Origin of the sequence: Hahella sp. CCB-MM4, from assembly GCF_002260525.1 — a bacterium.
GTDB lineage: Bacteria > Pseudomonadota > Gammaproteobacteria > Pseudomonadales > Oleiphilaceae > Hahella.
Genome location: NZ_MRYI01000001.1, coordinates 57,672 through 288,357, shown reverse-complemented (window position 1 = coordinate 288,357; position 230,686 = coordinate 57,672). Strand labels below are relative to the sequence as shown.

At 49.5% G+C, this 230,686-nt stretch carries 215 protein-coding genes, 1 other RNA gene and 2 riboswitches (2 of these 218 only partly in view); of the genes, 124 read left to right on the top strand and 92 right to left on the bottom strand.

What is annotated here, in order from left to right; translation table 11 throughout:
- Positions 1–136 carry the end of a phosphate ABC transporter ATP-binding protein PstB gene (gene pstB / locus BTA51_RS01365; RefSeq protein ID WP_210404740.1) on the top strand. It extends 731 nt beyond the left edge of the window, so 136 of the gene's 867 nt are visible here — the last part of the coding sequence; its start codon lies beyond the left edge, outside the window; it ends in the stop codon at positions 134–136.
- A 106-nt stretch (positions 137–242) separates the two neighbouring features.
- On the top strand, positions 243–968 hold the full coding sequence (phoU, locus tag BTA51_RS01360) for a phosphate signaling complex protein PhoU (RefSeq protein ID WP_094705523.1): 726 nt from the start codon (positions 243–245) through the stop codon (positions 966–968).
- A gap of 69 nt (positions 969–1,037) precedes the next feature.
- Here the strand turns inward: phoU and pepA are convergent, their stop codons facing one another.
- Entirely contained in the window at positions 1,038–1,817 is a 780-nt protein-coding gene (gene pepA, locus BTA51_RS01355; RefSeq protein ID WP_094705521.1) for a flocculation-associated PEP-CTERM protein PepA, read from the bottom strand.
- 339 nt (positions 1,818–2,156) lie between these two features.
- Between pepA and BTA51_RS01345 the strand changes: the two genes are divergently transcribed.
- From BTA51_RS01345 to BTA51_RS01335, 3 genes are all read left to right on the top strand, one after another.
- Positions 2,157–2,993, top strand: coding sequence for a DUF2059 domain-containing protein (locus tag BTA51_RS01345; RefSeq protein WP_094705517.1), 837 nt, complete (start codon positions 2,157–2,159; stop codon positions 2,991–2,993).
- A 386-nt stretch (positions 2,994–3,379) separates the two neighbouring features.
- The gene (gene nhaD, locus BTA51_RS01340) at positions 3,380–4,753 is read left to right on the top strand and encodes a sodium:proton antiporter NhaD (RefSeq protein WP_094705515.1); all 1,374 of its coding nucleotides are present in this window, start codon (positions 3,380–3,382) and stop codon (positions 4,751–4,753) included.
- Positions 4,754–4,856: 103 nt separating this feature from the next.
- Positions 4,857–5,753 (top strand): alpha/beta fold hydrolase, encoded by an 897-nt coding sequence (locus BTA51_RS01335; protein WP_094705513.1) that lies wholly within the window; start codon positions 4,857–4,859, stop codon positions 5,751–5,753.
- On the opposite strand, the gene BTA51_RS01330 is transcribed toward BTA51_RS01335, so the two are convergent.
- The 5 genes from BTA51_RS01330 to BTA51_RS01310 all read right to left on the bottom strand — a co-directional run bounded on the left by BTA51_RS01330 (position 5,750) and on the right by BTA51_RS01310 (position 10,706).
- Positions 5,750–6,112, bottom strand: coding sequence for a histidine triad nucleotide-binding protein (locus tag BTA51_RS01330; RefSeq protein WP_094705511.1), 363 nt, complete (start codon positions 6,110–6,112; stop codon positions 5,750–5,752). The genes BTA51_RS01335 and BTA51_RS01330 overlap by 4 nt on opposite strands.
- 124 nt (positions 6,113–6,236) lie before the next feature.
- Positions 6,237–7,511 carry an FAD-dependent monooxygenase gene (locus tag BTA51_RS01325; RefSeq protein WP_094705509.1) on the bottom strand — a complete coding sequence of 425 codons (1,275 nt, stop codon included), beginning with the start codon at positions 7,509–7,511 and terminating at the stop codon, positions 6,237–6,239.
- A gap of 234 nt (positions 7,512–7,745) precedes the next feature.
- Positions 7,746–8,276 carry an aminoacyl-tRNA deacylase gene (locus BTA51_RS01320; protein WP_094705507.1) on the bottom strand — a complete coding sequence of 177 codons (531 nt, stop codon included), beginning with the start codon at positions 8,274–8,276 and terminating at the stop codon, positions 7,746–7,748.
- A gap of 247 nt (positions 8,277–8,523) precedes the next feature.
- Positions 8,524–9,813, bottom strand: coding sequence for an OmpA family protein (locus BTA51_RS01315; RefSeq protein ID WP_094705505.1), 1,290 nt, complete (start codon positions 9,811–9,813; stop codon positions 8,524–8,526).
- A gap of 74 nt (positions 9,814–9,887) precedes the next feature.
- On the bottom strand, positions 9,888–10,706 hold the full coding sequence (locus tag BTA51_RS01310; RefSeq protein WP_094705503.1) for a mechanosensitive ion channel family protein: 819 nt from the start codon (positions 10,704–10,706) through the stop codon (positions 9,888–9,890).
- Positions 10,707–11,082: 376 nt separating this feature from the next.
- On the opposite strand from BTA51_RS01310, the gene BTA51_RS01305 reads away from it, so the two are divergent.
- Complete coding sequence (locus tag BTA51_RS01305) at positions 11,083–11,739, top strand: methyltransferase (protein ID WP_094705501.1); 657 nt, start codon at positions 11,083–11,085, stop codon at positions 11,737–11,739.
- Positions 11,740–12,332: 593 nt separating this feature from the next.
- Here BTA51_RS01305 and BTA51_RS01300 read toward each other — a convergent pair.
- The 3 genes from BTA51_RS01300 to BTA51_RS01290 all read right to left on the bottom strand — a co-directional run bounded on the left by BTA51_RS01300 (position 12,333) and on the right by BTA51_RS01290 (position 15,364).
- Complete coding sequence (locus BTA51_RS01300; RefSeq protein WP_094705499.1) at positions 12,333–13,184, bottom strand: universal stress protein; 852 nt, start codon at positions 13,182–13,184, stop codon at positions 12,333–12,335.
- A gap of 21 nt (positions 13,185–13,205) precedes the next feature.
- Positions 13,206–14,693, bottom strand: a complete 1,488-nt coding sequence (locus BTA51_RS01295) for a SulP family inorganic anion transporter (protein ID WP_094705497.1) — start codon at positions 14,691–14,693, stop codon at positions 13,206–13,208.
- 260 nt (positions 14,694–14,953) lie between these two features.
- The gene (locus BTA51_RS01290) at positions 14,954–15,364 is read right to left on the bottom strand and encodes a VanZ family protein (RefSeq protein ID WP_094705495.1); all 411 of its coding nucleotides are present in this window, start codon (positions 15,362–15,364) and stop codon (positions 14,954–14,956) included.
- Positions 15,365–15,451: 87 nt separating this feature from the next.
- On the opposite strand from BTA51_RS01290, the gene BTA51_RS01285 reads away from it, so the two are divergent.
- From BTA51_RS01285 to BTA51_RS01275, 3 genes are all read left to right on the top strand, one after another.
- Complete coding sequence (locus BTA51_RS01285) at positions 15,452–16,300, top strand: DUF2971 domain-containing protein (protein WP_094705493.1); 849 nt, start codon at positions 15,452–15,454, stop codon at positions 16,298–16,300.
- 53 nt (positions 16,301–16,353) lie between these two features.
- Positions 16,354–17,103, top strand: coding sequence for a sulfate transporter CysZ (gene cysZ / locus BTA51_RS01280; protein WP_094705491.1), 750 nt, complete (start codon positions 16,354–16,356; stop codon positions 17,101–17,103).
- A gap of 116 nt (positions 17,104–17,219) precedes the next feature.
- Positions 17,220–18,098, top strand: a complete 879-nt coding sequence (locus BTA51_RS01275) for a response regulator (RefSeq protein ID WP_094705489.1) — start codon at positions 17,220–17,222, stop codon at positions 18,096–18,098.
- A 217-nt stretch (positions 18,099–18,315) separates the two neighbouring features.
- On the opposite strand, the gene phoR is transcribed toward BTA51_RS01275, so the two are convergent.
- The 6 genes from phoR to BTA51_RS01245 form a co-directional block, all read right to left on the bottom strand.
- On the bottom strand, positions 18,316–19,641 hold the full coding sequence (phoR, locus tag BTA51_RS01270; protein ID WP_094705487.1) for a phosphate regulon sensor histidine kinase PhoR: 1,326 nt from the start codon (positions 19,639–19,641) through the stop codon (positions 18,316–18,318).
- Between the two features lie 65 nt (positions 19,642–19,706).
- The gene (phoB, locus tag BTA51_RS01265) at positions 19,707–20,399 is read right to left on the bottom strand and encodes a phosphate regulon transcriptional regulator PhoB (protein WP_094705485.1); all 693 of its coding nucleotides are present in this window, start codon (positions 20,397–20,399) and stop codon (positions 19,707–19,709) included.
- A 127-nt stretch (positions 20,400–20,526) separates the two neighbouring features.
- Complete coding sequence (gene ubiA / locus BTA51_RS01260) at positions 20,527–21,426, bottom strand: 4-hydroxybenzoate octaprenyltransferase (RefSeq protein ID WP_094705483.1); 900 nt, start codon at positions 21,424–21,426, stop codon at positions 20,527–20,529.
- A 101-nt stretch (positions 21,427–21,527) separates the two neighbouring features.
- Positions 21,528–22,097, bottom strand: a complete 570-nt coding sequence (locus BTA51_RS01255; RefSeq protein WP_210404739.1) for a chorismate lyase — start codon at positions 22,095–22,097, stop codon at positions 21,528–21,530.
- A gap of 56 nt (positions 22,098–22,153) precedes the next feature.
- Entirely contained in the window at positions 22,154–24,121 is a 1,968-nt protein-coding gene (locus tag BTA51_RS01250) for a monovalent cation:proton antiporter family protein (RefSeq protein ID WP_094705479.1), read from the bottom strand.
- 32 nt (positions 24,122–24,153) lie between these two features.
- Positions 24,154–24,711 carry a hypoxanthine-guanine phosphoribosyltransferase gene (locus BTA51_RS01245; RefSeq protein WP_094705477.1) on the bottom strand — a complete coding sequence of 186 codons (558 nt, stop codon included), beginning with the start codon at positions 24,709–24,711 and terminating at the stop codon, positions 24,154–24,156.
- Positions 24,712–24,972: 261 nt separating this feature from the next.
- On the opposite strand from BTA51_RS01245, the gene BTA51_RS01240 reads away from it, so the two are divergent.
- Both BTA51_RS01240 and BTA51_RS01235 read left to right on the top strand, forming a co-directional pair.
- On the top strand, positions 24,973–25,140 hold the full coding sequence (locus BTA51_RS01240) for a rubredoxin (RefSeq protein ID WP_094705475.1): 168 nt from the start codon (positions 24,973–24,975) through the stop codon (positions 25,138–25,140).
- Between the two features lie 86 nt (positions 25,141–25,226).
- A complete protein-coding gene (locus BTA51_RS01235) occupies positions 25,227–26,387 on the top strand; it encodes an NAD(P)/FAD-dependent oxidoreductase (RefSeq protein WP_210404738.1) in 1,161 nt (386 codons plus the stop codon).
- A gap of 7 nt (positions 26,388–26,394) precedes the next feature.
- On the opposite strand, the gene BTA51_RS01230 is transcribed toward BTA51_RS01235, so the two are convergent.
- Entirely contained in the window at positions 26,395–27,879 is a 1,485-nt protein-coding gene (locus tag BTA51_RS01230; protein ID WP_094705473.1) for an OmpA family protein, read from the bottom strand.
- A gap of 242 nt (positions 27,880–28,121) precedes the next feature.
- Here BTA51_RS01230 and BTA51_RS01225 point away from each other — a divergent pair, with 242 nt between their 5' ends.
- Positions 28,122–28,352 (top strand): hypothetical protein, encoded by a 231-nt coding sequence (locus BTA51_RS01225; protein ID WP_141215509.1) that lies wholly within the window; start codon positions 28,122–28,124, stop codon positions 28,350–28,352.
- A 126-nt stretch (positions 28,353–28,478) separates the two neighbouring features.
- On the opposite strand, the gene BTA51_RS30870 is transcribed toward BTA51_RS01225, so the two are convergent.
- The gene (locus tag BTA51_RS30870; protein ID WP_094705469.1) at positions 28,479–28,700 is read right to left on the bottom strand and encodes a cysteine-rich CWC family protein; all 222 of its coding nucleotides are present in this window, start codon (positions 28,698–28,700) and stop codon (positions 28,479–28,481) included.
- Between the two features lie 225 nt (positions 28,701–28,925).
- On the opposite strand from BTA51_RS30870, the gene tesB reads away from it, so the two are divergent.
- Both tesB and BTA51_RS01210 read left to right on the top strand, forming a co-directional pair.
- Positions 28,926–29,795 carry an acyl-CoA thioesterase II gene (gene tesB / locus BTA51_RS01215; RefSeq protein ID WP_094705467.1) on the top strand — a complete coding sequence of 290 codons (870 nt, stop codon included), beginning with the start codon at positions 28,926–28,928 and terminating at the stop codon, positions 29,793–29,795.
- Positions 29,796–29,850: 55 nt separating this feature from the next.
- Positions 29,851–30,891, top strand: coding sequence for an MBL fold metallo-hydrolase (locus BTA51_RS01210; RefSeq protein ID WP_246840876.1), 1,041 nt, complete (start codon positions 29,851–29,853; stop codon positions 30,889–30,891).
- Positions 30,892–30,897: 6 nt separating this feature from the next.
- On the opposite strand, the gene BTA51_RS01205 is transcribed toward BTA51_RS01210, so the two are convergent.
- Both BTA51_RS01205 and BTA51_RS01200 read right to left on the bottom strand, forming a co-directional pair.
- Positions 30,898–33,609, bottom strand: a complete 2,712-nt coding sequence (locus tag BTA51_RS01205) for an EAL domain-containing protein (RefSeq protein ID WP_094705465.1) — start codon at positions 33,607–33,609, stop codon at positions 30,898–30,900.
- Between the two features lie 65 nt (positions 33,610–33,674).
- Positions 33,675–34,130, bottom strand: a complete 456-nt coding sequence (locus BTA51_RS01200; RefSeq protein WP_094705463.1) for a flavodoxin domain-containing protein — start codon at positions 34,128–34,130, stop codon at positions 33,675–33,677.
- A 224-nt stretch (positions 34,131–34,354) separates the two neighbouring features.
- On the opposite strand from BTA51_RS01200, the gene BTA51_RS01195 reads away from it, so the two are divergent.
- A complete protein-coding gene (locus tag BTA51_RS01195) occupies positions 34,355–34,810 on the top strand; it encodes an EVE domain-containing protein (protein WP_094705461.1) in 456 nt (151 codons plus the stop codon).
- 29 nt (positions 34,811–34,839) lie between these two features.
- Here the strand turns inward: BTA51_RS01195 and BTA51_RS01190 are convergent, their stop codons facing one another.
- Both BTA51_RS01190 and BTA51_RS01185 read right to left on the bottom strand, forming a co-directional pair.
- Complete coding sequence (locus BTA51_RS01190; protein ID WP_094705459.1) at positions 34,840–35,955, bottom strand: GGDEF domain-containing protein; 1,116 nt, start codon at positions 35,953–35,955, stop codon at positions 34,840–34,842.
- 475 nt (positions 35,956–36,430) lie between these two features.
- Complete coding sequence (locus BTA51_RS01185; RefSeq protein ID WP_094705457.1) at positions 36,431–36,760, bottom strand: hypothetical protein; 330 nt, start codon at positions 36,758–36,760, stop codon at positions 36,431–36,433.
- 223 nt (positions 36,761–36,983) lie between these two features.
- Positions 36,984–37,092: riboswitch (SAM-I-IV-variant riboswitch) on the bottom strand.
- A 112-nt stretch (positions 37,093–37,204) separates the two neighbouring features.
- Here BTA51_RS01185 and BTA51_RS01180 point away from each other — a divergent pair.
- The 5 genes from BTA51_RS01180 to BTA51_RS01160 all read left to right on the top strand — a co-directional run bounded on the left by BTA51_RS01180 (position 37,205) and on the right by BTA51_RS01160 (position 42,372).
- Positions 37,205–37,528: an antibiotic biosynthesis monooxygenase gene (locus BTA51_RS01180; protein WP_246840875.1), complete on the top strand. Its 324-nt coding sequence runs from the start codon at positions 37,205–37,207 to the stop codon at positions 37,526–37,528.
- A gap of 137 nt (positions 37,529–37,665) precedes the next feature.
- Entirely contained in the window at positions 37,666–39,231 is a 1,566-nt protein-coding gene (locus BTA51_RS01175; RefSeq protein WP_094705453.1) for an inorganic phosphate transporter, read from the top strand.
- Between the two features lie 162 nt (positions 39,232–39,393).
- Positions 39,394–40,254, top strand: coding sequence for a phosphoesterase (locus BTA51_RS01170; protein WP_246840874.1), 861 nt, complete (start codon positions 39,394–39,396; stop codon positions 40,252–40,254).
- A gap of 40 nt (positions 40,255–40,294) precedes the next feature.
- Complete coding sequence (locus BTA51_RS01165) at positions 40,295–40,909, top strand: DUF488 family protein (protein WP_094705449.1); 615 nt, start codon at positions 40,295–40,297, stop codon at positions 40,907–40,909.
- 194 nt (positions 40,910–41,103) lie between these two features.
- On the top strand, positions 41,104–42,372 hold the full coding sequence (locus BTA51_RS01160; RefSeq protein WP_094705447.1) for a DUF1835 domain-containing protein: 1,269 nt from the start codon (positions 41,104–41,106) through the stop codon (positions 42,370–42,372).
- Positions 42,373–42,443: 71 nt separating this feature from the next.
- Here BTA51_RS01160 and BTA51_RS01155 read toward each other — a convergent pair whose 3' ends face one another.
- Entirely contained in the window at positions 42,444–44,687 is a 2,244-nt protein-coding gene (locus tag BTA51_RS01155) for a YgiQ family radical SAM protein (protein WP_094705445.1), read from the bottom strand.
- Positions 44,688–45,126: 439 nt separating this feature from the next.
- Between BTA51_RS01155 and BTA51_RS01150 the strand changes: the two genes are divergently transcribed.
- The 17 genes from BTA51_RS01150 (at position 45,127) to BTA51_RS01065 (ending at position 55,001) form a co-directional block, all read left to right on the top strand.
- Positions 45,127–45,525 (top strand): DUF3592 domain-containing protein, encoded by a 399-nt coding sequence (locus BTA51_RS01150; protein ID WP_094705443.1) that lies wholly within the window; start codon positions 45,127–45,129, stop codon positions 45,523–45,525.
- 171 nt (positions 45,526–45,696) lie between these two features.
- Positions 45,697–46,164: a hypothetical protein gene (locus tag BTA51_RS01145; protein WP_094705441.1), complete on the top strand. Its 468-nt coding sequence runs from the start codon at positions 45,697–45,699 to the stop codon at positions 46,162–46,164.
- A gap of 54 nt (positions 46,165–46,218) precedes the next feature.
- The gene (locus BTA51_RS01140) at positions 46,219–46,659 is read left to right on the top strand and encodes a hypothetical protein (RefSeq protein ID WP_094705439.1); all 441 of its coding nucleotides are present in this window, start codon (positions 46,219–46,221) and stop codon (positions 46,657–46,659) included.
- Positions 46,660–46,708: 49 nt separating this feature from the next.
- Positions 46,709–47,188, top strand: a complete 480-nt coding sequence (locus BTA51_RS01135; protein WP_094705437.1) for a dual specificity protein phosphatase family protein — start codon at positions 46,709–46,711, stop codon at positions 47,186–47,188.
- Positions 47,189–47,299: 111 nt separating this feature from the next.
- Positions 47,300–47,677: a hypothetical protein gene (locus BTA51_RS01130; RefSeq protein WP_094705435.1), complete on the top strand. Its 378-nt coding sequence runs from the start codon at positions 47,300–47,302 to the stop codon at positions 47,675–47,677.
- A gap of 179 nt (positions 47,678–47,856) precedes the next feature.
- On the top strand, positions 47,857–48,450 hold the full coding sequence (locus BTA51_RS01125) for a hypothetical protein (RefSeq protein ID WP_094705433.1): 594 nt from the start codon (positions 47,857–47,859) through the stop codon (positions 48,448–48,450).
- 351 nt (positions 48,451–48,801) lie between these two features.
- Complete coding sequence (locus tag BTA51_RS30085; protein WP_168188013.1) at positions 48,802–48,951, top strand: hypothetical protein; 150 nt, start codon at positions 48,802–48,804, stop codon at positions 48,949–48,951.
- A gap of 53 nt (positions 48,952–49,004) precedes the next feature.
- A complete protein-coding gene (locus BTA51_RS01115; protein ID WP_094705429.1) occupies positions 49,005–49,313 on the top strand; it encodes a hypothetical protein in 309 nt (102 codons plus the stop codon).
- Between the two features lie 38 nt (positions 49,314–49,351).
- Positions 49,352–49,876: a hypothetical protein gene (locus BTA51_RS01110; protein ID WP_094705427.1), complete on the top strand. Its 525-nt coding sequence runs from the start codon at positions 49,352–49,354 to the stop codon at positions 49,874–49,876.
- 227 nt (positions 49,877–50,103) lie between these two features.
- On the top strand, positions 50,104–50,514 hold the full coding sequence (locus tag BTA51_RS01105) for a hypothetical protein (RefSeq protein ID WP_141215508.1): 411 nt from the start codon (positions 50,104–50,106) through the stop codon (positions 50,512–50,514).
- A 144-nt stretch (positions 50,515–50,658) separates the two neighbouring features.
- Entirely contained in the window at positions 50,659–51,219 is a 561-nt protein-coding gene (locus BTA51_RS01100; RefSeq protein WP_094705423.1) for a tyrosine-protein phosphatase, read from the top strand.
- Positions 51,220–51,473: 254 nt separating this feature from the next.
- On the top strand, positions 51,474–51,749 hold the full coding sequence (locus BTA51_RS01090) for a DUF3601 domain-containing protein (protein WP_094705419.1): 276 nt from the start codon (positions 51,474–51,476) through the stop codon (positions 51,747–51,749).
- A 124-nt stretch (positions 51,750–51,873) separates the two neighbouring features.
- The gene (locus tag BTA51_RS01085) at positions 51,874–52,530 is read left to right on the top strand and encodes a VOC family protein (protein WP_094705417.1); all 657 of its coding nucleotides are present in this window, start codon (positions 51,874–51,876) and stop codon (positions 52,528–52,530) included.
- Between the two features lie 83 nt (positions 52,531–52,613).
- Positions 52,614–53,039 (top strand): bifunctional diaminohydroxyphosphoribosylaminopyrimidine deaminase/5-amino-6-(5-phosphoribosylamino)uracil reductase RibD, encoded by a 426-nt coding sequence (locus tag BTA51_RS01080; RefSeq protein ID WP_094705415.1) that lies wholly within the window; start codon positions 52,614–52,616, stop codon positions 53,037–53,039.
- A gap of 19 nt (positions 53,040–53,058) precedes the next feature.
- Complete coding sequence (locus BTA51_RS01075; protein WP_094705413.1) at positions 53,059–53,490, top strand: hypothetical protein; 432 nt, start codon at positions 53,059–53,061, stop codon at positions 53,488–53,490.
- Positions 53,491–53,541: 51 nt separating this feature from the next.
- On the top strand, positions 53,542–53,964 hold the full coding sequence (locus BTA51_RS01070; RefSeq protein WP_094705411.1) for a DUF6010 family protein: 423 nt from the start codon (positions 53,542–53,544) through the stop codon (positions 53,962–53,964).
- A 236-nt stretch (positions 53,965–54,200) separates the two neighbouring features.
- A complete protein-coding gene (locus BTA51_RS01065) occupies positions 54,201–55,001 on the top strand; it encodes an ABC transporter substrate-binding protein (RefSeq protein WP_094705409.1) in 801 nt (266 codons plus the stop codon).
- Here BTA51_RS01065 and BTA51_RS01060 read toward each other — a convergent pair.
- A complete protein-coding gene (locus BTA51_RS01060; RefSeq protein ID WP_094705407.1) occupies positions 54,998–55,891 on the bottom strand; it encodes a LysR family transcriptional regulator in 894 nt (297 codons plus the stop codon). The genes BTA51_RS01065 and BTA51_RS01060 overlap by 4 nt on opposite strands.
- Positions 55,892–56,019: 128 nt before the next feature.
- On the opposite strand from BTA51_RS01060, the gene BTA51_RS01055 reads away from it, so the two are divergent.
- On the top strand, positions 56,020–56,649 hold the full coding sequence (locus BTA51_RS01055) for a class I SAM-dependent methyltransferase (RefSeq protein ID WP_246840873.1): 630 nt from the start codon (positions 56,020–56,022) through the stop codon (positions 56,647–56,649).
- A gap of 96 nt (positions 56,650–56,745) precedes the next feature.
- On the opposite strand, the gene BTA51_RS01050 is transcribed toward BTA51_RS01055, so the two are convergent.
- The 3 genes from BTA51_RS01050 to BTA51_RS01040 all read right to left on the bottom strand — a co-directional run bounded on the left by BTA51_RS01050 (position 56,746) and on the right by BTA51_RS01040 (position 59,962).
- Complete coding sequence (locus tag BTA51_RS01050; RefSeq protein ID WP_094705403.1) at positions 56,746–58,092, bottom strand: magnesium transporter; 1,347 nt, start codon at positions 58,090–58,092, stop codon at positions 56,746–56,748.
- 12 nt (positions 58,093–58,104) lie between these two features.
- Positions 58,105–58,995, bottom strand: a complete 891-nt coding sequence (locus BTA51_RS01045; RefSeq protein ID WP_094705401.1) for a magnesium transporter MgtE N-terminal domain-containing protein — start codon at positions 58,993–58,995, stop codon at positions 58,105–58,107.
- 97 nt (positions 58,996–59,092) lie between these two features.
- Entirely contained in the window at positions 59,093–59,962 is an 870-nt protein-coding gene (locus BTA51_RS01040; RefSeq protein WP_094705399.1) for a mechanosensitive ion channel, read from the bottom strand.
- Positions 59,963–60,222: 260 nt separating this feature from the next.
- Here BTA51_RS01040 and BTA51_RS01035 point away from each other — a divergent pair, with 260 nt between their 5' ends.
- From BTA51_RS01035 to BTA51_RS30080, 4 genes are all read left to right on the top strand, one after another.
- Positions 60,223–60,990 carry a hypothetical protein gene (locus tag BTA51_RS01035; protein WP_141215507.1) on the top strand — a complete coding sequence of 256 codons (768 nt, stop codon included), beginning with the start codon at positions 60,223–60,225 and terminating at the stop codon, positions 60,988–60,990.
- 244 nt (positions 60,991–61,234) lie between these two features.
- Positions 61,235–61,579, top strand: a complete 345-nt coding sequence (locus tag BTA51_RS01030) for a 5-carboxymethyl-2-hydroxymuconate Delta-isomerase (protein WP_094705395.1) — start codon at positions 61,235–61,237, stop codon at positions 61,577–61,579.
- Positions 61,580–61,625: 46 nt separating this feature from the next.
- The gene (locus BTA51_RS01025) at positions 61,626–62,033 is read left to right on the top strand and encodes a DUF3052 family protein (RefSeq protein ID WP_094705393.1); all 408 of its coding nucleotides are present in this window, start codon (positions 61,626–61,628) and stop codon (positions 62,031–62,033) included.
- 169 nt (positions 62,034–62,202) lie between these two features.
- Positions 62,203–62,364 carry a hypothetical protein gene (locus BTA51_RS30080; RefSeq protein ID WP_168188012.1) on the top strand — a complete coding sequence of 54 codons (162 nt, stop codon included), beginning with the start codon at positions 62,203–62,205 and terminating at the stop codon, positions 62,362–62,364.
- Positions 62,365–62,437: 73 nt separating this feature from the next.
- Here BTA51_RS30080 and BTA51_RS01015 read toward each other — a convergent pair whose 3' ends face one another.
- Positions 62,438–63,070 carry a LysE family translocator gene (locus tag BTA51_RS01015; RefSeq protein ID WP_094705389.1) on the bottom strand — a complete coding sequence of 211 codons (633 nt, stop codon included), beginning with the start codon at positions 63,068–63,070 and terminating at the stop codon, positions 62,438–62,440.
- 320 nt (positions 63,071–63,390) lie between these two features.
- On the opposite strand from BTA51_RS01015, the gene panB reads away from it, so the two are divergent.
- The 10 genes from panB (at position 63,391) to BTA51_RS00965 (ending at position 70,114) form a co-directional block, all read left to right on the top strand.
- Positions 63,391–64,176 carry a 3-methyl-2-oxobutanoate hydroxymethyltransferase gene (gene panB / locus BTA51_RS01010; RefSeq protein WP_094705387.1) on the top strand — a complete coding sequence of 262 codons (786 nt, stop codon included), beginning with the start codon at positions 63,391–63,393 and terminating at the stop codon, positions 64,174–64,176.
- Between the two features lie 106 nt (positions 64,177–64,282).
- Positions 64,283–64,621 (top strand): ArsR family transcriptional regulator, encoded by a 339-nt coding sequence (locus BTA51_RS01005; RefSeq protein WP_094705385.1) that lies wholly within the window; start codon positions 64,283–64,285, stop codon positions 64,619–64,621.
- Between the two features lie 53 nt (positions 64,622–64,674).
- Complete coding sequence (locus BTA51_RS01000) at positions 64,675–65,142, top strand: GNAT family N-acetyltransferase (protein WP_094705383.1); 468 nt, start codon at positions 64,675–64,677, stop codon at positions 65,140–65,142.
- 22 nt (positions 65,143–65,164) lie between these two features.
- Positions 65,165–65,452, top strand: coding sequence for a YciI family protein (locus BTA51_RS00995; RefSeq protein WP_094705381.1), 288 nt, complete (start codon positions 65,165–65,167; stop codon positions 65,450–65,452).
- 119 nt (positions 65,453–65,571) lie between these two features.
- Positions 65,572–66,195 carry a class I SAM-dependent methyltransferase gene (locus tag BTA51_RS00990; protein WP_094705379.1) on the top strand — a complete coding sequence of 208 codons (624 nt, stop codon included), beginning with the start codon at positions 65,572–65,574 and terminating at the stop codon, positions 66,193–66,195.
- Between the two features lie 97 nt (positions 66,196–66,292).
- The gene (locus BTA51_RS00985; RefSeq protein ID WP_094705377.1) at positions 66,293–67,030 is read left to right on the top strand and encodes a carbon-nitrogen hydrolase family protein; all 738 of its coding nucleotides are present in this window, start codon (positions 66,293–66,295) and stop codon (positions 67,028–67,030) included.
- 66 nt (positions 67,031–67,096) lie between these two features.
- Positions 67,097–67,579: a cupin domain-containing protein gene (locus BTA51_RS00980; RefSeq protein ID WP_094705375.1), complete on the top strand. Its 483-nt coding sequence runs from the start codon at positions 67,097–67,099 to the stop codon at positions 67,577–67,579.
- Between the two features lie 374 nt (positions 67,580–67,953).
- Positions 67,954–68,637: a DUF4336 domain-containing protein gene (locus BTA51_RS00975; RefSeq protein WP_094705373.1), complete on the top strand. Its 684-nt coding sequence runs from the start codon at positions 67,954–67,956 to the stop codon at positions 68,635–68,637.
- Positions 68,638–68,718: 81 nt separating this feature from the next.
- The gene (locus BTA51_RS00970) at positions 68,719–69,075 is read left to right on the top strand and encodes a DUF4870 domain-containing protein (protein WP_094705371.1); all 357 of its coding nucleotides are present in this window, start codon (positions 68,719–68,721) and stop codon (positions 69,073–69,075) included.
- Between the two features lie 142 nt (positions 69,076–69,217).
- Complete coding sequence (locus BTA51_RS00965; protein ID WP_094705369.1) at positions 69,218–70,114, top strand: transporter substrate-binding domain-containing protein; 897 nt, start codon at positions 69,218–69,220, stop codon at positions 70,112–70,114.
- A 24-nt stretch (positions 70,115–70,138) separates the two neighbouring features.
- Here the strand turns inward: BTA51_RS00965 and BTA51_RS00960 are convergent, their stop codons facing one another.
- The 10 genes from BTA51_RS00960 to BTA51_RS00910 all read right to left on the bottom strand — a co-directional run bounded on the left by BTA51_RS00960 (position 70,139) and on the right by BTA51_RS00910 (position 83,195).
- A complete protein-coding gene (locus BTA51_RS00960) occupies positions 70,139–71,494 on the bottom strand; it encodes a sigma-54 dependent transcriptional regulator (RefSeq protein ID WP_094705367.1) in 1,356 nt (451 codons plus the stop codon).
- A gap of 7 nt (positions 71,495–71,501) precedes the next feature.
- The gene (locus BTA51_RS00955; protein WP_094705365.1) at positions 71,502–73,619 is read right to left on the bottom strand and encodes an ATP-binding protein; all 2,118 of its coding nucleotides are present in this window, start codon (positions 73,617–73,619) and stop codon (positions 71,502–71,504) included.
- Between the two features lie 316 nt (positions 73,620–73,935).
- Positions 73,936–74,847 (bottom strand): ABC transporter substrate-binding protein, encoded by a 912-nt coding sequence (locus BTA51_RS00945; protein ID WP_094705361.1) that lies wholly within the window; start codon positions 74,845–74,847, stop codon positions 73,936–73,938.
- 186 nt (positions 74,848–75,033) lie between these two features.
- Positions 75,034–75,246 carry a hypothetical protein gene (locus tag BTA51_RS00940; RefSeq protein ID WP_094705359.1) on the bottom strand — a complete coding sequence of 71 codons (213 nt, stop codon included), beginning with the start codon at positions 75,244–75,246 and terminating at the stop codon, positions 75,034–75,036.
- A gap of 31 nt (positions 75,247–75,277) precedes the next feature.
- Positions 75,278–76,387: a porin gene (locus BTA51_RS00935; RefSeq protein WP_094705357.1), complete on the bottom strand. Its 1,110-nt coding sequence runs from the start codon at positions 76,385–76,387 to the stop codon at positions 75,278–75,280.
- 310 nt (positions 76,388–76,697) lie between these two features.
- The gene (locus tag BTA51_RS00930; protein WP_246840872.1) at positions 76,698–77,507 is read right to left on the bottom strand and encodes an ABC transporter substrate-binding protein; all 810 of its coding nucleotides are present in this window, start codon (positions 77,505–77,507) and stop codon (positions 76,698–76,700) included.
- A gap of 623 nt (positions 77,508–78,130) precedes the next feature.
- Positions 78,131–79,108: a hypothetical protein gene (locus BTA51_RS00925; RefSeq protein WP_094705353.1), complete on the bottom strand. Its 978-nt coding sequence runs from the start codon at positions 79,106–79,108 to the stop codon at positions 78,131–78,133.
- Between the two features lie 132 nt (positions 79,109–79,240).
- A complete protein-coding gene (locus BTA51_RS00920; RefSeq protein WP_094705352.1) occupies positions 79,241–79,969 on the bottom strand; it encodes a hypothetical protein in 729 nt (242 codons plus the stop codon).
- A gap of 72 nt (positions 79,970–80,041) precedes the next feature.
- A complete protein-coding gene (locus BTA51_RS00915; protein ID WP_094705351.1) occupies positions 80,042–81,703 on the bottom strand; it encodes an alkaline phosphatase in 1,662 nt (553 codons plus the stop codon).
- 196 nt (positions 81,704–81,899) lie between these two features.
- Positions 81,900–83,195, bottom strand: a complete 1,296-nt coding sequence (locus tag BTA51_RS00910) for a glycerophosphodiester phosphodiesterase family protein (RefSeq protein ID WP_094705350.1) — start codon at positions 83,193–83,195, stop codon at positions 81,900–81,902.
- A 350-nt stretch (positions 83,196–83,545) separates the two neighbouring features.
- Between BTA51_RS00910 and BTA51_RS00905 the strand changes: the two genes are divergently transcribed.
- Positions 83,546–84,325, top strand: coding sequence for an ABC transporter substrate-binding protein (locus BTA51_RS00905; protein WP_246840902.1), 780 nt, complete (start codon positions 83,546–83,548; stop codon positions 84,323–84,325).
- Between the two features lie 88 nt (positions 84,326–84,413).
- Complete coding sequence (locus BTA51_RS00900; protein WP_094705349.1) at positions 84,414–85,127, top strand: DUF1223 domain-containing protein; 714 nt, start codon at positions 84,414–84,416, stop codon at positions 85,125–85,127.
- A gap of 62 nt (positions 85,128–85,189) precedes the next feature.
- Here BTA51_RS00900 and BTA51_RS00895 read toward each other — a convergent pair whose 3' ends face one another.
- From BTA51_RS00895 to BTA51_RS00885, 3 genes are read right to left on the bottom strand one after another with little or no spacing between them, the layout of a single operon-like run.
- Positions 85,190–87,565 carry an ATP-dependent DNA helicase gene (locus BTA51_RS00895; RefSeq protein ID WP_094705347.1) on the bottom strand — a complete coding sequence of 792 codons (2,376 nt, stop codon included), beginning with the start codon at positions 87,563–87,565 and terminating at the stop codon, positions 85,190–85,192.
- Positions 87,565–89,217: a VRR-NUC domain-containing protein gene (locus BTA51_RS00890; RefSeq protein WP_094705345.1), complete on the bottom strand. Its 1,653-nt coding sequence runs from the start codon at positions 89,215–89,217 to the stop codon at positions 87,565–87,567. Before BTA51_RS00890 ends, BTA51_RS00895 begins: the two co-directional genes overlap by 1 nt.
- A complete protein-coding gene (locus BTA51_RS00885) occupies positions 89,214–90,200 on the bottom strand; it encodes a GlxA family transcriptional regulator (protein WP_094705343.1) in 987 nt (328 codons plus the stop codon). Before BTA51_RS00885 ends, BTA51_RS00890 begins: the two co-directional genes overlap by 4 nt.
- A gap of 404 nt (positions 90,201–90,604) precedes the next feature.
- Here BTA51_RS00885 and BTA51_RS00880 point away from each other — a divergent pair, with 404 nt between their 5' ends.
- On the top strand, positions 90,605–90,871 hold the full coding sequence (locus tag BTA51_RS00880) for a hypothetical protein (RefSeq protein WP_094705341.1): 267 nt from the start codon (positions 90,605–90,607) through the stop codon (positions 90,869–90,871).
- 82 nt (positions 90,872–90,953) lie between these two features.
- Here the strand turns inward: BTA51_RS00880 and BTA51_RS00875 are convergent, their stop codons facing one another.
- Positions 90,954–91,190 carry a DUF6482 family protein gene (locus tag BTA51_RS00875; RefSeq protein WP_094705339.1) on the bottom strand — a complete coding sequence of 79 codons (237 nt, stop codon included), beginning with the start codon at positions 91,188–91,190 and terminating at the stop codon, positions 90,954–90,956.
- A gap of 409 nt (positions 91,191–91,599) precedes the next feature.
- Here BTA51_RS00875 and BTA51_RS00870 point away from each other — a divergent pair, with 409 nt between their 5' ends.
- Both BTA51_RS00870 and BTA51_RS00865 read left to right on the top strand, forming a co-directional pair.
- Positions 91,600–92,631, top strand: a complete 1,032-nt coding sequence (locus BTA51_RS00870; RefSeq protein WP_094705337.1) for a TAXI family TRAP transporter solute-binding subunit — start codon at positions 91,600–91,602, stop codon at positions 92,629–92,631.
- Between the two features lie 85 nt (positions 92,632–92,716).
- Entirely contained in the window at positions 92,717–94,810 is a 2,094-nt protein-coding gene (locus BTA51_RS00865; RefSeq protein ID WP_094705335.1) for a TRAP transporter fused permease subunit, read from the top strand.
- Between the two features lie 140 nt (positions 94,811–94,950).
- On the opposite strand, the gene phhA is transcribed toward BTA51_RS00865, so the two are convergent.
- Complete coding sequence (phhA, locus tag BTA51_RS00860) at positions 94,951–95,784, bottom strand: phenylalanine 4-monooxygenase (protein ID WP_094705333.1); 834 nt, start codon at positions 95,782–95,784, stop codon at positions 94,951–94,953.
- A gap of 302 nt (positions 95,785–96,086) precedes the next feature.
- On the opposite strand from phhA, the gene BTA51_RS00855 reads away from it, so the two are divergent.
- From BTA51_RS00855 to cobC, 9 genes are all read left to right on the top strand, one after another.
- Positions 96,087–97,310 carry an EAL and HDOD domain-containing protein gene (locus BTA51_RS00855; RefSeq protein WP_210404737.1) on the top strand — a complete coding sequence of 408 codons (1,224 nt, stop codon included), beginning with the start codon at positions 96,087–96,089 and terminating at the stop codon, positions 97,308–97,310.
- A 34-nt stretch (positions 97,311–97,344) separates the two neighbouring features.
- On the top strand, positions 97,345–97,860 hold the full coding sequence (locus tag BTA51_RS00850) for a GNAT family N-acetyltransferase (RefSeq protein ID WP_094705329.1): 516 nt from the start codon (positions 97,345–97,347) through the stop codon (positions 97,858–97,860).
- A gap of 123 nt (positions 97,861–97,983) precedes the next feature.
- The gene (locus tag BTA51_RS00845; RefSeq protein ID WP_094705327.1) at positions 97,984–98,406 is read left to right on the top strand and encodes a VOC family protein; all 423 of its coding nucleotides are present in this window, start codon (positions 97,984–97,986) and stop codon (positions 98,404–98,406) included.
- A gap of 132 nt (positions 98,407–98,538) precedes the next feature.
- A riboswitch (cobalamin riboswitch) is annotated at positions 98,539–98,739 on the top strand.
- A gap of 109 nt (positions 98,740–98,848) precedes the next feature.
- On the top strand, positions 98,849–100,747 hold the full coding sequence (locus BTA51_RS00840) for a TonB-dependent receptor domain-containing protein (RefSeq protein ID WP_246840871.1): 1,899 nt from the start codon (positions 98,849–98,851) through the stop codon (positions 100,745–100,747).
- Between the two features lie 25 nt (positions 100,748–100,772).
- A complete protein-coding gene (locus tag BTA51_RS00835; RefSeq protein WP_094705323.1) occupies positions 100,773–102,269 on the top strand; it encodes a cobyric acid synthase in 1,497 nt (498 codons plus the stop codon).
- Positions 102,269–102,775, top strand: coding sequence for a bifunctional adenosylcobinamide kinase/adenosylcobinamide-phosphate guanylyltransferase (cobU, locus tag BTA51_RS00830; protein WP_094705321.1), 507 nt, complete (start codon positions 102,269–102,271; stop codon positions 102,773–102,775). Before BTA51_RS00835 ends, cobU begins: the two co-directional genes overlap by 1 nt.
- A 33-nt stretch (positions 102,776–102,808) precedes the next feature.
- Positions 102,809–103,858 (top strand): nicotinate-nucleotide--dimethylbenzimidazole phosphoribosyltransferase, encoded by a 1,050-nt coding sequence (cobT, locus tag BTA51_RS00825; protein ID WP_094705319.1) that lies wholly within the window; start codon positions 102,809–102,811, stop codon positions 103,856–103,858.
- Positions 103,859–103,878: 20 nt separating this feature from the next.
- Positions 103,879–104,694, top strand: coding sequence for an adenosylcobinamide-GDP ribazoletransferase (locus BTA51_RS00820; protein ID WP_094705317.1), 816 nt, complete (start codon positions 103,879–103,881; stop codon positions 104,692–104,694).
- Between the two features lie 6 nt (positions 104,695–104,700).
- Positions 104,701–105,264 carry an alpha-ribazole phosphatase gene (gene cobC, locus BTA51_RS00815; RefSeq protein WP_094705315.1) on the top strand — a complete coding sequence of 188 codons (564 nt, stop codon included), beginning with the start codon at positions 104,701–104,703 and terminating at the stop codon, positions 105,262–105,264.
- A 77-nt stretch (positions 105,265–105,341) separates the two neighbouring features.
- Here the strand turns inward: cobC and BTA51_RS00810 are convergent, their stop codons facing one another.
- Positions 105,342–105,830 (bottom strand): Lrp/AsnC ligand binding domain-containing protein, encoded by a 489-nt coding sequence (locus BTA51_RS00810; RefSeq protein ID WP_094705313.1) that lies wholly within the window; start codon positions 105,828–105,830, stop codon positions 105,342–105,344.
- A 170-nt stretch (positions 105,831–106,000) separates the two neighbouring features.
- On the opposite strand from BTA51_RS00810, the gene ald reads away from it, so the two are divergent.
- Positions 106,001–107,122: an alanine dehydrogenase gene (ald, locus tag BTA51_RS00805; protein WP_094705311.1), complete on the top strand. Its 1,122-nt coding sequence runs from the start codon at positions 106,001–106,003 to the stop codon at positions 107,120–107,122.
- A gap of 868 nt (positions 107,123–107,990) precedes the next feature.
- Here ald and BTA51_RS00800 read toward each other — a convergent pair.
- On the bottom strand, positions 107,991–108,662 hold the full coding sequence (locus BTA51_RS00800; protein WP_094705309.1) for a hypothetical protein: 672 nt from the start codon (positions 108,660–108,662) through the stop codon (positions 107,991–107,993).
- A 249-nt stretch (positions 108,663–108,911) separates the two neighbouring features.
- On the opposite strand from BTA51_RS00800, the gene BTA51_RS00795 reads away from it, so the two are divergent.
- The 6 genes from BTA51_RS00795 to BTA51_RS00770 all read left to right on the top strand — a co-directional run bounded on the left by BTA51_RS00795 (position 108,912) and on the right by BTA51_RS00770 (position 118,976).
- Positions 108,912–109,646: a proteasome-type protease gene (locus BTA51_RS00795; RefSeq protein ID WP_094705307.1), complete on the top strand. Its 735-nt coding sequence runs from the start codon at positions 108,912–108,914 to the stop codon at positions 109,644–109,646.
- Positions 109,647–109,869: 223 nt separating this feature from the next.
- Positions 109,870–113,148 carry a DUF2126 domain-containing protein gene (locus BTA51_RS00790; protein WP_094705305.1) on the top strand — a complete coding sequence of 1,093 codons (3,279 nt, stop codon included), beginning with the start codon at positions 109,870–109,872 and terminating at the stop codon, positions 113,146–113,148.
- 29 nt (positions 113,149–113,177) lie between these two features.
- Positions 113,178–115,685 carry a circularly permuted type 2 ATP-grasp protein gene (locus BTA51_RS00785; RefSeq protein ID WP_094705303.1) on the top strand — a complete coding sequence of 836 codons (2,508 nt, stop codon included), beginning with the start codon at positions 113,178–113,180 and terminating at the stop codon, positions 115,683–115,685.
- A 16-nt stretch (positions 115,686–115,701) separates the two neighbouring features.
- Positions 115,702–116,580, top strand: coding sequence for a transglutaminase family protein (locus BTA51_RS00780; RefSeq protein WP_094705301.1), 879 nt, complete (start codon positions 115,702–115,704; stop codon positions 116,578–116,580).
- A complete protein-coding gene (locus BTA51_RS00775) occupies positions 116,570–118,021 on the top strand; it encodes a circularly permuted type 2 ATP-grasp protein (RefSeq protein WP_094705299.1) in 1,452 nt (483 codons plus the stop codon). The genes BTA51_RS00780 and BTA51_RS00775 overlap by 11 nt, the downstream gene beginning before the upstream one ends.
- A gap of 1 nt (position 118,022) precedes the next feature.
- Entirely contained in the window at positions 118,023–118,976 is a 954-nt protein-coding gene (locus tag BTA51_RS00770) for an alpha-E domain-containing protein (RefSeq protein ID WP_094705297.1), read from the top strand.
- A 92-nt stretch (positions 118,977–119,068) separates the two neighbouring features.
- On the opposite strand, the gene BTA51_RS00765 is transcribed toward BTA51_RS00770, so the two are convergent.
- The 6 genes from BTA51_RS00765 to BTA51_RS00740 all read right to left on the bottom strand — a co-directional run bounded on the left by BTA51_RS00765 (position 119,069) and on the right by BTA51_RS00740 (position 123,964).
- Positions 119,069–119,515, bottom strand: coding sequence for a YtoQ family protein (locus tag BTA51_RS00765; protein ID WP_094705295.1), 447 nt, complete (start codon positions 119,513–119,515; stop codon positions 119,069–119,071).
- A gap of 91 nt (positions 119,516–119,606) precedes the next feature.
- Positions 119,607–119,975 carry a hypothetical protein gene (locus BTA51_RS00760; RefSeq protein ID WP_094705293.1) on the bottom strand — a complete coding sequence of 123 codons (369 nt, stop codon included), beginning with the start codon at positions 119,973–119,975 and terminating at the stop codon, positions 119,607–119,609.
- A gap of 119 nt (positions 119,976–120,094) precedes the next feature.
- Positions 120,095–121,744, bottom strand: a complete 1,650-nt coding sequence (gene panP, locus BTA51_RS00755; RefSeq protein ID WP_094705291.1) for a pyridoxal-dependent aspartate 1-decarboxylase PanP — start codon at positions 121,742–121,744, stop codon at positions 120,095–120,097.
- 103 nt (positions 121,745–121,847) lie between these two features.
- Complete coding sequence (locus BTA51_RS00750; protein WP_094705289.1) at positions 121,848–122,129, bottom strand: DUF503 family protein; 282 nt, start codon at positions 122,127–122,129, stop codon at positions 121,848–121,850.
- Between the two features lie 43 nt (positions 122,130–122,172).
- Positions 122,173–123,225 (bottom strand): thioredoxin domain-containing protein, encoded by a 1,053-nt coding sequence (locus BTA51_RS00745; RefSeq protein ID WP_094705287.1) that lies wholly within the window; start codon positions 123,223–123,225, stop codon positions 122,173–122,175.
- A 52-nt stretch (positions 123,226–123,277) separates the two neighbouring features.
- Positions 123,278–123,964, bottom strand: coding sequence for a TetR/AcrR family transcriptional regulator (locus tag BTA51_RS00740; RefSeq protein ID WP_094705285.1), 687 nt, complete (start codon positions 123,962–123,964; stop codon positions 123,278–123,280).
- A gap of 245 nt (positions 123,965–124,209) precedes the next feature.
- Here BTA51_RS00740 and BTA51_RS00735 point away from each other — a divergent pair, with 245 nt between their 5' ends.
- From BTA51_RS00735 to BTA51_RS00725, 3 genes are all read left to right on the top strand, one after another.
- Positions 124,210–127,944, top strand: a complete 3,735-nt coding sequence (locus BTA51_RS00735) for a DUF1631 family protein (RefSeq protein ID WP_094705283.1) — start codon at positions 124,210–124,212, stop codon at positions 127,942–127,944.
- 302 nt (positions 127,945–128,246) lie between these two features.
- Positions 128,247–128,504 (top strand): hypothetical protein, encoded by a 258-nt coding sequence (locus tag BTA51_RS00730; RefSeq protein ID WP_094705281.1) that lies wholly within the window; start codon positions 128,247–128,249, stop codon positions 128,502–128,504.
- A 248-nt stretch (positions 128,505–128,752) separates the two neighbouring features.
- Positions 128,753–129,541, top strand: coding sequence for a DUF3592 domain-containing protein (locus tag BTA51_RS00725; protein WP_094705279.1), 789 nt, complete (start codon positions 128,753–128,755; stop codon positions 129,539–129,541).
- 118 nt (positions 129,542–129,659) lie between these two features.
- Here BTA51_RS00725 and lpdA read toward each other — a convergent pair whose 3' ends face one another.
- Positions 129,660–131,822 carry a dihydrolipoyl dehydrogenase gene (lpdA, locus tag BTA51_RS00720; RefSeq protein WP_094705277.1) on the bottom strand — a complete coding sequence of 721 codons (2,163 nt, stop codon included), beginning with the start codon at positions 131,820–131,822 and terminating at the stop codon, positions 129,660–129,662.
- Positions 131,823–132,095: 273 nt separating this feature from the next.
- Between lpdA and hemB the strand changes: the two genes are divergently transcribed.
- Together hemB and ppk1 are read left to right on the top strand one after the other, a co-directional pair.
- Complete coding sequence (hemB, locus tag BTA51_RS00715) at positions 132,096–133,109, top strand: porphobilinogen synthase (protein ID WP_256385691.1); 1,014 nt, start codon at positions 132,096–132,098, stop codon at positions 133,107–133,109.
- Positions 133,110–133,172: 63 nt separating this feature from the next.
- The gene (ppk1, locus tag BTA51_RS00710; protein WP_094705275.1) at positions 133,173–135,302 is read left to right on the top strand and encodes a polyphosphate kinase 1; all 2,130 of its coding nucleotides are present in this window, start codon (positions 133,173–133,175) and stop codon (positions 135,300–135,302) included.
- Between the two features lie 94 nt (positions 135,303–135,396).
- Here ppk1 and BTA51_RS00705 read toward each other — a convergent pair whose 3' ends face one another.
- From BTA51_RS00705 to BTA51_RS00680, 6 genes are all read right to left on the bottom strand, one after another.
- Positions 135,397–135,864 (bottom strand): hypothetical protein, encoded by a 468-nt coding sequence (locus tag BTA51_RS00705; protein WP_246840870.1) that lies wholly within the window; start codon positions 135,862–135,864, stop codon positions 135,397–135,399.
- Positions 135,865–136,338: 474 nt separating this feature from the next.
- Positions 136,339–136,596 carry a YfhL family 4Fe-4S dicluster ferredoxin gene (locus BTA51_RS00700; protein WP_094705271.1) on the bottom strand — a complete coding sequence of 86 codons (258 nt, stop codon included), beginning with the start codon at positions 136,594–136,596 and terminating at the stop codon, positions 136,339–136,341.
- A gap of 154 nt (positions 136,597–136,750) precedes the next feature.
- Positions 136,751–137,242: a pantetheine-phosphate adenylyltransferase gene (gene coaD / locus BTA51_RS00695; protein ID WP_094705269.1), complete on the bottom strand. Its 492-nt coding sequence runs from the start codon at positions 137,240–137,242 to the stop codon at positions 136,751–136,753.
- Between the two features lie 65 nt (positions 137,243–137,307).
- Complete coding sequence (locus BTA51_RS00690) at positions 137,308–138,900, bottom strand: GMC family oxidoreductase (RefSeq protein WP_094705267.1); 1,593 nt, start codon at positions 138,898–138,900, stop codon at positions 137,308–137,310.
- Positions 138,897–139,487 (bottom strand): hypothetical protein, encoded by a 591-nt coding sequence (locus BTA51_RS00685; protein WP_094705265.1) that lies wholly within the window; start codon positions 139,485–139,487, stop codon positions 138,897–138,899. Before BTA51_RS00685 ends, BTA51_RS00690 begins: the two co-directional genes overlap by 4 nt.
- Positions 139,488–139,598: 111 nt before the next feature.
- A complete protein-coding gene (locus tag BTA51_RS00680; protein ID WP_094705263.1) occupies positions 139,599–141,044 on the bottom strand; it encodes a coniferyl aldehyde dehydrogenase in 1,446 nt (481 codons plus the stop codon).
- A gap of 359 nt (positions 141,045–141,403) precedes the next feature.
- On the opposite strand from BTA51_RS00680, the gene BTA51_RS00675 reads away from it, so the two are divergent.
- The gene (locus BTA51_RS00675; RefSeq protein WP_246840869.1) at positions 141,404–142,111 is read left to right on the top strand and encodes a TetR/AcrR family transcriptional regulator; all 708 of its coding nucleotides are present in this window, start codon (positions 141,404–141,406) and stop codon (positions 142,109–142,111) included.
- A 91-nt stretch (positions 142,112–142,202) separates the two neighbouring features.
- Here BTA51_RS00675 and yihA read toward each other — a convergent pair whose 3' ends face one another.
- Positions 142,203–142,865 (bottom strand): ribosome biogenesis GTP-binding protein YihA/YsxC, encoded by a 663-nt coding sequence (gene yihA / locus BTA51_RS00670; RefSeq protein WP_094705261.1) that lies wholly within the window; start codon positions 142,863–142,865, stop codon positions 142,203–142,205.
- 200 nt (positions 142,866–143,065) lie between these two features.
- On the opposite strand from yihA, the gene BTA51_RS00665 reads away from it, so the two are divergent.
- The 3 genes from BTA51_RS00665 to BTA51_RS00655 all read left to right on the top strand — a co-directional run bounded on the left by BTA51_RS00665 (position 143,066) and on the right by BTA51_RS00655 (position 145,497).
- Positions 143,066–143,671: a cytochrome c gene (locus BTA51_RS00665; RefSeq protein ID WP_094705259.1), complete on the top strand. Its 606-nt coding sequence runs from the start codon at positions 143,066–143,068 to the stop codon at positions 143,669–143,671.
- 276 nt (positions 143,672–143,947) lie between these two features.
- Positions 143,948–144,592, top strand: a complete 645-nt coding sequence (locus BTA51_RS00660; RefSeq protein WP_094705257.1) for a thiol:disulfide interchange protein DsbA/DsbL — start codon at positions 143,948–143,950, stop codon at positions 144,590–144,592.
- Positions 144,593–144,690: 98 nt separating this feature from the next.
- Positions 144,691–145,497, top strand: a complete 807-nt coding sequence (locus BTA51_RS00655; RefSeq protein ID WP_094706016.1) for an endonuclease/exonuclease/phosphatase family protein — start codon at positions 144,691–144,693, stop codon at positions 145,495–145,497.
- Between the two features lie 78 nt (positions 145,498–145,575).
- Here BTA51_RS00655 and rpmG read toward each other — a convergent pair whose 3' ends face one another.
- The 3 genes from rpmG to radC form a co-directional block, all read right to left on the bottom strand.
- Positions 145,576–145,731, bottom strand: a complete 156-nt coding sequence (gene rpmG, locus BTA51_RS00650; RefSeq protein ID WP_020410649.1) for a 50S ribosomal protein L33 — start codon at positions 145,729–145,731, stop codon at positions 145,576–145,578.
- Positions 145,732–145,742: 11 nt separating this feature from the next.
- Positions 145,743–145,979: a 50S ribosomal protein L28 gene (gene rpmB, locus BTA51_RS00645; protein ID WP_094705255.1), complete on the bottom strand. Its 237-nt coding sequence runs from the start codon at positions 145,977–145,979 to the stop codon at positions 145,743–145,745.
- 212 nt (positions 145,980–146,191) lie between these two features.
- Positions 146,192–146,866 carry a DNA repair protein RadC gene (gene radC, locus BTA51_RS00640; protein WP_094705253.1) on the bottom strand — a complete coding sequence of 225 codons (675 nt, stop codon included), beginning with the start codon at positions 146,864–146,866 and terminating at the stop codon, positions 146,192–146,194.
- A gap of 146 nt (positions 146,867–147,012) precedes the next feature.
- Between radC and coaBC the strand changes: the two genes are divergently transcribed.
- From coaBC to argA, 7 genes are all read left to right on the top strand, one after another.
- Positions 147,013–148,236, top strand: a complete 1,224-nt coding sequence (gene coaBC, locus BTA51_RS00635) for a bifunctional phosphopantothenoylcysteine decarboxylase/phosphopantothenate--cysteine ligase CoaBC (protein ID WP_210404736.1) — start codon at positions 147,013–147,015, stop codon at positions 148,234–148,236.
- Between the two features lie 87 nt (positions 148,237–148,323).
- Positions 148,324–148,782 carry a dUTP diphosphatase gene (gene dut / locus BTA51_RS00630; RefSeq protein WP_094705251.1) on the top strand — a complete coding sequence of 153 codons (459 nt, stop codon included), beginning with the start codon at positions 148,324–148,326 and terminating at the stop codon, positions 148,780–148,782.
- A 285-nt stretch (positions 148,783–149,067) separates the two neighbouring features.
- Positions 149,068–151,695, top strand: coding sequence for a phosphomannomutase/phosphoglucomutase (locus BTA51_RS30865; protein ID WP_094705249.1), 2,628 nt, complete (start codon positions 149,068–149,070; stop codon positions 151,693–151,695).
- Between the two features lie 114 nt (positions 151,696–151,809).
- Positions 151,810–152,718 carry an acetylglutamate kinase gene (argB, locus tag BTA51_RS00620; RefSeq protein ID WP_094705247.1) on the top strand — a complete coding sequence of 303 codons (909 nt, stop codon included), beginning with the start codon at positions 151,810–151,812 and terminating at the stop codon, positions 152,716–152,718.
- Between the two features lie 96 nt (positions 152,719–152,814).
- Positions 152,815–154,101, top strand: coding sequence for a hypothetical protein (locus BTA51_RS00615; protein ID WP_094705245.1), 1,287 nt, complete (start codon positions 152,815–152,817; stop codon positions 154,099–154,101).
- Positions 154,102–154,175: 74 nt separating this feature from the next.
- Entirely contained in the window at positions 154,176–155,342 is a 1,167-nt protein-coding gene (gene argE, locus BTA51_RS00610; protein ID WP_094705243.1) for an acetylornithine deacetylase, read from the top strand.
- A gap of 118 nt (positions 155,343–155,460) precedes the next feature.
- Positions 155,461–156,813, top strand: coding sequence for an amino-acid N-acetyltransferase (gene argA, locus BTA51_RS00605; RefSeq protein WP_246840867.1), 1,353 nt, complete (start codon positions 155,461–155,463; stop codon positions 156,811–156,813).
- Here the strand turns inward: argA and BTA51_RS00600 are convergent.
- A complete protein-coding gene (locus BTA51_RS00600) occupies positions 156,800–157,975 on the bottom strand; it encodes an aminopeptidase (RefSeq protein WP_094705241.1) in 1,176 nt (391 codons plus the stop codon). The genes argA and BTA51_RS00600 overlap by 14 nt on opposite strands.
- A gap of 107 nt (positions 157,976–158,082) precedes the next feature.
- On the opposite strand from BTA51_RS00600, the gene BTA51_RS00595 reads away from it, so the two are divergent.
- On the top strand, positions 158,083–162,021 hold the full coding sequence (locus BTA51_RS00595) for a DUF1631 family protein (protein ID WP_094705239.1): 3,939 nt from the start codon (positions 158,083–158,085) through the stop codon (positions 162,019–162,021).
- A gap of 18 nt (positions 162,022–162,039) precedes the next feature.
- Here BTA51_RS00595 and ntrC read toward each other — a convergent pair whose 3' ends face one another.
- From ntrC to glnA, 4 genes are all read right to left on the bottom strand, one after another.
- Positions 162,040–163,476: a nitrogen regulation protein NR(I) gene (gene ntrC / locus BTA51_RS00590; protein WP_094705237.1), complete on the bottom strand. Its 1,437-nt coding sequence runs from the start codon at positions 163,474–163,476 to the stop codon at positions 162,040–162,042.
- Positions 163,473–164,549 carry a nitrogen regulation protein NR(II) gene (glnL, locus tag BTA51_RS00585; RefSeq protein ID WP_094705235.1) on the bottom strand — a complete coding sequence of 359 codons (1,077 nt, stop codon included), beginning with the start codon at positions 164,547–164,549 and terminating at the stop codon, positions 163,473–163,475. The genes ntrC and glnL overlap by 4 nt, the downstream gene beginning before the upstream one ends.
- Before the next feature lie 253 nt (positions 164,550–164,802).
- Positions 164,803–165,297: a DUF4124 domain-containing protein gene (locus BTA51_RS00580; RefSeq protein ID WP_246840866.1), complete on the bottom strand. Its 495-nt coding sequence runs from the start codon at positions 165,295–165,297 to the stop codon at positions 164,803–164,805.
- Positions 165,298–165,493: 196 nt separating this feature from the next.
- Complete coding sequence (gene glnA / locus BTA51_RS00575) at positions 165,494–166,900, bottom strand: glutamate--ammonia ligase (RefSeq protein WP_094706013.1); 1,407 nt, start codon at positions 166,898–166,900, stop codon at positions 165,494–165,496.
- A 519-nt stretch (positions 166,901–167,419) separates the two neighbouring features.
- On the opposite strand from glnA, the gene typA reads away from it, so the two are divergent.
- The 11 genes from typA to BTA51_RS00520 all read left to right on the top strand — a co-directional run bounded on the left by typA (position 167,420) and on the right by BTA51_RS00520 (position 182,121).
- Complete coding sequence (gene typA / locus BTA51_RS00570; RefSeq protein ID WP_094705231.1) at positions 167,420–169,240, top strand: translational GTPase TypA; 1,821 nt, start codon at positions 167,420–167,422, stop codon at positions 169,238–169,240.
- A gap of 93 nt (positions 169,241–169,333) precedes the next feature.
- A complete protein-coding gene (locus tag BTA51_RS00565) occupies positions 169,334–170,293 on the top strand; it encodes an alpha/beta fold hydrolase (protein WP_094705229.1) in 960 nt (319 codons plus the stop codon).
- A 94-nt stretch (positions 170,294–170,387) separates the two neighbouring features.
- Positions 170,388–170,825: a D-aminoacyl-tRNA deacylase gene (dtd, locus tag BTA51_RS00560; protein WP_094705227.1), complete on the top strand. Its 438-nt coding sequence runs from the start codon at positions 170,388–170,390 to the stop codon at positions 170,823–170,825.
- A gap of 817 nt (positions 170,826–171,642) precedes the next feature.
- Positions 171,643–172,671 carry a porin gene (locus BTA51_RS00555; protein ID WP_094705225.1) on the top strand — a complete coding sequence of 343 codons (1,029 nt, stop codon included), beginning with the start codon at positions 171,643–171,645 and terminating at the stop codon, positions 172,669–172,671.
- A gap of 71 nt (positions 172,672–172,742) precedes the next feature.
- Entirely contained in the window at positions 172,743–173,699 is a 957-nt protein-coding gene (locus BTA51_RS00550; RefSeq protein ID WP_094705223.1) for a CYTH domain-containing protein, read from the top strand.
- Between the two features lie 179 nt (positions 173,700–173,878).
- Positions 173,879–176,806: a bifunctional [glutamate--ammonia ligase]-adenylyl-L-tyrosine phosphorylase/[glutamate--ammonia-ligase] adenylyltransferase gene (gene glnE, locus BTA51_RS00545; RefSeq protein WP_094705221.1), complete on the top strand. Its 2,928-nt coding sequence runs from the start codon at positions 173,879–173,881 to the stop codon at positions 176,804–176,806.
- An 85-nt stretch (positions 176,807–176,891) separates the two neighbouring features.
- Positions 176,892–177,815, top strand: coding sequence for a branched-chain amino acid transaminase (locus tag BTA51_RS00540; RefSeq protein WP_094705219.1), 924 nt, complete (start codon positions 176,892–176,894; stop codon positions 177,813–177,815).
- Positions 177,816–177,857: 42 nt separating this feature from the next.
- Entirely contained in the window at positions 177,858–178,925 is a 1,068-nt protein-coding gene (gene waaF, locus BTA51_RS00535; protein WP_210404735.1) for a lipopolysaccharide heptosyltransferase II, read from the top strand.
- 2 nt (positions 178,926–178,927) lie between these two features.
- On the top strand, positions 178,928–179,956 hold the full coding sequence (waaC, locus tag BTA51_RS00530) for a lipopolysaccharide heptosyltransferase I (RefSeq protein WP_094705217.1): 1,029 nt from the start codon (positions 178,928–178,930) through the stop codon (positions 179,954–179,956).
- Positions 179,957–180,044: 88 nt separating this feature from the next.
- Positions 180,045–180,920 carry a hypothetical protein gene (locus BTA51_RS00525; RefSeq protein WP_094705215.1) on the top strand — a complete coding sequence of 292 codons (876 nt, stop codon included), beginning with the start codon at positions 180,045–180,047 and terminating at the stop codon, positions 180,918–180,920.
- 91 nt (positions 180,921–181,011) lie between these two features.
- Positions 181,012–182,121, top strand: coding sequence for an O-antigen ligase (locus BTA51_RS00520; protein ID WP_141215506.1), 1,110 nt, complete (start codon positions 181,012–181,014; stop codon positions 182,119–182,121).
- Between the two features lie 18 nt (positions 182,122–182,139).
- Here the strand turns inward: BTA51_RS00520 and BTA51_RS00515 are convergent, their stop codons facing one another.
- Complete coding sequence (locus BTA51_RS00515; protein ID WP_094705211.1) at positions 182,140–183,264, bottom strand: glycosyltransferase family 4 protein; 1,125 nt, start codon at positions 183,262–183,264, stop codon at positions 182,140–182,142.
- A gap of 110 nt (positions 183,265–183,374) precedes the next feature.
- Between BTA51_RS00515 and BTA51_RS00510 the strand changes: the two genes are divergently transcribed.
- Genes BTA51_RS00510 through BTA51_RS00495 form a run of 4 tightly spaced genes read left to right on the top strand, consistent with a single transcriptional unit; the run spans position 183,375 to position 187,039 of the window.
- Entirely contained in the window at positions 183,375–184,145 is a 771-nt protein-coding gene (locus tag BTA51_RS00510; RefSeq protein WP_094705209.1) for a glycosyltransferase family 2 protein, read from the top strand.
- A 21-nt stretch (positions 184,146–184,166) separates the two neighbouring features.
- Positions 184,167–185,204 (top strand): N-acetylneuraminate synthase family protein, encoded by a 1,038-nt coding sequence (locus tag BTA51_RS00505; RefSeq protein WP_094705207.1) that lies wholly within the window; start codon positions 184,167–184,169, stop codon positions 185,202–185,204.
- 2 nt (positions 185,205–185,206) lie between these two features.
- Positions 185,207–186,343 (top strand): UDP-N-acetylglucosamine 2-epimerase, encoded by a 1,137-nt coding sequence (gene neuC, locus BTA51_RS00500; RefSeq protein WP_094705205.1) that lies wholly within the window; start codon positions 185,207–185,209, stop codon positions 186,341–186,343.
- Positions 186,344–187,039, top strand: a complete 696-nt coding sequence (locus tag BTA51_RS00495; RefSeq protein WP_094705203.1) for a cytidylyltransferase domain-containing protein — start codon at positions 186,344–186,346, stop codon at positions 187,037–187,039.
- On the opposite strand, the gene BTA51_RS00490 is transcribed toward BTA51_RS00495, so the two are convergent.
- The gene (locus BTA51_RS00490) at positions 187,040–187,936 is read right to left on the bottom strand and encodes a hypothetical protein (protein WP_141215505.1); all 897 of its coding nucleotides are present in this window, start codon (positions 187,934–187,936) and stop codon (positions 187,040–187,042) included. It abuts the gene before it with no gap.
- A gap of 344 nt (positions 187,937–188,280) precedes the next feature.
- Here BTA51_RS00490 and BTA51_RS00485 point away from each other — a divergent pair, with 344 nt between their 5' ends.
- Positions 188,281–189,510, top strand: a complete 1,230-nt coding sequence (locus tag BTA51_RS00485; RefSeq protein ID WP_094705199.1) for a glycosyltransferase family 4 protein — start codon at positions 188,281–188,283, stop codon at positions 189,508–189,510.
- On the opposite strand, the gene BTA51_RS00480 is transcribed toward BTA51_RS00485, so the two are convergent.
- The 4 genes from BTA51_RS00480 to lpxL all read right to left on the bottom strand — a co-directional run bounded on the left by BTA51_RS00480 (position 189,416) and on the right by lpxL (position 193,813).
- Positions 189,416–190,456 (bottom strand): polysaccharide deacetylase family protein, encoded by a 1,041-nt coding sequence (locus tag BTA51_RS00480; protein ID WP_094705197.1) that lies wholly within the window; start codon positions 190,454–190,456, stop codon positions 189,416–189,418. The two genes, BTA51_RS00485 and BTA51_RS00480, sit on opposite strands and share 95 nt — an antisense overlap.
- A gap of 39 nt (positions 190,457–190,495) precedes the next feature.
- Positions 190,496–191,626, bottom strand: coding sequence for a glycosyltransferase family 4 protein (locus tag BTA51_RS00475; protein WP_094705195.1), 1,131 nt, complete (start codon positions 191,624–191,626; stop codon positions 190,496–190,498).
- Positions 191,623–192,717 (bottom strand): putative lipopolysaccharide heptosyltransferase III, encoded by a 1,095-nt coding sequence (gene rfaQ / locus BTA51_RS00470; RefSeq protein ID WP_094705193.1) that lies wholly within the window; start codon positions 192,715–192,717, stop codon positions 191,623–191,625. The genes BTA51_RS00475 and rfaQ overlap by 4 nt, the downstream gene beginning before the upstream one ends.
- A 115-nt stretch (positions 192,718–192,832) precedes the next feature.
- Positions 192,833–193,813 carry an LpxL/LpxP family Kdo(2)-lipid IV(A) lauroyl/palmitoleoyl acyltransferase gene (gene lpxL / locus BTA51_RS00465; RefSeq protein WP_246840863.1) on the bottom strand — a complete coding sequence of 327 codons (981 nt, stop codon included), beginning with the start codon at positions 193,811–193,813 and terminating at the stop codon, positions 192,833–192,835.
- Between the two features lie 201 nt (positions 193,814–194,014).
- Between lpxL and hldE the strand changes: the two genes are divergently transcribed.
- Positions 194,015–195,442, top strand: coding sequence for a bifunctional D-glycero-beta-D-manno-heptose-7-phosphate kinase/D-glycero-beta-D-manno-heptose 1-phosphate adenylyltransferase HldE (gene hldE / locus BTA51_RS00460; RefSeq protein WP_094705191.1), 1,428 nt, complete (start codon positions 194,015–194,017; stop codon positions 195,440–195,442).
- Between the two features lie 38 nt (positions 195,443–195,480).
- Here hldE and BTA51_RS30435 read toward each other — a convergent pair whose 3' ends face one another.
- The 4 genes from BTA51_RS30435 to rpiA form a co-directional block, all read right to left on the bottom strand.
- On the bottom strand, positions 195,481–196,926 hold the full coding sequence (locus tag BTA51_RS30435) for a glycosyltransferase (RefSeq protein WP_210404734.1): 1,446 nt from the start codon (positions 196,924–196,926) through the stop codon (positions 195,481–195,483).
- A 157-nt stretch (positions 196,927–197,083) separates the two neighbouring features.
- Positions 197,084–197,614: an inorganic diphosphatase gene (ppa, locus tag BTA51_RS00450; RefSeq protein ID WP_094705189.1), complete on the bottom strand. Its 531-nt coding sequence runs from the start codon at positions 197,612–197,614 to the stop codon at positions 197,084–197,086.
- 131 nt (positions 197,615–197,745) lie between these two features.
- Positions 197,746–198,882 carry an acyl-CoA dehydrogenase family protein gene (locus BTA51_RS00445; RefSeq protein WP_094705187.1) on the bottom strand — a complete coding sequence of 379 codons (1,137 nt, stop codon included), beginning with the start codon at positions 198,880–198,882 and terminating at the stop codon, positions 197,746–197,748.
- Between the two features lie 247 nt (positions 198,883–199,129).
- Positions 199,130–199,807 carry a ribose-5-phosphate isomerase RpiA gene (rpiA, locus tag BTA51_RS00440; protein WP_094705185.1) on the bottom strand — a complete coding sequence of 226 codons (678 nt, stop codon included), beginning with the start codon at positions 199,805–199,807 and terminating at the stop codon, positions 199,130–199,132.
- A 185-nt stretch (positions 199,808–199,992) separates the two neighbouring features.
- Here rpiA and ilvA point away from each other — a divergent pair, with 185 nt between their 5' ends.
- Positions 199,993–201,510, top strand: coding sequence for a threonine ammonia-lyase, biosynthetic (ilvA, locus tag BTA51_RS00435; protein ID WP_094705183.1), 1,518 nt, complete (start codon positions 199,993–199,995; stop codon positions 201,508–201,510).
- Between the two features lie 207 nt (positions 201,511–201,717).
- Entirely contained in the window at positions 201,718–201,870 is a 153-nt protein-coding gene (locus tag BTA51_RS30075) for a hypothetical protein (protein ID WP_168188004.1), read from the top strand.
- A gap of 114 nt (positions 201,871–201,984) precedes the next feature.
- Here the strand turns inward: BTA51_RS30075 and BTA51_RS00430 are convergent, their stop codons facing one another.
- From BTA51_RS00430 to BTA51_RS00415, 4 genes are all read right to left on the bottom strand, one after another.
- The gene (locus BTA51_RS00430) at positions 201,985–202,566 is read right to left on the bottom strand and encodes a 5-formyltetrahydrofolate cyclo-ligase (RefSeq protein WP_094705181.1); all 582 of its coding nucleotides are present in this window, start codon (positions 202,564–202,566) and stop codon (positions 201,985–201,987) included.
- 31 nt (positions 202,567–202,597) lie between these two features.
- A non-coding RNA gene (gene ssrS / locus BTA51_RS00425) (6S RNA) lies at positions 202,598–202,781 on the bottom strand.
- A 90-nt stretch (positions 202,782–202,871) separates the two neighbouring features.
- Complete coding sequence (locus tag BTA51_RS00420) at positions 202,872–203,162, bottom strand: cell division protein ZapA (protein WP_094705179.1); 291 nt, start codon at positions 203,160–203,162, stop codon at positions 202,872–202,874.
- Positions 203,162–203,368: a TIGR02449 family protein gene (locus BTA51_RS00415; protein ID WP_094705177.1), complete on the bottom strand. Its 207-nt coding sequence runs from the start codon at positions 203,366–203,368 to the stop codon at positions 203,162–203,164. The genes BTA51_RS00420 and BTA51_RS00415 overlap by 1 nt, the downstream gene beginning before the upstream one ends.
- A gap of 175 nt (positions 203,369–203,543) precedes the next feature.
- Between BTA51_RS00415 and BTA51_RS00410 the strand changes: the two genes are divergently transcribed.
- The 4 genes from BTA51_RS00410 (at position 203,544) to BTA51_RS00395 (ending at position 208,162) form a co-directional block, all read left to right on the top strand.
- Positions 203,544–204,113 (top strand): UPF0149 family protein, encoded by a 570-nt coding sequence (locus BTA51_RS00410; RefSeq protein ID WP_094705175.1) that lies wholly within the window; start codon positions 203,544–203,546, stop codon positions 204,111–204,113.
- Between the two features lie 208 nt (positions 204,114–204,321).
- The gene (gene pepP / locus BTA51_RS00405; protein WP_094705173.1) at positions 204,322–205,638 is read left to right on the top strand and encodes a Xaa-Pro aminopeptidase; all 1,317 of its coding nucleotides are present in this window, start codon (positions 204,322–204,324) and stop codon (positions 205,636–205,638) included.
- Positions 205,635–206,942, top strand: a complete 1,308-nt coding sequence (gene ubiH / locus BTA51_RS00400) for a 2-octaprenyl-6-methoxyphenyl hydroxylase (protein WP_094705171.1) — start codon at positions 205,635–205,637, stop codon at positions 206,940–206,942. The genes pepP and ubiH overlap by 4 nt, the downstream gene beginning before the upstream one ends.
- Entirely contained in the window at positions 206,939–208,162 is a 1,224-nt protein-coding gene (locus BTA51_RS00395) for a UbiH/UbiF/VisC/COQ6 family ubiquinone biosynthesis hydroxylase (protein ID WP_094706009.1), read from the top strand. Before ubiH ends, BTA51_RS00395 begins: the two co-directional genes overlap by 4 nt.
- A 26-nt stretch (positions 208,163–208,188) precedes the next feature.
- On the opposite strand, the gene BTA51_RS00390 is transcribed toward BTA51_RS00395, so the two are convergent.
- The 9 genes from BTA51_RS00390 to ubiE all read right to left on the bottom strand — a co-directional run bounded on the left by BTA51_RS00390 (position 208,189) and on the right by ubiE (position 214,346).
- On the bottom strand, positions 208,189–208,902 hold the full coding sequence (locus BTA51_RS00390; RefSeq protein ID WP_094705169.1) for a 16S rRNA (uracil(1498)-N(3))-methyltransferase: 714 nt from the start codon (positions 208,900–208,902) through the stop codon (positions 208,189–208,191).
- Positions 208,899–209,657, bottom strand: coding sequence for a twin-arginine translocase subunit TatC (gene tatC, locus BTA51_RS00385; protein WP_168188011.1), 759 nt, complete (start codon positions 209,655–209,657; stop codon positions 208,899–208,901). The genes BTA51_RS00390 and tatC overlap by 4 nt, the downstream gene beginning before the upstream one ends.
- Positions 209,658–209,674: 17 nt before the next feature.
- Positions 209,675–210,016: a Sec-independent protein translocase protein TatB gene (tatB, locus tag BTA51_RS00380; protein ID WP_094705165.1), complete on the bottom strand. Its 342-nt coding sequence runs from the start codon at positions 210,014–210,016 to the stop codon at positions 209,675–209,677.
- A gap of 56 nt (positions 210,017–210,072) precedes the next feature.
- Positions 210,073–210,324 carry a Sec-independent protein translocase subunit TatA gene (tatA, locus tag BTA51_RS00375; protein WP_094705163.1) on the bottom strand — a complete coding sequence of 84 codons (252 nt, stop codon included), beginning with the start codon at positions 210,322–210,324 and terminating at the stop codon, positions 210,073–210,075.
- A gap of 63 nt (positions 210,325–210,387) precedes the next feature.
- Complete coding sequence (locus BTA51_RS00370) at positions 210,388–210,720, bottom strand: phosphoribosyl-ATP diphosphatase (RefSeq protein ID WP_094705161.1); 333 nt, start codon at positions 210,718–210,720, stop codon at positions 210,388–210,390.
- A 140-nt stretch (positions 210,721–210,860) separates the two neighbouring features.
- On the bottom strand, positions 210,861–211,253 hold the full coding sequence (hisI, locus tag BTA51_RS00365) for a phosphoribosyl-AMP cyclohydrolase (RefSeq protein WP_094705159.1): 393 nt from the start codon (positions 211,251–211,253) through the stop codon (positions 210,861–210,863).
- A 69-nt stretch (positions 211,254–211,322) separates the two neighbouring features.
- Positions 211,323–212,963: a ubiquinone biosynthesis regulatory protein kinase UbiB gene (gene ubiB / locus BTA51_RS00360; protein WP_094705157.1), complete on the bottom strand. Its 1,641-nt coding sequence runs from the start codon at positions 212,961–212,963 to the stop codon at positions 211,323–211,325.
- Positions 212,960–213,589, bottom strand: coding sequence for an SCP2 domain-containing protein (locus tag BTA51_RS00355; protein WP_094705155.1), 630 nt, complete (start codon positions 213,587–213,589; stop codon positions 212,960–212,962). The genes ubiB and BTA51_RS00355 overlap by 4 nt, the downstream gene beginning before the upstream one ends.
- 7 nt (positions 213,590–213,596) lie before the next feature.
- Positions 213,597–214,346 carry a bifunctional demethylmenaquinone methyltransferase/2-methoxy-6-polyprenyl-1,4-benzoquinol methylase UbiE gene (gene ubiE, locus BTA51_RS00350; RefSeq protein ID WP_094705153.1) on the bottom strand — a complete coding sequence of 250 codons (750 nt, stop codon included), beginning with the start codon at positions 214,344–214,346 and terminating at the stop codon, positions 213,597–213,599.
- A 243-nt stretch (positions 214,347–214,589) separates the two neighbouring features.
- Here ubiE and BTA51_RS00345 point away from each other — a divergent pair, with 243 nt between their 5' ends.
- Positions 214,590–214,871: a polyhydroxyalkanoic acid system family protein gene (locus BTA51_RS00345; RefSeq protein WP_094705151.1), complete on the top strand. Its 282-nt coding sequence runs from the start codon at positions 214,590–214,592 to the stop codon at positions 214,869–214,871.
- Between the two features lie 96 nt (positions 214,872–214,967).
- On the opposite strand, the gene BTA51_RS00340 is transcribed toward BTA51_RS00345, so the two are convergent.
- Together BTA51_RS00340 and BTA51_RS00335 are read right to left on the bottom strand one after the other, a co-directional pair.
- Positions 214,968–215,702, bottom strand: coding sequence for a hypothetical protein (locus BTA51_RS00340; RefSeq protein ID WP_094705149.1), 735 nt, complete (start codon positions 215,700–215,702; stop codon positions 214,968–214,970).
- Between the two features lie 146 nt (positions 215,703–215,848).
- Positions 215,849–216,784, bottom strand: a complete 936-nt coding sequence (locus BTA51_RS00335; RefSeq protein WP_094705147.1) for an alpha/beta hydrolase — start codon at positions 216,782–216,784, stop codon at positions 215,849–215,851.
- A gap of 386 nt (positions 216,785–217,170) precedes the next feature.
- Between BTA51_RS00335 and BTA51_RS00330 the strand changes: the two genes are divergently transcribed.
- Together BTA51_RS00330 and BTA51_RS00325 are read left to right on the top strand one after the other, a co-directional pair.
- A complete protein-coding gene (locus tag BTA51_RS00330) occupies positions 217,171–218,619 on the top strand; it encodes a wax ester/triacylglycerol synthase family O-acyltransferase (protein WP_094706008.1) in 1,449 nt (482 codons plus the stop codon).
- Positions 218,620–218,770: 151 nt separating this feature from the next.
- Positions 218,771–220,132: a hypothetical protein gene (locus BTA51_RS00325; RefSeq protein ID WP_094705145.1), complete on the top strand. Its 1,362-nt coding sequence runs from the start codon at positions 218,771–218,773 to the stop codon at positions 220,130–220,132.
- Between the two features lie 100 nt (positions 220,133–220,232).
- Here the strand turns inward: BTA51_RS00325 and BTA51_RS00320 are convergent, their stop codons facing one another.
- The gene (locus BTA51_RS00320; protein ID WP_094705143.1) at positions 220,233–221,102 is read right to left on the bottom strand and encodes a hypothetical protein; all 870 of its coding nucleotides are present in this window, start codon (positions 221,100–221,102) and stop codon (positions 220,233–220,235) included.
- Between the two features lie 292 nt (positions 221,103–221,394).
- On the opposite strand from BTA51_RS00320, the gene BTA51_RS00315 reads away from it, so the two are divergent.
- The 8 genes from BTA51_RS00315 to BTA51_RS00280 form a co-directional block, all read left to right on the top strand.
- Positions 221,395–222,936 (top strand): methyl-accepting chemotaxis protein, encoded by a 1,542-nt coding sequence (locus BTA51_RS00315; protein ID WP_094705141.1) that lies wholly within the window; start codon positions 221,395–221,397, stop codon positions 222,934–222,936.
- Between the two features lie 60 nt (positions 222,937–222,996).
- On the top strand, positions 222,997–223,722 hold the full coding sequence (locus BTA51_RS00310; RefSeq protein WP_094705139.1) for a transporter substrate-binding domain-containing protein: 726 nt from the start codon (positions 222,997–222,999) through the stop codon (positions 223,720–223,722).
- Positions 223,723–224,087: 365 nt separating this feature from the next.
- Entirely contained in the window at positions 224,088–225,740 is a 1,653-nt protein-coding gene (locus BTA51_RS00305) for an ATP-binding protein (RefSeq protein ID WP_094705137.1), read from the top strand.
- A complete protein-coding gene (locus BTA51_RS00300; protein ID WP_168188010.1) occupies positions 225,730–226,200 on the top strand; it encodes a response regulator in 471 nt (156 codons plus the stop codon). The genes BTA51_RS00305 and BTA51_RS00300 overlap by 11 nt, the downstream gene beginning before the upstream one ends.
- Positions 226,172–227,920: a GGDEF domain-containing response regulator gene (locus BTA51_RS00295; RefSeq protein WP_094705133.1), complete on the top strand. Its 1,749-nt coding sequence runs from the start codon at positions 226,172–226,174 to the stop codon at positions 227,918–227,920. Before BTA51_RS00300 ends, BTA51_RS00295 begins: the two co-directional genes overlap by 29 nt.
- Before the next feature lie 6 nt (positions 227,921–227,926).
- On the top strand, positions 227,927–228,373 hold the full coding sequence (locus tag BTA51_RS00290; protein ID WP_094705131.1) for a hypothetical protein: 447 nt from the start codon (positions 227,927–227,929) through the stop codon (positions 228,371–228,373).
- Between the two features lie 191 nt (positions 228,374–228,564).
- Positions 228,565–230,079 carry an NAD(P)/FAD-dependent oxidoreductase gene (locus BTA51_RS00285; protein WP_094705129.1) on the top strand — a complete coding sequence of 505 codons (1,515 nt, stop codon included), beginning with the start codon at positions 228,565–228,567 and terminating at the stop codon, positions 230,077–230,079.
- Between the two features lie 137 nt (positions 230,080–230,216).
- On the top strand, positions 230,217–230,686 hold the 5' portion of the coding sequence (locus BTA51_RS00280; protein WP_094705127.1) for an amidase family protein. The gene runs 1,006 nt beyond the window's last position; the window shows 470 of its 1,476 coding nt (coding positions 1–470); the start codon lies at positions 230,217–230,219; the stop codon falls past the right edge of the window.

Below are 230,686 nucleotides of genomic sequence, written 5' to 3'. Positions count from 1 at the left end.
GCAGGCCGCGAGGGTTTCAGACTATACTGCTTTCATGTACATGGGAGACCTGATTGAGTTCGGTAGTACTAACCAGCTGTTTACCAATCCGGTTTCGAAACAGACAGAAGACTACATTACTGGTCGCTACGGGTAATCGAAAAGTGCCTGAGTCTAATGACAGCAAGGCACAGGCGCTTGATACAGATAGCCAAGGTTTAGAAGAATTTGACGCCGGCGCTTATGTCGAAAGGATAATAAATATGGCTCAAAATAGTGATGTCCATTTGCAACATATTTCCCAGCAGTTCAATACTGAATTGCGGGACTTACGAAATCATGTCCTGGTGATGGGCGGATTGGTTGAAAAACAGGTTTCCGATGCCACCCTGTCTCTGGTCAACGCCGACACTGAGTTGGCTCAGTTCGTCCGCCAGACTGAGGATGATATCGACAAACTCGAGGTAACAATCGACGAAGAATGTACCCGGGTCATTGCACGACGTCAGCCGACCGCCAGTGATTTACGCTTGGTGATGGGGGTGGCCAAAATGGTCAGTGATCTCGAGCGTATCGGTGACGAAGCGGAAAAAATTGCCAAAATCGGTATCCGTCTTACGGAAGAAGGTCAGGCACCCAGAGGCTATGTGGAAGTTCGCCATATCAGCAATCATGTGGGGCAAATGGTGCATGATGCGCTCGATTCCTTTACCCGTTTTGATCTGGATCTGGCTCTTCGGGTCATGAAAGAAGATAAAGCCGTGGATACAGAGTATAAGTCGGCGATGCGTTCGCTGGTCACGTTCATGATGGAAGACCCGAGAAATATCACCGGCATCCTGAATATCATTTGGGTGCTGCGTTCTTTGGAAAGGATTGGTGACCACTCACGTAATATATGCGAACACGTGATTTATATGGTGAAGGGCAAGGATGTTCGCCATGCTTCTCTGGAGAAAACCGAGCAGATTATCGAAGAAAGACGATAGTCTCAGGGATAAGAAAAGGCGCCATCAGGCGCCTTTTTTTGTGCACGGGTTTGTGTACGAAAGAAAGAATTATGCTTCTGAAGTCTTGCGACGGGATCTTAAACCTAATCCAAGCGCAGCTACTCCAAGAACCGCCAATGAACCGGGTTCAGGGACAAATACAGCGCTGACATCACCAGTAACAGTTTGGGTGCCGGTAGGATCAAAATTATCGAAGTCACCGTCAACGTTGACCCTGATATAGAATGGGTCCGGCTTGAGGAAATAGTCCGCTCCCTTACCACCGTTGTTTTCGTCACTCAGAACAACGTTTTCAAATACCAGGTCGAAGAATCCCCCAGCAGAGGTCAACAAGCCGGTACCGGTGCCCAACTGGAAGGTCGAGGCCAACAGGAAGTCGTCACTGTCGTTTGACAGAGAAACGTTATCCAACGCTGTGGCTCCCAGCGATCCCAAAGTGTCGTTGTTTCTGTCCAGGTACAATTCGACAGAACCGCCGGTGGCGTTAAATTGGGTGATATCTGATGTAACCGGGCTGATAGTTCCCTCAGACTTGAAGATCGCATAAATCATATACGAGTCCCCAAGAACAGAGTCGTCTGATCTGTCATCGGTGCCGTCATTTGAGAACAACTGTCCCAGTGTTGCAAAACCTGTGGTCTGGAATCCGCCGTTACCATCGAAAGTAAGTTTCTCTGAGTAGCCACCGTTGAATTTGTCGACAGTCAATTGAGTTCCGCCATAGGGGGTCTCATCAACTGTGAAATCCAGAAATCCTGCATGTGCTTGCAATGAAGGGAGTGCGAGAAGTGAGGTTATTCCAATCGTTAATGCACTTCTTTTTAACATTGAATCGCTCCTTAATTACCAATGTATGTTTATGTGTGCGCGAAACCTAGCGCAAGTCTCGTACCGACTTAAATGGAATATAAACTAATTCAATAAGATATAAATAGTTATAAAAAATCATCTTTAAGATTGTGTAAAGAATACTGACGAATAAGTGTTGAATTCTTATTTCTCTGTAAAAAATCCTGAAAAATGAAATGGATGAGCTTAACCGCTCCGATTACGATGCATTCTAATTTGTTGGATTTTGTAAGCTGAGCGCCCCCAAACCTTCTGAGCATTGATGCCGTGACTATACTGAACAATATGTGATCAAACGCATTGGACAGGAGGTTTGTCATGATTCGCCGTTGGTTGTCCCTTGTTGGATTGATCAGCTTATTGCTGACAATCAGTATTTCTGCATGGGCATCGACCGGAGACTCTGTCCGTTTGTCCTCAAAAATTCTGGCCCAGAGTGGGCTTGCTGACCTGCTCACCCATTATCCTGTTATCGTCAAAAATGGATTGCGCCATAATGTTCGCCGGGTAGGGATGCCGGAAAAAGTGGCGCGGATGTTCGAAAATGCAGTGGACGTTACTTATGACATTGGTGCGGTTAATGCTGAGGTTTTGCAAAGAATAGAAGCGGGTATGTCGGATCAGCAGATGAGAGAGGTGTTGCAATGGTTCCGTTCACCTATCGGGCAGAAAATCTCTCAGGCAGAGCTGAGCGTGATTAATGACAGCGAGTATGCCAGCCTTCAGCAGGAGTTGGATGAGTTAGCAAAACAGTATGCCGGATCTGACAGAGAGCAATTATTTCCAGCTTTTGATCGTGCCACGCGTGCCACAGAATCCATGCTGGATAATGCCATTGCCGTGGAGTTGGCCATGGCTGCCAGCCTCACAGCTCTGGTAAGAAACGCAGATCTCCCTGACTTCAGTGAGCTTAAGGCATTAGTATCAGAGCGCCGGATGCTGTTACGTGGCCAGGTGGGCCAGCAGGTATATATGAACTATCTGTATACCTACCGTGACTTGTCTTTGCAGGAACTGCAGAAATATATCGACTTTGCCCGTTCCGAAAACGGTAACCGTTTTTTGGAAGTGGTTAACAATGCGGTATTTGATGTATTGGAAGAGCATTCAGCCAGGTTGGGCCACAAGTTGAATCCGGCGTTTGGCGAGAGCTGAACAAAAAAACTCATTCACCGGCTGGGAGGAGGTGAGAATGCCGGTGAATGAGGCTTGGCGTAGCTGCAAGCACACAAGCCAATGCGGCCTGATGTGTTTTGCTGTTATGCAGGATCACTATAATCCTCACGTTCCAGGGATTGGTTGACTCAGGTCAAGTTGATTCACTTAAATGACACTTTGTACCTCCAAGTAATATCTAATCCCTCCCCATTTCGATAGGGTCAATCTCTCTATAGGGATACTTGCACTAGTGGCTGTGCTCTATCTACAATTTTACGCTTTGCCGTAATTGGGCAGTACTTTCCGGCACACCAAAGGCAAGGACTGTTGAGATTTCACAGGGCCTCTAGTCAAACCCACTCTACTTACTCAGGAATGATCGCATGAAGTGGCTATGGTTACCGTTAGGTTGTTTGTTTGCAGGTATTTTGACAGCGTTTCCGGCGGCTGCCTCCAGTGGGGGGATTGAGGTGCTGGATGCGACCGGGCATGCCCTGGGATGGGTGGCGGTGGGCGTGTTTGCGTTGGCTTATATTGCAGTCATGGCGGAAGAAGTTCTGCATTTGCGTAAGTCTAAGCCGGTGATATTCGCCGCTGGTGTCATATGGGTTCTGGTTGCCGTCATGGCGCAAAAGATGGGGATGTCGGCGGACGATCTTCACGAGGCTGTCGCCCACAACCTGCTGGAATATGGCGCTCTGTTTCTCTTCCTGTTAGTGGCGATGACCTACATTAACGCTATGGAAGAGAGGCATGTCTTTGAAGCGCTGCGATCTTTTCTTGTTCTCAAAAACCTGAGTTTTAGAAAGTTGTTTTGGGTGACTGGTGCGTTAGCGTTCTGTATCTCTCCGGTGGCTGATAACCTGACGACCGCGCTGTTAATGGGAGCCGTGATCATGGCGGTGGGCGGGACCAATAAAGGCTTTGTCTCCATTGCTATGATCAACGTGGTGATTGCCGCCAATGCCGGTGGTGCATTCAGCCCATTTGGTGATATTACGACGTTGATGGTTTGGCAGTCCGGTCTGGTTAAATTTGAGGAGTTCTTTGAACTCCTGGTTCCTTCCCTGGTGAACTTCCTGGTTCCCGCACTGATCATGAACTTCTTCATTCCCCGGGGGGCTCCCAAAGGGGAGGGTGGTTATGTGCCCATCAAACGGGGAGGGTTGCGTATTTGTTTGATGTTTATCTCCACGATTGCGCTGGCGGTCTGTTTTGAGCGCTTTTTCCATCTCCCTCCTTTCCTTGGCATGATGACCGGTATGTCGGTGTTGATGTTCTTTGCCTTTTATCTGCGTAAAACCGGCACTGAGGCTGACGATATCCAATTCGATATATTCCGTCCGGTAGCCCGGGCGGAGTGGGATACATTGCTCTTCTTTTTTGGGGTGATTTTCTGTGTTGGTGGTCTGGCTTATCTTGGTTACCTGCAAATGTTGTCCCACCATATGTACGACGCCTGGGGGCCCACGATGGCTAATATCGCTGCGGGAACCATTTCCGCTGTGATTGATAATATTCCCGTGATGTTCGCCATACTCTCTATGGGGCCGGACATGGATGTGACGCAATGGCTGTTGATTACCCTGACGGCAGGAGTGGGTGGCAGTCTGTTGTCCATTGGTTCTGCCGCCGGTGTGGCGCTCATGGGGCAGTCCAAGGGGCAGTATACATTCATGACTCACTTAAAGTGGTCATGGGCGGTAGCGTTGGGCTACTGCGCATCTATCGGTGTGCACTTGATGATCAACGGTTGAATAAACAAGGCATTGGCGACAGAGTTCTCATTCCTGTTCAGGACCAATTATGTCAGGCAAGCCAGGGTGCTAGGATGGCTCGGTAATCGTTAAGGGATAGAAAATGACAACCGATGACCTGGCTCCGGAGGCAATCGAGGTCGTGGCAGACGATGCCGTGTCCTCGATCATGCAGCTCTATAGAGCTAAAACGCCAGATGACAGTCCTGAAAATAATCAGAGGATTTCCCCTGTTATTCTTGGTATGCCGGCGATGGGAGTTCGTTCCGGCTATTACGAATCTCTTGCCAGGAATTTTCAGGCGCTGGGAATGCATTATGCCTGCGGAGAGCTGCGTGGTATCGGCAGTAGTTCCATTCGAGCCTCTCGCAGAACCAACTTCGGTTACCTGGATATGATTAACCGGGACTGGCCGGCGTGTGTTGAAGCGCTCAGGCTTCACTGTCCTGGTTCGCCCATATGGTTGTTGGGACATAGTCTTGGAGGGCAGTTAAATGCTCTTTACACCGCCACACACCCGGACCAGATCAGTGGCATGATTCTGATTTCTTCATGTACGGTTTATTACCGCAACTATCCTCACCCTATTCGGCTTTGGCTGTCTTCCCAGGCATTAAGAGTAGTAGCGGAGTTAAACGGATATTTACCGGGCAAGCGAATTGGCTTTGCCGGAACGGAAGCACGTCGGGTTATTCGAGATTGGGCCAGAAATGCACGTAATGGGGATTACCGGATAGAGAACAGTCCCCTCGATTACGATAAGCTGTTAGGCCGAATTCGGCATCCCGTGTTGGGGGTCTCACTCGCCACGGATGACATGGCCCCCAGAAGAGCGGTCGACCACCTCTGCCAGAAAATGGAAATGGCAAAGGTGGAACGTTGGCACTTTGAAAATGGCGAGCTGACAAGCCAATTGCTGGACCATTTCAACTGGGTTAAGCATTCACAGGAGCTGGTTACCCGGATAACGGCCTGGATGACGTCGCAGAGTGTTGTCTAGACCTTGAGTTTGTCAGTGTAGGGAGGCCATCCCATTGGTTTGCCCGCAAGCACATGCAAGTGAAGGTGGAAAACCGTTTGTCCGCCATGTTCATTGCAGTTCATGACAGTGCGGTAGCCGTCATCAGCGAACCCCATGGACTTGGCCAGCTTGGCCGCCACCAGGTATAAATGCCCCACGATTTCCCGTTCGGATTCCGCAATATCATTAATAGTGGCAATGGCTTGCTTGGGGATCACCAGAAAATGAACCGGTGCCTGCGGGTTAATATCTCTAAATGCCAGACTCAGGTCGTCTTCATAAATAATGTCAGCGGGAATCTCCCGATTGATGATCTTGGTGAATAGTGTCTCTGACATGCTGTAATCCTTTTCTTTGAGTTGTGCTATCGCTAGTGTTCTTTGGGTGGTGCTATCGACAAGTGTTCTCTGGATTGTGCAATAGGCCGCCCACTTTGGGCTGCACTATCAACAGTGCGCCAAGTTACGACAGGCCCATAGCATATTTGAGTACCTGCCGCTTTGCGGGTTTCAAATGACCGGCGGCCGTCAGCCCCAGGTTTCTGATCAGTTTGACCGGTGCCAGATCGTTGCTGAAGGTATAGTAGAAACCGTCCATCAACGTCATCATTCTGAAGTTCGCAGGTCTTCGGTTGTTCTCATAGGCTGCCAGGCACTCCGGGTTTCCTGGATCACCGGAATCCTGCACTGCCTTTAGAATCCCGTCTGTGAGCACTTTTGCGTCCTGAAAACCGAGGTTAACACCTTGGCCCGCCAATGGATTGATCGTGTGCGCCGAGTCTCCGGCCAACACGACTCTCCCTCTGTAGTAATGTTGCGCGTGACGTTTGACCAAGGGAAAACTGCCACGTCCGAGAATTTGCCTTACTTGGGGCAATGACTCCGGAAATTCTTTATGGATTGCCCGAATCAGTGCTTCCTCGTCCATGGCGAGCAATGTTGCCAACCGGTCAGGATGGTCGTACCAGACCAGAGAGGCATGGGTTGATCCATTGATAGAGGGCAGTGGAAGATAGGCCCGGGGACCATGAGAAGTGAATTCCTGCCAGGTGATGTCCTGGTCCGGTCCATCTGTAACAACAGAGATGACCATAGCATGCTGGTTGTAGGCATCGCTGGTCAGCCCAAGCTGAGCTTTTTGCCTGACAGTTGAGTTAGCCCCGTCGGCGCCGATAACCAACTTGGTTCTTAGTGTCTGTCCATTGCTGAGTTTGACGTCAACACTGTGTTCTGAAGTCAGCAAGTCGTTGACCTGAACATCTTCAAAAACGGTAACATTCTCTGCCGGCTGCCACTGTTGTTGTAAAGCCAGCTGGATCACCCTGTTTTCCACGATATAACCAAGGTGAGAAGCGCCTACTTCCTCGGCGTTGAACTCGGTACGGTTAGGTTGCCCGGGGACCAGAACATTCACCAGATCAGGGAGTTTCTCCCACACGGCAAGTCTTCGGTAAGGCTGGCTGCGCATAGCCTGCAGAGCGCTCCAGGCATTGATGCCTCGCAGGAAGTTTTCGCTGCCGTGATTCAGGGCTGACACTCGTAAATCCGGCATAGCCTCTGGATCAAACGGTTGTGGAAGTTTCTTTTCGATGACCCCGATTGAAAGATTTGTCTGTAACAAGGCGGTTGCAACGGCGCCACCAACCATACCTCCGCCAACAATGACAACATCAAGTTCCTGCGGGGGAGTCGAATCTGAAGTGGGCGAAATTGAAGTAGGTGAGTGTGTATCTGACATAACCGGACTCAAGAGTAAATCTGGCCTAATGATAGGGGTTATCAATCGATTTGCCCAGAGGGGCTATCGAGGAGATAGGGTAGGCAGCTCGATGAGCTAGAGCAAACAGAAGGAAGACCAGAAGAAGATGGGACAGAAAAGGTGAATCTCGACGAAGTGGACGACGAAACTCAGGGCAGCCTGTGGCCTGCCAATTTAAAAGCGGCAGGACAGGCTGGAATGGCCGATGTCTTGTCAGGCGTGTCTATGAACCTGCAGGCGTCCCAAACGATGGCGTTGAAGCGGTGGGGTTGCAGATGGTTTGACAAAACCTTCGGTGATAGAAATTGGTTTAACCAGATCTGTGTAATCCGACATGGACATGGTCAGAGTCTCTGAATGGGAGCCGGCGCTGAAAGAAATATTCTCTAATTCGCGCAGCTCTTCATCCATATAGACCGACATACCATAAAGATTACCAAATGGTGGCATAGCACCGAGTTCGCACTCAGGAAAGGCATCCTGGAATTCCTCTTCATCGGCCAACTCGATAAAGTCTGTACCCATTGCCCTGGATAAACGGTCCCAGCGAATACGGGAGGTCGCCGGCATTACTGTCATGGCCATTTTGCCATCCATCAGGATAATGACGGTTTTTGCCAGCATTTTTCCGCAGATGTGCGCAGACTGCGCAATTTCCTGGGCGGTATAGGCAGGTGAATGCTGTGTCAGGACATAACGTACCTGATGAGCATCGAGAAAGTTCTTTAATGATTCTACCGGCATAAGGCACCTCCCGCCTGGTAAACAAACATTCTCTTGTACATACCTGCCTCAAAGACAGGTAACTTGCCGGCCCGGACGTCATGCTGATACCGCACCGGATCAATTTTCAGGTCCCTAAAATTTAAGATAGACCAGTTTTAATGGGCTGACCTGTCTATTCCGGTTATTTTTTGTGAACCAAGCTACAGTCAGAAAACAAAAAAGGGGTCCCTCAGGACCCCTTTGTCATGTCTCGAAATATTTGCTGCTACTGTTCGACGCGTTTAGTCGTGCTCACGTTGGCCACAACCCGGCGGTTGTCAGCTCTACCGGCAGCGGTGCCGTTATCAGCGACGGGTCTTTCCTCTCCATAACCAATGGCGTCAATACGTGAGGCCGCAATACCATAGGTATCTGTCAGGCTCTGTTTCACCGCATCTGCCCGGCGTTGGGAGAGTTGCTTGTTGTAGTCTGCATTGCCCCGGTCATCGGTATGACCTTCAATGACGACCTTGGTATCGGGGTATTCCGTCATGAATTTGGCCAGTTTGCTGATCTCTGAAGCATGCTCACCGGTAATTTCGGCTGAATTGCTGGCAAAATTGATCCCCAAATTCATGGATACGGCTTGTTGCAGAACAATTCGGCAGCCGCGATTATCGACTTTGGCCCCTTGAGGTGTGGATGGACAGGCATCCAGGCCGTTGGCTATGCCGTCTTTGTCTGAATCCAACGGACAGCCACGACTATCGACTTCTGCCTTAGCTGGTGTTCCCGGACATTGATCTTCATTGTCAGCCACTCCGTCATTGTCCTGATCGCCGACCACCGGGCAACCCACAGCGTCCACTGTTGTTCCGGCCTGAGTGTTTGGACACTCATCATCGGCATCCATGACACCATCGTTATCGGAGTCTCTTTCGATCTCACATCCTTCAGCATCGACCTCGACGCCATAGGTGGTATCCGGGCAGGCATCTTCATCATCATAGACACCGTCCCCGTCAGAGTCTTCCGGTTCAATGGAGTTGCCGCCCAGCATGGCGACCAGGCCGAGATTTAGCGTTGTATCCTTGGATTCGTCCTCTTCACCATAGACTCCGCGGACGTCCAGTCTTAAGTCCAATGCTTCACTGATTTCGTGTTTGATACCTGCACCAAGGTTGTACTGTGTTTCGTTCTGCTTGTTGCTGTTGGGGTAGTCGAAATCGTTGTGGGACACACCGCCGATGATGAAAGGCCTCCAAACATCATCGGTATTGAAATGGATGAGACCATCCAGGCGGTAAAATCTTTGATCTATTTCGTAGGAATTGTCATTATTGCGTTCCAGGTCTGCAATGCCTCCCACGACTTCGGCTGAAAAACGACGGTTGAAATCGTATCCCAGGCCCAGGCCATAGTTGGGATCGTCTTCCAACTGGCGCTCATGATCAAAAAACGTGTAACCCAGCAGGCCGGTTAAATAAGCTCCGGAATCCCGCTCCCGGGACCAGGTTGGAGATGATGCGAGCACGGCACCTGCCGTCAATAGAACAGTAAGGGTTTTCAGTTTCATAGTGACCTCTTTCCTGTGTTTCGCTACGGACAATTCTGCCTGATGCCAGTTCTGTCCGTGCCTTCCTGATTTTATTATTTGGTTTCCTGATAAAGGTGGACATCCCGTTGTGGGAATGGAATGGAGACACCTTCCTGATCGAACTTCTTCTTGACGTTTTCCTGCATGTCAAAGAACACGCCCCAGTAATCAGAGGTGGCCGACCAGGCTCTAACGGTCAGATTCACTGAACTATCGGCAAGCTCGGAGACAACGATAACTGGAGCTGGATCTTTGAGAATACGGGTATCTGCATCAATCAGTGATTGAATGACGCCTTTGGCCTTGTCGATATCATCACCGTAGCCAATGCCAAACACCATATCTACGCGGCGTGTAGATTCGGCACTGATATTGATCAACGGATTATTGGCCAGGTTAGAGTTTGGGATAATGACTTTGCGGTTGTCGGGAGTCATGAGTACTGTCGTGAAAATCTGAATCTCACGGACCGTTCCAATATAGCCTGCACCATCGATGACATCTCCAACCTTGAAAGGCTTGAATACCAGGATTAATACGCCGCTGGCGAAGTTCGACAGGTTCCCCTGCAGGGCAAGACCAACTGCCAGGCCGGCTGCACCCAGGACAGCGATAAATGACGTGGTTTCAATGCCTATCATCGAGGCCACACTGATCAACAGCAAGGCTTTCAGCATGACCGAGGCGAGACTATGGACGAACTTCGTCAGGGTCGGATCAAATTTCTTTTGCAGACTGTTATCGGCCAGCTTCAGCACCCTGTTGATGATCCACATACCGATAATCAAAGTCAGTATGGCAAGGATTAATTGGGGGGCATATTCGATGGTCAATTCGATGGCTTTTTGGACGTACTGATCGACATTGTCCATAGTTGCTCCTTGTATGGCAGTTGTCGGTATTATTGGTCTTTGAGGTTGTTATTGGTTGAGGACTTTCTTCCCAAGTTTATCAGAACCCTAGGACAAGCCAACTTTTTTGTTCACTGGCAAAACGTATAGTGGACAGGCAATAAACCAGGGTAATCAATGCTCATTTTGTGGTTGCAGAATACTTCCGCGGGGATCTGCATGTGGAATACGTAACGGACAGGTGAATCGACCACTCTTTCCTTGAGTGGTGAGAGCAAACCCATCGTCATATAATGCCGGTCTGAATATTGGTTAACCTTTAATATAAATCGATACCTGGCTAATAAAAATGATGCCCGGTGCCGTGCTCGGATGAATTCATAACGCAGTATTTGATATGTCAAAGACCCAATCCGAACTTTCCCTGGAACAGCGATTGCGGGAAACATTGCCTCATGGCCGTCTGCTTGCTACAAAATTGTCCCTGGCGCCGGAAGTTCAGCTTTACCTGTATGACCCGGAAGCAATGGACGGACCTCTGACTCATGATGAGGCGCAGGCAGTGGTGGCTGAGCCAGCCTACTGGTGTTTCTGCTGGGCCAGCGGTCAGGTTCTGGCCCGTTATATTCTGGACCATCCAGAGTTGGTGAAAGATAAGACGGTCATAGATATGGGGGCAGGCTCAGGAGTCGTCGCCATTGCCGCTGCCATGGCAGGAGCTAAGCGGGTGATTGCTGTAGATATTGATCCGGCATCGAGACACGCTGTAAAGGTCAATGCTGACCTGAACCGAGTAGCTGTGGAGGTGTCTGAAGGGCTCCCGGCAGAGGTTCACCCTGATGTCATTACAGCGGCGGATATTCTATATGATCGGGAAAATCTGGTGCTGTTGCCCCAATTCCGGCAAGGGGCCGCAAAGGTGATACTGGCTGACTCTCGGGTGAAGAACTTGCAGGTGGAAGGATATCAACAGGTCGCTACCATGGAGGCGACCACATGGCCGGATTTGAATGAATTCGAGGAATTTAATCAGGTGCGCATATATCTCACCTGAGCTGCTACCCTACTTAAGCAGTTATCTCAATGAGTGCTGGGCGTGCTTAGTGAAATATTGCAGGCGAAAAAAAAGGCAACAATTGTTGCCTTCTAACAAATAGGTCGATGACATCCTAGTCAACCAATCCTTGGTGTAAGCGCTGTCCTGGCGCTCGCATGATTCCCTAAAATAAGAGTCCCTTAAGCTTATTCCCTTATCCCTGCTTCCCTTCACATCATGTGAAGAAGCCATCCTGGAAAATCCGTCCTTGCCGTCCCTGACAGGAGTAACTATACCTGTCTTCATGTGACGTTTTTGTGACGGAATTTACTTATGCCGAATGATGGAGATAAAAGAGGCGTGATAAATATGTATAAAAATCAAATGGATAGTTAATTCTGCTGTTTTTGCGACGCGACTCGCACAGCAAGTTCTCACCTTTTCCTACATTGATGTGAGATATGTCTCACAAGGCGGCTGGAATATTTCTCAATCTCCAAACCCCCAATATTTTCCCTGGAATAAGGCAATAAAAAGCCGGCAGTATTTGCCGGCTGTACAGAGTGCTGAGCTGCCTCAGTAACGGCTTAGCTACCTCAGGAACCGTTTAGCTACCTCAGTAACAGTAACGATGTATCACTGCCACTGACCATTTTGGTGGTGTTGCTTCCCACAAAGAACTGGCGGATTCTTGAGTGGCCATAAGCACCCATCACCATCAGGTCAATATCGTGTTGTTTCTGGTAGCTTTGCAAAGTCTGCTGCACGTCACCTTCCAGCAACATTTGAGTGACATCAAAGCCTGCCACCGTAAGTTTCTGATTGGCATTGGCCAACTGCTGACGATGCTCCGGAGTATCCTGTCCCACCATGACCAGGTGGCAGGGCAATCCCTTTAACAGCGGGCTGGTGGAAACTTTTGACAGGGCCTTCTCCGCTGTTTCACTGGCATCATACGCAAACATGAAACGATTGGGACGAACGAAGCTTTGTACGGTGACCAGAATAGGCCGATGAACCGTTCTGACCACATTTTCCAGGTGTGATCCCAGGGTATGGGCGGTGATGTCGTGACCCTCGCCCAAGCGTCCCATGACAAACAGGCGGGTATCCTCTTCCTGTTCCAGAAGCGTTTCTACCAGACTGCCATGTCGCTGCTGCTTGCTGATATTGACGGCTCCGTCTTCCCGGGCTCTCTGCTCAGCCTGGTCCAGCATATGTTTGCCGTGTTCAAGAGCCAAACGACCACGTTGTTCGTCCAGAGCAGTTAGTTCCTCCAATAAATGCTCCCGGCTTCCCAAGCCAATATTGCCGGAAAGGTTGCCGGAGGAGGGAAATTCGCTTTTATCCAGAACATGCAGTAGTTTCAGGGGCGCATCCAGGCGTTCACTGGCCCAGGCTCCTGCGTCGCATACTGCTGTGGCGATGGCTGAGCCATCAATACAGGCAACGATAGTATTCAATATTCTTCTCCCTGCTATTTCTTAATGCCCGGCCATCATTTTTTCAACTTCTTCGGGTTTGTCGTGAACACCGAAGCGATCCACGATGGTGGAGCTGGCTTCATTCAGCCCGATGACCTTCACGTCAGTGCCTTCCCGGCGGAACTTGATGACCACTTTGTCCAGGGCGGACACAGCGGTGATATCCCAGAAGTGGGCGTCAGTGAGATCAATAGTGACATGTTCCAATACTTCCCTGAAATCAAATGCGTCAACAAATTGATCTGAGGAAGCGAAGAAGACCTGGCCAATGACGCGATAGCTTCTCTGGCCTTCACCGGTGGATTCATTTTTTACCAGCATAAAACGTCCAATCTTGTTGGCGAAGAACAGTGACGCCAGGAGCACGCCGACCAGTACGCCCAACGCCAGATTGTGGGTACCTACGACCACAGCGACCGTTGCAACCATCACGATATTGGTGGAAAGAGGGTGTTTTTTCAGGTTGCGGATGGAGTCCCACGAGAAGGTACCGATGGATACCATGATCATCACGGCGACCAGGGCGGCCATAGGGATTTGTTTGATCCATTGATCCAGGAACACGACCATGATCAGCAGGAACAAACCGGCGACAAATGTGGAGAGTCTGCCCCGGCCGCCGGATTTTACGTTGATCACGGACTGGCCGATCATGGCGCAGCCTGCCATGCCGCCCAGGAGACCGGCTCCAATGTTGGCAATACCCTGTGCTTTACATTCCCGGTTTTTGTCGCTGGGAGTATCTGTGAGGTCATCGACGATGGTGGCGGTCATCATGGATTCCAGCAAGCCGACCACCGCGAGGCCGATAGAGTAGGGGAAAATGATGGATAAAGTTTCAAATGTGAGAGGAACATCCGGCCACAGGAAAACCGGCAGCGTATCCGGGAGTTCGCCCATGTCGCCGACCGTTCGGATATCCAGGCCAAGTAAAATGGAAACAATGGTCATGGAAATGATGCATACCAGGGGGGAAGGAACCACTTTGCCAATTTTTGGCAGCAGTGGAAACAGATAGATAATCCCCAGGCCGGCGGCTGTCATGGCATATACGTGCCAGGTGACATCGGTCAGTTCTGGTAGCTGTGCCATGAAAATCAGGATCGCCAGGGCATTGACGAAGCCTGTCACAACCGAGCGTGAGACAAACCTCATCAGACTGCCCAGCTTGAGGAATCCGGCGCCGATCTGGAAAACCCCGGTCAGCAGTGTGGCTGCCAATAAGTACTCCAGGCCATGTTCCTTCACCAAGGTCACCATCAATAGGGCCATGGCACCTGTAGCGGCGGAGATCATGCCTGGGCGGCCACCGGTGAATGCTACGATCACCGCGATACAGAAAGAGGCATAGAGTCCGACCTTGGGATCAACGCCGGCAATAATTGAGAACGCAATGGCCTCTGGGATCAGGGCCAGGGCGACGACTGTCCCGGCCAACAGGTCTCCGCGGATATTGGAGAACCATTCTTTCTTCATTGTTTCAAGCATAAAGGATTAATACCCTGGCATTGTATCTGTGTGTTGTCTGTCATTTCCGCGCCAGAAAGAATTCAATTGGCTCGACAGTTGGCCAATTTAGGATTTTGGGATGCTTTTCCGGAGACGGCTTTGTGGGACTTCCGTGTGGAGGTTTGTCTGACTTCAAGACAATCAGGCTGGATGTGCATCAGGTGCAGCATTGTTATTGGTGTTTCCAGGCGATGTAACCAATTTGGCGCGTATTATACGTGACTGACCTTTAATGGCAATTAAGCAGAGGTATCAGTACGGGAGGATATCGGGGACGTTTTCAGCAGCCATTGGGTCAGATAGAAACCGATGACGATGCCAAGGGCGTCTGCCAGCAGGTCGGCAATACTGAAGCTTCTGTAAGGCAGAAACCATTGATGGATTTCCACCGCCAGGCCGTAGGCCAGCATGTAACCCGCCAGTACCAGGACAGAGCGTCGTGGGTGGGTAATTCGTAATAGGGAATATAACCCGATAAAGGCAGTGATATGAACCAGCTTGTCATTGATGGTGGCGACTGGCGTATACTCAACCGGGACAATGGCTGAGACATATCCCGCAGCCAAAAGAGCATATACCAACCATGCAGCCCAACGGGTGTCTCCCAACAGGTGAAGGCGTTGACGGAAGTTGTCTACAAGGTTCTGCATGAGGCGATCGTTGTCTATGAACAGGTGATGGTTGTCTATAGTTGAATTCAGGGGTTAGGAATCCAACAAAGGTTACATGGTTTCCCGGTGAAGTTATATCTATTTACCAATGAACTAAGTTTAAGAGTTCTGCGCGAGGGCAAGCTGCCGTTGGTTGCCATGCATGATTTACAGGATCCCTTCCTCGATCCGGCGATTAATACCCATATGCCTGAACAGGCGCCAATTTCAGAAACCGAGTTTCAAAATGAACTCAAGCGTCAGTATCAGAGTCTGTCTGAAGACATTCGCAGCATCGTAAGCTTTGATTATTTTGTCCAGGAAGCGGTTGGGCGGCGCCAGGAAATTGAAGCGGCCATGCAGGGGCGGCGTCGGGCGGTGCCCCAGTATGTGGATGTCGTTATGCAACAGAAGCTGGCAGTAGGCAGTCTTTATGAGCATATCCAAAGCCCTGAGTTATGGTGGGCTCAAGGTGGTCAGCATCGAGGAATGGCATTCGAACTTGATGTGGATGCTGCGCAACTGAGGGCAACCACCTATGAATCTCATCCCCAATACTTTGCTGCTGTCGGTTATTCGGCAGAGCGTCCAATGGATACCCATGAAGTAGCCACATCTTCAGCATTTACCCAGCGTTTTCGACCGCTGTTCCGAAAGTCTTCAGTGTTCAGTCAGGAGGGTGAGTGGCGCCTGGTGAGACTCATGACTGCCGCCAGTAAGACCAGTCAGGATGCTTTGGGAAGATCGCTTGGTTTGTTTCACTTTCCCCATAGCGCACTCACCGGCATTGTGTTCGGTTGTTTTACCCCTCCCGAAGAGATAGAGCATATCGTCTCGGCCATTCACTTGGATATGCGGTATCGCCATGTCAAACTATGGTGTTTGGAAAAGGACCCGGTACGTTTCCTGTTTCACCGGGTAGCCTGGGACTCGTAGGTCCTTGTGGCTAAACCTCTAGAGAATTCAAATTAAGTTCCGAAGGATGATGTATGAAGCCTTTTATGACGGGCATTGAGGATGTAGTTGACGGTTTTAAACTGATACGTGAACCCAAACTGCGATTATTTGTGATCATACCGTTAATCATCAATACGTTGGTTTTTTTCGGTTTTATTGCTTTGTTGGGCCATTATTTTTCCGGTTGGGTTGATGGCTTGCTGAGCTGGCTCCCAGATTGGGAATGGCTGGCATTTTTACGCTGGTTCTTATGGGTGGTGTTTGCGTTTCTGGTTATTCTGCTGGTGGCTTATGCCTTCGTGTTCGTCGCGACATTAATAGGGGCTCCCTTTTACGGATTACTGGCGGAGCAGGTTGAACGTCGTCTAACCGGCCAGCAGGTGAGTGAAGATACTCCTTGGTCCCAGGTGATCAAATCTATTCCGCGGAGCGTTGGCCGTGAAATTGCCAAGCTGCTCTATTATTTACCTCGGGCACTGGGGTTGTTTATCCTAGGATTTATTCCGCCGGTTAATGCGGCCACGCCCTTCCTCTGGGCAATATTCTCAAGTTGGACGATGGCACTTGAATTCCTCGACTACCCTGCGGATACCCATGGAAAATCGATTGATGAACTTAAAACCTTCATGCGCCAGAATCGCGCCAGAACTCTGGGGTTTGGTTTAATTTCCTGGGGTTGTACTCTGGTTCCGATCTTGAATCTGGTCTCTATGCAGGCGAGCGTGGCCGGTGGAGTGAAATTCTGGCTCCAAGCGGAAGGTAAACTTAAAGACAAGGCGTAACCGTTTGATTTCGTGCAATTCTGCTCGAATCGGTCTAGCCTTAAACTATCCGGAAGTGTTAAAGAACGATCGTTTTTAATAACAACAGTGATCAACCGAGCGGACGTAGTTAAGGCATGTCAGTAAAAGTATTAATTGTGGATGACGCCAGTTTTGTGAGGGATATGGTTAAGCGTTCCATGCGCACCTATTTTCCTGATGCCAAAGTGGAGGAGGCCATTAACGGGCGTAAGGCACAGTTTATGATGAGCAAGACTCATTATGATCTGATTCTTTGCGACTGGGAAATGCCGGAAATGTCCGGTCTGGAGCTGTTGCAGTGGGCGCGTAAGCATGAGACCTATCAGAAGGTGCCCTTTGTGATGGTGACCAGCCGGGGAGACCGCGGCCATGTGGTTGAGGCTGTGCAGGAAGGCGTTTCCGACTATCTCTCCAAGCCTTTCAGCCCTGAAATGCTAGCCCAGAAAGTGGTTAAGCAGATCGGCAAGAAACTAAAACAAGCTCGTTCTCCACAATCCTCTTCTTCCACACTTGGCGGAGACTCCGCCAGTGTGCTGACAGGAGCATCAGATAAAGCCAAGCAGAGTCCGGCACCTAAAGTCACTGAAGCCTCTCTGACCGGTAGTGCCGCTTTGTTGACCGGGGACTCTGCCAAACCCGCCGCAGAAAAAACAGTCTCAGCAGCTAGCAAAAAGGCGCTGGCGCAAATCCGCTTTGCTGACTTCAACCTACCCTGCGTCATTAAGTCCATAACGTTGAATGAAGTGAAAGTGGTCGCCAGACGTGGTGAACGTTTCCCGATGATACTTGATCCAGCAGTAGTGGATATTGAAGTATCTGAAGGTGGAACGATCGAGCGAATCAACGGCTATGTACATATGTTGCAGGCGGTTGAAAAACGGGTGGATACGGACTTTATCAGTCTGGTGATTCGTTTTGTAGACGAAGATCCGGACAAAATGGCGTCATTGTCGAAGTTCATCGCCAGCTTCTAATCAACACAGAGCTATTAATTAACACAGTACTATTAATCAACACAGTGCTATTCAAGTCGAGCAAGTCTTGGCTTGTCTGGGTTTATCAATAGCCCTCTTCCACAAGTTCCTGGGGTGGTAAGGAAGGGCCTTAATCTTCTCGTCGAAATCCATTCTGACCAGAGTTCGAATCTATTGTTGCTAAAGATCGAAAGCTATTGGGCTTAAAGATCAAAAGCTATTCCGCTGCTGTGGAAGTTTCTGAGTGGTCTGACTGAATGACCCGTTTTATTGGGAAGTGACAGATAAATACACTTCCTTGTCCAATACGGCTTTGGATCTCCAGCTCTCCTTCATGATTGATCAGAACATGTTTGACGATGGCCAGTCCCAGTCCGGTACCGCCAGTTTCAGAGGCTCTTGAAGGGTCCGCGCGATAGAAGCGTTCTGTCAGCCGTGGGATATGCTCGGGATCGATGCCGATTCCGGTATCTTGTACTGAAAAATGTACACCTTTGTCGTCCTCATACCAACGGACGTTAATTTCTCCATTGGCCGGCGTGTATTTCACGGCATTCAGCAGGATGTTGGAAAATGCACTCTGTAATTGAGTGGTATTGCCCTTCAGGTGGGCTTCGGAGGCGATTTCCAAATTGATGCGGTGCTGCTTCTCCGTATTCAGGGAGCGGGCATCATGGCAAATGGTGTGCAGAATGCGCTGGATATCCACGTCCTTTTGTACGAAATTCTGGCCGTCATTTTCGATTTTGGACAATAGCAACAGGTCATTGACCAGAGCTTCCATCCGCTGGGATTGTTGTTCCATTTGTCTAAGCGGCCGGCGCCAGCGTTCCGGTAACGAATCTGCATTATCGATCAGTGTTTCCAGATATCCGGTGATCACGGTCAGAGGTGTGCGAAGTTCGTGGGACACATTGGAAACGAAGTCTCTTCGCATTTGTTCCAGGCGATACAGGCGAGTGACATCCTGCACCATGATCAGACGATCATCTTCCCCGAACAGCGTGATCTGCACCTGCAGTTTGATATTGGGGTTGTTGGGGGCATTGATCAGCAATGGTTCCTGGTATTTTTTGGAACTGAAATAGCGCTTGAATATAGGGGTGCGGATCAGGTTATAAATCAACTGGCCACGGTCCGTGGGATGCTTGAATCCCAACATGCGGTCGGCGGCCTGATTCCACCAGTCCATGGCGCCCATGCTGTCGGTCATGACCACGGCATCACGCAGAGCATTGGTGGATTCCTGGATCCGGTTAATCATTGCCTGAAGGCGGTCCCGGGAGCGATAGTGGTCTTTTTGCAGACGATGGATGCCGTCGAAAATTTCACCCCAAAGTCCGGAGCCCTCAGGCGGGATAGTGATTTCGCTCTGGTATAGCCAGGAATGCAGGCGGAAAGCCTGATAGAGCGTCCAACAGATGTAGCCCCCGAGTACGACTACCAGTGTCCAGGCAACTTCACCAATGACCAGACCCAGTACAAAGGCAAAGGCAAGACACATCAACACCAGGCGGATGTAGTGACTTGCTTTTCTATTCATATAGATATTGTTCGGTCGTCTTAACGCTCGTGTTTCGCGGTCAGCCTGTTATAACAACGGCTGGACTACGGCGCTTTGGTGGAAAAGCGATAGCCGGTTCCCCGCACGGTCTGAACCAGATGATCGTGATGGGGCTCCAGAGCTTTGCGCAGTCTTCGAATGTGCACATCCACCGTGCGCTCTTCGACATACACGTTACCACCCCATACCTGGTCCAGCAATTGACCGCGAGTATATACACGTTCCTGGTGTGTCATAAAGAACTGTAGCAATTTATATTCGGTGGGGCCCATGTTCAGAGCATCGCCACTAGCGGTAACGCGATGGCAGACAGGGTCCAGTTTCAGGCCGTCAACCTCAATGGGGGTTTCCATTCCCTGGACGGCTGTACGGCGAAGTACGGCTTTCAGGCGGGCGACGAGTTCACGAGGGGAGAAGGGTTTGGTGATGTAGTCGTCTGCGCCGACTTCCAATCCCTGAATTTTATTATCCTCTTCTGTTTTAGCTGTCAGCATGATCAGAGGAATTTCGGATGTGCTTTGATCCCGTTTCAGACGTCGCGCAAATTCAATGCCGCTGACACCGGGTAGCATCCAGTCCAGAAGAATCAGGTCAGGTTTCTGATCTACGATCAGAGAGTGGGCCTCCCGGGCATCTCCCGCCTCCAGATAGTCGTAATCTGCCATCTCGAGTGCGACGGCGATCATTTCCCGGATCGCAGGCTCATCATCCACTATGAGTACTTGTTTGCTGGCCATGCAAAAACACCTATTAAATACCGTCAGAAAACTGTTGCCGGATTATTACAACGGTGATTTGTTACAAGTATATGACAGGTGCCGACAAATGTGTCTTTTTTGTCATGGAGAATGCTCCGGGAGTTGGTTATTGGAGCACCAGATAGTCCACCACCAGGCCAATAAAAATTGCCATGCCGACCCAGTTATTATTGAGAAAAGCTTTAAAGCACTGGTCGCGGTCACGATACCGGATCAAGTGTTGCTGATAGACAAAGAGAACTGCAGCAACAATCAGTCCCAAGGTATAAAAGACGCCCAGTTCAAGGCGCTGGCCCACGATCGCAAGGATTGCCAGTGTCATTACCTGGAGAATCGCAACGATGATTTTGTCAGCGTCCCCAAAAAGAATGGCGGTGGATTTGATCCCGATTTTTATATCGTCATTACGATCCACCATGGCATACATGGTGTCATAGGCTACTGTCCACACCACTGTGGCGGTGTAAAGCAGCCACACTTCTTCAGGAAGCGTATTGATTTCCGCTGCGAATGCCATCGGTATGGCCCAGGCAAATGCCGCTCCAAGCACAACCTGTGGCAGGTGGGTGTGGCGCTTCATGAAAGGATAAACCGATGCCAGCGCTGCCCCACCGAAAGCCAGAAGGATGGTAAAAATATTGGTAAACAGAACCAGAATAAATGCCATTCCCAGCAGCGCCACAAACAGTATCAAGGCTTCTTTGGAGGATACCTTGCCGGTAGCCAACGGCCGGTTTTTGGTTCTTTCCACATATCCGTCAAGACGACGGTCGGCAAAATCATTGATAACGCAGCCTGCCGAGCGCATGAGGAAGGTTCCGACGGTGAAGATCACCAGATTCTTAATGGAGGGAATGCCCTTGGCCGCAGCCCAAAGTGCCCAGAGCGTGGGCCAAAGAACAAGATAAATGCCGATAGGTCGATCTACCCGCATAAGTTGTAGGTAAGTTTGCCAATGTGCTGCTTTGGCAGGTTTTGCGATCTGAGTCTCGGGTGCTGAAGCCATAATTATTGGTAGAAAACCGAAATCAATGGAAAGATGAGTCGTGACTGTAGTTTAAGCAACTCTGCTTCAATTTTTAAATATTAATGGATTTTGCCTGTCTGTCAGGTTTCGGCTTCCTGGCATTGTTCGTGGCTGATGATACGCGGGGTAAAGAATTCGCAGACCAGCAAAGGTTTGTCACCAAGGTAAAAGACTGAGCGCCGACCCCAGCCGGAAAGAGGTTCACCTGGAATCAACTCGCCTTTGAACAGGTTGTGGTACTGAGTGAGTTCCAGGGGGCCTCGCTCCATGTCGGGGGCGTTAAACAGAAACGCTCCAAGAGGTTTGTTTCCAAGATGCGCCAGACGCCGTGCCGATCCTGATAGCGTTGCATTGGGAACGATGCTCCGTGCGTAAACCCAGGGCTGATCGAAGCAAATCAAGGCCACTTCCCTGATAATGCAGGATTGACGCTGAGTCAGGCCCAAAGCCTCCAACTCTGTGGGTAATGGAAACCCGTTCCGCTGACTGATCACCTCCACCCGGAAATCGCCGTCGCTGGTCTCTATCAGGCGCTTGGTCAGCGAACCTCTGTCCAGCACCCAATCACGCCAGGGAGAAGGCAAGACATGTTGGGGGACTCTTTGGAAGTGATGCCAGTGTAACTGGCGTAACTGTTCTTCAACAAACATAGGATCCACAAAATCGGGCGGAGAGGCGGCTATGTTACGGAAACTGATGGCAAAATTCATCCACCCAGCAATTTATTCTCTGCCTGTTCCACCTGTTGGGCTGATCCATGCAGAATTAACGTATCTCCTGGCTGAAGTTCCAGAATCTGCTGCGGAGTCAGTTCCTCTTTGTCCCTGTGGACGCAGTCTATGACGCACTCTCCGAGTTTCAGGTTAGCCAGGGACTTGTGGCAGGCATAAGCGCCTTCAGGCAGGGTGACCGCATGGAGTTTTTCCAAAGGCACCCCTTCTGCATTAAGCAATTGTGAGTTCACTCCAGGATAATAGCCATGCAGGAGCTTGTAGCGATTGCGTCGGGCTTCTTCGATCTGCCGGTGAATCGTTCTGGGGGAAGTTCCCATTAATGCCATCACCTGACTTACCAGCATTAATCCTGCTTCGAGAATTTCGGGCACGACTTCGGTTGCTCCGGCCTCTTTGAGTCGCTCAACCTGACTGTCGTCGGTAGTGCGCACGAGGATAGGGACGTCGATATTTTCCTCACGCACCTGTTGAATCACCTTCAGGCTCTTATCCACATCGTTGTAGGTGATGATCAGGAGTCGCGCCCGACTCAAACCCAGAGCCTTGAGAATATCCGCCCGGCGGGAATCTCCGTAGTGTATCGGCTCTCCTGCGGCGCTAGCCTCCTTGACCCGGACTGCATCATTGTCGATAGCCACCAGTGGTGAATGGCTTTGTCTCAGGAAGCGGGCCACCATTTGCCCTACGCGACCAAATCCGCAAACGATTGCATGATTTTCCAGCTCAGCACAGGCATCTGTAATGGAATCGATTCTTGCTTCCCGGCTGCTGGATTCGACTTTCGGTGTTTTTGAGCTGAGCTTGCGTGCCAGTGCTACCAGGGCGGGAGTCAGAGTGATACTCAGAATAACCGTTGAGATGACGATGGCTCCAAACTGTTTGGAAACGATCCCATGACGCTCGCCCAAAGCGAACAGAGCAAAACCGAACTCACCGCCTTGAGCCAGATACAGTCCGGTTTTAATGGCGGTCGGGAGATCTCGCCGAAACCGAAAGGCCAATAATCCGATAATCAGGGATTTCAGGGCTATCAGCAGGAAAGTGAACAATAGTATCCAATGCCAGTTACGCAGAACCTCGGAAAAATCTACGATCATGCCGACGCTGATAAAGAACAGACCCAGAAGAAGATCCCGAAATGGGCGTATGTCTGCCTCAATCTGATGTTTATAGTGAGTTTCCGAAAGCATCATGCCGGCGATAAACGCCCCCAGCGCCATGGATAGCCCAAAGCTGTGGGTGAGGGCTGCCGCCAGCAGCGACACCATCAGCACCGTCAGCACAAAGAGCTCGTCCGAGCGGGCCTTGGCCACCTCGTTGAACAGGACGGGAAGGAGGTATTTGCCCAAAGCCAGCATCAACGCAAACAGCAGCAGTCCTTTGCCAAGAGTTATGGCTAGTGCGAGCAGAAAAGACGAATCGCTTTCCCCGGCCAGAAAGGGGACCAGAATAAGAAAGATCACTGCTGCGAGGTCCTGAAACAGGAGCACGCCCATGGAAAGAATCCCGTGAGATTGTCCCAGCTCATTACGGTTGACCAGTTCCTTGCTGACCACCGCGGTTGAGGAGAGGGCCAGGGCTCCTGCCACAATAATGGCTTCTTCCTGACTGGCGTTGAACAGCAATGCAATGCCATAGACCAGTAAGCTACTGATGGCTACCTGCCATCCTCCGAGACCGAAGACCACTTTGCGCAGGGCGAGCATTTTGGCGAGAGAAAACTCAAGCCCCAAAGAAAACAGCAGGAAAACCACACCAAACTCGGCCAGTATCTGGATCTGGTCCAGATCACTGACCCAGCCCAGGGCTGATGGTCCGACAGCAAGACCTACGGTCAAGTAGGCCAGCACAGGAGGGATTTTGATGCGCCGGAATGCGGAAGATACGATGACTGCCGCAGTGATCAGTAGCAGAAATTGTCCAAGACCGGCGTCGTGCATACCTGTGTGGTAATCCTGTCAACGGGAGAAAGTTATAGCCCTTTTACTGCATAAATACCGGGGGCATTGCGCCAATACCCTTTGTAATCCATGCCGTAACCGAAAAGATAACGGTCGATAACTTCGATACCGGTAAAATCACATTTCTGGCCGGGATAGGATTTGCGGTCATGCATTTTGTCTACCAGAACCCCGGAATACACTTCCTTGGCGCCACGCTGCTGGCAATATTCGGTGATCGCTTTGAGTGTCGTGCCTTCATCCAGAATATCATCCAAAATCAGCACCGTCCGGCCTTCCAGGCTTTCGGTGGGCTCAACTTTCCAGTCAAGGATACCGCCAGTGGTCTGCATCCTATAGCGGGTGGCGTGAATGTAGCTCAGTTCCAGAGGGAAGTTCAGCAAGGGCAACAGCTTACCTGAAAATATCAGACCACCGGTCATGACACAGTAAACGATCGGATTTTTGTCCGACAGCTTATCTGTGATAGCCGCTGCCATGTTGGTAATAGCCTTTTCAACCTCCTCTTGGGAATGCAGGCAATCTGCTTCGTCGAGGACCTGTTGCATGTTTTCAGTGGTTTGTGCCATTGCTCGGTTTCGTACTCTTATGTATTGAAGTATTTAGCAGCCTTGGTGCTGAAAGTCGTGACAGCGTGGTGCGCCAGCCCGCGTTTCGCTTTCTGATGCTTCTCTGTTCGAGGAGACTGTTCGGGCAGCTTCCTGCACTCTTTTCAGAGCCAACACTGATTTTAAAGACGCATAGTATAGCCAGATTGACTTGAACTCCGTAACCTCAGCCCGTATAAATGCCTTTTTTATTGGATCCTAGGTATTAACAGGGTAAGAAGCATGCGTAAATGGCAATGTGTGGTTTGTGGATTGATTTATGATGAAGCTCAAGGATGGCCGGAGGATGGTATTGCTCCAGGCACCCGTTGGGAGGATGTGCCCGAGGATTGGGTTTGCCCTGATTGCGGAGTTGGCAAAGAAGATTTCGAAATGATTGAAATCGGGTGAGCCGTTTGTCGGTTATCCGGTGATGAAGGCCCACGCCTGAAGACACTCATACAGATAAGTAAATTTAATCCGCCACAGGAAAGGTTATGGCTTTGACAGATACACCTATCGTCATTATTGGTACCGGTTTGGGGGGCTATTCCCTGGCTCGGGAGTTTCGCAAACTCGACAAGGAATCCCGGGTACTGATGATCACGGCCGATGACGGTCATTCCTATTCCAAACCCATGTTGTCAAACGGGTTTGCCAAGGGTAAATCGGCGGATGATCTATCTATGGCCGACCCTGGAAAAATGGCGGAGCAGCTCAACATTGAGGTGCGAACTCATACAACCATTACCGGCATAGATTCGAACGATAAGGTTCTTTGGATCGGCGACGAAGCCCTTCCCTACAAGAAACTTGTTCTGGCCTGGGGAGCTGACGTCATACATCTGGATTTAAAAGGGAATGCCGTCAGCCGGGTGAGATCAGTGAATGATCTGATGGATTACCGGGCCATTCGTCAGGAACTGGAGAATAAAAAGCGCATCGTCATTCTTGGAGCGGGTCTGATCGGATGTGAGTTTGCGAATGATCTGGTCCAGGGAGGCTATCAGGTGGAGGTCATTGCACCTTCTATGACAGTATTGCCGACGCTGCTGCCTGATGCGGCGGCGGAGGCCGTCAAACTGGGTCTGGAGCAGCAAGGGATTTCCTTCAGGCTTGGTCGTTTTGCCTCAGAAGTCAACGCCAGTGGCGAGGGTATTGAGTTGGTCTTGGATAATGGCGACCGGGTTGAGGCTGATATGGTGCTGTCTGCGGTTGGTCTGCGTCCACGGACTGCACTGGCCAGGCAAGCAGGTCTTATTTGTGATAAGGGAATTGTGACAAATCGCGCTCTTGAAACCAGTGCGCCTGATATCTATGCCATGGGTGATTGTGCCGAAGTGGATGGTTATGTCCTGTTGTATGTGCTGCCACTGATGGCCTGTGCCAGAGCGCTGGCAAAAACCTTGTCTGGGGAAAGGTCGGAAGTGGCATACGGAGTCATGCCCGTGATTGTTAAAACTCCGGCTTGCCCTGTTGCCGTTTGTCCACCTCCGGCAGATGCTGAAGGTGGCTGGGAAATTGAGAAGGACAATGATCTGGATGTCAAAGCTCTGTTTCGTGGTCCTGACAAGCAGCTGTTGGGGTTCGCAGTGACTGGTGCCAAAGTGCCGGAAAAACAGGCGCTAGCTAAAGAGCTGGCGCCCATTCATTCCTGATCGTCAGTTATTCGTTGACGATCAGAACCTCTACCCGACGGTTGGCTGCGCGACCGTCGGCGTTGTCATTGGATGCCACAGGTCTGCTTGGACCATAACCTTGTGTTGTTATCTTTTCTGGTGTGATTTTGCCAACGTTCGCAATAAACTCTCCGACATTGGCTGCACGCTCTTCAGAAAGTCGCTTATTCAGTAACTCATCTCCCCGGTTATCCGTATGACCGGAAACCTGAATTCCCGCATCTGGAAAGACTTCAATCGCATCAATGATTTTATTTATCAGAGGCAGGTTTTCCTGTTCGATTTCGCTGGAGCCGGAGTTGAATTTGAAGCCATAGGCGCGGATCAGGACGTTCTGTCCCTGTTGGTAAACCTCTGCTTCGGTAATGGCAAACAGCTTTCGAACAAACTCAAAACGGCGAAGGTTCTCCGCGTGACGACGTTTCTCCGCATCGGTTTCCATTTGGGCGGCCAAAACTTTTTGCTCCATCTCATGTTTCAGGGTTTCCATGGTGGCAGCGGATTCAATCTTCAGACTGCTTTCCCTTGCTTCAGCTTCGGTCAAGGCCTGACGCAGCGCCAGTTTTTCAGACAGGATCTGGTTGAGACTGCGGTTGATGGTGGCATTGACCTCTTCAGGTCCCTTGTTAAATGGAAGCTGGGTCAAAATGGGTTCAACCGCTCCTGATAACTGCTGCTCATGCCATAGCAGTACCTGTTCCAATGCATCAGGTTGCCCAGCGTATTTTTGAATCAAGCCTGCCAGCACTTCAGCATGCTCTACTGATGCAATTGCGGCGGAAGCTTCAGTTTCCGCTTGCTTGATTTGAGTTCGGTCCTGATCCAGAAGACTTGTCGCCTTATCCAGATGACTGGTTGCTATTTGCATGGTTGAGGGTGACAGCAGGGGGATTTCCCGCACGGTTGCCAACTGGATCGCCTGGCGCGCTTGACCGAGAATACTGTTCTTGATCGCATCAAGCTCCAATGTGAGATAGAGCTCTTCCAGGGCATGACGCTCATGCTCGTCTGCCTGGGCTTGAAGGTCGTCCTCAAGCTTGCTGGTCGTTGCCAGAAGTTGGGAGTCCGCCTCGGAAAACTGCGTTGGATATAGTGAGTCTGCGCCTGCCACCAAAGCCGCTGTGCGCGCGTCATGGATCGACGAAATCCTGGAGGCGACAGCCTGGCTGGAAGCGCGCAGCGCAGCTATCTGGTTGAGACCGGCTCCAGCGATTTTCCCTGCCTCTCCAGAATTGGAGCCGGAGGCGTTCAGAGATTTCTGGTAGAGCTTGGTAATCTCTTTGAATTGTTCTGGAGCAAACAAGTTGTGTTGCTCCTGCTCAGCTTGTTCCAGCGCTTGATATAGCTTTTCAACCTGTTCAGGGGTATTGCCCGGTGGCGGCGAAGTTGGACGGGGAGGAGCTGAGCTACAGGCAGCCAGAACCAGACAGAGGGTCAAATAGGTAGCGGTGGATAGAAGTACTGATTTCATCAGATTGACGGTCCGTTATTCTAAAATTTGCAATAACTTACGCATGCTGTGGCATTGCTGCAAGTTTGAGTTTGGATAAAAATTTTATTAAGAATTCCATTTCCAGCTTGTTATTTGTCAGTTCCTGACACACTATTAATTTGTGGCCAGGATGCTAGCAGGTAAAAAGGGTAAACAGATCTCCCCAAATCCTTCTCGGCCCCGATCATCATGCTTCACATCATGAAATGCCAGGACGGCAGTTGCTGCTTTTTGTAAAACTTCGTTTATTCAAAAAGGAGGAATCTGCAATGGCTCTTTTGTTCAGACTATATGGGCCAAAAGATCCTAAGCAAGATGATGATGAACCAAGAAAATCTGATATTCCTCAACAGGAAGCCAGCACCGAAAAGTACAGCACTAACCCACGTGTTGAATGGGAAATGAGTGCGGTCGCTGCGCTGAGAGTCAACTTTGTAACATCAGAAAATTAGTTCGTCATACCATTTGCCGGAATTACAGGTGCCAGCAGTATCGGCACCCTTTCATAGCTTAACTTCTTTTACACGCTACCTCTCGCATTCCACCCTTTTCCTACTCTATCTTTCAAATGCGTCTGCTTAAGCTGGTTTGGATGAGGCTCTTCTGGCCGCAAGACAGCTACGACAAAAACACTTATCCCCTTCCACAAATGGCTCATGATGACGTTCGTCATGAGGTAGCGAAAAACACCAGCAGGTAGATTTCCCTTTTTCCAGATCACATTGGGCTGGTTTTCCGCATCCTGGGCAGCAGTGGGTGTAGGCGTCAGGTATTTGTTTGCGTTGCTCGTCTCTTTCCATTATGTCTATATCTGGTGGTCACTTTCTTTACTGAGCCCATATCATGGGTTTTTTGTGCTTTGTATGCAAGATGGCGATCAGCCTATATCGAATGGCTTGATGCTGCTGGACAACACTTGCTGGTGCTAATAACCTCTTGTGTGAAACAATATTTCGTTTTCCCGCAGGGGCAGAATCTGATCATACCCTGCCTGCTCTCTTCCTGATTCAATAAAGGATATTTTCATGACTGATGTCGTCCAGAAATTGATGGACCTGCTAACACTGACCCCTTTGGATGAATGTCTGTTCAAAGGTTCCAGCGAAGATTTGGGCTTTAAGAATGTATTTGGAGGACAGGTCATTGGCCAGGCGTTGATGGCTGCGTATCAGACGGTGGATCCGGATCGAACCGCACACAGCCTGCATGCCTACTTTCTGCGTCCTGGTGATGCGAATCACGACATTATCTATGAGGTCACTAAATTGCGGGATGGGCGCAGCTTCAGTGCCAGAAGGGTTGCTGCCCGCCAGCACGGTAAGGAGATCCTGACCTTAACCGCCTCATTCCAAGGAGAGGAAGAAGGTCATGAACATCAGTTTGATATGCCGAATATCAAAGGGCCGGAAGGCATCACTTCGGAGCTCGAGGTGTATCGGCGGTTTAAAGACCTGATACCGGAAAAAATTCGTGATCGCTTCACCCGTGACCGCCCCATTGAAATACGTCCGGTGAATCCTATGAACCCTCTGGCTCCCGAGCCTAAGGAACCCTACAAATACAACTGGTTCAAAACCACCAGTAGATTGCCTGACGACGTATACTGGCACCATTGCCTTCTGGCTTACAGTTCTGATTTCGGGTTATTGGGCACCAGCCTGTATCCTCATGGAATGTCGTTCTTCAGCAGGGAGCTGCAGGTAGCCAGTATTGACCACGCGGTATGGTTTCATCGGGATTTTCGAATGGATGATTGGCTGCTGTATTCGATGGATAGCCCGAGTTCTTCCCATGCCAGAGGCTTAAACCGAGGCATGGTCTATGACTCAAAAGGGCGTCTGGTGGCATCCACGGCCCAGGAAGGATTGATCCGGCCTCGCAGTGACAAGCGCTGAGCGATTCTGGACAAACATGGATGATAGTGAATTTAAACTGCAATAGAGGTTTTAAATGGAAGAGCGTTTACCGCAAGTGATTCCCATGGACGTCGATCACAGCTTTAGGGGCAAACCTCACCATTGTGGTGGGCGCTTTAAGTCGCCGCCTTCCCCTCATTCTGACGGACGCCAGTCACGGGAAATGATCCAGGTCCTCTGGCATCTTCTGCGACGGGGGAACTTGCCTCTAAGTGATGTTTCAGACCATTTGTGGACGAGGGAACAGGCACTTGAGGGCCTTGGGAGGCATGTCTCAGGAGAGGCTTCCAATGCGGAAATTCAACTTACCTGGCTTGGGCAAAGCTGTTTTTATTTTCGGGTAGGTGGGCTGGGGATTGTCACAGACCCATTCCTGGGTAAACGGGCATCCCCCATTCGATATAGTGGGCCAAAACGTTTGGTCGTGTCTCCGCTGACTCTGCAGGATCTGGATATTGATGTCATAGTTATGTCGCACAATCACTATGATCATTTTTGCGCAGAGACTCTGTCGCAGGTTCGCAATAAGGCGTCAATTACTGTCATCACCACTTTGGGACTCAAGCCTCTGTTCGAGTCTTTGGGATACCGGCGGGTGCTTGAACTCGATTGGTACGATCAGGCGAGGATAGGTGAGGTCTCATTTTACGGACTACCTGCCTACCACTTCTCCGGTCGATCGTTATGGGATGCTGATGCAACACTATGGGCAAGCTTTGGAATCGACGCACCGGAAGGGCGTTTGTTCTTTGCCGGTGATACGGGCTATGGCCCGGCATTTCGGGAGGCTGGGTCGTTGACAGGGCCCTATGATATTGCCTTGGTTCCCATCGGCGCTTATGCGCCACGATCAGTATTTGCTGCGGTACACGCAAGCCCGGAAGAGGCCGTGGCCATGGGGGAGGATCTGGGGGCTGAGCGTTTGGTTGGTATGCATTGGGGAACTGTCAGGTTGACGACAGAGCCGTTCTGGGAGCCCAGGGAAAAGTTTCTGGATCACCAACGCGGACCTGCGCGTGAAGTGTTGGCTATCGGCGAAACTCGCAGTGTACCTGTAGGCCGCTCTTCGTCCTGACTTCGCTTAGGAAGAGGGATTCGTTGCGGAGTCGGTTGATTTAACTGAAACGCGATGCGCTGTAGATGGCTCTGGCAGGCGGATGCCGTCCGCAACAAAGGTCCGTAGCCACTCCTGGGCAAAATCCCAGAGCATTGGGCGGGCCAGCCAGAAACCCTGAATCTGATCTGCTCCCAGAACCTTGAGTACTTCCAAGGTGGCGAGTTCTTCAACTCCTTCCATCACCACTTCGTAGCCAAGCCCGTGGCTCATCTCTATGGCAGTCTTGGCAATCACGTAGTTTTCCTGGCATCTCTCGATATTGTGAACCAGAGAACGGTCGATTTTAATCTTATGTAGTGGCAGCCGCTGAATGTATGACAGTGAGGAGTAACCGGCACCGAAATCATCCAGAGCAATGGAAAAGCCAAGGTCAGAAAGCTGTTTGAGCGTCTCCAGAGCCAGATCGGGAGTCCGCATCAGGGCGGTTTCAGTAAGTTCCAGTGTCAACTGTCTGGGGTTGACTTCATGGCTGGACAGCAGTTCTTTGACCTCTTCAACAAAATGCGGCATCTCCAAGTCTACAGCGGAAATATTGATGGCGATACCCACTTCGCCGTATCCGGATGTCTGCAGTGCCTGAAGTTTACCCAGCGCATTTTCCATCACCCATAGGGTAAGTTGATGAATAATGCCGGATTCTTCTGCCAGATAGATGAACTCTTCCGGGCTGACGTGTCCGAAGCGGTCATGATGCCAGCGGACCAAGCCTTCAAACGAAGTGATCTTGCCGGTTTTGAGGCTGAGCTGAGGTTGAAAGTTCAACACCAGATTGTTGTTCTCGATCGCCTTGGCTAGTTCTGCCATAAGCGTTAATCGGCGTTCGCTGTATGGGTTAAAGTCATCACAGTATTCTGCAACGCAACCCTGGATGTGGTGGGTGGCATCCAGGGCTATCTTGGCCATACGAAGCAGGCTTTGGGGATTCTGTCCGTGCTCTGGATAGCGCGCCAGACCGAACCTGGGGTCGAGGTCCAGGGATAAATTACCAAAATCAATGCGCTGCAAAAGGTATCCGGAGATGGCCATCATCAGGACTTCTTGCTCTTTGGGAGACACCGAGTCGAATACTAGCGCAAGGGTAATGTCATCGACCGACGCAACATGAATCCGGGTGCCCGCAATTGTTTCAAGAGCTGTCACCCCAGGTAATGGGCTCACGAAGTCATTCAGTTGATGGGCTATCTGATAGAGTAGTTGGTCGGCGTTGTCCTGCCCCATGGTGCGATCAATTTCCCGATATCGGTTGAGGCTGATCAGGCACAGACTCAGGGATTTATTGCCGACAACGCCGATGCGTTCCTTAATGAAACGCTCCAGATATCCCCGGTTGGGGAGCTCTGTGACCGGGTGATGGGTCGCATCGTAGAGATTTCGTTGCTCCATGCGCTGCAGTTCACGCTGTTCTTCAATGACCTGTTGCTGAACTTTCAGGCGATGGTCTCTTTCCTGATAAACCCGCTCGACGATCGCCAGGGAAATCAGGGCTGCTTGTAGTGCGGAGCCGATTTCAAGGGCGTTGACGGTGAGCAGGCTGTGTGGAATCACTCCCAGGTTGAATAAAAGCGTGGTGAGTGCACCAATCTGGAGGCCGGTCCAGGCGCACGAAAACAGGCGGGCCTGACGAATGCCTTTGTACCAGAGATAGGGGGATACAATCGAAACTGCCAGGACCGCCGTCAGAGCGCCAATCACGGACAATTGCTTTGAGATATACGGTGGCAGGAAAAACGCCAGAGCAAGACACGCAAGGCTGATGAAACTGATGGATTTCAGCAGTCTATTCGCCCTTGGGGCATAAAGCCGGGTTTCCAGGAAACGCCTGGAAAACTCTGTGAGGGCGAACGCTGACAGAGGGACCGCGATCAGGATGGACAGGTTCTGCAGGTCCGGAAGATCCGGCCAGATTAATTGGAAGGTTCTTCCTGATAGTGACGCCTGAATCAGCAGGATCATGGAGGTCAGCAGCATGTAGTGGAAATACATGCTTTCGCGAAGTGCGATAAAAATGAAGAAGTTGAAAATGATGACAAACAGAAGAAAACCGGCGTAAAGCCCGTGTCCAACCGCTTCCATATCATCCTGAAGGTAAAAAGCCTGGGGCTTCCATATTTGCATGGGAAACGAGACTGAACCTTCGCTGCGTACTTTGAAGATATATTGATGTACCGAATTGGCTGGAACATCCGCCGTATAAAGATACATCGGGTGGTTCTGTTCTCTGCTGTTGAACGGATACAGCTCCCCTGACAGGTTTTCCCGCAACAGCTGGAATTGATCAAACTCCCAGAAGTGGACATCGTCCAGGTGAGGAGCCCTGACCACAAGAAGGCGCTGCTGAGGCTGGTCCGTATTATTTCTCAGCTGGAATCGGAACCAGAATGCTTCCTCGGAATAGCCGAAGTTGGCGCTGGTGGTGTCTGCCGTCTTCCAGTGAATACCCGATCCCCGCAAGAGATCGCGGGCGGTGTAGTCGTCCTGGCTGGTCTGGAAATATTCAAAGGTTGGCTGCTGAAGTGTCTGATCGCTGATATCCGCCGTGATGATTTGATGGGGATATATTGTTTCCCCTGCTGGCAGTGAGGATGCTTCGCTTGATGCCTGGGTTTCAAAAGCCGTAATTGCTCCGATCAGAAATACGCCGGCAAGTAGGGCAAACAATACCTGCAGGGAGGTCATGCCCCGATAAAAGTTGAAACCTATAAGCTTCCTGAAAATGTTCAGACCTCCGGGTTGATGGCGTTTTACTGGTTAGTTAACTGACGGGCCCATTCTCTGGACCAGGGAACAGCTACTTCCTCCGGGTCTGCGGTCTCCTGAGCATCGATTTTCAGTAATGGGCTCAGCGGTTTTGCCGCCAGTTCAGTAAAAGCCTCAAATATCAGATCCCCAGCGCCTCCAAAGGATTCGAAATAGGAGCTGTCTCCCAGCGTAATGACGCCGAAGGGTCTGCCGACAATGTTGGGGTATTCGTTGGTCAGGCCTTGATAAAGAGGCGCAATATTTTCGGGTAGATCTCCGGTACCGGTGGTGGATGTGCATATCAAGACAGCTCCCTCTGTTTCGGTAACAGAAGCGAGGGTGGGGGCCTCATGCAGCTCCACGGAGAATCCTTCGGCCTGCAGGGCTGTGCGGACGGCTCTGGCAGTTTCCAGTGCAGCTCCATAAACTGAGCCGACACATATAACGATCTGATTCACTACAATCCTGACAGGTAAATGAGATGAATATCGATTTGCTTGTCTAGCTCGACCACAGAACTGGTCGACGTATAGAGCTGACCATTATACTGACGGCCCGGATTTCTGTCAGAGAGCCGTGCAACGGATTCGTTACCAATCCGGTTATCTTTGTAACAGAGTTCGAAACTGTTAATTGGATCACAATATGCCGGCTATGTCGGACATGACCTAAAGGAGTGAGCATGAACTATTGGCTGATGAAGACCGAGCCCGATACCTTCAGCATTGAGGATCTGCTGAATTGTCCCCAGTCCATCAGTATGTGGGAGGGAGTACGAAATTATCAGGCGCGTAACTTCATGAGAGAAATGAAGGTCGGCGACAGAGTGATGATATATCACAGCAGCTGTGCGGTTCCGGGAATTGCCGGATTTGCTGAAGTCTGTCGGACGGCCTATCCGGACCCCACGGCTTTTGATCCGGAGTCTTCCTACTACGATCCAAAAAGCAGCTCAGAAAAGCCTCGTTGGTTTTGTGTGGATGTTCAATGGCGATTCACACTGGATGAAGTGATTCCACTTTCAACCCTGAAGAGTGATCCGTTGCTGTCTGACATGTTGCTGGTCAAGCGCAATCGACTCTCGGTAATGCCGGTGACGGCTGCAGAGTGGAAACATATCCAGTCTCACTACCTGTGATGACCTTGTCTGGCTGAATACCTCGTAAGTTAGCGGGCTGAGCGATTGGCCGGTGAGGGTTCGGGTTTCTGTACTACCAGCGGAATCACCAGGTTGCGGCCTTTGACTTTGGCTTGGTACAGGTTGATGTCTGCTTGTTTCAGCAATGAACCAAGGTTTTTGGTCTGGCTGATCGAGCAGACACCACAGCTGGTGGTGAAACATATTCTCTGGTTCTTGTATGTCAGCTCGGTTGCTTCCACCCGCTTTCTGAATCTTTCTGCTGTCGCCAGTGCCTGGACCATCGATGTATCCGGAAGAAGAACAAGAAATTCTTCTCCTCCCCAGCGGGCGGCAGTGTCGACTTTCCGGCATGACTCCCTCAGCAGGTTAGCAAATTCCACCAGTACAAAATCGCCCGCATCGTGGCCATAGGTGTCGTTGATGATCTTAAAGTGATCGATGTCCAGTAGGATGACGGAAAAATAGCTGCCATGACGTTTGTACCGAAAGAACTCCTTTTCCAGATGTTGCTGCATATCGCGCCGGTTAGGCAGTTGGGTAAGCTCGTCAGTCCGGGCAGCCTGCTCATATAGCCTCGCCATGCTGATCAGCTCTTCTCGGGCCTGTCGACGTGAGTAGTCCATGACAAAGGAAAAAACAGTCACAAAGGAGACGCTGGCTGTGAAGCGCAGCTGGAAGTCAGTGGTATAGGTTGCTTTGATCAGGGGGATTTCAGGAAATCGGAAGACGATAAAGATCAATATGGCCATGATGCCCATCATGATCCATCCTCTGCGTAACCCGATGATGTAAAAAACGAATGGCGGGAACACATAGAACCAGAGGATGCCGGTATTGCTTTCGCCACCTGAGGCTATCAGATACAGGCAGAGTCCCCCGACCAGCCACAGGAAAATCGTGCGAAACGTGGAGCTGTTCTGGGTGCGGTCATAGACCACAACATTGAGGGCCATCACCATGGCAAACCCGAACAGAGCGGCTGAATGAAGGTGGTGGCCAGAAAACCACGACTTTATGCCGATCGCTATGGCTGTCGCGGCTGCAGCATAGGCAATACTCTTGATAACCTTAATGACCTGCTTATCTTCATCAAGCAAGGAATTAACGGCCCTATATTTTTGATTCTTGTTATCTTCTGTCATTCACTGGCGGCGCTTTGTGTGGCGATTTTCTAACGCTAGGTTGTTCTAGGCAACGGTTCTTTGCCGTATTGCGATAGAGTTATGAGTACCTGCGATATTCCGTCATCCCCATGTCAACAACGTCCGGTTGTCGACTTAGTCAGCACTTTCATATGTACTGAAAACCAGCAGCACATTTATTTGCTTTGTATGAAAGTTAAAAGCAATAGCAATAAATAGCCGGGTGGACTTTCTGTCCCTGACAGCCCCTATAACCCAACGAGCCCCATAAGAAGTACAGGGCTGCCGACGATGGGACTTCACCGAATAAGTTCAGTATAGGCAAAGTTTCGCGAAGTGGAGATTCGCTAACCCCCCGGAATTGAGCATATTTTCGTTACCGAGTATTTCCGGCGCATGAAAAATATAGCATGGGCGTGGTCGCCCGGAGACTCGTTTCCCCTCAATACCAAGGGCTGCAGATTATTCCGGGGGACTAAATTTTCATGCCAATGGGTTGTGAACCGGTCTTAACAGGATCTATTTCGTGGAGGGATTCCTGTGGCAGAGCATCGGCAATAAAGTGGGCGACTGAATCCAATAGAGAAAAACGGAATTGGCTGTATCTTGCACGTCCAAATCGATCGCGATATTCAACGTAAAGCCAGTAGCTGAAGTTCAATTGGCCCGATTTGCTGCGTCTCTCGCCTGAAGCCAACCACACATATAGTTCGCATTGGTACAGGTTTGACCACACTAGTTGGGGATGATTGAGAAAGCGTTCGCTATCCGGCGAATCCACTTTAAAGTTGACAGAATGTTGCATAGGGTTCTCCACGAAGTTTAATACCACGTGCGAGAACTGACGAAAGGGCTTACCTGTTATTTGTCAGGGATGACCACATCCCAAAACCAGATCGAACCGTTATTTATGTCGTTCCCGCTTAGCGGGGGGTAGTTCCTTTTAATGACTCGCTGCCGAAGAGTTTTGGCAGCATGACGAAACGGGGGTCACTTACCTTGCGGTAACATCCCCTTCGTAATTCGTTTGGTCATTAACAGGTTTGACATAAACAACTTATATCCGTTGGTTTTGGCACCACCTTGCCCAGGTCGGCAGGTTGGCGAGGACCGTCAGTCCTTCTCTTGATGCACGAACGCTTCGAATGTATATAAAATGACCATAGATTTCAATAGGGTGGGTAGCAAAATTCAAAAAAACTTGAATAATGCTAAATCTCTTCAGTTTTTCTCACACAGGAGATGGCCATTGAGCGCGTCAATTGATTCCTACTATGCCGTGATTTTTTCCAATAGGTTGAAAGCCTCCGCCTATGATGATGGTTATGAGGCTACGGCTGCCAGAATGGTGGAACTGGCGCAGCAGCAGCCAGGGTTCCTTGGGGTGGAGTCTGCGCGTGATCAGAGTATGGGCATTACCATTTCCTATTGGAAAGATGAGGCGTCGATCAAGGCTTGGCGTAATGAAGCCGAGCATACTGTCGCCAGGGAAATGGGGCGTACAAAATTCTATCAAAACTATCACTTGCGGGTGGCTCGTGTAGAGCGGGAGTACGAGTTTGAAGCGGAATGATTTGAGGTAGGTTATTGATCCTCCAGGAGGCCTAGTCCGGGTAGGGCCAGGATGTCCGTCAAGTTGTCTTTATATATGTTATTTGGGTGACTCTTTTGTTACAGTTGCGCCCTCAGTTTTAGCAGGGGATAACACCGATGGAGTTTCGTAACCTTGGAGAGTTACAGGACGCAACCTCTTCTGTAACTCAGGACGTAGCTCGACTAGGTTTCGCGCTTCTTTTTGTATTCGGCATTTTTATCTATACCGGTTTCCATACCCAAGGGGTGGAAGGCGGTTATCTTCTGGTCGCTGCTGCCATTATCGGCGGCTATATGGCCATGAATATCGGCGCCAACGATGTGGCGAACAACGTCGGTCCGGCGGTTGGCTCCAAAGCCCTGACCCTTGTCGGCGCATTGTTTATCGCAGCGATATTTGAAGGCGCTGGAGCGTTGATTGCCGGCGGCGATGTTGTCAGCACAATCAAGAAAGGCATCATTAATCCGGATTTTATCTCTGACGCAGATACGTTCATCTGGTTAATGACCGCTGCACTTCTCGCTGGCGCTTTATGGCTGAATCTGGCGACCTATATTGGAGCTCCTGTATCAACCACTCACTCGATTGTTGGTGGGGTGCTGGGGGCCGGGATCGCCGCAGGTGGATTCGCTGTTGCCAATTGGACTCAGATGGGGGCTATTGTCGCCAGTTGGGTTATCTCCCCGATGCTGGGTGGTTTGATTGCCGCGTTGTTTTTGTACTTCATCAAACGAACCATCCTATATAAGGAAGATCGAATAGCTGCGGCAGTGCGATACGTTCCCATTCTGATCGGTATTATGGCGTGGGCTTTTGTCACCTACCTGCTGCTGAAGGGCACCAAGAAAATCGTCAAGCTGGATTTTACAACGGCGTTGGCAATTGGCGGCGTCAGTGCTTTGGTGATTTATGCCTTCTTAATTCCGCTAATCAAGAAAGCCGGTGCCAAGTTGGAAAACCATCGGGATAGTGTGAACCGACTGTTTACCGTTCCTTTGATATTTGCAGCGGCCTTGCTGAGCTTTGCGCATGGTGCCAACGATGTGGCCAATGCAATCGGCCCTCTGGCGGCAATCAACGATGCAATTATCAATCATGGGATTGTTAAATCTGCTTCTATTCCGCTTTGGGTAATGATGATCGGAGCCATAGGAATTGCCATTGGCCTTCTGTTATATGGTCCAAAACTGATTCGTACGGTCGGTAATGAAATTACCGAGCTGGATAAAACCCGGGCATTCTGTATTGCCCTGGCAGCCGCGATTACCGTCATTATCGCATCCCAGCTTGGATTGCCGGTCAGCTCCACTCATATTGCAGTGGGAGCGGTATTTGGTGTCGGTTTCCTGAGAGAGTACCTTAAGGTCAGCTATGCCAGCCAGTTACATCAGATTATTGATGATCATGCTGGTATCGAACGGGAAAAATTGCAGAAATTCCTCAAAAACTTCCAGGAAGCTTCCGTTGAAGACATGAAGCTGATGCTGAAGCAGGCGAAGAAAAACAAAGAAGACGTTCCCCTTACCAAAAGTGAGCGTAAACGCTTAAAGAATGTCTATAAAGAGGAATTGGTAAAACGTGCCAGCATGAAGAAGATTGTTGCTGCCTGGATTATCACCGTTCCTGCCTCTGCTCTTTTAGCTGCGTTCCTTTTCTACACGATCCGTGGCCTTCTGATTTAAGGCCTATCCAAAACAGGCACTGGTCTTAATGCAGGCCGGTGCCGTATCCTTTAAACAAATGAATATTAATGGTTTCCGGTTCTTGCCGGGAATGGTTGGCAATTGTTGTGGTGTCGATTGTCAGTAAGGGAGACGTTTAGTCGGGAGAAAAGGATGCAACCAATGGTGATATACCATGGCGGGGGATGTCTGGATGGCTTCGGTAGCGCTCTGGCGGCATATTGCTATCTTAATTGCCGTGAGGGACTGGAAGTTGAGTACTATGCTGCCCAGCACAACGAACCACCGCCTAATGTGATGGATAGAGAAGTCTATCTTCTGGACTTCTGTTATCCGCGCGCCACGATGCAGACGCTTTGTGAGGCTGCTTCGAAGGTCACCATACTGGATCATCACATCAGTGCCTACCAGGACTGCAAAGGGTTGGATCAAGACTTTCCACACCTGGAAATGGTCTTTGACATGAACCGTTCCGGCGCTGTGATAACCTGGGAATACTTCCATCGAGAGCCGGTACCCCGATTGCTGCAATGTATTCAGGACCGAGACCTTTGGAGCTGGACAATACCTGAGTCCCGTGACGTGACTGCAGCGTTAGCATCCTACCCCCAGGAGTTTGATGTCTGGCTGCCCTGGCTGGATGAGCTGCCGCTGCTGGAGGATCTGGCTCGTGAAGGGAAGGTGATTAACCGCTATCGTAATCTGGAGATTATTCAGTATAAGAAGCGTGCCGCCATGGGTCGGATTGCCGGTTTCGATGTTCCAATAGTTAACTGTCCCACCAATATCATCAGCGAAGTTCTGGGCGAACTTGCCCAGGGGTATCCTTTTGCCGCAGGGTATCTGGATAAACCGGAAAAACGTATATGGTCTCTGCGGTCTTCGGCGGAAGGCGAAGATGTTTCCCAGATCGCTTCCCTGTTTGGAGGAGGTGGGCATGCCCGGGCCTCAGGTTTTTCTACTCCGTTGTCCGCTTCAACCAGAAGGCTGAATAATGCGGATCTGGCTAATACCGGAACCTAAGCTGAGAGTAAGTTTTCACTAATTCATCTAAGTTGTCGTTATGGAGTCTGCGGTAACCGATATCCGGCCCCTTTTTAGCATTGGATATGCCACCAAGCCAATAGCAACCTACATAGAGCAATTGCATCACTACAATGTTGATGTAGTGGCCGATATTCGTTCGGTTCCCTACAGCAAAGCTTTTCATGACTACCATCAGGAAGCTCTCCGCCACACGCTTAAGGCCTCTGGGATCGGCTATGTTTATCTGGGGCCGGAGCTTGGCCCTCGCTCGAAGGATCCGGCCCACTACGATGAACGAAGACAGGTCCAGTTTGATCGTCTGATGGAATCTGCTCTGTTCAAGTCCGGTATTCAGCGGCTGTTTGATGGCATCGATAAGGGTTACACGATCGCGTTGAGTTGTGCCGAGAAGGATCCGGCGATCTGTCATCGTAGCCTGCTGGTGGGGTGGTCGTTGCTTCATCAATATGGTTGTGAGCTGCAGCATATTCTTCACGAAGGAGAGCTGGAGGGACAAATTGCGTTAGAGAGCAGACTGATGCAAACGACAGATACCTTTCCGGATATGCTGATGGATGAGCCGGAGGCGATACAGTTGGCCTACAGGCGTCAGTGTCAGAATTGCGCTTACCGGATACCTGAGGCTGATTGATTTCAGATCGGCACAGAATTTCTTTTCTATCGGGATTGAGTTTCCGCTCGATTGCCTTTATGTTCTTTCGGGTGCTGGATCGAAGCACCCAGGCTCGCGGGAAGAGTTCAACTCACGATCATCAAACCCAGAAATCCAGGCAACCCTTTAAGTCCTGACAGTGGCGAGCACAGGTCAAAAACGAGGGCTGTCTTATGTCGCAATCTTCACTTGAAGCTCCGCGTCTGTCGCTGGAGTTTATTCGGAAACATGCCAAGCGTCTCCACAAGCGTCTGTTGAACGGAGAGGATCAGGCTTCCCACTGGTTTTTAGAACATCATCCAAGAGCTAATACGCTGTTGATTGATAGGTCGCAGGTAAAGCTGGCGGACATTCAATGGGGGCTGGCTCGGGAATATGGACTTGCCAGCTGGCCGGCATTGGTCAGGCATGTGGAAAATCTGGAGTATCATCGAAGAGCCATTGCTCAGGCGGCGCGACCTCTGGATAGGGCTTCTACGCTCCATCTGCGATGTGGTTGTGACATCCGGGAGGGATTGAAGTTAGCGGGATTCTGCGGCGCCTTTCTGGAATTCTCTGATCCGTTTTGCCAGGGGCCGGTGCCCGCGGAGAATTTGCTGACAGCTCGGGCAGAGTTCATTTCCAGTGCATATGGTCTTCCTTTGCAGGAAGTGAAAACCCGGCAACATAAAGAATATCAGCAGCTCAACGCATGCTGGGAGCTTTATGATGAGGTGGTGCTCTGGTTTGAGCATGACAGTTACGATCAACTGATTCTCGCATACATTCTGTCCCATATGCCGAAGGTTCATTCGGCTAAAGTCCATCTGATCAATATTGACCGCTTTCCCGCCATTAAACGGTTTAACGGCTTGGGTAGGTTGGAGCCGGAAGGTTTAAGATCCTTATGGCGGCAGAGATGTCCAGTGAATGCCCATATGATTGAGCAAGCTGAAAATGTCTGGCTGGCACTGACTTCCCCGTCACCTGTGTTGCTGGAGAGTATTCAGAGAAAGGGGTTGTCGGAATTACCTTTCATGTCGGGTGCTATTTTTCGGCATATACAGGAGCTCCCCAGTCGGTTCAATGGATTGAGTTTGACGCAGCAATTGGCTTTAGAAGCAATACAAGTGGAGCCGAGGACTGGCGGGCAAATCTTTGGCCATCTGGTCAGGGAAACCGAGCCAAGAGTATTTTTAGGGGACTTAATGTTCTTTGCTGAGATGAACGGGTTAAGGTTCGCCGACACCGCTCCGTTTGATGTGGTCGATGACGGAGATCCACAGCCCTGGCCGAAACGAACTATCCAGATTAACGAAACGGGCAGGCAACTTTTGGGAGGAGAGCTGGATTGGTCCCAGTGCGGGCCAAAGCCCCGCTGGGTTGGTGGTGTATGTCTGTCTGAAACGCCCTGGTGGAGGTGGCAGGTGGACGCCGATAAACTGTTGCTTGTGCAGCATTAGTTCCTGTACCAGCAGAGTCTGCCCCTAAGCCAGTAGGATAGCTCTCTGCTTGCGAAAAGCAGAAACGCCGACTAGCGGCGCTTCTGCTTAGGTTTGATTCTGCCTCCGGTTTCGCGTGGAGGCAGCCCTGTATGCTGGGTTAATACGGTTCCCTTGCGAGGAGCTTTCTTGCGATTTCCACCCGTTGGCAGATTCGGCTTTGCCTTGTGAGCGGTGCCGGTATGACCCTTGGGATTCAGTTTGGAGCCATACTTTTTCGCACTGGGATGGTTCGCAGGCTGGGTCGGAGGCACCAGATGCTTTTTACCATACCCGATGAGATGGGCTTTCCCCATCCGTTCCAGTGCTTCCCGCAACATTGGCCAGTTATCCGGATCGTGATAGCGCAAGAAGGCTTTATGCAGCCGGCGCTGGCGTTCTCCTTTGGGGATCACGACTTTGTCGGATTTGTAGTTCACCCGGTGCAGAGGGTCCCTCTCAGAATGGTACATCGCTGTGGCGCTGGCCATGGGGGAAGGGTAAAACGCCTGCACCTGATCTGCCCTGAATCCATTAGACTTCAGCCACAGGGCGAGATTCATCATGTCTTCATCGGTTGTTCCCGGGTGGGCGGCGATAAAGTAAGGGATCAGGTACTGTTCTTTGCCGGCTTCCTTGGAGAAGCGGTCAAACATGGCCTTGAATTTGTCATAGGTGCCCATGCCGGGCTTCATCATTTTTGACAGCGGGCCATCTTCGGAATGTTCCGGTGCAATCTTCAGGTAACCACCCACATGATGGGTCACTAGCTCCTTCACGTATTCCGGATCTTCTACCGCCAGATCGTATCGGAGACCTGAAGCAATCATGACGCGTTTTACGCCAGGTAATGCGCGTGCACGACGATACAGCTGGGTCGTCGCACTATGATCGGTTTTCAGGTTCTTACAGATGGTCGGATAGACACAGGACAAGCGGCGGCAATGAGCATGTATCTCCTCACTTTTGCAATTAAGGTGGTACATGTTGGCCGTCGGGCCGCCCAGGTCAGAAATGGTACCGGTAAATCCTGGGGTCTTATCGCGGATTTTCTCGATTTCCCGAATAACGGAATCTTGTGACCGGCTTTGAATCCAGCGCCCTTCGTGTTCGGTGATCGAGCAAAAAGAACAGCCGCCAAAGCATCCTCGCATGATGTTGACGGAAAACTTGATCATGTCATAGGCCGGAATTCGGGCGTTACCGTAGGCCGGATGTGGGACCCTTTGAAATGGCAGGTCGAAAACCTCGTCCATTTCTTCTGTGCTTAATGGAATCGCCGGCGGATTCATCCACAAATAACGGTCACCATGTTTCTGGACCAGTGTCCGCGCGTTTGCCGGATTGGTTTCCAGATGCAGTACTCGGGATGTATGTGCATAAAGCACCGGATCGTTGCGGACTTTCTCATATGACGGAAGCAGGATGAATTCCTGCTTACTTCCCGGTGAGGGCAGAATCCGAATCACCTGCTCCTCAACCTGATCATTCGCTACCTGGGACTGACTGGCGCAGGAACTGCCGTCGCTGTTTTCCTCACCAACATACATATACGGGTTGGGCATGGGCTCGACCCGTCCCGGTTTATCTATCCGGGTGGAATCCTTGATGTCCCAATCCATAGGTAATTCTGAAATGACGCTGGCAGTGCCCCGAATATTCAGCATGTCCTTGAGAGCCTCGCCCCGTGATGCACGATGGGCAATCTCTGTCACGGCACGTTCGGCATTTCCGTAGACCAGCAAATCTGCTTTGGAGTCAAAGAGTACGGAACGTCTGACTTTGTCTGACCAGTAATCATAGTGGGCGATCCGGCGAAGACTGGCTTCAATGCCACCGACCAATACCGGCACATCGCTGAAGGCTTCCTTACAGCGCTGGGTATAGACCAGAACGGCCCGGTCAGGACGCTTACCGCCTTCATTGTTCGGCGTGTAAGCATCATCATGACGTAGTTTACGATCCGCCGTGTAACGGTTGATCATGGAATCCATGTTCCCGGCGGATACCGCATAGAACAGATTGGGCTTGCCCAGCTTCATGAAATCTTCTTTGGACGACCAGCTTGGCTGGGCAATGATTCCCACCCGGAACCCCTGCTTCTCCCAGGTTCGCCCGATCACGGCCATCCCGAAGCTGGGGTGGTCCACATAGGCATCACCACTAATAATAATGATGTCGCAGCTATCCCAGCCAAGCTGGTCCATCTCTCCTCTGGACATGGGCAGATAATCAGCCGTGCCAAAGCACTCCGCCCAGTATTGAGGATGGGAAAATAACCTTTGCGCTGCGTGCATAGTGATGAAAACCGAGTTGATCAAAAAATGGCCGAGTATTTTACTCGATTATTAGGACGGGTGCGAGGTATCTCACATAAATAAACAAATGGATGGGGATAGGGAGTGTCAGGTATTTGGGGTAATGTTACCTCCGCCGCTAATTCTGAATACTCAGCGATAAATATTTATGGATGATAAGCCTGCATGACTAATTTTGTGTCGGATCTTCATAGCATCTTCAACCCTTATTTGAAAGGGTAATATGTTGTGAAAAATCACAGTAGAATGTTTCTTTTCAATAAGTGATCAGGTTACTTGCGAACAAATTGATCTAGTCAGACGTTGAAGTTGTGTCTTGTAAGGCTGTAACGGAGTTACGGCATTGCTTTGGATACGGAAGTATATTGTCGAATAAATTTTTGGCAGTTGAAGGTGGTTTTTAAAAAGAGAGGAAGTTGTGGAAGTTAAAGGACCTAAAGGGATTGCAGGGTTTATATTGTTAGTGGTCATAATCGCTCTTGCTTACAATCAATCCCAAAAAAGGCAAGAGATGAAGTCTTGGCCGAGTACAGAGGGTACCATCACATACTCGTATATAGATGACTGGAAGCGCACGGATAATACTGAGTTAAATGATATCAAGATTAAAAAGGATGTTGTGGAGTATGCCTTGAAGGTTGAATATGAGTTTGAGGTTGACGGTATTGGATATACCGGACATAAATTGGGAGTGGCATCAAATTGGACAAGATCATTAAAAAGCGTCGAGGCGCAGCTGGATATGTACCCCGCTGGTAAGCAAGTTACTGTGTATTATGATCCTGATAATCCTCGCGATAATGCATTAATTCGATAATACGCTGAGCTTGGTTCTGGTCTGCTTGCTTGAGCTCCAGTGGACGGAAAGTCTTATAGGTTCTACCCCATTATACAGATGATTGATGATTGGGGGATTGGAGCCGCGTAAAAAACTCTCCTATATAAATTTCCATAGATTAATCTGTTAAATAAAGTAAGAGTTGGTTAAATGAATAAACTTATTGTTTTGATCTTAGTTATTGCCGGTCTGGTATATTTTGGATACAAGAATAAGCCTGAAGAGGAGAAGGGGAAGATCATATATGGAGAAGCACGAGTGTCTTTTAATTTTCCTGGCAGGGAAATAGAGGGCGTTGCTGTAGGGCAGCGCTATGAGGGTAATGATTGCGATCTGAATAATTCCACCAATGATTTTCTGAAAGCGTGTATTCAGGATAAAGTTTGTGTTCAGACGAAATTTGAATGTAAAGAAAGTGTGGACCAAAAATATCTTCATATGCTTAACAAGAGTGATGCCTCTACACATTATGTACATCTTACGGCCAAGAATGAGCCGCTTAAGGGAGTCGTTCTATTTTGGGGATTGACCATGGATGAATCTAAGGCCGTTTGCAAGAAAGTCGTGACTGACTTTAATTCAGATAAGCGATCCAAATTCATCGCTAAATGCATTTAAGCTCGTACCGGTTCAACAGGGAGTTTTGTCATCACCATGTGCCAACACAGATTCATGAGAAATATATTTTTAATTTTCCTGGTAATGACTCCGCTCGTTTATGCTGGTGAATATGTACTTATGCCGCAATCAGCTGTACAGGCGATGCTCAGTCAGTGTTCGAGATCTGCGCCGAAGATTGAAGGATCATGGGATCCCACAGATGAAGATATCGCTGGCTTGGAGGCGAATCTCCTGAAGCTAAAGGATGTTGAAGCGACGGAGTGCTGCGGAAGAGGAAAACTGGAAAGCAATCCTGAAGACTGTTTTCGCCAATACGTTGGTGTCGTTATAGAAGGCACGAGATTCATATACATAAATTCGGTATCAGATAATTGGTTTGGCTCTAAGCACGTACCCCAAATCGTGTGTGATGGTGGAAAAAGTTTTTGGGGAGCATTGTACAATCCGGTTAGTCAGGAGTTTAGTCATTTAAATTTCAATGGCGGGGCCTAAGGTCTGTTGAATTCGCACATTCAGATAAAATCATTTAAGGCATTAAGTTGTGATTCCACAAATATATGAAGTCACTGCGATAGGTGAGGGGGCAATTTATGTCATGCCCAAACCCTCATCTGAGTGGTTAAAGGAAGACATTCACTATTTGTCCTCTTTGGGTATTACTAAGGTTGTATCACTATTAGAGTTTCGTGAAGCATGTGAACTCGGATTGGAAAATGAAGAGCGCGAGCTACAGCATCATGGTATTGAATATCAAAATTTTCCTATCCAGGATCGGGGTCTGCCGAATCTGACTTTATTCGCCGAACTGGTGGATGCTTTGTATGAGGAAATCCAAAGAGGTCACAACCTGGCGATTCACTGTCGGGCGGGAATTGGTCGCACTGGTATGTTGGCCAGCTGCATTTTAATTAAGGATCAATATGATCCCCAAACTGCGATTGATATGGTTTCAGCTGCTCGTGGTGTCGGTATTCCTGATACTCAAGAGCAGTATGAATTGATATGCAATTATGGAGAGTGAGTTTTGAAAAATTATTCCTTCCATCCTCTGATAAGTTAGATTTATATGAATCGGTATCTTTTCCTGCTGCTTGTAGCAATGTCTTGCAATGTGGGAGCTCAGGAGGATTGGGTGCAATCATATGAAATGGCTGAATGTCATTCTGATGACGATCCGAAGGGAGATGTCTTTCTTCAATGTGGCATCAGTCCCACAGTCAAAAAGCTTGCGATCAGTATTATTGAGTCAGAGAAAAAGGGAAGGCAGTACTTTGCCAGATTAAGAGTTGAAAATACCAACTTGTATCCTGTCTTGGTAAAGACCCTGATGGTCACAGGGAGAAATGCAGAAGGTGAGCCCGTCAGCTTTTTTGGGAATCAGGTAAAGATTGCTTTAAGACCTGGTGATAGTGTCGAAACTACGGTCTCAGGAGTTTTTCCAGAGCTTTTGCATATGCCTGGGGTGGATATAAATATGACTTCAATTGATATTATGGCCAGCCCTTGGTGATGTTGATAATCGATAGTGTATTGGGCCCGTTAAAAACAATTTACTTTTCTGTGAGATGATCGCCTAGATTAAGTAAATGTAGGTTGCTGTGTGCAAGTGATTATGAGACTTTCCCTGAATTTATTCGATTTCGTAAATAGTTGAACAAGGATAGGGGAGGAGCTTATTAAGGAAGTTAGATGTTAAAAAAACTTTTTAATGGAGTGGTGTTTGGTGCAGGCTTCGGTGTCGCATTCCTCTTGGTACTGGGCTTGGGTTCAAAATTCTTATTGCCGATAATTCTTAAATATTCACCCATGGGACCAGCATTTCAAGCTTCCAATAATGGGGGATTAGTACAGTTGGATCCATCGAATTCGCCCAGAGGTACCAAGGAGTTCAGTTTCTTCAAAGATACGTATCGAATGGAAATTCCAGAAAATGGCGGGATATTATCTACGACCCCATTGGCGACTCCCTCAGGAGCGGAAAGGCCCAGCACCTATCAGTTATGGTTAACCCAGTCGGAGCTATGGCAAATAGAGACTCATGGTGAGGAAGTAGAAGTTAAGAAGTTACCCCATCCGGATGATGCTTCACTCGATACGCTGAGCTCATTGATGCGGACGAATCTCGGCCTTGTGGTAAGGCAGAGCTCGATAACTGTCTCGGACTTTCAGATCAAACAGCTGAAATTAACTGGGGTCGCACCGAGAAGCGAAGGCTTGAATGGTGAGCTAAATATCACGGTCGAAGGGGTCGTATTTATTCTCCCTGGTCAATTTAAGACCTAATACCTCAATGAGGTGAATGAAGTGTTTATATAGGTATTAAGCATGGCGCTGGATCTATATGCGGGAAATGAAAAAGACAGGATCGCTACTCATGAAGAGGCGCTTTGGCCTTAACCTACTACTATGAAACCAAATTACATAGAACGCTTTTCGTCAGTCTACAACAACACTCGATTCGCTTTTTTGGTTCTGGGAATTGGGTTTACTCTGCTTAGTCTCATGTCTTTGTTGTTCCCGGAGGATGGGGCGACTTCTGTTAATGGGCAGGAAGTCTCTGATGGAAATGACATCAAAGCTAGTCTATTGGCTTTTTGCATGGGAATGGGTTTTCTGTTCATACGGTTCAAACTCATGAAGTATAGAAAGAGCAGTGATTTCAGTGATGATGTTCCGTTGCCAGATAATGTTGATTTTGAAAAGACAGATGATGTGGCTGAGAACATTCGTCGATATAAACAGGCGCAGAAAAAGGCCGTTGAAAAGACCAAGCGAAAGGAATGATTAATAGTCCATATGTCTTCTCCGGGAGTTAACCTTTTTAGTAGGTATCATGCATGGCGCTGGATCTATATGCGGGAAATGAAAAAGACAGGATCGCTACTCACGAAGAGGCGCTCTTTCTCATCGTTATAGAGCACGATGAAAATTATCCCGTTCTCAATTGGCTGTGGAGTGAATTCTATAACGGACCACGTATCAATCCTGAGAAGTCCAATCTACTGGTTCATGAGCTGTTGCAACTATATCGTGTGGTCGAGAATGATAAGGAAGTAAAATGGCTCGCCCCTATCACTGTGCGACTGGCGTCATTTTTTAGTATTGCCTACAGAAACAACATAGAAGTTATTGCAGAGAGTGACTGACTAGTACTCTTTGCATTCCTCGCGGAAGAGCATATTTAATGAGTCAACATCAACTCCATAAAGTCGTGCCGCTGGACCATTTCAACTTAATTCTGGAATTTGAGAACGGCCAGTTGAGAAAGTTCCCAAAGGAAAGAGTTGGGGGGACAGACATGTGGTTCCTGGCTTTCCCAATGAAGTTGAGATCCTATCTTCAAAAGGATGGTGGCCTTGTTTGGGAGTCGATAGACAAAACTCAGATGTGGGGCGGCCAGAATGTATGGGAGCAAAAGTTATCCCTTTCTGCCGATCAGTTATTTGATGTGTCCGAAGCCGTGAGTCTTCCACAGCTTGAATCCTGTCTGCTCACCGTTGGTATGGAGAACCAGGCGCCAACCTCTGAGGATGAGAAGCATCATGTCTATTGCGTTTCCATACGGCCGTTTAGCTGTCACAAGTGGCTTATTTTTAGCGAGAGTATTGGTGGTGGGCATGGTGAACGGGGTGGCTCGGTTTCTTTGAGCACACTTGAACTCTCTTCCTTTAAAACGCTGGCAGGAGCATTGTGTGTTAGCGGGGTGTGATTGGGTGGTTCCAATTCTGAGTGAAAGCCAATCGGAGCCGGGTAATAGAGAGTTAATTGACGGCATCTTGGTTGCCTATAAAAAGTACCTTCTCCTATAGAAATCCTTATAACTGCATCATCCTTTCAGGTCTGTTTATTCCACGAACAGGCCGGGTATGTCTGGGTAATGAAGCGAATCAAAGGAATTAAAATATCACTACCATGTCATTATTTTGAAAGTAGAGAATGAGATTTTTTTTAATAGTTTGTATCCTGATTTCTATGGTGTTCTGTCTGAAACGCATAGAGATTGAAGTGCCTGCGATGGTGATCCTGACAGGGTTTATAGTTATATTGCAGGGGCCTTATGTAGTTGGTTTCATCCGGCGTAATGAAATCAAGGCGCGATGTAAAAACTGGCTGACTGAACAAGGCTATCAATACAAATATGTAGACCTCAACGCCCATATGCTGAGTAAGGGGCGGCTAAGATGGAGGGCATCTGATGCCCAACTGATTTTTAGTATTAAGAATTGTGAAGAGGAAGAGTTTTGGTTTGCATGTGGAAATTGGTGGTTAGGGACATATATCGGTGGGATTAAAGTCTATCAAGTAAGGCATGGAAAGATTGTTCAGGTTGCTGTCATAAGGCATTGAGGATTTGATCGAATTCCTAATACGAGTTTGGCAAAACTTTTGAGACACTCGGCACTGTATTCCATTTGCTCGATAGACAATTTGTACAGGACTTTATGTCGGCAAGTATAACGAGAGGACTCTGTCCCTCTCACGGAGGATTAAATGGCAAGAGCTGGATTACTTCTAATATGGCTAATGATTTGTTCTGGTGTTTCTGCCGAACCCAGATTAAGGCCAAGCGATTGGGCAGCCCCCATCATCGGCTCTCAACTGCAGAACCTCTACAAGGTGAGTGATAAGCTTTATCGCTCAGAGCAACCTGATGAAGACGAATTCAAAGACATCTCAACGCTGGGCATTGGTGAAGTATTGAACCTGAGGGAATACCACTCGGACGATGATGAGGCTGAAGGGGTGGATCTCAAACTGCACCAGATAAAGATCAATGCTGGAGATATATCAGAAGATCAGGTGATTGCCTCTCTACAAATTATTCAGAATAGCCAGTCCCCAATCCTTGTTCATTGTTGGCACGGGTCGGATAGAACGGGGGCTATCGTGGCTTCATATCGGGTGGTTTTTGAAGGGTGGCCCAAAGATAAGGCCATTGATGAGTTGGTAAACGGGGGGTACGGATACCATGAAAGTATCTATCCCAATGTTGTCGATCTTATCAAGCAGCTGAATGTTGAGAAAATCCGAAAGGATCTTGGCCTGCACTGACCTGAAAAATCAGTAGTTAATTTTATGGATGCTTTGGACGAATATTGGCAGGAACTGGATAAGTATATTCTTAAGAATAGGAAGCTGAAGTTTATCCAGCAGATACGAGCTCACACAGGATGCTCGGTGAGTAAAGCTATAGAAATGCTTGGCTCTCGATATGAGTGGTTACGTAAAGAGTTCCCCGATAAATTTCAGACATCTGCGGAAGAATACTGGAGTGATTTTAATTCGTAAGTTCTGAGGTATAGGGAATGGAAAGGCGTAACTTAAGCCGAGAATACGGCCATCTTAAGGCCGGGCAGAAATATACGATTGCTAAGCCCTTCAAGGACTACGACAACAACGTTTATGAAGAGAGCCTGGTGATCGAGTTTATTGGCTCCAATTTTGTTCCCTACGATGATGGTTTATCGCTGTTCTGTGTATACAAGGGAAGGGAGAGACAGATCAGGCTCCAGGTGCGACCGGAAGCCCAGCAGGAAGTTGTGCATAACCTTCAGCAATATTTAGTGCCGGTTATTGAATGACTTTCACCTGCTATTGATAGGGTACAGATAGCTGAACAGTTGCATTGATCAGTTAATTGAAAATTAAGAGTTGGTAGCCCCTAATATTGATGAGGGGGAAGAATACAGACAAGTAGGATGTCATATGGAGTTCGATCATATATTTATTTGTGTCAGTCCGGGTGCCCCTGAAGGTGACGCTTTAAAAGACTTTGGTCTGACCGAAGGGGCTTCTAACAAGCATTCCGGGCAGGGAACAGCCAACAGGCGTTTCTTCTTCCGTAACTCGTTTATCGAGCTTCTATATCTGGAAGATCGTGATGAGATTCAAAATGAACTGACTGAGCCTACCAGACTATATCAAAGGCTCAGTTCTAAAGAGGCTGATGTATCGCCATTTGGTATTTGTTTCAGGCCTTCAGATGAAAACAGGAACGCGCCATTTAAAAGCTGGAGCTACAAGCCCGCTTATTTGCCGGAAGGGTTGAAGGTCGATATAGGAGAAGCGCCGGTGGAGGAGCCTATGTGGTTTTTCCTGGCCTTTGCTTCAAGGCCTGACCAGGCTGCGCAGGAACGACGGCAACCTATGGAACACCCCGTTGGATTTCGTGAAATAACGGCTTTGCGCATTGTTGTACCCTCAGAGAAAATCTACTCAGAGCCTGCCTATCGAGCTTCTGAAGTGAAAGGTTTAGAAATTTTGGAAGGGAGTGAACACCTTGTCGAAATTGGGTTTGATAATGAAGTCTGCGGTCAGACTCGTGATTTCAGACCGGGACTTCCCCTGGTCTTCAGATGGTAAATTGTTTCCCTACAATATGTGATTAGGCTAGGTCAGTGCGGAGCTATACATTGCTCTGGACTGGAGTACATGCAGGGAAAAGTATGGAAGATATGTTCATGTTACGGGCTTTGGAAGTTTCCAAAAAGGCCCTTCCCCTTTGTAAGCCAAATCCACCCGTTGGTTGTGTGCTGGTTCGAGGAGGCAGAATTGTGTCTGAAGGGTATACGCAACCCATAGGAGGCAATCACGCGGAGGTAGAGGCTATCAAGGCATTCAAAGGTGCTTTGGAAGGACTAACTGCCTATGTGACTCTGGAGCCCTGTTCGTTTGTAGGAAGGACTCCTGCATGTGCAGTATTATTGGCTGATACGGGGATCAAAAAGGTTGTGGTTGCCATGCTGGATCCGGATCCTCGGAACAATGGAACAGGTATCCAGATCCTCCGAGATTCGGGAATTGATGTGCATATCGGTCTGTGCCAGGAAGAGGTAAGCCAGTTTTTAACACCCTATCTGGGTAAGTCATAAGAAAAGCGGGTCATTATTCATGAATCCAGTTGTCCAGGAAGAAACGACCGGTTGCGCTATTGCCAGTTGTGCCGCCATTGCCGGAATAACCTATCGGGAGGCTAAGGCGGTTGCGAACAGCCTTGGCATATTTGCTGAAGATAAATCGTTATGGTCCGCTACAAAGCCTATTCGCGACCTCTTGATGAAGCTGGGATACGTCACGAGTCCGTTGGAGCAGCCGTTCCTGGGCTGGGAGAGCCTGCCGGATTGTGCCCTTTTGGCAGTTAAATGGCATACAGTTGAAGACACTCCATTTTGGCATTGGGTGGTCTTCAGACGTGAGAATGGTAGAGAATTTGTGCTGGACTCAAAGAGAGCACTAAAAACTAATGTCAGGACAGATTTTGGGAGAATGAACCCCAAGTGGTTTATTGCGGTCGGCTCTCAAAATGATTTTAGCCGTGTATGACCCCCGTTATTGTTTCCTGCAAGTAAAACATCTTCTGATAATTGAATTTCTATGTCTAACTTTGCTGTCTGGTTATTATTGGGAGCAGTCGCCACGATCCCACTGGTATTGTACGCACATAAGCGAGAATTCCGGGCAATCAGTGCTGTCTTTGGGTGGGGCTTGATTGTTGCAGCCCTGATCTATGTCGGGTTTGCTTTATTAATTGGAGACTGGCATTGGCTGCTGATTGAAGCTCTCGGGATTGTGGTGTACTCACTCTTTTTCCTGATATCCAAAGTAAGAACGGTCTTATGGGTTGCGGCAGGTTGGCTTGCCCATCCTCTCTGGGACGTGGCGCTACATCTTCAGGGGCCCGGTTATCATGTGGCCCCTGCATGGTACGCCGTCGCCTGTATTTCTTTCGATTTTGTGGTAGCCGGTTATATCTATTACCGATATTGGAAGGAAAAACAGAGAGCCCTACAGGGCTGAAAGAAGGATCTAAAAAGTACCCACACTTTAACTCAGAACCGTTTGGTTAGGATGATCGTTCGAGTGCTCAAGCATCGATGTGTCTATGTTCGTCAATACACTCCAGGCAACGTATTGCCAGAAATGGATCCTCCGTCTATACCTCCTAATGAAGGGTGCGTGTCCGTTACATATTAAGCGTACTATGCACGGATACAATAAGGTCAGAATAGCATTGATGAGGTCAAAATAGCTGCATGGCGTTTCTAGCCGGATATTCCCGATTTCCAGGTAGAGGGAAGGCTGCCTTGCTCGCGTTGCTGCTGTGCTTGAGTTCAGCCTGTGCAGCACGCGAGTCTATTGAGGAAATTACGGTAGTCTGTGAGGAATGGGCCGGGTTTACGAATAGTGATGGCTCTGGTGCCTATTGGGAAATTGTGCGAGCAATATATGAACCTGAGGGCATTAAAGTAAAGTCTAAGACCATGCCTTGGAAGAGGGCTGAGGAATTTGTCCGATCGAAGGCCGGTGACGCACTTGTTGGGGCTTATTTCGATCCGAGCCAGGACAACGCTGAATTTCAATATCCCAAATGGCATATCAGTGTAGAGGACCCTGTGGTGGTGATTTTCAAAAAATCACGTTTGCCCTTATGGTCTGCCGAAGGTATGCAATTTTTGGCAGGGAAAAGAGTTGCCTGGATCAGGGGCTATAATTTTGACAAGGAAGGTTGGCTTAATGCTCCCGTGGAAGTGTTTGAAATATCGACGGTGGTCCAGGGACTCAGGCTGTTGGAGATCGATCGGGTTGCGGGGCTACTTGATTACAGTATCAACATCCGGGCTGCGGCGGCCCAAGCGGAGATTCAGCTGGATGATTACTCCATGCAGGTGGCGAATCCGGGTAAGAAGCTTTATGTGAAGTTCTCTAATACTTCCAGATCGAAAAAGCTGATTAAAATATTTGACTCACGCATGAGTGAACTGGCGGCGAATGGAACCATTACAGCGATCTATCGTCGCTGGGGCTATGATGCCAATAAATTTGGCCGGTATTAAACGGATTCCAACTCCTCAGCCAGGAAATCGTAAACTGTGCGAACCCGAAGATTCATCTTAAGCTCACGGTGTGAGACCAACCATACTTCTGCTTTAAACGCCTCCTGATGGGGCAGAATTCTCTCGACGGCCGGTTCGATATCTCCGATACCAACGGTCATCACACCGATTCCGACCCCTTGTTTTGTCATTTCCCAATGGACTAAATGATCGTCGGTGCGCACGCAAAAATTCTGGTCTGTGAGCTGAAATCCGTGCTCCACCATTGCGTTCAGATAGTTGTCGTTATTGGTTGCAAATCCCAGGAACTGTGCCTGGCTAAAGGCTTTGAGTGTTTCAGGATGCCCAAGTTCAGCCAAGTAAGAAGGGGTGGCGTAGAGTGCCGCATGAAGATCGCCGAGTCGCCTCGCGATCAGGTCTGGCTGGGTTGGCCGGAAATTACGAATGGCGATATCCGCTTCCCGTCGTCTCAGATCGCTGGCGCTATTCGATGCGATAATTTCCACATTGATTCCAGGATAAGCGCTTCTCAGTTTCCTTATGATAGGTGGTAATACAAAGGCTGCCATGACTTCCGTAGCGGAGATGGTAATGTTGCCTTCTATGGAGTTTGCCTGTCCTGAAGCTGCCAGCGACAGGCTATTCGCGGCCTCTGCCATGGCGCGGACGTATTCGAGTAGTTCCAGTCCATTGGGTGTCAGCTCCAGTCCCTTGGCCCCTCGTTCGAATAGCGCAATTCTGAGCTCTTCCTCCAGAGCTGCTACCTGTCGACTGAGGGTTGGTTGTGACATGTCGAGTGCCCGAGCAGCAGCGGATAAAGAGCCTTCTTCAGCGGTTACCAGAAATGCGCGAGCACGGTTCCAGTCAAATTTTACTGATCGCCAGTTCATAAAATCCTGTCTATTTGGTTATTCAATTATGAATAACCAAGATGCATATTGTGGCATGTTAACAATATTTGTGTATGGGTAGAATAATTCACGCGTAGTACGTTGAGAGCGATTACTTTGAGGGAATCATGATGGAATATTCAATCAAGTTCTGGGATAAGATGGCGAACCGGTATTCTCGCCGCCCTGTCTCTGATGTAGCAGCCTATGAAAAGAAACTTAGCCTGACACAGCAGTACTTCAAGCCGGATATGAAGGTCCTGGAGTTTGGTTGTGGGACTGGTTCCACCGCCCTTGAACATGCTCCTCATGTAGGCAGTTACCTGGCCATAGATGTATCACCCAGGATGGTCGATATCGCCAGACAAAAGCTTGCAGGCCGGGAGACAGCAAATCTCTCCTTTGACGTTGCCACACTGGAAGATTTTCGGCAGGTGAGGGAGGAATATGACGCCATTCTGGGACTGAATATACTGCATCTGATGGAAGACCCTGAGGCCGTGATTAACCAGGTGTTCAGCATGCTGAAACCCGGTGGGGTCTTCGTCAGCAACACCGCTTGCCTGAAAAATACCAGACCCTATCTGAAGCTGATTACGCCGCTGGGGAAACTTCTGGGGTTCATGCCTTATGTGAAATTTTTATCCCGTAAAGAACTGGAGGGCATGCTGAAAAGTGCCGGGTTCAATATCTCCTACCAGTGGGTTCCGGAGACCACCAGGGATGTGTACTTCCTGATAGCGGAGAAGCCGGAATAAAACGTGTGATGGCTGATATCAGGCACTGCTTCAGGAAAATGCGCATGAGGGTCAACGATACTTCATGGCATCCCTGAGACGCATGTCTCTCCTGCATCAACCATGAGGAAGCATATCGAACAGCAGGTAAGCAATTCCCAGGAATGACATAAAGCCTGCAATATCGGTCACTGTCGTCAGCACAATTGAGGATGACTGGGCTGGATCAAGTCCCAGCCGTTTGAGCATGATCGGAACCAGAGCGCCTGCACTGCAGGCGATAACCAGTGATGTAATCATGGCCAGGCCGATCACAAATGCCAGGCCTAATGATTGACTCCAAACGTACACACCGATTGCGCAGGTGACGGCAATGGCTATGCCGTTGATAAATCCTGCGAGGACTTCTTTAAGCATGACCTTCAACCAATGCCGGGTCGTAATTTCCCTCAGGGTCAGGCCCCGCATGGTGACCGCTAGTGCCTGGGCTCCGGCGTTGCCGGACTGACCTGCGGCAACCGGTAGTAATATGGCCAGCGCGGTGACTTGGGAAATGAGTCCCTCAAATGCGCCAACGACAGCCGAAGCCGCAAATGCGGTCAGCAAATTGATTTGCAGCCAGGGAAGACGACTTCTTACGGCAAACCAACTGCTTGATAGTGCTCGTTCTTCCTTTCCTGCACCGACCATCGATTGTATGTCACTTACCAAGTCCTCCTTGGTGGACTGGTATACGTCAAAGGATCTTATCGCCCCGATAATATGCTGGCTGCTGTCCAGTACCGGAATGGCATTGGTTCGGTAGCCTTCGAATTTTTCCAGTACCAGGTCTTTGTGATCTAAAGCATTCAGAGTGACTTTGAGCGGTTTGGCGATGGCGGGAAGTGGTTCCATCGGATCAGCAAGGATAAGGCGGGATAGCTCGATTTCTCCGATAAGTTGTTGGTCTTGGTTCACCAGATAGAGAACTTCCAGGGGGATTGAGGATTTCTTGCCACGACGCAGTCTGAGCTGCATCAGTGCTTCCTGGACATTTAGGTGATCATGAAATGCCTGTATTGAGGTGATCATCATCCTGGCGGCGGTATCTTCGGGATATCGCAATAGCTCGGTCAATTCCCTGGCAAGGTAGGGTTCCTTGACTTTCAATGCCCCCAGAACCGATTCGCGCTGCGATTCTGTCACCCGGCTAAGCATCGCCACCGCAGCGTGGCTGTCTAACTGGCTGATCAGGTCAGCGGCGAAACCGGGGTCAAAATGTTCAAAGATGGAATCGGATGTACCGACAGGGAAATATTTCCAGAGACTTTTGACGACAAATATAGGTTGAGACTGCAGAAGACGGGCCACGTCCTGTGATGGCAATGTCTCAAGCTCCCGGGCACTTTTTTGAGGATATTCCGTCAGGAAGGCTCGGGTCAGGTGTTCTGTCGTTAAGCTGAGCTGAGGATCAACGATTGTCATGCTAGATATCTCCTACCGGTGCCTGGGGGATGGGGTCGAGTCGTGCTTTCTCTGAGTTTCGGTAGGCCGGTATTGGGGCTCCTGCGGTTCAGGTGAACGGAAGGCTGCATCGATAATTGCCAGTACTGCACCGGTGTAGGCACTCATCAGATCACCGCTGACTGAGGTCTGGGCGGGGACGGTTGGTTCCTCCATTCTGGAAAGGGCAGTGCGGACGCTGAAATGATGCAGTACCCCTAGAAACTCCTGCTTTCGGTTTACCACCGCGACGGTGTCCTGCTGATTCCAAATAGGCAATGACAATGCGGTATTCACGTGTGTCAGTCCACTGAGGGAAGGGCCGCTGTCACGCACCAGATTGTTGACAGGTTGTGTTGGTGCTGCCCGAATGAGGTCGTAGACTGAGATCTTTCCTCTGACATGCCGCTTTCGGTTAACGACATAAATATCCTGAGTTTCGCTATAGGCTTTTTTCTTCAACCTGGTCAAAGCTTCTTGAACTTCCATATGTTCGTCGAGCACCAGTAACCCCGTCTCCAGCCAGGCCCCGATAGTGTATTCAGGAAAACTTACCAGAAGCTTGCAGGCGGTCTGTTTGCGGATGGGGAGCAGCTTAAGCAGTCTCTCGCAATTATCTGAGTCGGTGTGTCTTAAAATGGCAGCAATATCCGCCTGATTCATTTCGCTGAACAGGTTGCCAGTAAAGTCCTCGGGTAATTGAGTGATTACCGGAGCAGCATAAGCCGGTAGCATGGTTCTTAGGACGGGAATCAGAGTCCGCTGCGATACCTTTTGAAAAAAGGCACAGACACTGTCAGGGTCTTCAAGCTCAAGTTGTCTGGCTGCAGCTACGGGCTCGTTCTCCAGAAACTTGAGTGCCATTGTTAGTGCCGGTGTTGTCATGGCTGCACCTATTCAGTTAGGGACTCTCCCTCAATCTCCAGAAAAAGCGCATGTAAATCGCAATTAAGAGGGCTGAGAAAAGTCAGAGAGTCCGGGCTTACTGGTTCGTTGGCTGGTTGGCCTTCTTGGTAACTGTATTTCGAACAGTGCTGATTTCTGATAGATAAAGTTTCGCCGGGACCATGGTGCGGCCATGCTCCGATTCAATGACCAGCATGGTGTTGGTGACTTCAACCAGAGTGCCTTCGATACCCGCAATGCTGATTTGATCGCTGATGCGGCAATGTTTGTGAATTTGTTGCGCCCCTATGACATTGGAGATTAAAACACGGGCTCCCAATCCAAAGGCCAGGGACAAGCCGGCGGCCAGCACTCCTATCAAAACCAGGATTAACTGGGTGATGAACTGTATATTGATCCCAAGCTGTTCGATGCCAATCGCCACAGCGGTAAACATGACAGCAAGCTGCACTGTCGAGCCAGCCAGGTGAGGGCGCTGGAAGCCTGCGGACTCAGCCGTAGCCGTTGTCATAACATTGAGCGCATTGCCAATCAGATACCCGCCGAGAATAATCAACAGCCCTGCCAACAGTCGGGGGATATAACCCAGAAACTCACGAATCCAATCGGCGAAAAAGTCCAGTCCAAGGACACTGATAGCAGCAGCGGCGAAGAAAAGCATCACAACCCAGAACACTACTTTGCCGGCAATTTTGGAATGGGAGGCTTTGATTTCGATGTGTTTCCTGGCAGGAGAATCAGGTAGTAATCTGATCAGTAATCGATTGATCAGGGAGAGCAAAGAAAGCGTGATCCTCGCCAGTGTTATCCCGACTATCCAGCCAATCAGTAATAGGAAAACAGCGCCCATCAGGTGCGGCAAGAAAGAAATCAGATGCTGAGTTATCTGCTCGTATATGCCTGACAGGGCTGTATGCCAGTTTTCGGGCGAAGACTTAGGCTCCATTATCCGGTCACTCCTGATGATCAGTGATTGGCAAAGAGTTATACCGCAGTGAACAATTTGGAGATCAGGCTGATTTGAGTATAGCTACGGGGGTATAAAATATGTACAAATCCAGTCGAGAAACCGTGAATGGCTCGGCTGCGCCCTGAAAGACGGTGCTACCAAAGCGGCCTCTGGAATCTCAACCTCCTCTCCAGGACAGGATTTGTACGCTTGTCTATACTTTGAGAAGTTGTCATCTTTATCGGGGTGACGGATCGATGCATAAATCCCGAAAGCCTTGCTTGTGGAGCTTTCTCTACAGTCTATGCCGATTGCTGGTTTTAATGCTGATTGGACTGTCGGCGGTAGCGGACGATGTTTCCGAGCCTACCATTCTTCTGCATTACAATGAAAGGCCACCTTATCTTCATGAAACCTCAAGTGGGGTCGAGGGACTGACGGCATCTCCCGCTGAAGAGGCATTCCGGGCTGCGGGCATAAAATTCTCCTGGGTGAACACACCCGCCATGAGGCAGCTCTATATTATTAAACGTAATCTGGGGCGGGATTGCCTGGTAGGATGGTTCAAGACGCCGTATCGGACTACCTTCGGAAAATATACTGTCCCGATATACCAGGATGGAAGTTATATCGTCCTGATGAATACGGAAAAATCGGTCTATGCCGGAGGGAGTCTCGCTGATCTCTTGAGTAACCGGAATCTGGTGTTACTAGTCAAAGACAGTTATTCCTATGGAGATTTTTTGGATCGGTATATCGACAGATACAAACCCACGATCAATCCCACGATATACGAAAGTGCCAATATGCTGAGAGTGATCGCAAGAGGCAATGCTGACTATATGTTCGTCGCCCCGGAGGAGGCAGAGGCCGCAATGATTATGTATGGCCTGACCTCCAAAGAACTATTGAGTATCAGTTTTCCGGAGATGCCTCAGGGTGAAAAACGATATAAATTTTGCAGCAGGCAGGTCGATGATGCCGTTATTGATCAGTTGAATGCGGCAATTACCTATAGGAAGTGATGAGTCGACTTTCTTAGAGATCTGAGGCTAGAGCCCAAAGGCTCGTTACCTGGTCAAAGGTCTTTTGGAGGTGAAAGGACTTTTGAAGGTGAAAGGACTTTTGAAGGTGAAAGGAGTGATGTGTGGTTCTGTTGATGAAGTCCGTTCATCGCAGTAGGAAAGTCTCTAATTCTTCCCTGCCAATACTGTAATTTCTGATAAGCTTTTAACGTCAATGTTAATTGAATGCCGAGGAATAAGGTCAATGCCCCATTTTGTCATGGATTGCTCAGAAGATGTTTTGGATCTCCACTATGAAGAGGAAATTTTGCAACAAATTCATAGTGTCGTGAACGGGACGGGATTGTTTGATGAAGGCGATATCAAAATCCGGGTGAATCCCTACGCTAAATTCTCTGTGGGCAACAGGAGAGAAAGCTTTATCCACGTGTTTTCCCATATTCTGGAAGGTCGAAGCACCGAACAGAAATCAGATTTATCCAAAGCGCTGGTTGATAAGCTCGTTAGCATGTTTCCTGAGATTCCCAATATCGCAGTGAATGTCTATGAGTTTGAGAAGGCGACCTATTGCAATCGTGCAATGCTGTAAAAAACGTCAGGGATATATTATTTCTGTGATTTAAAGGGATAGTTTTGTGGCGGGATATTCTCCAAACCCACTGTCGAAGAAACTCGGCATCAAGGAGGGGGTCAGTCTGTACGTTAAGAACCCTCCTGCCGACTACCTGCAATTGTTGGATCCCATACCGGAAGATGTGAAATTTGTTGAGCGGTTATCTGCCGGAATGGATATGATCCACTTCTTCACCAAGCACCGTGCGGAACTACAGGCAGAGCTGGCGTTACTGCTTACGATGATCAAACAGAACGGTATGATCTGGATATCCTGGCCTAAAAAATCATCCCGGGTAGAAACGGACATCACAGAAGACGTTATTCGTGAGGTTTCGCTTCCTATGGGGCTGGTGGATATCAAAGTGTGTGCTGTGGATCATGTCTGGTCCGGGCTGAAGCTGGTCATCAGAAAAGAAAATCGCAGATAGTTTCGTTTTAGGTGTAAACAGGAGTTGTCCCGTGGGTATGTCCGGGTTGGTTATTTGTTGTCTTGTGTTAGTTGTTGTCCCGGTTTTCCTAACCCGATGGAGCTGGTTTTGGTCGATTTGCGGTATTTTTGCGACCCCATTAGTCATTATCTGGGGGCAGCATTTTTATGTGCAAATGATCAGTCCTGATACGGGGAGTCCGGGAAGTTCCCTGGGAATGGGCGTTCTCGTATTGCTGACTTTGTCTCTGGCCGTTGGTATGGCGCTGAGGTATGTCAGGTGGGTCGTGGATTTGCTGACCTCTGATTCAAAACGAGTATCCCCGCCGTAGCGGGGATTGATCTTGAGAGAAGCTGATAGCGCCAGTTTCAGGGAAGGAAAAAAGGCACGAAAAGAGTAGGTGGTTATTGGTTTGCCGAAGTGACCAATTTTATACCCAGCAGTCCCATGACACCCCCTGCTACACGGTCGACCCAGGCTTTGTATCGCAAATAGGCATTTCTCGGGCGGGTGGATGAGAGTCCTAGGGCAACCAATGTGTACCAGCTGGTCTCAATGGTGAATACCACAACAATCGTACCGATACCCAGAGTCCAGCCAAAATGCTGAGGTAGAAATGCAGCAAAGACACTGGTGTAAATCACGGCTGCTTTGGGGTTGCTGATTTGAGTGGCAAGAGCAATCCAGAAGGCTCTTCCGGCACTGTGCGGAGCCACCTCGCCAGCGGGGGGAGATACGTCGAGGGGATTTCTGGCACCTTTCCAGATTTTATATCCCAGATACCCCAGGTATAACCCACCGCCAATCTTCAGTGCCAGGTAGAGGCCGGGGACGGCGGCAAAAACCGCTTGAAGGCCGGCCAGGGCTGCCAGCGCGAAGATAACCCCTCCAATACCCATTCCGAGGGCTGAGAACAGGCCGTGGGTTCTGGAGGAGGCAACAGATTCCCGAGCGACCAGGAGAAAACTTGGACCGGGACTGATCGCTCCAAAGGCAATGGCGCTGGCGATACCGAGTAAAGGAAGAAGTTCCTGCATATAACCTCCATTAAGACATATTGCTGATGGGGTGCATGTAGCGTGTCATGCAAGTGTATGAGAAGCAGAGAGCGATGTAAAAGGGGGAGGGCAGTGCTATGGCCAGAGTGAAGCTGCAATGGTTGGCGGTAGAGCCCAATGTCAAAAAATGCATGCTTTATGTCACTTCTTACTATCCTGGTGAGATCGTTCTCTTACTAAAATCACCCTGAAATTAGGTTGTTTATTCCAAAAGTTGGTGAAACTATCCGATTTCAAGCAGTAAACGAAAAAATACTGCTGTTACGAGCGTTAAAGTACGGAATCAGAGGTGACGAATCATGAAGATGCAAGCACAAGACTTTTTGGCAATGAAAGCTGTGAAGCCGATAGCGATGCTGACTGCCTATACATGTCCAGTTGCTCGCGGCCTGGAAAAGGCGGGGATACCTGTGATCCTGGTTGGTGATACGGTCGGTATGGTGGAAATGGGGTTCGAAAGTACCCGTGATGTCACCATCGAACATATGGAATATCACATTGGTGCCGTCCGTCGTGGAGCACCGGATACCCATATTATTGGAGACCTGCCGTATAACACTGACAGAAATCCGGAAATTGCGCTGGTCAATGCCAGACGGCTGATCGCCGCCGGGGCTGATAGCGTCAAGCTGGAAGGGCCGAAAGTTGATGTTATAGAGCACTTGGTAAGTCAGGGTATACCCGTCGTCGGGCACACCGGATTGACCCCACAAACTGCCAAGAACTTTGCCAAAGTCGGTCGTACTGAGAGTGATGCCAAGAGGATTAAAGAGGAATCCGTTGCGATCCAGAAGGCCGGTGCATTTATGCTGGTGCTGGAACATATTCCTTATGAACTGGCGAATGTAATTACCGCGACGTTGGCTGTTCCGACGATTGGTATCGGTGCCGGACCCAATTGTGATGGGCAGGTGCTGGTCATCAATGACGCCCTTGGTTTGGGGGACTATTGGCCGCCATTCTCAAAACAGTATGCGCATGTCAGCCAATCTATTCTGGAGGTGGCAAAGCTGTTCTCAAAAGAAGTGGAGTCCATGGAATTTCCGAATAACATTATTCAGTTTTCCAGTTCCGGCAAGCGTTAACTCTTCTCTACTGAAATTAGTATTAACAGATCCTGAAGAGGTAAAGTATACAGGCCCGTAGTGAATACTATGGGCCTGATACATTTAAGCGTCATAAAGGAAACAAATGAGTACAACCAAAAAAGGACCGGCGGGTGCATTGAGTGCAGATAAAGCGCCTGAGCAACGCAATATAACGATAAGGAAGGAAATCCAATCGCTGCTCAATGAGGGAGAGTATTCCGTCAGTGAGTTGTCAAAGTTGGTGCGTAAGTCAGAGAAGGATGTGTGCGACCACCTGGAACACCTGCTCAGGTCTGGCAGTGCATTGGTTCACCCGGCCAGATGTCTCAAATGTGATTTTCAGTTTGAAGATCGTCACAAGGCCAAAAAGCCTGGAAAATGCCCGAAGTGTAAATCCACCCATATTGAAGCCCCGACGTTTGTGGCGGCTGAATCCGATTGATCTCAAGGGGGAATTTTCCCCGCATCATCGTAAGCTTCGAGAAGTACCCTGATATGAACATTCAATACTATGATCCCCATAGGGCATTAGAGATCGCCGACCTGTTTTGTCTGGCTGTTCATAATATCGATAATGCAATTTATGATGCCGATCAAAAGGAAGTGTGGGCACCCTCTCCTCCCGACTATGATCATTGGATTGACCGACTAAGCGTCAAGCAACCCTTTATGGCGATCATTGATGATCAGGTTGCTGGATTTATCGAACTGGATACAAACGGTCATATAGACTGTGCCTATACACATCCTCGTTTTCAACGTCAGGGCGTGGCGTCAGGTTTGTATCGGTTCCTTGAGAATGAGGCCCGAAAGAAGAAGTTGAGTCGGTTGTATGTTGAAGCATCCATTATTGCGATGCCTTTTTTCAAAAAACACGGTTTCAGCCTGGTGCGGGAAAATGAAATCAATCGAAAAGGTGTGACCCTGGTGAACTACACCATGGAGAAGCTGCTGGCTTCATAACCAAAGATCATTGAGGAAAATCATGTTTGTCATCTCTATTGAATACACTGTGGGGCTGGAGCGGGTTGAGCCTTTAATTGAAGAGCATATGTCTTTCCTGGACAAATATTATCGGCAAGGACTGTTTGTCGTATCAGGACGAAAAAAGCCGAGGACAGGAGGCGTTATTATCGTCAAAAACACGTCAAGGTCGGAGGTTGAAGCCCTGATCAAGGAGGACCCGTTTCATCGGGAGGGCGTTGCTGAATATATTATCACTGAGTTTATGTCTACCCGAGTGGGAGAGGGATTCGAATCACTGGCTGACTGAGCGAATTGTTTATCACAGTCTTTAAACCGTCCTGTGAGCCTTATTTGTCTAGAACTGCATTACGTAAAGCTGCAGCAACGATGTAAAACTGCAACTATGTAAAACACAAGGAGTGTTTTGTGGACAGTCATGAGCTGCCAGATACTGAAGCCTCGAATAATGCTGGACATTGGAAGCACTATTATCAAACAGTAAAACATAATCCCCATCGTCCTTTGGTGGGAAGTGCTGCTGAGAGCAATCTTTCCCAATCTCGGTTGGCAGTGGATTGCGGGTGCGGTACTGGAAGCGAAATTGCGTTTTTGCTTGGTCAGGGATATAGGGTAGAGGCTTTTGATATCAACCCTGATGCTATTCAGGTATGCCGCGAACGATTTGCAGGTAATCCGGAGGTAAATCTCCATCTGAGCTCTTTTGAAGACTATCATTATCCTCAGGCCGGTCTGGTGATTGCCAATAGCAGTCTGTTCTTTTGTAATCCACAGAGTATTTTGCAGGTTTGGTCGGATATTGAAAAAGCCATCTGCCCGGGTGGGGTATTCTGTGGCGATTTTCTCGGCATGAAGGATTCCTGGGTTGGTGGCTCTTTTCCCAAGGTTGCTCCGTTATCTCCGCACCAGATTGAGAAAATGTTTGAATCGTTTGAGATCCTAAAGTGGGTCGAGCGTGATGAAGCAGGGCACACTGCCGGCGGAGCGGAAAAACACTGGCATTCATTTACGATTGTCGCCAGAAAAAGCTGATTGGATAGAATGAGCTCCAGCTACTTTGGCAGTTTTGGCCACAGCTTTGTCGGCATGTTCTTTATTAGCAGGTCGTAATTACATAGGAATAACGTTAATGGATATAAAACTGGCGGTTGCACAAATTTCTTCCTTGAAAGGGGATATTCAAGCCAATACGGAATTGCATTTACATGCTATTTCCCAGGCTGCAGGACAGGGTGTGTCTTATCTGGTATTTCCGGAGTTGTCGCTGACCGGTTATGAGCCGGAGTTGGCAGGTGAGCTTGCGTTTAAGCTTGATGATCAGCGCCTGCAGCTGTTTGTTGAAGCCGCGAGTAAACATCAGATGACGATTGTGGTCGGTGCCCCTATCTTTGGAGAGCCACTGCCTGCGATCGGGTGTTTCATCATTTCACCCTCGGGTGAAATTAAGAGCTATCGCAAGATGCATCTGCATCCGGGAGAGGACGAATATTTTGCCAGTGGCCGTGAACATCATCTGGTGAAAATTGGGAATACCACGATTGCCAATGCTATTTGTGCTGATACCGGGAATGTCTCTCATGCGGAATTTTGTGCGGAACTAGGAGCGGATGTGTATGTGGCAGGAGTTTTAATTACTGCTGGAGGTTATTCTGTAGACACGGCGTTGCTTCGGGATTATTCCAAAAAACACCATATGTTAGTGGCCATGGCAAATTACAGTAGGCCCACAGGCAAATGGCTTCCTATCGGCAAGAGTGCCGTTTGGTGGGAAGGTGAGTTGCTGGCGGTGGCGGGTGAAACTGAAAATGCCCTGGTAATCGCAGAGCGTCATGATAAAAACTGGTCAGCATCTGTCATGTCGATTTGACTGGCTCGACATTTCTTTTAAAGATGAGCTATTGTTTTTTCGCGAAATCGTGCCAGGAGAGATGCTATGGAGAAGTACATTTTCACCAAAGAAGAAATCGATGCCTATGAGGGGATCAGCAAGACCCATTTCTTGAATCCCAATGCGAAGCGGGTGAATAAATCCCTTGGAGACATGACCGGATTAACGCAGATTGGATTTCATATAATCGAAATTCAGCCCGGGCATGAATCCACGGAATTGCACAGGCATTACCACGAAGAAGAATGCGTCTATATTCTGGAAGGAGAAGCTGAAGCCACCATAGGAGATCAGGTTACTCCGGTAAAAGCCGGCGACTTTATCGGTTACAGAGCTGGCGGTGAACCTCATAAACTGACCAACAATGGCTCGACAGTGTTGAAGTGCATTGTTGTAGGGCAGCGGCTTGATCACGATGTCGCAGACTATACCAACCTCAACAAAAGAATCTATCGCCAGAAGGGCTTGAAGTGGAATCTTGTGGATATCGATCATATCGAAGAGCCTTCTGCGGGGAAAAAAGCCTAATCGGAATCAGTGTGAACAGGCCCTGTCGCTTAAGCATAATAGTGCATTTGTGTTTTTGCCGCCGGGGCTACTGAATTCACTGTCTCTGTTCTCTGAGTACTCTTTACCTTGAACTCTCTGTCTTAAATTCTCTATCTAAATATCATCCCTACTGCCAGCAGTTTTACTCACGTCTGCTAACTGAGCTGTCTGTGCCTGCAAGCTAGTACGTTAGTATTAATATTGTGATTTATGTTTATCAGGCGAAAAAGAAAAACGCTATAATGTGAAACTTTATTCGGCCCGCTGTTATCTGCGGGCCGAAATCGTTGAGATAGTGTATTCAAGGAACCGAACGGCTGTTGTCAGCAAGGAAGTTCGTAAGAAGGAGTTTTATGCGGCAGTTGGCAGATAATATTTGGATATTTGATGGCGAGAAAGTGACCTTCCTGGCTTGTCCATTTACCACAAGGATGACGGTGGTCAAATTGTCAGATGGAGGTCTATGGGTTCACAGCCCGATAAAGCTTAACGCTGATTTATTGTCCTGCCTGGCCGGGTTGGGACAAGTGAGATACCTGATCGCTCCCAATCATTTACATCACCTTTACCTCGCCGAGTGGCAACAGGTATTCCCCAACGCTTTAACCTTCGGTACGAAAGAGGTTATTCGAAAAAGACCCGACCTTGTATTCAGTGCATCATTAAACGGTGAACAGGAATGGCCCTGGGCAGAGGAGATTGCCCAGGAGGTATTTACCGGGTCTCGGCTGATGCAGGAAACGGTGTTTTTTCATAAACCCTCCAGGGTATTAATCGTCACGGACCTGATCGAAAACTTTCCCGGAAGCGACTTTAACTGGTGGCAAAGGCTTCTGGCAGGAGGAGCGGGAATATTGGCTCCCAACGGTAAAACTCCCATTGACTGGAGATTGAGCTTTAATAAGAAACAGGCCAGGGTGCATCTGGAGCACATAAAATCCTGGTCACCGGAAAAAATAGTACTGGCTCATGGCGACATAATTGAAAACAATGGAGCTGAGTTTTTAAAACGCTCATTTGCCTGGTTGGGAGCCTGAGCGCGTTGCCGGTATTTGAGTGAGCGGGAAAAGCCGCGTGTGAATAAAAATATCAGAGAAAAATGAATTGGGAGAAGGGTAATGACTGAATCCACGGAACAAGCAGCAAATACATCGTCAGACGGTATGGCCAAGGCCATTTATATACTCTATCTGGTGAGTATTATCTTTGGGCTGACCTCGATTGTCGGCCTGGTCATGGCATATATCTACAAAGGTGATGCGCCTGAGTGGCTACAGACCCATTATCGTTACCAGATCCGGACTTTCTGGATCGGGTTTCTCTATGGGATCATCGGGGTGGTTCTCAGCTTCATAATCATTGGCTATCTGGTTCTACTATTTGTATTGGTCTGGTTAATTGTTCGCTGTGTCAAAGGTATTAAGGCCCTTGACCAGAAACAGCCGGTTTCTGATCCCGCCAGCTGGATGTTCTGATACGGACAGACGGTCTTCTTTGGTCTAAACTTCTAATGTCCACGTCTATCCTGGTAGCCGTGGACATTCGATTTGCTATTAACTTGTTGAGAGACTTAGGGAGTTAGTCCGGGATTTTCATATAATTTAATGGTGAACTGTCGTGCGAAAGTGGCTGTGTTTTAGCATTCTGCTGTTCATCTGGTCGCTGCTGCAACAAGCATTGGCCGACGATAATCTCCTTGTTATTCACGTCAGAAGTCCTCAATCAGAGACTGACCTGCGCCCCCGCTATTATCTGGATCTCCTCACCGCGACTTTGGAAGTCACCCGAAAAGACTTCGGCAATTTCGATATCCAACCGGTCAAGGAATACATCACCCAGGATCGCAGTCTGTGGTTGCTTGAGCGTAACCGGGTTTACGATGTGATCTGGACAATGACCTCCCGGGACAGAGAAAAACAGGTCCGGCCGATCCGCATACCTTTGATGAAAGGGCTGCTTGGGGTTCGTCTGTTGTTGATCAGTCCGGAGAAACTTCAGAATTTTTCGCAGGTTAATGATCTGACATCGCTTCGAAAATACTATGCGGTGCAAGGGCACGACTGGCCTGATACGCGAATCCTGATGGCCAATGATATCGTTGTTCGAACCGACCAACGTTACGATGAATTATTTAATCTGGTCGGCATGGGGCGCTTCGATTTTTTCCCTCGCAGTGTGATGGAAATATACGGCGAAATGGCTTTCCACGGGCAAAAGGATCACTTGATGATTGAACCCCATCTTGCCCTGGTATACCCGGCCCCGACTTATTTCTTTGTGAATCGGGACAATGATGCACTGGCAAACCGGTTGGAAGCCGGACTGCGGGAGCTAATCCGCAATGGCGAGTTTGATCGTATTCTGACGACACATGTCAGTCATCAGACAGCGCTAAAATCCATGCAATTGGAAAAACGTACGATCATCAAACTTAAAAACCCTGATCTCCCCCCTGAAACCCCATTGGATGATGCCTCGCTTTGGTGGGACCAATCGTTATTTCTGTCTGAATGAAGGGCTCGCAGGGCAGGCCATGCTTCAATGATCCAGAAAATCTTCCCGTTTCAAGCCATATCGCTGCATTTTCTGGTTCAGTGTTCGTCGGGGTAGGTCCAGAATTTCCATCACCTGGAAGATATTGCCTTTACAGCGTGACAGTTCCGCTTTCAGGATCGCCCTTTCGTAATCGGCTACCCTCTGATGCAGGGAGGTGCTGGTATCGCTTGCGGGAATGATTTTTCCCGTCAGCATTTCCTGCAGGGGCATCTCCTGAAATTCACGGCCAAGCAGATATCTTTCTGCCAGGTTTTTCAGTTCCCGTACATTTCCAGGCCATTCATGGGTTTCGAGGGTGACCCACTCGTCACTGGACAGCTCCGGTGTGGCCTTGTTGTGTTTGCTGGCTGCCTGTCTTAGAAAGTGTGCAAATAATAGCGGGATGTCTTCTTTGCGCTCTCTCAGGGAAGGTATGCGGATTTCTGCGACCATCAGCCGGTAAAACAGATCGCTACGGAAGCGTCCTTCCAGCGCAGACTGCTGCAGATCTTCCTTGGTTGCCGATATGACCCGGACATTCAAAGGAATGCTCTGGTGTGATCCCAGTCGAATCACTTCACGTTCTTGCAGAACCCGCAATACCTTGACCTGGAAATGCGGGGGCATGCTCTCAATTTCATCAAGGAAAAGGGTGCCTTTATTGGCAAATTCAAACTTTCCGGGCTGAGATTTTTGGGCTCCGGTAAATGCTCCGGCGACATGGCCGAATAACTCACTCTCAATCAGTTGCTCCGGGATAGCGGCGACATTGATGGGCACAAAAGGATGCTTGTGACGTTTACCAAAATCATGCAGACACCTGGCCACCAGCTCTTTCCCTGTGCCGGTTTCTCCGTGGATCAAGACATCGACATCCAATTGAGCCAACTCTCCAACCTGTTGTCTCAGCCTTTTGATGGCAGGGGAATCCCCGATCAGGACGGACTCAAGACCCTGCTGATGTTCCAGGGCCTGTTTGAGTTGCTGATTTTCAAGATACAGTTTGCGCTGGGTGCAGGCACGTTTGACGGCATCAACCAGGCGAGTGGGTTGGAAGGGTTTTTCGATAAAGTCGTAAGCTCCTTTTTTCATCGCTGAAACGGCCATGGAAATATCTCCATGGCCGGTAATCAGAAGTAAGGGAATCGAGCGGGGGACTCTTTCCAGTAGTTCCATACCGTCCATCCCCGGCATTTTGACGTCAGACACAATGGCGCCACTGAAACCTTCATCAATGAATTTCAGTGCGGTCTCGGCGGACGCCCAGGTCTGGACGGTAAAGCCGGCAAGAGTTAGCCATTCCTCCAAAGCTTCCCTTACGGATTGGTCGTCATCGATGATGTAAACCTGATTTGTCATATCCCACTCATTCACTAACCGTCATGGAGGAGCCCTCCCCGGACTCTTCCGAAACATTCTTTTTCAATGGCAGGATCAGTGTGAACTCACTGCCTTCCCCTTCAGTACTGGAGACACTGATGGTGCCCTGCATATCCTGTAATAGGCTGTAGCTGATTGCCAGTCCGAGACCTAATCCCTTACCCCCGGTTTTGGTGGTATAAAACGGGTCAAACAGATGATCCATCTGATCCTGGTTCATGCCGCTTCCGTTGTCACGGACCTTGACCCAGGCCTTATCTACCACACTCATAGCATTAAGTACGATTTTAGGCGAGTCGACATCTTTAACTGCATCAAGTGCATTATCCAGCAGATTGACCAGCACTTGTTCCAGCATGTTCTGGTCTGCAATGACGGTGACGGGTTTATTGATGACCACCTCCGTATCCACCTGCAAATCCCGGATGCGGTGCTCCATGACTTCCATGGCATAGCGCATGGCGGCTTCCAGTGAAACTTCCTGGAGGGTCAGTCGGCGAATTGCCGCAAAGGTCTTTAACTGTGAGGAAATACGGGCAATTCGATGTACCAGGCCTTCCATTTTGTCGAAGGTCTCTTCACTTTTCTCGGGTTTCCCCTCGGCCAAATAAAGCCGTCCGGTGGCGACGTAGCTTGAAAGGGCTGTCAGCGGCTGATTCAGTTCATGGGCAATAGCAGCGGACATTCGCCCCATGGCCGACAATTTTCTTTCCTGCATCAAGGCTTCCTGCATGACTCTCAGCTCTTCAGAGCGTTGCTCCACCCGAGCTTCAAGTTCTTCATTGGCCTTCACCAGCTCTGCTTCGGCGGCTTTTAGCTCGCTGACATCGTGTACGGAAAGCAGGTATTCCCGGGCGGGGCCGGTTTTAATCATGCTCAGACTGTATAGCAGAGGAAAGTCAGTGCCGTCGTTACGACTGCCCCGGGCTTCCAGGCTTTCTTCCGTTATCTGGCTGAACCAGGGCTGCAGTAGCCTCTCGGGGTTAAGTGGCAGAATATCGTGCAGATGCTCCTGATCCATTCCGAACAGCTCGATGGCTTTGGGATTCACTTCGGTAATTTCCAGGCGCTCGTTCAAGGTCATCAGGCCGGCGTTAGTATTTTCGATGATCGATCTCTGATGTGCTTCGGATTCCTCTGTCAGCTTCAGGAGCGCTAGTTCAGCCTGCCGCTTGCGCAATATTTCCCGATAATAGAGCGCGATAAATACGGCCAGCAACAATGTTCCGAAGGCCACCACTGCTGCCACCACTGCCAGGTTGTTAATATCCTGAAGGGAGACGAGCCGATGAATATCCCAGGGTAATCGTTTGACCGGTTGTGAGAACAGCAAATACTCGTGATCCTCAAGAGTGACCTGGCCTGGCGTCCTGGCTGCAGCAGGCTGAACACTGAGGGATGTGACGGGTCCGTTGCCGTATTGTTTTGTGATACTGAGTTCTCTGGCGATGGTATCGCTGATGGGAACCAAAGATCGATAAATCACTCCGGGATCTGACGATAGAAAGATAATATCGTTGGGGCCGCTCAACCAGACGTTATCTCTGGAAGCGATCCAGCTTTGCTGCAACGGCGTGAGGTCGACCTTCACCACGGCAACCCCCAGTATCTCGTTTCCGTTTCCCCAGATCGGAGCGGAGATGAACAGACCTGCCTTGCCGGTAGTGACCCCCACCGCATAGTAAAAGCCGGTTTTTCCCCGCATGGCATCAGCAAAGTAGGGACGAAAGGCATAAGAACGACCGACAAAGCTGGTCGCATCCTGATAGTTGCTGGATGCGAGGGTAATCCCCTCTGCGTTCATAATGAATATTTCATCGGAACCGGCCGACAGATTGTACTTTTCCAGAAGGCTGGAAATATCCTGGTCAATCTGATTGTTCTTAAGCAGCAGATTAAATCTGGGATCAAAGGTCAGTATGGCAGGAAAGTACTCGAACTTTTCCACGGTGGTCAGCAGTCCGCTCTGGTAAACCCCCAATAGCTGGGAGGACTCCTGCTCGTAGTTATTGATAATCAAGCGACGGGCAATATAGAAAGTGACCAGAGTGGCAATCAGAAGGAGCAGAATGAGTACTGAGCGTAATACATGGTGTTTTTTCATACGACTAAGCGTCCGCGGCTAAAGGTTCAGACATTGCTTTTGAGCACTGCCTTGTGCACCTTCGCGATTCCTGACAATCGGAGCGTTGGAAAACTTCATTCTTGTCTGCTTGTAAGTAGCCATGGCTGTTATGGTTTTTATTGCTTCGCCCTATTATAGGTGAAACTGGCTGTTATGGGTGAAAGCGCCTGTATTGGTAAATCATCTATAGATAAAACCTGGATCGATAAAACCTGGATCGATAAAAGCTGTATCAATAAAACCTGCATTGACAGGAAAGTGGCCGGGGAAGGTTTTCCTTCTCCGGCCCCTTTCATCAGGGTGCCAGGTCCAATGCTTTCAACAATGTCTGATTAACTTTGAATATGGGTTCCGGATCAAACTGCAGCGGAATTTGTGAGACGGATTCTCCTTTAGTCAGACGATCCACAATATTGGCCGCCAGCTTTCCCAGTGTTTCGTAGTCAGCCACGGTCCCCATCAGACAGCCGTGTTTTATGAATTGTGCGACAGCACAGATTGTGGGAACCCGTGCATTGTTGAGTAAAGGCACAACAATGTCGGCTTTGGAAATCATAAAACTGTCTGGAGGAAGGTAAACAGCATCGACTGACTGTGCCTCCAGAACAGGTTTCAAGTCTTCCTGCCAGAGATTTTCATCTGGCCTCACCCTGATCGGGAGGACCGTAAAGCCTTGTTCCCGGCCGAGTGTTTTTAGCTGCCCAATGATCAGGGCGCTATTGATTTCCCGGGGGTTGTATGGAATCGCCAGACTTTTGAATTTCATGATGGTTCTGGCATTGGCAATTTGTCTGTCCGCAGGAACGGTGTTGGTGACACCGATAATGTTTCCGGTACCCATCAGCTTTGGGTCCACCAAAGAAGAACCCAGGGGATCAGCTACGATATTGAAAATCTGTGGCCGCACTCCATTGAGGAAGGTTTTGACGGTTTCGGATACTGTCGTGCCGAAGGTATAGACATAGTCGTACTGGTTCAGATTGGGCTGCAGTTTTTGCCGGAGGATGTAAGCAAGTTGTTTGCGATCCTGACCGGCGTCGAATACATCGATAGCCGGATGGTGCCCAAGGCGATTGAGTTCACCGACAAAGCCTTTTTCTGCGATGGTTTCGCCCCTCCATACCACCATTGCAATGTTCATGGAAAAGGCTTCGCCGACGAAGCCAAGCGTTACGGTCATTAGAAGTGCATTGATACAGAATTTCATTGTTGTTCTCTCTCTTCGTGCCTGGCTCTACGAACTTCCGTCATTGAAGTCATGAAGAGCCATAGTTATGAGGACTCCCGTGATTGCCTTCTTCCCCTTTTTGCTTCTGCTTTCTTCCATGTCCTTTCTTTCATCTCCCTTCTGTGGTCCCGGCACTGCTCCGGAGAGCAGTGCCGTTCCCTGGTGTTATCGTTCTTTCTCCGATGTCTTTTGTTGGTTCCGATCCGTGCCATCCAGATCGAGAGTGAAGACTCCACCACTGCTGAACAGGCCTGGACCGGGCGGAATTTCCCGGTTGTCGATGTACTCGAAGGTCTCCATCTCGCTACAGGCGATCAGTCCACTGGAGATCAGTCCACAGGAAACAAGAATCAGGAATAAGGGCGTTGTGTTGAGCATGTTGATTTCCCTTGGTTTGAATGAGGGGGTGTTAGAATTTGACCCGTGCTCCGACCAGCAGGGCGTTTACATCCTCGAGATCGCTGCCGGTCCGGTCCAGGCTGTAGAGGTGATAGCTGATGTAGGCTTCGGTCGCCCAATCATCGATTTTCTGCACATATTGAACTCCGGTAGCCGTAGCCTCATCGTCCACTGCCGCCAGATCTTTTGTCACACCGTAATCGAGGGAAAAGAGTGATTTCCCGGCATCTATCAAGCTGGCTTGGTAACCGATTTTACCGTAGTAGGAGGAGGGATCTTCAGCATCGGAATATAGGCTTTGCTGGCCGGCTGCAATGGTAAAATTCAGGCCGTTCTCCAGCAGTAGGGAAGCAGAACCGTTAATCTGGGATTCAACTTTACTACCGTTGGGTTTGGAATAACCCAGTGCAGCCGCGATTTTATTTGAGCCAAGTTTTCCCGCGTAACGTAATGCCGTGTCCCAACCGCCGTTAAAGGCACCGATGGAGTAGGTAAGGCCGCCGAATTTAGGGGTGTCGTAACGAAGTCTGTCCTTGCGGCCCTGGCCATCGAAGTTGCTCAGGACACTTTTAACATTGGTCGTGGTTAAGGCTCCGTCAGCGTCACGAAATAGAGTGCCGCCCGCCTGGATATCCACGTCGGAATAACCGGCAAGATTGGTGCCGCTGAGATCGGATTCTGAAGTGGTTTCAGTGGCCGTCCAGCCTTGGCCAACCCAAAGCCGACCCATCTCTTTATGATCAAAATACACTTCCAGACGACGTTGGGTAAAACTGTCTGTACCTGTGTCACTGTCGGCGGTGTTTTGGTTGACGTCTGCGGTGGAATTGGATTCAAACTGAACCTCAATGGCTGCACCTACCGTCATCTGATCGTCTGGCTTGGCTTCTCCTATAATTCTGAATCGGGTGGAAGATGCATCATTATCGACTTGGTAAACTTCCTGTTCCTTGCCATCGTCAGTCATCAACACGCCCCGGTTAACGTGACCGGAGAACGTGACATTGACCTTATCGTTACCCGATTTCAGGGGCTCGGCACTGAATGAGGTAATGGGCATTGCTATGGCAGTTGCCAGAGAAGTCGGGAGCAGGATCGTTTTAATAATGTCTTTTGACATGCGGTACAAACCTCTTGTTGTTGTTTTGGTTGTGCATACGTTTGATGCAAGAGGTCTATTTCAAATCCCATGCCTATTAGTGGAAATTTCTATCCAATTGAAAATTAAAGGAAAGTGTTATTTCTTCTGGATGTTATAGGAAAAAAACTGCTGATAGGGCCGATTCGCGGCAGCAAGTTTTTGCTTACAAGTTGTCATGATTCTAAGAGGAATATCCGGCCATCTCCGGAGAGTGAATGCCGATGCGCCTCCAGAAATGATTCCTGCAAATTGACCGGAGGCGCAGGGAAACGTCTTGGGAAGGAGCTCCTCAGGGCGCAGTCGCGGCAACATTCGTTTGCAATAAGTCGCTGGAGTTGGACTGGCTGGTCATGATCGGCTCCAGTTGGTGCGCGCTCAGGATCTTTTGTGCCTGACCGTCGCGGAATATCACCTTCAGAGCATGATTGAACCGGTTAACCAGCTTCCTTGGAGTATATTCCTTCATGAATCCAATATAGTAGTTCAGCTGTTTTTGGTGCATGGAATATCGAAGGTTGGATAGACCAAGTTCCCTGATCATTGCGTACCCTACGTCCCGGTTTGAATACACTGAGTCAAGTTTCCCCTCGCTGAGTTGTTGGAAAGCGGTGCTGTCGTCTTCGAACATACTGATTCGCATGCTTGGCATGGCTTTCTGAATTTTCTGTAGTGAGTTGGCCAGGTTGGACGGGCCGTATACTCCGACATTATGGTGTTGGTATTCCGTCAGAGTTTTGGGTTCGTCCGGGGTTTGTACATTGGTAAAAAAGCCATATTCGCCGCGAATAATGGGAAGTGAGTAATAGAGCCACTGGTTACGGTCTTCATTCCAGCCTACCACGAAAAGCCCATGTGCCTGTCCGGCTTTAGCTTCTTTAATGGCGGTAGGCCATTCCATCAGATGAAACCGGCAGTCGATTCTGGCCGTCTCGCATGCAAGCTTGACGATGCTGGTAGCTGGCCCTGTGACCTCACCATTCTGCAGATAGGTAAAGGGACGAAAGTCCTGGGTATTGAAGATCAATGTATTTGATGGCTCTGAAGCCAGGCAGATGGTTGCTGATATTGTTGCAAGAACCAGGAAGAAGGTCTTCATCATTGTTCTCCTTTCGCCATTCCTGTTTTAGAGGAACGACTGTCATCAGATAGTTGTGTGCTGTCCTTGAAGTGGTTATGTGTTGCCCATGGAATATCAGTGGGCTTGAGATTGTTCCTTTCCTAAGAGGTCGCTCGTTTCATATGAGGCAGCTCGTTTCATATGAGAATCTATGTTTCATAGAGAAAGCGGGTTGAGAAAAAGGAGGCGGTGATTAGCCGCCCCAAAGGGTCGCGCTTCAGCTACCCGGCGTCGGTGATCTTCGAGAGCTTAGGGACCACCGGCGCGAGTTAAATGCAGGGATACAGGGTATGTACGAGGTGCCCATCGGTGATGGAGAGACCACGAGATGTTGAAGATGACCTTAAAAAAGAACTCTTTTGGGAACGCATGACCGGCACCTCAAATCTTTTTTTCTTGTCGGTTATAAGATGTTGTTTGTTATCAATCATCCTCTGTTAATAGAGCGACAATCATGCCAACAGACAGGGGCAGATAAGCGCCTGATTTTTCAAGCGGTCTTTGGGAGGGGGAGAGGACCTGTCGGCGCGATAACGCCGACAGGGGCATGGTGATCAGCCAAATATGGCCGACGGGATCTTCAGCGAAGAAAAGTGATGTTCATCCTATTGGCAATATTCGTTGGTGCCGCGCAACCACTGGGTGTCATCCAGATACAACTTGTCATTGTAAAGACTGAGTCGGTAGCGGGCCTGCTCACCTCCGGGTCCTGATTCGGACCAGTCGCTATCGCCGGTGCTGCCTTCAAATTGATAACCAGGGCCGTATTGCAGTACCAGCACTCCCTGACCGGGAAGGCTACCTTCCGCACGCCACCGGCCTGTGCCGCGATTTCCATACGCACCGCTTGCACCACCTCCATAGCCTCCGGAGTCCCCTGAAGTATGGAACTCACCATTGCTGCAGAGCCAGATTTCCTGTTTTTCGTGGTAGCTCGAACCGGAATAGTAGCGGGCGATATAGCGACCACGCATATATTCCTGCCAACTGCCGCTGCCTCCGGTGGATGTGGCCGACTGCTTGGGCTGGAAGAAATTGAGCTTCATTGCGGTATCTTTGGCAATATTAAACACGCCGGCAGGATCCTGGCTGGGGGTGAGGGTGATCAGGGCAACTGACAGTCCATTACTTCCGGTTCGGCCAATGATTCTGGCTTTCAGCTCTGGCCTGGCTGGTACCTGATAGTCCGCAATCAACAGATCTCCTTCGGCTCTGGGGGCTGAGGTAGGAACCAACTGGATGCTGGCATCCAGAGGAATACTCTGGGACATGGTCTGTTGCAGCTGGCTTTTAGACATTTGTTCGGCGTAAAGCAGAATGGTTGCCTGCAAAGCGGCAGATTCGATCACGAAAAATGAGGAGCCGGCAGGCAATGCGCCCTGCCAGCTTTCCGGGATGGTGACTCCCAGCCCTATGTCAGACGATTGCACCTGTGTCCCTCCCTGGTACAGCTGATTGGTCTGGATTTCAGCGGCCTCTGCCGACAAGAAACATAGGGAGATAAGCGGTAGTAATACGAAGTACTTAAACTTGAAGCTTTGGAAGAATGCGGGAACAGGAATCTGTCTGATGGGCTTGCTCATAACCTTCTCCTGTAAATACCGGTATGACCGTGTGGATGAAGATGTTCTATCAATAACAAGCGTTGTCTGACACTAAATCACCGCACCCGCTTCAATGCAAGCTTTATTCTGGTCGCCCTCTTAACCTGGCGTTCAGTGATGATGAGCACTCTCCAGCACATTTCCCTGATCATCGTAGAAGCCGGACGCTCCATGAGAAACAAACCCGAGATTGATCAGTTTCTGCAGAAATGGATCACTCTCGTTATCGCCAATGTCAGCGTAATCAGTCAGCTGATAATCCCTGTAGGATTGGAACAGCGCCTGGATTCGATTCTGGTTATCGAACACGTCGGTTAACTGCCATTGTAAGGACAGATGTTTCTGTTGGACGCTGTAGGACTGCACCAGTTTTAACGCTGGTAGCCAGGATAGCCTGATCTGTGCCTTGCCGTCCTTGAACTCGTAGGTTTCAATACGATCACAGCCTGCTCCGTCTGATGAAACGAGAGTCATTTTGTTTTTTTGCTGGTCAGAAATCAGTTGAAACTTCCCTGGCCAGTTGCGATCTCCCTTTCCCTTGTTGATATCTTCGGGCTGATATTCAATTCCCCGCCGTTCACTTTCGAAGTACCGAATAGGGCGAATTCGTCCGTCGCTTACCAGGTTCCAGATTTCCGTCACTTGCTCCTGGGGATACTGATGAGCCACCTCCTTATCGTTGCGCCAAAGATACATAACGCGCTCCGAAGATTTTTTCGGTTGGGTGGTCTGGGAAGTAATCTCGTACTTGGCTCCAACGTGGGCCGGATCCAGATCACATTGATGTGTCATCTCTGCCTGACCAACAAGCCCAGCCAGTAGTGCGGCCAATATATTCATAAGTTTCTCCGGATACAGATAGCACAAACGGGGCCCAGAAGGGCCCCGTACAACTAAGACTTCGCTAAACGGTTAGTCCCAGAAAGGCCAGTGATGCCATCTTCTTTTTCTTTTCAGTACCCGATCGGCGGTTTCTGTCAAACGCGCAGACTGGTCCATGACATGGAAGATCATATTCTGCTCGTTGGTACCGGAAAGCAGCATAGCTCCGGGGCCATTTGCGTAGATACCAACATCTTCACCGGAGTGGGTTTCAGAGGAGGTTGGGATCAGCGCTTCCTGGTGGTAACCGGGGGCCTCTGTGTCAATGGCAGAGATGTCTTTGCGGCCGGTATCGATCGGATAGTTATAGCCTTCGTCCGCATCGGTCTCATCACCAAGGTCATGGAAGCCCCGACCGTTCATGTAGCCGACGGTCGTGTATGGCATGCCGTCAGCTGCCAGAGCCGCCTCGTCAGCACCGATGCTGACCACTTTGCCCAGAATCGGATTGCCACGTTTGGGGTATCCGGCAATCGTGAACACGTGGCCATGGTCTGCTGTGACGATGATCAGAGTGTCCCTGGGATCGGTATTGCTCATTGCCGTTTCCACCGCTTTTGAGAGCTCGATGGTGTCGGAAAGGGCATTGTAGGCATTACCTGCGTGGTGAGCGTGGTCGATACGACCAGCTTCTACCATCAGGAAGAAACCTTTACGGTTGTTGTCCAGAATCTGGATGGCTTTTTCCGTCATCTCGCTCAGTGAAGGCTCTCCGGCGATGTCATTGCCACGGTCTGCTTCGTATTGCATGTGGGACTCGTTGAACAGACCGAAAAGGCGTTCGGTGTATTCGGGATTGACTCCGTCGAAACCGTACTGGTCATAGACATAAACACCTTCTGGATATTTTTCTTCCCATTCCGTCACCAGATTCCGTCCGTCTGTACGGTCACCTTCGATAGAGCTCACGGCATCCGGGCTGTTAGCTGAGGCATCTTTGGGAAGGAAGTGACGGCGACCACCGCCCATGACGACTTCCAGACCATCGACATCCAGTCGGTCGTAACGGCTTTCCAGGTTATCCTCAAAGTTAACCAATTGAGAGGCGATGTCTTCACAGCCTTGTTCAATGGCCTCGGCGGGCATATCAGAGATGTCTTCCCAATTGCGGTCAGCTGATTTAGCGTAGGTTGCAGCGGGAGTCGCGTGGGTGATGCGGGCGGTTGATACTATGCCGGTAGACTTGCCGGAGATCTCTGCCAGTTCCAGAGCAGTCACCAGTTCATTGCCCTTGGCTGAGGCACAATCACCTCTTACCACGTTTTCATCAACGCCAATAACGCCAGCGTCACTTTTAACGCCGCTCATCATAGCCGTCATGGTTCCGGCTGAATCCGGTGTCTGGGCGTCTACGTTGTAGGTTTTTGAAAGTCCGGTAAAGGGGAACTTGCCAAAGCTAAGAAAGTTTTCTTCTCCAGGCATTCCTTTCTGCTGCCCGTCGAGGATCCTGGCCGCGGTAACGGTGGAGATGCCCATGCCGTCACCCACAAACAGGATAACGTTCTTGGCTTTCCACAGATGACCGATACCATGGGTCATGCGTAGCTTGCCGTTCAATGCGTCCTGCGCGTTTTCATACCAGGCGTTTTCCGTTTGGTGCCTGGGGATTGCGTCGCTGGCCTGCGCGCTCAATGCCGCACCGAAAGTCAGTGCAAAGGCGCTCACTGCCATCATGCCTTTGTTCGTTTTCATTAGAATTACCATTAATTATTGAATGACTTTTATGAGGAGAGACATAAAGCTAAAGGTCAAATATGACTGTTGGGTTAAATTGATATGACAATATCGGCAAAGTTGGTGAATAGATGATCAAAAGGTGTGAGTGAAGGTCATGTATTCCTGACTGGGAAAGACCCGGCCCAGGGAGGTAGGCCGGGTAGAAGGAAGGTTATTTCAGGCCCATGCAATTAGCGTAATAGGTCACCGTGCCCGGCCAGTCGGCAAATACGCCAATGACTCCCACGTCTTTGGCCAGAACATCGAGGAGTTTCATGACGTCGCCATCATTGTTAATCACTTTGCTGATGGATTGATAATAGAAGCCTCCTCCGGTTGCCAGAGGGCCGGAACGTTCCAGTGTCCAGGTAATGATGTCCAGGCCGGCATCTTTGGCGGCTTTGGCGTAAAGAGAGGGGACAATATTGTCCATCTCATCCAGTTGCACCAGCATCCAGGTGGGAGGCGCAATCACTCTTACACCGTTAGCGACCAGTTCCTCCATCCCGGGTTTCCAGGTGGTCGGATTGTTGGGATCAAAGGAGGGGTCTCCGTAACGACCATCGAGGTATACGGCTTGTTTGCCGAAGCGTGGATCGTTGTGAATCCAGTAATACAGATCCTTCTCACTGAAAGACTGGGCCCAGACTTTTTTGGGACTAACGCCTGCGGCCTTGTATTCATCAATCATCTGTTGGGCGAAATCTTCCTGGGTATAGTCGCCCTCAAAAGGCATTTCGACGCTGGGTGCTTTCAGCTCGGGAGTAAATTTGACGCCGAGGGATTTGAATAGCTCGATGCTTTCGGCGTGGCTGAGCAGGGTGCCTTTTTGGTCGTAGAGATCTGTCCGCCAGTTGGGGGTGGCATTCATGTACTCTTCCACGGTCGTTGCAGCCGGGTTAAACGCGTCCATTTTTCCTTTCAGCGATTTGAATTCGGCGAAGGTAATATCACTGGTACAACAGGTGGCTGTTGCTGGAACGCCGGCCTCAGCATCTGCGGGTGAGAAGGGCTGAGTACATTTGGCCGCGAGTTCAGGTACTGCCAATATGTTGGTGGTGCTATGCAAGTCACATTGTGAGTGGCGGCAGACCAGTTGGCGATCCTTGGTGAAGGTAACATCACACTCGACTATTCCTGCTCCCATTGCAGCGGCAGCTTCATAAGACTCTTTGGTATGTTCAGGAAACTGCATTGCGGCTCCCCGATGACCAATAGCGAAATCTGTACGGTAGAAAGGGCCTTTGCCGCATTGCTTTAGCTTCGTTTTTAACGGGCCTTCATCCATATCCTCCACAAGATAGAATGGACGGGGCCCGACTTGTGCTTTGTCCTTTTTATGGTGCTGGTGCCAGAAATCCTGGGACTGCTTCATTTCGCTCTGGTGCCCGTTTCCCGCCATCACGCTCGTTGCAGGAAAAAGTAAAGCTGTCGCCGTCAGCGACAGAATTGTCAGTGCGGTCCGCATGACATACTCCTTGTAATGATCCATTAAGTTATTGAAAGTCCTTGTCACTTACTGCTTGTATCAGGCCTTCCCGGTTAACGTTGCCTGAGCGAGACTAAAATTGGAATATTTCGTCCTTGTGCTTCTAATATGACAAGGCCATGAATTGATGGCTTGTCAGGTTATATCCAGCCTGATGGGCTGTGATTATTGAAGTTGTGATTACTGAATAGTTTGAACAGGTCCTTATGACCTATGCTAATCTCAGATTAAGCCGTAAAAATATTCTGCAGGGATAAAGAGTCATTGGTGACCGAGACTATTTATTGAGCCGTGTTGGTATATAGCGGAGGTGAACAGCGTTGAGACAAGTGAGTTGGCCGGTTATATCAATCGCTATCAGCCTATATCTGGTTGCTGTTTCTTTTCGGGCGGCATCAGTAGAGCCACAACTTGAAACTCTCGTCGCCGCATCTGACCCCTGGCCGCCTTATGTGGATGAAATGCATCCAGAGATGGGGGTTTCCGTAGAAATCGCCAACGCAGCATTTGCGACTCAGGGATTTAAAGTCAGGCAACTGATGGTGCCATGGGCAAGAGCGTTGGAGGGTACCCGTACGGGTACCTTTGATCTGATATTGGATGCCTGGTGGAGTTCCGAGCGAGCCATGGAATTCATGTATAGCAGACCCTATCTGGACGGCTCGGTGAAGCTGATCAAACGTCGGGATGAGCCCTTTATCTACCAGGGACTTGATAGTCTTAGCGGCAAGCAGGTAGCAGTGGTGAGAGGGTACGCCTACAACGATGAATTCAATGCCTCCCCAGATATCCGGCGCTACGAGGTAGTGGACTTTGCCAGTGCGGTGGCCATGTTGCTGCGTGGCAGGGTGGATTTCGCCATTGAAAATGAGCTGGTTGCCCGCTACCGGCTGGGACAGGTGGCACCGGACTCTCTTGCAAAAATCGAGTTCGTTGAGCCGCCGGTCAGTGTCAATCTTGTGTATGTCATCAGCGGCTATCGAAATCCCCGCCATTATGAAATTATCACGGCCTTCAACCGGGGGCTGGAGATCATCCGAAATAATGGCGAATACCTGGAAATTCTGAAGCGCAACGGCCTTCAGGACCTGGAGAAAGGAGTTCGCTAGTCTCCTATAAATGAAATCATGGAACCTTTTCCCACTCCTCTGTTCCAACGAGAAAGACGTTCTTGAGTGAGTTGTTGGGAGAGAGAAGATGAAAGGCTTATTGGTGGGGATATTGGTGATGGTGCCACTCTTGGCGTCCGCAGAGGAATGGCAAAGCGGTCCATCGCAAACAGATATTGTTGAGCTTTATACGTCAGAGGGATGCAGTAGCTGTCCGCCTGCGGACAAATGGTTGACGTCATTAAAACAGCAACCCGGTCTGTTCAAAGAGTTTATTCCTGTTGCCTTCCATGTGGATTATTGGGACTACATCGGCTGGAAAGACCGCTTTGCAAAGCCTTCATACAGTGAACGCCAACGCCAGTATGTTCGCGAGGGGCTCGTCAGTCAGGCCTATACGCCTGAGCTGGTCATCAACAGCCGTGAATGGCGTCAGTGGTTTCGTGGTCAGCGTCAATGGCAGCCATCTGACAAGCAAGTGGGTGTACTGTCAGCCAATTTGCAGGGGAACCAGCTGAGAGTGGAGTTTGATCAGGACCGAGCCTGCGTTTTACATGTGGCCTATTTGGGCATGGGACTGGCTTCGGAGGTGAGAGCCGGTGAAAACAGAGGTCGCCGTCTGGCCCATGATTTTGTCGTTCTCGATATTCTGACGAAAGAGGGCCAGGGCAACTGGCAGGTTACACTCCCGCCAAGACCGGAGGCTGGGCAGGAGCAAACGGCCCTGGCCGTATGGGTTTCTCCCCAGGGCTCTCAGGAAGTGTTGCAATCCACCGGTGGATATTTGAAGGCTTCGCCCTAGTGCAATTTTTTAAGCGTGTAAAAACGGGCCCTGGAGTAGTGCAGACAAAGCCTTGAGACAGCCTACTCCCGGGACCAGAATTGGCTGACGGCTTCAAGTAACTGTTCCGGGGAGGTTGTTTGCCTGGGTTGCCAGTGAGGAGGAAATAGTGCCTGATACTGTTGGTGAGTAAAGCGATCGTCCGCCAATATGACGATGCCCTTATCTGTTTCGGTACGAATAACCCGTCCTGCCGCCTGAATCACCTTTTGCCATCCCGGCAGTTGGTAGGCATAGGCAAAGCCGTCCAACCCCTGTTGCTCAAAGTACTTGGCGATGGCGTCGTTCTCACGGCTCAATTGAGGCAATCCCGGGCCCAGAATAATGCTGCCTATCAGGCGTTCACCGGCCATGTCGATGCTTTCACCGTAGGCGCCTCCCAGTACGACAAACCCCACTGTGCGACTGTTATCACTGAAGGCTGACAAGAATGCTTCCCGGGCTTCCGGCGAATTGTCCTGTGGCTGGGCCAGGTACTCGATATCAGGACAGGATGCTGAAAAAGCTTCCACTAACTGGGACTGGAACTCGTAGGATGGGGTGAATACCCAGTAGTTGCCAGGTCTGTTCTCGTAGATATCTTCGATCATACGCACCACGGAGTGTATTTGCTGGAAGCGGGTTTTGCTGCGCATATTCAGGTAAGGGGCAATCAGAACTTCAGTGTGGTTCTGATTAAAAGGAGAAGGCATGCGATGCCGCAAATAGTTGTTCTGTAATCCGAGTAAGATTTGATAAAACACCGGCGGTGTCAGTGTCGCAGAAAACAAAACCATTGCGGACACGGACTTAAAGTAGGGCTGGAGCATGATGGCTGGAGTCAGACATCTCAGATGCAACGTTCGTTGAGATGCATTTCTGCCATTGTCAGAAACCGTGTCGAAACAGGCAAAGTCATCCTCCGCCTGGTCCGCCAGATACAACCAATTACGGGCCTGCTGTAACGCTTCGGTGACGCTGTTCTGGCTTTCCAGATCGGCGACAGAGATTAAGTCATGAGGAGTCAGCAGCCACTGTTCTGCCGCTCCGCAAAACAGTTCCAGTTGTTTTATAAAGGCCGTTTCGCCTTGTACCATCCGATTATTTTCCAGCACCACCGATCGAATGTGCTTCAACAGCCTGCTGGCGCTTTTGGCGAGCGGTGATCCGGTGTTGTTCTGGCTTTTCCGACAGCGCTCAATCTGCCACGAATCCAGTTTGGCGGAAAACAGATCCCGGGCCCGGTCAGGGAGGTTGTGGGCTTCGTCGATCAGCAGGCCGACTCTGTTCTGGGTAAACACCATATCGGAGCGTACGTTAGGCGAGAAAGCGTAGTTGTAGTCACCAATCAAAAGGTCCACCCAAGGTTGTAGCAGGCCCTGAAGACCGTGTGGACAAATTTCATGCTTTAGCGCGATTTCTCTGACGGTTTCCGTGTCCAGCCAGCCATGGCCCAGGGCTTCTTCGATAGCGCCAGGCAGGCGTTCATAGAATCCGGTCTGGCGGGGGCAGTCCTGGTTGTTGCAAATACTGTCCTGGATACAGATCTTTTCCTTTGCGGAGAGCTGCAATGTTCTGATCTGGCAGGAGTCTTTTCCATATACCTGTCGGGCGGAATCCAGGGCTGCCTGTTGAGAGGCGTTTTTGGCTGACGTAATGAACAATTGATCCAGATGCCCCAATGCCATTGATTTAAGGCCGGGGAACAGGGTCGCCAGGGATTTTCCGCTGCCGGTGGGGGCTTCAATCAAGCATTGGCCTCCCTGCTGCAGGGTGCGGTATACCAGTTTGGCAAAATCTCGCTGTCCTGACCGGAATTCCGGGTAAGGGAAGCCGATACTTTCAAGAAAGTCATTTCGTTGCAGACGATGCCTATGGAGATCGGAGTACCAGTCGATCAAGTGTTGAAAGAGCGGGGCGGACATCTGCCGCAAAGCAGACAAAGAGCAAGTGTCGACGTTCTGTTCGACCTTCTCTGTCAGGACGTTGAAGTAAGTCAGGCACAACTCAATGGACTTGTCTGAAATCTCTTCGCCAAACTGTTCTGCCCACATAGCGGCATAGAGCAGCACCTGTAAGCGATGCCTGCTTTGCAGGCCGATGGGCAACAGCCCGGCTTCGTGCCTGAGCGTTTTGATCTCTTCAAATCGAATCTTGTTTCCGGTTTTCCACAGACCATCGATGCGGCCGTGAATGGTCAGCGTGACACCTTCATGCTTTATCTGATGTTTTATAGTGACTTCCGCCTGAGCTTCAGCCGGCCATGAGGTCTGAACCCGTCGATGAGCCTCCTGACCTTCCCGAGCAGTGGCGACATCCCGATCGCGATGGCTAAGGTCACCTTCCTGACACAGCAGTTCCACGGCCTGACGGACGTTGATTTTGTATTTAGCTGAAAGGCTGGTTGTGTTTGCAGGCATCAGGAGAGAGATTCAATACTTTGTTCGGCCCACTTTACCTGGAGCAGGTGATAGGGAATACCCTGTTGTTCAAACATGCTCATCCATCTCAACTGATTGGGCTGAACTTTATCCGTCGGGCTTTTCACTTCCAGCAACCGGTAACTGCCGTCTTCGTAGAACTGAATAAGATCTGGAAATCCTGAACAATTCTCCCGAAGGTCGCTGAGCATTCGGCGAAATATTGCCATCCAGTGTTCTCTGGGGATGTAGTCCAGGGCCATTGAAAGAATATCTTCTCCTGGTTCATACCAGCCGACAAAGGGGTTGCTGATACCATATTTATCCCGCCATCGTTGCGTGATTTGTTCTGACCACGAGGCGCTGTTGATATTGTCAAAGGCGGACTCTATCAGCGGGTGTCTTTTGCTTTCAAACTCAGTATCAAAGAGATCATGTGGCGCCCGCTGAAATGGATGGGTAAAGGCTCCCCTGACGGGTGCAAATATCGCGTCCCAGAATGTCAGGCCAAACACCGTATTCATCAGCCAGTTTTCAACATAGAAACAAGGGGATTCCTCAAGATACAAATGCATCAGAACATTTTGCTCTACACGCATGTCACCGTTAGGTAAAACCAGCGTTTGTGTCTGCGGTGTATAGCGCCGGTTAGGTGGACCCTTATGCCCCATCTGCTTGCGACACTGCTTCTGGAAGCGCTCGGCGAACAGGCTTTCGGCCTCATTCCAGGGATTTTTAATGATTTCCTTGCACCGATTTTCCGCGGCTTCGTATTGCTCCAGTTTGAACAATATTCTGGCTCGCCTTTCTCTGGCAGGAGGACGGTGGGAAAACGAATAAGCTTCGAGTGCTTCCGGCAGCATTTGCTGCTGTTCATAACCCTTACCAATGCGATTGCACAATCTGCTGAGGCGGCCTTTTACCGGGGAGTTATCGTCTAAAACCGGTAAGTGCTGCAGAATATGCTGGGCAATATCGGGATCAAACTCTTCGCTACTGTAGAACTGGTCCCGAAGTGCCATTATCGCTTCAGAATCGTCAATATCCTGTCGATGGCGAAACAGGCGGGTGTCACTGTCCAGTTGATAGGGTTCGTAGCGAACGTGCCCGAGATCAACGGTGACAAAGGCACTCAGGTCTTGGGCCAGATTGCCGAAGAACAGGAGCTGAAAGAGGTCGATCATTGGTTGATGAAGGATTTCCACCAGGGTGTGGGGGAATGAATCATAAAACTGATTGGAGGTCAGTTCCGCCAGCTGTTCCAGTTGAAATGGACGGTTACCTTTCTTGGGACACTGCTCCGGCCACCACTCCCGCATCTCAGGGCAGGTCACCAGCTCCAGTAGCTCTTCGGCCGGCAGCATTGGATTAATACTGATCAGACCGCTCTCCTGCAATGAAGGGAGCAGGTGCTCTGTCGGTGGTAGTTCGGTGTAATTCAACTTATCGCTGCGAAACAGGGTGGAGCGCCGACTGTACATTCGTACCAGCAAAGCCTGCTCCGGATCAGGAAGTTCCATGAAGGTGTCGACGAATTCCTGTTCCTCATTATTCAGCAAATCGCCATATTGCTCCAAAACGCATTCCAGAAGTGTTCTGAAGTTGTACAGGTAGTAGAACGGATCCAGTTCTACTGCTGCAGGTTCTGTCACATGAGGCTCCGGCGTTGAAACTTGTTACGGTAATCTTTGGGGGTCAGCCCGGTTTTCTGGCGGAACAGTTTGGTGAACGAACTGACGTCCTCATATCCGACGGCCATGGTGATCTGGCTGATATTGTCAGAGGTTTCCTCCAGCATTTTCTTGGCGTTCTCCAGCCGCAGGGTCTGGAGGTATCCCAAAGGCGTGTCGCCGGTAGCCGCTTTAAACCGCCGGGCAAGGGTTCGTGGGCTCATATTGAACCGTTGTGCCAGATCATCGATGCGGATCTCCTGCTGACAGTGCTCCTCCAGCCAATCTTGCACTTTGAGTATGTCTTCATCGCGATGCATTTTGCGAACTCTGAGGGCAGAGTAGCTTGACTGGTATGTACGCCCCATGTCGATCACATAGGATTTGGATGTTCTGACCGCCATATCATGACCGCAGAAGCGTTCGGTCAGGTAGAGCGCCATGTCCAGCCAGGCAATTCCGCCGCCGGAGCAGTACACGTTTTCCGAGGTGGTAATCATCTGTTCCGGCCGCAAATCCACTTTTGGATATCGTTGCTTGAATTGTTCCACATAGGCCCAGTGGGTGGTGGCGACCTTGCCGTCCAGTATACCGGCTTCCGCCAGCAGAAATACGCCTGTGCAGTTACCAACGACCAGCGATCCACGGCTGCCGAAAAATGCCAGAGTTTCGATCAGCTCCCGGTTGCGTTCCAATGCCACATCGATTTCTCCCGCGATGGTGGGAACGACCAGGATATGATCTGCCTCCACCTGATCAAAGCGTAAATGGGCTTCAAGCTGCATTTTGTTCAAGCAGCGAACAGGCCCTCCATCGACGGAGGCCAATTGAACCTGGAAACGCGGAGCGGTGGGCTGATGCTGCCAGAAATTCCAGGTGACGCCGGCCATACTGAGTATGTCGACAATTCCGGTGATGGCCGATGACAGGGCCAGGTCAAATCCCAAAATGGTGACTTTTTGCATAAGGCTTGCCGTATCTGATCGGTGATTGTTGCGGGTAACCCGTCATTTAACTTTTATCTGTCTGTCAGACAGAAAGTTTTATTGTGCCTCATAATTTAATTGGTGACCAGATTAGCCTAGTTAATGTCATTTCAGACAGTTTTGCTTGCTGTAGAAATTTGAGATTCTGATTTGCGCCCCGGGACGGGCCACATCCACCCGTCCACAGGGTTGATTTGTCCATTTCCGCGCAAGCGGCCTACGACCCCGCGACCTGCAGCGCAATGCAGCAGCATTTCAGGCGCGGGTTTTTTTATCTCCTTTCCCTCACTATACTTCGAAAATAAAATAGCTAATTAGTGTCAGTGCCAATATGCGCTGTTCTGGGGGGAGGTTCCCTTGGAGACTTTTCGAGGAGTTTATGAATGAGTAGTGCCGATGAAGGCCGTCAGGCCAGAATAATTGATGAAATGCGTGGTTTTATTAAGAAGGTTCTGGCAGATCCGACGATTCCCGCCAAATGTATGGAAATTGCCCGTCGTCTGCATAATGACGAGAATGCCGATCAGAAGATCGCTGATGAAATCAGTGCCACCACCACCATTCGTATCCCTGAGATCATGAGTGATGCGGATCGGATTTTTATCGAGGCAATCAAGGAAGTTCTGGAGGACGAGGCAGCGTTGTATTGATTATCCATTCCTGCTGCTGAACCTACATGGGCGCAAAATTTTGCGCCCATGAGATTTTATATTGGCAGTTTAACGTTAGTGCTTAGATCTCGTCGTAGGGCGAGTTGAATACCAGGTTAAACCGCTTGATCCCTGTCGCACCAACCACCTCTTTCAGCTCCGCGATACTGTGAAATCGTTTGGGGCCTCCATTCACATCCTGAAGTACATCTCGATGGTCTTTGTATTCGAGCTCGGCGATATAAATATCACCCTCGAAAGATAAGATATTCACCTGGTTGATCTGTTCCGGGTGTCTGCGTAAATCGGCGATGTTCATTCGTGTTTCCCTCTTTGGTTTTCTTGTTTGCTTTGGGGGATTGTCAATTTTGCTCATCTTCGTCATTAGGGCCCTGACAACGTCTTTGGGCACCCACAACGACAGAATAGCGTTAAGTGGCCGGTAAGGCTAAGTTTTAATCAGTAAAAGCGTCTATATTTGTGATGAATTTCGATACGGTGAAGGGCGGTATCCAGATCATTTTATCGATCATGAGCTATTTTTTGCTTATACGTGAAAGGCTGTCGGCAATTTGTTGCTCATGATGATCATTGCTCTTTATAAAAAAGTATATAATACAATGAGTTATAAGTTGTTCTCATTGGCGTGTAGCTTGCAGTAGATAAATGTACTCACATGGCACAGATACGCTATGTGCATGCTCACAACAAAAACAAGAGGAAAACTTATGTTGAGCCTACCTAAAAACGCCTTCTGTTCACGAATTCTGGCAGCGGCGATTTCCGTGGGAACCCTGTTAGGGTACACCGCTAACTCAAATGCCGAGGATAAAGATTACATACTGGCTACCGCCAGTACCGGTGGAACCTATTATCCCGTCGGCGTTGCTATTGCCACGCTGAGTAAGATCAAGCTTCAGCCAAGTAACGGTATCAGTCTGTCAGCCATCAATTCGGCCGGTTCAGGTGAAAACATCAAGCTGATGCGTGAGAACGAAGCTCAATTCGCCATCCTGCAAGGTCTCTTCGGCAAATATGCCTGGGAAGGTACTGCTATGTTTTCCGCGGATGGACAACAGAGAAACTTCCGCTCTGTGACCATGCTATGGCAGAACGTGGAGCACTTTGTTTTACAGAACGATTACGTATCCAGCGGTACCATTACCGATATGGCCAAGGCAAAGGGTCAGCGAGTCGCCATGGGGAAAAAGAACTCCGGTACGATTGAATCCAATCGAACGATTCTGAACCATTTCGGACTTGATATTGATAAGGATTATGAGTTGCTTTATGCCGGTTATGGTCCCAGTAGCCAAGCCCTGCAGGATGGTAAGGTGGTTGGCTTTGGAACCCCAGCGGGTGTTCCGGTAAGTGCTGTGATAAACGCGTTTGCCCAGCGCTCGGATATCACGCTGTTAAGCTTTACCGATGAGCAGGTCAAACAGGCTGATGGAAATTTCGATTTGTGGACACCGTACACCGTGAAGGCGGGAACCTATCCGGGTGTGGACAAGGATATCCAGACGATTGCCCAGCCCAACTTTCTGGCAGTCCGCAATGATATTGATGAAGAAACCGTATACCTGCTAACCAAAACCATCTACGAAAACCTGCCGTTCCTCAACAGTATCCACAAAGCGACAACGGCTATGGCGCTGGACAAGGCGATTGCAGGTTTACCGGTTCCTCTGCATCCAGGTGCGGTCCGCTACTACAAAGAGCAGGGAATCAACATTCCTGCGCGCCTGATCTCTAACTGATTGTTGTGATCTGAATATCACTCATTGCCGGACACCTTTCGTGGAAAGTGTTGTCCGGTGTTCAATTGTATGAAAGAGGTTTCGCATGCAAGAGTCCGCCGCTGAGTGGATGCTTCTGCGTCGCCATCGTGTCCTTTATGCCTGGGCAGGGTTGGTGGCAGTAGTACATATCCTATTCAACATGACAGGCTGGATCAGTGGATTCTGGCCGAACGTAATACACTTTATCGGGTTTTCCTGGTTGTGCGTGGGATGGTACGGATCTACCGACGAATCCAGGAAAATGAAAGCAATATACTGTGGGCTGGCACTGGCGAGTACCCTGTCAGTTCTATGGCTGTTTCTGAGTGAGGATGCCATCTATGCCAGAGGCATCCATCTCAGCGTTTATGACTGGATCGCCGGTCTGGTATTAATTGCCGTGGCGTTGGAGTTGACCCGGCGCACGGCGGGCTGGTTGATCCCTGCCATTATCCTGGTGGCATTGGGATATGTGGCCTGGTGGGGGCAATACCTGCCCGGTGTCTTCAGATTTTCTGGGTTAAGTCTGGAAACCATTCTGTTCCGGAGTATTTTCGGAGATGACGGCATGTTCGGCAGTATCGCCTCGATCTCCTCCAGCTTTTTCATGATGTTCATCATCTTTGGGGCTTTTCTGGTCCGGTCCGGTGCAGGGGATTTTATTATCGAACTTGCCAAACGCTCTGCCGGCAAGCTTCACGGTGGTCCGGGTCTGATTGCGGTGATATCGTCAGGTCTGACCGGTACCATTTCCGGTTCGGCTGTGGCGAATACGGCCTCTACTGGCGTGATCACTATTCCGTTGATGAAGAAAGCCGGGTATGACGCTCGTTTTGCCGCGGGTGTGGAAGCCGCTGCCTCGACCGGGGGGCAATTGATGCCTCCGATTATGGGGGCGGGAGCCTTTGTCATGGCTAACTATACCCAGATCCCTTATACCCAGATTGTGATCGTGGCATTTCTGCCCGCGTTGCTGTACTTCCTCACGATTGCAGCCTTTGTCCGTTTACAGGCAAAGAAAAGCGGGATTATTCCTGAAATTGAAAAGGATCCGACCCCTTTGCTGGTGATGATGAAGCAGGGCGGTTTTTCGTTTCTGGTTCCTATCGCCTTGTTGATCGGATTGCTGATATACGGTCTGAGTCCAACCTATTCTGCAGGCTTTGCCATACTGGCGGTGATCGTCTCATCCTGGCTGTCTCCCAATCCAATGGGGCCCAGAGCAGTAATGGATGCGCTGGCGCTGGGGTCCAAGAATATGGTCATGACGGCTTTGCTGTTAATTACCATTGGTCTGATCGTCAATGTGGTGGCCACTACCGGCATTGGTAATACATTCTCGTTCATGATTGTGCAGTGGGCCGGGGGGCAGCTATGGATCGCCATTGTGCTGATTGCTCTGGCGTCCCTGATCCTGGGCATGGGGCTTCCGGTAACAGCGGCCTATATCATGGTTGCCACCATCGCCGCACCTGCGTTACAGCAACTGATTATGCAAAATAATCTGGTGGAGCTGCTGATTCAGGGCAGTTTGCCTGAAGCTGCGCAGGTGACCCTGCAGTTTGTAGGAAATATCACCGATGTGAATCTGGCGGCGCCGATGTCTCCGGAATTGGCCGCAGATATTGTCGGTCGCCTGCCGAGAGATCTCTTGCCGACCGTACTGGATGTTGCCATTGATCCAACCGTTGCAACGCTGGCTCTGCTGTCGGCCCATATGATCATCTTTTGGTTGTCCCAGGACAGCAATGTGACGCCTCCGGTATGTCTGACAGCTTTTACTGCTGCAGCCATCGCAAAAACGGAGCCCATGCCGGCAGGTTTATCCGCCTGGAAACTGGCCAAGGCTCTCTATGTAGTGCCGTTTCTGTTTGCGTACACGCCTTTCCTGAGTGGAAATTGGGGCGAAGCCATTCCGATATTCATATTCGCCGCGGCAGCCTTGTATGCCATGGCAGCAGTATTCACCGGTTGGCTGAGTCAATATCTGGTGTTGCCTCTCAGGTTGGTGCTCGCCGTGATCGCCGTATTGTTGATCTGGCCAACAGCACTTTACATTCATTTGGGGGCTTTGGCCGCATTGATAGGGCTTTGGTGGATTAACCGGCGAGGGATACTCGTTCCGAATGGCCCTAACCGGTCTACTGCTTCTGATTAGATAAAGCCGGTTAGGCACTAGCGTTAAAAAGGCATCTCACTTTGCAGGGAGATGCCTTTATTTTGTCTTTCTGTTTCTGTTTCTGTTTCTGTTTCTGTTTCTGTTTCTGTTTCTGGATCAGCTCAGCTTTCAGAAGACTCTCAGGCCGATTTTAAATCCTCTTTAGGAGGAAATGCCGGGTCGAACATTCCCAACTCCTGAGCTTTTTTCATGGCTGAGAACAGGTCCATATGGGCTACCTTGAACAAATCTTCAATGTCTTCAAGGACATAGTAAATCGGTTGCATGATATCAATTCTGTAAGGCGTCCTGAAAACGTCCACCAGGTTGAAGGGGCGTAACTCTGGCTTGTTGCTGCAGGCATACTGGGTTTCGCCAATGGAGGAGAGTATACCGCCTCCATAGACCCGAATTCCTTCAGGAGTCTGTAGCAGACCAAACTCGACCGTGAACCAGTAAAGCCTTTCGAGAAACGTTCTCTCAGCCTCTCCCGCTTCAAGACCAAGCTTTCCATAAGTCTCTGTAAATTCGGCGAAACATGGGTTGGTCAGCATGGTGCAGTGGCCGAATACTTCATGGAATATATCGGGCTCTTCCAGATAATCCAGCTCCTCTCTTTTACGGATAAAGGTGGCGCAGGGAAACTTTTTATTTGCTAACAGATCGCAGAAAGTAATAAAGGGTATCAAGGCTGGAACTGCGGCAGCTCCCCAACCTGTTGCATGGTCTAGGGGCTCAGAGACTTCGTGAAGCTGAGGGATACGATCCTGGGGGAGCTTCAGGAGGTCCATGCCGTGAAGAAATTCATTGCAGGCAACGCCCTGAACCGCAGGTTGCTGGCGTTGTATAAGGTCCTGCCAGACAGAGTCTTCTTCAGGGGTATATTGAATCAGGCCATTTTCATCCGGCGTTTTCGCCGTGTACTTGGAGCCGGGAACGGCTTCGATCACTCTATTGTTTGCACTATTGCCCATATTAATTACCTCGACGCACCGGATGGGTAAATCCTCGTGCGGAAATGACTATGTTATGCGCCGGTGACCGGATAAGGTCCTGGCATTCTTGTAAAGTCCATGACGTTCGCTTTTGGCGGTATGTCATTGTAACTATGAGGTCGGAAGGATATTTCCTGCCGGGCCATAAATTGTGGCGACTCACTTCACATACCCATGATTTAAACGCTTCTCAGTGCCGTTGTCCACCTTGCATTAGCCTGTAATAGGAGATAAAAATATCAGTTATTGAATAGGAGGAGATGATGGAAGTTCAGTCAACAATGGCAGAGTCATCTTCGCTGGATATTCTGATGGCGCGCCAGCCAATTTATGACGACAACCACAGATTGTTCGGCTATGAATTGTTATTTCGTAATGCTGATGGACTAAGCGCAGAGGTTTTCGGCGGAGAGAAAGCAACCAGCCAGGTGGTGGTGAACCTTTGTGCAAGTATCAGTGCTCAATTTGACACCTTTCAACAACCACTCTTCATTAATATTACGGCAGATTTTCTTGATTCCGAATCTTTCCTGCCGGTGAGCCCTGAAGCCGTTATACTGGAACTGGTTCACGATACTGTTGTCACCGACTCTTTGCTATTAACGCTGGCTGATTTAAGCAAAAGAGGTTATCGCTTTGCATTGGATGGCTATCATCCGGCGAAAACCGATATTGCCCTGTTTCCCTATCTCGACCACGTCAAAGTTGATGTCTCTAAACTGGACTCGGAAAAGCTTATAGACTCAGTGAATCGTCTGGCGCAGTTTCCGTTTGAACTGGTTGCCGAGAAAGTGGAAACCCCTGAGGTTTATCGTCAATGCAGGGAATTGGGATTCAAATTATTCCAGGGGTATTATCTTGCGCGGCCGGATAAGGTCTTCGGTAAGACCGTCCAGCCCAGTATTCAGGGGCTGATGCAGGTATTGCGTCAGATTCAATCCCAGCACTCTTCTCTTGAGGACATCTCCCAGGCCGTATCCAGAGAGCCCAAGCTTGTGTATCAGGTGCTACGGATACTCAACAGCCCGGCATGCAAGCTCCACCGTAATATTGAAACGATTCGCGAGGCGCTGGTCCTGTTGGGGCTGAACCAACTCAGGAAATGGACCATGCTCATCATGCTGGCTTCCTCTGGCGAGCAGAAGACTGAACTGGTCCGGATACTCCTGACCCGAGCACGGGCGTGTGAGTCTTTCGCTGATATGAGAGATGAACCGTCCCCTGAGCAATATTTCATGGCAGGAATGCTGTCAGGAATAGATCTGCTATTGGAAGCCGACAAGTCTGTGCTGTTGGAGCAGATCAGTGTTGCGCCGGAAGTGATGAAAGCTTTGTTGACAGGTGAGGGCCCTATGGGCAAGCTGCTCGGCCAGATCGAAATGATCGAGCAACGGGATTGGGACTCGCTGAACGAGCTACCCTTTGACCTGTATCAGGATGTGTTTGAAGCCTATCATCAGGCAGGTGTCTGGGCTCATGAAATGATGGACCTGATATATGCCTGATGACCCTCAATAATGATTTCTAAGGAAGCTGTTCATGGCAGAGATTTTTATTACGCCACTCATCGAGAATGAGATTACCACCCAGGACCTGGACCGTCTGCTGACCATGAATCAGGCTGAAGTTCCGCATGTGGGAGAGCTGGACTCCCAAGAGCTTCGAGATTTGTTAAAACAGTCCTACTTTACCGGTATCGCTCGTGAAGAAGACAACATTGCCGGTTTTATCGTCGCCATGCTGCCCGGGCTTGATTATCAGAGCCTGAACTATCGTTGGTTCTCTGACAATTATGAACGCTTTCTTTACGTTGACCGGATCGTTGTTGCTCCCGAGTTTCAGGGAAGGGGGCTGGGTCGTCGACTTTATCAGGCGGTTGCTGAGAGAAATCCTGTCGATGCTTCAATATTGGGGTGTGAAGTTAATCTGCGCCCGCTGAACCAGAATTCGCTGGATTTTCACGCGAGGCTGGGTTTTGACGAAGTTGGGCAGCAGGATACTGAAGGCGGCAAAAAGAGAGTGTCACTTTTAGCGCTGGACCTTCATTCCTACTGACAGAATGCTGTCAGGAGGTAGTCGTATACTTTACTCCGTCCAAGGGTGGTCTCCTGCTGTTGCCGGAGTCAATGCTGGTCGCCCATGGGAATTCATATCCATTCTGAGTAGAGGAGCTATATTATGAGCGACGATAGTCCAAGCATTATTTCCCATGTTTCGATAGGCACAAACCAGTTTGAAAAGGCCGCCGCTTTTTACGATAAAGTGCTGGGGGCTATTGGCTGCAGAAGAATCATGGAGCACCCCGGGTCCATCGCCTATGGCAAACAATATCCTGAATTCTGGTTGCAGACACCTCTCAATGGCGAGCCGGCTACCGTAGGAAACGGCTTTCATATTGGATTCATGGTACCCAGCAAAGAGCGGGTGGATGCATTCTACCAAGCCGCGGTGGACGCCGGAGCTAGCGGAGAAGGAGAGCCGGGACCCCGTCCACATTATGGCGAGCCCTATTATGGTTGTTTTGTACGAGACCCTGATGGCCACAAGATCGAAGCGACCTATTGGGACATGGAGCTGGCTGCGAAAATATACGGTTCCTGAGCCTGGATGTCCTATACAAGGGGAGATTGAATCCTGACAGGATATCATTAACCCCTTGATTTATTTCAAGTCACAACTGAACCCAAGTTTTCTGGTTAATTCCTGACCTTGACTTTACCCTTCTTCCCCCTTAGTTTACGCGGCGTCACAGGTGTTCCTTAACAATTGTTCATTAGGGAATGAAACGGGAAGTCGGTGAAAGCCCGACGCTGCCCCCGCAACGGTAAACGAGAAAAAGACAACGAAATACCACTGTGTTCGCGCATGGGAAGGTGTTGTCTGGAGATTGTCCACTCGTGAGCCCGGAGACCGGCCTGGGACATAAACCGGCATTGCGGAGGGCTTTGCAAGGATGACCTCAGACTTCTTCGGTCTCCAATCTCCTCTCGCTTATACGCCAAACTTGTAAGCCATGCGCGGGCGGGCGCGAACCGGAGTATCCATGTCTTCCCAGTCTCATTTAGTAACTAAGCTTCCCGTAGGGACTTTACCAATTATGTTTCCCATTGCCCTGGCTACTTTTAGCCCGGTTTTATGGGCTACAACTACAGACCCGGTTGTGGTTACGGCGACAAGGACGGCGCAAACAGCTAACGAATCTATTTCTACTGTTCGCGTATTAACGCGAGAGGAAATTCTTCAAAGACAGGCCCGTTCTCTTCAGGATCTGTTGAAAGGAGAAGCTGGTCTGCATTTTGTGAATAACGGCGGGCGTGGCCAAAACACTTCATTGTTTATGCGCGGCACTAACTCTGATCACATCCTGGTGTTAGTGGATGGCGTAAAAGTGGGTTCCGCAACATCCGGATCCGTGCCATTTCAAGATTTTCCCATCGATCAGATTGAAAGGATTGAGATCGTTCGAGGCCCCCGCTCCAGTCTATACGGGTCAGAGGCTATTGGAGGTGTCATTCAGATATTTACCCGTCGAGGTGGGGGGGATCTGAAACCTACCATCAGTGTTACAGCAGGTAGTCATGATACGTATGAGGCTTCTGCTGGTTTGTCAGGGGGCGGAGATCATTTCTTTTATAGCATTTCTGTTAGCGGGGTGAATTCAGGGGGAATTGATTCGTGCCAAGCTGAAGCAGGCACCGAGTTTGCTGGTTGCTACGTGGATGAACCGGATAAGGATGGATATGAAAATCTTTCTGGGAGTTTGCGTATCGGATACCAGTTTGAAAATGGTTCCGAAATTTCTGTTAGTGGTTTAAGAAGCGATAACGAAACAGAGTTTGATGGCTCTTTTCAAAATAACTCTGAAACTCTACAAGAGATTTTGGGGGTGCACTCCACCGTGGTACTTACCGATACATGGAGGGTAAATCTAACGCTAGGACGAAGTGATGACAATTCAGATAATTATCTGAATGACAGTTTCGCCAGTACGCTAGACACAACACGGGATACGGCAGGACTACAGACAGATTTTATATTGTTTGATCGTGACACTCTGACCTTGGGAGCTGACTATCAAAGAGACAAGATCCATACCTATGGTGACCAGAACTTTGATTCTATCATTGATGATAGTGACCAGTTTGCAGAAACAAGGAGGGAAAATTATGGTGGGTATCTCCAGTATTTAATGTCTCTGGATATTCATGATTTTGAGTTAAGCCTACGGCACGATGATAACGAACAGTTTGGCGATCAGGTTACCGGAGGTTTCGGATACGGGTTAACCATCGCTGATGGTTTTAGATTTGTCGCCAGTTACGGCACTGCATTTAAAGCCCCTACTTTCAACCAATTGTATTATCCCGGTTTCGGTAACCCGGAACTTCAGCCAGAAGAGTCTGAAACAATTGAGTTTGGCTTCCGCGGACAATATGTCGCTACGCAATGGTCTGTAAGCTACTTTAATACTCTAGTGGATGAGTTAATTGGCTATGATGCTTCTTTCACACCTGCCAATGTTGATGAAGCGAAAATTACTGGAATAGAAATTGTAGTTGATCAAAGGATACTTGAGAGTTGGCAGCTTGGACTGGATTTAACTATTCAGTCACCTCGAAATGAATCAAACGGGGCCAATGAAGGTAAGCAATTGGTACGTCGCCCTGAGAGAAGCGGAAGAATAGATCTGGACTATCTTCAGTCTGGATGGTCTGCAGGGGCATCTATATATGCCGCGGGTAGGTCATATGATGATTTAGCGAATACTCGTGAGTTGGGGGCATACCAGACCGTCGATCTTCGGGCTCAGTATGAAATGGCATCATCCTGGTGGCTTCAGGGAAGAGTAGAAAATCTATTTGATACAGAGTATGAAACAGCTTCTTTCTATAATCAGCCGGGAACCAGTTTCTACCTGACCATAAGATATGAGCCCAAATAAATAGATATCCTGATGGGAAATTGATATGCCAACCCTAATGGTCCAGGGCACCACCTCTGACGCCGGTAAAAGTACCCTGGTTGCCGGCTTGTGCCGGTGCCTGAAGCGTCGGGGGATATCGGTTGCGCCTTTCAAACCCCAGAATATGGCGCTTAACAGTGCGGTCACCTCTGACGGAGGAGAAATCGGGCGTGCTCAGGCGCTGCAGGCGCAGGCTTGCGGTCTAGAGCCTCATACGGACATGAATCCCGTTTTGTTAAAGCCAAATACGGACATTGGTGCTCAGGTCATTATTCACGGTCAGGCCCGCGGCAATATGACGGCTACGTCTTACCACCAATACAAGACTGTGGCCATGGATGCGGTGTTAGAGTCGCACCAGCGTCTGCGGCAGCAGTATCAGGTTATGCTGGTGGAGGGGGCGGGATCCCCTGCAGAAATCAATCTGCGCGACAATGATATTGCCAACATGGGATTTGCCGAGGCGGTAGATTGTCCTGTGATTCTGGTGGCTGATATCGATAAAGGTGGCGTATTTGCGCACTTGGTTGGGACATTGGCATTACTCAGCGAAAGTGAGCAGGCACGTATCAAAGGCTTTGTCATTAACCGGTTCCGTGGTGATATCTCTCTGCTTAAACCCGGACTGGACTGGTTGGAGGAATACACTGGGAAACCTGTGCTTGGTGTATTGCCCTACCTTCAAGGACTGCATCTCGACGCTGAAGATGCTCTGCCAAGGGAGGCCCAAAATTCTTCAGAACATGGCGCATTGAGGGTGGTTGTTCCTGCTCTGCCCAGAATCAGTAACCATACCGACTTTGATCCTTTACGCCTGCACCCTCAAGTGGATTTTCGGTTCATCGGACCGGATGATCAGATTCCAGGTGCCGATCTCATCATACTTCCGGGCAGCAAATCTGTGCGGGACGACCTCGACTGGTTGAGACGTCAGGGCTGGGATGAGGCCATTCAGCGACATATCCGGCTGGGAGGGAAGGTTCTGGGAATTTGTGGTGGATTTCAAATGCTGGGAAATGTGATTCGCGATCCCGCTGGTGTAGAAGGATGTCCAGGAGAAACGTCAGGACTTGGCTGGTTAGACTGCGAAACCCTGTTGCAGCAAAACAAGCAATTGCATAACCGACAGGGCCGTCTTTCCTTTGTTGATGCCGAAGTTCAGGGGTACGAGATTCATGTGGGTGAAACCTTCGGCGCAGACCTGAAGAGCCCCGTTATTCTGGGGGAGAATGGAGCCGATGGAGCATTCAATCAGGATCAGTCAGTTGCAGGAACCTATTGGCATGGATTGTTCGAACGTCCGGCGGCATTGAATGCCTGGCTAAAGTGGGCTGGACTGAAAGAGGCGAAAGCTTTGGATTATGCCGCCATGCGTGAGCAACAGATAGATCGCCTGGCTGATTCGATTGAATCATCGTTAGCAATGGAGAAGATTCTTTCTTTGGTGTCTGGGGAAGTCATTGCCTTAAATAATGGTATGGCCACTACGGAGAGCCGTTAATGAAAGCGTTAGTGCTAGGGGGTGTAAAATCCGGAAAGAGCCGGTATGCTGAAACCCTCGCAACATCAATTTCAGGCCAGGTTACCTATATCGCCACCGCCACTCCATTGGATTCGGGAATGGCTGAACGCATTCGTCGTCATCGAGAAGACCGGGATTCGTCCTGGTGTACTGTTGAGGAACCATTACAGTTGGCACAAGCAATCAGGAACGCGGCATCGTCTGACGTTATTCTGGTGGATTGTCTGACGTTATGGCTGACTAATCTGCTGCTCAAGGAAGATGAAGCGCTATTACATCAGGAAGTAAGCTTGTTTGAAGATGCTGTCAGTGACTGCCGCATCTCTTTGATCATGGTCTCCAATGAAACCAATATGGGAATTGTTCCCCTTGGTGAATTAAGCCGGCGGTTTTGTGATGAGGCGGGGATGCTTCACCAGCGCCTGGCTGGAGTTTGCGATCGGGTAGAGCTGATTGTGGCTGGCCTGCCATTAAAGTTGAAGTGACTGAATACTCACCTAAACGGAGAAATACGATTCATGAATCCCTCTGATGTACTGCCGGTAGTCCCTGCTGTTAGTGAGGATTGGGACGAGCGATTACATTCCACCATTGACCATAAGACAAAACCTTTAGGGGCCCTGGGGCTGCTGGAGTCACTGGCCTTTCAGGTAGGTCGGATTCAGGGGACCTTGAGACCGACGCTGGTCGCTCCCCATATTCTGGTATTTGCAGCGGATCATGGTCTTGCACGGGAAGGTGTCAGTGCCTATCCCCAGGATGTTACCTGGCAGATGGTATTGAACTTTCTGGAAGGTGGTGCGGCTATCAACGTCTTCAGTCGACAGCACGGTATCTCGGTCAGAGTAATTGATGTTGGTGTGAATCATGACTTCGGCGATGAGCCCGGCCTGATTCAGGAAAAGGTCGGATCGGGAACCGCCAGCATGTTGAGTGGTCCTGCAATGTCTGACGAAGACTGTGTTGCCGCTATTCAGGCGGGAAGACGTCAAGCCCAGGCGGTATTGAATCTTGGGGCCAATGTTATCGGTGTAGGTGAGATGGGGATTGGCAATACGTCTTCTGCCTCGCTGATTATGAGTCGCCTTCTGAACATTCCCCTGGAAGATTGCGTTGGCCGGGGAACCGGTCTGGATGATGAACGGTATCAGCGCAAACTGTCTATATTGAAACAGGTTGCAGAGTTACATTCAGGTGCACAAGCGCCCATGGAGGTATTGGCCGCCATGGGGGGCTATGAAGTGGCTGCGATGGTTGGAGCAATGTTGGAAGCCGCGGCGCATGGTGTTTTGGTTCTGGTCGATGGGTTTATTGCAACCGCGGCTTTCCTGGTGGCTAGTCAGTTACGGCCTGAACTTAGCCAATATGCGGTTTTCTGTCATTGCTCGGAGGAGCAGGGCCATCGATTGATGCTTTCCCGGTTGCACGCCAAACCATTGTTACAGTTAGGCATGCGTTTGGGTGAAGGCTCTGGATGTGCAGTGGCCTATCCTGTTATTGAAAGTGCCGTCGCCATGCTGACTGAAATGGCCAGTTTTGCCGAGGCCGGTGTCAGCGAAAAGAGTTGATTGCCTCAAGGTCGCATACCATGACAGATCATCAAACACCGAGTGCTTCAGAGAGTGACGGTACGAATACCGGCAGTCAGGAGAGCTGGTGGCGACAGGAGCTGCAATGGCTGCTGATGGCACTGCAGTTCTATACGCGTATCCCGGCTCGTTTGATCCTGCCTTATGACGAGGCGGACCTTAACCGGGCGAGCCGCTATATCGGCCTTATAGGGTGGATCGTGGCAGCGGTAGTGGCATCAGCCTATTTATTGGGGGCTTGGTGGCACGGACCCTGGATTGCAGCACTGTTGGCGGTGGTTGCCGGTATTCTGGTCACTGGCGCATTTCATGAGGATGGGCTGGCTGATTCTGTTGACGGCTTTGGCGGAGGATATACGCCTGAGCGAATACTGGAAATCATGAAGGACAGCCGGATAGGCACCTATGGAGCATTAGCCCTATCAGTGTCAGTCGTGGCAAAGATTATCTTTCTGGCACAAATGACAATACCACAGGCATTGGCTGCCATATGGCTGGCGCATAGTGTCAGCCGTGTACTGGCGATCAGCCTGGTGGGTGATCTTCCCTATGTTCAAGCGGACCAGCGTAGCAAAGTTAAACCTATCGCCAAAAGTATCGAACCAGGGGATGTAGGGATGGCGTTGATGTTTGCGGTCCTGCCCCTGTTTTTTGTACCTTTTGGTGCCGCCGTTGTTGTGGTCGCTGTTTCGGCCGCTTTGCGATATTGCTGTAAAGTCTACTTTTTGAAGCGGCTTGGCGGATATACCGGTGATTGTCTGGGAGCCGTGCAGCAATTGGCTGAGATGGCCGTTTTACTGATTCTGGTTCGTTGAACTCTGATGCATATCGTACTGATTCGACATACTTGTGTAGGCGTCGCCAAAGGGACGGTCTATGGACAACTGGATGTACCTCTGGCTCCATCATACCCTGACGAGTTAGAAGCCATTCGTCAGCAGATACCTGATCTGTGCCATCATATTTACAGTAGCCCCTTGAGCCGTTGCCGAATATTGGCAGAAGCCATCTCCACCGATTTGAGACAGAGACCCAACTATTGTGATCTGCTGATGGAAATGGATTTTGGCGAGTGGGAAGGACAACGTTGGCAGGACCTCCCTCAGCATGAAGCGAGAGCGTGGGGAAACAACTGGCAAACCCAATCAACGCCGGGTGGAGAAAGCTTCCAGGACCTATATGCGCGCACACAGGCGTTTGTCCGCCGATATCTCTCTGACCACTCCTCAGATGAAACTGTCGTAGTCGTTGCTCATTCGGGCGTATTACGCAGTCTTTGTCTGCAACTGCATCCTGAATACCGGTCCTGGCCTCAAGGTGACACCTTCAAAATTCCATTCGATTATGGGGCTGTCATGTCTTTTGAGTGGGACTCCGAACCTTAAACCTGCAGTCTCTGTTCTCAGCCTGCCGTGGCTAATCTTAAACTGCTGTGTCTAATTTGAACCTCTCGAGTCTAGTCTCAACTGAGAGTGTCTGCTTGTGTACGGAGGTTCAGTTCCTGGGTCTCTTTGACCGTTTCCATCACCACGTAACTACGAGAGTCTCTCACTCCAGGCAGAGACAGAATCTTTTCTCCCAACAAGGCCCGGTACTGATCGATATCCGCAACACGTGCCTTGATCAGGTAATCAAAATTACCTGACACCAGATGACACTCCTGTACTTCGGGAACTTTAATGGCCGCCTGCTTAAATTCCGCAAATACATCCCGGGAGGTCCGGTTGAGTCCGATCTCAATAAAGACAACAAGTCCCGCTCCCAGCTTCTTGGCATTCAGGACGGAGGTGAATTTCTTGATATATCCATCCCGTTCCAGACGTTTGACCCGTTCCAGGCAGGGGGTGGGGCTAAGATTCACCCGTCTGGACAGATCCGTGTTGGAAATGCGAGCGTTTTTCTGCAACTCGTTCAGGATGGCAACGTCTATTCTGTCAATCTGTTTTTTCATGGTTGTTTAGATCAATACTCCGCAAACGTCATAAATACAGATAAATATGCTAACACTAAGGCTGACTTTAGATCATTGTTCTTTTGGGGTTATTTATAATCTTAATTATCACGTGTGAAAAAACAATGAAGCAAATAACCACAACACAAACAACCTAAATAGGAGGTCCTATGCTCGTTGGAGTCCCCAAGGAAATCAAAAACCATGAATACCGTGTTGGTCTGACCCCCAATGCTGTTCATGAGCTGGTTCAACATGGCCATCAGGTGGTGGTGCAGAAGGATGCCGGCACTGCAATCGATTTCACCGACGACCAATATGAAGCAGCAGGAGCCCGCATTCTCTCTACGGCAGAAGAAGTATTTGCCACTGCCGAGATGATCGTGAAAGTTAAGGAACCTCAGGCCCAGGAACGTGCAATGTTGAGGCCTGAGCATACCTTGTTCACCTACCTGCACCTTGCACCGGATGTTCCTCAAACCCAGGATCTGCTGAAGAGCGGTGCTACCTGTATTGCCTACGAAACTGTCACTGATGCGCATGGCCGTCTGCCGCTGCTTGCACCTATGTCTGAGGTGGCGGGACGTATGAGTATTCAGGCCGGCGCACGCTGCCTTGAAAAATCTCAAAGTGGTCGTGGTCTGTTGCTGGGCGGTGTGCCTGGTGTAGATGCCGCGACGGTTGTCGTTTTGGGTGGTGGAGTCGTTGGCTTCAATGCGACCCAGATGGCTGTAGGCATGGGAGCCCATGTTGTCGTACTGGATAAATCGATTGATGCGTTGCGTCGTTTCGACAGCATCTTCGGTAACCGCGTGCAGACCGTCTTCTCGACAGCCAAATCTGTGGAAGACTGGGTTACCCGTGCAGACTTGGTGATTGGCGGAGTTCTGATCCCCGGCGCGGCAGCACCGAAACTTGTGTCCCGTGACATGGTGAAACGTATGAAGCGCGGCGCGGCGGTGGTTGACGTAGCCATCGACCAGGGCGGTTGTTTTGAAACCTCTCACGCGACGACTCATGCAGAACCAACCTTTATTGTGGATGACGTAGTGCATTACTGTGTCGCCAACATGCCTGGTGCGGTTGCCAGAACCTCTACACTGGCCCTGACCAATGCCACACTGCCTTATGTGATGGAGTTGGCCAACAAAGGCGCAAGAAAAGCCCTGACAGATAACCCTTATCTGCTGCAAGGTCTGAACGTGGTGAAAGGTCAACTGACTTGTCCGTCTGTAGGCGTGGCTCAAAATATTGAGTCGCTGACACCAGAACAAGGTCTTGAACTGGTTTAAGTGATTCTTGAATTGCCAGCGCGAACGAATTGTTCGCGCTGGTTCCTTGTCCGCCCGTCCCTGGGCTGCATCCTTCGATGCTCTTCGTCCCTTTCTTCCTTGTAATTTATAAGTTAGATGCTCTTTGGGTTATATATCCTATTGTGCTTTGGGACTGGACAATAGAATTCAGTTGGCGAAATACATTGATTCAAAGTATTCGCGCATTTCTCTCATGAATGTTACTTCGTAAGGGTGAGTGATAGTAAAAAGTATGCTTTCTTGATCGGCGGGTTTCATGGCAAATTCCTTCTTAAAGTTTCAATTAAGTTAATAAACTTGACTGTAGAGCCAGCTGTAAAATATTCAGGTTTCCAGTTGTTTCATCCGGTAGGCCGGTTAGCCTCTGAAAACAATGAATGATTATTTTTTATCCTTGTCGACTCGTTGCCTAATGTAACATGACTACGTTCCTTTGATAAGCCATCCATGGCCTCACCACAGCTCTTCATACCCTCACTTTTCAAGTGATTTCATTACGATTGAGTCATCATTTCAGGTAGCTGTTACAATCGCTATCTTCTGGGTCAAAGGTCGTCTTTCGGACTTAAAAATTTACTCTTGGTAAATGACAAACTGATTACCTGCATTCCTTATCCGTACTTTAATCGGTACTTAATCCGTAGTTAAGCATCACCTATGCCAATGCTTGCCGGTGAGTTTAGCGACGACGGAAAACTCCCGAATTATCAGATTGCTACAGTATTATGAAAGCGACTTATGTTTTATCCGGCGGTTCAGCGCTTCCTGCTCTGATTAATAGGATTGCACCAATTGGGAGCCAAAATATTGATAAGGGGCAAATTATGCTCAGTTCCGGGGCCCAATATTATTGACTAACGAAGGAGAGACTTTGCCTCTCTGCCGCCCAGGCAAAGAGTGCTTCTTGTTCATCCAGCGTGAGTCGATTCATAAGCTGATGTGTACTGGAAGGTATGCCTTGCAGATCACCATACGTCATCGTCATCAGCGGCCGGGGGTGTAACCGGCACCAGCCTGTTGTCTTGACTTGAGCAGACCGAAGCTCGGTTGGCGAGGCCCATGAGCGAGTGTAGTTTAATGCCCGGGAAGGTAAAGCGGGGCCGAGGTTGCCAGTAACGGTGAAGAGGGTATGGTTCTGATGTTGTATTTGACTGAACAGAGTCCCCCTGCTGCTCACAATTCTGACGTTGTGATCTTTGCTGTCTTTCAGTCCGAGATGTTGGCAAAGCAGATCCTGTTCAGATGAATGTTCTTCACCGGACTGCAGCCACTGAGCAATGTGCAGGAAGTTGATTCCCTTTTGGTGCCAGGGATTCAGCCAGGCGCTCCATTGGCTGATGACAGAGCTCCCCCGACTGGTCACGGGAAGGGCAATACAGCACTCATTAACCGCGTATTCATCATCGGGCGAGCCGGCATACCGGTAAAGCGCCACGGTTATCAGGGTATGTTCAAGTATCCGAAAAGCGGGCTGCAAGGGGATTTTGCCGAGAGCATTGGCCTCTTGTATGGAGGGCATTACAGCTTCTAACGGAACTTTAAAAAAGACGGCATGAAACTGGCAAAAAAGATGGTCAAAATGAGCTGCGTCTGAGGGCATAACGAAAAGGGGAAATCAGTTAAAGGCTGTCATCATAAGGGCTGGAGCGAAGAGGGGGAAGTTTATGTGGAATTTTAATGAGAGGATATTGCATGAAGCGGGAACCCGGTTCATAGTAACCGCGTTTGAAGCCCCTGTTGTTGCATTGTTTAATGTAGAGCCTTCCATATGACCTATTGCCTTGCCATTGCCGTTGATTCGGGACTGGTGTTTGCGTCTGATTCCCGCACCAATGCGGGAGTGGATAACGTTAATACTTATCCCAAGATGTTTACTTACAGTATTCCTGATAAGGCATATCTGGTATTGCTGACGTCCGGCAATCTGGCAACGACACAGGCAATTGTCCGTCGATTGCAGGAGGATCTCGAATCAGAGGAGCCCAAAGGGTTTGCTGCCTGCGAGGACATGAGTGCTGCTGCCCGCTACGTGGGGGCAACCAGCGTGGAGTTGAAAAACTACTATGAGAAGGACCTGAAGCAGGGCGCGAATTTTGACTGCACCCTTATTTTGGGTGGGCAATACAAAGACGGTCCCCACGAAATTTTCCTGGTGTATCCGGAAGGGAACTATATCCAGAGTTCACCTTATGCACCGTTTCTACAGATCGGCGAAACCAAATATGGTAAGCCTATTCTTGATCGGGTGATTCGCCACAATACTTCCCTCGAAGCCGCTGCACGCAGTGCGCTGGTATCGCTCGATTCCACAATGCGTTCAAATCTTTCTGTTGCGCCACCATTCGACTTGTTGATGTACAAGACCAATGCGCTTGCCCCGGATCACGAAATGCATTTAAAGCTGAACTCGCCCTACTATGCATCGCTGCGGAAGAAATGGGGAGAGGGTTTAATGGATCTGTTCAATGAATTGCCATTGTTTGACTGGGAAAAGGATAGTTAGTCAGTTGTAGCTGGCATTGGCATCATTGAGATATCTGGCATTTAATTTGTTTACAAACTCACGCAATATTATATGAGCGCGCAGGCTGCTGCCTCCAAACTGCTTTCTAGAGGTGCGGCTGCGGGTTCATCATAGATAAGCAAGTGCAAGCCATGGTACCGGCCGGAGCTTGAGGTTCGGCTGGTCGAAATAATCTCTGTTAAGAGTCATCAAGGAGCGCTGGATGAGTATTATTGTAGGCCTACGTCATCGCACCACCTACAAATTTGATCGACTGGTTAATCTTTCTCCCCACACTATCCGGCTACGTCCTGCCCCGCACAGTCGAACTCCCATCATCAGTTACAGCCTCAAGATTCAACCCGAAACACATTTTATCAACTGGCTACAGGATCCTTTTTCCAACTACATCGCGAGATTGGTGTTCCCTGAGAAAGCGGCTGAGTTTGTTGTCGATGTCGATCTGGTCGCAGACCTGACGTCATATAATCCATTCGATTTCTTTGTTGAGGAATATGCCGAGCACTACCCCTTCAAATATGCTGAAGCACTGAACTTTCAGTTGGCACCCTTTCGTGAAACCAAAACATTCGGGGCCAAGTTTGAAAAATATCTGAAAGAATTCTCGCGGGATAAGAAGCCGATCGTTGATTTCCTGGTATTTGTTAACCAGAAAATCTGTAACGACATCAAGTACAACATCCGCCTGGAACCGGGGGTTCAGACACCGGAAGAAACCCTGGACATTGGTTGGGGGTCGTGCCGCGATACCTCCTGGTTGATGGTGCAGGTGCTACGTCACATGGGACTGGCAGCGCGATTTGTCTCGGGATATCTGGTGCAACTTAGTTCTGACCAAAAGTCCCTGGATGGGCCCAGTGGTCCGGAGAGCGACTTTACCGACCTGCATGCCTGGTGTGAAGTTTATGTTCCTGGTGCCGGCTGGCTGGGGCTGGATCCGACTTCCGGGTTGTTTGCGGCGGAGGGACATATCCCCCTGAGCTGTACGCCCGACCCGACAGATGCCGCACCTATCGTAGGAGCATTGGATCCCTGTGAAGTTGAATTCTCCTACAGCAATGAAGTGACGCGCCTGAAAGAAGATCCTCGTGTCACCAAGCCCTTTACTGAGCGTGAATGGGAAGACATTGATGCTCTTGGTCAGTATGTGGATGAAATTCTGGAGCAGAATGATGTACGCCTGACCATGGGGGGAGAACCCACCTTCGTATCGATTGATGATATGGAGTCGGAACAATGGAATACCGATGCCGATGGCCCGCAGAAACGTAAGCTGTCATTTGAGTTGGCCCAAAAGTTAAAGCAGCGATATGCCCCTAAAGGCTTCATGCATTTTGGGCAGGGCAAATGGTATCCGGGAGAAGAGCTTCCACGATGGCAATACGCCCTGTATTGGCGCAAAGACGGCCAGCCAATATGGGAAGGTCCGGACGATATTCTCGATCACAATGCCAAACCCGAAGACGCTCGTGCGTTGATGGTGGCTTTCAGTAAGCAGATGGGGCTGTCAGACAAGGCGATTTTGCCCTGTTACGAGGACCCTTTTTACGCTCTGTGGCAGAACGGGCACCTGCCGATAGACGATAAGCTGGATATGGATAACGAGAATCTGGCGAAACGCACACTGGCCCAGGTTCTGAAACAAGGGCTGAACAATGCCTCTGGATATTGCCTGCCGGTGGGGCTGAATCAGGTGACACAAACCTGGCAAACCTGTCTCTGGAAGTTTCGTCAGGGAGCGTTATACCTGGTTGGAGGAAATTCACCGATAGGTTTACGTCTGCCCTTGAGCAGCTTGTCGGAACATCAGCTAAGCGATGAGTTTGAACGGCATGAACGGGATCCATTTGCACCCTTGCCGCAGGAGCTATTGCCGATTCATAAGTCGGAGTCCCGTCCATTGGCTGGAATGGCCATCCATACAGCTCTTTGTACGGAGGTCAGGGAAGGGCATCTATATGCGTTCATGCCACCCGTCAGCACTCTGGAGGAATATGTCACGATATTGGAGGCAATTTCCCATGCAGCGCAAGAGATTGATCGGCCGGTTCGTATTGAGGGTTATCCGCCCCCTCATGATCCTCGTTTGGTGAAGATGGTGGTAGCGCCTGATCCTGGAGTCATTGAGGTCAATGTGCAGCCGGCCAGCAGCTGGGATGAGTTAAAGGACATCGTCGAAAATCTGTATGAGGATGCCCGCAATACTCGCCTGGGCACGGAAAAGTTCATGATCGATGGCCGTCATACGGGGACCGGTGGAGGCAATCATGTCACTTTGGGTGGTGCTACACCAACAGATAGTCCGTTACTGCGTCGTCCAGATCTGTTACGTAGCCTGATTACTTTCTGGCAGCATCATCCCAGTCTGTCTTACCTGTTCAGCGGCACTTTTATCGGACCGACCAGTCAGGCTCCCAGGGTTGATGAAGCCAGGGTGGAGCGGCTTTATGAAATGGAAATCGCTTTTTCCCAAATGCCGGAAGGTGATGTTTCGCAGCCTTGGCTGGTAGACCGATTGCTCAGACACCTGTTGACGGACTTAACCGGCAATACCCATCGCAGTGAATTCTGTATTGATAAACTGTATTCCCCGGACTCCAGTACCGGAAGGCTGGGCATTCTGGAGTTCAGGGCATTTGAAATGCCGCCCCACTCGCGCATGAGTCTGGTGCAGATGCTGTTATTGCGCACCTTTGTGGCTCTGTTCTGGAATAAACCATACAAACATAAGCTGACTCACTGGGGAACTGCGCTGCATGATCGTTTTATGCTGCCTCATTTCCTGTGGGAAGACTTTAAAGATGTCATCCGTTTTCTCAATGAAAACGGTTTCCCCTTCAAAGAGCATTGGTTCGAAGCCTTTCTTGAGTTTCGCTGCCCGCGCATTGGCCGGATGGAATTGGGAGGCATGCATCTGGAGTTGCATCATGCACTGGAACCCTGGTTCGTTTTGGGCGAGGAAGCTTCCGGTGGCGGTACCGCGCGCTATGTGGATTCCAGCATGGAGCGTTTGCAGGTCAAATTGAGGCTGGCGACACCTGATCGATATGCTCTGACCTGCAATGGAAAACGTATCCCTCTGGTAGCGACAGAAGAGGAAGGTTGCTATGTGGCTGGTATCCGCTATCGGGCATGGCAGCCCTGGTCAGCCCTGCATCCAACGATTGGCGTTCATTCACCACTGGTATTTGATCTGTTCGATACCTGGAATGGCCGCAGTCTCGGTGGATGTACATATCACGTTGTGCATCCGGGCGGTCGCAGCTATGAGCAGTTCCCGGTCAATCCTCTGGAGGCGGAGGCTCGCAGAATTAATCGTTTCGAGGATATCGGGCATCAGCATGGCACGCGCATTGCTCAGCCGATCGTGGAGGGTGGGGGCCGCTTCTACCCCGGAGCTGAGCCTCGCAAAGGGGCGGTGCCTTCTCCGACGCCGGTTAATCCAAGCTACCCAACAACGCTGGATCTACGCTACGATTAAGGACAGATGAAATATTAACAAGACATTCGATGCCTGATACTACTCCATTAACGGTTCCTTCTCAGACCGACCTGGACTTGAGCGACGTCCCATACTCTCCATTGGCAACCGCCTACGATGAGATGATGGATGCACAGGGAAAAATTCGGCCGCACTGGCAGCCATTCGCCGAGTACTTTTCCGGTGTATCGAGAAGTGATCTGGATAACCTCAATAAGGAGAGCCTGCGCCGGCTGAAAGAGCAGGGGGTAAACTACAACGTTTACAATGATCCTGAAGGAATGCGGCGTCCCTGGCAGCTTGATCCTCTGCCCATGGTTTTTTCCGAGAAGGACTGGACTCCGCTCGAGGTTGGCCTGCAACAACGAGCGAGGCTGTTTTCGCTATTGTTGAGCGATATCATGGGCAATCAGACCTGCCTCAAGAATGGTCTGTTACCGCCAGAGGTCGTGTACCAGCACCCTGGATTCCTGCGTTCCATGGTGGGAGGTGTCCCTTCCCCATTGACCCTGTACGCAGCCGATCTGGCGCGGGGGCCGGACGGTACCTGGTGGGTTTTGAGTGATCGTACACAAGGCCCCTCTGGGGCAGGATATGTGCTCGAAGCCCGGATGGTTACCAAAAGAGTACTCGGGCAGGGGGCTGTCGATTACTCCATTGCCCCCTTGGCACAATATTTCTACCACCTGAAACGCCATGTCGCCGCCTTGGCCCCGGATAATCAAAGTGACCCAACTATCGTCCTGCTATCTTCCGGGATTGGTAATGAGGTGTATTTTGAGCATGCCTATCTGGTGGCCCAGTTGGGGATTACCCTGGTTGAGGGTGATGACCTGACTGTGCGACAGGGTAAGGTTTACCTGAAAACGGTTGATGACCTGAAGCAGGTAGATGTCATCATTCGCCGGGTTGATGATGCCTACAGTGATCCTCTGAATTTTCGCGGTGATTCCATGCTGGGCGTGCCGGGGCTGGCTCAGGCCCAAGCGCTGGGGCGGGTCGGTATGGCTAACCCTCTGGGTAGCGGCATGCTGGAGTCTCCGGCGCTGTTGCCGTTCTTACCTGGATTGTCCCGCCATTTCCTTAACGAGGATCTAAAGCTGCCGGAGGTGGCAACCTGGTGGTGTGGTCAGGATAAGGAACGCCAGCACGTGATCAGTAAACTGGATTCGCTGGTGATTAAGCGGGTGGATCGCGCGACCGGTGTGGTATATGGCAACAAATTAAGTAAGTCTCAGAAAACGGATTTAATCAATCGCATTAAAGCCGAACCCTGGCTATATGTGGGCCAGCAACTGCTGAGCTTTTCCACAGTGCCGACACTGGCAGATTCCGCACTGCATCCGCGCCATCTTGTTATCCGGACCTTTGCTGCCGGTGATGGTGAGCAATATGACGTAATGCCGGGCGGGTTGAGCCGGGTGTCACCGGATGCCAATAATTTTGTTGTATCCAGCCAAATGGGGGGGCTGAGTAAGGATACCTGGCTGATTAAAAGTAACGGCTCCATGCGGGATGTCTTGCGGCTTAATCCTGCCAGACATCGGCGAACGGCCTCTGCGATTCTGACCAGCCGTGCGGCAGAGAACCTTTTCTGGCTGGCTCGATACATGGAGCGTGGAGAGTCATTGTTGCGCCTGATTCGTGCCTATCTGCGCCAGTTGGAAAACTACTTTGACTACGGTGATGAGGTTGATGCCCAGGTATTGGTTAACCTGAAGCCGCTGATCGAACTTTATTGTGTCGTGGATGGTAAACAACAACGCCTGCCCCGACAGGACGTGTTGCAGGGGTTTATTCTCGATAGTCAACACACAGGCAGTGTGGCATTCAATCTCCGTTGCGCCATTCAAACCGCCTATACCTTGCGGGATTTATGGTCTGGCGATTGCTGGCGGGCGATAGAGGAACTGGAAGAGTTGCTCGACTATACCGAAAAGAATCAGAAAGGGGTGGCGCTGGATCAGTTTATTCAGCCATTTTTGACTGGCTTGCTGGCCTTCTGGGGAGCCAGCCAGGAAAGCCTGGCCCTGGACCAGGGTGGGCTTTGGCTACAATTGGGCAAGCGACTTGAGCGTTCCCAAAATACGGTCAATAGTATTCAGCGGTTGTGTCCTCTGTTCTCGGAAGAGAATGAAGGTGGATTGCGGCATGTGCTGCTGGAAGCCAATGATTGTCTGAACAGTCACCGACGTCGCTTTGGGACCGATCAGACATACTACACGACTTGGCAGCATCTTCTGCTGGAGCCAACCAATCCAAGATCCCTGGTAAGCACGGTAAGCGCGATGGAGCCTATGCTCGGCTATCTCAACCCCAACCCTCACAGGGGCTTGATGCCGCTGGAAAAAAGGGTGCTATCCGGGCTTACACCGCTGCGGCTGGCTGATGCCAGCGAGTGGCATAACACGGAGCTGACGAAAACCGCGTTGGCTGACTTCCTCAATGAATTGACGACAACTTTCAGCCAGTTTGGACTCGACATTGAACACCAATACTTCAAACACGCCCAGCCCATTACCCGATTCATGCGCTGAGGTTACCTATATTCGGGTGCGACACGAAACCCTGTATCGATACCCGGGGCTGGCCTCGCTGGCCTATAACAAAGCCTGGCTGGCCCCCTTGGTCCGATTGGAGCAGCAGGTCCTCGAACACCGGGTTCGCATTGATCCCAAGCCCAGATTCCAGCATGTGCAGACGGATAGTTTCGGTAACAGGGTCCACTATTTTGAGGTTCATAAACCCCATCAGCAGTTAAAAGTGACCAGCGAAGCAGTCGTCGGGCGCTCTCCGAAGCCTTTTAACCCGTCCTGTGAAAAGCCCTGGGAACAGATGACCTATAAATCATTACAAGGGCGCCAGCAGATGGAATTGTGTTCCTTTGCTTATCCAAGCCCGATGGTTCCCTTCCATGATGAAGCCCGGGATTATGCCTTGAGCAGTTTCACTCCAGGTCGTCCAGTCGCGGAAGCGCTATTGGATTTTGCCGGCAGGATACATAAGGACTTCAAATACGAATCCGGAGCTACTCAGGTGGACACTACGCTTGGCGAGTTTCTGGAAATCCGCAAGGGAGTCTGTCAGGACTTTGCGCACCTGGCGGTTTCCGGTTTACGCAGCCTGGGTTTGGTGGCCGCTTATGTCAGCGGGTATGTGATGACTTACCCGCCAAAAGGTGAAGAAAAGCGGCAGGGATCGGATGCCTCCCATGCCTGGGTCGCCTTGCATGTGCCCGACTACGGATGGATGCATGTGGATCCGACCAACAATATGTGGGTGCAAGATGAACACGTGATCGTGGCCGTCGGCCGCGACTACAGTGATGTGCCTCCCTTAAAGGGAGTTTGCTACGGTGCTGGCCAACAGCAACCGGAAGTAGCCGTAACTTTGGAGCGAATCAGCCGCGAGGAGCTGTCCTATGGGCATTAAGTGGAAAGATTATAAGTATCCGAAACTATATGATGAGTTGATTGATGAGAAAGGTCGACCCAGATCCGTTGCCAAGGTATTGGCCGCCCATATGGCGGAACTTGAAGATGCCGAGCTGGAGCGACTGAAGGCTACCGCTGAATTGTCCATCAAGGAAATGGGCATCACCTTTACCGTTTACGATCAGGAAGGGGGATCCATCGACCGGCAGTGGCCTTTCGATATTATTCCCAGGATCATGAGCCGCAAGGAATGGGATGTGGTGGACGCTGGATTGAAACAGCGGGTCAAAGCTCTCAATATGTTCATTGATGACCTGTACCACGATCAGAAGATCGTCAAGGACAAGGTTTTCCCCAAAGAACTACTATCCAAATCCAAAAACTTCCGCAAGCAATGTATCGGCATGAGTCCGGCCCATGGTATCTGGGCGCATATTTGCGGATCCGATCTGGTGCGTCATGCGGATGGCCAGATCTATGTGCTGGAGGACAATCTGCGGGTACCGTCCGGAGTGTCCTATCTGTTGGAAAACCGTCAGGTCATGAAGCGGGTGTTTGCTGACTTGTTCAGCGACTACAGCATCCTGCCGGTAGATGATTACCCCTCTCAGTTGTTCGATACACTGGCAGCTTTGTCCCCAAGACCCGCTGAGTACCCCCAGGTCGTGGTATTAACCCCCGGAATTTATAATTCGGCCTATTTTGAGCATGCCTATCTGGCACAACAGATGGGTTGTGAGCTGGTGGAAGGCTCTGACCTGGTCGTGGGAGATGACGACTGCGTATACATGAGGACCATATACGGCCTGGAGCTGGTCGATGTCATCTATCGCCGGATCGACGATCTTTTTCTGGATCCGGAGGCCTTTAATTCTGACTCTGTGCTGGGGGTTCCCGGACTGATGCGGGCTTGGTTGAAAGGCAATGTGGCGCTGGCCAACGCACCCGGTGCCGGCGTGGCAGACGACAAAGTCGTATACGCATTCGTGCCTGAGATGATCAAGTATTACCTCGGCGAAGAGATCATATTGCCAAATGTCCCCACCTATCTCTGTATGAAGGACGATGACCGTAAGTACGTACTGGAACACCTGGAGGAACTGGTGGTGAAACCTGCCAATGAATCCGGTGGGTACGGAATGCTGGTCGGCCCCAATTCCACTAAGAAGGAACGGGAGAAGTTTGCCGAACTGATCAAGTCAGATCCTCGCAATTATATTGCTCAGCCGACATTGAATCTCAGCACCGTACCCACTCTGATCGATGGCAATGCGGAGCCTCGCCACGTGGATATGAGGCCCTTTATTCTTTCCAGCAACCAGACCTACGTCACTACCGGTGGATTAACCCGTGTAGCTCTGCGTAAGGGATCGCTGGTGGTGAATTCATCTCAGGGTGGCGGTAGTAAGGACACCTGGATTATCGACGAGGAGGCATGAAATGTTAGCGCGTGTAGCAGGCAATATATACTGGATGGCCCGGTATCTTGAGCGGGCGGAAGATATGGCACGGCTTATCAATGTCAATGCCAACCTGACCCTCGATCTGCCCAAGGGATTGTCACCTATCTGGGGACAGTTGGTTGCAATCACCGGCGCCGGTGAAGGTTATGAAGGGGATCTTGAAGAGCGTTCAGTCCTCAAATTTCTTATCAGCGACACCAGTAGCCATGTTTCCATATTTTCCAGTCTGGCTAATGCCCGGGAAAACGCCCGGACCATTCGGGATGTGATCCCCCGGGAGGTATGGGAAACGATCAACACTACTTACCTGCATGCCAAGGACCATTCCCAGCAGGCATTGACCAAGCGTGGTCGTTATCCGTTTCTGCACGAAATCATCACCCAGTGCCAGAACATTGCAGGAACGCTGTCCGGCACTTTGAACCATGATGCGGGTTACACCTTCCTGAAAATCGGCCGCAGTCTTGAGCGGGCCGACATGACCAGCCGGATTATCGATACCCGGTCCGCTAACCTGGTGCCGGATGCGACCATGACCAAAGCGACCTACGACAATCTGCAGTGGATGAGTGTGCTGAAGTCCCTGACGGGCTATCAGATGTATCGAAGGGAAATGCAGGTTCGCATTCAGCGTCAGGATGTGTTGCGCTTCCTGATCCAGTCCAAAGTGTTCCCAAGGGCCATTGCCCGCTGTATGAGTGAACTGGAGTTTAGTCTGGATTCCCTGCCGAACCATGAGAATACTTTGCTGGTCGTGCATCGGGTGAAGCGGCAGTTGGATAATATGGATATCAGCAAGCTGAAGCAGGCAGAACTGCAGACGGCGATGGATCAGCTACAGATAGGATTTGCCCAGATCCATGATGAAGTGACCAACGCTTATTTCGGTGCGCCCTCCCAAACTCAAAGCCAAAGTCAGGAAGTGGCATAAGAGAAGAGGCATGAGGGCAGAAGTCCAGGATAATTCGCGAAGGTAACGGGGTACAGATTCCCCGTTACCGATAACTGGTTACTGGTAATAGGTTATTTCTGCGTCAGTGTATATTTCAGAATTTCCACCACCTGCTGCGGCGTCTGAGCCCAGGCCATTGCGGCAGCGTTGACCTCTTTGAGGGGGTGGATCAGGGATTCGTCGTGCAGCGTGATAACCGGTTTACCGAGAGCAGAGGCATAACCGGCATCAAAGGCAGCGTTCCATTGTTTGTATTTGTCACCGAAACGCACGACAACGATATCCGCCTGCTGGATCAGCGTCTGAATGCGAATGGCATTGATCTTGGCGGATTTATTATCTTTCCAGAAAGGCTGTGATTCCGGCCCCAGGATGTTGTCTCCAACATCGTCACTGGCTTCATGATTGGTTACCGCGGAGTAGAAATCGATAGGAAGCTCTGCTGCTTCGGCTCCCGCAATAATCTGGTCACGCCAGTCGGTATGAATTTCACCTGATAGATAAACATTCCAGTGCATGTAGGGCTCTCCGGTTGTGTTGGCAGGAGGGCCACCTTAACGCTGTTGTCTTCAAGCGGCAAGGCCTGGTCGAAGGTCGTCGTGCGAAACCCTAGAAATAGACATCATCAGGGTTAAAGCGATAGTTACCCAAATGCATGCTGCGCTCGTGATCGATGGCTTTCATTTCAGCCTTAACCTGCAGGGTCCAGATAGGCTTTGCTGCCACCAGTTGTTCAAACCCCCTCTCCAGCAGCGAGTTTACGATAGCATTCATCGCAGCTTTGGCCTGAGGCTGGCTGATATAGGGGCCTTGTACTTTACTGCGGCTTGCCGGACGGTTAGGCAACCCTGACAGGGCAACAAGGTAGAAATGTTCGTCTCCGGCAACCAGGTGGACTTCCACTCGCTTGCCGTCACTATGAATTAGTGCGCAGAACTTTGGATCGGAATACAGCGGTTCAGCAAAATCCAGACGCATATTTTTCCCCCGGGAGATACAACTATGGGTAAGGTCGATTTCATAGTAGCAGAAAAAATTGGACCGGGAGGGCGACCAGACCCATATGTTACAGATATATCAGGAGATTTAACCTGTTTTTACAGTTGTTCGGCTGATTGGCCGCAAATTGAGCGAAGCTCCGTCATGCGGTCTGCCAAGAAGGGCTCGGCAGCCAGTTGTTTCTGTTCTTCCAAGATGCCTTTCAGGATATCCAGAGTGGTCAATGGATTCGCCAGCACGACACGAAACACAATGCAATCCTGCCCCTGATACTTCTTCGGGTTCAGGCGGGTCCGCGAAACAAAGGATTTGCCTCTTTCCCGCTGGGTCTTCTGCAGAGCTTTGGTAATCCTTCCCAGACATTCATGGATCGCTGCGGCCTTTTCAGGAGTAGAGGTCTGTAGTGCCTGCCTGGTCCATGGAGGACAATAGCGGTAGGTCAGTATATTCAATTCCGGTGCGCTGATCAGTTCAAAGTCCGGGTCGTTCTCAATTAATTCGGCAAACTTCCGGGCTTTGGCAATTCCCTGGTCGATCAGAATTTCATAGCCGGTGCGGCCGATAATCTTCAACCCAGACTGAATCAGCATCGCCATACCGGGGCGAGAGCCTTCCAGGGTTCTGCTGCCCAGGTCACGGGAACCTTTGCGGATAATGTATTGTGCGTGATGTTCAATGGCGTTGGGCAATGTTGGATCTTTAAACACCACCAGACCGGCTCCCATGGGAACATACAATTGTTTGTGTGCATCCATGGTGACCGAATCTGCCCGTTCGATACCATTCATCAAAGGACGATGGGTTTTCGAAAACAGGGTTGGTCCACCCCAGGCGGCGTCTACATGAAAATGGGTGTCGAATTCAGCAGCAATATCCGCCATAGCATCCAGAGGGTCGACATTGCCGGTTTCGGTGGTGCCGGCAATGCCTACCAGGCTGATAATCCTGATCTTTCTGGCGCTCAGGTCACGACAGGTGGCGCGCAGTGCCTCCAGATCAATCTTATTGTCCAGATCCGTCGGAATGGCAATGATGTTGTCACTGCCAAGCCCCAGCAGGTCAGCGGACTTGCTCAGAGAGTAATGCCCGCGGCTGGAAACCAGGACGACAGCATCTTCAAAGCCATAATGCTTGAGCGCCTGGAACATGCCTGAGCGCCGAACCCCCTTAAATCCTTCTCTGGCGGGGAAACAGCGGTTACGGGCGACCCATAGGGCCGTGATGTTGGCCACCGTACCACCTGAGCACATGCTACCCAGTGCAACATTACTGTTGTGCATATTCTCCTGATAGAAACGGTCATCCTCGTCATAGACAAGACGATGGAGCATTCCGATGACTTGACGTTCAAGCGGTGTGAAGGCTTTGGAAGTTTCCGTCTTTACCAGATTCTGGTTCAGGGCGATCATGATTTTGGATAGCGGCAGCATGAAGTAGGGGAGTGCCGACGTCATATGCCCGACAAAGCTGGGGGAAGCTGTGTGCACAGACTGTGCTACCAGCTTGTCCAACAGGAATTCCGTATGTTCGGAGACAAAAACCGGATCTTCAGGAATACTGGAGTCGGAGAAATCCAGCTGCATGTCAGCCAAGTCTTTTTCCACAGCAACAATATGCTCTTGCAGAAAACCCGCCAGGTTCTCTGAGATTTCTTTATCGATGCGGCCTAAAGTAGATTCTGGTGCTTCAGGTATCGTGAAAACTCGATACATGCTCTCCAGGCTGGCTTTGGCGACTTTTTTACCCATATCTGGACTTCCTTACCGAACCGCTTTATTTGCGGTAATGCTCGAGGACGAGCGCCAAGTATAGACAGTGGCAGGGATTGCTTCCAGAGGCAGCGGGAGGAGGCTACAGAGGCTGTTGTTCGAAATGGGTGATGCGAGCGTCCAGAGATTCGATGATCATTTGCTCCAGCTGACTCAGATGCCGGGACATTGACGCGTTATTTGGAGCCAGTACAACGATGCTCCATTCCGCAGATTGGGGCAGATCAGCATGATCGCTTTCGCAGATAGCATACTGGGCCAACTGGCCCAGACGGGTCTTAAGACCTGAAAGGCGCTGCCTTTTCTCCTTAAGAGACAGGCAGCCTTCCAAATGTAGTCCGACTTGAACCAGACGTATTTCCATAGTCACAGATTACTTTCTGATTGGGCGTGTGATGACACCCCGATCAGTTCGAGGTGCCCAATGCTGCTTTAATATGGTCTTTCAATGCATTTTCCAAATCACCGCCACGGTAGGCAATGCCATTGATAAAAATGGCTGGAGTGCCGGTCAGCCCCAGTTTGGTGGCTTGGGCGGTGGAGCGCTTAAGTTGCTGTTCGCTCTTTTCTGCATCAATACAGGTGGAAAGTTTCTCCGCATCCATGCCCAGCTCTGTTGCCAGCTCCAGAGCGACATCGCGACTGATACGCGCCTGATTGGCGAACAAGGCATCATGATAGTCCCAGAATTTCTCCTGCTCGTTGGCGCAGAAAGCGGCTCTGGCCAGCGTTCGGGATTGATCCCCGAGAATAGGAAAATCAATCATGACCAGCCTGACCTGGTCGGTATTTTCCTCCTGAACCTGTTTCAGCGTTGCCGCAGCTGCTTTGCAGTGTGGACAACGATAATCCGCAAACTCCGCGATGGTCAGAGGGGCATTTTCCGGTCCTTTGGATGGATAACCCGACAGATCCAGTGACACAGACGGTGCTTCTGGCGGTGTCAGGTTTACAGTCAACAGACCCTGGCTGACAAGATCGTCAATCAAGCGCTGCTCAGCCCGGCCCAGGCGGTCACGATTCAATGCGTTCTTCAAGGCATCTTTAATGGCATAGAATGGCTGTGAGATTTGTGCTTTGTTAATTTCGTAGAACCTGGAAACCTCATCGTCTGAAATCGGCTCGACATCAATCAGTTCATTGCGGACTTCTTCGCGGGTCTTGCCGCTCTCACGAGCCAGTTTGTCCAGATGTAGCGTGAGTGCTGCCTGTTGTACCTGGCGAACTTTCTGCTCGTAGTTATCCTGATCAAGTGCATACACAGCGCTGGCTTGAGGGTAGGGGAGGTCCTTGACCGTGTATGATTGTTTCATCAGGGTAAACAGCGTGTCGTTATCATCCGGCGTATCAGAGGAATATCCCAGTTTGCCGGAGTGCAAAAGTGTGGCGACGAATAGTCCAAGGGAAAACATAATAATGCCGACGTAAATCGGCGGGACAGATAATTTAGATTTTGCCATAAATATTCTCTTCTAACGCCTTCCAGGCTTTGTTTGAATTCTGATAGCCACGTCACACTTTTGCTTGTGGTGGGACATTGGCAGCTGTTTGTGGTGGGATGTTGGTGACCCCGACAGCCCTTAGACAAAATGCCGTGATTTCATTAATCATCTGTTGCTCTGAGCAATGATGCTCGCTGCTGAAGGCTTCGCTGGTATGCTCTTTGATCAGCGTTGCCAATGGGCCGATCAGGGCTTCGGCAAGTGCCCCTACCAAAGCGGCGCCACTAACTCGTGGATTTTGTGGGCATAGATCTCCGGATTCTACGCCTTCCTGGATCGTGGTCGCGAACAGGTTGGTATAGTGTTCCCGGTAATTCAGCCGCTCCTGATCCAATTGGGGGTCCACTGGCTCGGCTATCAACGAGTATGCCAGGCGGCGACTCCGCAAGGCGCGATCGGCAAAGGTGGAAACAGCCGCCTGCAGGCGGCCGCTGACATTCCCTGGAGCTTCCAGAGCCAACCTGACCTGTTCGACTTCTTTAGTGGTGGCGGCGCGAAAGACTTCCGTGCACAATGCAGACTTGTTGGGGAAATAACGATAAACACTGCCGGTTGCAACGCCGGCACGAGCGGCAATCGCAGAGACGGAGGTTCCTGAAAATCCGAGTTCAGCAGTCAGTTCTGCTGCCGAACGCAGGATCTTCTCGCGTATATATTGTTTGCGAGCAGCAATTTTGGGAGTTTCGCGATAGGCCATAGTGGGTTGCTTGTATTGCTTTTAATCGTTGATATACCGGCCGGCCACTAAGCCAAACCCCGTCTTTTCTGTTGAGGGACTGACCCGTTTGTCCTGCCCGGGAACTGGTCGCCATGAACAAAGTCAAAGCTCTTGATTGTAACCTTGCCAGTTGCCGGTTCAAGTCAATTTTCGTTTTAACTTATTTTCCTATCGCGAATGCCAGTCTAAACTGGGTACAGGAGTGATTACGGATTTTTCTTGGTATGCAGAATCGACGCGCCTACCCAAGATATTCTCTTCAGCATGACGCTCTGATCGTTGCCAAGGGGTTCAGCCCCGCGTCCTGTGGAGTATTGAATATATGTGCCGGCGGAATGTGTCTGGCGGATATAGACTCGTCTGGCCTGAGCCGCCATCTCGCTGATTCTCCTGGTGTACAGGTTGAAGTGCATGTGTTCATCCGAAATCAGCAGGGTGAACAGCACATTACTGTATTGGCGAATGTGCGGCGAGTGCTCGGCAACATTGCAGGTATCGAATTCGCCGAAAAGCAACCGAAGCTACTTGAATCCCTGGTCCAGGAAAAAGACTCCCAATCTGATTCGAACATCCTGTACACCACAAAATCCAAGCGCAACAAACTGAAGACATGGTTTGGCGATGCTTCCCGTCGATTTATTACACCCCTGTTGGAGCAGGTGAGACAGGGGGCTGTACAGAATATTGATCAGCAACTCGTGGACAGCATCAATCTGCATGCGTCCAGTGAATTGAAATACGGAAAGGCTTGTCTGACCGCCCAGCAGGAAGAGTTCAATCGCCACTTCATTGAACAGTGGGAACGTAATCTGAATACTCTGGATGCACGTGCCGGCGATGCTGACGGAGTGAACCTATCTGATCTGCAGGTTGTCGACAAGGGACAGTTCGAAGATTGGCTTGAGTTGCAAATGGCCGTCAGCCGGATCGGCAAGGCATGCCACAATGAATTGTTCATGTTGGATCAGTTTCTGAGCCAGATCTATGCAAGGGAAGTTGACGATCGTGGCAATCCCGTCGCCCCCGTCGTGTTGGGGCAGGCTCTTCATAGTGCACTGAGCCAGCTACAGATTCCCGAATCTGCCCGTGCGGGAATATACGCTGCCTTTGAAAAGACCCTGAGCAGCGGATATAAGGCCCGCCTGCATGACATGGTGGATGTTTTTCAGACGCACGGCTTGCATGCATTACCGTTGGAGACGATTCGAACCAATTGGTCGGATAGCGATCCTGCAAAGGAAAATATTCAGGCCGGTGGGCCGAAGCAGCCGGCATCAGCAGGTGGCGTGGGGGAAGGAAATAACGCTGCCGCCCTGAAGGTCGGTCGGAAAGTAGGGAATGTTCTGCATCTGGTGCAGTTGCATCGCAATAGCGGCAGCACGCCACAGAAACCCGGATTTGTCGATGAGGGGTCCAATGGCGAGCTCATGGAACTCTCCAAAGTCGTGCGCTCGGTACAGTCCGAGTTATTGAAAGCGCTATCTTCTCCACAGCAGACCTTAAGCTCCGCTGTACAGCAGAGCTCCTTTTTCAGGGACATGGATAACGCCAGTGTCAGACAGGAAGATTGGGACATTGTTGAGCTGGTGGACAAGATTTTTGCACCGGTAAGTCAACGTAAGATCCCCTCTGAGCTGCAAGGCGTGATCAACCAGTTACGAATTCCCCTCGTTAATTTGCTGCTGAAAGATCAGAGCTTTCTGGAAGAGAACAAGCATCCTGCGCGTACAGTGCTGAATCACTTTATGTCACTGGTGTCGGCCGACAGGGTTTCCAGTAAAAACCTGGAAAAGCTGTTGAAGCAGGTGGTTGATGAACTGGCCGAAGCCGGAGAAATCAGTCCTGATATGTTGCGTAGTGTGGCACTACGTCTCGAAGAGCTGGTCAGGCGACAGGAAAAGGCTTTTAACCGTAACGCTGAGCGCATAGCCAAAACGCATGAAGGGAAACAGCGGCTGCAGGAAGCCCGCCGCATGATCGCTCGGCGTATTAATACGCTGTTCGCCGGACACCAGGTACCCCAGGTACTGTTGGACCTCCTGGATGCCGGTTGGGAGCATGCCATGGTGCTGGCATATCTCAAGGAAGGGGGAGACAGTGAGACCGTTGCTGACTATTACGCGGTTCTGGAGCAGTTTTTCAATTGGTTGGACCCGGAATGCGACAGTGATGGGGTTTCTTTCGAGCGGGAACTGGAGAGCGCGGCATTATTGGATATGGTGGAACGGGAGATGGCTGTCAGCCCTGACAGCGCCAAAGCCCGTCTGGTTGTCAAAGAGCTACGCCGTATATTTATTGATGAAATTGAACCCCGCTATGTTCAGGTAGAGCACTATCCGCTGGAGCCTTATGAGGAAGAGCCTCAAGAGGCAATTGATACGGCAGGTATAGACGAGCGTTGGCAGGAGCGAGCTCATCAATTGCAGCCGGGTGAATGGCTGGAAGTACGTCTGCAGGACGGCAGTAAGCAGCGGATGAGGCTGGTATGGGTCGGGGAAAATGCATTCAAGTTTGTTTTTCTGAATCCACAAGGCCTGCACGAAGTCCATTATGATTATTCGGATCTGTTGAAAGGCTTGCAGGACGGTCATATTCTACGTGTCGAGGAAGGCGAAGTGCCCTTTGTCGACAGTAGCCTTTACGGCATTGTTGAAGAGTTGTATCAGAAGATGGCATTTCAGGCCGTACATGATCCTTTGACCGGATGCATGAACCGGCACGAAATTGAGAAACAGCTTGAGGTCTCGATTAGCCGCGCCAAATTAACTGCTAGTGAATCGGCTTTGCTGGTGATGGATATAGACCGGTTTGATTTGATTAACAGCACCTATGGAAGTGCGATTGGCGATCGCATGTTGTGTGATTTTCGTGACTGCATCGATCACTGGCTGCAGGATCTGCCGCAGCAAGAGTTGAAGATCGGGCGTACGGGAAGTAATGAATTTGCGCTGGTGATTGAGTCGTGTATTCGAGAACAGGCCCTGGATCTGGCTGATCGTATTCTCCGCAAATTCGCTGCCCACAAATTTGAAACGGAGCTGCAAACCTATTCCTCGACGTTAAGTATAGGCGTCGTCCTGGTGAATGACGACACTATCGATGCGGGTTCCATGTTGGTGGTCGGAACCCGGTGTTGCAAAGAGGCGAAGCGTCTGGGAGGCAACCAGATTCGCCTGCACACCCCTGAAGATGAAGGGCTGTTGAAACAGCAGCAGGTTGAGCGGTGGCTGGCCCGGATAGATCATGGTATCGATAAGTGTAATCTCTATCTGCGGGCACAGCGCATCCAGCCGATGGAAGACAGTGGGCTGCCCTACTATGAGATATTGTTGGGTGTGCAGGATGACAAGGGTAAGCAGACCTCACCGGAGCCCTTTATCCTGGCGGCAGAGAAGTACAAAAAGAATGTCATTGTAGACACATGGGTGGTGTCTCAGGTGGTCGATTGGATGCGGGCTAACCCGGTCAGCCTGGAAAAAATTTCCGGATTTACGGTTAATCTCTCCGGCCACTCTCTCAGTGATAATCAATTCATGGAGTTTCTTGAGCAGCAGTTCAGGCAGGGAGGTTTTCCTGCGGCCAAAATCTGCTTTGAAGTAACAGAGACTGCTGCTGTGCTTAATCTCAATTATACGGCTGACTTCATGCGTGAAATTAAACGGAGCGGATGTCATTTTGCACTGGATGATTTCGGGACAGGTTTTTCTTCCTATGCATATCTCCAGAAGCTTCCGGTGGATTTTCTGAAAATAGACGGCGTCTTTGTCCGGGATATCAACGAAAATATGACCAACTATGCGATGGTCAAGTCGATCAGTGAGCTTAGCCGCTTTCTTGGGATGGCGACCATTGCGGAATGCGTGGAAGATCAGGCGGGCTTGGATGCGCTAAGTGAAATCGGCGTGGAATATGTCCAGGGGTTTTATATCGAGAAGCCTGTTTTGTTGAGCGATCTTTAACACATTTACCCTTATTACCCCTTACTTTCTCTCCCTTTCTGAAAAAGGCACACTCAGTCTGCTAAAACCCGAGGCATTGTGAAGTCTGCTCCCTCAAAGTCCTTTTATTACAGAAGGATACATAAAGAAACAAAAAAAATTATAAAGATGTTGGCGCAACGCAAAAGCTGGTCTATATATATCGAAAAATATGGTTGGGTTTATGGACCAGCGACACGGTTCATCCTGTCGCAAGAATACCAGAGGACGACATTTGCCAAGGGGGGCTTTTAACGAAGTTATTGTCTTTTGGAGAAATGAATATGAGTACTCGCGACGAAAATTTTGAACCGGATTTCCAGAATGATATGCAGGATTCTGATCTGCTGGAAAACGATGAGCCCGCCAAGGAAGTATTCCAGACTGAAACCCAGTCTATGAAAAAAGTTATTCGGGACCAGCTGCAAAGTGATATCGAAGCCTTTCTGCAACGCGGAGGCACTGTTCAGAATATTGAGGACAACGTTCGGGCTGATCCTCCCCGTAAACCCGACCTGCAATATGGTAGTGGACCGATTTAACAAAGATTTAAAAAAAGAATTCGCCTGAATTCTCATTCGGGGGCGGTGAATGAATTATCTGGATAATCATACCGTTAACATCGCCCCCTAAAACAAATTCCTCCTATATCACCGCTTTTTTTAGATTTTTCCCCGAAATGGGAAAGGCTTCACACTATTGCTGTGAGGCAACCCCTTCTTTATACTGAGCGTCGCTGCTTTTCGTATACATAAATAAACATAAATATAACAAACGGATATGCCCTACTATGGATGTGCTAATTCTGTTGATGGGTCTCACACTAATATCGGCTGGGTGGGTTTTACTTTGGGAATTCACCCGTTTCCTGCATTGTTCATATGCGGTGCAGGGCAGAGTCGTATCACTGGAGCCCGGTTATTCGCGTAGTACCCGTCATACCGGCGAAAGACGCTCTTCATATTATTTCTTTCCTATCATTGAGTATTATTGGGAAGGCGATAAGATTCGATTTACCTCCCTGGATGAAAGCTGCATCAGTGGATTGCAGGTAGGAGACCAGGTCCAACTCTCGTTCTCCCGCTCCCGGCGTAAGCATACCCGAATTGGTCGCTTTGCCACGGTAATGCTATGCATGATGGCCATGTTGGTCGCAGGTGTGGTTTCCGGTGCTGCAGTGATGACAGAGGGAGTTGAACTCTTCCACGTACTGTTCGCGTCCATCATCCTCGCAATCTGTCTGTTTATTATTGTGCTCTACATGCGACAGCAGGATGAAACTGCGGTGGACAGTGACAAACACGCACGTCGTTCCGTTCTTAACTGCGTTTTCCTGCAGGAACCCACCAACGTGTGTTATTGGAAAGGACTGTTTACCAACCGCAAGCAAAGGCGCCGCATCGTCATCTCCAAGATGTTTGGTGGTGGATGCCTGGTGTCCGGTTTGATGTTGTTTGTGATGGCCTTGTATGACGGCTACTCCAGCTACACAAACCAGAATCTCGAAGGATATACAGCAGAGTCATCGTCATTCAGTGCGCCCAGTGAAATATCGACGCAGACGCTGTTGGCTAACTAAAGTTAGCTAATTTAAACTAATTGATGTGCCTAATTGACTCTGTAACTTAAACTTTGCCTACAGGGATTGGATACGGGAAGTGGGCTTATCCTCGCTTCCCGGTCAAAGTCTTCATGGGTTATTTGAGCGCTTCACCTGATTGTCCCAATTCCGGTTTGCTAGTCTTTTTTCCCAATTGCCACCGATGCCATTTTGCCAGCCACTCCAGCACTTTGTTGGGCGCATGGGCGCGCTTCCATTCTCCTGCTGCGTATTTATTGGTTTCAGAGAGTGTCGGATAGATATGAATGGTTCCCAGAATTTTATTCAGGCCGATGCCGTGTTTCATTGCTGAGATATATTCCGTAATCAGCTCGCCGGCGTGATAGCCGACAATTGTCGCGCCAAGTACCTTGTCTTTACCCGGAACAGTCAGCACTTTGATGAACCCGTGGGCTTCATTATCAGCAATGGCGCGATCCAGGTCATCAATACCAAACCGGGTTACTTCGTATTGGATGCCCTGCTGTTTGGCTTCTTCTTCGCTTAATCCAACGCGAGCGACCTCTGGGTCTGTAAAAGTGGCCCAGGGAATGACTCGATAGTCCGCCTTAAATTTCTTGAAACCGCCAAACAGGCTGTTCACTGCCGCATACCAGGCTTGATGGGCTGCCGTATGAGTAAATTGGTAGGGGCCTGCTACATCTCCCGCTGCATAAATGTTGGGAACGGGAGTCTGTAAGTACTCGTTTACTGGAAGCGTGCCATTTGGATTGGGCTTGAGATCAATGTTCTCGAGGCCGAGATTATCCGTGTTGGCTTTGCGACCTACGGCTAGCAGGACTTTATCAAAATGGATCTCCTTACTTTGGCCGTTATGCTCGCAAATCAGGAAATCCTTTCCATCGGACGTTTTACGAAATTCCTTGGCGCTATGATTGACCAACACCTCGATGCCTTCCTCGCGGAAGCGACGCTCAATGATCTCTGATACGTCCGGGTCTTCCCGCGGCATCAGGCGTGGAGCCATATCTACTTGTGTAACTTTGACGCCCAATCGGTTAAAGGCCTGGGTCAGTTCACAGCCTATGGGGCCTCCTCCTAGAATCAGGAGATGTTCCGGTTTTTGCCGGATATCCCAGATATTGTCAGAGGTGTAATAGTCGACGTTTTCAACACCGGGAATTGGCGGCACAAAAGGGCGTGCGCCGGTCGCAATGACAATATTGCGGGTGGTCAGAACTTTGTCACCCACTCTCACCCGAAAAGGATCCAGAATCGTGGCTTCGCCTTGGATGCACTCAACACCGAGTGATGTGTAGCGCTCTACGGAATCGTGAGGCTCTACCTGTTTAACGACCGATTGAACCCGCTCCATGACAGCGCCGAAATCAACTTGACTGTTGTCGACTTTCAGGCCGAACTCTTCCGCTCGGTCGATGTAATGTGCCATCTTGGCCGAGCGAAGCAGAGCCTTGCTAGGGACACAGCCTGTATTTAGACAGTCGCCACCCATTTTATGCTTTTCAATCAGGGTCACATTGGCTTTGACGGCTGTTGCTATGTAGGAAGTGACCAACCCGGCAGAACCAGCTCCAATCACGATCAGGTTGCGGTCGTAATGTACTTTTCTGGACTTGATGAATTCCATTAGCCGCTTGGCAATAAAAGGAAATATTCCCAGCAGCACAAATGATCCGAGCAGTCCGGGAGAGAGGATATCTGAAGTCGATTCGATCTGGCCCAATTGGGTTCCCGCATTCACGTAGACAAACGTGCCCGGCAGCATTCCAAGTTGGCTCACCCAGAAAAATGTGCGGGTTTTCAGTGGCGTAAGTCCCATGACCAGATTGATAACAAAAAATGGAAACAGGGGAACCAGTCTCATTCCAAACAAGTAAAAGGAACCCTCTCGCTGGATACCCTGGTTAACCGCACGAAGGGATTCACCGAACTTGTTCTGAACCCAGTCCCGTAACAACAGCCGGGACACGAGGAAGGCTGTTGTAGCTCCCAAAGTACTGGCAAATGACACCAGGATAGTCCCTTCAAATACGCCGAAAATTGCGCCGCCAATCAACGTCATCACCGCAGCCCCGGGAAGGGAGAGTCCTGTGACCAGGACATAGATCATGAAATATAGAGCCGCTGCTTTCATCGGGTTGGCGGCGGTATAGGCAATAATCTGACCTCGCTGGGTTTCAAAGTACTCCAGGCTCAGGTACTGCCCCAGATCGAAAATAAAAAAACATCCTATTAGCGCAATGACCAGAACGAACAGTCCGGCTTTTTTCTGGTTCATGACATATTTCCGTAATAATTAACCGTTATTAAGAATGAGCTGATGTGTTATCCATGCCAAGGGCAGTCTTCATATACTCATCAACTGCGCAATTTTCATCGATTGCCCTGAGTGGCCTGGGTTTACTTGGCGTATAGATAGACAGTACTCAACAGAGAATAGTTCATTTTTATTCAGGACGAGCTGGCAAGGATAACCGTTAAGACTATTCGCATCATGGAAAACAAAGGCTTATCATGAGGCTTTCATTTTCTGATTCGAAAGGGTTGTACCGTGACAAAAAGTTTTGGCCGCCGTTATCCCATTACCAGAATGCGTCGAATGAGATTCGACGATTTTTCCCGCCGCCTGATGCGTGAAAATGTTCTAACGTCCTCCGATCTTATTTATCCCATGTTTATTTTGCCTGGCAAGGGGCAGAAGCAGGCTGTTGCCTCTATGCCGGGGATTGAGCGCGTCAGTATAGACCTACTGTTGCAGGAAGCTGAGGAGTTGGTCAGCCTTGGAATTCCCGCGGTCGCGTTATTCCCCGTGACGCCTCAGGATGCGAAAAGTGAAGATGCCCGGGAGGCATACAATCCTGATGGTTTGGCCCAGACGGCGGTGCGGGAATTGAAAAAACGGTTCCCTGAACTTGGTGTTATCACGGATGTGGCTCTCGATCCATTTACGACCCATGGGCAGGATGGCCTGACGGATGAAACCGGCTATGTCATGAACGATGAAACCGTTGAGGTGCTGGTGAAACAAGCGGTGTCTCACGCGGAAGCCGGGGCAGACGTTGTGGCTCCCTCTGATATGATGGACGGCCGAATTGGCGAAGTTCGCCAGGCGCTGGAGGAAGCCGGCCTTATCCATACCCGGATTCTGGCCTATTCTGCTAAATATGCTTCAGCCTACTATGGTCCATTCCGAGACGCGGTGGGCTCAGCTGCAAATCTGGGTAAAGGCAACAAGTTCAACTATCAGATGGATCCGGCCAATTCGGATGAAGCAATGCACGAAATTGCGTTGGATCTGGAAGAAGGGGCTGACATGATCATGGTTAAGCCCGGAATGCCCTATCTGGATATTGTTCATCGTGCCAAGACAACTTTCCAGGTACCGACCTTTGTTTACCAGGTGAGTGGTGAGTACGCCATGCATATGGCGGCAGCCCAGAATGGCTGGCTGGATGAAAGTGCCGTAATGATGGAGTCGCTGGTATCGATCAAGCGGGCTGGTGCTGACGGTATTCTGACCTATTTTGCCAAAAACGCTGCCAAATGGTTGAAACAGAATAATTAAAGGCGTCCTGGGTTCCTCAGGCGTTGGTGACTTTAGTCCACTATTTATTTCAGGTAAGAAAAGATGTCTACGTCCACTCAGGAGATCAGTGTTGCGGAACAGGAAGTTTCGGAACCGGTGGTTGAGGAAATCGACCTCAGCAAAAGTGAATATTACTTTAACCGCGAGCTGAGCCATCTTCAGTTCAACGCCAGAGTTCTGAATCAGGTGCTGGATGAATCCCATCCCTTGCTGATGAGGCTGATGTTCAGCAGTATTTTCAGCAGCAATATGGATGAGTTTTTCGAGATCCGGGTCGCAGGACTGAAGCAGCAGATCAAATACGGTCGCGAGACCGTCGGCGCTGATGGCATGTCTCCTTCTCAGGCTTTGCAGGCCATATCAGAACAGACCCATCTGCTGGTAAAGGAGCAGTACGACCATCTTAATGACCTGTTGATTCCTGCACTTGAGCAGGAAAATATTCATTTCCTGCGTCGCGCCGACTGGAGTGCCCAGCAGCGAGAATGGATTGCAGAATATTTCGATCGGGAGCTTCTGCCCGTAATCAACCCTATCGGTCTGGATCCTAGTCACCCATTTCCGCGCCTGGTGAACAAGAGCCTGAACTTTATCGTGGAGCTGGACGGAAAAGATGCATTCGGTCGTGAGACCGGCTTGGCCATTGTACCGGCACCCAGATCATTACCCCGGTTGGTACGTTTACCCGACGATGTCTGTCCGCCTGGAGATCACCTGGTTTTCCTATCATCGATTATCCATGCACATGCGGATGATCTGTTTCCCGGTATGACCGTTAAAGGTCTGTATCAATTCCGTATTACCAGAAATGCCGACTTGGTACTGGAAGAAGATGATATGGAAGACCTGGCTCAGGCGCTGCGAGGTGAGCTTCTTAGCCGGCGATTTGGTGATGCGGTCAGACTGGAAGTGGCAGACAACTGTCCGGAAGAGCTGATCCAGTTCCTGTTGCAGGAATTTGGCCTGAGTGAATACGAATGCTATCGGGTTGCCGGGCCGGTTAACCTGACCCGGATGACAGAGGTCAACCAACTCGTCAATCGTCCTGACTTGCACTATCCGGGATTTACACCGGGATTGCCGAAGGAGATGCGGCATAAGGAAAATCTGTTTGAGGTTGTCGCCAAGCAGGACATCCTGTTGTTGCATCCATTCCAGAGTTTTACGCCCGTGATCGATCTGTTACGACAGGCTGCGAAGGATCCGAACGTGCTGGCGATACGGCAGACGCTGTACCGCTCAGGCAGCCAGTCGGAAATCGTCGCGGCTCTGGCCGATGCGGCCCGTCGAGGTAAAGAAGTCACAGCCGTTATAGAGTTGCGTGCACGGTTTGATGAAGCGGAAAACCTGGAGCTTGCCAGTCGTCTGCAGGAAGCTGGCGTGATTGTCGTGTACGGCGTGGTGGGTTACAAAACCCACAGCAAAATGATTCTGATTGTGCGTCGGGAAGAGTCCGGTCTGAAACGTTATGTGCATTTGGGAACCGGAAACTACCATGCGGCGAATGCCCGTCTCTATACGGACTACAGTCTGCTTACAGCGGATAACGCCTTGTGTGAGGACGTTCACCGTATCTTCCAGCAGCTCACTGGTATGGGGAAAGCTCTTAAGATCAAGAAGCTGTTCCACGCCCCTTTCACCTTGCACGAAAAAATACTGGAGTTGATTTCCAGGGAAGCAGAACACAGCCGTCAGGGTAAGAAGGGATATATACTGGCCAAGTTCAACGCATTAACAGAGCCTAAGGTGATTGAAGCTCTATATAAAGCTTCTCAGGCAGGTGTGAAGATCGACCTGATCATCAGGGGAATCTGTTGTTTGAGGCCCGGACTCCCCGGTGTTTCCGAAAATATTCAGGTGATCTCAGTGGTGGGGCGTTTTCTGGAGCATACCCGGGTGTTTTACTTCTATAACGATGGGAAAGGCTCTGTCTATGCTTCAAGCGCGGATTGGATGGTGCGTAACCTGTTAAACCGGGTGGAAACCTGTTTCCCTATTGAAAATCGGGAACTGGCTGAAAGGGTCAAGGAAGAGCTGGATTACTACCTCAAGGACAACGTTAGCGGATGGGAATTACTCCCGGACGGTACATACTGCCAGAGGCTACCAGTTGAGGGTGAGGACCGTTTCAGTGCTCAGAGTCACCTGCTGGCGACACTGGCTTCCGGTTGATCAAAAGCGGTCGGTTTTACGATTGCTGGACAGGCGTTGAGCACCTGTCCAGTGAATCACGTTCGAGTTAAGGGCGAAGAACAGGAGGAAGGACTTAGGGCTCGATTAATGGCTCCCCTGTATTTAGCCGCTTGAGCAGGCGTTCGCGCTCCTGGCTTAGGGTGTTGGCCTTGTCTATTCTCTCGCTGTACAGCTCAAGCCAGGTTCTGGATCCTGGAACCATCCTGGCCAAATCGTACATCCCTTCTTTCATGGCCTTCAAAAATTCCTGATTACTTTTTTCCTGCTGTAGCATTAAGCGCTGAAATGTCGGGGCACTGCTGTTCTGTAGCTCTGTACGAAGCTGAGGGAGAGCATCACTCAAGGTGGCTAGCTGAGCCTGGTTTTTAAGCAGTTCGGCCTTGAGGTCTTTCACTTCTGAACGTAATTCCAGTATCTGGGACGAAGAAGCGGATTCTGCGTCGCCTTCCATAGTGCTGAGGATGGCAATGGTGATTGAGACGCTGAGCGTCACGATGATCAGCACGGCCAATAGAAGGAGAAATATCCTATTGGTGGACATGCTCCTTTCCAACATGCTTATTCGCTGGGCTTCACTTATTTGACCGTCGTCTTCTGGTTCCCTAACTGCCATCACGTCTCCCCGTATATAGTCTGGATCTTGTCGTCGTCCAGGGCCTAACTAAACGTCAACAGACCCTAAATATAATTATATGGTTCAAGTTTAGACCAGAAACTTCATAACTTGAATGAATCTCAAGTGATAACCTGTTAATTCAAGTGAAATTAACGAGTGATCCACTGAGCATCGGCTGTAGGTGACATGGGTGTGACAGCCAGAGGGCCGGAATCAAGTTATTGGGGAGTGCGAGTAAAGTCAGGCCGTTGAAGGAGGATCGTTGGTGAAATGAGTATTACTGGTTTGGTCACGTCCCTGTTGTTCCTCTTTCATTACCAGTGATCAGACACCTGTCTCATAATCAGGAGTTCGTTTGAACTCAAACTTAGAATTGCACGGAAAGTTAGGAGCGTCTGATCACGCCGCATTGTTGCCGGTGAGTGTACGGTATTTATCCATGAGTTCCTCTTCAGTCTCCACATGATTGGGATCCAGAGGTATGCAGTCCACGGGGCAAACCTGCTGGCACTGGGGTTCGTCATAGTGCCCCACACATTCTGTGCACTTTTTGGGGTCGATAATGTAAATTTCTTCACCCGGCGAAATTGCTTCGTTTGGGCACTCGGGCTCACAGACGTCACAGTTGATGCAGTCGTCCGTAATGATTAAAGCCATATATACCTCTTGATAACCCGGCCATATGCAGTCCCAGATGTCATACTGAAACTGCATGTTCTAATTGGAAATGTTTGAATTTGGCCAGATTGTATCAAATAACCCGTTACAGGTTCACTATTACCGGCGGAAATACCCTGAGCGAGCAGCTACGCTATGGCTGGTTCGCTTGAGCAAACCGTTGCACTAGTGCGTCGGCGACAGGAGGGGCTACAAACTGCTTAATATCTCCACCCAGAGAGGCGATTTCGCGAATCAGAGTGGACGAAATGTAGGACAGATGATTGGCAGGTGTCAGGAACAGGCTCTCGACGCCAGGGGCCAATTGACGATTCATATCGGCCAGCTGGAATTCATATTCGAAGTCCGAAACAGCTCTTAATCCGCGCAAGATTATATTGGCATTGTGCTGACGAACGAACTCAGCCAGCAGAATGCTGAATCCAACGACTTTTACATTAGGGTAGGGTTTCAGTACCTCGCTGGCCAATTCAACCCGTTCCTCCAGAGTAAAAAGAGGATTTTTCCTTGTGCTGGCGGCTATGGCGACAATCACATTGTCAAAAATGCGGGATGCCCTGGCCACAAGATCCGTATGGCCATTAGTGATCGGGTCAAATGTACCTGGATAGATAACCGTATTCATGCCTTGGAGTGCCCTTATCAGTTGACATGCTTGTTGGCGGCCAAGTGGCGCCAACAAGCGCTAGGCTACGCAGAGTTGAGGTTTTGTGCAAGTTGAGTTGCTTGTCTGGCCGCCATGGCATAGATACTTAGCTGGGGGTTTGCGCCAATGCTGGTGGGAAATGTGGAGGCATCAATCACGCTGAGGTTGTCGATATGATGATGCCGACCGTCGCTGTTAACCACGGATTCTGAAGGATCTTCACCCATGGAGCAGCCTCCCATCTGGTGGGCTGTGAACAATCGGCTCTGCAGGATCTTCAGTTCCTTATTTTCCATCCACTGTTTCGCATCAGAATAACGACTGAAATAGGGGGATTGGTTGTGCAGGAATTTCACCTTTTTTGCTCCCGCGGCAAACTGCAGTTCTGCCATTCGCAGATAGGCTTCTTTCAATGCACGCCAGAGGTAGTCGGTGACTGGATAGTCTAATTCCGGGGTTCCGTCGTTGCGAAGCCTGACCTCGCCTCCGTAAGAGTCCTCATGAAAACCATCCCGGATAAGAGAAAGCACAGCGTTGATATGTGGCAGCTGGCTCATGGTTTGTGCCAGTTGTTCTCCGTATTCGCCAATAATTCCGGCAGATAAAGCTGGAAACATTGGCGGCACTTCCATTTTGAACCCCGCCTCGCCGGTGACTCCATCGCGCCAGTTGAACTCATCGCTGTAGATTGACTGTGGAGCTCCCTTAAATGGCTCTATTTTGTCGGGCATGATCGCCAGGCTGGCATTAACCGGATGTAGGAATGTGCGTTTGCCAATGCGTTTATAGGGATCCGGCGTTTCCGAGCGCAGAAGGACCGCGGGAGAGCCAATTGCGCTTGCGCTGATGACATAGTGTCGAGCCCGGATTTCAATATTTCTGGGCAACAGTTCCTGTGTCACTGGATCGATAGCCTGGCATTGCAGGTTTCGAGTGGATGTGCCCTGAAAGTTCAAGCGGTTGGCTCTCAGGTTATAATACAGGCTGGCCCCTTTGCTCAGAGCTCCGGGGACGGTGGTGACCAACATTGATTGTTTGGCATTGGTTGGACAGCCCATGCCGCAGTACCCGATATTCCAGCACCCCCGAACATTGCGCGGAATCACATGCCAGCTCCAGCCAAGTGTTTCGCAGCCGGTTTTGAGTACTTGGTTGTTAGGGTTGGGAGGCACTGCCCAGGGTTCAATTCCCAGGCGTTGTTCCCGGTTTTCAAACCAGGGACGCATGCTTTCGACGGTAAACCCTTTCAAACCGAGTTTGGTCCAGTGATTCAGAGTGGCTTCAGGCGTACGAAAACTAGAGGTCCAGTTGACGGTAGTGGACCCACCGACTGTGCGCCCTTGCATGATGGAGATACCTCCGTCTGCGGTGGCCCTACTCATGCCTTCCTGGTATAACTTTGGATAGGCATCCAGCTCGTCCATCTTGAAATCCTTGCTGGAGTGGAGCTTGCCTTCTTCCACCATAATCACGCTCAAGCCCGAGCTCGCAAGTATTTCTGCAGTGGTGCCCCCACCGGCCCCGGTACCTATTATCACGACATCGGTCTCTAATACCTGATCCTGAAGCAGGCGGGTCGCATCAACCAGATTCCAACCTGTGCTTGCGCCGGAGGTGTATATATCCTGCACGCTCATCCTGCGACCTCCTGGTTAAATTGTGGTAGAGCATCTTTTAACGCTTGTGGAGGGCCTGGATAACCGGATTTAGCCCAGTTCTCTGATGCTCCGTAGTAGGTCAGTGCGCCCAGTTGCACCAAAGCAATAAAGCCCTGATTAAAGGTTTGAAAGCTGCTATCCCTCCATGAATCCAGAAAGGCGCGAATATCGTCGTTATCGGCGTTCGGCCAGGAGCGCCAGACTCCAGTGGTTAATCCACGGGTTAAAGTGATGGATAAAATATTGAAAAGATCGCCCATCTTTTCTCGATTTGCAGGGCTGAAATGACGAATTCCGTCATCGATGCGAGCGATACTCCGCTCGATTTCTTCATTCGAAAGAGTCGAGGGATGGAATTCTCTACTGACGATCACCGCCAGAACGGCACGCCAGAAATCTGCTGCTTCTTCATCCAGGAAATAGTATTGGGCAGGGCTATCTGGCTTTGCCGGTTGGCTGGTGGTGGCCGCGCAGCCGTTCAGATAAGCCGAGCTGGCAGATATCGCAAAAGGGGTGAGTAGCGATAGTCGTAAAAACTGTCGCCGGGATTGAGTGAGATCTGTCATGACCCTTCCTTTGTTCTTATTTATGCACTGTTCTTGTTATTTTTAGTGTTCAATCGACACCGAAGAGTTTTCTGGTGTCGATTGATGCCTGATCGGCTTTTTTAAGGACCGCTATTTTATGAACAGCTTATATACCAAGTGATGCAACAGGGTGCCATGAGGCGGAAAGATGATTTTACCGCTATGGAACCTCTGCTTGGTGTGAACGCCTTTGGCGTTGGAGAACGTCAGAAAGCCTTCTTTGCCGTGATAGTGGCCCATTCCGGATTCGCCGACCCCTCCGAATGGCATATCATCCTGAGCGAAATGAACAAGTGTGTCATTGATGCACACTCCCCCAGCATGGGTCCGTTCCAGCAGTCGTTTCTGCTCAGATTTGCGATAGCCGAAGTAGTAAAGTGCCAATGGGCGAGGGCGGTTATTAATGTATTCAACGGCCTCATCAATGGTTTTGTAGGGAATGACCGGTAATAGTGGCCCGAATATCTCCTCCTGCAACACCTTCATGTCAGGCGTGGCATCCAGGATCAGATGCACCGGGAGTTTACGTGTGCCACGGCTAAAGCTCTCGTTACCCGGATTGATTTCAATTACCCGGGCGCCTTTCTGTTCAGCATCTGCCAGATACCCTTTAAGGCGCTGGAGCTGGCGCTCGTTAATCACGGCAGTGTAGTCCTGATTATCCTTCAGAGTGGGGTACATATCGTGGAATCTTTCGATAAAGGCATCCACAAAGGCATCCTCTTTTCCTTCTGGGCAAAGGACATAATCCGGTGCAATGCAGGTTTGTCCGGCATTGAACGCCTTGCCAAAGGCAATTCTCTCCGCTGCATCGGAAATAGGGACGTCTTCGGCTATTACGGCAGGTGATTTGCCGCCCAATTCCAAGGTGACCGGGGTCAGGTTTTCAGCCGCGGCTTTCATCACCAGCCGGCCAACGGCAGTGGATCCTGTAAACAGCAGATGGTCAAAGGGCTGTTTGGAAAATTCTCCGGCGACATCTGCCTCACCCGTGATCACCGTCACCAGATCTTCTGTAAATGTTGTTGAGAGTATTTCCCGTATTAGCTCAGAGGTTCGGGGGGTGAATTCCGACATTTTGATCATGGCACGATTTCCGGCAGCCAGAGCCGCCACCAGCGGACCCAGAGCCAGATTGACTGGATAGTTCCAGGGGACAATGATGCCGATTACCCCGAGAGGCTGATAGTGGATGGCGTTGTCTGCCGGCAGGAAGAGTAAGCCGACATGTCGCTTGGATGGCTTCATCCACTGTTTCAGATGCTTCAGCGCATAATTGATGGCTTGCACGGTAGGCATCAACTCAGCCAGCAGGGTTTCGTCCCTTGAACGGTTGGAGAAATCTTCATTCAAGGCATCGATAATTCGTTCCTGGCTGTTGATAATGGCCTTTTTTAAACGTAGCAACCATTCCCGGCGGGTTTCATAACCAGGGTTGGGGTTATGGTCGAAGGCCTTCTTCTGTGCCTGGAACGCCCGATTCAACCTTTGAATTTCTTTCTTGCTCTCGGTAATAGTGAGTACATCCGCAACCATGGTTTCCTCCTGACGTCACGAGCCATTATCGTGGAAGGGTGTTGTTATTCTTCTCAGTGACTTTTTGCGATCAAATTGCGATCAAAGTATTTTCCGAAATATAGCCAGCAAGTGTTCTGCATACTGAATAAAGGTTCTAAATGTCTGACAAAAGCGCATTAACGGAGGCGACCCCGTATTCTGTGCGCAGTGCAAAGTCACTTGCATCGCGATTAATATTTTTAGAGTATATACTCTAAGTGTCAAGTGCTCGTTTTATGATCTGGAGAAATCATTCAATGAGTTGGGGCGAAATGGCACTATGAGCGCAATGAAAATAAGCCTTAGGCCACTATATAAATAAAGCACCAGGTCCGGTTATGGATGACGTATCGGACAGTAACGTTGGTGACGGGGTAAAGTTATACATGAACACCAGAGAAAGAATTATTCTCGCCAGTCTGGATTTGTTTAATGAAAAAGGAGAGCGCAATGTGACTACAAATCATATTGCGGCTGATTTGGGGATTTCACCGGGCAACCTCTACTATCATTTTCGAAATAAGACGGACATTATTTACGAAATTTTTCTGCAATATCAGCTGTTGGTAGACCACTATTTACAAATACCTGATGATCGCCCTCTGACAATACAAGACCAATTCGAATATCTCGAAGCGGTATTTGATGGGCTATGGAGTTATCGCTTTTTCCATCGTGACCTTGAGCATTATCTGGATTCAGATATCCGGCTTCAGGAGGATTATCGTCAGTTTACTGTTCGTTGTATTGACAGCATCGCGAAAATCCTTGGCAGCCTTGAGCGAGCAGGTATTCTTAAGTCGTTAGGGGATGAAACCCGGCGGACATTTTCCCTGAATGTGTGGCTGCTGGTGACCAGTTGGATGTCGTTTTTGAAAACCGCAGTAGGACAGGATGTACATCTGATTCGAAAGGAAACTCTGAAGCATGGGATTTATCAGGTTATCAGCCTGGAATTGCCGTTTCTGCATCCGGATTATTATGACGATGTGGTGAAAGCGCAGGAATTGTTTAAGCCGTCATTGCTGGATTCTTTGTCAAAATAATCAATATGTCTGCCTGAATTAAGTATGCGTCCGCCTGAACAGTGGCGATGCCAGGGCTGAAGAGTGCTCAGCCCTGGAGATTTGATTTGAGTCAGAATTCTTCTGTCTGCTCTGTGTCAGAATCCTTGCCGATAAAAAACTGGTCCATATATTCGCGCACGTCATCTATGCCGGTCTTGGTATGAGCCGAAAATAGCTGTACTTCTATCGGTGTGGACCACTTGCCGAGGTCGCGGGCTACTTTTTGGAGTGTGTTTTTAGCTGCGCCGAATTTTAATTTGTCTGATTTTGTAAGCAGTACCAGTACGGGCAACTGGCGGGTTTCACACCAGTCCAACATGCTGCAGTCAAAATCACTCAGTGGATGTCGTATATCCATCACCAGGACCAAGGCCGCCAGTGTGTTGCGGCGTTCTAGATATTCCTGCATATGGCGTTGCCACTTTTCCTGCATGGTACGAGGAACTTTTGCGTAACCGTACCCGGGCAGGTCTACCAGGCGACACTGGTCCTTATTCAGGGTGAAAAAGTTGATCAGTTGAGTTCGGCCGGGCGTTTTTGAGGTGCGCGCCAGCTTGCTGTTTTGGGTAATGGTGTTGAGAGCACTCGACTTGCCTGCGTTGGATCGGCCGGCAAATGCGATTTCTACACCTTCATCTGGAGGGCAATGGTGAAGTTGCTCTGCACTGAGGAGAAACCGGGCGCTCTGATAGGATACCGGGCGCTTTGGGCCGGCTGATTGAGGTTTATTCATAGGTTTGAAATGACTGTGTTTATTCGTTCATGTTTGAAGTGATTTATGTATAATACCAGACCGTTTTAAGGGCGTCGGCAGATATTCAGATAAATTGTGCCGACAGGATGTGAATATTAAGCCTGGTTCAACAATTTATTGCATGAACTGGCAAATGAAAGAATTAACTAGAATCAACTGGTAGCTGACGGGGTCAAATGATGAGAGTGTTTGTAACTGGTTTGGTGCTTGCTTTGGGACTGGCTGGCCTGGCACATGCCGCAGGAGACCCGAAGGCTGGGCAGGGAAAAGCCGCGGTATGTGCGGGTTGTCATGGTGCTGATGGAAATAGTGCCGTGCCGAATTTTCCCAAGTTGGCTGGCCAGGGTGAACGGTATCTGGTCAAGCAGATTACAGATATCAAAAATGGTAAACGCACCGTTGTCGAGATGACAGGATTGACCGACAGTCTTTCCGCGCAGGATATTGAAGATATCGCTGCATACTTCTCCGCACAGGCGGCCACTGTGGGTAAGGCAGACCCTGCGTTGGTTGAATTGGGCGCCAAGCTTTACGGGGCTGGTAATATGGCCAAAGGCATTCCGGCGTGTACCGGATGTCATAACCCAGCAGGTGCAGGTAATCCTCCTGCCGGCTTCCCTAAACTGGGTGGTCAGCATGCTCAGTATATAGAAGGGCAGCTGATGAAGTTTCGTTCTGGTGAGCGGAGCAATGATGGTGAAAGTCGTATGATGCAAGACATTGCTGCCAACATGAGCGATGCTGAAATCAAGGCGCTGGCCAGTTACATCTCTGGATTGTACTAATCGCAAAAGATCTTTGAATCGTGTCCTACGTATAATGCCTACGTGGATGAATAAAGTTTAACGATGTGGCATGATTATGAAAAAGGCGGATCTATCCGCCTTTTTTCGTTTTAAAACAAACGGTTAGTCTGTGTTTGTTGGCGGGTAGATGTTACCGGTTGGTGGGCGGGAGGTGGATATTCCGTGCTGATCAGGTAAATTATCACGCCTGAAGTCTGTGTGATCTGTTAAATGCGGGTCGGTTAAGAATATTAGGATAACTGGTTGGAGAAGAATATGCGGAAGTCGCTGCCATTTGTTATGTGGGTGGTTCTGGCATGTATTGGTCTGGTGTCGAAAGGCGTCATGGCTGAGGATTTTGTGGATGGTAAGGATTATCAGTCATTGCCTGCTCAGGTTCCTGTAAGGGATAGCTCAAAGATAGAAGTGGTGGAGATGTTCTGGTTTGGATGCCCTCACTGCTATCGATTCGATCCAATGGTGACCAATTGGAAGAAAAAGCTGCCTGAAGATGTGGACTTCTGGCAAAGCCCGGCTGCATTTAATCGCACATGGAAGCTGCATGCTCAAACATTTTACGCCGCGGAGGCGCTGGGAGTTGCTGATCAGATGCATCAGCCTTTGTTTGATGCGCTGGCAAGAGACCATAAGCCTCTGAACTCGGAAGATGCTATGGCAGAATTTTTCGCCCAGCATGGTATCGAGGAAGAAAAATTCAAGAAAGCCTATAATTCATTTAGTGTGAAATCCAAAGTGCAGCAGGCAGTTTCCCGTGGCACGAGTTATCGTATAACCGGCGTGCCGGTATTGATTGTGAATGGTAAGTACCGTATTGAGCCTGGTCAGGCCGGAAGTTTTGAGCGGATGCTTAAGATTGCCGATTACCTTGTCGAGAAGGAGAGATCTGCGCAAGGTTCCTGATTTGGCAATTTCCCGGGGGGGAGTAAGGTTTGTATCATCGGGTGCGTGAAAAATTTGGTTCCCTGTTAACAAAACGATCCCCGGTCGTTCAGGGGGATATGGATGCTGCGGAAGAGTTTCCGCACCACAGCCATATCCGCCTGCTGAGTTTCAATATCCAGGTGGGCATTTCCACTGCCGCCTATCGCCACTATCTGACTAGAAGTTGGCAGCATTTTCTTCCCTCTCAAAATCGAAGCCGTAATCTGGATCGAATTGCCGCGCTGTTAAGGCAATATGATGTTGTTGCATTGCAGGAGTGCGATGGCGGCAGTATCCGTAGTGGATTTGTTAATCAGGTTGAGTATCTGGCAGAGAAAAGTGGGCATCCATATTGGTATCAACAGCTTAACCGCAATTTGGGGCGGTTTGCCCAGCATAGCAATGGGTTGTTGAGTCGCTATCGTCCATTGTCGGTTGCGGAATACCGATTGCCTGGGCTGATTCCCGGGAGAGGTGCGATTATTTCAACCTACGGGCACCCTTCCAATCCGCTCGTCCTGGTCATGATGCATTTGTCTCTCAGTGAAAAGGCGCAATGTCAGCAGCTAGAGCATATTTGTGAGCTCATTGAGGGGTATGAGCACGTTGTGTTGATGGGGGATCTGAATAACCATGCCGAGCAGTTGCTGAAATCTACGCCGCTGGGTAAATCAGGGTTGGTGTCTCTTCCTGATAGGGTGAATACATTTCCAAGTTGGCGACCAGAGCGTTCATTGGACCATATTCTGGTGAGTCCATCTTTACAGGTTCGGAATGCGGGGGTGGTGTGTTTTCCTGTGTCTGACCATTTGCCCATCGCGGTGGATGTCGCTTTGCCAACCGATTATCGGGATCGGTGTGCAAAAAGTGGGGCGGTATTTTGAGGGGTGCGTATCTAATATTGCGGACAATAAAAAACCCGGCTTGTAGCCGGGTTTTTTGAAGCTATCAAATAAGTAGCCTTATTTGATTTTTGCTTCTTTGTAGTTCACATGCTTGCGAACAACGGGATCAAATTTCTTGATCTCCATTTTTTCAGGCATGGTACGCTTGTTTTTGGTCGTGGTGTAGAAGTGACCAGTACCAGCTGAAGAAACCAATCTAATCTTCTCGCGCATATCTTAGCTCCTTACACCTTGATTCCGCGTGCACGGATATCGGTCAGTACCAGATCGATACCTTTCTTGTCGATAATCCGCATACCTTTGGTAGAAACACGCAGTTTAACGAAGCGCTTTTCACTCTCAACCCAGAAACGATGAGTTTGCAGGTTGGGAAGAAAACGGCGCTTGGTTTTGTTGTTTGCGTGAGACACATTATTTCCGGTTATAGGACCTTTGCCTGTAACCTGACAAACTCTAGACATTTGACTCGCCTCCAACCAAACGTTGGTACTTGTGAACCTTCAGGGTTTTGCTGAAAGCCAGCCAAACCCACGGATTCGTTACTACTGAAACCATAATTTCCGGGCGATCCTTTGCTGCTTCGCCCAGACCCGTAAAAAAGAGCACGACTTTATACCAGAAAACCTTTGTTGACGCAAAATTAATCTAGCATGCGCCCATAATTTTCTTGGCATCATATCCAGCCTCTTTCAGCAAAAGAGACAACATCGTTATCTCCGACGACAAAATGGTCCAGCACTCGTACATCCATTAATTTAAGTGCCTTTACCAGAAGGTCCGTAATGTCGCGGTCACTAATGCTGGGTTCCGCAACCCCGGATGGATGGTTGTGAACAAAAATAACGGCTGCCGCATTATATCTCATGACTTGCCGAATTACTTCCCGAGGGTAGATGCTGGCACTGTTAATTGTGCCCCGAAACAGTTTTTCAAAACAGATGACGCGATGTTGGTTGTCCAGGAAGAGTGCCGCAAACACCTCGTAGGGATAGTGCCTTAATTGGCTTCTCAGATAGTCTCGGGTCAGATCGGGGCTGGTGAGGGCGGTTTCTCTACTTAATGATTCCTTCAGGTAGCGTCGGGTTAACTCTGTGACGGCCTGCAGTTGAGCATATTTTGCAAGACCGAGCCCGGGGACAGCGCAAAAATCCTGGCGGTCGGCGTCCAGCAGATGACGCAATCCATCAAAATGCTGAAGTATTTCACGGGCGAGGTCCACGGCGCTTTTTCCTTGTATGCCTGTTCTCAGGAAAATTGCCAGCAGTTCAGCGTCGGTTAGGTGGGTAGCGCCAGTCGCGAGGAGTTTTTCTCGGGGGCGGTCTGCGACCGGCCAGTCGGTAATTGCCATAGGAATTTCCTTTTCCAATTGATTCGTCCAATGCGTTGCGGAACACAGGGTCTCAGATGAGGCGGATTGCCTTGCCATCGTGTGCATTATCCACAAGCAGATGCTATCTTAGCCGCAGTTCAATCTCAGGTAAAAGCGAAATCTCTATGGCAAGTGGTGCAGAGTTGACTGGCAGGCGGGTGGTTCTGGTCGTAACCGGTGGTATTGCTGCGTATAAGAGTGCTGAACTCACACGTTTGCTGGTTAAGCAAGGGGCTGAGGTTCAGGTGGTGATGACCGAGGGGGCGAAGGCCTTCATTACACCCCTGACATTTCAGGCACTGTCCGGGAAGCCTGTGAGAGATAGTTTGCTGGATCCTGCTGCTGAAATGGGAATGGGGCATATCGAGCTGGCCCGATGGGGAGAGGTGATATTGGTCGCTCCTGCCACGGCTGATGTGATTGCCAAAGTTTCTGCCGGATTGGCGGATGATCTTTTCAGTACCATTGCCCTGGCCCGCCGGTGCCCTTTAGTGCTGGCTCCTGCTATGAATCAAGCAATGTGGTCGAATCCAGTGACCCAGGCAAATGTTTCCCGATTACAGAAGTTGGATTCTCAGATTCATATCTGGGGGCCGGATGATGGGGATCAGGCATGTGGCGATATCGGACCTGGAAGGATGCTTGAACCACAGGTGATTTGCGATCAAATGGTCGCATTTTTAGCCGAAGACAAGCCGCTGCATGGAAAACGGGTGGTGATAACCGCCGGCCCGACACGGGAAAGAATTGATCCTGTCAGATTCATTAGTAATGACAGTTCCGGAAAGATGGGATATGCACTGGCCCAGGCATTTGTAAATTGTGGCGCAGAGGTGGTTCTGGTTAGTGGGCCTGTGAATATCAATACCCCCGCTGGCGTTGAGCTGCACGGGGTGGAAAGTGCTGCTGAAATGCTTGAGTCTGCTACGCAGGCTGTGGCTGAGGGGTGTGATATATTTGTCGCCACCGCAGCTGTTGCCGATTATCGTCCTGCATCGGCCGCTGAGCAAAAAGTGAAGAAGTCAGCTGACGCGATGACCATCGAGCTGGTTAAAAACCCCGATATCCTGAGTGAAGTTGCTGCACTTGAACATCCTCCGTTTTGTGTTGGATTTGCGGCCGAAACCCAGAAAGTCGTTGAGTATGCACAGCAGAAACTGAGCAGAAAAAAATTAAAAATGGTGATTGCCAACGATGTTTCCCGAAGCGATATCGGGTTCAACAGTGATCACAATGCAGTCACCATTGTTACTCATGATAAAGTTGAGCCTGTTCCTAAGCTGAATAAACAGGATTTGGCTGAGGATCTGGTGAAACACATTATTGCCGATTACGAGAAGACTCTGTAATCAGCTTTCCCGGGTATGTTCCTATATAGATAGCCATGTCACGGGATCTTTATTCAACAAACATATACATATAGGAAAGTTCAACCAATGACCAAACCCCTTCAGGTGAAAATTCTGGATTCGCGTCTGGGTAATGAGATCCCCATGCCTCACTACGCCACGGAAGGTTCTGCCGGCCTCGATATGCGCGCGTGTCTGAAAGAGCCGTTGACATTAAAGCCTGGAGATACGGTGCTGATTCCTACAGGGATGGCTATTCACTTGGATAATCCTGGAATGGCTGCTGTTTTGTTACCTCGTTCAGGTCTTGGCCATAAGCACGGTATTGTGTTGGGCAATCTGGTAGGACTGATTGATTCTGACTACCAGGGCGAGGTTATGGTGTCCTGTTGGAACCGCGGGTCAGAGGAGTTCACCATAGAGGTTGGCGAGCGTATTGCGCAGATGGTGATTGTTCCAGTGGTCCAGGTTGGTTTTGAAATTGTGTCAGAATTTTCTGATTCTGAACGTGGCAGTGGTGGATTTGGCTCGACGGGTACAGCCTGAGGATCTTCATCTGAGCGACTCAGGCGGGTGGTTTAGCCGTTGTCAGCGGGTATTTTATATGGGAATAATGTGAACCCGTTGGCAACCTTTCTGGAGTGCCTGCTGAATTTGACTAGAATAATGTATGGGATATGGTGGGTGACAAGCCCTGGTGCTAAACGGATTGTCAGAAAGCTCAGCCGCTTAGACTGATTGATCAATGTCCTCTGGATAAAGCTCCTCTATTCTTATCCTCTTGGCCAAAAAACGTATTCAACAACGGGAATCAAAGAGAATATTTCCAGCATGAAATTGGGAAAGAAAAAAGAATCCAAGCCCGGTAGCCAGGGGTCGGACAAAACGGCAGCTAAGAACAAGCCCCAAGATAGTATGAAACCGCCTTCAACCTATGTTGCGCTTGCGGCAGTGTTGGGAGCTGTTTCAGTTCTGGTGGCATCTCTGATTTTATACTCAACGACGATTATCCCTGCTCAGATTAGTCTTGAGAAAGAGAGAAACTCTGCTGCATTGAAAGCCTCTTCAGCAGTCTTTGGCCAGAAGCTTCAACAGATACAGGGCATGGTAAAGCACTACGCCGAAAATACCTCGCCGGAATCCCTGCTGACAGCGGAAAACATGGGTGGGCTCGAGCAGCGGGCGATGGGGGCCATGCCGGGTGCGATGCGCGTGGTGGTTTCTGCTACAGGCAGGGCTAACCGGGATAATCGGAAACCTCTGCCGGTCAGCTTTGCCAGTCTGGACTTGATTCGATCTGTTGAGCAGTCCGGCAAAGGACGGTTGGAGGCCTTTGTACTGGATAATCACTGGTATATTCAGGTAGTCATGCCCGTCATGGGTAATGACAAAACGGTCGCCGGCACAACCCTGGTGATGTTTGATGCCAAGTCGCTGGAACCGGATTGGAAATCAATGCCTGAAGGCGGGGTTCAGCTATTACAGACTGTATCGGGTACACCTCAGGTGGTTATTTCCAGAGGCCAGCAGACTACCGACAGCCTTACACAGGGAACCTCCCTGGCAAACTGGAAAGTAGCCTATTCTCCTGCTGTCGGTAGTGAGGCCTTATTGGATCTGATGATGTACTGGATTGTGACAGCCGTCGGAGCCATTATCGGAGCTGCATTTGCGGCAATGGCCGTGGTGATATTTCTGAAGTCTCTCAGAAAGGATGTCGGCATGGTGGTTGGGTATGTGGTGGCCTGTGTTCAGGGAGAGAAGCCTGCCCGCCCCCGCATCAAACTGGATATACTGCATTCAATGGTGGTGTTGGTCGAGCAGGCCAGAAAAAGTCAGAAGCCACCTGCCTCTGCCCCTAAGAAATCTGAAGCAGCCAAGCCTGCTGCCAAATCTGCTAAGCCGAAAGTGGACACACCTGTCCCGGCTCAGGCTTCTGAAGAACTAGCTGACGCGGAGCCTCTGTTTCAGGGCGATAGCCTGGATATCGATATGCTGGGGGATGACGAGGATCTCCTGGGACTGAACGATGATGATCTCAATATCGGTGGTGATGACGATATCGGCGTCAGCGAGACAGCTATGGTGGATGTTGATGCTGAAATCTTCAGGGCTTACGACATTCGAGGGGTCGTCAATCAGAACCTGACACCTCAGGTGATGCTGGAAATCGGTCGAGCATATGGGAGTGAAGCTGTTCAACGCGGGGTTGACCGGGTCTGTGTCGGTTATGACGGGCGTGATTCAAGCCCTGCGCTATCCCAGGCGCTGATAAAAGGCATTATCTCTACGGGAGTGGAAGTCATCAATGTGGGTATGGTTCCGACTCCGGTACTGTATTTTGCTGCCCATCACTTTAATACCGGTTCCGGTGCCATGGTGACCGGTAGTCACAACCCCGCCAACTATAATGGCATCAAAATGATGCTGGCTGGCGACACTCTGGCTCAGGATGATATCCAGGGCCTGATGCGTAGAATTCGTACCCAGAATTATGCCAAAGGGCAGGGTGGTGTCAGTGAGGCTGATATTAAGCAAGAGTATGTCGATGCCATTGTTGGGGATATTGCTGTAGCAGCGCCTCTGAAAGTGGTTGTTGATGCTGGTAATGGTGTGGCCGGGGATATCGCGCCCAGGCTGGTGGAAGAGTTGGGTTGTGATGTGGTGCCGCTTTATTGTGACGTTGACGGTCAGTTTCCCAATCATCACCCAGACCCGGGTAAACCTGCCAATCTGCAGGACCTGATCTCTAAAGTGAAGGAGGTGGGGGCCGACATCGGTATCGCCTTCGATGGTGATGGGGATCGTATTGGTGTGGTGACAGGGCAGGGTAAGATCATCTGGCCTGATCGTTTGTTGATGCTCTTCGCTAAAGATGTGGTATCCCGTAATCCTGGAGCGGATGTCATATTCGACGTTAAATGCAGCCGTCGGTTGAATGGATTGATTTCCAGTGTTGGCGGTCGCCCGGTAATGTGGAAAACCGGCCATTCTCTGATTAAGGCCAAGATGAAAGAAACCGGGGCGTTACTGGCCGGTGAAATGAGTGGCCATATTTTCTTTAAAGAACGCTGGTTAGGCTTCGATGATGGTCTGTACAGCATGGCAAGGCTATTGGAAATACTGGGGATAGACGACCGCGGTGCGGATGAGATGTTTGAAGAATTCCCGGAAGATATCAGTACGCCAGAGCTGAATGTGGAAGTGGGTGAAGCGGCCAAATTCCGGATAATGGAACAGCTTATTCAGCGTGCCAACTGGGGCGATGCCAATGTTTCAGGGATTGATGGCGTGAGGGTGGAATATTCTGATGGCTGGGGTCTGTGCCGGGCTTCCAACACCTCTCCGGTTCTGGTCTTGCGGTTTGAGGCAGAAACGGAAGATGCACTCGAGAGAATTCAAGAAACCTTCAAGAGGCAACTACTGGCAATTGATCCTGCCTTGAATCTGCCGTTCTGATTCAGGATAAGCGAAATCTTGGAATAAATTCAGCGTTGGCGTAAAACGCCAGCGCGGACAAAATTATCGATACCCCTATACAACGTTGGGGCATGAACAGGAGAAATTCCCGAAATGCTTGATCGCGAAAATGCCATGCAGGTAGCGTCGGTGTTGAGCAAAGCGCTGCCGTATATTCAACGATTTGCCGGCAAGACGATTGTCATTAAATACGGCGGCAATGCCATGACAGACGAGACGCTGAAGAACAGCTTTGCTCGTGATGTGGTCATGATGAAATTGGTGGGAATCAATCCAATTGTCGTGCACGGAGGGGGGCCTCAGATTGGAGATCTGCTGGCCAGGCTGAACATCAAGTCTGAATTCGTTAATGGAATGCGGGTGACGGACAGCCAGACCATGGATGTTGTGGAAATGGTACTTGGCGGACTGGTCAACAAGGATATCGTTTCCCTGATTAACCGGAACGGCGGCAAAGCCATCGGGCTGACCGGCAAAGATGCGAACTTTATCCGGGCCCGGAAGTTAGAAGTTACCCGGGCGAGCCCGGAAATGCAGAAAACCGAAATTATCGATATTGGTCATGTTGGGGAAGTCAGTAGTATTCGTCGCGATGTCATTACGATGCTGACAGACAGCGACTGTATACCGGTCATCGCTCCAATTGGAGTCGACGATGCCGGTGCATCCTACAACATCAATGCGGATCTGGTGGCGGGCAAAGTCGCTGAAGTGTTGCAGGCTGAGAAGCTGATTCTTCTAACCAATATTGCCGGATTAATGGACAAGCAAGGAAAGGTGCTGACAGGGTTAAGCACAGCCCAGGTAGATGCATTGATTGAAGACGGCACTATCCATGGAGGAATGCTTCCGAAGATTGATTGCGCTCTGAATGCAGTTAAGGGCGGAGTCAATAGTGCGCATATCATCGATGGTCGTGTCCCCCATGCAACGTTGCTGGAAATATTCACCGATGAAGGCGTGGGTACCCTGATTACCCGTAGAGGCGTCGATAAAAATTAGTTCATAGATATGACGAATGGATGTGGCCCAGGGAAAGGTTTAACAGTACTTCGGGCCCACGTATGACCTACTGTAGTACCGAGGATTCATGGCACCATGAGAAAACTGTTTACTATCCTGATACTGGGGCCTCTTGCAGCGTATATCGCCTTTGCAGCCAGTGTTTGGTATCAGACTCATCGTATGATAGCGGCTTTCCAGGAAGCCACATCGCTTCACCTGGCTTTATCTTATGGGTGGATCACTCCGTCATTGAACGGTGAAGTAACGATCGAAGATGTTGAGGTGCTTCCCTTTCAGCTCCGTGAGCCAATTCCAATTGAAGCGGTCAGCCTGAAATTCGACTCTCTGTGGGATATGCTGGTATTTGCTGCCCCCTGGAGAGTGGAAGAGGAAAACTTTGATCCACATGGATTGACATTGAGTATCCGCAACGCTCAGGTTCCCTTGACTGATAATTGGCTGAATTATGCCTCCGAAGAGGAAACATCAACGGAAGCGAGCTTTTTTGGGTTGGCGTGCGGTGATGTTGAAGACATTGGCTTGTCTGAGCTCAGGGATATGGGATATTCGGTGTTGACAGTGAGTGAGGAGTTTCAGATAAGACGCGATCAGGGGGATCCTGATGCGACAAGAATTCTGTTCGATGTAGATGTCGATGGAATGCAGCGATCCTCCGGTGAGTTGGTCATTACCAAAGGGCGTGGTCCTACCTATCAGCTGGGAGAGCGCACCATCGCACTGCCGGAGCTGAAAAGCATAACCTACGTACATGAAGATCGCTCATATATGAAGCGGGTGATGTTACTTTGCGGCAAGAAAGCGAATCTGGACGAGCCTGGCTTTATCGATGCTTCCGTGGAGAAAACGGTTTCCAAGCTTGCAGAGGCTGGTATTTCTCTTAGCCCTTCGTTGGTGAATGCCTACCGAACCTATCTCAAAGGGGATGGCGTTGCAGAGGTATCTTTCACGCCTGCTGAAAGTCTGGATGTAACGACATTGCCTTTCATCGAAGGAGACACAATCGCCGAGACACTGGGTTTTAGTCTCAAGTTGAATCGAGTCAGTATTCCAAATGCCTCCTTCGCAATAAATATCGAGCAGTTGACTACCTATCTGTATCCCCCGGAACCGGTGGTGGAAGAGCCTGAGCCAAAACCCAAAGCTCCCCCGCTACCGACTTTCCGTCCAATTGATATAGCGGAACTGGAGCTGTATCTCGATCAGCCTGCCAAAATCGCACAACACTCCGGCAAGGTCATGGAAGGTACTCTGGTTGCTGTAGAGCCATATCAGGTCACTCTGGAACAGCAGATACAATCTGGGGTTGTGAGTTTCCATATCAAAAAGAGCGACATCAAGGAAGTGCAGGTCCTGCAATGATTTTCAGCCTATAGGGGCCTCATCCTTGACTGCCGGGATACCAAAATATCGCCATAAATGGCCCGAGACTGTTAATGACAAGTAAATTGCCTGCTTTGAAGGACATGCTGGATGAACTCGTTCGTTGTCCTTCAGTGAGTAGTACCCAGCCAGCTTTGGATCAAAGTAATCGCACTATTATCGAGCTTCTTGCTAACTGGTGTGAACTGGTGGGCATGGATGTGGAAATCAGCCAGGTAGAGGGGCTGAAAGATAAGTGGAATCTGGTCGCTCGAACTGGACCGGGCAACGGTGGGCTGGTTTTGTCCGGTCACACAGATACGGTGCCCTATGATGAGGGAGCATGGCAGACAGATCCTTTTCGCCTGACCGAGGTTGATGGCTGTTGGTATGGGCTGGGAGTCTGCGACATGAAGTCCTTTTTTCCTCTGGCATTGCTGGCGATTGAAGAGGCAGCCCCATTCCTGGATAAACCTATAACGCTTGTTGCGACGGCTAATGAAGAGTCCGGCATGGAGGGGGCGAGCCATCTGGTCAAAACCACATCTGGTCTGGGGGATTTTGTTTTAATTGGTGAGCCGACAGGGCTGGCACCTATCCATCAGCACAAAGGGATACTGATGGAGGAAATCCTGGTTGAAGGTCTGTCGGGTCATTCCTCCAATCCGGCGCTGGGGAAAAATGCCCTGGAGGCGATGACTGACATCATCCTTGAGCTGCGTGGCTTGCGCCAGCAATGGCAGCAGTTATACCAAAACCCTGGTTTTGAAGTGCCAGTACCCACATTGAATTTGGGATGTATTCATGGGGGAGACAATCCTAACCGGATCTGCAAGAGCTGTCGGTTGCAGTTTGATGTGAGATTAATGCCGGGGATGGAAGTAGAGTTTATTCGTCAATCTATCAGCGGAATATTGCAACCGGTTTCCCGGCGATATGGTGTTGATATCCAATTGAATCCAATATTTGGTGTGGAAAGCTTTCACGAGCCAAAGGCATCGGAGTTGGTCAATCTCTGTGAAAGCTATACCGGTCGAAAAGCCTCCAGCGTCGCTTTTGCCACTGAAGCAGCCTACTTTAAGAGCATGGGCGCTCAAACCGTAGTACTGGGGCCGGGCGATATTGACCAGGCTCACCAACCTAATGAGTACCTGAAGCTTGATCGTATCCAGCCCATGCAGCAATTGCTTCGGAAGTTGATTCGAAAGCTTTGTGTCGATACCGCAGAGGCTGCTCGGTAACCTGTTAGCATTAAAAAGCTGCCTTATCGTTGAAGAAGCTTGATTTCTTGCCCAATTTTTATACTTTATCGCCTCACTTATATTACCCTGTTTCGGAGGATTAATTAGAGAAATGACCATGAATGACGGTAACCAGACAGACCCAGTAACCACCATGCCGAGAGACCCCTCCCAGCAGGTATACTGGTTCCGACATTCCGCGCCCTATATACATGCCTATCGAGGGCGAACTGTGGTCATTCTTATGCCGGGGGAAGTGCTTGCGGATAAGAAGCGAATGTCCACCATTGTGCAGGATATCGCTCTTCTGAGCAGTCTCGGTCTAAAGCTGGTAGTCGCCTATGGCGCGAGGCCTCAGATTGATGAGCGTTTGAATCAGTGTGGTTTGCCCGTAAAACTACATCATGGTCTGCGGATTACCGGCACCGAAGAATTGAGTTGTGTGACGGAAGTTGTGGGCCGCCTGCGCTCTGAGCTTGAAGCGCGTCTATCCATGGGATTGGCGAGTTCTCCAATGCATGGCGCGGCGCTACAGGTTTCCAGTGGCAATTTTGTTGTGGCGAGACCTGTAGGGGTCGTGGATGGTCTGGATATGTGTCATACCGGCCTTGTTCGGAAGGTGCATGCCGAATCGATTCATAAACATTTATCTATGGGACACATTGTTCTGTTGCCCACGGTCGGGTATTCGCCAACAGGAGAAATTTTCAATCTTTCTTGTGAGGACGTTGCAAGTTCGGCTGCTGTGGCTTTGAAAGCAGATAAACTGATTCTGCTCGGCCAGGAGCAGGGCGTGTTCAATCCTGATGGTCAGTTACTTCGGGAAATTTCTTTGGCACAGGCTCTCCAGCAGCTTGAGTTCATTGATAAAGGCTCAGAACAGCGGCGCAGGTTATTTTCCGTGTGCCGGGCGGTCCAGAATGGTGTTTCAAGGGCTCATTTAGTCAGTTACCACCAGGATGGTGCCTTGTTGCACGAGTTGTTTACCCGCGATGGTGTGGGCACGCTGGTGACAGATGAGTCCTACGATGAAATACGTCCGGCGACGATCGACGATGTTGGCGGAATCCTGGCGTTGATCAGACCTCTGGAAGAGCAGGGCGTTCTGGTTCGGCGCTCCCGGGAGTTACTGGAGCGCGAAATCGGGAACTTTATTGTGGATGATCGTGATGGTGCGATCATCGCCTGTGCGGCACTTTATATTTTTCCTGAAGAGAATTGTGCGGAGTTGGCCTGTGTTGCTGTCCGGCCCAGCTATGCCCGCCAGGGGAGGGGGGACAAGCTGCTTGCCGGCGCAGAGAAGCGCGCCAGGGATGCGGGGATGAAAGAGCTGTTTGTGCTGACTACCCAGACGTCGCACTGGTTTATTGAGCGGGGGTTTAAGCCTGCAACCGTGGGGCAACTACCTGTAGCCAAGCAGAATATGTATAACCTGCAGCGTAACTCCAAAGTCTTTATCAAGAGTCTGTAGCGATCCTGGAAGATCTCTGTTGCTGGGAATTGCTTGCCAGTTGATTGAGATCCTCCAGAATGTTTGTTCTCTCTTCTTTGGTAAGATCTTCAAGAGTCTTTGACCACTCGTAGAATGCTGTAAAGCTACCATCGAGAGATTGAAGTTTGTATCTCAATCCTGGAACCCATTGATGGTAGCTGACGACGGTCATCAGTTTGGCATTGTTCAGGGGGGAGTTGATCCAGTCCGCATAGGCATTCGAGATTCTGCCCCCGGAGACTTCCTGGCGATATCGGTGACGCAACTTATTGATGATGTCGGCTTTGGCTTGACGTTTTGCTGATTCTGGGAGTTCGCCTGCATACAAGTCTTTCAGCTCCTTAACGGTCGCCTGTACCATGTCGACGAATAGCTGTCTTTCCCTGAACCGATGTTGATAAAGTTGGATGTCTTCTGCTGACGTCTCGGAAGCCGTGCTGTTATTCCCTTCACTTCGGAAGGCTGAGCTCTGAACGTCTACGAATTTTTGTATGGCTTCCTGTTCTACCGCCGTGGCCCAACTTTCATTAAATGTGGTGTCATTTTTAATATATAACTTACGATGAGCGAGTTCATGGAAGAGGAGGGCTGCAAGGGATGTGCGATCATAGCCGATAAACGTGTTGAGTACCGGGTCATCGAACCAGCCAAGGGTTGAATAAGCGCTAACGCCGCCTACGTAAGTGTCGAAATTGTCCTGTTCCCACATCTGTTGAGCAGCCTCTGCATCCTCCTGATGAAAATATCCCTGATAAGCGACGCAGCCGGCAACGGGGTAGCACCAGGATTGGGATTTCATCTCAAGCTCCTGGGCGACAAATAAATTCCAGACCACATAGGGGCGATTCAGATCCACGTATTCGCTATAGGCCTGGTCAACCGGAAGTCCTAACTGTTGCTCTGCAAACTCTCTGATTTCAAGTACATAGCGAAGCTTCTCTTCCAATTTTTCCGGAGTTTGGTCATCATTGACCAACTGATCGATAGGCTGGCGTTGGGACAGCAGCTCCCATTGTCCTTTGATTGCCTGCCAAACGTAGCCGGTACTTTGGCAACCGTTCAGAAGTAAGGCGAGCACTGTAAACAACAGGCCGCGGAGTATCCTGGATTGATGGGGAAATAAAAAAAATGTGAATTGCATTCCGATAAGTTACCTCTTCCTCAGTACGGACTATACTGATATGGACATCCAAATCCACCACCGAATTTCAAAATAGCCAGGTTTACGGAATAAACTGTTAATCACAAATGTCTGAACCCCCAATACAACCATCAGATCATCAGGGTGCCGAGCGACGTGGGAGCAAGCGTCGTCCGATACAACTCCTGGCCACAATTGATTACCGTGGCGAGCCTGGACTGCAGTGCGAAATTGCCGATTTCTGCGCAGAGGGTGTCTTTGTCAAGCTGAGTGATGTTACCACTCAGAAGCTTAACAAGCTCCAATTCGGGCCCGGCCAGATTGTCCAGCTCACATTCCATGATCCCTTTGTTAACCGGGACCATTCATTGAGCGTTAAAGCGGTTCGCACCATGAATGGGGCATTTGGGGGGATGTTTACCAACGGCAATACTGGGGCGATTACGGCGTTATTGCGTATTTGTGGTGCCGAAAACCTGAAAGTATCTCAAAAACAGATGCAGCCGGAATCTGCGGCACTGCTGATGAGGCAATGTGAACGCATTATCCAGTCACATCTTAGTCCACTCGTCAGCAATTTTATTACCGCATTAGCTAAAGCATTCGACGAGGCTTTAACCTCTGCTGCGACTGATAATCAGAAGACCGAGCTGGTTGATTCCGTTATTTCTTTGAGGCAGCAGAGTGCCCTGATCGCTCCACAGTTCTTCAAATATATTTCCCAGGCGTTGGTGCCACGAAACAAAGGGCAGGAGTCTGACGAGAATTCGAGTGGCCCGGATTTATCTTTGATTGATAAAGCCGAGTTTGAAGATTGGCTGACGCTCAAGGTCATGGTCACTAAGGCTGAAACCACATACCGCGCTCATTTGTTACAGCTGAAGATGCGTTTTGATGCCCTGGGGATCCACTGTCAGAAAGGGTACAGCAATCCCGTCGGGCCGGCGTTAATTTGTTATGCCTTCCGAGACACCTTGATTGGCTTGAAGCTACCGCTGTCCGCAGAGCGTCTGTGCCTAAAGCAATTCGAGCTATCAGTGATGGCTGATCTGGAGCCCCTTTATCAAGAACTTGATGATCTGCTTGTACGGCAGGGGGTATTACCTGATCTTGACTTGAGCAAGTACATCAAGACACCGGAACAGAGTGAGAAGACTGCAGACAGCAAAGAAAAATCAGTCGCAGAAAAGCTGAAAGCTCCCGAAACTCAGAAGCCGGCTCCAGCGAAACCTCCAGCTTCTCCGCCAAATGAGCGGCAGGTTTCAAGCGCTAAGACTGAAGCGCCAAAGGAGCAAAAAACGGAGCAAGAAGAGCCTGATAATGTGACGACTTTGCATTCACGGTCAAGTCGCAAAGCCGGCAGCTTTTCAGAAGTCAGCTCCTATCTGGCCACAGCGGAGCAGAGTGTGGCAGCCGTCAACCGCTTATTGGCGGTGTTACATCAAAAGCCTCGTGTGTCTGGTAGTAATGCGCTGGCTGGTAGTCCATTCCCAAGCCAGGAACAGGCTCCGACATTTAAAAATGAGGAAGTGCTTGCCAACCTGAGCCAAGTTCAGACTGCACCTGTGTATCAGGATTCTCAAGTGGATGACAGTCTGCTAAGGGATCGTCTGTACCATATGATGAACAGTAATCATATGGGCCTCAAGTCATTCACTGAGGAGCAGGATAAGAATCTGGATGTTGTGGATCGCTTCTTTTGCAGTACGCTGAAGAATCCCAAGTTAACCAGCATTGCCAAGATGCAAATTAAAGGCCTCGAAGTGCCGGTGCTGAGGCTGTTAATGCGTAACCCTTCCTTCTTTGAGCAGACGGACAATTCTGCACAGAAGCTGATCAACCGGATCGCGCAGGTCGGGGTAAAAGGCGGGAGGATGAATGCCCATCAGGTCGAAAAGATCAATCGCGTAGTCTCTCGGATTCAGGAGGAGCATGAACATGATCCTGCTGTCTTTGAGGAGGCGCTTGCCGACGTTGACGAATTGGTTGAACGCCAAAATCTGCTATATCGACGCAACGTGGAAAGGGTGACCGCTGCAGCTGAAGGACAGCAGAAAGTTGAAGAAGCCCGAATTGCTGTCACCGATGCTTTGCGGAACCGGGTATTCGGCCGGCAGATCCCCAAGGCCATTGCGGCATTGATCAATGGAGGGTGGAAAGATCTGTTGAGTCTGGTTTATATCCGGCAGGGTCCCGAAAGCCAGGCATGGCAGGATTATTTGAGCGTTATTGATACCTTGCTGGCGATTTCCCGGGATCCGGAGTACCAGTACAACCTCCCGGACCTTCTTCGAATGATCCAGGAAGGTTTGGCGACCATCTCGTCAAATCACATGCCGTCTGGTCAGATCAGAGACGAGTTGAAGCGATTTCTGGTCAAGGCACCAGGTGGTGTGGAGCCAGAAATGATGGAGATGGCGGATGAGGCCGAGGAGGAATCTGCACAGGATATCAGTCTTATTCAGGATGCTCGTCAACGGGGTTTGCAGCGCTGGATCAATCGTGCCCAGAAACTCAGTGTTGGTGACTGGCTGCGGCTTGAGCGTGACAGCAATGAGCCGGAGTTCATCCGGTTGGTCTGGATAGGAAAGAACTTCACTCGCTATGTTTTCGTGAATCATCAGGGAATGAAAGTGATCGACCTTGATGCTTCTACCTTGGCCGCCTATCTGCAAAAAGGGATTGCAGTTCCCGACCCTGGAGTTTCCTTGCCGGTTGTTGACCAAAGTCTGGATATGATGGTGAAGGATCTGTATGAGCAGCTTAGTTTTGCCAGCACGCGTGATGAGCTTACAGGGCTTATGCTCAGGAAGGAGTTTGAGCGTCAGGTATTGGTCCGGCATACCAGTCTGGCACCGGAAGATACCATCAGCTGTATTTTGTTCAGTCTGGCCCAATTCCGTCTGATCAATGACTCAGCAGGAACTGAAGCGGGTGATGAGATTCTTAAAGAAGTCGCTAACCTTCTGAACGAGCACATGCCGAAAGGCGCTTTGATCTCCCGCTTTTCTGGGGACGAATTCATGGTGGTGATCAGTGAGCCGGCAGAAAAGTGGGTGTCGAATTTCATGGAGCAGATGAAACGGTACCGGCTGAACTGGATGGATCATACCTATGAGGCTCCTATGTATGCCGGGTATGTCGAGGTCAAGGGAGGGTTGCTGGACGTTCGCCATCTGGTGCAAGCGGCTGAAGATGCCTGTCGAAGTGCCAAGCGTAAAGGTACTGGCTCGATTGAAGAGTTCACTGTGGACCAACAGCAGATTGCCCAGCGGGATGCCATTGCCAATAAGGTCGCGAGCCTGGGCAAAAAGCTCGATGATGAGCGCCTGCTGTTGAGATGCCAGAAGATCATACCGCTACGTTCGGATTCAACCGTTGGTACCCAGCATGAAATACTGCTTAGTATCTATGATGATGACGGTCAATTGATTCCTGCCAGTAAGTTTATTCGGGCGGCTGAAAATTATAAGCGTATGCAGGAAGTGGATCGCTGGGTGGTCGGGCATATGCTCGATTGGATGGTGAATAACCATCGTAAGATCAGCCAGATAGGGGGCTTGAGTATCAACCTGAGTGGTCATTCACTAAATGATGAGTCTTTACTGGAATTTATTTTTGAGCGTTTAACGAAACAGGACTCTCCCATAGAGAAGATCACTTTCGAGCTAACGGAAGCCTCGGCTATTTCCAATCTCCACAATATTTCTGACTTTATTCAGGAGCTGCAGGAGTATGGTTGTCGTTTTTGCTTAGGGAACTATGGTTCTGGTGTTGCCAGTTATCAGTATCTCAAGCAACTGCCCGTCGATATGATCAAGATTGACGGAACGTTTATCCGGGAGTTGGAGAAGGATCAGAATGACCAGATGATGGTGCGCTCAATGACAGAAATGGCGCACTACCTGAATCGTGAAGTGATAGCCCCTCAGGTGGAAACCAAAGAAGCATTTGAAGTGTTGAAGCAGCTGGGTGTTGATTATGCCCAGGGTTACTACATCGAGAGGCCAAAATCGCTGGCTAACCTCTGGTCTTCCCTGGGCTGAGGTTGAAGCTGAGGTAAATCAGTCTTCATCCTCTCCATCATCATGTCCACCCATATCCAGTTCTTTGATTTTGCGGGTCAGAGTATTGCGCCCCCAGCCTAACAGCACGGCCGCATCCCGCTTACGCCCGGCCGTCTGTTTCAAAGCGGATTCAATCATGATTCTTTCGAAGGTGGGCACGGCGGTATCCAGCAGACCCTGGTGTCCTTTCTTCAACTCCAGCTCTGCCCAGTCTCTCAGTGATTCCTGCCAATCCTGAGTCGGGCTCTTGGAGGTTGCCTGTGCTTGTAGCTCAGGCGGAAGGTCGCTGATATGTATTTCCCGTCCGGAGGCCATCACGGTCAGCCAGCGGCAAGTATTCTCCAATTGCCGAACGTTACCCTGCCAGAGTAGCGTGCACATGTACTCTTCAGTATCGGGTTTGAGAATTTTAGGTTCGACATTGAGTTCCTCGGCGGCTTGCTTCAGAAAGTGCCGAGCCAGTCTGGGAATGTCCTCCCTGCGCTCACTGAGCTTGGGGAGGTGCATCCGTATTACGTTGAGCCGGTGAAATAAGTCTTCGCGGAACCTTCCTTCATGCACCAGTGTTTCGAGGTTCTGGTGAGTCGCAGCGATAATCCGGACGTCTACCTTGATGGGGGTTGTTCCACCGACCCGATAGAATTCCCCGTCAGCAAGTACCCTCAATAGTCGGGTCTGAGTGTCTGGGGGCATATCGCCGATTTCGTCCAGAAACAGCGTGCCGCCATTCGCTTGCTCAAATCTGCCCTGGCGCTGACCGCCCGCTCCGGTAAAGGATCCTTTCTCATGGCCAAAGAGTTCGGACTCAATCAGGTCTTTCGGAATGGCGGCCATATTGAGGGCAATGAACGATTTATCTGACCGTGGGCTGTGTTGGTGCAGAGCTCTGGCAACTAATTCTTTACCGGTACCGGATTCGCCATTAATCAGAACAGTGATGTTGCTGTGGGAGAGTCTTCCGATCGCTCGGAAAACCTCCTGCATGGCTGGAGCCTCACCGATAATCTCCGTGTTTTGGGTCATCGGGTCCAACGACGCAGGCTGACTGACAGCCATCTGCTCCCTTGCATGGGCGACAGCACGCTTCACTAATGAAACGGCATCATCCACATCAAATGGTTTGGGCAGATATTCAAACGCACCACGCTGGTAGGATGATACGGCGCTATCCAGGTCGGAATGCGCGGTCATGATAATAACCGGCAGGTGTGGGAAATTGGAATGTATCTGGTTAAGCAGGTCGAGCCCGTCAATTCCAGGCATTCGGATGTCGCTCAATATCGCATCTGGCTGTTCGCGCTCCAGTCGATTCAGGATGCCTTCACCGGATTCAAATGAACGGGTATTGAGTTCTGCCTGCTCCAATGCCTTTTCCAGAACCCACCTGATAGATCGGTCATCGTCGATGATCCAGACGTTGGGGGTTGCGTTCATAATGTTGGCTCCAATGGAATATAGATGATGAAATTAGTGCGTCCGGCCTCACTTTCGCATTCCACCAGGCCATGATGCTGGCCGATGATGCTCTGAGTAATGGAGAGGCCTAATCCAGTCCCCTGTGCCCTGCCGCTGACCATGGGGTAAAAAATGTTTTTGAGGAAATCCGGAGGAATTCCCGGGCCGTTGTCGATAATGTCCACGCGCAATACCAGGCGATGACGGGTGTGGCCAATGGTGATTTGTCGTAATGGCCTGGTGCGAAAAATAATTTCAGGGCTTTCAACAGGGGGGGCGGCAGCTTCCAGTGCCTGTAAAGCGTTTCGAGCAATATTCAGAAATGCCTGGATAAGTTGCTCCTTGTCTCCGGGAAATTCCGGCAGGCTTGGGTCGTAGTCTTTGACCAGTCTAACTTTGCCATGACTCTCCACTTCTATCAGACTGACGACCCTTTCCAATACTTCATGGATGTTGGTGGGATCCTGCTTGAAGGTTTGATTTGGGCCCAGCATGCGGTCAACCAGATTACGCAGGCGGTCTGCCTCCGCAATGATGATGCTGGTATAGTCATGCAGGCCTTCTTCTTTAAGCTCTTTATCCAATAGTTGGGCAGCGCCCCTAATCCCACCTAAGGGATTCTTGATTTCATGGGCGAGACCGCGAACCAAAATGCGGGAGGTTTCCTGCTTTGCCAGTAACTCTTCCTCCCTGCTGATACGCAGAAGACGGTCCCGTGCCTGAATCTCCATCAGGATGAATGAATAGCCGTTATCGCTTATGGGGACTACTGTATAGTCCACCGATAGCCGGCTTCCCGACGGCAGCAAAAACTCTGCTTCTCTTTGTGTGTACGAATACCCGGTGCGCAGACATTCCTGAAGTCCGATCAACGTGGACACCTGATCCACCAGTAGACTGTTAATCGAGGTTCCAAGCGCTCGTTGCTCACTGATTTCCAATAGCATTTCCGCGGCAGAGTTGCTGTAGGAAACACAAAGGTCATCATTGAGTACAAGGACTGCAGTGTTGAGATTATCGAGTAAACGTTCCTGGGTACTGGCTGGCAGCATAGTTATAACCTGATGTTTTAATTTGCGAATGCAATATCCAAACCATCTTTGCCGTATTCAGGTGCGAATTTCGTACTTGTTTGCACAGCTCTGGGGCGATACCGGGAGGGGGCTAAAACAATGGCGCTCTGTGCATAACGGACTCCGCCTGATTTTGGCAAGTTATGGAGCACTGGATAGCAAACGCACTATCCAGGGACACCTTATGCACAAAGTCTATGCCTGTTTTAGTTGTTATGCACCAATTTGGTGCTTAATTCTTCTTGAGTACTGAGGGGCGGTGTATGGTGAAGGTTACGCTGGGGCCGCTCTGAACTACGCTACTGTTGTCAATAATGTCGAGCTGGAGTACATGGGTACCTCGATCAATATTGGTAAGCGTGAAAAAGCCGGCTTTAGTTGTGCCCATTACTGAGCCATCCATCGTCAGGCGTAAGGAGTGATTGGGTAACAGGTCTGGCGACACTTCAGTCAACACGGTGATATTACCGTCGCCGGAATGAAAGGCGCTACCATTCTCTGGGAAGGTAATCTGAAGCCGCTTATATTGAAGAGGTGGTGGGGTGTCCTCTCCTGAGGTTGTGGCTGGGAGATTGGACAATTTAGGCAAGGATATTGTTGCTGGATCCTGTACCTCGATTTTGGTGGCGCCATCTCTGGGTTGGTCGCTGTACTCAACATTGCCCTGGTCGTCGACCCAGCGATAAATCTCGGCTGATAGAGGTTGTGAAGCTATCAGCGATGCCATACATACTGCGGATATCCAATTCGTTTTCAACATCCTGGCTCTTTTTGTGTAGGAATATCTGTTCACCGATAACGGGTATAAGCAACTCTAGCACGGATTTAGCAAAAAAAAACCCTGCCATTGCTGAAAGCCTTGGCAGGGTCTATTTGCCTTGTAAAACCGCAGGTTATCTCTGTAGTTTTACGCTACTCGGTGATTAGACTGAGTAGTACATGTCGAACTCAACTGGGTGAGTCGTCATGTTCAGGCGAGTTACTTCATTGCGCTTCAGATCGATGTAGCCAGCGATCATGTCTTCGGTGAATACGCCGCCCTTGGTCAGGAACTCGTGGTCTTGCTCCAGGTAGTTCAGAGCCTGCTCCAGAGAGTTACAAACGGTCGGGATGTTGGCAGCTTCTTCAGCTGGCAGATCGTACAGATCTTTGTCCATGGCATCGCCAGGGTGAATCTTGTTCTGGATGCCGTCCAGACCAGCCATCAACATTGCTGCGAATGCCAGGTATGGGTTTGCAGAAGGATCCGGGAAGCGAACTTCGATACGGCGTGCTTTTGGGTTGGTAACGAAAGGAATCCGGATAGATGCTGAACGGTTACGCGCAGAGTAGGCCAGCATTACAGGAGCTTCGAAACCTGGAACCAAACGCTTATATGCGTTGGTTGAAGCATTAGTGAAAGCGTTCAGTACACGGGCGTGTTTGATGATGCCGCCAATGTAGTACAGAGCTATGTCGCTCAGGCCGGCATAGCCGTCACCAGCGAAGATATTCTTGCCATCTTTTGACAGAGACTGGTGGCAGTGCATGCCGGAGCCGTTATCACCAACAACAGGCTTAGGCATGAACGTCGCTGTTTTGCCATAAGCGTGAGCCACATTATGGACGCAGTACTTAAGGATCTGAACTTCGTCAGCTTTAAGGGTCAGTGTGTTAGCGCCAACACCGATCTCGCACTGGCCGGCAGTACCCACTTCGTGGTGGTGTACTTCAATTTCCAGGCCCATTGCTTCCATTGCTGCACACATTGCGCCGCGCAGGTCATGCAGAGAATCAACTGGAGGAACGGGGAAATAACCGCCTTTTACGCCTGGACGGTGACCAATGTTGTTGCGGTCGAAATCTTCACCAGAAACCCAAGCGGCTTCCTCGGAGAAAATGTCGTATGAAGCTCCGCGCATGCCAACGTCCCATTTAACGCTGTCAAATACGAAAAACTCAGGCTCTGGACCAAACAATACAGTGTCAGCAATACCAGTAGACTTCAGGTATTCTTCGGCGCGTTGTGCGATAGAGCGAGGATCGCGCTCGTAGCCTTGCATGGTGGAAGGCTCAATAATGTTACACGTCAGGTTCAGAGTGGTTTCTTCGGTGAACGGATCAATTACGGCAGTAGCATCGTCCGGCATCAGGATCATGTCGGATTCGTTAATACCTTTCCAGCCGGCGATTGAGGAACCGTCAAACATTTTTCCTTCTTGGAAAAAGTCGTCTTTGACTTCTGAAGAGGGGATGGTCACATGCTGTTCTTTACCTTTGGAGTCGGTAAAGCGTAAATCAACCCATTTAACTTCGTGCTCTTTCAAGAGATTCAGAGTTTTCTCTGACATTCCAGTTACTCCGTATTTATTGGTGTATGTTTGTTGAGATGATGCCGGAACATCCATTCGCCCACCCACTCCTCAAACTAGCGCCGAAGGTAAGCGTTCCGGGAAGTCTAAGAGCGCAAAATCATATCACGCCTATTTTATAGTTGCTTCTGGTTTTTATCCGCAGCAAATGTAGCCAGTTAAAGCAATTTGTCTGCCAACATTTGAGCCTGCCTCAGGCGCATTGAAAATCAAGGAAAGAGACGAACTGTAGCTATAAAGGGCGTAAAATTCCTGTCAAAATTATGCACCATAATTGTGCGCAAAAATCTTGGCGTGACCCAAAGTGGTGCTTTGTGCACCATTTTTGGGAGGGTATGAGATTGAATGAGTTGCCATTCGAGAGAATTTGGTTTTCGTTGAAAAAGATTTCACAACATTTGTATAAAACTAAACCATCTCTCTTGTATAATATCGCGCCTTTTTGCGGTTGAAGTCCCAGATTACGGACCGCCTAACCTCGAACTAGAGAATTTGATTGTGATTGAGAAGTTAAGAAATATTGCCATTATCGCGCACGTAGACCATGGCAAAACCACTTTGGTTGACAAGCTGTTACAGCAGTCCGGGACTTTGGGCCGTAAGGACATGGGTGCCGAGCGTATTATGGATTCCAATGACCAGGAGCGAGAGCGCGGCATTACCATTTTGGCCAAGAATACAGCCATCAAGTGGAATGATTACCGTATCAATATCGTTGATACTCCTGGGCACGCGGATTTTGGTGGAGAGGTTGAGCGTGTTCTGTCTATGGTGGACTCAGTGCTACTGCTTGTTGATGCAGTGGACGGACCAATGCCTCAAACCCGTTTTGTGACTCAAAAGGCATTCGACCAGGGGCTGAAGCCTATTGTTGTTATCAACAAAATTGACCGTCCGGGTGCTCGTCCTGATTGGGTTATCAATGAAGTATTCGATCTGTTTGATCGTCTTGGGGCGACAGAAGAGCAGCTTGATTTCCCTATCGTATACGCTTCTGCCCTTAATGGTATTGCGGGTATGGACCCGGATGACATGTCAGAAGATATGGCGCCGCTATTTGAAATGATTGTGGATAGGGTTCCATCTCCAGATGTTGATGCAGATGGCCCTTTCCAGATGCAGATCAGTGCTCTCGACTATAACAGCTATGTTGGCGTTATTGGGGTTGGGCGTGTTACCCGTGGCAAGGTTAAAACCAATACTCCTGTGGTTGTCGTTGATCGGGATGGTAATAAGCGTAATGCGCGTGTGTTGTCTGTAATGGGATATCACGGCCTGGAGCGTCAGGAAGTGCCAGAAGCACAAGCGGGCGATATTATTTGTATCACCGGGATAGATGCATTGAATATCTCTGATACTCTTTGCTCTCCGGAAGCTCCTGAAGCCTTGCCAGCTCTTACTGTTGATGAGCCGACAGTCAGTATGACCTTCCAGGTAAACGACAGCCCCTTTGCCGGAAAAGAAGGGAAGTATATTACCAGCCGCAACATTAAGGAGCGTCTGGAGAAAGAGTTGTTGTACAACGTGGCTCTTCGCGTGGAACAGGGCGAGTCGCCGGACAAGTTCAAGGTATCTGGTCGTGGAGAGCTGCATCTTTCTGTTCTGATCGAAACTATGCGTCGCGAGGGCTTCGAGCTGGGAGTTTCTCGTCCGGAAGTTATCATCAAGGAAGAAGACGGTCAAAAGGTTGAGCCTTTCGAACAGGTGATCATAGATATTGAAGATGAGCACCAAGGCCCGATCATGGAAGAGATGGGGCTGCGTCGTGGGGAACTGGTAAACATGGTTCCAGATGGTAAAGGTCGTACACGTCTTGAGTTTGTATTGCCGTCTCGCGGTTTGATAGGTTTCAGGTCTCAGTTTTTGACCATGACCTCAGGAACGGGAATTCTTACGCATATTTTCGATCATTATGGTCCTTATAAAGATGGTGTCGATGTTGAGCGCAATAATGGTGTGCTGATTTCGAATGTTGCAGGCAAGGTCCTTGCGTATGCACTGTTCAATCTCCAGGACCGTGGACGTCTCTTTGTGGATCCCAATATTGAAGTATATGAAGGGATGGTTATCGGTTTGCACAGCCGGGATAACGACCTGGTGGTCAATCCAACAAAGGCCAAGCAGTTGACGAATATCCGGGCAGCAGGGACTGATGAGAATATTCTTTTGACGCCACCCATCAGGTTCTCACTTGAGCAGGCTCTGGAATTTATTGAAGACGATGAGCTGGTTGAGGTTACTCCGGCTTCTATCCGGTTAAGGAAGAAGCTCCTAAAAGAGCATGAGCGTAAGCGTGCGGACCGGAGTAAAGAGGCTTAATTGATTTCCTTGTCGTAACAGAGTGATCTGCTTTTCGGAGTGAAAAGTGGGTGTTATAGTGATGGCATTCATTGACTGGACGGAAAAGGTCGGATGCTCACCCCTTACCCAGAAATAACGCCCTACAACTCTGGTTCGATAGAGATTGATAAAGACCACATTATTCACTTTGATGAAACGGGTAACCCGGAAGGGTTGCCCGTTTTTGTTTTGCATGATGGGCCAGGTGGTGGTTCTGACCCGTTTCACAGGCGTCTCTTTGATGCTGAAAAATACCGTATCATTCAGTATGACCAGAAAGGCACTGGCCGATCATTGCCATTAGGTGAGGTGAAGGGATGGAATGTCTCTCAGGCTACTTCAGATTTGCGGGCGCTAATCGAGAAGTTGGGGCTTGAAAGTGTCTCCCTGGTAGGGTTTGGTTGGGGCGCGCGCATTGCTGTAGATTATTCCATGGCCTATCCGGGACAATTAAATGGAATGATACTTTGCGGCTACGGGTTTTGTGATCATCACTCCGTAAAATGGTTGCTCGATAATGGAGCGCCTAATCTCTTTCCTGATCATTTCCAAGAGCTGATAAATCGTTTGGGTGGCGGCCCATCCGTTCCTGTTATGTCTGCGATGGAAGATATGTTGCTGGGGGCCAATGAGTTGGAGCAGATTCAGGCTGCGAAGGCTTGGGCTAAATGGTTGGCCAAAATATCCACGCTTCATTGTCAGCCGCATTTGATTGATCAGTATGTTCATCCTCATAACGCGATCACCCTCGCTAAATTTGGCGTTTCGGTATTTCGAGAATTGTCGGAAACAGAACGGTCTGTCTCAATTGTTCCTGATAGTATTCCTGCTACGATAGTGCATGGGCGGTATGACGCAGTAACTCCTCTGGAGGTTTCTTATAGCTTGCATCAGCGCAGTTCAGGTAGCGAGTTGGTGGTGGTCAGAGATGCGGGGCATTCTCCGCATGATCCAGCTATGGCGGATGCAATGATCCGGATAATCGGCCAGTTGGCGGATCGTCTGGGTGGATATGGGAAGCTTAATGGCTAGTGGGAGAGTGTTGGAGGGATATATAAAGTAGAGTGCTAATGTAAGTCTGAATAAATAACCATAAAAAATAACGAGCGATAGAACCGGAGTGTATATGAAGGGATTATTGCAAAGAGTGTCGGAAGCCAGTGTTGCTGTTGATGGTGTTGTTCGGGGTGAAATCGGGAACGGTTTGGTATTGTTCCTTGCGGTGGAGGCCCATGATGACGAGCAATCAGCAGATAAGTTGCTGGCAAAAGTGTTAAGTTACAGGGTTTTTGAGGATGAGCAGGCAAAGATGAATCTTAGCCTTCTGGATGTGCATGGAGAGCTGATGATAGTGTCACAGTTCACCCTGGCTGCTGATACTCGTAAAGGCATGCGACCAAGTTTTACTAAAGCAGCTGAGCCGGAAAAGGGCGATGAACTCTACCGCTATTTTGTAGAGCAGGCTGGTACCCGAGGTGTCAGAATCGTGACGGGTGAATTTGGGGCTGATATGTTGGTAAATATTCAAAATAGAGGTCCGGCAACTTTCTTGCTGGAAGTTTAGAGGTTGATCAAGGATCCTCCAGTAGAATTCATTCCTGCGACGAATTTTGTCATAGGAATGAAATGACATCTGGTTACAAAATGATACCTTTGGCTAGTTTGGTGTTTCGGAAATCCCCTATAAGATGTCCGCACCAATTTGACTATGCGTTTGATATAGTACGGCTGGGTTCTAGTAACTCGCCGCTCTTTCAAGTCGCAAGTGTTTCAATGTGGTGCAATAAAAAAACGTAGGCGCACCAATTTGGTGGTGCTATATACCATTGTAATACCGGTGATGCCTTCTAACCTGATGATTTGTTTAAAAAACGATGAGTTGGCAAAGTTTCTGCTCTTGTAGGTTCGCAAATCAACCAGGTGTTTTGTTACAAAAAAAGTCGTTAATTGCACTTTTTTGGTTGCAAAGTCTTCAATGTTGTATTACATATTGATATTAATTCTGTTTGTTAAGAGTTCGATGTAACTTATTGTTTGAAAGGGAATTTCTAAATTGCAAGCATGAAAGCTGCAGTAGTAACTTCAATAAGTTGTTGATAGGTAAGGAATTTAAGCCTCTTTGGCTGACCTTCAGTGATGATGTGTAGGTAAGTTTCGCTTACTGAAAATAGGTAATACTATCAACATTCTCGAAACTGATGGGTTCGCTCATTAAAGAGGAGGCTTGAATATCTGATAAAACATCGAATTGCAAAATGTCATCAAAATGACATAATTCCGAAATATAAATGGGCGCTCATATCGCCCTGAATAATGAAAAAATGTGGCTTTTAACCATCAACATCGAAAGAAGTTGATTTAACACACAAAAGGAAGACGAAATGAAAAAGACTTTGATCGCTTCAGCTGTTGCAGCTGTGTCTATGGCGTCTGTTGCTCAAGCAGCCGAAATGGCTAACATGCCTGAGTTCTACGGTAACATCCAGTTGGCTTATGTTCACAACTCTACCGAGCAAGGCAGCACCGAAACCACTTCCAATGACTTCGCTGACAATGGTTCTACTATTGGTTGGAAGCATAGTCATGAAATTTCTCCTGGATTGACCGGTTTTCTGAAAGTTGAAGTTGACTTCGACGCTGATGACAAGAGCACTAGTCAAGTAAGCAACGGCTATGACGTTGATAACGACGGTAACGATGATGCTACCGATACTGCATTTGCTCAGCTTGATGAAGCGTATATCGGTGTTAAAGGTGACTTCGGTTCTGTACAAATCGGTTCTGATGACACCGTATACGAGTGGTGGGATGTTATTGATATCTCTGAAGCTGTTGGTATTTCTGGTGAGTTTAAAACCGCTGCTGTACACGAGGGCGACAATGTTCAGTATGTATCCCCAACTATTGCTGGCGGTCTGACTATCGGTGTTACTATGGCTCTGGATAGCACTGAGACTCATACTGGTGCTTTGGGTGCTAAGTACAAAACTGACATGTTTGAAGTCATCCTGGGTTACTCTATGGGCCGTGAAGAAGCTGGTGTAGACACTGGTGACGGTATTGGTCTGGGCGCTAAGGTGTTCTTGGGAGACCTGACTCTGGGTGCTCAGTACGAGACTAAGTCTGCTGACTCATCTGCTGGTGTAGATGACAAATCAACTGATCAGTCTGGCTATGGCTTGATCGCTATCTACTCTCTGGGTGCATCTCAGCTGGCGGCTGGTTACTACGCAGACGAAGACGATCAAACTAACGCTGTAGAAAATAGCCAGTTTTATCTGCAGGCTCTGCACAATGTATCTGATAACATGTACGCTTACGTTGAATATGTATCTGGTACTAAAGAGCAGTCTGGTAGCCAGGATATCGATACTGAAGACTTCGCTATCGGCGCAACCTACACCTTCTAATCTTCCCTGATTATAAAGTGTAAAGAAAAACCGGCTTCGGCCGGTTTTTTCGTTTCTATTGGTTTATATAAATGAATGAGATTGAAATAAAACTCAGCTTCCCTAGTGCTAGTGAAGACATAGTCTTGCGTGAACTGACGACTTTGCTCGAAAAAAAAGGAAATTCCAGGGGCCTTTCCAATACATACTATGACACGCCAGAGTTATCTCTGCGAAAGTCTCGATGGGCATTGAGAGTGCGTGACATGGGGGGTGGCAGGTATGAGCAGACGGTTAAAGGAATGGGGAAGGCGCAGGCGGGGTTGCACCAGAGAATAGAGCATAACTGGCCGATAAGTTCCAAAGCATTGGATCTTGGTCTGCTAAAAAAAGTTTCTGAATTTCCTGCGGAGAATGTCCGAAAAGTGCAGCCAGTGTTCTTAACAGACTTTGTGAGGACAGCTTGGAAAATTGAAAGCGCATCCGCTCAGAATGATGCTCTTGTGGGTATGGGGAATGATGATTTCCAAATTGAAATAGCATGTGATCTTGGTGTTATTAAAGTAGATGGACGACAAGATTCGCCTATTTCTGAGATTGAGCTTGAGTTGCTGCATGGGCAGGTCGAGTCTTTGATTTCGGTCGGAAAAAGGCTGGTTGAAAGCATTCCATGTTGGCTGTATACGCCCAGTAAGGCCGCCAGAGGTTATGGGTTGCTTGCAGGAGGGTGCGGATTCAATTCCAGTGAAATTAACTCGATTGCTACGCTGAGTAACTGGGTTGATGTTATGGGGCGATTTGTGCAGAAATTAGCCAACGTTACTCCTGGCAGTGTTGAAATTAGTGATTTTTCTTTATTGATTGAAGTGCTGGAGAAGAAGGTGCTTGAGGCTAATTTTGCCGGCGATCCTTGGGATGAATTGATCGTAGAATCTAGGGCTCTTGCGAAAATTAACGGGCTAGAGGAATTAGCTCATAAAATGAGCCGATCAACATGGTTGGGGCGAGCTGGGATGGCAATTCTTAGTGCCTCACTCGGAAATGAGTAGCTCTCAAATTCAGCTCTGAAAGGAAAGAAGATTCTCTCATCATTTGTTGGACTCTACGGCCATCTAGCAAGCTTAGATGTTGAGAGAGGCCAATGTCGATATCCGCTTCAATCCTGGTCATACTAATACACCACCTGTTACTCTCAAAATTGCGGCACCTCCCACAATAAATACTGGAGATGAGATTGATCTCGGATAATTTACCGCTAATTCACAAGCTTTCCGCTCTCGCTGGGGATTATCCCCAGGAATTGCATACTCTCTTGCATGACAATTTCGATCGTTTGAGTGAAGTTGATGTATCGATACAAGAAAAGCTCATTCCCTATTCTGAAGGCTTGCTAAGAGCTTTTGCTGTAAGTGATTTTCTGTCTGATGTCGTTATCAGGTTTCCGGATCAGGTAGCTCTTTGGTTGGAGGGAATGCTTTCTGCTGGGGAGATTGCGCCGAAGAGAGGTTGGGAAGATGAGTTGGCGCAAAGTATGAAAACTTGTTCTTCGGAGGCCGATCTTCACCATGCGCTGAGAGTTTTTCGTCGGGAGAAAATGTTCCATATCGTATGGAAGGACTTGGTTCTTGCGGAGGCATATGAAAATACAGGTAAGCAGGTTTCATGGTTGGCGGAGATTTGTATTGATGCCGCGTTAGGTTGGCTGCACGAATTTCTCGCTGGTATGTATGGTAACCCGGTATCGAAAAATGGGGCGGCTCAGAGAATGGTTGTTTTGGGTATGGGCAAGCTTGGTGCCGGAGAGCTTAACGTATCCTCAGATATAGATTTAATATTTGCCTTTCCCGAGCATGGTGAAACTCAAGGGGCATCTCGAAGTATCGACAACCAGAATTTCTTCACCAGGTTGGGGCAGAAGTTGATTCAGGCTCTAGATAATACAACCGTTGATGGATTTGTCTTTAGGGTTGATATGAGGCTGAGGCCATATGGCCAGAGTGGGGCTCTGGCTCTTAGCTTTACCGCAATGGAAGAATATTACGAGGAGCAGGGGCGGGACTGGGAGCGCTATGCCATGGTCAAGGCTGCCCCGGTGGCTGGTGATATTGCTCAGGGCATAAGGTTGCTAGAGGAGCTGAAGCCTTTCGTGTATCGCAAGTATATCGATTTTGGCGTTATTCAGTCCCTGCGTTCCATGAAGGATATGATTGAAAGGGAGGTGTTGAGAAAAGGAATTGGTCACAACATCAAGCTAGGATCTGGAGGGATTCGCGAAGTTGAATTTATTGCGCAGGTATTTCAGCTAATTCGCGGAGGCCGTGATGTCAAGCTTCAGCAGCGCGGATTGTTGGATGTGCTTCAGGTAATCAAGTCGGAACGATTGATGCCGGGAGCGGTGGTAGATGAATTGCGGTCGGCATACATCTATCTACGTAATATGGAGCATGCTATTCAGGGCCTTGCAGATAAGCAGACACAGCAAATTCCGTCCGACGAACGAGGTCGTGCCAGAATTGCTTTGGCTATGGGTTTTCGGTGCTGGGATGAATGTGAGCGGGAGCTGCAAAAACATCGGGATAATGTATCTCGTCATTTTGCCGAGGTAATTGCAGAGCCTCACGAGGCAAAAAGCTCTCGGGAAGATATGAAGGTATGGCAGTTGCTGTGGGCTGCCAAGCTGCCTTCTGAAGAATCTATTGAGTTTCTGATTGATTCCGGTTGTCCAGATCCGGAAGGATATGAATCCCTGATTAGGGAGTTGGTCAGAAGTTCTAAGGTGCGCCATCTTCAAGCTCAGGGTAAGGACAGGTTGGACTTGTTTATGCCGAACTTGCTGAGAGTTGCGGTAGAGCAAAAAGTCGATGCTGATACCTTTGGTCGCCTCCTCCATTTTGTGGAGGCCATTATTCGGCGTAGTGCTTATCTTGTATTGCTAAATGAGAACCCTAGCGCGCTTAATGAATTGGTTCGTCTGTTTGGTGAGAGCTTGTGGGTTGGTGAACAGATTGCTCAGATGCCTCTGCTGCTCGACGAGCTGTTGCACTCAGAAAGTTTATATACTCCTCCGGATACGCAAACTTTACGTGATGAGTTGCGTCAGGAGATGTTGCGTATTCCTCAGGATGACCTTGAGGAGCAAATGGAGGTTTTGCGCTATTTCAGGAGAGCTCATGCCTTGCGAGTAGCTGCTTCGGATATACGCGGCACATTGCCTCTAATGAAAGTTAGTGATTATCTGACGTTTATTGCTGAAACAATACTTGCTCAAGTTCTTGAGCAAGCATGGCAAACCATGACATCAAAATATGGCCGTCCAATGCGGGACGAAACAACAGTCTGTGATCCTGATTTCGGGATAATCGGCTATGGAAAACTTGGCGGAATTGAATTGAGTTATGGGTCTGACTTGGACTTGGTTTTTCTTCATGCTGGTGGTGATGATCTATCAACGGATGGGGAGAGCAGTATTGATAACCAAGTATTTTTTACCAGGCTGGGGCAAAGAATTATTCATCTTCTGAGTACCAAAACTGCCTCTGGTGACATCTATGAAGTTGATATGCGATTGAGGCCGTCGGGAAATTCGGGCTTGTTGGTGAGTTCTGTAGGGGCTTGGCAGCGTTACCAGGGCGAAAAAGCGTGGACATGGGAGCATCAGGCGCTGGTTCGAGCGCGTTTTGTGGCTGGAAGCGACAGTGTGCGATCAAAGTTTGAGGCGGCGAGAGTTGCTGTGCTTACCCAAGATAGGGATTCTGGGCAGTTGAAGCAGGATGTACTCGAAATGAGGGAAAAAATGAGGGCGGCGCTGGCAACGACTCCAAAGTCTGATGGAAGCCTGCCATATTTCGATCTAAAGCACGATTCTGGCGGTATCGTTGATATCGAATTTATGGTTCAATATGCAGCTTTGCGATGGGCTCATAAATACCCCTCAGTGGTGAAATGGAGCGACAATATTCGCATTATGGAATCGCTGGCCGAAGTCGGTGTTGTCAGGAATGAGCTGAGTGATGAACTCTGTGAAATTTACCGTCAATACCGTGCCCGTGGACATCGACTGGCTCTTCAGAATTTGCCGGCCAGGGTTGCGCCGGACGAATTGCAGAGAGAACGAAATCGGGTAACAGAATTCTGGCAAGAAATATTCGAAGGGTAGAGGCGGTGGTCTGTCTCTTCCTCACAGCATTCTACTGGTAATAGATACTTAATTTTGAGGCTTTGGGCCCGAAGGAGTTATAGATATGTCCATGGCTGACCGTGACGGTCTGATCTGGTTTGACGGTAAGATGGTTCCTTGGCGTGATGCCCAGGTTCATGTGTTGACCCATACCTTACACTATGGGATGGGCGTCTTTGAAGGTGTTCGTGCATACCAGACTCAGGACGGTACAGCCATATTTAGGTTGCAGGAGCACACAGACCGGCTGTTTGACTCTGCTCATATCATGAATATGAAAATGCCATTTACCAAGGATGAGCTTAATGAGGCTCAACGCCGGGCTGTAAAGGACAATAACCTGACGTCTGCCTATATGCGTCCAATGGTCTTTTACGGTTCAGAAGGTATGGGATTGAGAGCAGCAGGCTTGCAGGTTCATGTGATTGTTGCTGCCTGGGAATGGGGAACATATCTCGGCGACGAGGCATTGGAGAAAGGCATCAAAGTAAGAACCAGTTCTTACACCCGTCATCACGTGAATATATCCATGACTCGAGCTAAAGCAAACGGTCATTATATCAATTCAATGTTGGCATTGAATGAGGCGCTGGCCTGTGGGTGTGATGAAGCCCTGTTGCTTGATCCGGAAGGTTATGTGGCCGAAGGCTCTGGTGAGAATATTTTCGTGGTTCGTGATGGTGTTATTTATACTCCAGAGCTGACTTCATGTCTAAATGGCATTACCAGAAATACTATATTGCAGCTGGCGGCAGATCTGGGGTATCAGTTGGTTGAGAAGCGTATCACCCGGGACGAAATTTACATCTCAGATGAAGCATTCTTTACTGGCACGGCGGCCGAAGTTACTCCAATTAGGGAATTGGATGGGCGTGCAATAGGTGAAGGGCGCCGCGGGCCTGTTACCGAGAAACTTCAGACACTCTATTTTGATGTGGTGAAAGGGCGCAATGAAAAATACAAGCACTGGCTAACTTCAGTGTCCTGAGTATTGCGACGTTAAACTCTTATCAACTGTTAAATGTGAGTCGTGGCAAATCAGCCATTGAATATTCTAATAGTAGGCCCTTCCTGGGTTGGTGACATGGTAATGGCGCAAAGCTTGTTCAAAGTGCTCAAGCGCCTTTATCCCTTATCCCAAATTGATGTGTTGGCACCTGCCTGGAGTCGACCGATTCTGCAAGCCATGCCAGAAGTCAGAAGTCCCATCGATATGCCGGTCGGTCACGGTAAGCTGATGTTGTCCGCGCGAAAAGCTCTGGCGAATCATCTGCGTGAAGCTGGCTATGATTGGGCGATAATCCTCCCTAACTCCCTTAAATCGGCTCTAATCCCATGGTTGGCGAAAATCCCCAAAAGAACGGGATGGAAAGGGGAGATGCGGTATGGGTTGCTAAATGATCTTCGAAAGCTGGATAAGCAGGCCATGCCATTAATGGTGGAGCGCTTCGTTGCTCTGGCATACCCAAAGGGCCAAGCAGATCTTATAAATATCCCGAACCCCTCTTTGTCCGTGCCAGAGGCAAACCTTGAACAAGTGAAATCCAAGTTCTCTATTGGAACCATTGGCTATGTTCTTGGTCTTTGTCCGGGGGCAGAATTTGGAGCCGCAAAACAGTGGCCTGCTGAACATTATGCAGAAGTGGCGAAATGGTGTCTTCGGAGTGGCGGTGAAGTCTGGTTGTTCGGATCTGAGAATGATCGGAAGGTTTGTGAGCAAATCAGTGGTGAACTGTCAATTTCCGGAGGAGGGGTAAGGGATTTCTCTGGTCAAACCTCTCTTCAGGAGGCCGTTGCCCTTTTATCTTTAACCACTCAAGTTGTGTCTAATGATTCTGGACTGATGCATGTGGCAGCTGCCCTCGGGCGTTCTCTGGTTGCTGTATATGGCTCAACCTCTCCTGAATTTACACCGCCTTTGACTGATCACGCAAAGCTGGTTCGTACCGGGATCGATTGTAGTCCTTGCTTTGAAAGAACCTGTCCTTACGGGCACTATAAGTGTTTGAAAGATCTCTCTCCAGAGCTGGTGATAGGGGCGCTTGAAGCACTTCCTGGCCAGCCTGAAATTGCCGAAAATTCCCTTATAAAGGAATAACTGTGCGCATTCTGTTAATAAAAATGTCTTCTCTGGGAGATGTTATTCATACATTGCCCGCGATTACTGATGCCAAAGCCATGATGCCGTCTCTGGAAATTGATTGGGTGGTAGAGGAGGCCTTTGCTGAGATTCCGAGCTGGCACAAGGGAGTTAATGAAGTTATACCCATTGCATTACGTCGATGGCGCAAGAATCCCCTAAAAGCGTTTAGGTCAGGGGAGTGGAAAAGATTTAAATCAAAGTTGGAATCTCGCCAATATGATCTGGTAATTGATGCCCAAGGATTGCTCAAAAGTGCCTTGGTGGCGAAGTTGGTCGGAGTTCCGGTTTTAGGTTACGACTCATGTTCAATTAGAGAACCTGTGGCTAGCCTGTTCTATAATAAGTGTTTTGCCGTATCCCGATCTTTGCATGCAGTTGAGAGAATGCGTCACTTATTCAGTGTGATTATGGGGTATGGCCTAAGCTGGCAAGAGCTCGACTATGGCATTGTTATTAACAAAGATGAAAACAACGTGCCATATATTGTTTTTCTACATGGTACGACGTGGCAGACAAAACACTTGCCTGAAGACCAATGGAAAATACTTGCCGAGAGAATGGTAAATCTTGGCTTCGAGGTCAGGGTGTTGTGGGGCAATTCTCAAGAGAAAGAGAGAGCTGATCGATTAGGTGAAATTGCAGGTGTACGCGTTATGCCCAAAATGTCACTAAGAGAGGTTGCTTCCCTCTTGAAAGGGGCCAGTGCTGTTATATCTGTAGATACTGGACTTGGCCATCTGGCTGCGGCTCTAGGTTGCCCCCTCGTTGCATTGTATGGCCCGACCAGCGCTCGATTGACGGGCATTTATGGTCGACGCCAAGTATCAATAAGTGCGGAATACCACTGTGCACCTTGTATGAAGCGCCGTTGTCGTTACCAGCAGGTCAAGGATGATTTTGAATTTGCTCCTCCATGTTGGAACAAAGTAAAGCTGGATGATGTTCAATATCAATTGGAACAACTCATAGCAGCATCTAATGTTTAGTTTGTTAAAAAAATATCCTCGATATAAATGGATTAGAACATTTCTAAAGCAGGTATATCGGTATTCTCATCACCGATCCATGAGGCACATGGAAAATTCATGGCCTTATTTTCATATCGATAGTATGTCTCCTAATGATAAAGAAGTGATTTGGTGCGGGTCTCGGATCTGCACTTTACTGCCATGGAAAGACTTATCGGAAGTCTTTCTTAATAAGAATGTTTTCGTGCTTGCTACTGGTCCCTCAATATGTGAATTGGACCTAAATGGATTACATCATCATGGGCCAATTGTTGGTGTTAATGGGGCTATAGCGATACAAGATTCAAGCGATGTGCAATTTTCCGCTTACTTTATTGTAGATAGAGGCTTTATCGAGCGCCGCTTTGAAATGTTTGAACGTGTTGTCAGCCAGAAGATTCCATGCTTTCTTACTTTCGATTGTATTTTTGAAGTTTGTAAACGTCGCCCTGATTTGTTAAAGGAAGCGAGCATTTTTCTTATAGAAAATTATAACGAGAGGTATGGGGTTGGGAGAAAGAATTCTTCTGATCTCGCCAGGGCAATGGAAACTGATGATGGTCTGGAAGTGCTTGGCTCTGTTAATGGGTGTGTCGGGTTTAGCCATGATCCAGAGAGAGGGGTATATGACGGTGCCACCGTGGTTCATTGGGCTTTACAGGTGCTGGTGAATTATCGTGTTTCTGAGGTGGCGATACTTGGAATGGATATGGGGTCTAAAGGGGGGAGCCATCGGTTTTATGAGGGCCAAGCGCGTGCAGAGCATTCTTCACTTGATGATAATTTTGAGGCGACGATTTTACCCAGCTTTCAATTGGCTTCCAAGGTTTGTCAGCAATTGAGTATCAATGTGGTTAACCTGTCTCCGTATAGTCGTCTTCCATCTGATGTTTTCAATAAAAAATCGTTTGAAGAGTACATGGGCGAGAAATATGCCATCTAGCGCTTCTTATAATGCTGTACCCGAGTGGTTGTTCAGGTGGGTTGGATGCGGATTAATCATTTTTCTAAGTTCCATGTATGTATTGCCTCCCATGAAACTGATCAATAACCTGTTTTATGTTGGCGTTTTGCTTCCTATGTTTATTATTATTTTTCGCACCCCTCCAAGGTTCCGGGAAAATCGCCTTTTATTACTAATAGCGGGAGTATTATTTTATTTCGCGTTTTCAACATTTTGGGGTGATCAACCATATGTTGAAAAATGGGGGCAAAGCTTAAGACATATAGTGTATATATTGCTATATATCGCTGCAGTATCGATGGTTTTTCAAAGGGACCGTTGGTTTTGGAGTGTAGTTAAATTTATATCCATAACGGCAGGAGTTGGATTAACTATAAACCTCTATTTTTTTGTTTCTGGTAACAAGGACAGAATGTATGGTGTTGTATCATATGAGAATGCCGTTGATTTAGGGGTTGCATACGGCTTTGCTTCTATATTGTTATTGTCTGCAATTATTGAATGTAAGTTCCTTAAAAGGTGGAGCATTCCTCTTCTTATTTATTTGATCGTAGGAATGATGTTGACTGAGACTCGAACCGCCTTGATTGGCTTTTGTCTGGCAAGTGTTGTGATATTAATAAAGAACATGCGTATCAAGCATATGCTGGTGTGTGTCTCAGCCATGGTGGTTATTCTGATTGTGGCATGGCAATTTGGGTTATTAGAGCGTTTCCATTTGCCATCTTTAAACAGCGATAGACCAATACCTAGGTTCCTGGTTTGGCATGAAATATGGCAAGAGGTGAAAGATCAGGGGGCTTTACTATCTGGTATTGGATATCACAGCAGGATAGGCGTAACTGTAGTTGAACTACGCGAAACGTTCAGCACGACTCATAGTCTTTATGTCGGCTCATTTATGCTTGGAGGTATATTGGGTCTGAGCTTGGTATTATGTGTGGTGCTATATACCTATTGGCTTGGGATTCGCCAGTCATATTCTGGGGGGAGCTGGTTTACATTGGGGCTTCTGGTATATGGGACATTTTGCGGATTAACGCATGGTACCAGAATATTGGGGCATCCTGGAGACAACTGGCTATTCTGGTGGTTTCCGGTGGCCTTGGTAATGCCACCGTTACTCCAATATACAATGAAAGATGTTTTAAATAAGTCTCGTGAGCAGGTGGTTGAATAAGAGGATGTTTTTAGGACTTCATCTGTTCACGGGAAGGTGACTAAGAGCATTGTGATACGCTTGAAGCATCCCTTCCATCATGCGCTCGAAAGTCATTTCCTTATAAGCGTAATGCTCTGCATTGTCCTTTATTTCTTCGCGCAATTTCTCGGAATTGATTAGCTCAATACACGCATTAGCGAGAGCTGATGGATCAGCGGCGGGACATATCAATCCTGTACGGTTGTGTTCGATCATTTCCGGAAGCCCTCCGACATTGGTGGCCACAACATTGTTGCGCATCAGAAATGCCTGCGAGACTAACCGCGTTTGTGCCTCCGTTCCGATAGAGCATATCATGACGATGTCGGAAATTGCCTGATAACGCTCGATGTCACTATGGTAGCCGAGAAATCGGATACGGTCTTTATGCGGTGAAGATTCCCAATACTGTTTAACTTCGTCAGCATAACTCTGGGTGTCTACCGTCGCCTCTCCGATCTGTAAAAAGGTGACATTATCAAATTGCTGAGCAATCAGTTCACAAGCCTTGACGAAATACAGCTGACCTTTGTCTTTACGTATCATCCCAATATTGCTGATCACATGATGATCATCAGGAATATTTAAATTCTCCCGAAGCTGGTTGCTGCTTACTGAAGTATTGTATCGCTGAGAATCCACACCGGCGCGCGCGGCATAAATATTCTTTTCTGACGCTAAGCCAAGTTCCAGGATCATCCTGTTTACAGCTTTTGCCGTCGTTATTATACCGTGATTGCCGGTTTTCCAGATGAGGCGATGCAGCAAACTGTTTTTTATCGGGGTGGTGACATGTCTTGAACGAATTACAGTAACTTGGGAAAACCATTTGGCAAACATGGCGTAAGAGGCATCTCTATTACTATGTGCGTCAATAAGGTCAATTTTCTGAGTCCGTATGAAATCCAGCAACTCTTTTATGATCTTGGGGTTTGCTGAGCCGCGAAACTCTATTTCATGGTTAGGGAGCTTGCGGGCTTTAGCTTCTCTTAATATGGCAGAGCCTGATCTGGCCAGAATCCAGGTAGGGTAGCCATTTTCGTTGAGCCACTGTGTTTGCTCGATAATTCGGAGTTCCTGCCCGCCCCAATTCAGGCTGCTTTCCAGATGTGCGATTCTCATAGTCAGACTACACGTTAGTAAAATTGTCGGGCATTATACCGAACATTGCTCCATTGTGGGTGGGAGAGGGCAACTACCTGTTTTCAGGGTAAATCATCAAGGGGGAATAGATGCCAAAAATTAGCGTGACCATCATCACGTTAAATGAAGCAAAGCATATCGAAGCCTGCATTCGCTCCGTAAGCTTTGCAGATGAGGTGCTGGTAATAGACTCTGGCAGTACAGATGGAACGGTTTCTATTGCAGAAGCGGCAGGGGCTAAGGTTATTAAGGAAGCGTGGAGAGGTTTCGGCGCACAGAAGCAATTCGCCGTAGAGCAGGCAACCAATGATTGGGTGTTTTGTCTTGATGCCGATGAACGTCCTAGCCCGGAACTGACTTCGGAGATCATCTCAACGATGCAGAATCCTGCCTATCACGCATACTCAATGCCTCGTTGTAATACTTTTCTGGGTCGCTGGCTTCGCTACGGAGAAGGCTATCCGGATCTGAGTCTACGGATGTTCGACCGCAGGCATGCTCGTTGGTCTGAGGACGTGGTACATGAAAAGGTTGAAACGGCTGTGAGTGTAGGGGTATTAAAATCAGACCTCATGCATTTCTCTGAGGACGGCATTCAAGCCTATCTAACCAAGCAAAACCGCTATACAAGCCTGCAAGCTGAGCAGATGCTAGCCAAGGGAAAGATTTTTTCAGTCAGTAGAATGATTTTTAGTCCCTTCTTCAGGTTTCTAAAGTTCTATATCGTTCGTCGAGGTTTTCGGGATGGCGTTCCAGGATTGATCCATATCCTTATAGGCTGTATGAATAGCTTCAACAAGTACGCCAAATTATATGAACTTCAGGTTAAGTCGAATAAAGCGAAGGAAGTTAACCAATAATCTGATTTTGGAAGCGGGAAGATGGCAGAATTTAAGATTGGTAATCGACTCATAGGTGATGGTGCACCTCCTCTTGTCATTGCAGAAATCGGTATTAATCATGGAGGAAAACTGTCTGTAGCCATAGAGATGGCAAAAGCGGCTAAGCGAGCTGGAGCAGAGATTGTTAAGCATCAAACTCATATCGTTTCTGACGAGATGAGCCAAGCTGCCAAGCAGGTTATTCCAGGGAATGCTGATATTTCCATTTATGAAATAATGGAATCGTGCGCGCTATCGAAAGATGAAGAAGTCTGTCTCAAGAGTGTTGTAGAGGAGCTTGGTATGATTTATATCAGCACGCCATTCTCCCGGGCAGCGGCAGATTTTCTTAACTCTATAGATGTTCCTGCATTCAAAATTGGTTCCGGAGAATGTAATAACCTTCCTTTAATTGAGCATATTGCTGCGTTCGGAAAGCCGATAATTCTTAGCACCGGGATGAATGATATTCAATCTGTTGCCAGAGCGGTGGAAGTTTTAAGGAGTTATCAGGCTCCATATGCCTTAATGCACTGTACCAATGTATACCCTACTCCTCATCATTTGGTAAGGCTGGGTGCGATGGTGGAACTGAAAGAAGCTTTTCCTGACGCGGTTGTTGGTTTGTCCGACCATACCACTTCAAATAATGCTTGTTTGGGTGCGGTTGCTCTTGGGGCTGCTCTATTGGAAAGGCATTTTACTGACCACATGGAGAGGGCTGGTCCAGATATAGTCTGCTCGATGGATGAGGCCGCGTGCAGAGAGCTTATCCGCGGAGCGCATGAAATATTCCTATGCCGGGGAGGAAAGAAGGTTGCCATTAAGGAGGAGCAGGTAACAATGGATTTTGCCTTTTCGACGGTGGTAGCAATAGAAAATATTGAAAAAGGTGAACTTCTGTCCAAGGATAATATTTGGGTGAAGAGGCCAGGAACAGGACAGATAAAGGCGGAGAGTTTTAATACTCTATTAGGAAAAAGAGCAAAAAGCAGTATCTCCAAAGATCAACATCTCAGTTGGGATGATATCGAGTAGCGATGAAGAAAATTTTATTTCTAACGGGGACCAGAGCGGATTTTGGGAAGCTCAAACCACTCATGTATTCGGTGGAGAAACATCCGGATTTCGAGCTTCAGATATTCGTTACCGGCATGCATACCATGGCTTTATATGGCAATACACAGTTAGAGGTAAAGAAAGCATTCAATAATAGTGTCCACGTATTTTATAACCAGCATACTGGTGAGCCAATGGAAGATACCCTGGCTAATACGATAAAAGGGTTGTCTCGATACTTACATGAAAACCGGCCCGATATGTTGGTTATACATGGAGATAGGGTGGAAGCCCTGGCCGGAGCTGTTACTGGGGCTATAAACAATATTCTGGTAGCTCATATTGAAGGGGGAGAGCGTTCAGGGACGATTGACGAGCTGATTCGTCATTCTGCAAGTAAAATGTCCCATCTGCATTTTGTATCAAATGATGAGGCAAGGAATCGTCTTTTACAAATGGGAGAAGCTCCTGAAACTGTGCATATCATTGGTTCTCCAGACTATGATGTGATGCTGTCCAGTAATTTGCCTGATCTAAAAGAAGTATTTCGCTATTACCAACTTGATTTCAGTCGCTACGGAGTACTCCTGTATCACCCTGTGACAACTCGATTGGAAACCTTGTCATCTGATACTTCGGTACTTATAGACTCATTAATTGAGAGTGAAAGAAATTATGTGGTCATTTATCCGAATAACGATGAAGGTAGTCCGATAATATTGGACTACTATCAGGTTTTATTGGAAAACCCTCGGTTCAGAATATTTCCTTCTATGCGGTTCGAGTACTTCTTAACCTTGTTAAGACACGCTGACCATATAATTGGAAACTCTAGTGCCGGGGTTCGGGAAGCTCCTTTTTATGGTGTTCCGGCAATTAACGTTGGAGACCGTCAGAACTGTCGGTTTATTGGAGAAGGAGTTTTCAACGTGCCTTTTAATAAAGCAGAAATTTTGGCAGCGATAGAATCTTCACAAGGCATTGATTCTGGAAATGTCACCTGTGAGTACTTCGGTTCAGGTCAAAGTGCCGATAAATTTATTCAGTGCTTATCCAATCCAAGAACATGGACTATCGACACACAAAAGTTATTTATGGATAAAGAGGTTCTTTCCTGAATGGAGAGGAAACTACTGGCGATTATTCCTGCTCGTGGAAAATCCAAAGGTATTAAAAAGAAGAACCTTTACCCTATTAATGGTGTTCCGCTAATTGATTTTACTATTACTGCTGCCAGGGACTCCGAAGTATTCACTGATATTGTTGTAAGTACTGACTGCCCGGATATCAGCCTCTATTGCAGTAAGGCTGGAGTCAGAGTAATTGACCGGCCAAAGGAAATCTCCGGAGATTTTGCAAAATCTGAAGATGCGATCAGTCATACTCTTCTTGAGCTTCAATCTTATCATCAGTATTTTGATGACTTTATTCTATTGCAGCCAACATCTCCTTTACGCACTGCGAATGATATCAAAGCAGCACTTTTGATTTATAAAAGTAGTCATGCGGATAGTCTGGTAAGCGTCTGCGAGGCTGAGCACCCTTTCCAAAAAGGCCTGATAGAAACAAGCGATGGAATCAAGCCAATAACGACGTGGCAGGATCTTTCCAGTCCCAGGCAAGAGCTTCAAAAAAGTTTTCGAATAAATGGTGCTATCTATATTAGAAGTGTTAAAGAATTTCTGCAGACGCACTCTCTATATTCGCCGACCCTTAAGGTATTTAAGATGTCCCGAGACACCAGTCTGGATATTGATAGTCTGAGTGATGTGGCCAGGCTTGAAATTTTTTTAGAGCAGAAAAGGTTGTCTTAACTAAGGATTGAAGCGTTCCTTGGTGATTTGGTGTGGTGGGGCAATGAGAAGGTCAGACGGATCTGCTTTTTCGATAAGTGATTCTGGGATTATGCTGTTAGGGGAGTAATTGCGCAAAGTGATACCCTTATTTTCACAGCACTCTTTCACTGCTTTTAACGATGGTTCAATGATGGTGCTGTATTTGTCCATCAGGTCACTTGGTTGTTTATTGTCTTTGTCCTCAAAAAAGCGATTCCTGTCTTTTTGTCCTCTAATATCAACTCCAAGCAAGTTAATGTTAGATGCCCCAGCGTAGGCCAGAATCTGGAGAGCCCATACAGCAACCGTTCCGCCGTCGAAGATCCCAAGAGATATGTCCTCACTACAGCCGATCTTTATATCGGTGTTTGTTTCTGAAAAGTGGAGGCTGGGGATGGATGCCACCCATGTCCTAAATGAGTGAATATCCAATACTGGCTTGAAGATCCTCCTATTAATGTGTTCAACGAGATAAATTTTTGAACATTTCAGCAACTCGGGTTCACGATGATAAATCGAAATAATGCAATAGACCGTCATAAAGCATTTTGTTTGAGATAATAGAATTTTCCTCATCATCTCGTAGTTTTTATCAATAAATACAGGGTCAATGACCACATAGGCATCGAAGTGAATGTCGTATTTGTCGGTTAAAGCTATTGACGCGTTAACGCCACATAATTGCTTGTCTCTAAGCTTGTTGAAGTCGATATTGCTTACTGATGGGCCGTTTGCAACCAGGTACCAGGTGCCCGGTAAGCTATTCTTGAGTGTGGCAATTGACTCACAATGGCATACGTCCTGTGATCGCCAATATATAGACTTCGACCCATTCTCTTTAGAATCAATTTTCAGATATGGCCAGAGGTTTTCCATATGCCGCATATTCCGCCTGTGAGTGTAACGGTATATCTGTTTGACCAGTGAACGGATTTTCTTATGGATCAGGCGATACAGTGATGATTTATTTTGTACGGCTGGCATCGTGTACTGAGTTCCGGGAAGCTTCTAATTCTGGAGTCCTGTTTATTCTAAAGCAATTATTCAATCGGAGTTGAGTAAAGCGTTCAGGTCATATTGAATAAACTGGGAAAGTTGGCCATCGCGCTCCATTATTGGTCATTGCACTCCATTAGTCGTGCGAAGGTGTTTATAATGCTGGGATTTTAGCCAGCGGAATGGCGAATAATTAGGGCATATATAGAGGGCTTGCATTTTTAATGCGAATTTTACACTTAATTAATCTCGACAACGTAGGCGGAGTTGAAAGGCTGTTTTGCGAATTTATCAGCCATACCGATCCTGATGAAGTTACAAACCTGGTGTTTGCTGACAGTAAGAATATTGCTCCATTGTTGGTGGGTACCGTTAAAAGGCATACCCAGGATATTCGTTTTCTCAAGCACTGGGGCAAAGTAAAAATCCCCAAAAAGCCGGCCAGTATCAGGTTAAATCATCGGAAGCGGATCATTAGTCGAATCAAGCCCGATCTTGTTTTGATCTGGAATCAACTCTCGGACACCCGGCCTGGGGATATACCGTCCGATATTCCGGTGGTTTACTACGAACACGGAATGGCCTGGTATACCCATAGTCAGGCAAAAGAGAGAAACTTTATTCCGCAGATTGACGGATATATAGCGGCCTCTCATGCTGCCAAGCGCATGTTGCAGCTTAAATATGATGTTAATAAGGAGATTGATGTCTGTCTGAATCCTATTCGTAATGCCTGTATGCACTATCCCACTAAAATAGCGGCTCCCGATAAGAGTAAACCTTTTGTCATCGGGATGGCATGTCGGTTAGTGGCTCTCAAAGCGGTAAATCTGGGGATATATGCCATTAAAAATCTGCAGGATTCAGGCATTCGGTGCGAACTGAGAATTGCGGGTGCCGGGCCGATGAAAGACCAGCTGGTCGCCTTGTCTGAGAGGCTCGGTGTGGCGTCCTCTGTAAAGCTCCTTGGTTTGGTCGACGATATGGATGCGTTTTATTCAGGGATTGATTGCATGCTGTCAACGTCGATACATGAAACTTTCAGCTTGGTCAGTGCTGAGGCAATGGCTGCTGGCTCTCCTGCTATTGTCGGAAAAGTGGATGGACTGCCGGAGGTCGTGAAGGATGGTATTACTGGTTTCTGTATCACTCCCAGGTTAACCCGGGAGCAATACATGGAACTGGAAGCATCCAGTCCAAACCTTCCAGAGAAAGTCTATGATGTGGATTCTGACAGCATCGTAAGCCCCAAATTGCTGGACCCGGCCGATATTGCAGATGCTGTAAGACAGCTGGCGAATTCAGCAGACTTATATATGCGAATGAGCCAGGAAGCCCGGCAGTGGAGCCGCAGTCAGTTCAGGTTTGAGCGTTATATGGATGAAATGATGCAAGCTCTCCGTCAGTATCATCCTGCTTCACCTGCCGGTGAAATTGTTCCGCAAACTCTGTAAGTGTCAGCCCGATAAAATGGCGGCGAGTGTATTCGAACAGCTGGGTCAGATCTCTATAAAGAGCTTCAATCGATTCATTTGTTTTAAAGGTTGGGCTGCCGCCAGGCATAAACTCGGACGAGTGTAGAATAAATTCCACATAGGGACGGTTTTTGCGAATAGCCTCATCCAGCACTTTCTTCATTTGCTTCAGGTTCTTTCCGTTAGGGCGCAGCCATATTGTGGCATCGTCCTTTTGACGTCCCTTCAGCTGATTGACGGCTTTGCGGCAGCGGCTGATAAACGGAGAATATTTGGGAAGTATGCTGACAGGCAGCTCCAGTAGGTTGGAGTTGCCTGCCTGACCTATATTGTTGAGATCCAGGAAATAGGGATGGTCAGGGAAGTCGCGGTAGTCGGTCCCCCCCTGCTGTTTGGGGTCGCCCATATTCTTGCGCCAGCTCACTCCCGGCGTGACAGAACAATCCACTTTGTATCCATGCTTTGCCAGAGTTTGTGCATAGTGTTCATCAAACGCCCAGCGCCCGGCCCGATGACTGGTCATCTTGGTGTTAAACGTGTCTTCCAGCAGTTTGGTCAGATAATCTATTTTTTGTTCTACCAGTTCCTTGGGGTATTCGATCAGATAAGGTAGAAAGCGGTAGTCATCTTCCGTGAGGGCTTTTTCTGGTGGGCTATTCCATGCGTGTAGGTGCATACCTATTTCTGCCGTTTTTCGATGCAGGCAATCACTGGCGAATTCTATGTAGGAGTCCGAAACTGCCATCTCATAATTGGTCAGGTAGGTGGGCTTCAGTCCGTAGAGCTCACACAGTTCCTGGAATCGTGGCAGAAATTTGGCATTTTGCGTCTCAATCTGTCTGGGGCTCGCCCAAATATTATCGCCTTCTGTATCAATGGTGATCAGAAATGCGGGTAATGTCGATTGAGCATTGGATGGTTTCATTCGATAGACTCCGTATGAGTTTCCTAGTCCCTAAATTATTCAGGTGCGGCACAGCAAATGTGCGTATAAGGCGGTCAGTTGCTCTCCCATCTGATCCAGGCTATAGGCTTCAACAGTCTGGCGAGCAGAGTCACCCATGGTGAGGCAGCGCTCTGGATGATCAAGCTCACTTATAGCATTGGCGATGCTGGTGATATCCAGGGAGTCTGAAGTATATCCGTTTATGCCTTCTTTTATCAGCTCAGCCCCACCGCACTTTTTGCTGGTAATCACCGGCAGGGCGCATGCCATGGCTTCAAAAATCACATTGGGGAAAGGGTCATATAGTGTCGGCAACAATAAGAAATCAGCCGCAGCATAGTATGGGCGTACATCTTTTTGAACTCCTGCCCAATGGACGGTGACACCTAACTGCACTGCTAACTGCTGGTAGTGGTTCAAATGTTTGTCTGTTCCGACAACGATTAAGCGTACCGGTTTCTCGCATGCTGATAAGGCACGAATGGCGCTTTCCAAGCCCTTGCGTTCAAAGCCTGAGCCGACAAATATTGCGACAATTTCCTGGTCGTTGAACTCCATTTCCTCCCGTCTCTTTTGGCGAAACTGGTCACGTAGCGCAGGAGTAAATACCTCGGTGTCAATGCCATTGTAGATGACGGAAATTTTCTCAGGCTCCAGTCGAAAGTTGGCCAGAATTTCTTCTTTAACCATATGGGAGTTGCAAATAACTGCCTTCAGCCTGTGGCTCTCAAACATCGATTTTTCTGCCTGGCAGACATAGCGATGATATGGGCTCAGGTCCAGCAACTTCCTTTGAAGGGGGCTTAGGATTCTCTTGCGTTGTTCTAACCAGACCTTATGAACACCGTCCCCTGCACGGTATATATCGCAGCAGCTCAAGCGCTCATGAGACTGGACCAAGTCAAAATGGTGTTGTTCCAATAGCTGGCAGACTTGACGGGCAAAGCCCCGTTCCCGACTGATTCGGCCCCACTTTGTGGGATTGCAGGTCAGGACCTTGAAATTGCCTTTCTGATCCTGCCACTTCCGTGTAATCACCGTCACTTCCAGTTCCTGACTACCCAATCGTTCAAGAGCCCGACTGATAAATCGCTCTGCACCTCCGTCAGGGCGATATCTTTGGCGAATCAAGGCCAGTTTTGTGGTCATGACAGCAGCGTTTCCACGGCGGATAGAGCACGCTCAACGGTGATGGATGAGAGGCACTCACTCCTTCTGCCATCACCGCAGCCTGCCAGGTCGCAAGGTCGACAACTGTGATTTGATGAGAGGATGATATGTCTGTTCATCCAGGGAGACCACTCAAGTTCATTGCTGGGGCCAAAAAATGCAACACAGGGGGTGTTTGTTGCGGAGGCAATATGCATAGGAACTGAGTCCACGCCAATCAACAGCCGGGCATGTTGAATCAGTGCCATTAACTCTTTCAGATTAATCTTGCCGCAAAGATTTACCACTGGCTTTTCCACTTGCGCCAGTATGGCGTCCATCATTCGCATCTCCGCTCTGTCCGGCGCAGCTGTGACAACCAGAGGATAACCTTTTGCCTGAAGCTGATTGATGACAGCGGCCATTTTGTCGACATCCCAGCTTTTAAACAGCCAGCGAGAAGTGGGGTGGATATGAATATACTGTCCCGGTTCCAGGCCGGCGTCTGCTAAAAGTGACTTAACTTTGGACTCTGCTTCCTCGCCGGGAATGGCTATCATGCGTTTGCTTTCAGTGCTGGGATAAACTCCCAGGCGGCGGAGAGCATCAAGATGCTTTTCCACCATGTGTCTCTTTTTAAAATTGACCGGATAGTTATAGTCGAAGCTTTTTTTCCAGAAGCTACCGGTTCTCCTGGGGTGGATCTGAGTAATGGATACTTTGGGCTTCAGAAATTTGACCAGGGTAAGCCCCCGCCAATGATCCGTCATGTGAAAGACAACATCATACTGGCGTTCTTTCAATCGTTTGATCAGACTCCACTCTTCTCGAATCTGGCCTTTGATCCCCAGCTTTTTCCACTGCCTGTCAATTGTATGGAGTTGGCTAAGGTGGGGATGAAACTCAAGCATCGAGGCGGTATCCAGGTATACCAGAGCATCAATTTCCAGATGGGGAAACTGTTCCTTCAGCGCCGTAAACATCGGAGAGGTAATCAGTACGTCACCATGGTGACGCAGCTTAATGATCAGTACTCGCTTGACCTGATTAAAGTCTACGCCATCGGTGACATATTCATTGGAAGCCGACATTGAATTTTAATGTTCCCGCAATCTTAAAGTGTATTCACATGCATACTGAGTGTGTTCGCATTTATATAGATGTGCTCACATATATATAAACAGAATAGACACATGAGTCTAAGGACTATTTTCCGCCATATAGGTGATGATCTTCACCTTCCGGTTGGGATTTGAAGCGCTTGTGCATCCAGAGATACTGATCAGGATAGCGTCGTATCTCCTCTTCAATGATTTTATTGGTTGTGGTGGCGTCACTGACATCATCCCCGCTGGGATACGCTTCCAAGGCCTTTCCAAAATAAACTTCATACCCGCCTTTCGCATTTCTGAAGTGGCTAAAGGGTACTACCGCAGCACCTGTCTTATTCGCTATTCTGGCAGTTGCTGTAATAGTGGCTGCGGGAACGCCGAAAAATGGGGCAAAAACACTGCCTCGTTTCCCATAGTCCTGATCGGTGGCGTACCAGATGGTTCGCCCATCTCTTAGTAGTTTGATGAGGCCTCTTAAATCATCCTTGCTCAGCAACCCGTCGCAGAACCTCAGGCGTCGGCGGGTCATCACGAGATTAAAAAGCGGGTTGTCGTGGTCACGCTGCATGCTGGCCGCAGAGGAATACAGGCTGAACAGGGCGCCGCCAAGATCCAGTGTACTGTAGTGTCCCCCCAAGAGTATGACGCCATTACCTTTTGCCTGGGCTGCCTGCAAATATTCAAGTCCGTGAACATTCGTGATTGGCCGGAAACGTTCGGGGGAGGAAAACCAGGCTGAAGCTGCTTCAAAAAATCCTATAGCATTGCTTACAAAGGCCTGTTTAACCAGTGACTTCTGTTCTTCAGCAGAAAGTTCTGGAAAGCATAAGCGGATATTTACCTCGGCCACTTGACGACGTCGGGGAATGCAGTAGTAACCTAGCAGACCCAAGCCTTTGCCAAGGATTCTCTGGGCGATTAGCGGCAGCTTGGCGGCGACCCACAGGCAGGCAATGCCAATCCAGGTCAGCCAGTATTTGGGATGGGTGAAATCCGAATAGCGTAGTTTCCCGGCGCTGTTGCTGGATGAAATTCCAGATTGCTGACCGGAATGACGTTGGGATGTTTCCGACACTTTGTAGTGGTCCGCCAAAATCCGGATATTCTACCCACATTGTGCGGGTAGCTCCAGTTTGGTCAAACAGGATTGCCAATTGAAGCAGGTGCCCGAGTTGGTTGTGCATGGTAATATGGCTGCCGGTCGATGCCCCTTCCTGGCTGTGCCAAATGGTGCGGCGTGGGAGCAATTTCAGGATTAAAAAAGAGATTTGAGTTGATGCAAGTTCAGGTTCCCCCTTTTCAAAATGCCAGGGTGTTGGTTGTCGGAGATGTCATGCTGGATCGCTATTGGTACGGGTCGACATCCCGTATTTCTCCTGAAGCTCCGGTGCCGGTTGTGAAAGTGGGACAAATCGAAGATCGGCCAGGTGGTGCCGCCAACGTTGCGCTCAATATTGCAGCCTTGGGTAGCGCTGCGGTGTTGTCTGGTATTACGGGAAGAGATGAAGCTGCAGATGCGTTAGCTCAGCGACTCGAATCCGCCGGAATACTCGCTGATTTCTACCAGCATGAGACCTTGCCCACCATCACCAAGCTACGGGTAATCAGTCGGCACCAGCAATTAATTCGCATGGATTTTGAGGAAAGCTTCGCAGGGTGCGATCAAAAGGGGTTGGAAGCCAGGGTCTCAGATCAATTGGAGAAGTCGGGGGCTGTGATTTTATCCGACTATGGAAAGGGAGCGCTTTCCGACCCGCAGGTCTTTATCACGATGTCACGCAAAGCAAGTATTCCTGTATTGGTGGATCCTAAAGGAAGTGACTTCGGTAAATATCGAGGGGCGACCTTGCTGACACCTAATCTTAGCGAGTTTGAAGCTGTCGTCGGACACTGCGAATCTGAAAATGAATTGGTCGCGCGCGGTCAGAAGTTAATTGAAGAGCTTTCGTTGGAGGCTCTGCTGGTCACCCGTAGTGAACATGGTATGACCCTGTTACGTCGAGGTCAGCCGGAGCTTCACTTTCCTGCCTATGCCAAGGAAGTATTTGATGTTACAGGGGCCGGTGATACGGTGATTTCCACACTAGCGGCTGCGCTGGGGGCAGGAAGTACCATGGAAGATGCCGTGGCACTGGCAAATATTGCCGCCAGTATTGTGGTTGGCAAGCTGGGAACCGCCACTGTAAGCGGGCCCGAATTGCGCCGCGCCACTCAGCAGCTCCAGGGAGCCGGGCATGGCGTTATGACTGAGGAGCAGCTTAAGTATGCCCTTGAAGACGCCAGAGCCCACGGTGAAAAAATTGTCTTTACCAACGGCTGTTTCGACATTATCCATGCCGGTCATGTCGGGTATCTGGAACAGGCGCGTAAGCTGGGGGATCGGCTGGTGGTAGCCATCAATAGCGATGAATCTGTTCGGCGCCTGAAAGGTGATGCACGCCCAATCAACTCATTGGATCGCCGTATGGCAGTATTGGCCGGGCTTGAATCGGTGGATTGGGTGACATGGTATGACGACGATACACCGGAAAGACTCTTGGAGACGCTCAAGCCGAATATTCTGGTGAAAGGGGGTGATTACTCCAAGGAACAGGTGGTCGGCTGGGAAATCGTTGAGAGCTATGGTGGCGAAGTGAAGGCTTTGGATTTCCTCGATAATTGCTCCACAACTGCCATTGTTGAAAAAATCAAGAAGCAGTCGTAGAGCAGCGAGCCCGCTAACTATTTATCACTCTTTGTTATTTACCATCCTTTTGGCAGCAGAGTCCTCAACAGGTACCGTCTTTTCCATGACTTATCAATGGAAGGTGGTGGGGGCTCTCTCCAATATTCCCGCAACACCTCGTGCTCAAAGTTGAAAGAGCTGCGGCTGTGCCCGTAGCCATGGCCATACCATTGGAATTCCAGTTTCTTGCGTGCATCGACGGGAGTGTTGAACGACAGGTCCCTGTTTAAGCTGTGGTAAGACCGTTTGCGGTCAATATCCTGGCGCTCAATGCAGAAATATTTCTTAGGCAGATGAACGTGGATGGTTCCCTGATCCTTATGGAACTTAACAAACCGGAAATCCTCCGCTCCATAGTTTCCGGCGAATTCCTCATCATATCCAAACAGCTCAAAGAAGCGACCTCTTGAAAACAGGAAAATATTGGGGTGTCCTTTTTTCCAGGTGTTATTTTCAGGATTTTTACGCCAGAACTTATAAAGCCGCTTACCAATGCTCTTCAACTTAAGTAGTTTCTCTAAAGTGCTTTCAGGAAACTCATGATCCAGATCTGTGGCAATGACACTATCGGATTTTGCATATAAAACGCCAAGGTTGCGAGCCCCTGCCTGATTCCAGCGAATGTCTTTCTTAACCTTTAGCCATGTCAGGTTGAGTGGCAAATCAGGTATTTCATATTCTATGGGCGATCCATCATCCACGATGACAAAGTGAATTCGATCTAATAATTCTTTTGGGTAGGACGCATATTTTGTCAGTAGCTGGATCACGGAATCAGTAGTTTTCTGATTGCAGTAGAAATGCGTCACATAAGTCAGCTTAATGTGAGAATAACTTCGTTTATTTCCCGACACCTGATGCTGTCGGGTAGGGAAGAATAAGCTTAGAAGTCCATGTTCAAGCATGAGCTTCAGACTATCCAGCCCCAAAGATTCCTGTTCCAACACGTAAGGATTGCCTAGCCCCAGTGGCTTCTGGCGAGGAGCCCTGAACTGCTGGTAAATCTCTCTGCTGGCGAAGCAGTTTATGTCAGTCTGTTTGTTGTAAAAACGCTTATTGGAACGGTTGTTTTCAAGAGGCTCAAACTCATGCCAGGTTCGCCAAATGAATACAGGATGGGAGCAGCTTGTGCGTACTATTGCTCCAATTTCCTGTTCCTGGGTGTTGTTTACCATGACACCCGCCATTGCATGGTTGGCAGCCAGAATTTTAAGTATCTGGTCGGCAACTGACTGCTTGTCCGGAGAGTGGCAGATTTCGGTCCTGATGTTGGATGGTAGCGCGTGATTTCCCCATTCCGTCGCGGTTTCGGGAGTGAGAATAATATGGATGTCTAGCTTTTCTAATGCTTCTGAGGTGGTGACAACGTCGAGTATCGTTCGGATAGAGTTGTCGTGAGTTGTCGTCAGGTGGAGAAATATCAGGCGGTTTGATATAGAAGGTGCGGTGTTCTCAAAAGACATGTTTTCGCCAAAGCCAGAATGAAACCACGATCCATAAGCAGACCGTCAATGTTCTTGTGGCTATCAGCTGCTTATCGAACCATCGTAAGAGGGGCGACCCATTTGAGTGCGCCCCGGAAAAGCGATGCTAAAGGCACCGACTTTTCAGTGACTCAGTTTAGCCTTTGTTGTATGCGGCTACAGAATCCATGATCGCTTTGCGAGCTTCATCACTTCCTGCCCAACCTTCAACTTTTACCCATTTGCCGGGTTCGAGATCTTTGTAGTTTTCGAAAAAGTGCTCGATTTGTTTGATTAAAAGCTCGGGGAGATCGCTCGGTTCTTGGACTTTGCTGTACAGCGGAGTCAGTTTAGAGTGTGGAACAGCCAGTAGTTTATAGTCTTCGCCAGCTTCGTCGGTCATCTTCAGAACACCAACGGGGCGGCAGCGGATAACAGCACCAGCCTGAATCGGATACGGAGCGACGACCAGTACATCCAGGGGATCGCCGTCGTCAGACAGGGTGTGAGGAATGAAGCCGTAGTTGGCCGGGTAGAACATTGGGGTAGCCATGAAGCGGTCTACAACAACTGCACCTGAGTCTTTATCGATTTCATACTTGATCGGGCTGCTTTGGGCAGGGATTTCGACAACACAGTTAAAATCTTCAGGCAGGTCTTTACCGGCTGAAATATGTTCGAAGTTCATAATGTCCGATTTCCATTGAGTTCAAATTCGTGGCCCCAAATTATAGGCAGTTTGAACCCACAACTCCATGGCGGCATGCCAACAACTTGGGGAGCATATCAAATAGATGGCATCAGCCGGGCTGGTGAGTGCTACAGGCCAATCTGCTTGGCGATGATTTCTTTCATGATCTCGGTGGTCCCTCCGCCGATAGAAAGTATTCTGGCATCCCGATAGAGTCTCTCAACTACCGATTCCCGCATGTATCCCATGCCTCCGAAAATCTGCACAGCCTCGTAGGTCACCTGGTCTGCTACGTCAGTAGCAAAGTTCTTGGCCATGGAGACTTCTTTGATTGGATTTTTGCCTGCCTGAATGAGGTCGGTGGAATGGTAGGTATATTGACGTGCAATATCGATTTGCGTGGCCATGTCTACCAGCTTGTGCCGAATCACCTGGAATTTACCGATTGGCCGGCCGAAGGCTTCACGCTGTTTCACATAAGCCAGAGATTCTTCGTAGGCCATCTGGGCGGTCATGTAAGCCATCACGGACAAGGCGAGACGTTCCTTGAGAAAGTTGCTCATGATCGCCGGGAAACCGGCGTTTTCCGGTCCAATGAGATTGGAAGTGGGAACACTGCAGTCATCGAAGAACAATTCAGCAGTGTCGCTGGCCCACCAGCCCATTTTGTTGAGTTTGCGGCCGATGTGAAAACCGGGGGTTCCTTTTTCTATCAAGAGCAGGCTGATGCCACCATAACCTTCTCCTCCCGTGCGAACGGCGACGGTGTAGTAGTCTGCTCTGATACCGCTGGTGATGAAGGTTTTACTGCCGTTAACCTGATAGTGGTCACCGTCTTTCCTGGCGCGGGTCTTCAGGTTGGCGACATCAGATCCGCCGCCTGGTTCTGTAATGGCCAGAGCGGCGATTTTCTCGCCTTTCAGTACCTCTGTAATGACCTTGTTTTTCAGCTCCTGACTGCCCCAATGTTCGATTGGGGGAAGTGCAATATCAAGGGAGCCGAGGCTGGCGACAAAGCCGCCGGAAGTTGAGCGCATCAGTTCTTCACTGGCAGCGACTTTCATATACAGGTCATCTGCGCCGGTGCCGCCCCATTGTTCCGGGTGGCCTATGCCGAGAATACCTGCCTGACCGGCCAGTTGATATATCTCTCTGGGGAATTCATTGTTTTCCTCCCACTCTTGGATATGTGGCAGGACATGGCGTTTGATGAATTCGCGCACTGTGGAGCGTACAAGTTCGTGAGTTTCATTGAAGGGGGGCATGAGAGGCTCTTCTGCTTATTGTTTTCAATCAGCATAAGAGGTATTTGTCTCCCAAGCAAGCGCTTGGTTAGTGCGCATGTTGACACTATTTACGAAAGTTGTAGCCAGAGGAAAGGGGCAGCAGAATTAAGTGTGGCGGCGAGGTTGCTCTGAAATGAAGCTGGTCTGAATTAAGTGCGTGGAATTGCGGCGGTGATTGGCACCACCGCAAAGGCTTGGCTCTGCCGCAAAGGCATAGAGGAAGGGGTTATTCTGGCTTTTTGAAGGTTTTAACGCCTTCAGCCGTTCCCAGGAGCAATACATCAGCTGAGCGTTGCGCGAAAATTCCGTTAGTAACGACGCCGGTAATCTGGTTGATTTGAGCCTCAAGCTTTTTGGGCTCCATGATGCGAAGATTGAAAACATCAAGAATGATGTTGCCGTTATCTGTAACACAGCCTTCCCGGTAAACCGGATCGCCTCCAAGTTTAACCAGTTCGCGCGCAACATAGCTTCGAGCCATGGGAATTACTTCAACCGGAAGGGGAAAGGTGCCCAGAACATCCACCCATTTCGATTCGTCTGCAATGCAGATAAAGGTCTTGGCATTGGCAGCCACAATTTTTTCACGGGTCAGCGCAGCGCCGCCGCCTTTGATCAGTTCCAGTTGGTGATTGGATTCATCAGCGCCGTCGATATAAAACTCAAAACCTGCAATGGAATTCAGATCGTAGACGGGAATACCATGCTTCTTCAGCCGCTCAGCGGAAGCGTCAGAGCTCGCTACTGCGCCGTCAAAATGGTTTTTCAGCTCTGCCAGTGCATCAATAAAGTAGTTTGCTGTAGAGCCTGTGCCAATGCCCAGTACAGTGTCATTGTCCAGGTGAGGTTTTATGTATTCGATAGCCGCCATGGCGACGGCTTGCTTGAGTTGGTCTTGGTTCATGGTGCGCCCCGTGGTTAAATGCAGGCATTATAAACATCTGACGAGACTTCATACACCGCTAACCGTGACTAAATACTCCCGGATATTCACCTGTATAGCAGAGAATCTGTGACTTACTGTAGACGATCAGGGCGGATTCTGGATATTATTTGGCCCCCTTTCACCCAATTGTTTCTGAATACGTTATGCCCCACCGTTACATTAAAAAAATATTGGACGCTAAAGTCTACGACGTGGCGATTGAAACGCCATTGGACGATGCCCACCTGCTAAGCCATAGATTTCACAATCATGTGATGCTGAAACGAGAGGACCTTCAACCGGTCTTTTCGTTCAAGTTGCGTGGGGCATATAACAAACTAGCGCAGCTATCAGATGCTCAGAAGGCTACCGGTGTCATTGCCGCCTCGGCGGGAAATCATGCGCAGGGTCTGGCGCTGGCTGCGCAGAGGCTGGGAATTCGAGCGACGATCGTAATGCCGCAGACCACGCCGGAAATCAAGGTGAACTCGGTCAAGGCAAAAGGGGCCAAAGTGGTTCTCAAAGGCGATGCCTTTGATGAAGCTGCAGCTTATGCTGCCAAACTGGTGGAAGAAAAGGGATTCGTCTACATCCCGCCATACGACGATGAAGATGTAATCGCTGGCCAGGGAACTGTGGGTATGGAGATCATGTGGCAGCATACCTCGCCTATCCACGCAGTATTTGTTCCTGTTGGAGGCGGTGGTTTGATTGCCGGCGTTGCTGCCTACGTCAAATATCTACGCCCTGACGTCAAGGTGATTGGTGTAGAGCCTGAAGATTCGAACTGCCTGCAGACAGCTCTGAAAGCCGGGCGGCGCGCAAAGTTGAAGGAAGTGGGAATATTCGCCGATGGGGTGGCAGTTCGCCAGATTGGTAAGCTGCCTTGGGATATCTGCAAAGACCATGTTGATGAAGTGATTACCGTCACCACGGACGAGATCTGTGCCGCCATCAAGGATGTTTTTGAGGACACCCGGTCCATTGCTGAACCGGCTGGCGCGCTCTCCGTTGCCGGACTCAAGAAATATGTTACCCGTGAGCATATCCAGGATGAAAATCTGGTGGCGATTATCAGTGGCGCCAATATGAATTTTGATCGCCTGGGTTATATCACTGAAAGGACGGAGGTCGGCGAAGAGCGTGAAGCGATCCTGGCAGTGAAAATTCCTGAGCGCCCCGGTAGTTTTAAGCGATTTATCCAGGCTTTGAGCAAGCGCAATATTACGGAATTTAATTATCGTTATTCTAATCCTGATGAAGCCCAGATATTTGTGGGCGTTCAGATTCGTGAGGGTGAGCACGAGCGTCTTGAGCTCGTGGAGGCACTGGAAAAACACGATCTGCCGGTGTTGGATTTGACGGATAATGAAATGGCGAAAATGCATATTCGCCATATGGTGGGCGGTCACTCACCTAATCTGAACAATGAAAAAGTCTTTCGGTTTGAATTTCCTGAACGCCCTGGATCTTTGATGAAGTTCCTGATGTCGCTGGGGGCCCGGTGGAATATCTCAATGTTCCACTATCGCAACCATGGGGCAGCCTATAGCCGTGTCTTAATGGGGGCGCAAGTTGAGGATAAGGATATGAAAGAGTTTAAGCAGATGCTGGATACGGTCGGCTTCCGCTATTGGGAAGAGACAAATAACCCCGCTTATCGTTTATTTCTCGGGGCATGATCAGTAAATAAAAAACTGACGATAAAAAGTACACAAGTTTAGCAATCTTTTCTATACTTGATTGTTAAGACTTTTATGTAGTCGTCTGATAACTATAAATTTTGCGGTATCAACAAGAGCACAAGGCATTAGAGGCTCGAAGCTAGGAAATGTCGGGAGGAGTCCCGACGACATAAATAGCTGAAAACTAAAAAGTTAGGGGGAAAAATGAAACGCAAGCCTGACGTCATGGTCATGCTTGTGGTTGTGTTCTGCCTTGGGTTGGTGATCAGTGGATTTACCACCTTTGGCTACAACCAGGAGCGTGTTGATGCTCCTCTGGTTTCATCGATTGCCGATGATTCTCAGGAAGCAAATTAGACGTCTATCCGCCAATGCCGAATGGCAAGCAAAAGCCCGGAATGCACTGCAGACTGGGCTTTTGTCATTTATGGGGCGTCGTAAGGTTTGTCCGCTAACATCCGATATGTTGCATTACCTAGCGAAGCGGTAGAAGGCTCTGTCCGTGGCCACTCCGTGAAGTGCAATGTCCCATGGCTCACTTGGAAGTTCTTCCACCTGTTGGAAATCGTGTGCCAGTCCGACCAGCTTTGGTTTCTTGATTCGGGTCCTGATTGGCGCAAAGGTGCGGTCATAATAGCCTCCGCCCATCCCCAGCCGATTTCCCGTGGTATCGAATGCGACCAATGGAAAACAGATAACATTGAGTGCCCAGGCAGGCGTTCGCGAAGTGGTTCTCGGGTCGGGCTCAAAAATACCGTATTTATTTTTTCTTAGCCGCGTGTTGGCATCCAGCTTCAAGAACCAGAGACGGTTATGATGAATAGGATGGAGTACAGGTAGATATACGGCGTGATTGCGGTCCGATACTTTTTTTAGCCAAATGGCAGGAGATATTTCGCCGTCATTCGCAAAATACAACGCCCAGCGCTTTTGAAATCGTAAGTGGTGACGTTCGATCTGACGGGCGAGAAGTATTGATGCCTGTTTCTGTTGAATTGCGGACAGTGAGCGTCGCTTTTGTCGCATCTGGCGACGAATGGTGGTTTTGTTCATGAGCGTCTGTGAAAAATCCCTGAACGCGAAAAAACTCCCCGGAAGTGCCGCTGTCAGAAACGGCCCTTGAACCCTTTGGTTCAAGGAGGAGGCCTCTGTGATGAATTAGGCTTTCCCATCAATGTGGGACTTGCACACATCACCCGCAGGCGGCCGCCATAAATAAAATTCATCGGCTCGAGGACGCATCCAACTGGCCAACACTCTAGGGAGTCGGGCGCTAGTATAACGAATCCTTCAGCAAATTAAGATGGGGTTATTAAAATTAGTTTTATTTTTTTGTCAGCAGATTGAGATCGCGTCGATCAGGACAGGCTTTTCAGTGCTGTATCAATCTTGCTCTGCAAAGATTCAAGAGTGGTGTCGAATTTTGTCGATTTCTCACCCTCCTGCAACAGGTCGTGGGTCAGGTTCAGTGCTGCCATGACGGCAATTCTTTCTGTCCCATAGACCTTGCCGGATGAGCGGATCTCTTTCATCTTGTTGTCCAATACTCTTGCGGCCTGTTCGAGTTGGGCACGAGCTTCCGGGGGGCATGCCACCAGATACTCTTTTTCCAGAATATTGACGCTGACGGTGTTGGGAGTGGTGCTCATTAACGTTGCTCCAGTGCTTTCAGTCGGCTGATCATGGCTTCTATTTTGGAACGGGCCAGGTCATTTTTCTGTAATAATTGCATGCGCTCCTGCTGCCATTCTTCCTGCAATTCTCTCAGGGCATGGTTATCAGCTTCCAATTGTTTGCACTTATTGATAAGGCGATCAATCTTGTCGCTTAGCTGTTGCAGTTGGGACACTTCCATCAGGGGTTCCATTAAGAATTCTAACTACTTGAATTAACTATAAGAGAGGGTTGGAGGGTGGTCAATGTTGCAGACCCATTCTCTGCTAAGTGTCACTGGCGGCTGGTCCATTCGTGGAAGCATCACGGGCGCTCGTGGTAGCATTAGGTGGTTTATTGTTTGAGGAAAAGTTTTCATGTCACAACCCTATCATGCCTTACAGCAACTATTGGAAAAAATTAATGCGGAGGTCTCGCCAGCTTCTGTGCATGGGTTGTGGTGCGGTAGATTTGCTACCGGGGATACCCCGAAGAATAACCAGTGGTGGGATTACACCATGCGGATGGCCGGTTTGGCTGGAGAGGTCGACAATAATATCCTGGCGGCATTCCAGGCCGTGGCGGGTTTTGCTGAGGCCAATCTGCAGCAGGATAATTTTAGCTTTGAGCCCTGGTTACCAGCAGACAGCACAGAATGTTCACTTCGTGTGTCCGCGTTGGCGGATTGGTGTCGCGGGTTTATAGAAGGCCTGATCTCTGTAAAAGGCCCGGAACTGATGGAAAAGTCTCCTGAAGTAAAAGAAGTTGTGCAGGATTTGCTGGCGATCGGAGAGGTTGATTCAGAAGTTTCGGGGACAGATGAGGATGAAAGGCAGCTTCTTGAATTATCTGAGTTCGTTAAGGTGGCAGCCCTGAATTTATACCATGAGCTTGGAGTCGTATCCTCAGGACCCGGTGCTGCTGGTCATGGATCTACTTTGCATTAGCAATCTATTTTAGGCATTAGCCGTTGATGTTGAGCAATGGCCATTCATGTTTGGGCCGTCTTGGGTAACGCCTGCTATGTCCTGAAAGAGATGGTATGTCTTCAAATGTGGCGCGTCTTGAGAAAAGATAAAGATGTGGCCCGGTAATTTAAGGCTGTTAGAGGGAGTTACAGTCCAGTCGTCAGGTTATTGATGGAGTGAAACCAGAGTGCAGATTTCAGTAAGAGAATATCAGAAACGCCGCCGGCATTTATTGGATGCCATGGCTCCGAATAGTATTGCGATATTGCCTGCCGCACCGGTGCGTCCCCGCAATCGCGATGTAGAATACCCCTTTCGCCAGAACAGTGATTTTTACTATCTGAGCGGCTTACCTGAGCCTGATGCGGTCATCGTATTGATCCCGGAACGGGAGCATGGCGAGTCTATTCTTTTCTGCAAGGAAAAAGACCCGGATTTTGAACGCTGGAACGGAACACTGGTCGGGCAGGAAGATGCTATCAGCGAATTGCTGTTTGATGATGCATTTCCGATCAACGACATCGACGACATTTTGCCCGGACTGATGGAAGGACGTAACCGTGTATATTACAGCATGGGGCTGGATGAAAAGTTTGATCGCCATGTTATGGAATGGATCAATATTCTACGCAGCAAAGTTCGTAGCGGTGCGCATCCACCTGATGAGTTTGTTGCTCTGGAACATACCCTCCATGATATGCGGTTGTTTAAATCCCCCGCTGAAATCAAGGTGATGCGTCAGGCCGGTAAAATCAGTGCCAAGGCCCATTGTGAGGCAATGAAAATTTGTAAGCCCGGTCTCTATGAATACCAGCTTGAGGGGGCTATTCAGCATGTTTTCATGCAGGAAGGTGCCCGCTTTAATGCTTACCCATCGATTGTTGGTGGTGGAGCCAATGCCTGTGTGCTTCATTACATTACCAATAGCGCAAAATTAAAGTCTGGAGATCTGGTATTGATCGATGCCGGCTGTGAGCTTGACTGTTATGCCGCAGACATCACCCGAACCTTCCCTGTATCCGGCAAGTTCACCGCTGAGCAGAAAACCATCTACGAGATCGTGCTGGCGTCACAGTATGCAGCGATTGAAGAAGTCAAAGCGGGGCACCACTGGAATAATCCCCATGAAGCCGCGGTACGGGTGATTACGGAAGGATTGCTTGAAATCGGCCTGCTGCAGGGAGAACTCAAAGAACTGATAGAAACGGAAGCCTACAAGAAGTTCTATATGCACAGGACCGGCCATTGGCTTGGAATGGATGTCCATGATGTCGGTGACTATAAGATCGGAGGCGAATGGCGAGTGCTGGAGCCGGGTATGGTGATGACCGTTGAGCCGGGCATATACATCGCCCCTGAGCTTGAGGATATTGATGAACGCTGGCGAGGGATTGGTATTCGCATTGAAGACGATGTGCTGGTTACCAAGCAGGCTCCGGAAATATTTACCCGTGATGTCCCCAAAGACATTGATGATATTGAAGCTTTGATGCGCGGCAAATGATCACCGAACCCTATGATATTGTGATTGTCGGAGGAGGGCTGGTTGGGCTGAGCCTGGCACTGGCCTTAGGACAATCCCAGTCAAAGACTTCCCAGCGCCTCAAAGTCGCGGTCATTGAACCCTATCCGATGATGTCGGCGGACCAATCCGCGAACCCAAGTTTTGATGCAAGATCTACAGCTCTTTCCTACAGTACCGAGCGAATATACCGCCGACTGGGAATCTGGGATGGAGTAGTGTCCAGTGCAGCGGCTATCCGTCGGATTCATGTTTCTGATAAAGGTCAGTGGGGAGCGACCCGGTTGGTCGCTTCCGAGCAGGGAATGGATTGCTATGGCTATGTGGTTCCCAATGAAGTGTTGGGCAGAAACCTGTATCGGGCTTTTCATCAGCAGCGGCAGGTTGAGTTAGTTGCCTCATTAAAGGTCAGCTCCATGGTGGCGCAGTCCGGGGGGTATCTGCTGACTCTCGGTGATTCCAGTGATATTCCCTCAAGACAGCTGTCGGCACGCTTGGTTGTCGTCACTGATGGAGGACGCTCAAATCTGGCTGAGCAACTGGGAATATCCTATAAGGTTTCCGATTATCATCAGCATGCGGTCATTGCCAATATTGGACTTTCACGGTCACATGAAGAAATCGCCTATGAGCGCTTCACCGGTGAGGGGGCAATGGCTCTACTTCCCTTGGCGGACTACATATCTCCACCTGGCGGCGAAAATGATGTTTCTGATTCGACGATGGGTCTGGCGGGTAAAAGGGAATTTCGTTCAGCTTTGGTCTGGACCGTGCCCTCACGTCAGGCTCCCGGTCTGCTGGAAATCAGCGATGCGGATTTTCTGGCGCGCTTGCAGAAGGTGTTCGGTCATCGGGCCGGTCGTTTTATCAGGGTAGGGGAGCGCCATACTTATCCTTTGCAGCTGAAAACGGCTTCTGAGCAATTTCGGCAAGGGTTGGTGTTGTTAGGGAACTCTGCTCACACCCTGCATCCGGTAGCGGGCCAGGGATACAATCTGGCGCTAAGGGATGCCATGACGCTGGCTGAATGCATCCGGCAGACTACAACAGTTGAACAGGTTGGTTCACTGGAAGTGCTGAATCACTATTTCGAAATGCAGAGGGCTGATCAGGCGAGAACCATTATGGGGAGTGATGGATTGCTGAAACTGTTCGGATCGAAGGCCTCCTGGATACGACAGGCAAGGAGTTTAGGGTTGGTGAGTCTTAACTTGCTGGGGTTGGCAAAAGAACAGTTTACTGAAGTGGCCATGGGAGTTTCCGGTGTGGCGAGAGAATGGCGATGAGCGCAGCTGACGTATTAAGTGAAACAAGAGTCTTTGATATTGTTGTGGTCGGTGGTGGATTGGTCGGAGCTGCGACTGCCATAGGGGCTGCTCGTCTGGGTTATCGTGTTGCCGTTCTGGACCCGACCGGATGTCAGGCCAAGAAAAGTGGCCCTCTTGGCAGCGATGTTAAATCCTTTGATTTGCGGGTCAGCGCGCTGACCCGGGCGTCTCAGCGATTATTGGATTCACTGGGATGCTGGGAACCGGTGGTTCCTTTCATTCAACACTACGTGCAGATGGATGTCTGGGACGCTGAAGGTTCTGGGCGTATTCATTTTTCTGCATCGGAAGTGTTTGAGGATGACCTCGGGTGTATTGTGGAAAATAGTCGGGTGTTGAGCAGCTTGTACTCCGAGCTGGTCCACACCGATAATATTGAAGTCATACCAGCTTCTCTGGAAAGTCTACAGGTGAATGGCAGTGTTAGTATTGTGGCCGAAGGGCATCACATTACCGCTTCTCTGCTAATAGGAGCCGATGGTGCACTTTCCAGAACGCGGCAGCTGCTGTCGCTTCCTACCCGTGAATGGGATTATGGTCAGGAGGCCATTGTTGCCACTATTCAAACTGAGCAGTCACACGAGAGCGTGGCCCGGCAGCGGTTCCTGCAATCTGGCCCGTTAGCCCTGTTGCCGTTACACGACAGAGAAGGTTCAGATAAATATTGCTCTATTGTCTGGTCGGTTGATCAGGAAAGGTGTCGCGAGCTTTATGATTTGGATGATGATTCATTCAAAGAACAATTGGCCCAGGCCTCTGAGTGGGTTCTCGGGAAAGTTGTGAATATCGGTCCAAGAGCAAAATTTCCATTGATTCAACGGCATGCAAAACACTATATCGCTTCCAATAGCCTGTTAGTCGGAGATGCTGCACATACGATTCACCCTCTTGCCGGGCAGGGGGTCAACCTCGGCTTTCAGGATGTCAGAGTGTTGCTGGAAGAGTTGGAGCGGGCCAAATCCCGACGCTTGAAGCCGGGAGAGACCGAAGTATTAAAGCGGTATCAGCGACGGCGCCAGCCGGAAAATCTGGCAATGATGGCCGCTATGGAAAGTTTTAAGCGGGGCTTTACCTCTACCAATCCGGTGGTCAGCTGGTTGAGGAATGAAGGGATGAATCGGGTGAACGCTTTGTTGCCGGTAAAAAAAGCCATTATTCGTCAGGCGATGGGGCTTTAGCGGGGCAAACTCTCTGCTGTTGTTGGCTACAGATAGAGTCGACCCAGAAGTGCTGGTACAACCGTTTCTACCCGTAGTATTCGAGAGCCCAGGCTGAAGCTCTGGCAGCCTGCTTCCTGTAATTTACCAACTTCATAAGGGGTAAACCCACCTTCCGGGCCAATGGCGAGTACCATTGATGCCGGTGTTTCCGGGATTCCTTTTTCGCTTCCGGGATGAGCTACCCAGGCGCTGTGGCCCTGGATAATGCCGGGTAGTTCGTCTTCCACGAACGGCTTGAAGCGTTTTTTCTGTTCTATGCGGGGAACTATGGTGTCGCCTGACTGCTCCAAGCCAAGAAGGCAGTGATGACGCAGAGTTTCAGCCTCAAGCCATGGCGTTTGCCAATAGCTTTTTTCGACTTTGTAGGCATTCAGGAGAATCAGGTGCTTGACTCCTAAGGCTGCAATATTTTCGATCACCCGCCTCATCATCTTCGGTCTTGGAAGAGCAAGAATCAGGGTTAAATCCAACTCAGGAGGAGGGGGGGCTGTTAATGTGACGGCAAGGTCGTAGCCCGCAGAGGTGTGCTTCAGCACTTCCGCCGATCCCATTTTGCCCCCAAGCTGACCAACCTTGAGGGAGTCTTTCGGCTGCAGTTTAAGCACGGACGTAATGTGACGGGACCTGCGATCATCGGAAGGTAAATGCAGTATCCCGTCTGCAGAAAGTTCTTCCGCAGCGAATAGCAGAAAGTTCACGACTCAGCGGAATCCTGAGGCTGTGGGCTTACCGTCAACCAGCGGCAGCAGAAAACGCCTGCTTCAAACAACAGCCACATGGGGACCGCCAACAGTGTTTGCGAAATCACGTCAGGCGGGGTCAGCAGCATACCGAATACAAAGCATGCGACAATGACATAGGGGCGTTTTTCCCTGAGGCTGTCTGCTGTGGTGATGCCCGCTTTTACCATCAACATGGTGGCAATGGGAATCTCAAAAGCGATACCAAAGGCAAAGAAAAGCTTAAGTACAAAATCCAGATAGCTGTTGATGTCGGTCATCATGGAGACGCCTTCCGGGCTGGCGCCGGCAAAAAAGGCAAAAGCCAAGGGAAAGACGACAAAATAGGCGAATGCCACTCCCAGGTAAAACAGCATAACGCTGCTCACCAGCATCGGGATGGCAAGCCGTTTCTCGTGCCGGTAAAGTGCCGGCGCGATAAAGCTCCAGATTTGGTAAAGAATGTATGGGACAGCGAGAAATATCGCCAATACCAGCGTCAGCTTAAACGGTGCCAGAAACGGTGAGGCGACCTGCGTGGCAATCATGGTAGCGCCTTCGGGCAGTGCTGCGCGCAAAGGTTTCGAAAGTATCCCGTAAAGATCGTTGGCAAAGGCAAACAGCGGGGCAAATACAATCAATACCGCGGCGACGATTTTCAGCAGACGGTTTCGCAGCTCTACCAGATGCTCAATCAATGGCTGCTCGGTCAGATTTTCTTCAGACTCTGGCATAGGGGATTCAGGGGCACTCATAAATTTGAAGAGCTGGATGGCTGGTCGGGTTTCTTGTCAGCAGAAGTCTCTGGCTTTTCAACCATATGTTCGAACTTCTTGGCTTTAGAGAGGGCGTCATCGACGGTTTTCTGGATTTTTTCCAGGCCGAGAGTGTCCCCCTCCTTGCGTAGTTTTTCGCGTAACTCATCTGCTTTGAGCTGGCGGTCAATTTCCTGGGTCATCTGGCTGACCATGCGGCGCATCTTGCCGACCCAGCGACCTGTGGTCCGGGCGGCGTGGGGAAGGCGCTCAGGCCCCAATACCAGCAATGCGATAACGCCAACTACCAGCAATTCGGCAAAGCCAATGTCGAACATATAGCTGCTCTGTCTGTAATGGAAAATGATTGTTGGAAATCAGTGCAAAGCTGAAATCAGCTTTGCTTGGTCTCAGTGGTACTTTCGCGCTGTGCGGTACCCTCGATCACTTTCTCATCAGCTTTTTTCTGCTCAAGCTTGGGGTCTTCCTGATGATCCTTGTTGTCCTTGCTTTCATCATTCATGGCATTTTTAAAGCCTTTGATGGCGCTGCCCAGGTCTCCGCCGATGTTCTTCAGCTTCTTGGTCCCGAACAGCAGAACCACAATCACAAGAACGATGAGTAATTGCCACATGGAAATGCCCATGGTGTTGCTCCTCAATATTAACTAAAAACTTCTCAATTCTTTCAGTATTCAGGCTTCTCGCGATCATTTCTTGGTTCGCGAGGCTTTTTCCTCAAGGCCTGACAGATCAAACCGGCGAGCCAGTTCGTCCAGTACCGCCTGAGGTTCAATATCCAGATGACTCAACATGACCAGGGAATGAAACCACAGATCAGCGGTCTCGTAGACCAGGTCCCTGGTTTCACCTGTACGCTCAGCATCCTTTGCTGCCAGGATGGTTTCGGTGCATTCCTCGCCGACCTTTTCCAGAATCTTGTTGATTCCTTTGGCATAAAGGCTGGCGACGTAGCTGGAATCTGGTGAGGCATTCTTGCGAGCTTCCAGAACATGCCCCAGTTCAGTCAATATACTACTCATAATCAGTGTCGTCGTACCGCGGGGGTATCAATGTATTTCATCATTATGACAATCTGAAGTCATGTTAACGGGGATTCTTCTCCGGCGCCAGCTTCTACAGATGGCAGACAACGCATAATACATACCATGTGCGCTATTGCCTATTTTCCGTAGATGTCTTTGGGTGATTTGAGGACATCCGCGTTGACTTTCCAGTCGTCACCTTCCAGGGAGCGGAAAAAACAATTGTTGCGTCCGGTGTGGCAGGCTATGCCTCCTATCTGATTGACCTTCAGAAGCAGAGTGTCGCCATCGCAGTCTAGCAATATGTCGTGAATTTTCTGTACATGGCCCGATGCTTCCCCTTTGTGCCAGAGCTTTTGCCTGGAGCGGGACCAGTAAACAGCTTCCCTGCGCTCAATGGTTTCCTGCAGGGAGTCCGCATTCATCCAGGCCATCATCAGTACGGTGCCGGTCTCAGCATCCTGGGCTATAGCGGGAATCAGTCCGTCTTCATTCCATTTGATTTCGTCCCACAGGGGCGCGTTTTTCATTCTTTCTTGCTCTCTATCAAAAATACACACTTCATTAATAGGCAGCTCAGACCAGGTTAGGCCGTCAGATTATTTAGGACGGGCTACCAGATAAATGCCTACGGTGCTGAGTGCCCAAACACTCCAGTGGATATCCTGCAGCACAACTGAAGGTTGGCTGAAAGCCAGATATCCAGCCACTCCCAGTGTAACACTTCCGAGCCAGAAATCTTTTCTCTGCTGTTTATCCTTGGCCAATGCCCGGTTTAAGGCATCCAGGCTGTTCTGGTTGGCCCGGTTATAGCGGTCAAGGTGGCGAAGTTGATCAACCGCTTCATAGAGGACCTGCGGCAGCTCGGGGGTTTGTTCCAGCCAGTTCGGTAACTGTTGCTTGATGGCTTTGAACAGGCCGGGGGGAGCCACCCGTTGCCGCATCCAGTTTTCCAGATAGGGATGGGCGGTACTCCAGAGATCAAGGTCCGGATACAGTTGTCGTCCCAAGCCTTCAATATTCAGCAGTGTCTTCTGAAGCAATACCAACTGTGGCTGGACTTCCATATCGAAGCGCCTTGCTGTCTGGAACAAGCGGAGAAGAAACTGGCCAAAGGAAATATCTTTCAGCGGCTTTTCGAATATGGGTTCGCAGACGGTGCGTATCGCTGCTTCGAATTCATTGACCTTGGTATGTTCCGGGACCCAGCCGGATGAGACATGCAAAGCCGCCACCTGGCGGTAGTCCCGTTTGAAAAAAGCCAAAAGGTTTCGTGCCAGATAGCTCTGGTCTTCCTGTGTCAGGGTGCCCACGATGCCGCAGTCGATGGCGATATACCGTGGGTCAGCGGGGTTGCTGATATCCACAAAAATATTGCCGGGGTGCATGTCCGCGTGGAAAAAACTGTCCCTGAAAACCTGGGTAAAGAATATCTCTACGCCTCTTTCAGCCAGGAGTTTGAGATTCACTCCAGCCTTTTTAAGAGACTCCACTTCTGCAATGGGGATTCCATAGATGCGTTCCATCACCAACACACGTTGGGAGGTATAGTCCCAATACACTTCCGGAATATAGATCAGGTTTGAATTGGCAAAATTGCGTTTTAGCTGCGAGGTGTTGGCTGCCTCCCGTTGTAAATCCAGTTCGTCGATGATGGTGTGTTCATAGTCTTCCACCACTTCAACCGGGTGAAGCCGTTTGCCGTCTTCCCAGTAGGTTTCCACCAGATTGGCAAACATCAGCATTAAGGCAATATCGATGCGAATAACTTTCTCAATATCAGGGCGGATAACCTTAACGACTACATCCTGACCGGTTTTGAGCCTTGCCGTATGGACCTGGGCGATGGACGCTGAGGCCATCGGTTGTGCTTCAAAGTTGTCAAATACCTGATCAACAGGCGCTTTCAGGGATTTCTGGATGATGGCAATGGCCTGTTCGCCCGGAAATGGAGGGACACGATCCTGAAGGTTCTTAAGCTCGTTGGCCAGGTCTTCCGGCAGCAGGTCCCTACGGGTCGACAAGATTTGCCCGAACTTAACGAAAATCGGTCCCAATTGCTCCAAAGCCTTTCGCAAACGCTCTCCGCGACTCATTTTGGGACGTGGGAAGAAGTGCCAGGGGGCGAATAGGAATAAGAGCCTGAGTGGCAGGGGCAAAGCGGTTAAGGGAGCAAACTCATCCAGTCGATAACGGCAGATGACCCAGATAATGCTGATAAAACGATACAGTCTTCTCACTGCTGATCTTCTATATTGCGTTGTTGTGTGTTGCTTTCCAGTCGGCGGATGCGGGCCTCCAGGCGGTCCAGGGTCATGCGGGCCTGTTCAACCTGCTCTGACCAGTATTCCGCCTCGTCCTTGTTCGGGAGTGATTGGGTTTCGTGGTGGATGTATTCCTCAGCGTCAGCCAAAAAACTGCGCCTTACATGGCTCAACCAGCTTCCGATACCTCTGGCGCCCTTGCCAATCAGATGGGCGGGCACATCTCCCATCACATCTGCCAGCTTCGCATCCCAGTCAACCTCCAGGTTGGCCAGTGTGGCCGCCAGTTGCTGGGCGAGGCTGACGTCCCCGCTCAGATCTAGTCCCTCGGCCTGATGGTCTCCTTGCAGATAACGGAGGAATGCGCCGGGGGATCCTGCAATCGATAAATCATTGTCATCGTCCCGCGCGACTGCGACTCTTACCGGATAGCCAAGTCCGAAATAGAGTTGCAGCTGAAAGGGCAGTACCTCAACGGAAACCCACCTGCCACTGAGCTTTTCCAATCTGTGGGTGCTGGCTGCGTCGAGGGAAATCACCTGATTGGCGACTTCCTCCAACGCCAGAGACAGAGCTGAAAGCAGAGTTGGAGAAATGGTCATTCCTTGCTCAGGCCTTAATTCCGGTGTGCAGCGCGACAATCCCGCCGGTCAGGTTGTAGTACTTGCAGAGACTTAAGCCTGCTTCTTCCATCATGCCTTTCAGGGTTTCCTGGTCAGGATGCATCCGGATGGACTCTGCCAGATAACGATAGCTTTCGCTGTCGTTGGCGACCAGTTGCCCGATCATGGGAAGGGCTGTGAAGGAGTAAGTGTCATAGGCCTTGGTCAGCAGGGGATTTTCCGGTTTGGAAAATTCCAGCACCAAGAGACGTCCGCCGGGTTTGAGCACTCTGGCCATATCGGCCAAGGCGGTATCTTTATTGGTGACGTTGCGTAATCCAAAGGCAATGGTGATGCAATCAAACGTATTGTCAGGAAACGGGAGCGCTTCGGCATTGGCCTGCACAAATTCTATTTGTCCGCCAAACCCTTCGTCGGTTAACCGGTCGCGTCCCACCTCAAGCATGGAAGCATTGATATCGGCCAGTACCACACGTCCAGTCGGCCCCACGATACGTGCGAATTTCTTCGCCAGATCTCCGGTTCCACCGGCAATATCCAAAACCGCATGTCCGGCTCTTACACCGCTTTTGTCGATTGTGAAGCGCTTCCACAGTCGATGGATACCCAGTGACATCAGGTCATTCATAATGTCGTATTTGCTGGCGACGGAGTCGAACACCTTGGCGACGTGTGACTCCTTCTCTTTGGCAGGTACTTCCTTGTAGCCAAAATGTGTGGTGTTTTGGTCGGCCATGGACCCTCTCCTAATGCAATGATGGACGGTATTCTACTCATCTCGTTAAGAAAGTCCTACCCGCAATCGCAGAGAGAGAATATATAGTGCTAATCCGGGTGCAGATTCCCGTCAATATACTGTTATTGAGCGTCTTATGAGCTAAAGGCGGCCGTCATTGACACTGAGTGAGGACGTGAGGAAATTGATGGGGTAATATCCGCACATTATTCAAGAACGAACACTAGTGAAAGGTTGTAAGACATGTCGGTGATTGAAATAACCCGTGACCACACCATGGATATCGAGCACGCCAAGGAAACTGCCAATGAACTGGCAGTCAGCCTGTCAGAACGGTTTAGCGTTGACTATCAGTGGCAGGATAACGTGCTGAAGTTCAAGCGTTCGGGAATCAAGGGGCAGCTTGAAGTGACTCCCGGAAAGCTCCATATCCGCCTCGAGCTGGGATTGCTGGTGCGACCTTTCAAAGATCGTATTGAACAGGAGGTTCACAATCATCTGGATAATATGGATGGGGTGGTTTGACCTGAATCAGAGGCATCCGGATCGATGGTGGTCCGGATTGTGATGATTGTGAATACCAAGCAAGAGCCTGTCAGAGTGTGCAGGCTCTTGGTGCCATTAAGTCGCAAATGGTGTTTCATGACCGGCATATATTCTCTGTAGAATATCGCGTTCCCGCAAGACAATGCTATCCAGTAACGATTTCACTCCCCCGATTTCCTTGAAAGCTTTCATCCCCCTGACCAGGAACTGATGCAGTTGGCCCAGACCGGCCATTTCCGCCGCGCCTTGTGTGATTGAAAGGCTGAAGCTCAGGAAACGGCTTTTTACGTATTTTTCAAGTTCTTCACCAGAGCTTTGTATCAGATGAATCTGATGCTCCCTGACGGAAAGATTGTCACATCGGCGAAAGGCTTCGGCGTAAGTCGTCTCGGTTATTTCTTTTACGTTCATTTCCTCGGCTAACACCACCGCCATGTGCTCATCCAGCTTCTGGGTCAGCAGGTTGAGTTCGATCAGGTTGGCAACGGTGCCCAACGCCTGGTCTGGAAGAAGCTTGACCATTTTGGGAAATATACGCTCCAAATCTGCGTCCCGTTGGGTGAACTCTTTGGGGGAATATAAATCCTTCAATAGAAACTCCAGGGCATCGTGATACTGCGGAGTTGCATAGAGATCGTGATGGGTTCTTTTCAGCCGGGTGATCTGCCAATCGCCAAGGTAATCGATGAACTCCCCCAGCGGATGTAGATCCCGTTGCTTGCGATATTCATTGTATTCCAGAAGTAACTGCTGAAGTCTTCGGGTATGGGGGGTCTTGGCTTGTACACTCAGCAGCTTTTCTTTGGACATCGGATCTCAGTAGGTTGGTTAAAGATTCATTTGGGAAACCGCAGGCGTATATGTTGCCTGCGCAGCAGGAGTGTAACCGAGAAAGTCTAGGTACGCCTACCTAGAGCAGGCTGCCGCGCACTGTAAAGCGCGCACTTTAAAGAAAGTCAGCTTGCGTTTACCTTTGCATGAAGCTCAGGCAGGTGCGCAAGAGAGGGCACCCACTCCTGGCTGTCCAGGGTGACAAAGTGACTGGTTGCACCCGTCTCAATGATGCGAATGGCGTTGGCCGAGTGCTCTGCGCTTTTCAGCATGGCTTCGCGATCAAGGATGCGATCTATTTTAGGGATCAGAATTGTTCCGTGACGCATGTGCTTATAGGCATCAGGCCCGGTTTTCTCCATCCATGCGATGATGTTTTCAATGTTTCGCACGATGGTCAGGTGGTCTCTGGTCGCGGCAAACAGTTTGTCCAGCAAAGCCCTTTTTCTGGGATTGATTTTGCCGAAGAAGGTCTGTCCGTAAGCGGTTGACGGGGCTGAGTTGATCAGGCGAATGACCCAGGGCCACATACCATGGCTGACCGGATCCAGCAGGACACTGACCAGTGGATGTAGTTTCCCCTGTGGGAGTACCGGGGCTTCCAACACCACATCAATATCCTTAAACAGCTCCGGGCGTTGTAACATGGCTTCCATGATCACAGCACCGCCACGGCTGTGTCCGTGAACTCTGATTCTCTTAGTTGAAGGCAGGTTCTCGATGGTTTGGTTGAGAATGGAAGCGTCATATTCGATCGTGGCTTCCAGATATTTGATTGGTTTTTGCCAGGGGGCTTCCACCACCGTCGGACCGCTGACTGGAATGTGGTAGTTGCTGCAGGTCAGCAATATAAGCTCAGTATCGGGAGCCTGGTAGGTTTGGGTAAAGTAACAGTGGTTTTCCAGGAATCCGTGAACACCTATCACTGTATTTTCGGCAGGTGCACTGTGGTTTCTGACAGAGGCTGCGCCTTTGCCTATAGAATAAACCCGCCCGGAGAACATTTCGGTATACGCGGGGTCAATCGGACGCAATAACTTTCGTGCATGAATGGCTTTCATTGAGTTGTACTCCCAGTCTGCCTATGCCCCCGTTTTTTACCCAGTATATTCCCTAACCATAATAATGTGGATTTTGGGAGCCCGGGACGGGATTATCGTTATTCTTTGTAGTATTCGGGGCACTCGACAAAGGTCTGAAACAAACCTTCGGATAATAGACATCCCCGATTGGTCCTTTCATCATGCCATATAATACAAGCGGATAATGCTTGGCAGGGCCATCCTGGCAGTAGTTGATTACCCGATTATAGGTCTGGGTATGTGGGATGATTGTAACATTTTGTAATCTCCTGGTAACCGTCCTGTAAATCGACGGTCACCAGGAATTCACGCTATCATCACAGGGATGCAATAATTCAGTGGGTACTGCAACCAAGTTATTTTCTATGAGTGATACATCCTTTGAACCTGTCAACGGTGTCGATGCGGCCTGGCTGCGGCTGGATCGCCCCACCAATAATATGGTCATTACCGCAATGGCCGTGGTTGAGCCAATAAAATTCAGCAAGTTCAAGGAACTCGTACGTACCCGCTTTCTGACATTTTCTCGTTTTCTCAAGGTGCCCAGGAGTCACTCAGGTGTCTATCTCTGGGAGCCTGCACAACACTTTTCCCTGGATTACCATGTTCGCCGTGTGGCATTGCCGGAGCCGGCAGACAAGAAAACCCTGCAGGAGTTTATTGGAGAGCAGATGAGCACTCCTCTGGATCCCACCAAGCCCATGTGGCAGTTCGTTCTGGTGGAGAATTACCAGGGACAGCATGTGGCGGTGATGCGTGTGCACCACAGTTATGCAGATGGGCTGTCCCTGGCGGCCGTATTCGGCAGCATATCTGATCAGACTCCCAATATAGATCCTTTCCCGGGGCAGGAGTCTGTTAAAGGCACTCAGCAGGCCAGACAGGCTCTTAGTTTCGGCATAGAAAGTCTGGCGCGAGCGGTAGAGAAGTGTACCCGACTCAGCTATCGGCTGACGGAAGAAGGGCGGCAAATGCTGCAGAATTCAGAATATGCGATGGATACCATTCGCAGTGGTCTGAATGGTGCGGCAGAATTGGCCAAGCTCGCAGCCCTGCCTTCTGACAATGCGCGATCTTTACGGCGTAGTCTTGGTGTCATGAAATCCTGTAGCTGGTCCGAAGCTATTCCCCTGACGGACTTTAAACAAGTGGCCCAGAGTTTTGGCTGCACTATTAATGATGTGCTGCTGGCCTGTGTCAGTGGTGGACTGCGTCAGTTATTGGTCGAGCGGGAAGATGATGTGGATGAGCTCCGGGTACATGCCACGCTCCCGGTCAACCTAAGGCCCTTGGAAACCCGAGCCGGGCGAGTGCAACTGCATGAACTGGGAAATCAATTCGGTACCGTCTTTGTGCCGCTGGCGGCTCAAATCGGCAATCCGGTAGAGCGGTTGTATAAGGTCAAACATGACATGATGGCCTTGAAGGAATCTATGCAGCCAACCCTCTCGCACACTTTATTGGCAGCGATTGGCCTGGTGCCGCAAGGGGTGCAGGAGTCGTTGCTGGAATTGTTCAGCAATAAGACCTCCATGGTGCTTTCTAATGTTCCGGCGGCCAGACGGGCGCGTTATCTGGCTGGAAGTCAGGTGAAGGAACTGATGTTCTGGGTGCCTCAGGCGGGGGACATTGGTCTGGGGCTGAGTCTTCTGAGTTACAACGGTGGCGTCCAGATCGGTATCAATGTGGACCGCGAGTTGATTGATGAACCTGAAGATTTGATCAATGCGATTGTCGCCTCTTTTGAGGAGTACAAGTCTCTCACCAGTATGGCGGCATCCACCAACCCCAAATACCGGAAACGTCGCTCCTGAGTTCTATGCTCCGGAGCTTCCTTAGCTTCCTTAGCTTCCTTTCTTTGGGGTTTCCTCTCCTTTAACAATTGCCAAGTTGATCAACGTATTTTTGCGCATGCTCTTTAGTATGCCTGAGTAAGAATATGTTGAGTTTTGTAACGGAATAACAATGAACCTGGCACGTATCAGTTCGACATCGCTTACCAAATTTGCATTCGCAGTTGCTGTTCCCTTGATGATGATGGGCTGTGAAGAGCTGGAAAATAAACCCAAAACCCCCTTGGTAATAGGCGATCCATTTTTCCTGCAAGGCAATACGATCGGAACTGAAAGTTCCTTGAATCGTGGTGATGCCAGAATTTCCATTGGCTATACCGCCGATACTGCCGCTTCTACCTTTTTGGATGCGCTGGAACAGGATAACAAAGGCGAATTCATCCCTTATCGGGGGATCGAGTGGCGATACCAGAGTGCCGAACAGTACTACACGGAAAAAAATGCCAACTATCGATTGATGATGCCAAACAAGTCGCTCAAGACATTCATGACCTTGAACACCCAGGAAGTCGCTTTGGGTCTGTTTACCCCGATCGGGAAGTTGCCGGAAAGCGATACCGATACCGTGACGCCGCCGGATTTGACTGACGGTAACTACACCTGCATACGACTGGAAGATCAGCGGGATGGCGATGGCGACCTGATTGAAGATGGTCCCATGGAAGTCCACTCGTACAGCGCTCAGTTTGTCGATGCGGACAATCTCTCGATGACCAAAACCACGCCGGGGACGGGTGATCCTGCAAAACTGTTTGGGTACGGGTTCACCAGAAATAAAGTCCTCGAAGTGACTGATGCCTCGTCAGACGGATACTGGAAAGGGGTGTTTGAGCCAGTTATCGATAATAGCTGTGACAAGATTCTTTTAGAGGACGAGTTTGGAACAGAGTATTTCCAGGTGCCATATCTGGGAGGCTGCCCGATCGAAGTTAAAGCATTTGGCGGGGCTTCGAGCGACGGTAGTGTTGTGCATTTTTCGCAGGTGGCATACGTAGAGCGGAAAATTAATGAGGATCTGTTTGCCGGTACTTGTCCTGACACTGATCCGGGGTGCGGATATCCACCGAACCCGGTGGAACCGGTATCCGCTATTCAGCCATTGAATAAAGCCTGGAAAAAACGTCTTAACTGGAATGTCTGCATTCGCAATACTTCCGGGGGGATGTCGAACAGCAAAATATCAGGAACCTACTGGATGGGGACGTTATACCAGGATTCCATCGAAGGCTCTCTGATTCTCAGTGAGTATACGGCCGATGGTGCCGGGTCAGGCATTAATCGCCAGACCCTGGTCACCAATGATGTTGCCTTGCGGGAAGAGCGTCTGGACTACAACGTGGACAGCGATGGGGAGCTGACGATCAACGGGCGATACGGAGTCGTCAGCTCGGATGGTGCTCTCTTTGTGTATGATGCCAGTCAGCCTGCCCGGGATATTGCAGCGATCACCATTGGGCTTCTTAAATACCGGTAACTTCCTGGATACCAGCAACTTGCTAGATACCGCTAGTGTCCAAAATACCGGCAGCTTTTAAAGTTCCGGTAAATCCCAAAATGTTGGCGGCCTCCAAGGTTTAGAGGCTCAGCCAGTATTTGTCAGGAATAGCGTTGGTCTCGGCACTCAGGGATTCGTTCTTTTCGATCTTGAAAACTGTGCGCCCTTCCATTTTTTGGAGAGAGTCTTTCACCAGGGGATGGTTATTGAAAAACTCCAGAAAGCCGTCGTAATGGGTACTGAACGCTTTGTTCAGCAGGTCGATCAGGTCCTGGCGTGTGGGTGAGACGAAATAAAACATGGGAAGCTTGTACACCACGAGCAATTTATCATCCACCAACATGTTCTTGTCGGTACAGACATAATTTTCATCCAGCTTGCAGCGACTGGCCAGTTCTCCATAGGGTTCGATAATTGAGCGGGGGAACAGGTCCGCGCGGTTGCTGTCGATCATCTTAAAAATATTGTCGAAGCTTGGGCTGGTCTGCATCCTGGTAAATCCGCCGCCTACCAGAATCGGTATGTCACCCCAGCCCTGACCCTGCACCAGCGTCATGGCTTTCAGATCGTCGACTGACATGCCCTTGGACAGTTTGCCGCTGATTTGCTTATTGGTGATAAACACCCGATGGCCCAGTAATCCCCGCAAAATTGGATAACGAATGGGGGTTACCCGTTGCTCAATGTCTGCGGTGGCCCCCAGCCAGTCGATATCATATTTTCCTTCTTTGAGCTGTAACTCTTTGCGGGTTTGGGCTCCGGAAGGTTTGTAGGGGATCAGATTGGCCGTTTCCCCGGAACTTTCGATCAGATACTTCAGTAGATCTATCGAGTATTGATCCAGTACGGAGCCTTCCCGGGCTTCTGCGTGGCGGACGTCTATGGCTTGCGCAGACAGGCTGAAAAGCGTCAGTAGAATGGCTGTCCAGTAATACAAACGATCGTTCATGATTCGACCCCTTATGGTTGTTATGAGTCCTGTTCAATGAATGTTGGCGCTGTGCATTTTCTGTTCAGTAATTGAGTATAGATAACTTCCCTTGTATTGCCGACCCGTGGGAATGTGTCCCTAAGCGGCGAGAACTTTACAAGAAAGCGACAAAAATCTGTGCATTTTTTATCTAATGATAATTTTTTGTCTATTCTTAAAGTTACCGGTGAATTCCTATTCAGATCACCCAAATTAACAATCGTCTAAATACCTGATTATCCGGGTACCTTTAGTAGTGGTGAGGAACGTCATGCTCAGGAGCATCAAGTTTCAATTTATTAGTCAAATTGTTGTGGTCGTCACATTGATACTGGTGCTGTTCGGCTACTACAACTACAACAGTCTCAAGGATGATCTGGTAAAAGATTTAAACAATGCGGTTAACGCGGCAGTCGGGCGTATGCAGCTCAGCCTGCCGGGGCCGATCTGGAATTACAGCATTGATCCGCTGAACGCCAATATCAAATCAGAACTTACCGCAGACGTCATGGCGGCGATACAGGTCACAGGTGCAGACGGAAAGACCTTGTCGTGGTTCGGTAAGGATGGTGTTGACGACAACGGCGACCCTGTCTTTGTTGAAATCAAAGCGCCTCCTGAAAGTTCCACGGATACGGTGGAAGCCAACCTGACCTACGTGGAATATGGTGAGGAAAACGCTGTCGGGAAAGTAACTGTCTATGTCGACATGAATATTATAGCTCCTCGCCTGAACGGTCTTTTGACCCAACAGGTTGTGATGATTGTGGTCCTGGATATCGCCATTACCCTGTTGATGCTGGTTGTACTGAGTCGCACAGTTCTAAAGCCGATCGAAGTGATTTCCGACGCCATCCAGGAAATTGCCACTGGGGAAGGGGATCTTACCAAACAGTTGGAAATGCCTCCCGGCAAAGAGTTGGATCGCTTGACCAACGGCTTCAATACCTTTGTTAACTCTCTGAAGGAAATTGTCTCCAGTATTAGCGCGGCGGCGGCTGAGTTGCAGAACCAGTCCAGCCGGAACCGTGAAATGGCGGCGGAAACCTCGCAGCACCTGGCCGGGCAACAATCCCAGATTGAGATGATGGCCACCGCTACCTCTGAAATGACGGAGTCGATCTCTGAAGTGGCCCGCAGTGCTGCGCAAGCTTCCGAGGATGCGGGTAGCGCCATGGAAAAAAGCTCTCAAGGCAAGGCCATTGTGGGAGAAGTCGTCCGCGATATCGATTCACTGGCCACCGAGATTGGAACCGTTACAACCCGTGCATCCCAGTTGATTTCAGAAGGTAAGAACATCAGCCAGGTTCTGGAAGTGATCAAGAGTATTTCCGAGCAGACGAACCTGTTGGCACTTAATGCGGCAATAGAAGCTGCCAGGGCGGGTGAAGCCGGGCGCGGATTTGCCGTGGTAGCGGATGAGGTACGTAACCTTGCCGTCAAAACCAGCCAGTCCACGGATGAAATTCAGGCAAGTATTGAGACTCTGCAGAGTGTCAGCGATGCCGTTGAGAAAGGGGTTGCGCTACTGGCTGAAAGAACTCAGGCCGGCGTTGAACGGGTGAATAAGGCTGGTGAAGCCATTGAGGAAATCAACGCGGTTATCCAGACCATGGCAGAGAAAAATATCCACATTTCTACGGCTTCTGATGAGCAGAGTAATGTGATCAATGAAATCAATCAGAACATCGTAGAAATATCCGGGGTTGCGACCTCCCTGTCCCAAAATGCCACGGCATCAGCTGAGCGGGCAGAAGATGTCAGTCAGCTCGCTGGAGAAGTGATAGGAAGGTTGTCGAAGTTCAGGACCTGAGAGTGGTAGCTTCAGGTCGCCCAAGCGAAAGTGAAAGTCACGGCTTAGTGAGGTACCTTAATGAAGATAATCTCCACTTTGATAGTTAGCCTGCTGTTTGCATTTTCTGTCCAAGCTGAAACTGTTACGGCGGCTCAGGATCCCTGGCCTCCTTTTATTCAGGAAGGTTCGGATCCGGGTATATCGATTGCCTTATTGAAGGCGGCCATGGCAAAGGAAGGCTACACGGTGGATTTCAAAATCATGCCCTGGAATCGGGCATTAAATGAGGTCAAGAATGGCAATGTAGATCTGCTGCCGGGGGCCTGGTATACCGAAGAGCGCGAAGGCTACCTGATATATAGCGATTACTACGCGCAGAACAGTATCAAGTTCATCAAGAAAAAAGGAGACGCCTTCGAGTTTAACGGGCTGGATAGTCTCAGTGGGAAAAAAGTGGGTATTGTCAGTGGTTATGGCTATGGGGATGAATTCTCCAAGGCAGGCAATTTTTCCCGGCCGGAAGCGGGCAGCATAGAAGCAAATATCAAGAAATTGTTGAGTGGCCGTATTGATCTGACTCTGGAAGATGAAATCGTCGCCAAGTCTGTGATCAAGGGAGCCGGTTTGGATCTCGGAGCCGTGGATTTCACGACCAGTGCTTTGTCAGTGAACAATCTTCATGTCGCGGCCGGAAGGGCGAATGCCAGAGGGCAGAAAATCATTGATGCTTATAACCGGGGACTGGCGGCCATAAAGGCTGATGGAACCTACAACAAGATCCTTGCGGATTATGGTGTCAAATAAAAGACTTGTGGCAGATGAAGCGAGTCTTCATCTGCCTGTACGTCCGCTAGTTCTTTCGCTAATCCTTTATTGTTACTAGTCTCTGTACCATCCCTATTATCGCTAGTCTCCTTACCATCTTTATCTAGTATCTTCTCTAGCGTCTTCCAAGTTTTTTAAAGAGAAATCAAATCATTATTTAGGTTTGCCGAATAATATCCTTCGGAATTACTCGGGATATTCGCTTTAGCTGATAGTGCGATCTACACTGATACATGGTTGTCGTTTCCAGGATGGGTGTTATCCGGAGGCGTCACTAAATGTGCTATGGGCATAGCCGTACGGGAATATTCTAAACAGGTCTGCGCTAATTCATTGGAGGATGCATGGACGAACTGCTGGCCCAATTTTCCTCACAAACGTTGACGCCTCATGGTTATTGCTATCTTTGGCAGACAGATCTTGTCTTTCTGCATACGGCTTCTGACGCGCTGATTGCCGTATCGTATTACTCCATTCCTCTGGCGTTGTATCTAATCTGGGTTAAAAAACGGGACTTTGAATTCAATTGGATTTTTATCCTGTTTGCCTGCTTCATTTTTGCCTGCGGAACCACTCACCTTCTCAATATCTGGAATACCTGGCACAGCAATTATTATCTGGAAGGCTACGTCAAAGGTTTTACCGCGTTAGTCTCTTTGGTAACAGCGGTACTGGTATGGCCACTGCTTCCCAAGGTGCTCAGTATGCCGAGCCTGGCGATACTGGAAGAGCGCAACAGGGCTCTGGGAGATGAAATGTCCCGACGGGAAGAAGTAGAGCAGGAACTCCGCAGACTTTATTTATCGTTAGAACATAAGGTGGCAGAGCGGACCCAGGAATTGGAATCTGCCAAGCAGGCACTGGAAAACCAGATTGAGCTTGCCACCCGGGCACAGCAACGCTTTCGCAGCATCTTCGAGTGTGCTCCGAATGGCATGATCGTCATCAACCGGCAGGGCAAAGTGCTTCAGGCCAACGAACAGGCTCTTTCCATCTTCCGCTACGCGTCGGAGGAGCTGGAGGGAAAAAGTATCGAGTTACTGGTGCCTTCCGAATTACGCAAACAACATGTTGAAGACCGTGGTCTCTACTGTGATGCCCCGGAACGCCGGGCGATGGGAGAGAGAAAGGATCTCTACGGCCTGCGACAGGACGGCACTCGGGTGCCTGTGGAAATTGGCTTGAACCCTGTGGGGAGTATTGATCGGCAGGAAATCGTTGCTTCTGTGGTGGATGTCAGTGAGCGCAAAGAATATGAACGGCGTATAGAAAGTCGGAATTCCGCACTGGAAAGATCAAATCGGGAACTACAGGAGTTTGCTTTTATTGCTTCCCATGATTTGCGGGAACCGTTAAGGAAAATCATCTCCTTTTCCAAGTTGCTGCAGAGTCAGGATTACGGTGAATTTACCTCAGAGGGGCAGGAATTTTCAGGCTATGTGGTCAGCGCTGCGGAGAGGATGAGGGAGTTGCTGGACAGCTTGCTGTCATACAGCCGGGTAACTTCCAAGGGAAGCTGCTTTCAGCCAACGGATTTGAATAAGATCCTGGAGGATGTCTTATCAGACCTGCAGTTGGCCATTGATGAATCTGGCGCTGAAATCCAAACCGGGTTTCTGGCCACGATTGAGTGCGATACGAGTCAGGTCAGGCAATTGATGCAGAACGTTATCGCCAACAGCCTGAAATACAAGGTCGATGGAAATGTGCCTGTTGTGAGTATCAACGGCACGGTCATTCAGGATGATATTTACCAAATCTGTATCAAAGACAACGGCATCGGTTTCGACCCTCGTTACTCTGAGCAGATTTTTGAGGTGTTCAAGCGTCTCCATGGGCGGGATACATACTCCGGTACCGGTATGGGGTTGGCAATCTGCCGCAAGATTGTTGAGCGGCACCAGGGAGCGATTTGGGCTGAGGGAGCGCCGGGGAAAGGGGCTTCTATCTATTTTGAACTCCCGATATATCAGAAGGAGGTGGGCATTGGATTCTGATTACCTGCCGCAACTGCTGGTTGTGGATGATGACCCTGAAGACCTATTGCTGATTCGAACGGCGGTCAAACGGTCAAATACGCCTTTTACGGTAAAGAGTTTCCGTGATGGCGAAGAACTCATGGAAGCACTTCACCTGCTGTCAGAGAATGATCAGGAAGTTGAGTTATTCAGCCATTCAACCATTGTATTTCTTGATCTCAATATGCCGAAGAAAGATGGTCGAAGTTGCCTTCGGGACATTAAAAACAATAGCAAACTGGCATCATTGCCAATCATTGTGTTTTCTACCTCCGAGTCAGGTGAAGACATCATGAACAGTTACGAGCTGGGAGCAAACTCATACATCTGCAAACCTGATGATCTTGCCAGCCTGGAAAGAATCATCGGTGAGGTTTATCGCTATTGGTTTAGTTTAAATAGGGATTCTCATGGACATACAAGCATCTCCCAAGAGTAAAAAACTGATCAAGGTGATGGTGGTAGAGGACGACCGCCAGGACTTTATTCTGATCAATCAGGCCTTGAAGAGCAGCGTCCGGGTGAAATACGAAACCGAGCATGTCAGTGCCTATAATCAGGCGGTGAACAGGCTGATGGATAGCGAATATGACGTCATTCTGGTGGATTATTTCTTAGGTGACGAAACCGGGTTTGAGCTACTCAGACGTGCCCAGGAAGCGCATATAGACAAACCTATTATTGTGATGACCGGGAATACGGCGGCTGAACTGGACGATATGTTGATCAAGGCCGGCGCTGCGGATTTCATTCCCAAGGATGAAATCAACTCAAGTATGCTGGATAGAAGTATCCGGCATGCGATCGAGCGTAAAACCGCCGAATTGGAAATCGCCAGACTGGTACGCCGTGACCCTCTGACGGGCCTGGGCAACCGGTTCATCTTTGAGGAGCACATGGAACTTGCGATTGCCAGGGCGGGCCGTAACAAAAGCAGATTGGCGGTAATCTTCATGGATCTGGACCGCTTCAAGGATGTTAACGATACGCTGGGTCACCATGTGGGGGATCTTCTGCTGACCCTGGTTGGAGACCGTCTGCGTCGATTGGTCAGAAAAAGTGACTTCGTCGCCCGTATCGGCGGGGATGAGTTTACGGTCCTTCTGGATGATATCCAGGGCTATCATGACGTGGAGAAAATTGTCTCCAAAATCATCGAAGGCGTCGGACGCCCAGCCCCTGTCAGTAATACCACCCTGGATATTTCAGTCAGCATCGGGGTGGCCATATATCCGGACAACGGTTCCATCGGCATCGAATTGATGCAGAAAGCTGACATGGCTCTCTATGAATCCAAAGCCCTGGGCCCGGGTCATTTTCACTTTTTTACTGAAAGCCTGCAGGAGCGCCTGGTTCAGGGACTGGAGATCGAAAGGGGCCTGAAAGAGGCAATCAGCAGCTCCCAGCTTGAGCTGTATTACCAGCCTCAGATTGACCTGGAGACTAATGATATTGTCGGTTTGGAGGCGTTGGTACGCTGGAATCATCCGGAAAGAGGGGTGATACCACCGATTGAGTTTATTCCGGTGGCAACGAAGTCTGGTCTGATTATTCCGATGGGTGAGTGGGTATTGGAGGAAGCCTGCCGTCAGATGGCAGAATGGAATGATATGGGATACAAGGTGCCGGTGTCAGTGAATGTTTCTCCGAAACAACTGAAATACAGAGGTTTCTTCGACAACCTCATGCAAACAATATCCGATTCAGGTATTGATGCCGGAGATCTGGAAATTGAGTTGACGGAAGAAGTCTTCATTGAATCCGGGACTGCCAGTTTCCAGATGTTTAATACATTACGGAATTTGGGCATCAAAATCTCCATCGATGATTTCGGCACAGGGTATTCGTCCATGCGCTACCTGAAGGAAATCCCTCTGGATCGTATAAAGATCGATCGTAGCTTCATCTCGGAAAAAGGGGCAGGGAGCATTTGCGACCCGGCCATTACTCGCGCCATCATCTCGCTGGCCGAGGGGTTGAAACTGGAGGTCATTGCCGAAGGATTGGAAACTGAGCAACACGTTATGGAAATTAAGGACCAGGGATGCCTCATCGGGCAGGGGTTCTATTTCTACAAGCCATTAACAGTGCAAGCGGTCAATCGTCTGCTGGAGTCCAGACTGCGTCCGTCACTTAGCGCCAGTGCGTTAAGGGGGTGACGAATAATGGAAACACCTGATGAGTTTCAATCGCATACGATTATCCTCTTCACTGATGACGAAAACGTGGCCCAGCATGTGGAAGAATCGATGGCTGCCTTTAGCCTGAATCATGATCTCAGAGTCTGCCAATCTGTAATGAACCTGGCGGAGCCGTCAACGATGAAAGCGTTACGGCAGATTGACCTGTTCCTGATCGCTTATTTGGGAGACGACGAACAAGCCCGTCAGACGTTGATTGACCTGCAATCTGTGCGGCGTTGGAAAGTCGTTCCCACGATTGTGTTTCTCTTGCCGGAACAAATCGAGCTGGCGCATTTGTTCTATTCATTGGGAGCCAATTCTGTCCTTCCCTATCCGCTTCATTTTGAACAATTGAGCACGATGGTCAGTATTATGGATACCTATTGGTTTGACATTGTGTCTTTGCCTTCAGATACAAAATCAAAATAGCGGCAGACTGCTTGAGAACGGATAAGTCTGCAATATTCTTGTTACGACTTGTTCTGAGGCCAAAAAAGGGAAGTATTGGCCTCTAATGACAAGTAAAATGACCAGATCGCCCCTCATTACTACGACGACAACGTGCCAGAATAACTTTGGGTCAATAAAAATAAAGAAAACCATCAGGTGGGAAATATCTCATGGCAACTCAATACAGTGATGTTCTGATTATCGGAGCCGGACTATCCGGCATTGGCGCGGCCTGCCACATACGGCGGGAACTGCCGGACAAGTCCTTTGTTATTCTGGAGCGAAGGCAGGCCATCGGTGGTACCTGGGATTTGTTTCGCTATCCGGGAATCCGCTCGGATTCGGACATGTATACCCTGGGATATAACTTCAAAGCCTGGAGCAATCCTCAGGCAATTGCCGATGGACCGGCCATCCGGGAATACATACGAGAGACCGCGTCGGAATATCACGTAGAAGAGCACATCCGTTTCGGCAATTATGTAAAGCGGGCTTATTGGGATTCCTCTCAGGCGACCTGGACAGTAGAGGCTCTGGATGAGCAGTCCGGGGAAGTAAAGCGTTACTGTTGTCGTTTTCTATTGTGCTGCTCCGGATATTACAACTATGACGGAGGCTACCAACCTGAGTTTCCCGGCCAGGACCAGTTTGCCGGGCAGATCATACATCCCCAGAAATGGCCGGAAGATCTGGATTACACCGGCAAGAAGGTGGTTGTCATTGGCAGTGGTGCAACGGCGGTGACGCTGGTGCCGGCCATGGCGGACAAGGTAGAGCACATTACCATGCTGCAGCGGTCTCCCACCTACATACTGTCTTTGCCGCGAGAGGATGCGGTTTCTAATTTCCTGCGCAGGTTCTTGCCGGAAAAAATGGTCTATCGTCTGGCCCGGACCCGCAATATTTTTCTTTCCCTGTTGCTGTATAAGTTGAGCCGGGCATTTCCTCAGGGAATGGCTAATTTCATTCGTAAGCAGGCTCTCAAACAGACCGGGGCCGGCGTCGACGCCAAACACTTCAGTCCGTACTATAAACCTTGGGATGAACGCTTGTGTATTGCGCCTGACGGAGATCTTTTTGAGGCTTTGCGGGGAGGCAATGCCTCTATCGTGACGGATCAGGTTGAGTGTCTTACTGACACTGGTATCAGGCTCAAATCAGGAGCTGAGTTGGAAGCCGATATTGTCGTGACGGCAACAGGGCTTGCGATTCAACCCCTGGGTGGTGCGGAGCTGTACCTTGACGGCAAGCCGTTCGATATCACCCGAAAGCTTTGCTACAAGGGGGTCATGCTACAGGATATGCCCAACCTCGGATTGGTATTCGGATACACCAATGCTTCGTGGACCTTGAAGGCAGACATTGTCACAGAGTACCTGTTACGCGTTATCCGACACATGGATCAATTGGGGGTACGGCAATGCATGCCGCGCAACTCCGACGATAGTGTTGAGTTCCGCCCCTTCCTTGATATGACCTCAGGTTATGTACAGCGCGCGGAGGGGACGATTCCCCATCAGGGCTCAAAAGCTCCCTGGAAGCTGCATCAGAATTATGCACTGGACCTGATGATGCTGCGCTATGGAAAGTTGGAGGACGGTGTGCTGTCCTTCTCCAATCCTGTTGGAGAGACATTCCATACAGCACCTTCATCCGTTGTTGCGGACTCTGGCATCTCCAAATAACAAGGCAGCCAGCAAGGCAAATAACAAACTGGGCAGTAAGGGTAAACAGCAAGATAAATAGCTCGAGTAGCATGATGAATCACCATCACAAGTTGAATTGATATCGATAGCAATAACAAAAATAACAGGGGAAAGTTGTGAGTAGAGACTGGATATATTCGTCAGCGTCAGAGCTGGCAGAAGATTTACGTACAGGTAAAATCGGTAGCAGAGATCTGCTGGAAGCCCATCTGCAAAGGGTGGAGGAGTTCAACCCGGCACTGAATGCAATTGTGGCACAGGATCTTGATCGAGCCAGGGAAAGCGCTGATAAAGCCGACCAGGCAATTGGCAGGGGAGAGGTTCTGGGGCGTCTACACGGATTGCCGCTGACCATTAAAGATACCTGGGAAGTGCCGGGGATGGCCTGTACAGCGGGTGCTCCGCTTTTTCGGAATCATTATCCTAAAGCGGTGGCTCCCGCAGTGGCGAGTCTGCTGGAGTCCGGCGCCATCGTTTTCGGGAAGACCAATGTTCCGTACTATGCCTCTGATATTCAAAGTTATAACCGTGTATACGGTACGACCAATAACCCCTGGAATACCCGATTGACTCCTGGTGGTTCCTC

Coding starts and splice junctions, on each gene's coding strand:
- BTA51_RS01210 (WP_246840876.1), top strand. CDS start 29,851: ATGGAAGAGCGTTTACCGCAAGTGATTCCCATGGACGTCGATCACAGC.
- BTA51_RS01035 (WP_141215507.1), top strand. CDS start 60,223: ATGCATAAATCCCGAAAGCCTTGCTTGTGGAGCTTTCTCTACAGTCTA.
- BTA51_RS00820 (WP_094705317.1), top strand. CDS start 103,879: ATGACAGATCATCAAACACCGAGTGCTTCAGAGAGTGACGGTACGAAT.
- BTA51_RS00510 (WP_094705209.1), top strand. CDS start 183,375: ATGCCAAAAATTAGCGTGACCATCATCACGTTAAATGAAGCAAAGCAT.
- BTA51_RS30085 (WP_168188013.1), top strand. CDS start 48,802: ATGAAGTATAGAAAGAGCAGTGATTTCAGTGATGATGTTCCGTTGCCA.
- BTA51_RS01245 (WP_094705477.1), bottom strand. CDS start 24,711: ATGGCACAAACCACTGAAAACATGCAACAGGTCCTCGACGAAGCAGAT.
- BTA51_RS00345 (WP_094705151.1), top strand. CDS start 214,590: ATGTCGGTGATTGAAATAACCCGTGACCACACCATGGATATCGAGCAC.
- argA (WP_246840867.1), top strand. CDS start 155,461: ATGAATGACGGTAACCAGACAGACCCAGTAACCACCATGCCGAGAGAC.
- BTA51_RS00320 (WP_094705143.1), bottom strand. CDS start 221,102: ATGAACGATCGTTTGTATTACTGGACAGCCATTCTACTGACGCTTTTC.
- BTA51_RS00795 (WP_094705307.1), top strand. CDS start 108,912: ATGACCTATTGCCTTGCCATTGCCGTTGATTCGGGACTGGTGTTTGCG.
- BTA51_RS30870 (WP_094705469.1), bottom strand. CDS start 28,700: ATGGAAAGAGACGAGCAACGCAAACAAATACCTGACGCCTACACCCAC.
- BTA51_RS01250 (WP_094705479.1), bottom strand. CDS start 24,121: ATGCACGACGCCGGTCTTGGACAATTTCTGCTACTGATCACTGCGGCA.
- nhaD (WP_094705515.1), top strand. CDS start 3,380: ATGAAGTGGCTATGGTTACCGTTAGGTTGTTTGTTTGCAGGTATTTTG.
- BTA51_RS01055 (WP_246840873.1), top strand. CDS start 56,020: ATGATGGAATATTCAATCAAGTTCTGGGATAAGATGGCGAACCGGTAT.
- glnE (WP_094705221.1), top strand. CDS start 173,879: ATGAGATTGATCTCGGATAATTTACCGCTAATTCACAAGCTTTCCGCT.
- hldE (WP_094705191.1), top strand. CDS start 194,015: ATGCAAGTTCAGGTTCCCCCTTTTCAAAATGCCAGGGTGTTGGTTGTC.
- ilvA (WP_094705183.1), top strand. CDS start 199,993: ATGCCCCACCGTTACATTAAAAAAATATTGGACGCTAAAGTCTACGAC.
- BTA51_RS01230 (WP_094705473.1), bottom strand. CDS start 27,879: ATGAAATCAGTACTTCTATCCACCGCTACCTATTTGACCCTCTGTCTG.
- argE (WP_094705243.1), top strand. CDS start 154,176: ATGACAAGTAAATTGCCTGCTTTGAAGGACATGCTGGATGAACTCGTT.
- BTA51_RS01070 (WP_094705411.1), top strand. CDS start 53,542: ATGTCTAACTTTGCTGTCTGGTTATTATTGGGAGCAGTCGCCACGATC.
- ntrC (WP_094705237.1), bottom strand. CDS start 163,476: ATGAACGCAACCCCCAACGTCTGGATCATCGACGATGACCGATCTATC.
- BTA51_RS01040 (WP_094705399.1), bottom strand. CDS start 59,962: ATGGAGCCTAAGTCTTCGCCCGAAAACTGGCATACAGCCCTGTCAGGC.
- BTA51_RS00765 (WP_094705295.1), bottom strand. CDS start 119,515: ATGCACTGGAATGTTTATCTATCAGGTGAAATTCATACCGACTGGCGT.
- BTA51_RS00495 (WP_094705203.1), top strand. CDS start 186,344: ATGGAGAGGAAACTACTGGCGATTATTCCTGCTCGTGGAAAATCCAAA.
- BTA51_RS00355 (WP_094705155.1), bottom strand. CDS start 213,589: ATGACCATTTCTCCAACTCTGCTTTCAGCTCTGTCTCTGGCGTTGGAG.
- BTA51_RS01100 (WP_094705423.1), top strand. CDS start 50,659: ATGGCAAGAGCTGGATTACTTCTAATATGGCTAATGATTTGTTCTGGT.
- BTA51_RS00995 (WP_094705381.1), top strand. CDS start 65,165: ATGTTTGTCATCTCTATTGAATACACTGTGGGGCTGGAGCGGGTTGAG.
- BTA51_RS00555 (WP_094705225.1), top strand. CDS start 171,643: ATGAAAAAGACTTTGATCGCTTCAGCTGTTGCAGCTGTGTCTATGGCG.
- BTA51_RS01155 (WP_094705445.1), bottom strand. CDS start 44,687: ATGCACGCAGCGCAAAGGTTATTTTCCCATCCTCAATACTGGGCGGAG.
- BTA51_RS00415 (WP_094705177.1), bottom strand. CDS start 203,368: ATGGAAGTGTCCCAACTGCAACAGCTAAGCGACAAGATTGATCGCCTT.
- BTA51_RS00490 (WP_141215505.1), bottom strand. CDS start 187,936: ATGGAAAACCTCTGGCCATATCTGAAAATTGATTCTAAAGAGAATGGG.
- BTA51_RS00750 (WP_094705289.1), bottom strand. CDS start 122,129: ATGGAAATACGTCTGGTTCAAGTCGGACTACATTTGGAAGGCTGCCTG.
- BTA51_RS00930 (WP_246840872.1), bottom strand. CDS start 77,507: ATGATGAAGACCTTCTTCCTGGTTCTTGCAACAATATCAGCAACCATC.
- ald (WP_094705311.1), top strand. CDS start 106,001: ATGCTCGTTGGAGTCCCCAAGGAAATCAAAAACCATGAATACCGTGTT.
- BTA51_RS01325 (WP_094705509.1), bottom strand. CDS start 7,511: ATGTCAGATACACACTCACCTACTTCAATTTCGCCCACTTCAGATTCG.
- BTA51_RS01205 (WP_094705465.1), bottom strand. CDS start 33,609: ATGACCTCCCTGCAGGTATTGTTTGCCCTACTTGCCGGCGTATTTCTG.
- phhA (WP_094705333.1), bottom strand. CDS start 95,784: ATGGGCAATAGTGCAAACAATAGAGTGATCGAAGCCGTTCCCGGCTCC.
- BTA51_RS01060 (WP_094705407.1), bottom strand. CDS start 55,891: ATGAACTGGCGATCAGTAAAATTTGACTGGAACCGTGCTCGCGCATTT.
- BTA51_RS00420 (WP_094705179.1), bottom strand. CDS start 203,162: ATGAGCACCACTCCCAACACCGTCAGCGTCAATATTCTGGAAAAAGAG.
- BTA51_RS00655 (WP_094706016.1), top strand. CDS start 144,691: ATGGATGCTGCGGAAGAGTTTCCGCACCACAGCCATATCCGCCTGCTG.
- BTA51_RS01165 (WP_094705449.1), top strand. CDS start 40,295: ATGGAGTCTGCGGTAACCGATATCCGGCCCCTTTTTAGCATTGGATAT.
- BTA51_RS30865 (WP_094705249.1), top strand. CDS start 149,068: ATGAAATTGGGAAAGAAAAAAGAATCCAAGCCCGGTAGCCAGGGGTCG.
- glnA (WP_094706013.1), bottom strand. CDS start 166,900: ATGTCAGAGAAAACTCTGAATCTCTTGAAAGAGCACGAAGTTAAATGG.
- BTA51_RS00800 (WP_094705309.1), bottom strand. CDS start 108,662: ATGCCCTCCATACAAGAGGCCAATGCTCTCGGCAAAATCCCCTTGCAG.
- BTA51_RS01235 (WP_210404738.1), top strand. CDS start 25,227: ATGGCTTTGACAGATACACCTATCGTCATTATTGGTACCGGTTTGGGG.
- hisI (WP_094705159.1), bottom strand. CDS start 211,253: ATGAAAAACGCGCCCCTGTGGGACGAAATCAAATGGAATGAAGACGGA.
- BTA51_RS00910 (WP_094705350.1), bottom strand. CDS start 83,195: ATGCGGACCGCACTGACAATTCTGTCGCTGACGGCGACAGCTTTACTT.
- dut (WP_094705251.1), top strand. CDS start 148,324: ATGACCAAACCCCTTCAGGTGAAAATTCTGGATTCGCGTCTGGGTAAT.
- BTA51_RS01080 (WP_094705415.1), top strand. CDS start 52,614: ATGGAAGATATGTTCATGTTACGGGCTTTGGAAGTTTCCAAAAAGGCC.
- phoR (WP_094705487.1), bottom strand. CDS start 19,641: ATGAATAGAAAAGCAAGTCACTACATCCGCCTGGTGTTGATGTGTCTT.
- BTA51_RS01125 (WP_094705433.1), top strand. CDS start 47,857: ATGTTAAAAAAACTTTTTAATGGAGTGGTGTTTGGTGCAGGCTTCGGT.
- pepA (WP_094705521.1), bottom strand. CDS start 1,817: ATGTTAAAAAGAAGTGCATTAACGATTGGAATAACCTCACTTCTCGCA.
- BTA51_RS00770 (WP_094705297.1), top strand. CDS start 118,023: ATGTTAGCGCGTGTAGCAGGCAATATATACTGGATGGCCCGGTATCTT.
- BTA51_RS01140 (WP_094705439.1), top strand. CDS start 46,219: ATGAGAAATATATTTTTAATTTTCCTGGTAATGACTCCGCTCGTTTAT.
- BTA51_RS01005 (WP_094705385.1), top strand. CDS start 64,283: ATGAGTACAACCAAAAAAGGACCGGCGGGTGCATTGAGTGCAGATAAA.
- BTA51_RS01115 (WP_094705429.1), top strand. CDS start 49,005: ATGGCGCTGGATCTATATGCGGGAAATGAAAAAGACAGGATCGCTACT.
- BTA51_RS00675 (WP_246840869.1), top strand. CDS start 141,404: ATGGATGACGTATCGGACAGTAACGTTGGTGACGGGGTAAAGTTATAC.
- ppa (WP_094705189.1), bottom strand. CDS start 197,614: ATGAACTTCGAACATATTTCAGCCGGTAAAGACCTGCCTGAAGATTTT.
- BTA51_RS00880 (WP_094705341.1), top strand. CDS start 90,605: ATGAGTAGTGCCGATGAAGGCCGTCAGGCCAGAATAATTGATGAAATG.
- BTA51_RS01240 (WP_094705475.1), top strand. CDS start 24,973: ATGCGTAAATGGCAATGTGTGGTTTGTGGATTGATTTATGATGAAGCT.
- BTA51_RS00980 (WP_094705375.1), top strand. CDS start 67,097: ATGGAGAAGTACATTTTCACCAAAGAAGAAATCGATGCCTATGAGGGG.
- BTA51_RS01330 (WP_094705511.1), bottom strand. CDS start 6,112: ATGTCAGAGACACTATTCACCAAGATCATCAATCGGGAGATTCCCGCT.
- BTA51_RS01000 (WP_094705383.1), top strand. CDS start 64,675: ATGAACATTCAATACTATGATCCCCATAGGGCATTAGAGATCGCCGAC.
- coaBC (WP_210404736.1), top strand. CDS start 147,013: ATGGCAAGTGGTGCAGAGTTGACTGGCAGGCGGGTGGTTCTGGTCGTA.
- BTA51_RS00985 (WP_094705377.1), top strand. CDS start 66,293: ATGGATATAAAACTGGCGGTTGCACAAATTTCTTCCTTGAAAGGGGAT.
- BTA51_RS00690 (WP_094705267.1), bottom strand. CDS start 138,900: ATGAGCGTGCAGGATATATACACCTCCGGCGCAAGCACAGGTTGGAAT.
- BTA51_RS00840 (WP_246840871.1), top strand. CDS start 98,849: ATGTCTTCCCAGTCTCATTTAGTAACTAAGCTTCCCGTAGGGACTTTA.
- BTA51_RS01310 (WP_094705503.1), bottom strand. CDS start 10,706: ATGGACAATGTCGATCAGTACGTCCAAAAAGCCATCGAATTGACCATC.
- BTA51_RS00295 (WP_094705133.1), top strand. CDS start 226,172: ATGGACATACAAGCATCTCCCAAGAGTAAAAAACTGATCAAGGTGATG.
- BTA51_RS01170 (WP_246840874.1), top strand. CDS start 39,394: ATGGTGATATACCATGGCGGGGGATGTCTGGATGGCTTCGGTAGCGCT.
- BTA51_RS00580 (WP_246840866.1), bottom strand. CDS start 165,297: ATGGCATCGCTGATAGCTTCACAACCTCTATCAGCCGAGATTTATCGC.
- BTA51_RS00725 (WP_094705279.1), top strand. CDS start 128,753: ATGGATGTGCTAATTCTGTTGATGGGTCTCACACTAATATCGGCTGGG.
- BTA51_RS01295 (WP_094705497.1), bottom strand. CDS start 14,693: ATGCTTGAAACAATGAAGAAAGAATGGTTCTCCAATATCCGCGGAGAC.
- rfaQ (WP_094705193.1), bottom strand. CDS start 192,717: ATGTCGGCTTCCAATGAATATGTCACCGATGGCGTAGACTTTAATCAG.
- BTA51_RS00925 (WP_094705353.1), bottom strand. CDS start 79,108: ATGAGCAAGCCCATCAGACAGATTCCTGTTCCCGCATTCTTCCAAAGC.
- BTA51_RS01290 (WP_094705495.1), bottom strand. CDS start 15,364: ATGCAGAACCTTGTAGACAACTTCCGTCAACGCCTTCACCTGTTGGGA.
- BTA51_RS00475 (WP_094705195.1), bottom strand. CDS start 191,626: ATGACCACAAAACTGGCCTTGATTCGCCAAAGATATCGCCCTGACGGA.
- ubiA (WP_094705483.1), bottom strand. CDS start 21,426: ATGGCTTCAGCACCCGAGACTCAGATCGCAAAACCTGCCAAAGCAGCA.
- tesB (WP_094705467.1), top strand. CDS start 28,926: ATGACTGATGTCGTCCAGAAATTGATGGACCTGCTAACACTGACCCCT.
- BTA51_RS01145 (WP_094705441.1), top strand. CDS start 45,697: ATGAATAAACTTATTGTTTTGATCTTAGTTATTGCCGGTCTGGTATAT.
- BTA51_RS00920 (WP_094705352.1), bottom strand. CDS start 79,969: ATGAATATATTGGCCGCACTACTGGCTGGGCTTGTTGGTCAGGCAGAG.
- BTA51_RS00665 (WP_094705259.1), top strand. CDS start 143,066: ATGAGAGTGTTTGTAACTGGTTTGGTGCTTGCTTTGGGACTGGCTGGC.
- BTA51_RS00515 (WP_094705211.1), bottom strand. CDS start 183,264: ATGAGAATCGCACATCTGGAAAGCAGCCTGAATTGGGGCGGGCAGGAA.
- BTA51_RS00705 (WP_246840870.1), bottom strand. CDS start 135,864: ATGTCCACCAATAGGATATTTCTCCTTCTATTGGCCGTGCTGATCATC.
- BTA51_RS00600 (WP_094705241.1), bottom strand. CDS start 157,975: ATGCAATTCACATTTTTTTTATTTCCCCATCAATCCAGGATACTCCGC.
- BTA51_RS00740 (WP_094705285.1), bottom strand. CDS start 123,964: ATGGCCTATCGCGAAACTCCCAAAATTGCTGCTCGCAAACAATATATA.
- BTA51_RS00970 (WP_094705371.1), top strand. CDS start 68,719: ATGACTGAATCCACGGAACAAGCAGCAAATACATCGTCAGACGGTATG.
- BTA51_RS01090 (WP_094705419.1), top strand. CDS start 51,474: ATGGAAAGGCGTAACTTAAGCCGAGAATACGGCCATCTTAAGGCCGGG.
- glnL (WP_094705235.1), bottom strand. CDS start 164,549: ATGCTGCCAGCCAGTACCCAGGAACGTTTACTCGATAATCTCAACACT.
- BTA51_RS00680 (WP_094705263.1), bottom strand. CDS start 141,044: ATGGTTGCGGATGTACTCACTATTACCGAGAGCAAGAAAGAAATTCAA.
- BTA51_RS01255 (WP_210404739.1), bottom strand. CDS start 22,097: ATGTTTGTTGAAGAACAGTTACGCCAGTTACACTGGCATCACTTCCAA.
- BTA51_RS00915 (WP_094705351.1), bottom strand. CDS start 81,703: ATGAAAACGAACAAAGGCATGATGGCAGTGAGCGCCTTTGCACTGACT.
- BTA51_RS01105 (WP_141215508.1), top strand. CDS start 50,104: ATGAGATTTTTTTTAATAGTTTGTATCCTGATTTCTATGGTGTTCTGT.
- BTA51_RS00875 (WP_094705339.1), bottom strand. CDS start 91,190: ATGAACATCGCCGATTTACGCAGACACCCGGAACAGATCAACCAGGTG.
- tatC (WP_168188011.1), bottom strand. CDS start 209,657: ATGCCAGAGTCTGAAGAAAATCTGACCGAGCAGCCATTGATTGAGCAT.
- BTA51_RS00960 (WP_094705367.1), bottom strand. CDS start 71,494: ATGACAAATCAGGTTTACATCATCGATGACGACCAATCCGTAAGGGAA.
- BTA51_RS01190 (WP_094705459.1), bottom strand. CDS start 35,955: ATGACAGAAGATAACAAGAATCAAAAATATAGGGCCGTTAATTCCTTG.
- BTA51_RS00945 (WP_094705361.1), bottom strand. CDS start 74,847: ATGAAATTCTGTATCAATGCACTTCTAATGACCGTAACGCTTGGCTTC.
- BTA51_RS00480 (WP_094705197.1), bottom strand. CDS start 190,456: ATGAAACCATCCAATGCTCAATCGACATTACCCGCATTTCTGATCACC.
- BTA51_RS00790 (WP_094705305.1), top strand. CDS start 109,870: ATGAGTATTATTGTAGGCCTACGTCATCGCACCACCTACAAATTTGAT.
- BTA51_RS00735 (WP_094705283.1), top strand. CDS start 124,210: ATGCAGAATCGACGCGCCTACCCAAGATATTCTCTTCAGCATGACGCT.
- BTA51_RS00430 (WP_094705181.1), bottom strand. CDS start 202,566: ATGAACAAAACCACCATTCGTCGCCAGATGCGACAAAAGCGACGCTCA.
- BTA51_RS00865 (WP_094705335.1), top strand. CDS start 92,717: ATGCAAGAGTCCGCCGCTGAGTGGATGCTTCTGCGTCGCCATCGTGTC.
- BTA51_RS00775 (WP_094705299.1), top strand. CDS start 116,570: ATGGGCATTAAGTGGAAAGATTATAAGTATCCGAAACTATATGATGAG.
- BTA51_RS00550 (WP_094705223.1), top strand. CDS start 172,743: ATGAATGAGATTGAAATAAAACTCAGCTTCCCTAGTGCTAGTGAAGAC.
- phoB (WP_094705485.1), bottom strand. CDS start 20,399: ATGGCCAGCAAACAAGTACTCATAGTGGATGATGAGCCTGCGATCCGG.
- BTA51_RS00445 (WP_094705187.1), bottom strand. CDS start 198,882: ATGCCCCCCTTCAATGAAACTCACGAACTTGTACGCTCCACAGTGCGC.
- BTA51_RS00395 (WP_094706009.1), top strand. CDS start 206,939: ATGAGCGCAGCTGACGTATTAAGTGAAACAAGAGTCTTTGATATTGTT.
- cobT (WP_094705319.1), top strand. CDS start 102,809: ATGAATCCCTCTGATGTACTGCCGGTAGTCCCTGCTGTTAGTGAGGAT.
- BTA51_RS01015 (WP_094705389.1), bottom strand. CDS start 63,070: ATGCAGGAACTTCTTCCTTTACTCGGTATCGCCAGCGCCATTGCCTTT.
- neuC (WP_094705205.1), top strand. CDS start 185,207: ATGAAGAAAATTTTATTTCTAACGGGGACCAGAGCGGATTTTGGGAAG.
- BTA51_RS01305 (WP_094705501.1), top strand. CDS start 11,083: ATGTCAAAGACCCAATCCGAACTTTCCCTGGAACAGCGATTGCGGGAA.
- cobC (WP_094705315.1), top strand. CDS start 104,701: ATGCATATCGTACTGATTCGACATACTTGTGTAGGCGTCGCCAAAGGG.
- BTA51_RS00525 (WP_094705215.1), top strand. CDS start 180,045: ATGGAAAATTCATGGCCTTATTTTCATATCGATAGTATGTCTCCTAAT.
- BTA51_RS01335 (WP_094705513.1), top strand. CDS start 4,857: ATGACAACCGATGACCTGGCTCCGGAGGCAATCGAGGTCGTGGCAGAC.
- BTA51_RS01085 (WP_094705417.1), top strand. CDS start 51,874: ATGGAGTTCGATCATATATTTATTTGTGTCAGTCCGGGTGCCCCTGAA.
- BTA51_RS00870 (WP_094705337.1), top strand. CDS start 91,600: ATGTTGAGCCTACCTAAAAACGCCTTCTGTTCACGAATTCTGGCAGCG.
- BTA51_RS00340 (WP_094705149.1), bottom strand. CDS start 215,702: ATGTCCAAAGAAAAGCTGCTGAGTGTACAAGCCAAGACCCCCCATACC.
- BTA51_RS00285 (WP_094705129.1), top strand. CDS start 228,565: ATGGCAACTCAATACAGTGATGTTCTGATTATCGGAGCCGGACTATCC.
- panB (WP_094705387.1), top strand. CDS start 63,391: ATGAAGATGCAAGCACAAGACTTTTTGGCAATGAAAGCTGTGAAGCCG.
- coaD (WP_094705269.1), bottom strand. CDS start 137,242: ATGAATACGGTTATCTATCCAGGTACATTTGACCCGATCACTAATGGC.
- cysZ (WP_094705491.1), top strand. CDS start 16,354: ATGAAGCCTTTTATGACGGGCATTGAGGATGTAGTTGACGGTTTTAAA.
- BTA51_RS00900 (WP_094705349.1), top strand. CDS start 84,414: ATGAAAGGCTTATTGGTGGGGATATTGGTGATGGTGCCACTCTTGGCG.
- BTA51_RS01175 (WP_094705453.1), top strand. CDS start 37,666: ATGGAGTTTCGTAACCTTGGAGAGTTACAGGACGCAACCTCTTCTGTA.
- BTA51_RS01075 (WP_094705413.1), top strand. CDS start 53,059: ATGAATCCAGTTGTCCAGGAAGAAACGACCGGTTGCGCTATTGCCAGT.
- BTA51_RS00935 (WP_094705357.1), bottom strand. CDS start 76,387: ATGTCAAAAGACATTATTAAAACGATCCTGCTCCCGACTTCTCTGGCA.
- BTA51_RS00290 (WP_094705131.1), top strand. CDS start 227,927: ATGGAAACACCTGATGAGTTTCAATCGCATACGATTATCCTCTTCACT.
- BTA51_RS00845 (WP_094705327.1), top strand. CDS start 97,984: ATGAGCGACGATAGTCCAAGCATTATTTCCCATGTTTCGATAGGCACA.
- BTA51_RS00370 (WP_094705161.1), bottom strand. CDS start 210,720: ATGAGTAGTATATTGACTGAACTGGGGCATGTTCTGGAAGCTCGCAAG.
- BTA51_RS00955 (WP_094705365.1), bottom strand. CDS start 73,619: ATGAAAAAACACCATGTATTACGCTCAGTACTCATTCTGCTCCTTCTG.
- BTA51_RS30435 (WP_210404734.1), bottom strand. CDS start 196,926: ATGTCTTTTGAGAACACCGCACCTTCTATATCAAACCGCCTGATATTT.
- dtd (WP_094705227.1), top strand. CDS start 170,388: ATGAAGGGATTATTGCAAAGAGTGTCGGAAGCCAGTGTTGCTGTTGAT.
- BTA51_RS01050 (WP_094705403.1), bottom strand. CDS start 58,092: ATGACAATCGTTGATCCTCAGCTCAGCTTAACGACAGAACACCTGACC.
- radC (WP_094705253.1), bottom strand. CDS start 146,866: ATGGCAATTACCGACTGGCCGGTCGCAGACCGCCCCCGAGAAAAACTC.
- BTA51_RS00325 (WP_094705145.1), top strand. CDS start 218,771: ATGAACCTGGCACGTATCAGTTCGACATCGCTTACCAAATTTGCATTC.
- BTA51_RS00615 (WP_094705245.1), top strand. CDS start 152,815: ATGAGAAAACTGTTTACTATCCTGATACTGGGGCCTCTTGCAGCGTAT.
- BTA51_RS01195 (WP_094705461.1), top strand. CDS start 34,355: ATGAACTATTGGCTGATGAAGACCGAGCCCGATACCTTCAGCATTGAG.
- phoU (WP_094705523.1), top strand. CDS start 243: ATGGCTCAAAATAGTGATGTCCATTTGCAACATATTTCCCAGCAGTTC.
- BTA51_RS00595 (WP_094705239.1), top strand. CDS start 158,083: ATGTCTGAACCCCCAATACAACCATCAGATCATCAGGGTGCCGAGCGA.
- BTA51_RS01275 (WP_094705489.1), top strand. CDS start 17,220: ATGTCAGTAAAAGTATTAATTGTGGATGACGCCAGTTTTGTGAGGGAT.
- BTA51_RS00520 (WP_141215506.1), top strand. CDS start 181,012: ATGAAACTGATCAATAACCTGTTTTATGTTGGCGTTTTGCTTCCTATG.
- BTA51_RS00330 (WP_094706008.1), top strand. CDS start 217,171: ATGAGTGATACATCCTTTGAACCTGTCAACGGTGTCGATGCGGCCTGG.
- BTA51_RS00855 (WP_210404737.1), top strand. CDS start 96,087: ATGGCAGAGTCATCTTCGCTGGATATTCTGATGGCGCGCCAGCCAATT.
- BTA51_RS00315 (WP_094705141.1), top strand. CDS start 221,395: ATGCTCAGGAGCATCAAGTTTCAATTTATTAGTCAAATTGTTGTGGTC.
- BTA51_RS00785 (WP_094705303.1), top strand. CDS start 113,178: ATGCCTGATACTACTCCATTAACGGTTCCTTCTCAGACCGACCTGGAC.
- BTA51_RS00485 (WP_094705199.1), top strand. CDS start 188,281: ATGCGAATTTTACACTTAATTAATCTCGACAACGTAGGCGGAGTTGAA.
- tatA (WP_094705163.1), bottom strand. CDS start 210,324: ATGGGCATTTCCATGTGGCAATTACTCATCGTTCTTGTGATTGTGGTT.
- BTA51_RS00730 (WP_094705281.1), top strand. CDS start 128,247: ATGAGTACTCGCGACGAAAATTTTGAACCGGATTTCCAGAATGATATG.
- yihA (WP_094705261.1), bottom strand. CDS start 142,865: ATGAATAAACCTCAATCAGCCGGCCCAAAGCGCCCGGTATCCTATCAG.
- ubiE (WP_094705153.1), bottom strand. CDS start 214,346: ATGGCCGACCAAAACACCACACATTTTGGCTACAAGGAAGTACCTGCC.
- BTA51_RS00310 (WP_094705139.1), top strand. CDS start 222,997: ATGAAGATAATCTCCACTTTGATAGTTAGCCTGCTGTTTGCATTTTCT.
- BTA51_RS00810 (WP_094705313.1), bottom strand. CDS start 105,830: ATGAAAAAACAGATTGACAGAATAGACGTTGCCATCCTGAACGAGTTG.
- rpmG (WP_020410649.1), bottom strand. CDS start 145,731: ATGCGCGAGAAGATTAGATTGGTTTCTTCAGCTGGTACTGGTCACTTC.
- BTA51_RS01045 (WP_094705401.1), bottom strand. CDS start 58,995: ATGACAACACCGGCACTAACAATGGCACTCAAGTTTCTGGAGAACGAG.
- lpdA (WP_094705277.1), bottom strand. CDS start 131,822: ATGAACCAGAAAAAAGCCGGACTGTTCGTTCTGGTCATTGCGCTAATA.
- BTA51_RS00565 (WP_094705229.1), top strand. CDS start 169,334: ATGCTCACCCCTTACCCAGAAATAACGCCCTACAACTCTGGTTCGATA.
- BTA51_RS01345 (WP_094705517.1), top strand. CDS start 2,157: ATGATTCGCCGTTGGTTGTCCCTTGTTGGATTGATCAGCTTATTGCTG.
- BTA51_RS30075 (WP_168188004.1), top strand. CDS start 201,718: ATGAAACGCAAGCCTGACGTCATGGTCATGCTTGTGGTTGTGTTCTGC.
- BTA51_RS01110 (WP_094705427.1), top strand. CDS start 49,352: ATGAGTCAACATCAACTCCATAAAGTCGTGCCGCTGGACCATTTCAAC.
- BTA51_RS00760 (WP_094705293.1), bottom strand. CDS start 119,975: ATGCGTCTGGATTTTGCTGAACCGCTGTATTCCGATCCAAAGTTCTGC.
- BTA51_RS00940 (WP_094705359.1), bottom strand. CDS start 75,246: ATGCTCAACACAACGCCCTTATTCCTGATTCTTGTTTCCTGTGGACTG.
- rpmB (WP_094705255.1), bottom strand. CDS start 145,979: ATGTCTAGAGTTTGTCAGGTTACAGGCAAAGGTCCTATAACCGGAAAT.
- BTA51_RS00835 (WP_094705323.1), top strand. CDS start 100,773: ATGCCAACCCTAATGGTCCAGGGCACCACCTCTGACGCCGGTAAAAGT.
- BTA51_RS00850 (WP_094705329.1), top strand. CDS start 97,345: ATGGCAGAGATTTTTATTACGCCACTCATCGAGAATGAGATTACCACC.
- BTA51_RS00660 (WP_094705257.1), top strand. CDS start 143,948: ATGCGGAAGTCGCTGCCATTTGTTATGTGGGTGGTTCTGGCATGTATT.
- BTA51_RS00305 (WP_094705137.1), top strand. CDS start 224,088: ATGGACGAACTGCTGGCCCAATTTTCCTCACAAACGTTGACGCCTCAT.
- BTA51_RS01065 (WP_094705409.1), top strand. CDS start 54,201: ATGGCGTTTCTAGCCGGATATTCCCGATTTCCAGGTAGAGGGAAGGCT.
- BTA51_RS00975 (WP_094705373.1), top strand. CDS start 67,954: ATGCGGCAGTTGGCAGATAATATTTGGATATTTGATGGCGAGAAAGTG.
- BTA51_RS01030 (WP_094705395.1), top strand. CDS start 61,235: ATGCCCCATTTTGTCATGGATTGCTCAGAAGATGTTTTGGATCTCCAC.
- tatB (WP_094705165.1), bottom strand. CDS start 210,016: ATGTTCGACATTGGCTTTGCCGAATTGCTGGTAGTTGGCGTTATCGCA.
- BTA51_RS00685 (WP_094705265.1), bottom strand. CDS start 139,487: ATGACAGATCTCACTCAATCCCGGCGACAGTTTTTACGACTATCGCTA.
- BTA51_RS00700 (WP_094705271.1), bottom strand. CDS start 136,596: ATGGCTTTAATCATTACGGACGACTGCATCAACTGTGACGTCTGTGAG.
- ppk1 (WP_094705275.1), top strand. CDS start 133,173: ATGTCTACGTCCACTCAGGAGATCAGTGTTGCGGAACAGGAAGTTTCG.
- BTA51_RS00335 (WP_094705147.1), bottom strand. CDS start 216,784: ATGAAAGCCATTCATGCACGAAAGTTATTGCGTCCGATTGACCCCGCG.
- argB (WP_094705247.1), top strand. CDS start 151,810: ATGCTTGATCGCGAAAATGCCATGCAGGTAGCGTCGGTGTTGAGCAAA.
- BTA51_RS01320 (WP_094705507.1), bottom strand. CDS start 8,276: ATGCCGGTAGAATCATTAAAGAACTTTCTCGATGCTCATCAGGTACGT.
- cobU (WP_094705321.1), top strand. CDS start 102,269: ATGAAAGCGTTAGTGCTAGGGGGTGTAAAATCCGGAAAGAGCCGGTAT.
- BTA51_RS01160 (WP_094705447.1), top strand. CDS start 41,104: ATGTCGCAATCTTCACTTGAAGCTCCGCGTCTGTCGCTGGAGTTTATT.
- BTA51_RS01185 (WP_094705457.1), bottom strand. CDS start 36,760: ATGCAACATTCTGTCAACTTTAAAGTGGATTCGCCGGATAGCGAACGC.
- BTA51_RS00540 (WP_094705219.1), top strand. CDS start 176,892: ATGTCCATGGCTGACCGTGACGGTCTGATCTGGTTTGACGGTAAGATG.
- BTA51_RS00505 (WP_094705207.1), top strand. CDS start 184,167: ATGGCAGAATTTAAGATTGGTAATCGACTCATAGGTGATGGTGCACCT.
- BTA51_RS00410 (WP_094705175.1), top strand. CDS start 203,544: ATGTCACAACCCTATCATGCCTTACAGCAACTATTGGAAAAAATTAAT.
- BTA51_RS01315 (WP_094705505.1), bottom strand. CDS start 9,813: ATGAAACTGAAAACCCTTACTGTTCTATTGACGGCAGGTGCCGTGCTC.
- BTA51_RS00745 (WP_094705287.1), bottom strand. CDS start 123,225: ATGGCAAAATCTAAATTATCTGTCCCGCCGATTTACGTCGGCATTATT.
- BTA51_RS00895 (WP_094705347.1), bottom strand. CDS start 87,565: ATGCCTGCAAACACAACCAGCCTTTCAGCTAAATACAAAATCAACGTC.
- rpiA (WP_094705185.1), bottom strand. CDS start 199,807: ATGAACCAAGACCAACTCAAGCAAGCCGTCGCCATGGCGGCTATCGAA.
- panP (WP_094705291.1), bottom strand. CDS start 121,744: ATGGGTAAAAAAGTCGCCAAAGCCAGCCTGGAGAGCATGTATCGAGTT.
- ubiH (WP_094705171.1), top strand. CDS start 205,635: ATGATCACCGAACCCTATGATATTGTGATTGTCGGAGGAGGGCTGGTT.
- BTA51_RS00885 (WP_094705343.1), bottom strand. CDS start 90,200: ATGCAAAAAGTCACCATTTTGGGATTTGACCTGGCCCTGTCATCGGCC.